The sequence below is a fragment of the Streptomyces sp. NPDC102437 genome, from assembly GCF_044765565.1.
Lineage (GTDB): Bacteria > Actinomycetota > Actinomycetes > Streptomycetales > Streptomycetaceae > Streptomyces.
The window spans coordinates 1-189,385 of record NZ_JBIWKI010000017.1; the positions used below are offsets into that span (position 1 = coordinate 1).

153 protein-coding genes and 8 pseudogenes are annotated in these 189,385 nt (G+C 70.2%); 81 read left to right on the forward strand and 80 right to left on the reverse strand.

What is annotated here, in order from left to right:
* The 3 genes and pseudogenes from ACIRJP_RS22100 to ACIRJP_RS22110 form a co-directional block, all read left to right on the forward strand.
* Positions 1–89: pseudogene (locus ACIRJP_RS22100) on the forward strand (lytic transglycosylase); the annotation flags it as partial.
* A gap of 25 nt (positions 90–114) precedes the next feature.
* On the forward strand, positions 115–258 hold the full coding sequence (locus tag ACIRJP_RS22105) for a hypothetical protein (RefSeq protein WP_404176699.1): 144 nt from the start codon (positions 115–117) through the stop codon (positions 256–258).
* A 70-nt stretch (positions 259–328) separates the two neighbouring features.
* A complete protein-coding gene (locus ACIRJP_RS22110) occupies positions 329–2,095 on the forward strand; it encodes a serine/threonine-protein kinase (RefSeq protein ID WP_404176702.1) in 1,767 nt (588 codons plus the stop codon).
* Positions 2,096–2,141: 46 nt separating this feature from the next.
* Here ACIRJP_RS22110 and ACIRJP_RS22115 read toward each other — a convergent pair whose 3' ends face one another.
* On the reverse strand, positions 2,142–3,017 hold the full coding sequence (locus ACIRJP_RS22115; protein WP_404177093.1) for a serine hydrolase: 876 nt from the start codon (positions 3,015–3,017) through the stop codon (positions 2,142–2,144).
* A gap of 23 nt (positions 3,018–3,040) precedes the next feature.
* The gene (locus tag ACIRJP_RS22120) at positions 3,041–4,030 is read right to left on the reverse strand and encodes a LysR family transcriptional regulator (protein ID WP_404177096.1); all 990 of its coding nucleotides are present in this window, start codon (positions 4,028–4,030) and stop codon (positions 3,041–3,043) included.
* Positions 4,031–4,172: 142 nt separating this feature from the next.
* On the opposite strand from ACIRJP_RS22120, the gene bla reads away from it, so the two are divergent.
* Positions 4,173–5,144, forward strand: a complete 972-nt coding sequence (gene bla / locus ACIRJP_RS22125; RefSeq protein WP_404176705.1) for a class A beta-lactamase — start codon at positions 4,173–4,175, stop codon at positions 5,142–5,144.
* Positions 5,145–5,158: 14 nt separating this feature from the next.
* On the opposite strand, the gene ACIRJP_RS22130 is transcribed toward bla, so the two are convergent.
* The 7 genes from ACIRJP_RS22130 to ACIRJP_RS22160 all read right to left on the reverse strand — a co-directional run bounded on the left by ACIRJP_RS22130 (position 5,159) and on the right by ACIRJP_RS22160 (position 12,796).
* Positions 5,159–5,926, reverse strand: coding sequence for an N-acetyltransferase (locus tag ACIRJP_RS22130; RefSeq protein ID WP_404176709.1), 768 nt, complete (start codon positions 5,924–5,926; stop codon positions 5,159–5,161).
* 168 nt (positions 5,927–6,094) lie between these two features.
* Positions 6,095–7,321, reverse strand: coding sequence for a hypothetical protein (locus ACIRJP_RS22135; protein ID WP_404176712.1), 1,227 nt, complete (start codon positions 7,319–7,321; stop codon positions 6,095–6,097).
* Between the two features lie 157 nt (positions 7,322–7,478).
* Positions 7,479–8,300, reverse strand: coding sequence for an ABC transporter ATP-binding protein (locus tag ACIRJP_RS22140; protein ID WP_404176715.1), 822 nt, complete (start codon positions 8,298–8,300; stop codon positions 7,479–7,481).
* Positions 8,297–9,289, reverse strand: a complete 993-nt coding sequence (locus ACIRJP_RS22145; RefSeq protein WP_383722926.1) for an ABC transporter ATP-binding protein — start codon at positions 9,287–9,289, stop codon at positions 8,297–8,299. Before ACIRJP_RS22145 ends, ACIRJP_RS22140 begins: the two co-directional genes overlap by 4 nt.
* A gap of 5 nt (positions 9,290–9,294) precedes the next feature.
* Positions 9,295–10,212 (reverse strand): ABC transporter permease, encoded by a 918-nt coding sequence (locus ACIRJP_RS22150; RefSeq protein WP_404176719.1) that lies wholly within the window; start codon positions 10,210–10,212, stop codon positions 9,295–9,297.
* Complete coding sequence (locus ACIRJP_RS22155; protein WP_404176722.1) at positions 10,209–11,162, reverse strand: ABC transporter permease; 954 nt, start codon at positions 11,160–11,162, stop codon at positions 10,209–10,211. The genes ACIRJP_RS22150 and ACIRJP_RS22155 overlap by 4 nt, the downstream gene beginning before the upstream one ends.
* Positions 11,159–12,796, reverse strand: a complete 1,638-nt coding sequence (locus ACIRJP_RS22160) for an ABC transporter substrate-binding protein (RefSeq protein WP_404176725.1) — start codon at positions 12,794–12,796, stop codon at positions 11,159–11,161. The genes ACIRJP_RS22155 and ACIRJP_RS22160 overlap by 4 nt, the downstream gene beginning before the upstream one ends.
* 135 nt (positions 12,797–12,931) lie before the next feature.
* Between ACIRJP_RS22160 and ACIRJP_RS22165 the strand changes: the two genes are divergently transcribed.
* Positions 12,932–14,011: a LacI family DNA-binding transcriptional regulator gene (locus ACIRJP_RS22165; protein WP_404176727.1), complete on the forward strand. Its 1,080-nt coding sequence runs from the start codon at positions 12,932–12,934 to the stop codon at positions 14,009–14,011.
* A 33-nt stretch (positions 14,012–14,044) separates the two neighbouring features.
* Here ACIRJP_RS22165 and ACIRJP_RS22170 read toward each other — a convergent pair whose 3' ends face one another.
* Positions 14,045–15,679 (reverse strand): amidohydrolase, encoded by a 1,635-nt coding sequence (locus ACIRJP_RS22170; RefSeq protein WP_404176729.1) that lies wholly within the window; start codon positions 15,677–15,679, stop codon positions 14,045–14,047.
* A gap of 100 nt (positions 15,680–15,779) precedes the next feature.
* Here ACIRJP_RS22170 and ACIRJP_RS22175 point away from each other — a divergent pair, with 100 nt between their 5' ends.
* Entirely contained in the window at positions 15,780–16,529 is a 750-nt protein-coding gene (locus tag ACIRJP_RS22175) for a TetR/AcrR family transcriptional regulator (RefSeq protein WP_404176731.1), read from the forward strand.
* A gap of 84 nt (positions 16,530–16,613) precedes the next feature.
* Here ACIRJP_RS22175 and ACIRJP_RS22180 read toward each other — a convergent pair.
* A pseudogene (locus ACIRJP_RS22180) lies at positions 16,614–16,790 on the reverse strand (IclR family transcriptional regulator C-terminal domain-containing protein); the annotation flags it as partial.
* 279 nt (positions 16,791–17,069) lie between these two features.
* Between ACIRJP_RS22180 and ACIRJP_RS22185 the strand changes: the two are divergent.
* On the forward strand, positions 17,070–17,261 hold the full coding sequence (locus ACIRJP_RS22185; protein ID WP_404176733.1) for a hypothetical protein: 192 nt from the start codon (positions 17,070–17,072) through the stop codon (positions 17,259–17,261).
* A gap of 67 nt (positions 17,262–17,328) precedes the next feature.
* Here the strand turns inward: ACIRJP_RS22185 and ACIRJP_RS22190 are convergent, their stop codons facing one another.
* From ACIRJP_RS22190 to ACIRJP_RS22205, 4 genes are read right to left on the reverse strand one after another with little or no spacing between them, the layout of a single operon-like run.
* Complete coding sequence (locus ACIRJP_RS22190) at positions 17,329–17,784, reverse strand: MaoC family dehydratase (protein ID WP_404176736.1); 456 nt, start codon at positions 17,782–17,784, stop codon at positions 17,329–17,331.
* A 55-nt stretch (positions 17,785–17,839) separates the two neighbouring features.
* Positions 17,840–19,378: a long-chain fatty acid--CoA ligase gene (locus ACIRJP_RS22195; RefSeq protein ID WP_404176740.1), complete on the reverse strand. Its 1,539-nt coding sequence runs from the start codon at positions 19,376–19,378 to the stop codon at positions 17,840–17,842.
* 9 nt (positions 19,379–19,387) lie between these two features.
* Positions 19,388–20,260 (reverse strand): amidohydrolase family protein, encoded by an 873-nt coding sequence (locus tag ACIRJP_RS22200; protein ID WP_404176743.1) that lies wholly within the window; start codon positions 20,258–20,260, stop codon positions 19,388–19,390.
* An 11-nt stretch (positions 20,261–20,271) separates the two neighbouring features.
* Entirely contained in the window at positions 20,272–21,174 is a 903-nt protein-coding gene (locus ACIRJP_RS22205) for an SDR family NAD(P)-dependent oxidoreductase (protein ID WP_404176746.1), read from the reverse strand.
* Positions 21,175–21,420: 246 nt separating this feature from the next.
* Here ACIRJP_RS22205 and ACIRJP_RS22210 point away from each other — a divergent pair, with 246 nt between their 5' ends.
* Both ACIRJP_RS22210 and ACIRJP_RS22215 read left to right on the forward strand, forming a co-directional pair.
* On the forward strand, positions 21,421–22,293 hold the full coding sequence (locus ACIRJP_RS22210) for a PaaX family transcriptional regulator C-terminal domain-containing protein (protein ID WP_404176749.1): 873 nt from the start codon (positions 21,421–21,423) through the stop codon (positions 22,291–22,293).
* 127 nt (positions 22,294–22,420) lie between these two features.
* Positions 22,421–23,815, forward strand: coding sequence for an NAD(P)/FAD-dependent oxidoreductase (locus ACIRJP_RS22215; protein WP_404176752.1), 1,395 nt, complete (start codon positions 22,421–22,423; stop codon positions 23,813–23,815).
* Positions 23,816–24,128: 313 nt separating this feature from the next.
* Here ACIRJP_RS22215 and ACIRJP_RS22220 read toward each other — a convergent pair whose 3' ends face one another.
* Together ACIRJP_RS22220 and ACIRJP_RS22225 are read right to left on the reverse strand one after the other, a co-directional pair.
* The gene (locus tag ACIRJP_RS22220) at positions 24,129–25,631 is read right to left on the reverse strand and encodes a long-chain fatty acid--CoA ligase (RefSeq protein WP_404176755.1); all 1,503 of its coding nucleotides are present in this window, start codon (positions 25,629–25,631) and stop codon (positions 24,129–24,131) included.
* On the reverse strand, positions 25,582–26,667 hold the full coding sequence (locus tag ACIRJP_RS22225) for a TauD/TfdA family dioxygenase (protein WP_404176758.1): 1,086 nt from the start codon (positions 26,665–26,667) through the stop codon (positions 25,582–25,584). The genes ACIRJP_RS22220 and ACIRJP_RS22225 overlap by 50 nt, the downstream gene beginning before the upstream one ends.
* 266 nt (positions 26,668–26,933) lie before the next feature.
* Between ACIRJP_RS22225 and ACIRJP_RS22230 the strand changes: the two genes are divergently transcribed.
* From ACIRJP_RS22230 to ACIRJP_RS22265, 8 genes are all read left to right on the forward strand, one after another.
* Positions 26,934–27,953 carry an AraC family transcriptional regulator gene (locus ACIRJP_RS22230; RefSeq protein ID WP_404176761.1) on the forward strand — a complete coding sequence of 340 codons (1,020 nt, stop codon included), beginning with the start codon at positions 26,934–26,936 and terminating at the stop codon, positions 27,951–27,953.
* A 172-nt stretch (positions 27,954–28,125) separates the two neighbouring features.
* The gene (locus tag ACIRJP_RS22235) at positions 28,126–29,184 is read left to right on the forward strand and encodes a 3-keto-5-aminohexanoate cleavage protein (RefSeq protein ID WP_404176764.1); all 1,059 of its coding nucleotides are present in this window, start codon (positions 28,126–28,128) and stop codon (positions 29,182–29,184) included.
* Between the two features lie 26 nt (positions 29,185–29,210).
* Positions 29,211–30,182, forward strand: coding sequence for a quinone oxidoreductase family protein (locus ACIRJP_RS22240; protein WP_404176767.1), 972 nt, complete (start codon positions 29,211–29,213; stop codon positions 30,180–30,182).
* Positions 30,183–30,218: 36 nt separating this feature from the next.
* On the forward strand, positions 30,219–31,094 hold the full coding sequence (locus ACIRJP_RS22245) for a TauD/TfdA dioxygenase family protein (protein WP_404176770.1): 876 nt from the start codon (positions 30,219–30,221) through the stop codon (positions 31,092–31,094).
* Positions 31,078–32,364 (forward strand): MFS transporter, encoded by a 1,287-nt coding sequence (locus ACIRJP_RS22250; RefSeq protein WP_404176773.1) that lies wholly within the window; start codon positions 31,078–31,080, stop codon positions 32,362–32,364. Before ACIRJP_RS22245 ends, ACIRJP_RS22250 begins: the two co-directional genes overlap by 17 nt.
* On the forward strand, positions 32,361–32,954 hold the full coding sequence (locus ACIRJP_RS22255; protein ID WP_404176776.1) for an RBBP9/YdeN family alpha/beta hydrolase: 594 nt from the start codon (positions 32,361–32,363) through the stop codon (positions 32,952–32,954). Before ACIRJP_RS22250 ends, ACIRJP_RS22255 begins: the two co-directional genes overlap by 4 nt.
* Positions 32,951–34,933 (forward strand): acetoacetate--CoA ligase, encoded by a 1,983-nt coding sequence (locus tag ACIRJP_RS22260; RefSeq protein WP_404176779.1) that lies wholly within the window; start codon positions 32,951–32,953, stop codon positions 34,931–34,933. Before ACIRJP_RS22255 ends, ACIRJP_RS22260 begins: the two co-directional genes overlap by 4 nt.
* 83 nt (positions 34,934–35,016) lie before the next feature.
* Positions 35,017–36,432 carry an amidase gene (locus ACIRJP_RS22265; protein WP_404176782.1) on the forward strand — a complete coding sequence of 472 codons (1,416 nt, stop codon included), beginning with the start codon at positions 35,017–35,019 and terminating at the stop codon, positions 36,430–36,432.
* A 51-nt stretch (positions 36,433–36,483) separates the two neighbouring features.
* Here the strand turns inward: ACIRJP_RS22265 and thpR are convergent, their stop codons facing one another.
* Both thpR and ACIRJP_RS22275 read right to left on the reverse strand, forming a co-directional pair.
* A complete protein-coding gene (thpR, locus tag ACIRJP_RS22270) occupies positions 36,484–37,098 on the reverse strand; it encodes an RNA 2',3'-cyclic phosphodiesterase (protein WP_404176785.1) in 615 nt (204 codons plus the stop codon).
* A gap of 118 nt (positions 37,099–37,216) precedes the next feature.
* Positions 37,217–38,002 (reverse strand): IclR family transcriptional regulator, encoded by a 786-nt coding sequence (locus ACIRJP_RS22275; RefSeq protein ID WP_404176787.1) that lies wholly within the window; start codon positions 38,000–38,002, stop codon positions 37,217–37,219.
* A 128-nt stretch (positions 38,003–38,130) separates the two neighbouring features.
* Here ACIRJP_RS22275 and hutH point away from each other — a divergent pair, with 128 nt between their 5' ends.
* The 3 genes from hutH to ACIRJP_RS22290 all read left to right on the forward strand — a co-directional run bounded on the left by hutH (position 38,131) and on the right by ACIRJP_RS22290 (position 43,240).
* Positions 38,131–39,666: a histidine ammonia-lyase gene (hutH, locus tag ACIRJP_RS22280; RefSeq protein WP_404176790.1), complete on the forward strand. Its 1,536-nt coding sequence runs from the start codon at positions 38,131–38,133 to the stop codon at positions 39,664–39,666.
* Positions 39,667–39,836: 170 nt separating this feature from the next.
* Positions 39,837–42,557, forward strand: coding sequence for an aminotransferase class I/II-fold pyridoxal phosphate-dependent enzyme (locus ACIRJP_RS22285; RefSeq protein WP_404176793.1), 2,721 nt, complete (start codon positions 39,837–39,839; stop codon positions 42,555–42,557).
* Positions 42,558–42,670: 113 nt separating this feature from the next.
* Complete coding sequence (locus ACIRJP_RS22290; protein ID WP_404176796.1) at positions 42,671–43,240, forward strand: HutD family protein; 570 nt, start codon at positions 42,671–42,673, stop codon at positions 43,238–43,240.
* 76 nt (positions 43,241–43,316) lie between these two features.
* Here ACIRJP_RS22290 and hutG read toward each other — a convergent pair whose 3' ends face one another.
* Both hutG and hutU read right to left on the reverse strand, forming a co-directional pair.
* Positions 43,317–44,297 (reverse strand): formimidoylglutamase, encoded by a 981-nt coding sequence (hutG, locus tag ACIRJP_RS22295; protein WP_404176799.1) that lies wholly within the window; start codon positions 44,295–44,297, stop codon positions 43,317–43,319.
* Positions 44,294–45,979, reverse strand: coding sequence for a urocanate hydratase (gene hutU, locus ACIRJP_RS22300; protein ID WP_388660676.1), 1,686 nt, complete (start codon positions 45,977–45,979; stop codon positions 44,294–44,296). Before hutU ends, hutG begins: the two co-directional genes overlap by 4 nt.
* A 197-nt stretch (positions 45,980–46,176) precedes the next feature.
* Here hutU and hutC point away from each other — a divergent pair, with 197 nt between their 5' ends.
* On the forward strand, positions 46,177–46,953 hold the full coding sequence (hutC, locus tag ACIRJP_RS22305) for a histidine utilization repressor (RefSeq protein WP_404176802.1): 777 nt from the start codon (positions 46,177–46,179) through the stop codon (positions 46,951–46,953).
* 26 nt (positions 46,954–46,979) lie between these two features.
* Here hutC and ACIRJP_RS22310 read toward each other — a convergent pair whose 3' ends face one another.
* Complete coding sequence (locus ACIRJP_RS22310) at positions 46,980–47,816, reverse strand: IclR family transcriptional regulator (protein ID WP_404176805.1); 837 nt, start codon at positions 47,814–47,816, stop codon at positions 46,980–46,982.
* Positions 47,817–47,973: 157 nt separating this feature from the next.
* Here ACIRJP_RS22310 and ACIRJP_RS22315 point away from each other — a divergent pair, with 157 nt between their 5' ends.
* Positions 47,974–49,416: an amino acid permease gene (locus ACIRJP_RS22315; RefSeq protein WP_404176808.1), complete on the forward strand. Its 1,443-nt coding sequence runs from the start codon at positions 47,974–47,976 to the stop codon at positions 49,414–49,416.
* A gap of 477 nt (positions 49,417–49,893) precedes the next feature.
* Here the strand turns inward: ACIRJP_RS22315 and ACIRJP_RS22320 are convergent, their stop codons facing one another.
* Together ACIRJP_RS22320 and ACIRJP_RS22325 are read right to left on the reverse strand one after the other, a co-directional pair.
* Positions 49,894–50,607: a tetratricopeptide repeat protein gene (locus ACIRJP_RS22320; RefSeq protein ID WP_404176811.1), complete on the reverse strand. Its 714-nt coding sequence runs from the start codon at positions 50,605–50,607 to the stop codon at positions 49,894–49,896.
* 67 nt (positions 50,608–50,674) lie between these two features.
* Positions 50,675–54,085: a CHAT domain-containing protein gene (locus ACIRJP_RS22325; protein ID WP_404176814.1), complete on the reverse strand. Its 3,411-nt coding sequence runs from the start codon at positions 54,083–54,085 to the stop codon at positions 50,675–50,677.
* A gap of 96 nt (positions 54,086–54,181) precedes the next feature.
* On the opposite strand from ACIRJP_RS22325, the gene ACIRJP_RS22330 reads away from it, so the two are divergent.
* The 8 genes from ACIRJP_RS22330 (at position 54,182) to ACIRJP_RS22365 (ending at position 70,937) form a co-directional block, all read left to right on the forward strand.
* On the forward strand, positions 54,182–54,565 hold the full coding sequence (locus tag ACIRJP_RS22330; RefSeq protein ID WP_404176817.1) for a hypothetical protein: 384 nt from the start codon (positions 54,182–54,184) through the stop codon (positions 54,563–54,565).
* Positions 54,562–55,368, forward strand: a complete 807-nt coding sequence (locus ACIRJP_RS22335) for a hypothetical protein (protein ID WP_404176820.1) — start codon at positions 54,562–54,564, stop codon at positions 55,366–55,368. The genes ACIRJP_RS22330 and ACIRJP_RS22335 overlap by 4 nt, the downstream gene beginning before the upstream one ends.
* Before the next feature lie 573 nt (positions 55,369–55,941).
* On the forward strand, positions 55,942–62,904 hold the full coding sequence (locus ACIRJP_RS22340) for an SDR family oxidoreductase (RefSeq protein WP_404176823.1): 6,963 nt from the start codon (positions 55,942–55,944) through the stop codon (positions 62,902–62,904).
* A 44-nt stretch (positions 62,905–62,948) separates the two neighbouring features.
* Positions 62,949–67,427, forward strand: coding sequence for a beta-ketoacyl synthase N-terminal-like domain-containing protein (locus ACIRJP_RS22345; RefSeq protein WP_404177099.1), 4,479 nt, complete (start codon positions 62,949–62,951; stop codon positions 67,425–67,427).
* Positions 67,424–67,750 carry an acyl carrier protein gene (locus ACIRJP_RS22350; RefSeq protein ID WP_266727011.1) on the forward strand — a complete coding sequence of 109 codons (327 nt, stop codon included), beginning with the start codon at positions 67,424–67,426 and terminating at the stop codon, positions 67,748–67,750. Before ACIRJP_RS22345 ends, ACIRJP_RS22350 begins: the two co-directional genes overlap by 4 nt.
* A 3-nt stretch (positions 67,751–67,753) precedes the next feature.
* Positions 67,754–68,581, forward strand: a complete 828-nt coding sequence (locus ACIRJP_RS22355; RefSeq protein ID WP_404176826.1) for an alpha/beta fold hydrolase — start codon at positions 67,754–67,756, stop codon at positions 68,579–68,581.
* Positions 68,578–69,873, forward strand: a complete 1,296-nt coding sequence (locus ACIRJP_RS22360; RefSeq protein ID WP_404176829.1) for a glycosyltransferase — start codon at positions 68,578–68,580, stop codon at positions 69,871–69,873. The genes ACIRJP_RS22355 and ACIRJP_RS22360 overlap by 4 nt, the downstream gene beginning before the upstream one ends.
* Positions 69,870–70,937: a class I SAM-dependent methyltransferase gene (locus ACIRJP_RS22365; RefSeq protein ID WP_404176832.1), complete on the forward strand. Its 1,068-nt coding sequence runs from the start codon at positions 69,870–69,872 to the stop codon at positions 70,935–70,937. Before ACIRJP_RS22360 ends, ACIRJP_RS22365 begins: the two co-directional genes overlap by 4 nt.
* 224 nt (positions 70,938–71,161) lie before the next feature.
* On the opposite strand, the gene ACIRJP_RS22370 is transcribed toward ACIRJP_RS22365, so the two are convergent.
* Both ACIRJP_RS22370 and ACIRJP_RS22375 read right to left on the reverse strand, forming a co-directional pair.
* Positions 71,162–71,563 carry a carbonic anhydrase gene (locus ACIRJP_RS22370; RefSeq protein ID WP_404176835.1) on the reverse strand — a complete coding sequence of 134 codons (402 nt, stop codon included), beginning with the start codon at positions 71,561–71,563 and terminating at the stop codon, positions 71,162–71,164.
* Positions 71,564–71,565: 2 nt separating this feature from the next.
* Complete coding sequence (locus ACIRJP_RS22375; RefSeq protein WP_404176838.1) at positions 71,566–72,651, reverse strand: PP2C family protein-serine/threonine phosphatase; 1,086 nt, start codon at positions 72,649–72,651, stop codon at positions 71,566–71,568.
* Positions 72,652–73,220: 569 nt separating this feature from the next.
* Between ACIRJP_RS22375 and ACIRJP_RS22380 the strand changes: the two are divergent.
* Positions 73,221–73,554, forward strand: a pseudogene (locus ACIRJP_RS22380) (sporulation domain-containing protein); the annotation flags it as partial.
* A 193-nt stretch (positions 73,555–73,747) separates the two neighbouring features.
* A complete protein-coding gene (locus tag ACIRJP_RS22385; protein WP_404177102.1) occupies positions 73,748–74,674 on the forward strand; it encodes an alpha/beta hydrolase in 927 nt (308 codons plus the stop codon).
* A 172-nt stretch (positions 74,675–74,846) separates the two neighbouring features.
* On the opposite strand, the gene ACIRJP_RS22390 is transcribed toward ACIRJP_RS22385, so the two are convergent.
* The 7 genes from ACIRJP_RS22390 to ACIRJP_RS22420 form a co-directional block, all read right to left on the reverse strand.
* Positions 74,847–75,305 (reverse strand): CBS domain-containing protein, encoded by a 459-nt coding sequence (locus ACIRJP_RS22390; RefSeq protein ID WP_404176841.1) that lies wholly within the window; start codon positions 75,303–75,305, stop codon positions 74,847–74,849.
* A gap of 123 nt (positions 75,306–75,428) precedes the next feature.
* Complete coding sequence (gene sbnA, locus ACIRJP_RS22395; RefSeq protein ID WP_404177105.1) at positions 75,429–76,436, reverse strand: 2,3-diaminopropionate biosynthesis protein SbnA; 1,008 nt, start codon at positions 76,434–76,436, stop codon at positions 75,429–75,431.
* Between the two features lie 209 nt (positions 76,437–76,645).
* Positions 76,646–77,716, reverse strand: a complete 1,071-nt coding sequence (gene sbnB / locus ACIRJP_RS22400; protein ID WP_404176844.1) for a 2,3-diaminopropionate biosynthesis protein SbnB — start codon at positions 77,714–77,716, stop codon at positions 76,646–76,648.
* Entirely contained in the window at positions 77,713–78,717 is a 1,005-nt protein-coding gene (locus tag ACIRJP_RS22405; protein WP_404176848.1) for a TauD/TfdA family dioxygenase, read from the reverse strand. The genes sbnB and ACIRJP_RS22405 overlap by 4 nt, the downstream gene beginning before the upstream one ends.
* Before the next feature lie 23 nt (positions 78,718–78,740).
* Positions 78,741–81,995, reverse strand: a complete 3,255-nt coding sequence (locus ACIRJP_RS22410; protein WP_404176851.1) for an amino acid adenylation domain-containing protein — start codon at positions 81,993–81,995, stop codon at positions 78,741–78,743.
* A gap of 63 nt (positions 81,996–82,058) precedes the next feature.
* On the reverse strand, positions 82,059–84,587 hold the full coding sequence (locus ACIRJP_RS22415; RefSeq protein WP_404176854.1) for a Pls/PosA family non-ribosomal peptide synthetase: 2,529 nt from the start codon (positions 84,585–84,587) through the stop codon (positions 82,059–82,061).
* Positions 84,588–85,418: 831 nt separating this feature from the next.
* Positions 85,419–86,060 (reverse strand): ScbR family autoregulator-binding transcription factor, encoded by a 642-nt coding sequence (locus ACIRJP_RS22420; RefSeq protein WP_404177108.1) that lies wholly within the window; start codon positions 86,058–86,060, stop codon positions 85,419–85,421.
* 569 nt (positions 86,061–86,629) lie between these two features.
* Between ACIRJP_RS22420 and ACIRJP_RS22425 the strand changes: the two genes are divergently transcribed.
* Both ACIRJP_RS22425 and ACIRJP_RS22430 read left to right on the forward strand, forming a co-directional pair.
* Positions 86,630–87,316, forward strand: a complete 687-nt coding sequence (locus tag ACIRJP_RS22425; protein WP_404176857.1) for an HAD family hydrolase — start codon at positions 86,630–86,632, stop codon at positions 87,314–87,316.
* A 173-nt stretch (positions 87,317–87,489) separates the two neighbouring features.
* Positions 87,490–87,624, forward strand: coding sequence for a hypothetical protein (locus tag ACIRJP_RS22430; protein WP_404176859.1), 135 nt, complete (start codon positions 87,490–87,492; stop codon positions 87,622–87,624).
* Between the two features lie 87 nt (positions 87,625–87,711).
* Here ACIRJP_RS22430 and ACIRJP_RS22435 read toward each other — a convergent pair whose 3' ends face one another.
* The 8 genes from ACIRJP_RS22435 to ACIRJP_RS22470 form a co-directional block, all read right to left on the reverse strand.
* Entirely contained in the window at positions 87,712–89,235 is a 1,524-nt protein-coding gene (locus tag ACIRJP_RS22435; RefSeq protein WP_404176862.1) for an aldehyde dehydrogenase family protein, read from the reverse strand.
* 106 nt (positions 89,236–89,341) lie between these two features.
* On the reverse strand, positions 89,342–90,592 hold the full coding sequence (locus ACIRJP_RS22440) for a GAF domain-containing protein (RefSeq protein ID WP_404176865.1): 1,251 nt from the start codon (positions 90,590–90,592) through the stop codon (positions 89,342–89,344).
* Between the two features lie 104 nt (positions 90,593–90,696).
* Positions 90,697–91,290 (reverse strand): N-acetylmuramoyl-L-alanine amidase, encoded by a 594-nt coding sequence (locus tag ACIRJP_RS22445; RefSeq protein WP_404176868.1) that lies wholly within the window; start codon positions 91,288–91,290, stop codon positions 90,697–90,699.
* A 75-nt stretch (positions 91,291–91,365) separates the two neighbouring features.
* The gene (locus tag ACIRJP_RS22450) at positions 91,366–92,382 is read right to left on the reverse strand and encodes an acetamidase/formamidase family protein (RefSeq protein WP_404176871.1); all 1,017 of its coding nucleotides are present in this window, start codon (positions 92,380–92,382) and stop codon (positions 91,366–91,368) included.
* On the reverse strand, positions 92,379–93,878 hold the full coding sequence (locus ACIRJP_RS22455) for an APC family permease (protein ID WP_404176874.1): 1,500 nt from the start codon (positions 93,876–93,878) through the stop codon (positions 92,379–92,381). The genes ACIRJP_RS22450 and ACIRJP_RS22455 overlap by 4 nt, the downstream gene beginning before the upstream one ends.
* Positions 93,879–94,193: 315 nt before the next feature.
* Positions 94,194–95,543: an esterase-like activity of phytase family protein gene (locus ACIRJP_RS22460; RefSeq protein WP_404176877.1), complete on the reverse strand. Its 1,350-nt coding sequence runs from the start codon at positions 95,541–95,543 to the stop codon at positions 94,194–94,196.
* Between the two features lie 189 nt (positions 95,544–95,732).
* Positions 95,733–97,097, reverse strand: coding sequence for an SWF or SNF family helicase (locus ACIRJP_RS22465; protein WP_404176880.1), 1,365 nt, complete (start codon positions 97,095–97,097; stop codon positions 95,733–95,735).
* A complete protein-coding gene (locus ACIRJP_RS22470) occupies positions 97,094–99,988 on the reverse strand; it encodes a DEAD/DEAH box helicase (RefSeq protein WP_404176883.1) in 2,895 nt (964 codons plus the stop codon). Before ACIRJP_RS22470 ends, ACIRJP_RS22465 begins: the two co-directional genes overlap by 4 nt.
* A gap of 302 nt (positions 99,989–100,290) precedes the next feature.
* Here ACIRJP_RS22470 and ACIRJP_RS22475 point away from each other — a divergent pair, with 302 nt between their 5' ends.
* The gene (locus ACIRJP_RS22475; protein ID WP_404176885.1) at positions 100,291–101,400 is read left to right on the forward strand and encodes a fatty acid desaturase family protein; all 1,110 of its coding nucleotides are present in this window, start codon (positions 100,291–100,293) and stop codon (positions 101,398–101,400) included.
* Between the two features lie 83 nt (positions 101,401–101,483).
* On the forward strand, positions 101,484–101,666 hold the full coding sequence (locus ACIRJP_RS22480; RefSeq protein WP_351261712.1) for a hypothetical protein: 183 nt from the start codon (positions 101,484–101,486) through the stop codon (positions 101,664–101,666).
* 60 nt (positions 101,667–101,726) lie between these two features.
* Here the strand turns inward: ACIRJP_RS22480 and ACIRJP_RS22485 are convergent, their stop codons facing one another.
* Both ACIRJP_RS22485 and ACIRJP_RS22490 read right to left on the reverse strand, forming a co-directional pair.
* The gene (locus ACIRJP_RS22485; RefSeq protein ID WP_404176888.1) at positions 101,727–102,788 is read right to left on the reverse strand and encodes a hypothetical protein; all 1,062 of its coding nucleotides are present in this window, start codon (positions 102,786–102,788) and stop codon (positions 101,727–101,729) included.
* A gap of 117 nt (positions 102,789–102,905) precedes the next feature.
* Entirely contained in the window at positions 102,906–103,214 is a 309-nt protein-coding gene (locus tag ACIRJP_RS22490) for a hypothetical protein (protein ID WP_404176891.1), read from the reverse strand.
* Positions 103,215–103,320: 106 nt separating this feature from the next.
* On the opposite strand from ACIRJP_RS22490, the gene ACIRJP_RS22495 reads away from it, so the two are divergent.
* A complete protein-coding gene (locus tag ACIRJP_RS22495; protein ID WP_404176894.1) occupies positions 103,321–104,223 on the forward strand; it encodes an oxygenase MpaB family protein in 903 nt (300 codons plus the stop codon).
* Between the two features lie 27 nt (positions 104,224–104,250).
* Here ACIRJP_RS22495 and ACIRJP_RS22500 read toward each other — a convergent pair whose 3' ends face one another.
* The gene (locus ACIRJP_RS22500; protein ID WP_404176897.1) at positions 104,251–104,850 is read right to left on the reverse strand and encodes a class I SAM-dependent methyltransferase; all 600 of its coding nucleotides are present in this window, start codon (positions 104,848–104,850) and stop codon (positions 104,251–104,253) included.
* A gap of 170 nt (positions 104,851–105,020) precedes the next feature.
* On the opposite strand from ACIRJP_RS22500, the gene ACIRJP_RS22505 reads away from it, so the two are divergent.
* The 4 genes from ACIRJP_RS22505 to ACIRJP_RS22520 all read left to right on the forward strand — a co-directional run bounded on the left by ACIRJP_RS22505 (position 105,021) and on the right by ACIRJP_RS22520 (position 109,517).
* The gene (locus ACIRJP_RS22505; RefSeq protein ID WP_404176900.1) at positions 105,021–105,911 is read left to right on the forward strand and encodes an MHYT domain-containing protein; all 891 of its coding nucleotides are present in this window, start codon (positions 105,021–105,023) and stop codon (positions 105,909–105,911) included.
* A gap of 65 nt (positions 105,912–105,976) precedes the next feature.
* Positions 105,977–108,595 carry a nitrate- and nitrite sensing domain-containing protein gene (locus tag ACIRJP_RS22510; protein ID WP_404176903.1) on the forward strand — a complete coding sequence of 873 codons (2,619 nt, stop codon included), beginning with the start codon at positions 105,977–105,979 and terminating at the stop codon, positions 108,593–108,595.
* A 24-nt stretch (positions 108,596–108,619) separates the two neighbouring features.
* A complete protein-coding gene (locus tag ACIRJP_RS22515) occupies positions 108,620–109,057 on the forward strand; it encodes a roadblock/LC7 domain-containing protein (protein WP_404176906.1) in 438 nt (145 codons plus the stop codon).
* 22 nt (positions 109,058–109,079) lie between these two features.
* Positions 109,080–109,517 (forward strand): DUF742 domain-containing protein, encoded by a 438-nt coding sequence (locus ACIRJP_RS22520; protein ID WP_404177111.1) that lies wholly within the window; start codon positions 109,080–109,082, stop codon positions 109,515–109,517.
* Between the two features lie 103 nt (positions 109,518–109,620).
* Here ACIRJP_RS22520 and ACIRJP_RS22525 read toward each other — a convergent pair whose 3' ends face one another.
* Positions 109,621–110,196 (reverse strand): TerD family protein, encoded by a 576-nt coding sequence (locus tag ACIRJP_RS22525; protein WP_351262595.1) that lies wholly within the window; start codon positions 110,194–110,196, stop codon positions 109,621–109,623.
* Between the two features lie 162 nt (positions 110,197–110,358).
* Positions 110,359–110,547, reverse strand: a complete 189-nt coding sequence (gene tatA, locus ACIRJP_RS22530; RefSeq protein WP_404176909.1) for a Sec-independent protein translocase subunit TatA — start codon at positions 110,545–110,547, stop codon at positions 110,359–110,361.
* A 255-nt stretch (positions 110,548–110,802) separates the two neighbouring features.
* On the opposite strand from tatA, the gene ACIRJP_RS22535 reads away from it, so the two are divergent.
* A complete protein-coding gene (locus ACIRJP_RS22535) occupies positions 110,803–112,242 on the forward strand; it encodes an LCP family protein (RefSeq protein ID WP_404176912.1) in 1,440 nt (479 codons plus the stop codon).
* 28 nt (positions 112,243–112,270) lie between these two features.
* On the opposite strand, the gene ACIRJP_RS22540 is transcribed toward ACIRJP_RS22535, so the two are convergent.
* From ACIRJP_RS22540 to ACIRJP_RS22550, 3 genes are read right to left on the reverse strand one after another with little or no spacing between them, the layout of a single operon-like run.
* Positions 112,271–112,852 (reverse strand): GNAT family N-acetyltransferase, encoded by a 582-nt coding sequence (locus ACIRJP_RS22540; RefSeq protein ID WP_404176915.1) that lies wholly within the window; start codon positions 112,850–112,852, stop codon positions 112,271–112,273.
* Positions 112,849–115,605 (reverse strand): magnesium-translocating P-type ATPase, encoded by a 2,757-nt coding sequence (gene mgtA / locus ACIRJP_RS22545; protein WP_404176918.1) that lies wholly within the window; start codon positions 115,603–115,605, stop codon positions 112,849–112,851. Before mgtA ends, ACIRJP_RS22540 begins: the two co-directional genes overlap by 4 nt.
* Complete coding sequence (locus tag ACIRJP_RS22550) at positions 115,598–115,963, reverse strand: metalloregulator ArsR/SmtB family transcription factor (RefSeq protein ID WP_351262606.1); 366 nt, start codon at positions 115,961–115,963, stop codon at positions 115,598–115,600. The genes mgtA and ACIRJP_RS22550 overlap by 8 nt, the downstream gene beginning before the upstream one ends.
* A 388-nt stretch (positions 115,964–116,351) precedes the next feature.
* On the opposite strand from ACIRJP_RS22550, the gene ACIRJP_RS22555 reads away from it, so the two are divergent.
* From ACIRJP_RS22555 to ACIRJP_RS22575, 5 genes are all read left to right on the forward strand, one after another.
* Complete coding sequence (locus ACIRJP_RS22555; RefSeq protein WP_404176921.1) at positions 116,352–116,978, forward strand: GTP-binding protein; 627 nt, start codon at positions 116,352–116,354, stop codon at positions 116,976–116,978.
* A gap of 140 nt (positions 116,979–117,118) precedes the next feature.
* The gene (locus ACIRJP_RS22560; RefSeq protein ID WP_404176924.1) at positions 117,119–117,532 is read left to right on the forward strand and encodes a roadblock/LC7 domain-containing protein; all 414 of its coding nucleotides are present in this window, start codon (positions 117,119–117,121) and stop codon (positions 117,530–117,532) included.
* Positions 117,533–117,704: 172 nt separating this feature from the next.
* Positions 117,705–118,838, forward strand: coding sequence for a DUF6397 family protein (locus ACIRJP_RS22565; RefSeq protein WP_404176926.1), 1,134 nt, complete (start codon positions 117,705–117,707; stop codon positions 118,836–118,838).
* Between the two features lie 120 nt (positions 118,839–118,958).
* Positions 118,959–119,447: a GNAT family N-acetyltransferase gene (locus ACIRJP_RS22570; RefSeq protein WP_383722380.1), complete on the forward strand. Its 489-nt coding sequence runs from the start codon at positions 118,959–118,961 to the stop codon at positions 119,445–119,447.
* Between the two features lie 193 nt (positions 119,448–119,640).
* Positions 119,641–120,264: an LAETG motif-containing sortase-dependent surface protein gene (locus ACIRJP_RS22575; protein ID WP_404176930.1), complete on the forward strand. Its 624-nt coding sequence runs from the start codon at positions 119,641–119,643 to the stop codon at positions 120,262–120,264.
* A gap of 111 nt (positions 120,265–120,375) precedes the next feature.
* Here ACIRJP_RS22575 and ACIRJP_RS22580 read toward each other — a convergent pair whose 3' ends face one another.
* On the reverse strand, positions 120,376–122,499 hold the full coding sequence (locus ACIRJP_RS22580; RefSeq protein WP_404176933.1) for a SpoIIE family protein phosphatase: 2,124 nt from the start codon (positions 122,497–122,499) through the stop codon (positions 120,376–120,378).
* Positions 122,500–122,823: 324 nt separating this feature from the next.
* Between ACIRJP_RS22580 and ACIRJP_RS22585 the strand changes: the two genes are divergently transcribed.
* Entirely contained in the window at positions 122,824–123,897 is a 1,074-nt protein-coding gene (locus ACIRJP_RS22585) for an enoyl-CoA hydratase/isomerase family protein (RefSeq protein ID WP_404176936.1), read from the forward strand.
* 35 nt (positions 123,898–123,932) lie between these two features.
* Here the strand turns inward: ACIRJP_RS22585 and ACIRJP_RS22590 are convergent, their stop codons facing one another.
* The 6 genes from ACIRJP_RS22590 to ACIRJP_RS22615 all read right to left on the reverse strand — a co-directional run bounded on the left by ACIRJP_RS22590 (position 123,933) and on the right by ACIRJP_RS22615 (position 131,248).
* Positions 123,933–125,396, reverse strand: coding sequence for an arabinose isomerase (locus tag ACIRJP_RS22590; RefSeq protein ID WP_404176939.1), 1,464 nt, complete (start codon positions 125,394–125,396; stop codon positions 123,933–123,935).
* Positions 125,397–125,435: 39 nt separating this feature from the next.
* Positions 125,436–126,914: a rhamnulokinase family protein gene (locus ACIRJP_RS22595; protein WP_404176942.1), complete on the reverse strand. Its 1,479-nt coding sequence runs from the start codon at positions 126,912–126,914 to the stop codon at positions 125,436–125,438.
* A 15-nt stretch (positions 126,915–126,929) separates the two neighbouring features.
* Complete coding sequence (locus tag ACIRJP_RS22600; RefSeq protein ID WP_404176945.1) at positions 126,930–128,975, reverse strand: bifunctional aldolase/short-chain dehydrogenase; 2,046 nt, start codon at positions 128,973–128,975, stop codon at positions 126,930–126,932.
* Between the two features lie 68 nt (positions 128,976–129,043).
* Entirely contained in the window at positions 129,044–130,210 is a 1,167-nt protein-coding gene (gene rhaI / locus ACIRJP_RS22605; RefSeq protein WP_404176947.1) for an L-rhamnose isomerase, read from the reverse strand.
* Positions 130,211–130,440: 230 nt separating this feature from the next.
* Positions 130,441–130,668: a hypothetical protein gene (locus ACIRJP_RS22610; RefSeq protein ID WP_404176949.1), complete on the reverse strand. Its 228-nt coding sequence runs from the start codon at positions 130,666–130,668 to the stop codon at positions 130,441–130,443.
* Between the two features lie 88 nt (positions 130,669–130,756).
* Positions 130,757–131,248, reverse strand: a complete 492-nt coding sequence (locus ACIRJP_RS22615) for a hypothetical protein (RefSeq protein ID WP_404176951.1) — start codon at positions 131,246–131,248, stop codon at positions 130,757–130,759.
* A 237-nt stretch (positions 131,249–131,485) separates the two neighbouring features.
* Between ACIRJP_RS22615 and ACIRJP_RS22620 the strand changes: the two genes are divergently transcribed.
* Entirely contained in the window at positions 131,486–132,322 is an 837-nt protein-coding gene (locus ACIRJP_RS22620; RefSeq protein WP_404176954.1) for a pentapeptide repeat-containing protein, read from the forward strand.
* A gap of 181 nt (positions 132,323–132,503) precedes the next feature.
* Positions 132,504–133,868, forward strand: a complete 1,365-nt coding sequence (locus ACIRJP_RS22625) for a radical SAM protein (RefSeq protein WP_404176957.1) — start codon at positions 132,504–132,506, stop codon at positions 133,866–133,868.
* A 170-nt stretch (positions 133,869–134,038) separates the two neighbouring features.
* Here the strand turns inward: ACIRJP_RS22625 and ACIRJP_RS22630 are convergent, their stop codons facing one another.
* Positions 134,039–134,341 carry a hypothetical protein gene (locus ACIRJP_RS22630; RefSeq protein ID WP_404176960.1) on the reverse strand — a complete coding sequence of 101 codons (303 nt, stop codon included), beginning with the start codon at positions 134,339–134,341 and terminating at the stop codon, positions 134,039–134,041.
* Positions 134,342–135,030: 689 nt separating this feature from the next.
* On the reverse strand, positions 135,031–135,744 hold the full coding sequence (locus ACIRJP_RS22635; RefSeq protein WP_404176963.1) for an NADPH-dependent F420 reductase: 714 nt from the start codon (positions 135,742–135,744) through the stop codon (positions 135,031–135,033).
* Between the two features lie 135 nt (positions 135,745–135,879).
* Between ACIRJP_RS22635 and ACIRJP_RS22640 the strand changes: the two genes are divergently transcribed.
* The 3 genes from ACIRJP_RS22640 to ACIRJP_RS22650 all read left to right on the forward strand — a co-directional run bounded on the left by ACIRJP_RS22640 (position 135,880) and on the right by ACIRJP_RS22650 (position 137,387).
* Positions 135,880–136,431 carry a glycoside hydrolase family 25 protein gene (locus ACIRJP_RS22640; RefSeq protein WP_404176966.1) on the forward strand — a complete coding sequence of 184 codons (552 nt, stop codon included), beginning with the start codon at positions 135,880–135,882 and terminating at the stop codon, positions 136,429–136,431.
* 177 nt (positions 136,432–136,608) lie between these two features.
* Positions 136,609–137,082 carry a MarR family winged helix-turn-helix transcriptional regulator gene (locus tag ACIRJP_RS22645; protein WP_404176968.1) on the forward strand — a complete coding sequence of 158 codons (474 nt, stop codon included), beginning with the start codon at positions 136,609–136,611 and terminating at the stop codon, positions 137,080–137,082.
* Between the two features lie 35 nt (positions 137,083–137,117).
* Positions 137,118–137,387, forward strand: coding sequence for a hypothetical protein (locus tag ACIRJP_RS22650; RefSeq protein ID WP_259934195.1), 270 nt, complete (start codon positions 137,118–137,120; stop codon positions 137,385–137,387).
* Positions 137,388–137,476: 89 nt separating this feature from the next.
* Here the strand turns inward: ACIRJP_RS22650 and ACIRJP_RS22655 are convergent, their stop codons facing one another.
* On the reverse strand, positions 137,477–138,790 hold the full coding sequence (locus tag ACIRJP_RS22655; protein ID WP_404176971.1) for a nucleotidyl transferase AbiEii/AbiGii toxin family protein: 1,314 nt from the start codon (positions 138,788–138,790) through the stop codon (positions 137,477–137,479).
* Positions 138,791–139,118: 328 nt separating this feature from the next.
* On the opposite strand from ACIRJP_RS22655, the gene ACIRJP_RS22660 reads away from it, so the two are divergent.
* From ACIRJP_RS22660 to ACIRJP_RS22680, 5 genes and pseudogenes are all read left to right on the forward strand, one after another.
* The gene (locus ACIRJP_RS22660) at positions 139,119–140,291 is read left to right on the forward strand and encodes a S1 family peptidase (RefSeq protein WP_404176974.1); all 1,173 of its coding nucleotides are present in this window, start codon (positions 139,119–139,121) and stop codon (positions 140,289–140,291) included.
* Positions 140,292–140,802: 511 nt separating this feature from the next.
* Positions 140,803–141,126: a hypothetical protein gene (locus ACIRJP_RS22665; protein ID WP_404176977.1), complete on the forward strand. Its 324-nt coding sequence runs from the start codon at positions 140,803–140,805 to the stop codon at positions 141,124–141,126.
* Positions 141,127–141,221: 95 nt separating this feature from the next.
* A pseudogene (locus ACIRJP_RS22670) lies at positions 141,222–141,686 on the forward strand (SMI1/KNR4 family protein); the annotation flags it as partial.
* 100 nt (positions 141,687–141,786) lie between these two features.
* Positions 141,787–142,215, forward strand: a complete 429-nt coding sequence (locus tag ACIRJP_RS22675) for a hypothetical protein (RefSeq protein ID WP_404177119.1) — start codon at positions 141,787–141,789, stop codon at positions 142,213–142,215.
* A 225-nt stretch (positions 142,216–142,440) separates the two neighbouring features.
* Positions 142,441–143,091: a formylglycine-generating enzyme family protein gene (locus tag ACIRJP_RS22680; protein ID WP_404176980.1), complete on the forward strand. Its 651-nt coding sequence runs from the start codon at positions 142,441–142,443 to the stop codon at positions 143,089–143,091.
* 204 nt (positions 143,092–143,295) lie between these two features.
* Here ACIRJP_RS22680 and ACIRJP_RS22685 read toward each other — a convergent pair.
* A pseudogene (locus ACIRJP_RS22685) lies at positions 143,296–143,601 on the reverse strand (DeoR family transcriptional regulator); the annotation flags it as partial.
* Between the two features lie 141 nt (positions 143,602–143,742).
* On the opposite strand from ACIRJP_RS22685, the gene ACIRJP_RS22690 reads away from it, so the two are divergent.
* From ACIRJP_RS22690 to ACIRJP_RS22705, 4 genes are all read left to right on the forward strand, one after another.
* Positions 143,743–144,234 (forward strand): hypothetical protein, encoded by a 492-nt coding sequence (locus ACIRJP_RS22690; protein WP_404176983.1) that lies wholly within the window; start codon positions 143,743–143,745, stop codon positions 144,232–144,234.
* Between the two features lie 43 nt (positions 144,235–144,277).
* Positions 144,278–145,015: a class I SAM-dependent methyltransferase gene (locus tag ACIRJP_RS22695; protein WP_404176986.1), complete on the forward strand. Its 738-nt coding sequence runs from the start codon at positions 144,278–144,280 to the stop codon at positions 145,013–145,015.
* A gap of 389 nt (positions 145,016–145,404) precedes the next feature.
* Entirely contained in the window at positions 145,405–146,415 is a 1,011-nt protein-coding gene (locus ACIRJP_RS22700; protein ID WP_404176989.1) for a hypothetical protein, read from the forward strand.
* 263 nt (positions 146,416–146,678) lie between these two features.
* Entirely contained in the window at positions 146,679–147,137 is a 459-nt protein-coding gene (locus ACIRJP_RS22705; RefSeq protein WP_404176992.1) for a hypothetical protein, read from the forward strand.
* Positions 147,138–147,319: 182 nt separating this feature from the next.
* Here the strand turns inward: ACIRJP_RS22705 and ACIRJP_RS22710 are convergent.
* The 4 genes and pseudogenes from ACIRJP_RS22710 to ACIRJP_RS22725 form a co-directional block, all read right to left on the reverse strand.
* Positions 147,320–148,309: pseudogene (locus ACIRJP_RS22710) on the reverse strand (XdhC family protein); the annotation flags it as partial.
* Positions 148,310–148,321: 12 nt separating this feature from the next.
* Positions 148,322–150,514: a xanthine dehydrogenase family protein molybdopterin-binding subunit gene (locus ACIRJP_RS22715; protein ID WP_404176995.1), complete on the reverse strand. Its 2,193-nt coding sequence runs from the start codon at positions 150,512–150,514 to the stop codon at positions 148,322–148,324.
* On the reverse strand, positions 150,511–151,503 hold the full coding sequence (locus ACIRJP_RS22720; RefSeq protein WP_404176998.1) for an FAD binding domain-containing protein: 993 nt from the start codon (positions 151,501–151,503) through the stop codon (positions 150,511–150,513). The genes ACIRJP_RS22715 and ACIRJP_RS22720 overlap by 4 nt, the downstream gene beginning before the upstream one ends.
* Positions 151,500–152,048 (reverse strand): (2Fe-2S)-binding protein, encoded by a 549-nt coding sequence (locus tag ACIRJP_RS22725; RefSeq protein WP_404177114.1) that lies wholly within the window; start codon positions 152,046–152,048, stop codon positions 151,500–151,502. The genes ACIRJP_RS22720 and ACIRJP_RS22725 overlap by 4 nt, the downstream gene beginning before the upstream one ends.
* A 240-nt stretch (positions 152,049–152,288) precedes the next feature.
* Here ACIRJP_RS22725 and ACIRJP_RS22730 point away from each other — a divergent pair, with 240 nt between their 5' ends.
* Both ACIRJP_RS22730 and ACIRJP_RS22735 read left to right on the forward strand, forming a co-directional pair.
* On the forward strand, positions 152,289–152,960 hold the full coding sequence (locus ACIRJP_RS22730; RefSeq protein WP_404177000.1) for a TetR/AcrR family transcriptional regulator: 672 nt from the start codon (positions 152,289–152,291) through the stop codon (positions 152,958–152,960).
* A 169-nt stretch (positions 152,961–153,129) separates the two neighbouring features.
* The gene (locus ACIRJP_RS22735) at positions 153,130–154,062 is read left to right on the forward strand and encodes an aminoglycoside phosphotransferase family protein (protein WP_404177003.1); all 933 of its coding nucleotides are present in this window, start codon (positions 153,130–153,132) and stop codon (positions 154,060–154,062) included.
* Positions 154,063–154,258: 196 nt separating this feature from the next.
* Here the strand turns inward: ACIRJP_RS22735 and ACIRJP_RS22740 are convergent.
* Positions 154,259–154,468 (reverse strand): annotated as a pseudogene (locus ACIRJP_RS22740) (MFS transporter); the annotation flags it as partial.
* Between the two features lie 135 nt (positions 154,469–154,603).
* On the opposite strand from ACIRJP_RS22740, the gene ACIRJP_RS22745 reads away from it, so the two are divergent.
* Both ACIRJP_RS22745 and ACIRJP_RS22750 read left to right on the forward strand, forming a co-directional pair.
* Positions 154,604–155,128 carry a hypothetical protein gene (locus ACIRJP_RS22745; protein ID WP_404177006.1) on the forward strand — a complete coding sequence of 175 codons (525 nt, stop codon included), beginning with the start codon at positions 154,604–154,606 and terminating at the stop codon, positions 155,126–155,128.
* 145 nt (positions 155,129–155,273) lie between these two features.
* A complete protein-coding gene (locus tag ACIRJP_RS22750) occupies positions 155,274–155,615 on the forward strand; it encodes a DUF5713 family protein (RefSeq protein ID WP_383722349.1) in 342 nt (113 codons plus the stop codon).
* A 39-nt stretch (positions 155,616–155,654) separates the two neighbouring features.
* Here ACIRJP_RS22750 and ACIRJP_RS22755 read toward each other — a convergent pair whose 3' ends face one another.
* Positions 155,655–156,098, reverse strand: a complete 444-nt coding sequence (locus tag ACIRJP_RS22755; protein ID WP_404177010.1) for an HIT family protein — start codon at positions 156,096–156,098, stop codon at positions 155,655–155,657.
* 158 nt (positions 156,099–156,256) lie between these two features.
* Between ACIRJP_RS22755 and ACIRJP_RS22760 the strand changes: the two genes are divergently transcribed.
* Positions 156,257–156,823, forward strand: coding sequence for an O-methyltransferase (locus ACIRJP_RS22760; RefSeq protein ID WP_404177013.1), 567 nt, complete (start codon positions 156,257–156,259; stop codon positions 156,821–156,823).
* 24 nt (positions 156,824–156,847) lie between these two features.
* On the opposite strand, the gene ACIRJP_RS22765 is transcribed toward ACIRJP_RS22760, so the two are convergent.
* Positions 156,848–157,444, reverse strand: a complete 597-nt coding sequence (locus tag ACIRJP_RS22765) for a CGNR zinc finger domain-containing protein (RefSeq protein WP_404177016.1) — start codon at positions 157,442–157,444, stop codon at positions 156,848–156,850.
* A gap of 38 nt (positions 157,445–157,482) precedes the next feature.
* On the opposite strand from ACIRJP_RS22765, the gene ACIRJP_RS22770 reads away from it, so the two are divergent.
* Positions 157,483–158,685, forward strand: a complete 1,203-nt coding sequence (locus ACIRJP_RS22770) for an MFS transporter (RefSeq protein WP_404177019.1) — start codon at positions 157,483–157,485, stop codon at positions 158,683–158,685.
* 580 nt (positions 158,686–159,265) lie between these two features.
* Here ACIRJP_RS22770 and ACIRJP_RS22775 read toward each other — a convergent pair.
* On the reverse strand, positions 159,266–159,430 hold the full coding sequence (locus ACIRJP_RS22775) for a hypothetical protein (RefSeq protein WP_404177022.1): 165 nt from the start codon (positions 159,428–159,430) through the stop codon (positions 159,266–159,268).
* A 331-nt stretch (positions 159,431–159,761) separates the two neighbouring features.
* On the opposite strand from ACIRJP_RS22775, the gene ACIRJP_RS22780 reads away from it, so the two are divergent.
* Complete coding sequence (locus ACIRJP_RS22780) at positions 159,762–160,361, forward strand: DinB family protein (protein ID WP_404177025.1); 600 nt, start codon at positions 159,762–159,764, stop codon at positions 160,359–160,361.
* 121 nt (positions 160,362–160,482) lie between these two features.
* Here ACIRJP_RS22780 and ACIRJP_RS22785 read toward each other — a convergent pair whose 3' ends face one another.
* The 5 genes from ACIRJP_RS22785 to ACIRJP_RS22805 all read right to left on the reverse strand — a co-directional run bounded on the left by ACIRJP_RS22785 (position 160,483) and on the right by ACIRJP_RS22805 (position 167,875).
* Entirely contained in the window at positions 160,483–160,998 is a 516-nt protein-coding gene (locus tag ACIRJP_RS22785) for a DUF402 domain-containing protein (RefSeq protein WP_404177028.1), read from the reverse strand.
* Positions 160,999–161,067: 69 nt separating this feature from the next.
* Positions 161,068–163,509, reverse strand: a complete 2,442-nt coding sequence (locus tag ACIRJP_RS22790; RefSeq protein ID WP_404177031.1) for a glycoside hydrolase family 2 protein — start codon at positions 163,507–163,509, stop codon at positions 161,068–161,070.
* 290 nt (positions 163,510–163,799) lie between these two features.
* Positions 163,800–164,834, reverse strand: a complete 1,035-nt coding sequence (locus ACIRJP_RS22795; RefSeq protein ID WP_404177034.1) for a LacI family DNA-binding transcriptional regulator — start codon at positions 164,832–164,834, stop codon at positions 163,800–163,802.
* 183 nt (positions 164,835–165,017) lie between these two features.
* Positions 165,018–166,568 (reverse strand): right-handed parallel beta-helix repeat-containing protein, encoded by a 1,551-nt coding sequence (locus tag ACIRJP_RS22800; protein ID WP_404177037.1) that lies wholly within the window; start codon positions 166,566–166,568, stop codon positions 165,018–165,020.
* A 437-nt stretch (positions 166,569–167,005) separates the two neighbouring features.
* Entirely contained in the window at positions 167,006–167,875 is an 870-nt protein-coding gene (locus tag ACIRJP_RS22805; RefSeq protein ID WP_404177040.1) for an endonuclease/exonuclease/phosphatase family protein, read from the reverse strand.
* Positions 167,876–168,095: 220 nt separating this feature from the next.
* On the opposite strand from ACIRJP_RS22805, the gene ACIRJP_RS22810 reads away from it, so the two are divergent.
* The 5 genes from ACIRJP_RS22810 (at position 168,096) to ACIRJP_RS22830 (ending at position 174,241) form a co-directional block, all read left to right on the forward strand.
* Positions 168,096–169,283 carry an ROK family protein gene (locus ACIRJP_RS22810; RefSeq protein WP_404177043.1) on the forward strand — a complete coding sequence of 396 codons (1,188 nt, stop codon included), beginning with the start codon at positions 168,096–168,098 and terminating at the stop codon, positions 169,281–169,283.
* Between the two features lie 108 nt (positions 169,284–169,391).
* Positions 169,392–170,729, forward strand: coding sequence for an extracellular solute-binding protein (locus ACIRJP_RS22815; protein ID WP_404177046.1), 1,338 nt, complete (start codon positions 169,392–169,394; stop codon positions 170,727–170,729).
* Positions 170,716–171,735 (forward strand): carbohydrate ABC transporter permease, encoded by a 1,020-nt coding sequence (locus ACIRJP_RS22820; protein ID WP_404177049.1) that lies wholly within the window; start codon positions 170,716–170,718, stop codon positions 171,733–171,735. The genes ACIRJP_RS22815 and ACIRJP_RS22820 overlap by 14 nt, the downstream gene beginning before the upstream one ends.
* Before the next feature lie 2 nt (positions 171,736–171,737).
* Positions 171,738–172,592: a carbohydrate ABC transporter permease gene (locus ACIRJP_RS22825; protein ID WP_356084876.1), complete on the forward strand. Its 855-nt coding sequence runs from the start codon at positions 171,738–171,740 to the stop codon at positions 172,590–172,592.
* Positions 172,593–172,600: 8 nt separating this feature from the next.
* On the forward strand, positions 172,601–174,241 hold the full coding sequence (locus ACIRJP_RS22830; protein WP_404177053.1) for a beta-N-acetylhexosaminidase: 1,641 nt from the start codon (positions 172,601–172,603) through the stop codon (positions 174,239–174,241).
* Between the two features lie 99 nt (positions 174,242–174,340).
* Here ACIRJP_RS22830 and ACIRJP_RS22835 read toward each other — a convergent pair whose 3' ends face one another.
* A complete protein-coding gene (locus ACIRJP_RS22835; protein WP_404177056.1) occupies positions 174,341–175,873 on the reverse strand; it encodes an MFS transporter in 1,533 nt (510 codons plus the stop codon).
* A gap of 717 nt (positions 175,874–176,590) precedes the next feature.
* Here ACIRJP_RS22835 and ACIRJP_RS22840 point away from each other — a divergent pair.
* Positions 176,591–177,154, forward strand: a complete 564-nt coding sequence (locus ACIRJP_RS22840) for an isochorismatase family protein (protein ID WP_404177060.1) — start codon at positions 176,591–176,593, stop codon at positions 177,152–177,154.
* A gap of 280 nt (positions 177,155–177,434) precedes the next feature.
* A complete protein-coding gene (locus ACIRJP_RS22845; RefSeq protein ID WP_404177063.1) occupies positions 177,435–178,202 on the forward strand; it encodes an aminoglycoside adenylyltransferase domain-containing protein in 768 nt (255 codons plus the stop codon).
* Between the two features lie 541 nt (positions 178,203–178,743).
* On the opposite strand, the gene ACIRJP_RS22850 is transcribed toward ACIRJP_RS22845, so the two are convergent.
* Together ACIRJP_RS22850 and ACIRJP_RS22855 are read right to left on the reverse strand one after the other, a co-directional pair.
* Complete coding sequence (locus ACIRJP_RS22850; protein ID WP_404177066.1) at positions 178,744–179,541, reverse strand: MBL fold metallo-hydrolase; 798 nt, start codon at positions 179,539–179,541, stop codon at positions 178,744–178,746.
* Positions 179,542–179,676: 135 nt separating this feature from the next.
* Entirely contained in the window at positions 179,677–180,033 is a 357-nt protein-coding gene (locus tag ACIRJP_RS22855) for a VOC family protein (protein WP_404177069.1), read from the reverse strand.
* Positions 180,034–180,438: 405 nt separating this feature from the next.
* Here ACIRJP_RS22855 and ACIRJP_RS22860 point away from each other — a divergent pair, with 405 nt between their 5' ends.
* Positions 180,439–180,999 (forward strand): hypothetical protein, encoded by a 561-nt coding sequence (locus ACIRJP_RS22860; RefSeq protein ID WP_404177072.1) that lies wholly within the window; start codon positions 180,439–180,441, stop codon positions 180,997–180,999.
* A 227-nt stretch (positions 181,000–181,226) separates the two neighbouring features.
* Here ACIRJP_RS22860 and ACIRJP_RS22865 read toward each other — a convergent pair.
* Together ACIRJP_RS22865 and ACIRJP_RS22870 are read right to left on the reverse strand one after the other, a co-directional pair.
* Positions 181,227–181,421 (reverse strand): annotated as a pseudogene (locus ACIRJP_RS22865) (NADH:flavin oxidoreductase); the annotation flags it as partial.
* Between the two features lie 464 nt (positions 181,422–181,885).
* Positions 181,886–182,509: an NAD(P)-dependent oxidoreductase gene (locus ACIRJP_RS22870; RefSeq protein ID WP_404177075.1), complete on the reverse strand. Its 624-nt coding sequence runs from the start codon at positions 182,507–182,509 to the stop codon at positions 181,886–181,888.
* A gap of 102 nt (positions 182,510–182,611) precedes the next feature.
* Here ACIRJP_RS22870 and ACIRJP_RS22875 point away from each other — a divergent pair, with 102 nt between their 5' ends.
* From ACIRJP_RS22875 to ACIRJP_RS22885, 3 genes are all read left to right on the forward strand, one after another.
* The gene (locus ACIRJP_RS22875; protein ID WP_404177078.1) at positions 182,612–183,001 is read left to right on the forward strand and encodes a winged helix-turn-helix transcriptional regulator; all 390 of its coding nucleotides are present in this window, start codon (positions 182,612–182,614) and stop codon (positions 182,999–183,001) included.
* A gap of 478 nt (positions 183,002–183,479) precedes the next feature.
* Positions 183,480–183,896, forward strand: coding sequence for a hypothetical protein (locus ACIRJP_RS22880; protein WP_404177117.1), 417 nt, complete (start codon positions 183,480–183,482; stop codon positions 183,894–183,896).
* A gap of 1,590 nt (positions 183,897–185,486) precedes the next feature.
* Positions 185,487–186,446, forward strand: coding sequence for a hypothetical protein (locus tag ACIRJP_RS22885; RefSeq protein WP_404177081.1), 960 nt, complete (start codon positions 185,487–185,489; stop codon positions 186,444–186,446).
* A gap of 409 nt (positions 186,447–186,855) precedes the next feature.
* Here the strand turns inward: ACIRJP_RS22885 and ACIRJP_RS22890 are convergent, their stop codons facing one another.
* Positions 186,856–187,461: a TetR/AcrR family transcriptional regulator gene (locus ACIRJP_RS22890; RefSeq protein WP_404177084.1), complete on the reverse strand. Its 606-nt coding sequence runs from the start codon at positions 187,459–187,461 to the stop codon at positions 186,856–186,858.
* Positions 187,462–187,507: 46 nt separating this feature from the next.
* Here ACIRJP_RS22890 and ACIRJP_RS22895 point away from each other — a divergent pair, with 46 nt between their 5' ends.
* Positions 187,508–187,972, forward strand: coding sequence for an SRPBCC family protein (locus ACIRJP_RS22895; RefSeq protein WP_404177087.1), 465 nt, complete (start codon positions 187,508–187,510; stop codon positions 187,970–187,972).
* Positions 187,973–188,366: 394 nt separating this feature from the next.
* Here the strand turns inward: ACIRJP_RS22895 and ACIRJP_RS22900 are convergent, their stop codons facing one another.
* On the reverse strand, positions 188,367–188,492 hold the full coding sequence (locus ACIRJP_RS22900) for a hypothetical protein (RefSeq protein WP_404177090.1): 126 nt from the start codon (positions 188,490–188,492) through the stop codon (positions 188,367–188,369).
* Between the last annotated feature and the right edge of the window lie 893 nt (positions 188,493–189,385).

Sequence of the window (189,385 nt, forward strand, 5' to 3'; positions counted from 1 at the left end):
TCACCGACCCCGTCGCCAACATCACCGCGGCCGCCAACTACGCCGCCGACCGCTACGGATCCATCGACAACGTCAACTCCGCCTACTGAGCAGCGGAGTCGGGCGTGGGGCGCGATGACGCGCTCATTGTGCAAGGCCGGAAGCAATACCGTGGGGCCCTTCGACGGGCAGGACGGGATCGCGGGAATGATCGAGCAGTTGTGGGCGGCCGAGGAGACGCCGTTCCACGTCAACCGGGCTGCCGCTCCCGCGCGTTGACGCCGATCGATCCGATCACGAGTTGTGGTCCCCCGCTCCGACAGGCGCGCGCATGTGGCACAGTCATGCCGTGGATGCACTGAGACCTCACGACCCCGTGCGCATGGGCGCCTACCACCTGCTCGCCCGTCTCGGCGCCGGCGGTATGGGGCAGGTGTATCTCGGCAGGTCGCCCGGCGGGCGGCTGGTGGCCGTGAAAGTGATCCGCGAGGAGATCAGCGACCACCCCGAATCGCTGGCCCGGTTCCGGCGGGAGAGCACGACCGTCGAGGCCGTCCGCAGCGCCTACACCGCGCAGTTGATCGAGGCCTCGCTCGACGCGCCCCCCTACTGGCTGGCCACCGAGTACGTGGCCGGACCCACGCTGCGCGGCGCCGTCGGCGAGAGCGGTCCCTTCCCTCCGGACAGCGCCCTGAGACTGCTCGCCGCGCTCGCCGAGGGCCTGGCCGCCGTCCACGCACATGGAGTCACGCACCGGGACGTGAAGCCGCACAACGTCATCCTCTCGCCGCAGGGCCCGCAACTGATCGACTTCGGCATCGCGCGAGGACTTGAGCAGACGATCCTCACCCGGGACGGGATGGTGTCGGGGACACCCGGCTACACGGCCCCGGAGGTCCTGCTGCGCAACGAGGTGGGCCCGGCGGCCGATGTCTTCGCTCTCGGCGCGACCCTCGCGTACGCGGCGACGGGCCGTCCTCCGTACGGCACTGGCGAACCGGCGGCGGTGAGCTACCGGACCGTGCACGAGGACATCGATCTGGAGGGGGTCCGGCCCGCACTGGCCGAACTCGTCCGGTGGTGCGTCGCCAAGGACCCGGCGGACCGGCCGGACCCGGCCGCCGTGATCGCCCGGTGCTCGGTGGACTCGCCGTTGGCGTCCGACACCCATTACCGGATGCTGGCGCGCACCGCCGAACCCGTCCCCGTGACCCTGCCGGGGACCGGGACGGAGACGGAGGGGGAGCCGGCGGCGGAGACGACGAAGGTGCCGGGCGCGAAGGAGCGGACCCGGCCCGTGAACCAGGAGACCGACGCCCAGGTGGCGGAGCGGGCCGGGACCACCGCACCCACCGGTCCGTCGGGCACCGCGCCGGACGACCGGCCGGGACCGGACAGGCGCACCGGCCAGGGGTCGCGGGGCAGGACCTGGCTCGCCGTCTGCGCGGTGGCGCTCGCGGTGCCGGTGACGGTCTGGCTGCTCCCGGAATCGAACGGGCAGGAGACAGGCGCTTCCCCCACGGCGGAGGCGACCAGGGCCGGTCAGCCGGCCAAGTCACCGCCGGCCACCAGGGACTCGGACGGCCGGCCGCCGGACCACATCATGAACGATCGCGTATCGCAGGACCGTTGGGCCCTGTCCGAGGACCCGGAGCAGGCGGCCCAGGGCATGGGCTCCTGCGACCTGTCCAGCATCGCCGACTCCCCACCACCGACGGGCCTGCGGTCCTCCGTCACCCACACCACCGGCTCGGACACCGCCTCGCTGCAGTTGCGCCCCAAGGACGCCGGAGTGGGGAAGCGGCCCGCGCCGTACTACATATCCGTGGGGGTGCGGCCCCCGCACGAGACGGACCCCGCCACCGGACGGCCCCTTCGAACCGTGAGCAAGGGAATCGGTTTCACCAGCAAGCCCGTCGACATCTACTCCCGCTGGTCCTCCGGCGGAACCGTCAAGTTCAAGTACCCGGACGACTTCCGCGCGCATTTCGGCAATCGAACCATCGACGCGATTCCGGTCGGGGACGACAGGGGCGACTGGACCGTGGTGCTGTACCACGTCGAGGGCGGGCCGAAGAAGTACACATCCGTCGTGTGCAACGGTTTCCACGCCTGAGACATGGACGCACAGCGCGAAGCCGCGGCGTTCGGGCGGCCGGCCCTCAGCGCTGACGGAGGTGATCACGCAGTGCACGGGCCACCTGGGCCATCAGGGCGTCGGCGCCGGGCTGCGCACTGGCCGGGACGAGTGACTCGGTCAGGGCGGCGACGGCGAAGGCCTGGCCGTCGGAGTGCTCGACGACACCGATCTCGTGCCGGAGATTGAGAAGGGTGCCCGTCTTGGAGGACCAGGTGGAGGCGTCGGAGCTGAAGTCGGGGGCGAGCCGGTGCCGGATGAGGTTGTGGGCCATCAGGGCACGTACGCGTTCGGCCACTTCGGGATGGATCGCCGACGGTGTCCACAGGGCCTGCAACAGCTCGACGTAGGCGCGTGCGCTGCCGGCGCTGGCGCGCGTGGTGTCGAGCTGGGGCACCCGATGCCCGCGACCGCTGGTGCCCGCGTCGATGGCGAGGGAGAGGGCGAGATGGGCCTGCGAGGCGTCGAAGCGTTCCAGCGGGGTGTCGGTGAGCTCGTCGAGACCGTGCCGCACGGTGATGCCACGGAGACCGAACTCGCGGAGCATGTCGGTGACCTGAGCGGGCGGGGTGAGACCGAACAGCACGTCGGCTGCCGCGCCGTCACTCACACAGGTGCTCATGTAGAGCAGGTCGTCGACGGCGATCCGGACGGGGTGGCGGAACCGGCTCAGCCCGGTGGGGCCCGGTGTGGCCGTACGTCCGGGCCGCACATCGATCATCGTCGCCCCGTCGAGCTCGCCCCGCCGGATGCGCTCCGCCGTCGCCAGCGCGAGCGGAACCTTGACCAGGGAGGCGGAGGGCAACTGGGTGTCCGGGGCGATCCCCACCTCCTCGCCCGTGTGGAGATCCCGCACCAGCAGACAGCCGTGCAGTCCGCCGTCGCGCAGTTGCCGGCGCATCTCGCTCAGCAGTGTCTCGGTGCTCACGCCGCAGCCCCTCCCGTACCGGCCGCGCCGCCGTTCGTCTCGCTGCGCGTATCTGTGTCCGCGCCATTGTCCGCACCGCTGTTCATATCGCTGTTCGCGCCCAGGCAGCGGCCGATGGCCTCGCCCAGCCGCGCTTCGATGGGTTGTGGATTGCCGCCCGCCGCGGCGACGAGGGCGAACCCCCGGCCGAGCTCGACCTCACCGATCGGCCGCCAGCTCAGGGCGAGTTCCTCGGCCTGGTCGGGGGAGCACAGCAGCAGGTCGCCGGTGCAGAGCACCTCCGCGGCGGCAGTCGCCAGGTCGGTCGCGGTAACGAGCTGGGCGGGCCGCAGACCCACCGCGTCCCGCAGCCGGGTCAGCGGGTCACGGATGTGCGGCACATCGTCCTCCGGCTGGATCCAGATACGGCGGGCCGGGCCCGGCGACGCCCGCCCCATCCGTAACGTCTCGATGTAGACGCGCCGCACGCCGGGATCCCGGGCGCCGGCGAGACCCAGCGGAACGGACCAAGCCGCCTCGTCCGCAGGTACCGCGAGCAGAGCGGCGCGCACCAGTTGCGCGTGGATGAGCTCGGTGCGCTGTGCGGGCGCGGCGATCCGGAGATCGAGCGTGATGCCGTGCTCCCTCGCCTGTGCGATCAGCCGGGCCAGACCGGCCGTCGAGCAGAGAGCGGGCACCGCGAGCCGCCAGGGCCTGGACTTGACCGCTTCGGCCTCGTGCAGCAGCACATCGGCCGCCTGGACCAGTTGTCTGGCCGCCGGAAGCATCTCCCGGCCGAAGGGTGTGAGCACGGCCCGCCGTGACATGCGCTCGAACAGTTGCTCACCGAAGTGTTCCTCCAGGGCGGCGACGCGACGGCTGGCCACCGGCTGGGACATCCGGGCCGCGGCTGCCCCCACGGTGAAACTGCCGTGCTCGCTCACACTGACGAATGCCCTACACGCTCCGACCAGATCCACAAGTCGCACCCTATGCCGGATCGGCATGAAATCGCGCCCGAGCGTATTGGACCGCATGGCCGCCTGACGGCGAAGGTGGGCCCAGCACTCAAGACCGCCCCGGGATGGGGAGTGGCCTCTCCATCCCCTATGCGCCCTGCCCTCGGGGCGCCTTGGAGGCTCGGACCCCATGAAGACGCACAGCAGCGCCCGGCGCTCCCTGCTCGGTGTGCTGGCCGCTCTCGCTCTCGTACCGCTCGCTGCGTGCAGCACAGAGGACGCCCGTCCCCGGTCCTCCGCATCCCCGGTGGCGTCCTCCCCGCACGCAGGGGCGACGGGACCGGCCGCGAACGCGAGCGCGAAGCCGTTCGACCGGCAGCACCTCGCCCGGCAGTTCAAGGAACTGGAGCGCGAGTACGATGCCCGGCTGGGCGTCTATGCCATCGACACCGGCACCGGCCGCGAAGTCGCCCACAACGACGGCGAGCGCTTCGCCCATGCCTCCACGTTCAAGGCGCTGGCCGCCGGTGCCGTGCTGCGCAAGTACTCCCTGGACGGGATGGACGAGGTGATCAAGTACTCGAAGGACGACCTGGTCAGCGACTCCCCGGTGAGCGAGAAGCACGTCGCGACCGGGATGAGTCTGAGCGCGCTGTGCGACGCGGCGGTCCGCTTCAGCGACAACACCGCCGCCAACCTGCTGCTCGGCCGACTGGGCGGGCCCAGGGGACTGGACGCCGTACTCGCGGGGCTCGGCGACGACGTCACCCGCATGGAACACAGCGAACCGGAACTCAACCGGTGGTCCCCGGGCGCCACGTCCGACACGAGTACGCCGCGGGCACTCGCCGAGGATCTGCGCGCGTTCGTCCTCGGAGACGTGCTCGGCAAGGGCGAACGCGCGCAGTTGGCGAAATGGCTGCGGACCAACACGACCGGGGCCGAGCTCATCAGGGCCGGGATGCCCAAGGGCTGGGTGGTCGGCGACAAGACCGGATCCGGCGGCACCTACGGCACGCGCAACGACATCGCCGTTGTGTGGCGCCCCGACGCCGAACCCATCGTCGTGGCGATCCTGTCGAACCGGTGGAAGGAGGACGCCGAGTACGACAACGCGCTCATCGCGGAAGCGGCCTCCGCGGTCGCCGGGGCGTTGGCGTAGCGGGCAGTGTGCCGTCAGGCGGTGTGCGACTCCATGCCGTGCCGTATCCACACGTTGGGCTCGACGTAGACGGCGCGATCGTGTGCGGTGTCGCAGTGCACGGGCGCCAGGGCGCCGGGTATCTCCACACGACCGTCCCGGTCGAAGGGCAGACCGGTCCACTGCCGCCACTGCGCAAGCGAACCACTGACCGTCATCGAGGCCGGGGCCACCTTCTCGATGGTGCCCCCGGCCTTGACGTGCACCCGCACCCAGGGGTCGGCCGGCAGCCCGTCGTCCCGGCACCGGCGGAGGTATTCGGCCATGGGGACGCGGGGATCCAGGTGCTTGGCCGTCGGGCGGACCGGCGCCAGCAGGGCCTCGTGCCCCTGCCGGCCCGCTGCCCGACGCAGCGCGGACAGCATGCGGTAGGACAGGCCACGGCCGAGATAGTCGGCGTCCACCGATATCTCCAGCGCACTGGCCGCCGTCGGAGCGTTCCCGTACTGGCGGTCACGGAAGGCCCAGGCCAGCACCCGGTCCCAGCCCTGGTCGGGCATCTCCTCACGTCCGTCGAGCACGGAGTTGAACGGCACGGCGAGCCCGCGAGCGACGACCCGGCCGCCGTCCGTCGCCGCCACGCAGTACTGCGGGAAGTCCTCGGGAACCCGGCTCAACAAGGCGCTCGCTACCATGTCATGGGGCGTGAAGACGGGCCAGGTGTCGTTGATCTCGTACACACGGGAGATCAGCGAAGGGTCTTCGGCGAGCGGGACGATCCGGATGTTGTCTTTCTCTGTCACGACGCAGCACCCTGCCACAGGGCGGTGCCGCGGCCAAAGGGAAATGACGGGCGGACGGTGCGGGGGCCGCTGGTCCGCGACAGTCCCGTCTGACGGATCCGCATCGAGGACGGCACGTCGCGGTGCCCCACCCGCGCGAGCGCCCGGGGCCTGAGTCCTGAGAGACGATCAGCGCAGTTCCACGGTGATGCCGACCTTTTCGAGCAGCCGGAGCACGTCGTCGACGTACGGTGTCTCGCCCGCCGTGTCCACACTCACCGAGGCGAGCGCGCGCCTGGCCACCTCGGCGTCGTGCCAGATCAGGGTGAACGGAGCGGGCGGCTGCTCCCCGCCGCACACGCAGCCCCGCAGCGCGCCCCAGCACTGCTGGTAGTGGCCGCCGGGCCCGGCGACCGCCTCGCCCAGCGCGCACACCAACGCCGGCACATCGGTGATGTGCCGGCCGTCGAGGTGCCGCACGGGGTCGGGCAGCGGCCCGCCGGCTCCCTGCCGTGCGGCGGCGAACGCGGCCCATTCGGCCCGGCCCTCGGGCGGAAACGCGGCCCACGCCCCGCGCTCGGCCGGTGGCCCCTCGAACCAGGCGTCCCACACCGGACTTACCGCCGGCACGGGCCGCACGTCCGGACCCTCGCCCAGCCACAGGTCCACGAGGGCTCCGCCGAGCGCGGACGGGCGGGAGGCGACGACCCCCAGGGGCATGTGTTCCTGGTGGCGCATCACCCGACCGGACCGGTCCAGGGCGAGGAGTGTGACGCGGTCGCCGTCGGCGCGCGAGCGCACCAGCCGGTTCAGCAGCCGCTCACCGGGCTCGCAGCCGATCAGCCGGAGCGGCGGTGCGCAGGGGAGCAAGCGGTGGGCGTAAAGGCCTTCGATCCGGCGGCAGTTGCCCAGGTCGGCACCCCCGGTGCCGTTGAACAGCCGCCAACGGGCGTCCGCGGGCTCGGTGCGATGCCATACCGGTCCGTCGACCTCGGCCTCGACGGTCACATCGACCAGCGACGCGTCGCGGGCCGAGGGCCGGCAGTCGAGCAGGACAGGGTCGAGCAGCTGCCAGCGGTGCGCGTCGGGGGAGCAGAAGGGGCCGTCCCCGGGATCGGTCCCGGGCTCGGGGCGGTCCACCATGAGGTCGAGCTGTCCGAGGCCGCCGGGCCCGCCGGATCCGTCCGGTGCGGGCGACCGCCGGCGGACGCGCTCGACCGCCTTGCGCAACCGTCCGGTCGGGGCGCACTCCACGAGCGTCAGCCGCTCCCGGCGCGGTGCCGGCTCGACGAACAGGTCATCCGCGTCTGCGCAGCGCGCCCACACGATCAGCTCGCCGTCCCATTCCTCGCTGACCAGCACGTACTTGAGCGGGAGCGCGCGCTCCCAGCTCCACACGGCCTCCTCGACCAGCACCGCTTCCGTCGCCCCCTCGCTCGCTTGTCGCCCCTGCTCCCAGCTGCCTCAGACTGCCACGCCCAGGTGACGGCGACGGGGCCGGGGGAGGTGCTCGCGAGGCGCTGCGCCGTGACGCGTGAGGGCGTCACGGCATACGCGTCCGGGCGGCCGCCCGTCAGCCGAGGGCGCGGCGGAGCGGGGCCGCGGCAGCGGGGTCCCAGCCGCGCCGGGGCACGGAGCCGAGCAGCAGACGTGTGTACGGGTGCTCGGGGGCGTCCAGGACCTGGCCCGCCGGGCCCGATTCCACGACCTGTCCGGCCTTGAGGACCAGCACCTCGTCAGCGATGTGGCGGACCACGGCGAGGTCGTGGGTGACGAACAGGTAGCCGATCCCCGACTCGCGCCGGATCGTGGCCAGCAGGTCGAGTATCTGCGCCTGGATCGACACGTCCAGCGCCGCGACCGCCTCGTCCAGGACGAGGACGCGGGGCTCGACCGCCAGCGCGCGGGCGATGGCCACGCGCTGGCGCTGGCCGCCCGAGAGGCGCCGTGGCAGCGCCGCCGCCTCCCGTTCGCCGAGGCCGACCTGGTCCAGGAGTTCGGCTACCCGGGCCCGGCGGTCCGCCGCGCCCAGGGAGCCGTGCAGACGCAGCACCTCCTCGACGCAGTCGGCCACGGTGACCCGTGGATCGAGCGAGAGGTACGGATCCTGGAAGACCATCTGGATCTCCCGGGCCCGCGCCAGCCGTTCGGCCCGGCCGCGGGCGCGCGCCGAGCGGTCCCGGCCGTCGAGGCGGACGGTGCCGCCGTCCGGGCGTTCCAGGCCGACGAGCATCCGGACCGTTGTCGTCTTGCCGCTCCCGGACTCGCCGACCAGGGCCAGACACGACCCGGGGGCCAGCGTGAACGACACGTCGTCGACCGCCGTGTGGTTCCCGTACCGCTTGCTCAGTCCCTCGACGACGAGGCCCTCCGTCTGTCCAGCAGTGCCGGTCACAGCGTGATCCCTTCGTCGGCGCGGTGACACGCGGCGAGGCCGTCGCCGTGTCGCGCCAGCGCGGGGGTTTCCTCGGAGCAGCGGGGCAGCGCAACGGGGCAGCGCGCGGCGAAGGCGCAGCCGGGCGGTGCCTCGGCGAGGGAGACGGGGCGGCCCGGAATCGCCCGTGGAGCCGGCGCGTCCGCCTCGATGCGGGGGGTGCAGGCGAGCAGCCCCGCCGTGTACGGATGGCGCGGCCGGTCGAACAGCTCGTCCGTGCCCCGGGTCTCGACGATGCGGCCGGCGTACATCACGTACACCCGGTCGCAGATGGCGGAGGCCAGCTCCAGGTCGTGGGTGACGAAGAGCAGTCCGGTGCCGCGCTCGGCCCGCAGACGGGTGAGGATCGCGATGATCTCGGCCTGGGTGGTGACATCGAGGGCGGTGGTGGGCTCGTCGGCGACGAGCAGCGCGGGCTCGCCCGCGAGGGCGGCGGCGATGACCACCCGCTGGAGCATGCCGCCGGAGAACTGGTGCGGGTAGCGGCGCAGCGCGCCACGCGGGTCGCGGATACCGACGGCGTCGAGGAGTTCCTCGGCCCGAGCGGTGGCGGCCCCGGCCGACGTGCCCGCCGCCCGCATCCCCTCGGTGAGGAAGTCACCCACCCGCCGCAGCGGGTTGACGGAGGCACGCGGGTCCTGGAAGACCATCGCGACCTGCCGGGCGCGCAGCGCGGCCAGTTCGGTGCGGTTCATCGTGAGGACATCGCGCCCGGCGACCCGTACCTCACCGCTGGTCCGCGCGCCCGCCGGCAGCAGCCCCAGCACGCTGCGGCAGGCCACGGACTTGCCCGAGCCGGACTCGCCGACCAGGCCGACGGTCTCCCCGGGGCGCACCCGCAGACCGACCCCGTCCAGGATCGGCCGGGCGGCCCTGTCGCCCGGCAGCCGGATGCCGAGTCCGTCGATCTCCAGGACCGGGTCGGGGCCCGGTGTGCCGTTCTCGGTCATGCTGCTCACCGTTCCTCCCGACGGGCGATGCGGTCGGCGAGCCCCTCGCCGACGATGCCGAAGGCCACCACCGCGAGGACGATGCACGCGGACGGCGCGAGCGCGGGCAGCATCGCCCCCTGCTGGATCGCCGCCTGCCCTTCGTTGATCATGGCTCCCCAGTCGGCGGTGGGCGGCTGCACACCGAAGCCGAGGAAGGACAGCGCCGCCAGGTCCATCAGCACGTACCCGAAGTTCATCGCGGACTGGGCGAAGACGGTCGGCGCGATGTTGGGCAGCAGGTGCCGCAGACAGACCGACCATCCCGACCAGCCCTGCACCCGGTACGACTCGATGTAGGGACGGGCCTTCTCCTGCCGTGCGATCCCGCGCACCAGGCGTCCCACGTACGGGGTGTAAGCCACCGCCATCGCGACGACCGGGGCGGTCATCCCGGAGCCGACGACGGACACGAGCAGGATCGCGAGCAGCAGTCCGGGGATCGCGAACACCATGTCCATTGACCGGGACAGCAGCGTGTCCGCCCAGCCGCCGCCCCAGGCCGCGACCACCCCGACGAACGTGCCGAGGAGGGTGGAGACGCCGACGACGAGCAGCGGGCCGAGCAGGCCGGTGCGGGCGCCGTGGAGCAGCCGGGACAGGATGTCCCGCCCGGACTGGTCGGTGCCGAGGAGGTGGTCGGCCGAGGTTCCCGTCAGGCTCGCCGACAGGTCGACGGCCTCGGGGTCGTAGGGGGAGAGGAGCGGTGCCAGGACGGCGACCAGGACGAGCAGTACCAGAACGGCCACGGCTGCCGTGAACATCGGTCCCTGGCCGAGGACCTTGAGACCGCGCAGGCCGGGGCGGCGGCGCAGGGCGCCGGACACGCCCGCCGGGCCGGGGACTTCGGGCGCGTCCGCCGCGGAAGGTGATGTGAGGGTCATGAGGTGCCTTCCCCGTTGAGGGACAGACGAGGGTCGATGAGCGGGACCAGGAGGTCCACGACGAGGTTGACGAGGACGAAGGCCGTCACGCTGAGCAGCGTGATCGCCTGCACGACGGCGAAGTCCTTGGCCGTCACCGACTGCACGAGCAGCGAACCGATGCCGGACACGTCGAAAGCGGTCTCGACGATGGAGGTGCTGATGAGCAGTCCGGCGAGCATGGTGCCGCCGACGGTGACGACGGGGCCGAGCGCGTTGCGCAGGACGTGCCGGCGGACCACGGCCCGCCCCGGTACTCCGCGGGCGCGCGCCACCTCGACATGGTCCCGGACCGACTCGTCCAGCATCGCCGAGCGGGTGACCCGGGCCAGCAGTCCGGCGAAGGTGAGCGCGAGTGCGAAGGAGGGCAGGGTCAGGTGGTACAGCCGTTCGCCGAGGCCCTCCGGCGTGCCGCCGGGCCCCGGGAACCAGCCCAGTTGTACGGAGAACAGCGAGATGAGCGCGATGGCGGTGACGAACGAGGGCGTCGCCGTGGCCATACCCGTGCCGAGGAGCACCGTCCGGTCCGCGATCCCGGGGCGCAGCGCGGCGAGGACACCGGCACTCACCCCGAGGACCGCGACCAGCAGGGCCGCGTAACCGACCAGCAGGGCCGTGCCCGGGAGCCGCGAGCCGATCAGGCTCGCGACGTCCTGGTGGTACTGGGCGGAGCGCCCGAAGTCTCCGTGCAGCACGCCGCCGAGCCACTTCGCGTACTGCGTCGGCAGCGGGTCGTCCAGGTGGTACTGGCTGCGCAGGGACGCCACGGTCTCCGGGGTCGCCGGGCGGCCGTGCAGGAGGAAGGACACCGGGTCGCCGGGGGCCAGGTGGACCGTGCCGAAGACCACGAGCGAGGTCACGAACAGTACGGCCACCAGGCCGGCCAGTCGACCGAGGACGTAGCGGGTCATCGCTGAGCGGCCCCGATCGTCGCGGCCCAGGGGTAGTACAGCTGGGCGATGCCGGTGGGGGCGCCGGTGATCCGCTTGCCGAGGTAGACCGTGAACGGCGCCTCGTAGAGCGGGATCACCGGCAGCTCGCGCACCGCTATCTCCTGGAGCTTCGCGGTCAGGTCGGCGCGCTTGGCGGGGTCGGGCTCGGCATTGGCCCGGTCGAAGCCGGCGTCGAACTCGGCGTCGGACCAGTTGCCGTAGTTCCCGAAGTCGCCCGTGCGCAGGTACTGGTAGAACTCCAGCGGGTCGGGCGTGTTGTCGTACCCGTTGGTGACCACCAGGTCGAGACCGGTGCGCGCGTCGGGGTCGACGAAGATCGAGCTGTACGCCTCCGGGGCGACCGTCTTCAGCTCGACGTCGAGTCCGATCTGCCGGCCGGCCGCCTGCACGGCGTTGGCGACGACGCTGATCTCGGGCGCGAGCGAGCTGGTGACCATGGTGATCTTCCGGCCCTTGGCGCCGGCCTCGGCGATGAGCTTCTTCGCGGCCTCGACGTCGTACTTCGGTTCGGGCAGGGCGTCGAAGTAGCCGGCGGTCTTCTCCGGCATGAGGGCCCAGGCGCCCTGAGCCGCAGGCGCCTTGGCGGGGACGCCGACGCCGCCGGCCGCCGCCTTGATGATGCCCTTGCGATCGAGCGCCATGGAGAGCGCCTGACGGACTCTGAGGTCGCCGAGCGGGCCGTGGAAGTCGAGGACGGCCAGGTCGGCAGCAGCGGTGTTGGGACCGAAGAGGACCTGGCCCTTGCCGCTGGAGCGCAGCTGCGCGAGCGAGGTGGAGGGCACCATGTAGCCGCCGTCGGCGGTGCCGGAGCGCATCGCGTTGGTGCGGGCCGCGGGGTCCTCGACGAAGGTGAACGTCACGGAGTCCGTCTTGGGGATCAGCGTCCGGTCCCAGTAGGCGGCGTTCTTCTTGAGCGTGATGCTGTCGCCCTGGGCCCACTTTTCGAGGGCGAAGGGACCGGTGCAGTTCACGGTGCCCTTCGGGGTGCCGTAGTCCTTGCCGTTCTCGGCCAGGGTGGCGGCGCTCTCGACGGTGCCGGGGGAAGCGGCCAGTAGCTCGTTGAACAGGACATCGGGCTTGCGCAGCCGGATCGTCACCTCCAGCGGACCGGTCTTCTTGATGGAGCCGACGTTCTTGAACGCGGAACCCCACGGGGAGCCGGTGGCCGGGTCCGTGTGGCGCTTGAGGGAGGCGACCACATCGTCCGCGGTCATGGTCGTCCCGTCGTGGAACTTCACGTCCGGGCGCAGGGTGTAGACGAGGGTGCGCGGATCGGGCTGGTCGTACCCGGTCGCGAGCCCCGGCTCGATCTTCAGGTCCGGGGTGACCCGGAAGAGCTGCTCGCAGACGTTGGCGAGCACGGTGTTCGGCGGGTAGTCGTACGCGAGGGCGTAGTCGAGCGTGTACGGCTCGGCGTAGAGGGACCAGGTGACCGACGGCAGGGAACCCTTCGCCGGCGCGGAGGTCGGAGTGACCTCGTACCCCGGACCGGTGCCGTTCTGGGCGGCACCGGGATTCGTGGCGCCGGAACAGGCGGTGGCGGTGACCGCGAGGGCGGCGGTACAGACGAGCGACGCGATGGCTCTGGGCATGCGCAAGGAGAACCAGCCCTTTACGGGTGTAGTGACGGGCGCTGGGGATGGAGCGAGTATTGGTGCGGGAACGTTCCCGCACAAGGCTTTGCGGGAACGATTTTTCCGAGCTCGTGAGGGTGGCAGCATGAGCCCATGACCAACGCCTCACGACACCGCGGGCACGCCTCGCCGCCCACCCCGCCACGCGTCCGTCTCGTCGACGTGGCCCGCGAGGCGGGCCTGTCGAAGACCACCGTCTCGGCAGCGCTCAACGGCACCGGACGGCTCTCCCCGGCTGTCCGGGAGAGGGCCAGGGAAACCGCGCGCAGGATGGGCTACCGGCCCAACGCAACCGCACGTCAACTACGCGCGGGACGGGCCAGGTTGATCGGATACGTGGTCGGAGAGTTCGCCGGCGACCCGTGGACCTTCCTGGAGTCGCCGTACTTCGCGCAGCTGACCAGTGCGACCGCACGGGCGGCGCTCAGCCACGGCTACGCCCTGGTGCTGCTTCCCTCGGGCTCCCTCCAGGACGAGTGGGCCGATCTCCCGCTCGACGCGGTGATCGTCGCCGATCCGGTTGCCGACGACCGGATCGTGGGCGACCTCCTCGCCGCCAGGATCCCGGTGTTCAGCGACCGTTCCGTGGAGGGACGGCCGGGTGCCCAATGGGTGGACGTCGACGCGGGGGAGGCCGTACGCAAGACGCTCGACCATCTGGCCGGGCAGGGGGCACGGCGGCCCGCGCTCGTCCTGCCCGAGAGCACGACCCGGTTCCACACGGGCGCGTTCGCCGCCTACCGCGACCGGTGCGCCGCGCTCGGCCAGCCGGAGCGCGTCGCACTCGCCACCGAGGCCGGCAACGGGCCGGTGGTCCGGGCCGTCGAGGAGGCCCTCGGCGGGCCCGACCGGCCCGACGCGCTGCTCGTCGTCGCCGAGGCGAGCCCGCCCCTGGTGCTGGAAGCGGCGCGCCGTCACGGCTACCGGGTGCCCGACGACCTGCTCGTGGTCTGTGTGAGCGAGGACGTCACGGCCACTCACACCGAGCCTCCCGTGACGACGCTCAGCCTGCGGCCAGGGGAGGTCGCGGAGGCAGGGATAGAGCTTCTCGTCGCCGCCCTGGAACTGGGCCGTGACGAGCCCGACGGCGTGCTGGTGCCGACGCGGCTCGACGTGCGGGAGTCCTCGCTCCGCGGGAGTGGGAGTGGGAGCGGGAGCGGGAGTGGGCGCTGAGCCGGAGCGGACCGGGCGGCGCACTCGGGTGGCTCAGATCGCGTGGACGAGCGTACCGCCCACATAGGTCCGCTCCACGCGCGCCCCGGCGATCTCCTCGGGCGGTGCGGTGAGGATGTCGCGGTCGAGGACGACGAGGTCGGCGAGGTTTCCGGCGCGCAGGCTCCCGGCGTCGTCGTGGCCGTTCACGTGCGCGGTGCCCGCGGTGTAGGCGGCCAGAGCGGTCGGCAGGTCGATCCGCTGCTCCGGGTAGAAGGCGCGGTTCCCGGGGGACTCGGGGGCGACCCGGTTGACGGCGACGTGGATGCCCTCGATCGGGTCGGGGCTGCTCACCGGCCAGTCGCTGCCCGCCGCGAGGGTCGCGCCGGCGCGGACCAGCTCGCCGAACGGGTACTGCCAGGCGGCCCGTTCGGGCCCGAGGAAGGGGATCGTCAGCTCGTCCATCTGCGGCTCGTGGGCGGCCCAGAGAGGCTGGATGTTGGCGATGGCCCCGACCCGGGCGAAGCGGGGGAGGTCGTCGGGGTGGACGACCTGGAGGTGGGCGAGGTGATGGCGGTTGCCGCGGTGGCCGTTGGCGTCGACAGCGGCCTGGAGAGCGTCGAGGGCCTCGCGGACGGCTCGGTCGCCGAGCGCGTGGAAGTGGACCTGGAAGTCGAGCGCATCGAGTCGGGTGACGTACTCGCGCAGGGCTTCCGGGTCGACGAAGCTGAGCCCGCTGTTGGCGGTGGCGCAGCCGCAGCCGTCCAGGTAGGGGGCGGTCATCGCGGCGGTGAAGTTCTCGGCGATGCCGTCCTGCATGATCTTGACGGACCCGGCGCGGAACCGGCCGTGGTTCAACTTCTCGCGCAGCGCGATCAGTTCCTCGATCTGCTCGGCCCCGCGCCCCCGGTCCCACCACAGCGCACCGGTGACCCGGGCCGTGAGCGATCCGTCCCGCGCGGCGGTCAGGTAGGCGTCAGACGGGTCGGGCTTGCCGTTGAACACCCCGAGCAGCGCGTCCTGCCATCCCGTGATGCCGAGCGAGTGCAGCAGTTCCTGGGCGCGCATCAGGCCCGCCAGGCGGTCGGCCGGGGTGCTCGCGGGTACCAGCCGGGAGACCAGGGCCGTGGCGCCCTCCTGGAGCATGCCGCTGGGGGTGCCGTCCGGCTCCCGCTCGATCCGGCCGTCGGCCGGTTCCGGGGTTCCGGCGGTCACACCGGCCATCTCCAGGGCGAGAGTGTTGGCCCAAGCACCGTGGTGGTCGCGGTTGGCGAGCAGCACCGGACGGTCCGGTACGACGGAGTCGAGCAGCTGCCGGGTGGGCTGACCGCCGTCGAAGCTCTCCATCGACCAGCCGCCGCCGGTGATCCAGGCGCGGTCGGGATGAGCGTCCGCGTACGAGCGGATCAGCTCCAGGTAGTCTCCGACGCCGACCGTGCCGCTCAGATCGCACTCGGCCAGTTCCGAACCGCCGGACACCGCGTGGATGTGGGCGTCCTGGAAGCCGGGGAGCAGCAGTTTGCCGCGCAGGTCGACCACTTCGGTGCCGGGGCCGATGAGTTCGAGCACTTCGTCGTGGCCGACGGCGGCGATCCGGTCGCCGACGACGGCGAGCGAAGTGGCCCGGGTGCGGGCCGGATCGGCCGTGAAGACGGGGCCGCGGGTGAAGACCAGATCGGCTGTGGTCATGCGCTGCTCCAGTGCGTGAGGGGGTGGTTGGCCGTGGTGGCGAGTGCCATGCAATCCGGTCGCCCTTTACACGTCAATGGTGTTGTCATAAGGTCCGGCCATGGCCGATCGCGTGGTTTCCGAAGGGCAGCGAAAGCGCCGGCGCCCCACCAAACAGGGCGCCGTCCTCTCCGACCGCCTCATCGTCGACACTGCCCTGCGCCTGGTGGTGCAGCACGGCGCCGAGGCGTTGTCCGTGCGGCGCCTGGGCGCGGCGCTCGGCGCCGACCCCAGCGCTCTCTACCGCTACTTCCGCAACACGGACGCCCTGCTGCTCGCCTTGGCCGACGAGCTGATCGGGCGCGCCCAGGAAGGCTGGCAGCCGACCGGTGAATGGCGTGCCGACCTCCGGGCGATGGGGCTCAGGATCCACGCGTCGTACAGCGCCAACCCGCAGGCCACGCTGTTGGCCGCGCACCGCACGACCGGCCGTCCGCACGAGACCCGGGCGGTCGAGACGATCCTCGGCATCCTGCGCGGGGCAGGTTTTCCGAGCCCCGTGGCGGTACGGATCTACCACGCCTTCGTCGACCAGGCGCTCGCCTTCGCGGCACAGGACGCCGCCGTCCTCGCCCGCCCCGCGAACGCTCAGGAGGCGGACGACGAGGTCTGGCACGAGGTGTACGGCAAGCTGTCGCCCGACACCCATCCGAACATCACGGCGGTGTTCCCGCTGCTCGCCGCCGACATGTGCGACAGCGGGTACCCCTTCGCGCTGGAACTGATGCTGGAGGCGGTGGCGGCCCGGCTGCCGGCGACGGGGGACGGGGGCGCCGGGCCGGCGGGCGGTTCGGATCACGTGGACGCGTGACCAGCGGCCCACTGCCGCGAGGTCGGCGCTGATCCGCGCCGCCGTCTCCATGGGGTGGGGCAGGAGTACGGCCAGGCTCTGCTCCGCCGGGCAACGTCCGGCGTGCAGGGCCACGTTCACGGCGGCGACCACCCGGCCCTGCCCGTCCGTGACCGGTGCCGCGAGCGAGCGCAGCCCCTCCTCCAGCTCCTGTTCCACCCATCCGTAACCGCGTCGGGCGGTCTCGGCGACGGTTTCGGCGAGTGCCTCGGGTGCGACCACCGTGCGGGACGTGAACGCCTCGGGGGTGACCCCTGCGAGGAGCGGAGCGCGTTACTCCTCCGTCAGGGCGGCGAGCAGCATCCGGCCCATCGACGTCGCGTACGCCGGCAGCCCGGCGCCGAACGCGCACAGCACGTCGAGACCGCGCGCCAGCGACTGCAGGAAACCCGCCCCCAGCTCCTCCTTGAGCGCCCCACGCCCGCGTCCCCCCGGATGACGCAGGGTGCAACGTCGCCCGGCGGCGGGCCCGGGGCCGACAGGGCGCGCTCCATCGCGACCATGGCGGTGCGCAGCGACGGCAGGGCCAGGGCGAGGAGGGAAGCGGTGTCGTGGCGGCTGGTGTGGCTGCCCACGCTGACCGCGCAGACCACGGCCCCCGCCGCGTCGCGCACCGGCAGGGCGACCCTGGCGGGCTCGGAGGCGGCTTCGACCTCGCCGGCGGAGAACTACATTGGATTCAGCAGGAACTGACCACTATTCAGGCAAACTCGAAGGGGCGGCTGCTCCTAGCGGCCGCCCCTTCGGGTTCCTGTTGTGATCAGGCGTAGAAGCGGTACACCGCCTGGGCGACGCAGGCCGGCTTGGCCGAGCCCTCGATCTCCACGGTCAGGTCCACGATGACCTCCACACCGTTCTTGACGTCCTCGACGGACACGACCCGGCCATGTGCCCGGATCTTCGAGCTGACCCGCACGGGGGAGGGGAAACGCACCTTGTTCAGGCCGTAGTTGACCGCCATCGACACGCCCTCGACCTGGAGCAGTTCGCTCCACAGAGGGATCAGGAGGGAGAGCGTCAGATAGCCGTGGGCGATGGTGCCGCCGAACGGGCCCTTCTCGGCGCGCTCCACGTCCACGTGGATCCACTGGTGGTCGTCGGTGGCGTCGGCGAAGGTGTCGACCCGCGGCTGGGCGATCTCCAGCCAGGAGCTGTGGCCGAGGTCGGCTCCGGCCTGCGCCTTGATCTCGTCGATGCCGTGCACGGTGAGGGGCATGGAGTGCTCCGTTTCGGAAGAGGAGTGGATGCAATGGATGGAGCGGAAGGGGAGATCAGGAGGAGGGGGCGGGTCGGTCTGCGGAGCCGTAGAGCGCCCGGATCGGTCCCTTGAGCAGTTTTCCCGCGGCGTTGCGGGGGAGTTCGGGCACGAGGACGACTTCCCGCGGGATCTTGTATCGGGCGAGCCGGCCCTCCAGATGGGCAATGAGCTCCTCCGCCGTGGCGGTGGCGCCCGCGCGCAGGACGACGACGGCGCGGCCCACCTCGCCCCACTTGGGGTCGGGCACGCCGACGACGGCCGCCTCGGCGACCGCGGGGTGCCCGAGCAGGACGTTCTCGACCTCGGCCGGGTAGATGTTCTCCCCGCCCGACACGATCATGTCCTTGAGGCGGTCGACGAGCGTGACGTAGCCCTCGGCGTCGACCGTGGCCACATCGCCGGAGCGGAAGCGGCCCCCGTCGAGGAAGGCCAGCGCCGTCGCCTCCGGCAGATTCCAGTAGCCGGGGGTGACGTTCGGGCCCGCGACGACCACCTCGCCCTTCTCGCCCGGCGCAGCCTCCTCGCCCGAGGGCAGCAGCAGGCTCACGTCGGTGAAGAAGTGCGGCACCCCCGCCGAGCCGGCGTGGGCGAGCGAGTCGGCCCGGCCGAGGACGAGTGCCCCCGGGGCGGTCTCGGTCATGCCGTAGCCCTGGACGAAGGCGAGCCCACGGTCCAGATAGGCACGAGCGGTCCGGCTCGGTACCGGGGCGCCACCGCACAGCAGTGTGCGAAGACTCGACAGGTCTGCGCTCGCCCAGCCGGACGCTGCCGCCATCGCGTCGTACATGGTCGGGACGCCGAACATGCAGGTGACGCCGTGCCGTTCGATCAGCTCCAGGGTGCGGGCCGCGTCGAAGGAGGTTTCCAGAAGAACCGTCCCGCCCTTGAGGAGGGTGGGCAGACAGCTCATGTTGAGAGCGGCGGTGTGGAACAGAGGCGCCCCGACAAGAGCCACCTCGTCGCTCGCGAGGTCGGTGTCGACAACCACGTTGAGGCTGTTCCAGATGATGTTGCCGTGAGTGAGGACGGCACCCTTGGAGCGGCCGGTGGTGCCCGAGGTGTACATGATGAGGCAGATGTCCTCGTGCCTCACCTCCTCGTCGATCGGCTCGGTACCGGCCGCGGCGAGCAGCTCCTCGTACGGGCGTCCGGGTCCCGCCCCGACGGCGAGGACGGTGCCGAGCCCGCCCCCCTCGACCAGCGCCGTCACACGGTCTTCCGGCTGCCTGGCATGCACCAGCACCCGGCTGCCCGAGTCGTCGAGCTGGTGCAGCAACTCCGGTACGGCGAGACGGGTGTTGAGCGGCACGAATACCGCCCCGAGCAGTCCGGTGGCGAAGAGCGTCTCCAGATGGGTGGGGTGATTGGGGCCGAGGTAGGCCACCCGGTCCCCGCGGCCCACGCCCGCCCCCCGCAGTACGTGCGCGAGCCGCAAGGAGCGCTCGTGGAGCTCCGCGTAGCCGATGGCGCGGCCCTCGTGGAGGAGAGCGGTGCGCCGCGGCGTCCTGCGGTTGCGGCGGACGGTCCAGGAGCCGATGCCCTGGTTTCGCATGGGAACCCCTCAGCGGTTGGTCAGACCGAGCAGGGCGGCAGCGTTCTCCTTGAGGATCTTCGGACGCACCGTGTCCTTGATCGGGAGCTCGGCGAAGTCGGCCAGCCAGCGGTCCGGGGAGAGCAGCGGATAGTCGGAGCCGAACAGGACCTTGTCCTGGAGGAGGCTGTTGGCGTACTTGACCAACTGGGGCGGGAAGTACTTGGGGGACCACCCGGACAGGTCGATGTACACCTGCGGCTTGTGCGTGGCCACCGCGAGCGCCTCGTCCTGCCAGGGGAAGGACGGGTGGGCGAGGACGATCCGCATGCCGGGGAAGTCGGCGGCGACATCGTCCACGTCCATGGGGTTGGAGTACTTCAGCCGGATACCGCCCCCGCCGGGGGCGCCCGCGCCGATGCCGGTCTGACCGGTGTGGAAGACGGCGATCGCGCCGGCCTCCTCGATGGCCTCGTACAGCGGGTACGCCAGCCTGTCGTTGGGGTGGAAGGCCTGGATGCTGGGGTGGAACTTGAAGCCCCTGATCCCGAATTCCTGCACCATGCGCCGGATCTGACGGACCGCTGCCTTGCCCTTGTGGGGGTCGACACCGGCGAACGGGATGATCACGTCCGGGTTCTGCGCGGCCGCCTCGGCGATCTCCTCGTTCGGCACCGGCGGCGTGCCGGTGGCCGACTCCGCGTCCACGGTGAAGACCACGCAGGCCATCTTCCGTTCCCGGTAGTGGGCGGCGATCTCCGGCAGGGTAGGGTGGCGGTGCTCCGCCTTGAAGTAGCTGCCGGCGGCGCTGTCCAGCTCCGCCGAGAGGGAAGTGCCGCCCTTGGCGGAGACTTCGGCGTGGGTGTGGACGTCGATCGCGACGAGTTCGTCGAGGTTCAGCATGGCGTTGCCCCTCACAGCCGCGGGGCGGGGATGCCGAAGGTCTGCGGGGTGCGGCCCACGGTCACCGGCCAGGCGTCTGCGATCGCGTCGGCGCTCCAGCCCCCGTCGGCGTACGCCACCGAGATCTCCTGCGGATGCGACCAGAGGGACAGCTTGTCGCCGCCGATGCCGATGCACTGGCCGTTGACCTCGGCCGAGGCGTCCGAGGCGAGGAAGGTCACCAGACCCGCGACGTCCTCGACGGTGCCGAACCCCTCGCCCTTGCGCAGGCTGTCGGGGAAGGCCGTGCCGTCCTGCTCCAGCGTCTCGATGTGCGGAGCGAAGGCGGGGATGGTCTTGGTCATGGCGGTCGCGGCGACCGGGATGACGGCGTTCGCGGTGATGCCCGCGCGCGCCAGTTCCATCGCCCAGGTGCGCACCATGGCGGCGATGCCGGCCTTGGCGGCGGCGTAGTTGGTCTGGCCGAAATTGCCGCGCTGCCCGGCGGGGGAGCCGGCGACGATGATCCGCCCGCCCTCGCCCTGTTCGCGCATCCGGGCCACGGCGGCCCGGACGCAGGTGAAGGTACCGCGCAGATGTACCTGGACGACGGTGTCGAAGTCCTCGTCCGTCATCTTCCACAGCACCTTGTCCCGCAGCACACCGGCGTTGGTGACCATGACGTCGAGGCGGCCGAAGCTGTCGACCGCGCGGGCGACCAGGGCCTCGGCGGCCGAGGCGGTGCCGACCGGCACCACCTCGGCGACGGCCCGGCCGCCGGCGGCGGAAATCTGCTCGACGGCCGCGTCGGCGGCTTCGGCGTCGACATCGTTGATCACCACGGCGGCACCGGCGGCGGCGAGGGACCGGGCGTAGCCGAGCCCGAGGCCACGGCCGCTGCCCGTGACGACGGCGACCTTGTCGGAGAGATCCATGAACGGGGTCCTTTCCCGTGGGGCGGGGGAGATGAGTGGCGCGGCGCGGAGGCACGGGCGCGTGGCGCCGTTCTTCTGCGGGGCTGCTCCGGTGCAGCGCGTACGGAGCCTCTGCGGTGCAGCGTGCACGGAGCAGCGACCCGGAGAACGCGCCGATGGACGCCAAAGTTAGGCATCTTTGTGTCAGCAGTCAATGAATTGCCGAATATTGATCCAATGCCCTGCCTGCGCCTCTACGCTGTCCCCGTGACCCATCCCGACCACCCCGCCCAGGGGGGCGAGCAGGAACCTGCCGCCGAACGCGGAGCCCCGCCCCGCCCCCAGTCCCTGATGCTGAGCTTCTTCGGCATCCATGTCCTCGGTACCGGCACCGCGCTCTCCTCGGCGAGCGTCATCAACGCCTTCGCGCGTGTGGCGGTGGGGGAGGAGGCCGTCCGCTCAACCCTCACGCGCATGGTCGGCCGCGGCCTGCTTGAGCGGCACCGCCGCGGCCGCAGGATGTACTTCTCGCTCACGCCCCGCGCCGCCGCCGTGCTCGCCGACGGGCAGGAGCGCATCTGGCGCACCGGTGCCGTGAACCGGGCCTGGGACGGCACCTGGACGCTGATCGGATTCTCGCTGCCGGAATCCTGGCGAAGCGAGCGCCACGACCTTCGCTCCCGGCTCCTCTGGGCCGGCTTCGGCCCGCTGCAGAACGGCCTCTGGGTCGCCCCCGGCCGGGTGGACGTCGCTCCCCTCGCGGCGGAGCTGGGGCTGGGGGACCGGATCAGGGCCTTCCGGGGCGAGGTCGCCGCGCCCACCGAGGTCGGCCCCGTGCTCCGTACCGCCTTCGACATCGACGCGATCGCCGAGGGCTACCACGGCTTCCTGACCCGTTGGGACGGCAGCTCCGGGCCGCCCGAGGCCGACGACGACCTCGGCCGCCAACTCCTGCTCCACACCGACTGGCTCGACCTGGTGCGGCGCGACCCCCACCTGCCCGCCGAGCACCTGCCCGAGGACTGGCCGGCCGCGCGCGCCGAGGAGCTCTTCCGGGAGCTGGCGCACCGCTTCGAGCCCGGGGCGAGCCGGATCGCGCGGGAGATCCTCGACCGCTGGGCCCCAGTCGGTTCCGCCTGACCCTTCTGACCTGCAGAATGGGCGCGCAAGGGACTTATGTCAACGCCATTGACCTTATCGGGTTTGGGCGGGTCTCATTACGGCATTCCGGAGGCACGTACCTCCGCGATCCTAAGGAGCCCGCCCCATGGACCATCTCACCTCGCTCCGGGACGCCGAACCGACCCCGTTCTGGCTGGACGACCCCGACCGGCCGCAGGCCGCTTCCGCCCTGACCGGGGGCACCACCTGCGACCTCCTCGTGGTCGGCGGAGGGTACACCGGCCTCTGGACCGCCCTCGTCGCCAAGGAGCGCGACCCCTCGCTCGACGTGGTGCTCATCGAGGCCGAGGAGGCCGGTGGTGCGGCCTCCGGCCGCAACGGCGGATTCTGCGAGTCCAGCCTCACCCACGGCCTGGACAACGGCCTCAGCCGCTGGCCCGACGAGATGGGCGTCCTCGAACGCCTCGGCCGGGAGAACCTCCAGGCGATCGAGGACGCCGTCGAGCGCCACGCCATCGACTGCGCCTGGGAGCGCACCGGCTCCATCGTCGTCGCCACCGAGCCCTACCAGGTCGACGGCCTCCGGCACGAGGCCGAGGCCGCCGCCCGCCACGGCGGCAAGCCCGTCCTGCTCGACACCGAAGCCGTCCGGGCCGAGATCGACTCCCCGACCTTCCTCGGTGGACTGTGGAACAAGGACGACGTCGCCATGGTCAACCCGGCCAGGCTCGCCTGGGGCCTCAAGCGCGCCTGCCTCTCCCTCGGCGTCCGCGTCTTCGAGCACACACCGGCGCTCTCGCTCGACGAGCGGGGCGCCGTGATGACCACCCGCACCCCCTACGGCAGGATCACGGCCCGACGGGTCGCCCTGGCCACGAACGCGTACCCCTCCCTGCTCCGCCGCCACCGCCCGTACACCGTTCCCGTCTACGACTACGCGCTGATGACCGAGCCGCTGAGCGAGCGGCAGCTCGCCTCCGTCGGCTGGCGGGGCCGTCAGGGCTTCGCGGACAGCGCCAACCAGTTCCACTACGTCCGGCTCTCCGCGGACAACCGCATCCTGTGGGGCGGCTACGACGCCGTCTACCGCTACCGGGGCCGCGTCCGCGCCGAGCACGACCAGCGGCACGCGACCTTCGCCACCCTGGCGCGGCACTTCTTCACGACCTTCCCGCAGCTGGCCGGGTTGCGCTTCACCCACGCCTGGGGCGGGGCCATAGACACCAGCACGCGTTTCTGTGTCTTCTTCGACACCAGTCACCACGGGAAGGTCGCGTATGCGGCCGGCTACACCGGCCTCGGCGTCGGTGCGACCCGGTTCGGCGCGGAGGTCATGCTCGACCTGCTCGCCGGTGAGCGCACCGAGCGCACGGCGCTCGACCTCGTCCGCCGCAAGCCCCTTCCGTTCCCGCCCGAGCCGGTCCGCTCGATCGGCATCGGGCTCACCAAGTGGTCCCTGGCCCGCGCCGACCTCGACGAAGGGCGCCGCAATCTCTGGCTGAGGTCTCTGGACCGCTTCGGACTCGGCTTCGACAGCTGAGTGTCCGCCGCCCGCACAACCGTCCTGCCCTCCCCCATGTTGCCGCAGGGCAGGGACCTGGCCGAGACCGTGTCCGCGCTCTTCACCTCCCGTACCGACCTGCCGGCCACCGCCACCACCCCGCGCGACCTGAGCGACGACGGACTCCTCGACATCCACGACCGCCTGCGGGAGCCGGGCCCGGACCGTGACGAGCTCCGATGCTCCCCCGGGCGGGCTCCGGAGGCCGTAGTACTCACAGAAGCGGCGCGGGCGGCCGGACCGCCCGCGCCAAACAGGTTTCGTGGTCGTCCCGGCCCACCGGCCGTGACGGTCAGGCGTCCAGGGGCTCCGGCGGAGCGACCACGATGTCCCGCTTGAGGATCTTGCCGGTCGCCCCCTTGGGCAGCGCGTCGGCGAACCGCACGATCCGCGGGTACTTGTAGGCCGCCACCCGCTGTCTGACGTAGTCGCGCAGTTCGTCCGGCCTCGTGCGGGCGCCGGGCCGAAGAACCACCACGGCGGCGATCTCCTCACCGTGCGCGGGGTCGGGAACACCGACCACCGCGGCCTCCAGGACGTCCGGATGCCCGTACAGAACCTCCTCGATCTCCCGCGGGTACACGTTGTAGCCGCCGCGGATGACCAGGTCCTTCTTGCGGTCGACGACGAAGTAGTAGCCGTCCTCGTCGACACGGGCGAGATCGCCGCTGTGGAACCACCCCTCGCGGAAGGCGCGCGCGGTGGCGTCGGGCCGGTTCCAGTACCCCTTCATTACGTTCGCGCCCCGGATCACCAGTTCGCCGACCTCGCCGGGGCCGGCCGGGGAACCGTCGTCCGCGACGAGCCGCAGCTCGACCCCGTGCACGGGAACCCCGATGGAGCCGGGCTTGCGGGGTCTGTCCGGCGGGTTGAAGCAGGCCACCGGGGACGTCTCCGAGAGGCCGTAGCCCTCCAGCACGGTGACGCCCAGCTCCCGTTCGGTGGCGTGCAACAGCTCGACGGGCAGCGAGGCGCCGCCCGAGACCGCCAGGCGCAGCCGCGGCAGGGGCTGCCCGATGCCGTTCTGGAGGAGCGCGTTGTACATCGTGGGCACCCCCAGGAAGACGGTCACCTCGTCCCGGCGCATCGTCTCCAGGGCTCCCCCCGCGTCGAAGCGCGGCAGCAGGGTCAGGCAACAGCCCGCCGCGACCGCCGTGTTGAGAGCGCAGGTCTGCCCGAACGCGTGGAACAGCGGAAGGCCTCCGAACAGGACATCGTCCGGGCCCACGCGCAGCAGTGTCCGCGCCGTCGTCAGCGCGTTGCTCACGAGGTTGCGGTGCGTCAGCTCCGCACCCTTGGGGGTCCCCGTGGTGCCGGAGGTGTACAGAATCACCGCGGTGTCGTCGTCGGCACAGCGGGCCGCCCCGGTCATCGGCGGGACCGAACGCAGCAGCGCTTCGAACACCGCTGGTTCCGCGACCAGGCACTTTGCACCGGCCTGCGCCGCCGCCGGTGCGGCCTCGTCCGCGCAGGCAGGAGCGGCCACCACCAGACGGGCACCGCAGTCACGGAGCACGAAAGCCATCTCGCCGGACTTCAGCAGCGGATTCATCGGTACCACCACGCCACCGGCGCGCAGGATGCCGTAGTACACGACGGGAAAGTGGATGACGTTGGGCAGGGCGACCGCCACGCGGTCGCCGGCCCGAAGCCCTTCGGCGTGCAGGAGCGCGGCGAACCCGGCTGTCATGTCGTCGAGCTGCGCGTACGTGAGCAGGGCCCCGCCCTGCCGCACGGCCGTCCGGTCAGCGTGGGACCGGACGGATCGGGCCAGGAGTGCGAACAGGTCGGTCATGCGACTTCCTTGTCGTCGGGGATTGCGGGGTGATCACATCGCGTGGCGCGACTCCGCCGCGGCCACCGTCGAGAAAGTGCGCGTCGCCCCAGAAATCCGGCGGCAGCTCACGGGGGCGATGCGGGGTGAGCCACAACCGCAGTGCGTGAAACCGCGGTCCGCGCCCGGTGGTGTCCGCCGGTGCCGTGAGGGAGTGCAGGACCGCGTGGTTGTTCACCAGCAGCAGGTCTCCGGGGGCGAGAGGGAGATCGAGGCGGAGCTCCGGGTCGGCCGCCGATTCGTCGATGTGGTCGAACAGTTCCAGGTCGTCGGGGGTCAGGCGCGGCACGCCGGGAAAGCGCTGTGCCGACTCCACCCGGTGACGGTCGTAGCGCAGGCTGAACCGCTCCTGGTCGCGGTGGGCGAGGGGCACCGCGTGGCAGGGGTGCTGCCCGGGGGCCTGCTCGCCGAGGCGGTCGAGGAAATGCGTGCGATAGAGACCGTCGACGAGGTCGGGCCGACGCGCCAGCACGGTGTTGTGGACCGCCGCCGAACTGGCCAGCGCCGCATGCCCCGCGCCGCTGTCGTTGCGCAGGCACAGCAGGGCGAGCGTGTCGGCCTCGTCGGTGTGGAACGGCCGTGCGGCCCGGACCTCGTGCGGGTCCGCGATGTGGCCGAGCATGTGTCCCGTCGCGTTCTGCGACACCGGGATGCCGAGGTGCCGCCCCAGGCCCCAGAGCAGGACGGCGGCCGTCGCGGGGCCGAATCGCCCGACCGGGACGCGGCGTATCAGGACGAAGCCCCGCCCGTTCTCCAACTCGTCTGCCAATCCAGCCAGTTGTGACGCCAGTGCCGGGAGTGGGAAGCGGTCTGCGGTTATCCTCAGCAGCGGGGTTCCCCGTACCCGTACCGCATGCAGCGCGGTGTCGAGCTCGTCGAGCTGAGCCGGGGCGAGATGCCACTCCCAGACATGGGAGTGTGCCAGCTCCGGACCCCGCCACACGGCGGAACCGGTGCAGGGGCTATGGGGGATCTCTGCTGTCGGTCCACCCACCACGATTCTTCTCCTCTCTTCGCCGGTGCATTAATTTGCACCAAGGGTGGAATCCTGATTTCGTTCGCGAATTCGAGCCGAGAGCCGAACCTTTTCGGCGGGCCGAGAATTTGCCAAGGTTTTTGTGCCGGAATTCTTTGAGGGTCCCGCGGTAGTGCCACGCTAGGTCAGGGCCCGACACGTCGCTTGACCTGACGGGACAGATCGCTTATCAGTTTGGGACAGAGCCCTGGAGTGCCCCGACCGGAACAGAGCCTTGGAGTGCCCTGATGAAGCCACTGGTCCGCAACGCAGCACTGAGCAACTACATAGAGCTCAGCCAGTCCCTCGGCATCGATCCGCGCACCCTGATGAAGCGCGTGGGTCTCGATCCGGTCGGGCTCGCCGTCCAGGACCGGTGGATCTCCGGCCTCGCCGTCACCGAGCTCCTCGAACTCTCCGCCGCGGCCGCCGGCCGCGACGAGTTCGGGCTGCTTCTCGCCGAGCGCCGCCGCTTCTCGAACCTCGGGCCCATCAGCCTCGTCCTGCGCGAGGAACCCGACGTCCGCAGCATCATCCGGCTCCTGGTCCGCCACGAACGCATGTACAACGAGATGCTGCGCAGCCGGCTCACCGAGGCGAACGGGCTCGCCACCGTCAAGGTGAGTCTGGAGCTCGGCGAGGCGCGCCGGGCACGGCAGGCCGTCGAACTGGCCGTGGGTGCCTTCCATGGATTCCTGCGGGTCTTCCTCGGTGCCCGCTGGCGGCCGGTGTCCGTGTGTTTCACCCATGGACCCCCTCGTGACATCGCGGCGCACCGTCGCCACTTCGGACCGGTGGTGGAATTCGACCAGGAATTCAACGGCCTCGTTCTCTACGCCTCCGATCTCGACACCCCGAATTCGATGTCGGATCCCCTCCTGCGTGGCTATGCCCGCCAGTATTTCGAGTCCATCGCGGTGGTCTCGGAAACCACGGAACTGGACCGGGTGCGCGAGCTGATCGAGGTCCTGCTGCCGACCGGACGCTGCTCGATCGAACAGGTCGCCGGCAGCCTCGGCGTCGACCGCAGGACCGTCCACCGGCATCTGGCGGCGTCCGGCGAGACGTTCTCCTCGCTCGTCAACGCCACCCGCACACAGTTGGCCGAGCAATTGGTGGCGAACCCGCGCCGCTCCCTGACGGAGATCTCCGGCCTGCTCGGTTTCTCCGCCCCCAGCGCCTTCTCCCGCTGGTTCCGCGACCAGTTCGGCACCAGCGCCCGCGAGTGGCGCACCCGCCGGGCGGACACAGGCCCTGTCCCCAAGTGACAAGTCTCCTGTCACCTCGGGTGAAGCGCGGCGCGTAACCCGCTCTTAACGTGGCCGTACCGCAAGGGACACCGCAGCTCCTTCGAGCAACTCCCTTGAGAACAGCCCAAGTTGGTGCGGATTGCGTTTGACTGCCATCCGCCCGCCGCGTCCGCGTAACAGGAGATGACCCATGCACTTCCTCGATGACTCCCTGCTGCCCGAGAACCAGGAGAAGCTGGTCATTCAGGCCGCTCCCTACGGCCCGGAGTGGCTCCCCGGCGACGCCGACGACCTCCCCCTGACCATGGACGAACACGTGCAGGCAGCCGTCGATTGCTACAACGCGGGCGCCACCGTGCTCCACATCCACGTACGCGAACTGGACGGCCACGGCTCCAAGCGCATGTCCATGTTCAACGAACTGCTCGGCCGGCTGCGCGAGGCCGTTCCGGACATGGTCCTGCAGATCGGCGGATCCATCTCGTTCGCCCCCGAGGGCGAGGGCGCCGATGCGAAGTGGCTGAGCTACGACACCCGCCACCTGCTGGCCGAGCTCACCCCGCGCCCCGACCAGGTGACGATCGCCATCAACACCAGCCAGATGAACATCGTCGAGATCATGACGGACGACGACCTGGCCGGTACGTCCATCGCCAAGCCCGACTACTACAAGGCCTACCGCGACATGGTCGTCGAGGCCGGTCCCGACTTCTACCTCGAACACCTCGAGCGCCTGCACGCCAACGAAATCCAGCCGCACTTCCAACTCGCCACCATGGCACAGCTGGAGACCGTCGAGCGCCTCATCCGCAGTGGCGTGTACACAGGCCCGCTGGTTCTCAACTACGTCGCCATCGGCGGCGGGTTCGCCGGACGCCACCCCGCCGACCTGATCGAGTTCGTCCGCCGTGTCCCCGACGGCGCCGTCCTCACCATCGAGTCCTCGATGCGCGCCGTCGCCCCCATGAACGCCATCGCCATCGCCCTCGGCGTGCACGTCCGCGTGGGCAACGAGGACAACCTGTGGGCGCGCAAGGGCGAGCGGATGAGCTCCGTCCGACAGGTCGAGCAGATGGTGCGGATCTCCGAGGCACTCGGTCGCGACATCGCGAGCGGCGCGGAGGCCAAGGAGATCTACCGCATCGGCGAGTACTACGCCGACACCGACCAGACCCTGGCACGGCTCGGCATGGTGCCCAACCGGCGCCCCGGACAGCGCGGGTTCATGCTCCGCGAGACGACCCGCTGACCACCGCCGAACGAAGAGAGCAACCCATGGCACACGCCATCCGCTTCCACGAGACCGGCGGCCCCGACGTCCTGCGGCTGGAACAGGTCACCGTCGGCGACCCGGGCCCCGGACAGGTCCGCCTCCGGCACGAGGCCATCGGCCTCAACTTCGCCGACACCTACTTCCGCACCGGTCTCTACCCGGCCCCGCTGCCCGCCGGTCTCGGTGTCGAGGGTGCCGGCATCGTCGAGGCCGTCGGCGCGGGCGTCACCCACGTCGCCGAGGGCGACCGCGTCACGTACACCGGCAGCCCGCTAGGCGCCTACAGCACCGAGCGGGTCATGCCCGCCGACCCACTGATCCGGCTGCCCGACTCCATCGGGTGCGAGAGCGCCGCCGCGATGACCATGCGCGGCCTCACCGCCGCCTACCTGCTGCGCCGGATCCATCCGCTGAAGCCCGGCGACACGATCCTGCTGCACGCCGCCGCGGGCGGGGTCGGCCTGATCATCTGCCAGTGGGCGAAGCTGCTCGGCCTCACCGTGATCGGCACGGTCTCCACGGAGGCGAAGGCCGAACTCGCCCGTGCCCATGGTTGCGACCACACCATCCTGTACCGCCGGGAGGACGTCGCCGAGCGAGTGCGGGAACTGACCGGCGGGGCAGGCGTGCCCCTCGTCCTCGACAGCATCGGCAAGGACACCGTCGCCGGGTCCATGGCCTCGCTCAGCCGCCGCGGCCTGCTGGTCTGCTTCGGTACGGCGTCCGGCGTGCCGCCGCTCGACGCGATGCAACTCGCCGTCCACGGCTCGCTGTTCGTGACCCGCCCCGCCCTGGCCGACTACATCGCCGAGCCGGCCGAACGCGACGCCCTGGCCGACGAGCTCTTCGGCCACGTCGCCGCCGGCCGGATCGCGATCCGGGTCAACCAGCGCTACGCCCTCGACGACGCGGTGGCGGCGCACCGGGCCCTGGAAGCGGGCCGCACCACGGGTTCGTCCGTCCTCGTTCCCTGAACCCCTCGTTCCTCCCGACCGCCCCAGGAGAGTGCAATGACGCAGAGCTCCACCCGCACGCGGATCCAGGTCGAACCGCTGACCTGCACCATCGGCGCCGAACTGCATGGCGTCCAGCTCAGCGAAGCCGCCCATGACGCCGGCCTCCACTCCGAGATCAAACAACTCCTGCTCCGGCACAAGGTGTTGTTCCTGCGCGACCAGGACATGACCCGCGCCGAGCACGTCGCCTTCGCCTCCCGCCTCGGCCCGCTGGAGGACCACCCGGTCCTCGGCAGCGACCCGGACCACCCGGGCCTCGTCCGCATCTACAAGGACCTGGACAGCAAGCCCGAGCACTACGAGAACGCCCTGCACTGCGACGCGACCTGGCGCGACCGGCCGCCCATGGGGGCCGTGCTGCGCTGCGTCGAGACCCCCGAGGTGGGCGGCGACACGATCTGGGTCAACATGGCCGAGGCGTACCGCAGGCTCCCCGAACACATCCGCGCACAGATCGCGGGCCTGCGCGCCCGGCACAGCATCGAAGCGAGCTTCGGCGCGGTCCTGCCGATGGAACAGCGCCACCGGCTCAAGGCCCGCTACCCGGACCCGGAGCACCCGGTGGTCCGCACCCACCCGGAGACCGGGGAGAAGATCCTCTTCGTCAACGCGTTCACCACCCATTTCGTCAACCACCACACCCCCGAGAACGTACGGTTCGGCCAGGACCACGCCCCCGGCGCCAACCTGCTGCTGAACTACCTGATCAGCCAGGCGGCGATCCCCGAGTACCAGGTCCGCTGGCGCTGGACCACGAACAGCGTGGCCATCTGGGACAACCGCTCCACCCAGCACTACGCCGTCCAGGACTACTGGCCGGCCGTCCGCAAGATGGAGCGCGCCGGGATCTCCGGTGACCGGCCCTGCTGAGCCGATGACCCGCCGCTACGCGTGGACGGTGTTCGCCCTCAGCTTCGGACTGCTGCTCTCCGACTACATGTCGCGGCAGGTCCTGAACGCGGTGTTCCCGCTGCTGAAGGCCGAATGGTTGCTCTCCGACGCCCAGTTGGGCTCCCTGAGCGGAATCGTAGCGCTGATGGTCGGACTGCTGACCTTCCCGCTGTCGCTGCTCGCCGACCGATGGGGCCGGGTCAGGAGCCTGGTCCTGGCCGCGGTGGTGTGGAGCCTGGCGACCCTGGGCTGCGCCGTCTCCGCGAGCTACGGACAGATGTTCCTGGGCCGCTTCATGGTCGGCGTGGGCGAGGCGGCGTACGGGAGCGTCGGCATCGCGGTGGTGCTGAGCGTGTTCCCGGCGGCCCTGCGGGCCACTCTCTCCGGCGCGTTCATCGCGGGCGGCGCCTTCGGATCGGTACTCGGAGTGTCGATCGGCGGAGTTGTGGCCCAATACCTGGGCTGGCGCTGGACGTTCGCCGTCATGGGCCTGTTCGGACTGGTCCTGGCGGCCGTCTACGGCGTCGTCGTGACGGAGCGCAAACTGGCGGCGGCAGCCGTCGGACCCGGCGGAGCGCCGGACACCGGGGGGCCGGTGCGGACGCTCCTGCCGAGGCTGTTCTCCTCCGTCTCCGTGCTGTGCGCCTATGTCGGCAGCGGACTGCAGATGTTCATCGCGATGGCGCTGCTGGCCTGGATGCCCAGCTTCCTCGATCGCTCCTACGGCCTGGCGCCGGGCAGGGCCGGGCTCGCCGCCGGCGTCTTCGCGCTGATCACCGGCATCGGCATGGTCGGCGGCGGAATGGTCTGCGACCGGCTCGGACGCGGGAGCCCCCGGCTCAAGTGGACCGTCGCCATCGTCTGCAGTCTCGGCTCGCTGACTCTGCTCACGGCAGGCTTCCAGCTCCCTCCCGGCGCACCGCAACTCGTTCTCGTCGGCATCGGCACACTGCTGTCCAACGCCACCGCGGGACCCGCCGCCTCCATGGTGGTGAGCCTGACCCCGACCGCCGTCGCGGCGACGGCCATGGCCACGCTCACCCTCGCCAACAGTCTGCTGGGCCTGGCACCGGGCCCCGCGGTGACCGGCATGCTCGCCGACCGCATGGGCCTGCACGCCGCACTCCAGGTGATCCCGCTCGTCTCGCTGGTGGCGGGCCTGGCCTTCGCCCTCGGCAGACGCCATTACGACAAGGGTCTCGTCTCGCTATCGGCCTGGACCCTCAGAAGATCGGAACTCCCGACATGAACCCCACTCCCGACCCCACGGTCGTGCTGGTGCCCGGACTGCGCGACCACGTCCCCGACCACTGGCAGACGCTGCTCGCCGACCGGATCCCCGGCGCCGTGACCGTCCCGCCTCCGACGGACGCCGGACTCGCTCGCGACGCCCGGGTGGCGGCCCTGAACGACACACTGTCCCGGATCGAAGGGCCGGTGGTGCTCGTCGCGCACAGCGCCGGAGTGCTCACCACGGTGCACTGGGCAGCGCGGCACCGCCACCCGGTGCGCGGCGCGCTGCTCGCGACCCCGCCGGACTTCGACACCCCGCTGCCCGACGGCCACCCCGGCCCGGGGACCCTGCGGGAGAACGGCTGGCTACCGGTCCCCCGTACGCCCCTGCCGTTCCCGGGCATCGTCGCGGCGAGCACGAACGACCCCCTGGCCCGCTTCGACCGGGTCGCCGAACTGGCCCGCGCCTGGGGCAGCCGCCTGGTGGACATCGGCCCGGTCGGACATCTCAACCCCGCATCGGGCTACGGACAATGGCCGCAGGCGCTGGAGCTGCTCCGCACCTTCGGCTTCGGCACGAGGCCGGACACCGAGGTGCCCGCATGAGCGCGCACGAATCCGACCTAGCCGGCTTCCTGCGATGGCTGGCCGAGGAGCGCGGCCTTTCGTTCATCGACTACGCCGAGCTGTGGCGGTGGAGCACCGAGGACCTGCCCTGCTTCTGGTCGGCGGTGTGGGAGTACTACGGGCTGGACGCCGTCAGCGACTACGACGAGGCGCTCGCCGACGCGACCATGCCCGGTGCGACCTGGTTCACCGGAGCACGCCTCAACTTCGCCCGGCAGTGCCTCGCCCGCGCCACCGACGAACGCCCCGCACTCATCGCCGTCTCCGAGACGGGCGACCCGGCGGAGATCTCGTGGGACCGGCTCACCGGCGAAGTGGCCGGCCTGGCCGCGACCCTCCGCGAGATGGGCGTGGGCCCCGGCGACTGCGTCGCCGGGTACCTGCCGAACATCCCGCAGGCCGTGGTGGCCCTCCTGGCCACCGCCGCCGTCGGCGCGACCTGGACGGTGTGCTCGCCGGACTTCGGAACGCCGAGCGTGCTCGCCCGGCTGCGCCAGGCGCGGCCGACGGTTCTGGTGGCCGCGGACGGCTACCGCTACGCGGGCCGGGACCACGACCGGCGCCCGCACACCGCCGAGCTCCTGGACGGCTTGCCCACGGTGCGCCACCTCGTCGCCGTCGACCGTCTCCACAGCTGCGAGGGCGGTCCGGCATGGTCCCGGCGGCCGGACGTGACACAGCACAGGTGGACCGAACTGGCCGGCCGGCGGGCCCGACCGGCCTACGCCGACGTCCCGTTCGATCACCCGCTGTGGATCCTGTGGTCCTCGGGCACCACCGGCGTACCGAAGGGCATTGTGCACGGCCACGGCGGCATCGTCGTGGAACTGCTCAAGGCCCTCGGGCTCGGTGCGGACCTGCGGGCGCGGGACCGCTATCTCTTCCACACCTCCACCAGCTGGATGGTGTGGAACTTCATGGTCGCGGGCCTGCTGCACGGGGCCACGCTCGTCCTGTACGACGGCAGCCCCACCCATCCCGACGTCAACGGGGTCTGGCGGATCGCCGAACGTACCGGCGCGACGGTCGTCGGCGTCGGCGCCGCCTACCTGATCGCAGGGGAGAAGGCGGGCGCCCACCCGGCGGCCGATACGGACCTGCGCGCGGTGCGGTCCATCCAGCAGACCGGTTCGGCGATGCCCGACAGCACCTGGCACTGGGTCCACGACCGGCTCGCCCCGCACGCCCGCCTCCAGTCGATCTGCGGCGGCACCGACATCTGCTCGGTCCTCGCCGGCGGCTCCCCACTGCTGCCGGTGCGCACGGGCCGGATCTCCGGGCCCGCCCTGGGCGTGGCCCTCGCGTCCTGGGACGCCGACGGGCAGCCGCGTACCGGGCAGGAGGGCGAACTGGTGGTGACGGCGCCGATGCCGTCGATGCCGCTGTTCTTCGTCGACGACCCCGGCGACGAGCGTTACAGGAGCAGCTACTTCGACGTCTATCCGGGCGTGTGGCGGCACGGCGACCGGGTCACCGTCGACACCGACCTCTCCGTCGTGGTGGCCGGACGCTCCGACGCCACGCTCAACCGGATGGGGGTACGGATGGGCTCGGCCGATCTCTACGCCGTCGTCGAACAGCACCCGCGGATCGCGGACAGCCTCGTCGTCGGCGCCGAACTGCCGGACGGACGCTACTGCATGCCCCTGTTCGTCGTGCCCGCGGAAGGGGAGCGATTCGACGACGGCCTGCGCGACGAGATCGTCGGCGCGATCCGGCAGAGTCTGTCGCCCCGCCATGTGCCGGACATCATCGTCCCCGTCGAGGCCGTGCCCCGCACGCTCACGGGAAAGAAGCTGGAGGTCCCGGTCAAACACATTCTCCAAGGCGCACGCGTCACAGACGTCAGCGCGGAAGGCGCCGTGACCCGGCCCGACATGCTGGCCTGGTTCGCGGAATTCGCCGCCGAACTGCGCACCGGCGGGGGAGAGGGGCCACAGCGGAACGTGCCCCGCTGACCGGCCCGTGATGCGGCCTCGCGTGTTACTCAAAGGTAAGGAATGATGGGGAAACCATCCACACGGCGGGGGCTGAGGCAGCGATGACCACTTTCGGGGAACGGACCAGGGTGCACGCCTTCCGGGACGACGCCCTGGGAGAGCACGACGCCGTCGGCCTGTCCGCGGCGATCCGGCGGGGTGAGGTCGGCGCCGCCGAGGTCGCCAGGGACGCGGTGGAACGGGTACGGGCGGTCGAAGCACGGCTCAACGCGGTCCGGACGCCCGTCGACGTCCCGGCGGCCGCCATCCGCGGGGGCGGCGCCTTCGCCGGAGTACCGACCTTCGTCAAGGACAACACCGACTATCTGGGGCTCCCCACCGGCCACGGCAGCGCGGCCTTCACCCCGAGGCCCGCGCGAAGGCACGCGCCGATCGTCCGGCAGTTCCTGAGCAGCGGCGTCACGGTGCTGGGCAAGACCCGGCTGCCCGAGTTCGGGTTCAGCCCGACCACGGAATTCGAGGACGCCGAGCCCGTTCGCAACCCGTGGAACACGGAGTACTCGACAGGTGGTTCGTCCGGCGGCAGCGCGGCGCTCGTCGCCGCCGGGGCGGTGCCGATCGCGCATGCCAACGACGGCGGCGGCTCGATCCGTATCCCCGCCGCCTGCTGCGGTCTCGTCGGCCTCAAGCCGACCCGCGGGCGGGTCGTGGCGAATGCCGAGAGCCGCCGGCTGCCGCTCGACATCGTCGCCGACGGCGTCGTGAGCCGTTCCGTCCGGGACACCGCCGCGTTCCTCGCCGCCGCCGAGAGCTACTGGCGCAACCCGAAGCTGCCGCCCCTGGGCCTGGTCGAAGGTCCTTCCGAGCGGCGGCTGCGCATCGGGTTCCTGCTGGACTCGCCGAACGGTGTCCACGCCGACGCCGCCACCCGGGCGGCCGTCACAGCGACCGTGGCCACGCTCGAACGGCTCGGCCACACCGTGGAACCGGTGGAGTTGGACCTCGACGCCCGCTTCACCGACGACTTCCTGACCTACTGGGGCCTGCTGTCGTTCCTCATCGGTTCCACGGGCCGGACCTTCGGCGCCGACTTCGACCGCCACCGCATGGACGGCCTCAGCCGGGGGCTGCGGGAGACGTACCTCGAGAACTGGCGGCGCACTCCGGGCGTGCTGCGCAGGCTCAGGCGTACGAAGGAGGCGTATGCGGCGGCGTTCCGCGGGCGCGACCTCATCCTTTCCCCCGTACTGGCCCACACCGCGCCCCCGATCGGCCACCTCAGTCCCGCCGTTCCCTACCCGGCGCTGATCGAACGGATCCTCGCGTACGTCGCGTTCACGCCCATCGACAACGTGGTCGGCACACCGTCGATCTCGGTGCCCACCCCGAGCGCGACCGAGGACGGACTGCCCGTCGGCGTCATGCTCTCCGGCCGCCCCGGCAGCGAACGGACCCTGCTGGAGGCCGCGTTCGCACTGGAGGCGGAGCAGCCCTTCCGGCGCATCCAGGGCCTGTGACATCGCAATGGCACCCCGGGCTCCCGCGGTTCACACGACCGCTCGCCGCCCTCAGGCCCCGTCGAAATTCCATGAGGTGATGTCGCGGTAGTGGATCGGTCCCGGACCGCGGCCGATGTTGCTGCCCACCAGATGCAGGCGCGCCGCCCGCCACGGACGGCCGGTGAACCCGGACAGACCGGCAGCCGCCACCGCGCACGACATGCCGTCGCGGCGGGCGCGGGCCAGGGTGAGATGGGGTCGCAGGGGCCGGCCCGCGAAGGGGACGCCGCACTCCTCGACCGCGGCGCGCACCGCGGTGGCGAGCAGGCGCAGCCCTTCCAGGTCTCCGTCGATCCCGCTCCACAGCACCCGCTCGTCGAAGTGCCCGCTGCCGCGCATTGCCAGTTCCAGCGGAGGGCGCGTCGCGGCCAGGTGCGCGAGGGGCGGCACCAGCAGGGGCACCGCCGTGACGGGCAGCTCCCCGAGGAACGCCAGCGTGATGTGCCAGTCCTCGATGCGGTTCCACCGCATGCGCGGATACGCCTCGTACGTGGGGCCAAGCGCCCGCGCCAGCTCGTCCTTCGCCTCGTCGGGCGGGGCGAGTGCGATGAACACGCGTATCGTCGCCGCCGGGAGCTGTTCGGCCGCTCCGGATTCCATCGCCTGCTCGGACGGATCGGTCATCGTCGCTTTCCTGCTCGGGGTGCGGCCGGTCCCGCGTACGCCACCCGATGACACGCCGTCCGACACCGCAAACTCATTTCCTGCCGACCCGAGGGTACGGGGCGGAGCGACCGGTCTCCTACGCGGGCGGGGTGCCCGGCGCGGGCGCCGCGCCACCCACCCGGCGGGTCAGTTCCCGCGCCGTCTGCGTCACGTGCCCCGCGATCCGCTGCCGCTCCGCCTTGTCGACGGCCTCGTCGGGGTAGGTGACCGCCACCCCGGCGATCGGACGCGCGTGATGGTCCAGGACGGGCGCGGCGACCGAGGAGAGGCCCGGTGTCACCTCGCCCTCCTCCGTGGCGTACCCGAGGTGCCGCGCCTGGGCCAGCAGGGCACGCAGTGCCGTCAGCGTCGCGGGACCGGCGCCGTGCCGCTGCACGAAAGCCGACCGGTCGGGGAAGATCGCCCGCACCTGCGCGGGCGGCAGCAGCGCGAGCACGGCCCGGCCGCTCGCCGTCAGATGGGCCGGCAGCCGGACGCCGACCTCGCTGACCAGGGGCGGGCGGCCCGGGGAGCGCTCCTCGATGACGTAGATGACCTCACGGCCGTGCAGGACGGCGAGGTTCGCGTTGTGTCCGGTGCGGTCCACCAGCGAGGCGAGCGGTGCCCGCGCGAGCCGCTGGAACGGCGCCTGGCGCTCGTACCCGGAGGCCAGCTCGAAGGCGCTGACCCCGAGCCCGTAGCGCCGCTCCTCCGGCAGATGGACCACGAAGCCGTCCGCCGCGAGGGTGTCGAGCAGGTGGTAGGTCGTCGAGCGCGCAAGCCCCACGTCACGGCTGATGGCGGCCGCGGGGACGGGCGCGGCCTGGCGGGCCAGATAGCGCAGGACGGCCAGCGCCTGCGCGGCGGCAGGGACGATGCTCATGCGGCGAGAGTAGACCAGATACGGCGCAAACTTTCTGTCTGGTATCCCAGACGCAATGTCTTGGATTCCAGACACAAGCCGTGCTGCAGGACTCGCGGGCCCCTTCCCACCTGCGGCTTCATAGGGACATGACCGTTGTTGTTGGTGTCGGTGCCCTTTCCGCCGACGAAGTTGTGTCCGTTGCCCGTCACGGTGCCCAGGTGGCCCTCGCCCCTGAGGCGCTCCAGGAGATCGCCCGCAGTCGCGAGGTCATCAAGGCCCTCGCCGACGACGTCAAGCCCCACTACGGCGTCTCCACCGGCTTCGGTGCCCTGGCCACCCGCCACATCCCCACCGAGCTGCGCGCCCAGCTCCAGCGCAGCCTCGTGCGCTCGCACGCAGCGGGCTCCGGCCCCGAGGTCGAGCGCGAGGTCGTACGGGCCCTGATGCTGCTGCGCCTGTCCACCCTCGCGACCGGGCGCACCGGCGTCCGCACCGAGACCGCCGAGGCGTACGCCGCGCTCCTGAACGCGGGCATCACCCCGGTCGTCCACGAGTACGGCTCGCTCGGCTGCTCCGGCGACCTGGCCCCCCTCGCGCACTGCGCACTCGCCGTCATGGGCGAGGGCGTAGTCCGCACCGCCGACGGCGAGCGCAAGCCCGCCGCCGAGGCCCTCGCCGATGTCGGCATCACCCCGGTCGTCCTGGAGGAGAAGGAAGGCCTCGCCCTCATCAACGGCACCGACGGCATGCTCGGCATGCTCGTCCTCGCCGCCCACGACCTGCGCCGCCTGCTGCGCACCGCCGATATCGCCGCCGCCATGAGCGTCGAGGGCCAGCTCGGCACCGACGCCGTGTTCGCCGCCGACCTGCAGGCCATGCGCCCGCACCCCGGCCAGGGCGACAGCGCGGGCAACCTGCGCTCTCTGCTCGCGGACTCGGCGATCATCGCCAGCCACGCGGGCCCGGACTGCACCTACGTCCAGGACGCCTACTCGCTGCGCTGCACCCCACAGGTCCACGGCACCGCCCGCGACACCCTCGCTCACGCCGAGCTCGTCGCCTCCCGCGAGCTCGCCAGCGCCGTCGACAACCCGGTCGTCACCCTCGACGGCCGCGTCGAGAGCAACGGCAACTTCCACGGCGCCCCCGTCGCCGCCGTGCTCGACTTCCTCGCCATCACCGTCGCCGACGTCGCCTCGATCTCGGAGCGCCGCACCGACCGGTTCCTCGACCCGGCCCGCAACCGCGGTCTGAACGCCTTCCTCGCCGACGACCCGGGCGTCGACTCCGGCCACATGATCGCCCAGTACACGCAGGCCGCGATCGTCTCCGAGCTCAAGCGGCTCGCCACCCCGGCCTCCGTCGACTCGATTCCCTCCAGCGCCATGCAGGAGGACCACGTGTCCATGGGCTGGTCGGCCGCCCGCAAGCTGCGCCGCGCCATCGACGGCCTCGGCCGCGTCCTGGCCGTCGAGCTCTACACAGCCGCCCGCGCCCTCGACCTGCGCGCCCCGCTGACGCCCGCCCCGGCCACGGCCGCGGTGCGCGACGGCCTGCGCGAGACCGTCGAGGGCCCCGGCACCGACCGCTGGCTCGCCCCCGAGATCGAGGAGGCCGTCCAGTACGTGGCCTCCGGCCGCGCTCTGGCCGCCGCCGAGTCCGTGACCGGCGCCCTGGTCTGACCGGGACGCAGCCCCTCACACCTTCCGGGTCCCGCGGGACCCGGAAGGTGCGGCAGGCCGCTGCCGCGCACGCCCAGGGGGTGTCTTGCCGATCAGGCGGACACCCACTGGCCACCCCCGCCCTCCCCGTCCGCGGCGGCCGGGCAGTCCTCAGAAGGAGCCGTTTCCCGGTGAATGACCTGCCGACCGCCACGGTGCACAACAGCGTCGGGCAACTGCGCGCCGATGCCTGGAGTTCACTGACGGACCTCACCCACCGCCTCGCCGCACAGGGCGGGGACGGCCGCCCGGACACCACCGCGCGCATCCAGGAACTCATCCGCCTCCTGACGCCCATCGAGCACTGCTGGGCCTTCCCCGGCACAGCCGCCCTGAAGGAGCTCCGCAGGCTGTACGACCAGGGGGAGTACCGGCAACTCGCCCAGCGTACCGACGAGCTGGACCGAGCCCTCGCCGGACACCGGCACCGCGGCACCGCCCCGCACACCGCCGCCACGCCGAGCGCCGCGCCCGACGAGACGACGGACACCGCGCACACCCTGCCCGCGCCCTCCACCCCCTACTTCGAGGTCCTCGTCGTCGGAGACCTGGACGCCGCCGAGGAACAGGCGCTGCGCGCCGAACTGCGCCGACTGCGCCGCCCCGACGACGAGTTCGCCTACGAGATCGTCGTCGCCCCGAGCTTCGAGGACGCGGTCATCACGTCCCTCGTCAACTCCAGCCTCCAGGCCGTCGTCATCCGCGACCGGTTCGCCGACCGCTCCCGCCACGACCTCAGCGTCGTCCGCCGGTTCTTCGACGAGGCCGCCGACGCCCACGCCGCCACGCCGGGGGACAGCGGCGAGCAGATCCGCGCCCTGGGCGACCGACTCCTCGCCCTGCGCCCCGAACTCGACCTCTACCTCGTGTCCGAACGGGCCGTCGAGTCCACCGCGGGCCGCCTCAGCCGCCGCTTCCGGCGAGTCTTCCACGCCCGCGAAGGCCTACTCGAACTGCATCTGTCGATCCTGTACGGCATCACCGAACGCCACCGCGCCCCGTTCTTCACCGCCCTGCGCGCCCACAGCCGCAAGCCCACCGGCGTCTTCCACGCCCTGCCCGTCTCCCGCGGCGCCTCGGTGCTCAACTCGCCCTGGATCCCGGAGATCGCCGACTTCTACGGCCTGAACATCTTCCTTGCCGAGACCTCCGCCACCTCCGGCGGCCTGGACTCCCTGCTCGCCCCCACCGGCCCGCTGCGCGAAGCCCAGGACCTGGCCGCCGAGGCCTTCGGCGCCCGCCAGACCTACTTCGTCACCAACGGCACCTCCACCGCCAACAAGATCGTCGTGCAGGCGCTCGTACGCCCCGGCGACATCGTGCTCGTGGACCGCAACTGCCACAAGTCCCACCACTACGGACTCGTCCTCGCCGGCGCCCACGTCGTCTACCTCGACGCCTATCCCCTCGACGAGTACGGCATGTACGGGGCCGTGCCGGTGGAGGAGATCAAGCGGAAGCTGCTGATGCTCAAGCACGAGGGCGTCCTGCACCGCGTCAAGCTCCTCATGCTCACCAACTGCACCTTCGACGGGATCGTCTACAACCCGTCGCGCGTGATGGAGGAGTGCCTGGCCCTCAAACCGGACCTGGCATTCCTGTGGGACGAGGCATGGTTCGCCTTCGCCCGCTTCCACCCCGTCTACCGCCAGCGCACCGCCATGGCCGCGGCCCGCACCCTCACCGACCGCTACCGCGACCCCGGGTACGCCGACACCTACGCGGCCCACCGCGCGAGCCTCGGCGACGACCCGGACGACGAGGCCCTCGTCACCGGCCGGCTGATGCCCGACCCGGAAAAGGTCCGTGTCCGCGTCTACGCCACGCAGTCCACGCACAAGACGCTCACCTCGATGCGCCAGGGCTCCATGGTCCACGTCTTCGACCAGGACTTCCGCCACAAGGTCGCGGAGACTTTCCACGAGGCGTACATGACGCACACCTCGACGTCGCCCAACTACCAGATCCTCGCCTCGATGGACCTCGGCCGCCGGCAGGCCGTCCTCGAAGGCTTCGCCCTCGTGCAGAAGCAGCTCGAACAGGCCGGCGTGCTCCGCGACGCGGTCGCCCAGCACCCGCTGCTCAGCCGCTACCTGCGCATCCTCACCACGCCGGAACTCATCCCGCACCGCTTCCGCTCCTCCGGCGTCGAACAGCCCTTGCGCACCGGCCTCGCCCGGATGGAACGGGCCTGGGCGGAGGAGGAGTTCGTCCTCGACCCGACCCGCGCCACCCTGCACATCGGGCTCACCGGCATCGACGGAGACACCTTCAAGCACGACCTCCTGATGGACCGGTACGGCGTCCAGGTCAACAAGACGACCCGCAACACGCTGCTGTTCATGACGAACATCGGCACCACCCGCAGCTCCGTCGCCTACCTCATCGAGGTGCTCGTCCGCATCGCCGAGGACCTGGAGGAACGCATCGGCGAGATGGGCCCGCACGACCGCGCCGCGCACCGCGGCGCCGTCACCGCACTCGACGCGGGCTCCGCGGCCCTGCCCGACTTCAGCGCGTTCCACCCGGCCTTCCGGCCGAGCCCGCGCACCCCCGAGGGCGACATGCGTGCCGCGTTCTTCCTCGCCTACGACGACACCGAGTGCGAGTACCTCTCGACGGACGCCATCACCGACGCCATGGCGCGGGGCCGCACGGTCGTCTCGGCCACGTTCGTCACCCCGTACCCGCCCGGCTTCCCTGTGCTCGTCCCCGGACAGGTCGTCAGCAAGGACGTCATGACCTACATGGCCGCTCTCGACACCCGCGAGATCCACGGATACGACCCGGCTGCCGGATACCGGGTCTTCACCGAGGACGCCCTCGAAGCACGCCACACCGCCGAGCGCTGACTACCCCCGACCCACGCACCTCCTCCCCCGCAGCCCCCGGCAACGGGGGAGGAGGTCGCGTTTTCCCGACCCACTGACCGACCGACCGGATCCCGAAGGAACAACACCCGCTCATGGCACCTCAGATCCTGCGCGCACACGACCGGACCCCCGCACCGTGGAAGAACGGCGGTGGCATCACCACCGAGGTCATGGCCCACCCCCAGGGCGCCGGCACCGACGACTTCGCGTGGCGGATCAGCGTCGCCGACGTCGCGAGCAGCGGCCCATTCTCCACGTTCGAGGGCGTCGACCGGATCATCACCGTCGTCGAGGGGCCGGGCATGGCCCTCACCGTCGACGGCACGGAGCACGTCGTGGACACCCGCTGCGCTCCCCTCGCCTTCTCCGGCGACTCCACCACCGACTGCAGGCTGCTCGACGGCCCCGTCGTCGACTTCAACGTCATGGTGCGGCGCACCGAGGCGAAGGCCGACGTGTCCGTCGAGCGCCGCTCCACGGTGCTGCGCCCCGCCCCCGGGACCCGCGTCCTGGCGCTCGTCCTCGACGGCACCGCGGTCCTGCGCCGGGAGTCCGTCCGCCTCGGCCGTCTCGACGCGGTCCTGTTCCACGACGACGAGGACCCCGCCGACATCGCTGTCGACGGGGTCCTCGCGGTCGTCTCCCTCACGGACGTCCGCTGAGCGGACCGGGGCAGGCCGCCCGGCATACATCAGCCGCGGCTGATGTATGCCGGGCGGCCTGTTCAGGGGAAGGGCGTCACGCCCAGGTGGTGGCCGTCCGGTGCACCAGACGGGCGCCGGCCCTTGCCGTGCGCTGGTCGACGTCGAACTCCGGATTGAGCTCGGCGACGTCGACGACCACGAGCTTGCCGCTGCCCGCGACCCTTGTGCAGACCCGCTCGACGACCTCCATGGGCACGCCGTACGCGGCGGGCGCGCTGACCCCGGGAGCGACGGCCGCCGGCAGCACGTCCAGGTCGATCGTCAGGTGCACGAGGTCGCAGCTCGCGAGGAACTCGTCGACGAACGACTCCACCCGCGCCATGTCGAGCAGCCCGCACTCGGTGTCCGGCAGGTACCGCACCCCGAGCGACTCGGCGGTGCGGAACAGCGTCTCGGTGTTGGCGGCCTGGCTGATGCCCAGCACCCAGTAGTTGAGGTCACGGCCGTGGAGCCGCTCGCTCTGCGCCATCTGCAGGAACGGCGTGCCCGAGCTGGGCCGCACGTCATCGCGCAGATCGAAGTGCGCGTCGAGGTTCAGCACGCCGAGCCGCCCGCCGGCCTTCAGCGCCCGCGTCTGCTCCAGACCGCTGTACGTGCCGAACGCGACCTCGTGGCCGCCGCCGAGGACCACCACCGGGTGGCCCGCGTCGACGAGGTGCGCGACCGCGCGGCCCAGCCGCTGCTGACCGGCCTCCAGAGCGTCGTCCGCGTCTCCGGTGACCGCCACGTCACCGACGTCGAGCGCCCGCAGCAGCCTCGGCAGGGCCATCGAGGCGAGGGCCCGCCGCAGGGCGTCAGGACCCTGCGCGGCACCCTGCCGCCCCTTGTTGCGGCGCACGCCCTCGTCGCTGCGGAACCCGACGAACGCGATGTCACCCGGCTCCGTCAGCTCCGGATCGAACTCGACGGCCTTGTGCCACCGCAGGTGCTCCGCGCCGGGCCCGTCGTCCCGGCCCGACCAGGGGCGGGCCGGGACGTCCGCGGCCGGGGGAGCGGCCTCCTGGAACGTGCTCACGCCGCGCCGCCCCCGGCCTCCGTCATCGGGATGCGCACGCCGCGCTCCTTGGCGACCGAAGTGGCGTACTCGTAACCGGCGTCGACGTGCCGGATGACACCCATGCCCGGGTCGTTCGTCAGAACACGCTCGAGCTTGCGGGCCGCCAGCTCGGTCCCGTCGGCGATGCAGACCTGGCCGGCGTGGATGGAGCGGCCCATGCCGACGCCGCCGCCGTGGTGGATCGACACCCAGGAGGCACCCGAGGAGGTGTTCACCAGGGCGTTGAGCAGGGGCCAGTCGGCGATGGCGTCGGAGCCGTCGAGCATCGACTCGGTCTCGCGGTACGGGGAGGCCACCGAACCGGAGTCCAGGTGGTCACGGCCGATCGCGACCGGCGCGGACAGCTCGCCGCTGGCGACCATCTCGTTGAACTTCAGGCCCGCACGGTGGCGTTCGCCGTAGCCGAGCCAGCAGATGCGGGCCGGCAGGCCCTCGAACGAGACCCGCTCGCCGGCCATGTCGAGCCAGCGGTGCAGGTGCTTGTTCTCCGGGAACAGCTCCTTGATCGCCTTGTCGGTGGCCGCGATGTCCTTCGGGTCGCCGGAGAGTGCGGCCCAGCGGAAGGGGCCGAGACCCTCCTCGAACAGCGGCCGGATGTGCGCCGGCACGAAGCCGGGGAAGTCGAAGGCCCGGTCGTAGCCGGCCTTGCGCGCCTCGTCGCGGATCGAGTTGCCGTAGTCGAAGACCTCGGCGCCCTTGTCGAGGAAGCCGACCATGGCCTCGACGTGCAGGGCCATCGACTTGCGGGCGCGCTCGGTGAAGCCGGCCGGGTCGGCCTCGCGCTCCTTGTGCCAGTCCTCGACCGAGATGCCGACGGGCAGGTAGGCCAGCGGGTCGTGGGCGGAGGTCTGGTCGGTGACGATGTCGATCGGGGCGTCCCGCTCGAGGAGCTCGGGGAAGATCTCGGCGGCGTTGCCGACGACACCGATGGACAGGCCGCGGCGCTCGTCGCGGGCCTGGACGGCCAGTTCGAGGGCATGGTCGAGGTTGTCGGCCTTGACGTCGAGGTAGCGGGTACCGATGCGGCGGTCGATGCGCGTCTCGTCGACGTCGACGCAGATCGCGACACCGTCGTTCATCGTCACGGCCAGCGGCTGGGCGCCGCCCATGCCGCCCATGCCGGCGGTCAGGGTGATCGTGCCGGCCAGGGTGCCGTCGAACTTCTTGCGGGCGACGGCACCGAAGGTCTCGTACGTGCCCTGCAGGATGCCCTGGCTGCCGATGTAGATCCACGAACCGGCCGTCATCTGGCCGTACATCGTCAGTCCCTCGGCCTCCAGCTTGCGGAACTCCTCCCAGTTGGCCCAGTCGCCCACCAGGTTGGAGTTGGCGAGGAGCACGCGCGGCGCCCACTCGTTGGTGCGCATCACACCGACCGGCTTGCCGGACTGCACGAGGAGGGTCTCGTCGTCCTTGAGGGTCTTGAGAGTGCGGACGATCGCGTCGTACGCCTCGTGGTTGCGGGCGGCCTTCCCGGTACCGCCGTAGACGACGAGGTCCTCGGGGTGCTCGGCGACCTCGGGGTCGAGGTTGTTCATGAGCATCCGCAGGGCGCCCTCCTGCTGCCATCCGAGGCAGTTCAGTTCGGTGCCGCGCGGGGCCCGGACGACGCCCGGCGCTTCGTGGGAAGGGCTGGTCATGTGTGCTCCTCTTGGGGATCGAGCCGTTGTGCACCGTCATGACACGCGACGGGCGGAGCCGGGACCAGTGGCGCCGCCGGCATTTCTCGGATCCGAGACGGCTACCCGGAAGGGGACCACCGGCCCGTTCGCCGATGGCACCGCTCCCATAGGATCGTCACAGGCAGTAGGCAGTAGGCAGTAGGCAGGGGGAGCGGATGGCGAGGACGGTGGGCGGCGTGGTCGTGGACCCGGCGGAGCTGGCCCGGTGGTACGAGCAGGGCGCGGGCGGTTCCGTCCCCGCGTACCAGCGCGTCAAGGAGCTCGTCGAGCGGCAGATCAGGAACGGCCACTGGCGGGAGGACGACGCCCTGCCCTCGGAGAGCCAGTTCGTCGACGCCCTCGGCCTGTCCCGCATGACCGTCAACCGTGCCCTGCGCGAACTCGCCACCGAGGGTGTCATCCGGCGCGTCATGGGCGTCGGCAGCTTCGTCGCCCAGCGCAAGGCCAGCTCCGCGCTCCTCGAGGTCCACAACATCGCCGACGAGGTGCAGCACCGCGGCCACCGCTACGCCGCCCGTGTGCTCTCGCTGGGCGAGGAGAAGGCCGACGACAGGACCGGCGCGCACCTCGGTCTCGGCACCGGGCAGCCGGTCTTCCGCTCGAGGGTGGTGCACTACGAGGACGGGGTGCCGCTCCAGCTGGAGGACCGCTACGTCAACCCGGCCTTCGCCCCCGGTTATCTGGACCAGGACTTCACGCTGCAGACGCCGTACACGTTCCTGTCGAAGGTCGCGCCGCTCGGCCGGGGCGAGCACATCGTGGAGGCGGTCCTGGCCTCGCCCGAGGAGTGCGCGATCCTCGACATCGGGCCGTCCGAGCCGTGCCTGCTGATCTTGCGCCGCACATGGTCGAGGGACGCGCTCGTGAGCCTCGCGCGCCTGCTCCACCCGGGTTCCCGCTACCGCCTCGAGGGCGCGTTCGCCATGCACTGAGACGGCCCGGATCCCCTGGACGGGCTTCAGACGACTGTCTGCGCCCCCGCGGCCGGAGGTGTGTGTCCCGAGACCGCCGCGGTCAGCCGCGCCGCACCCTGCGCCAGGGCCCGGCGCACCTCCTCGGTGTCATGCCGGCCGTGGTGGCGGCGCCAGGTGGTGCTGATCGCGGCGACGGGCCGCTCGTTGTGGTCGAACGCTGCCACCCCCATCGAGCAGAACCCCTGCGACACCAGCTCCACCTCCTGCGACCAGCCGCGCTCCCGTTCCCGGGCCAGCTCGCCGGCCAGTTCCGGCAGGGAGCGCGGCCCCCGGCCGGTGCGGGTGGTCAGATCGCCGGGCCGCGAGAACAGCGCCCGCAGCTGCGCCGTCGAGGTGTGGGCGAGGATGGCGCGTCCGTTGGCCGTCAGATGGGCCGGCAGGCGCACGCCGACATCCGTCACGAGTGCGATGTCGACGTCCCCGGCCCGGGCCGGGGGGCGCTCCTTGAGCAGGTAGACCGTCTCCGCGCCCTGCAGGATCCCCAGGTGCACGGTCTGGCCCAGGCGGCTCGCGACCGTGCGCAGGATCGGCCGGGCGAGGCGCTCCAGCGGCTCGTGGCGCAGATAGGCCGAGCCCACCTCGAAGGAGGAAACACCGAGCCCGTACGCCTGTTCCGACGGGACGTACGTGACGAAGCCGCGGTCGGTCAGCACGGTGAGGATGTGGTACGCGGAAGAGCGCGGAATGCCCAGGTCACGGGCGAGTGTTGCGGCCTGTACGAGGCCGGGCCGGCCGGCGAGGTACATGAGCATGTCCAGGGCTCGCGCGACCGCCGGGGACGCGCTGGACGCCGGACCGGGCGTCGGCTTGTGTTCACTCATCGGATCACCTCTTGACGCACCTGTATAGACAGGAATATACAGGCTGTCATTCATTGTCGGGAGCCCGGACGACAGGCCGGTGCCGCGACGCACATCGCTCCGCCAGGTCCTCAGGCACTTCCTGCGGTACCCGCCCCCCCAAGAGGGAGACACTCGTTTGCGCACCGAAAACGCCGGCCTGAGCCGTGGGCTCAACTCACGGCACATCCGCTTCATCGCACTCGGCTCCGCGATCGGCACCGGGCTCTTCTACGGCTCCTCCGCGTCCATCCAGGCGGGCGGCCCCGCGGTCCTGCTCGCCTACCTGATCGGCGGCGCCGCCGTCTTCCTCGTCCTGAGGTCCCTCGGCGAGATGGCCGTGGCGTCCCCCTGCGCCGGCTCCTTCGGCGAGTACGCGAACCGCCACCTCGGGCCGCTGGCCGGCTTCCTCACCGGCTGGACGTACGCCTTCGAGATGGTCATCGTGGCCGTCGCCGACGTCACGGCCATCGGCGTCTACATGGGCTTCTGGTTCCCCGAAGTCCCGCGCTGGATCTGGGTCCTGGCCGCCGTCCTCATCGTGGGCGCGCTCAACCTCGTCAGCGTCAAGGTCTTCGGTGAGCTGGAGTTCTGGCTGTCCCTCGTGAAGATCGTCGCCATCGTCGCGATGATCGTCGTCGGCATCGTGGTGATCGCCTTCGGCATCGGCAGCGGCCACGCCCACGTCGGCCTGTCCAACCTGTGGAGCAACGGCGGCTTCTTCGCGGGCGGCATCGACGGCTTCGTCATCTCCTTCGCCATCGTCATGTTCGCCTTCGGCGGCACCGAGATCATCGGTGTCACGGCCGGCGAGGCGCAGTCCCCGGAGAAGACCATTCCGGGCGCGGTGAACTCCATCCCGCTGCGCATCATCCTCTTCTACGTCCTGACCCTCGCCGTGATCATGTCGATCACCCCGTGGCAGCAGATCAGCGACTCGGGCAGCCCCTTCGTGCAGATCTTCGCCGGAGTGGGCCTCAAGTCCGCGGCCGCCGTCCTCAACGTCGTGGTCCTCACCGCCGCCCTGTCCGCCATCAACAGCGACATCTTCGCCGCGGGCCGCACGATGTACGGCCTCGCCGAGCGCGGGCACGGCCCCGCCGCCATGCGCCGCGTGACCCGCAACGGCGTGCCCTGGGTGACCACCCTCGTCATGATCGGCGCCCTGCTCGCCGCCGTCCTGATGAATGCCCTCATCCCGGGCAAGATCTTCCTGATCATCTCCTCCATCGCCACGTTCGCCACGGTCTGGGTCTGGATGATGATCCTGCTCACCCAGCTGAAGGCCCGCCGCTCGATGTCCGCCGAGGAACGCGCGTCCCTGAAGTTCCCGGCCCCGTTCTGGCCCTACGGCCAGATCATCACCCTCCTGTTCATGGCCGCGGTGATGGTCCTGCTCGGCATCCACGAGAGCACGCGGGTGGCGCTCGTCGTCGGCCTGGTCTGGCTGGCCCTCCTCACGGTGGTCTACCTCCTCGCGGTCCGCCGCGGGCGGCACGGGCTCGCGGTCCGTGCCGCCCCGGCCGACACCCCCGCGGCCATGACCGCGGAGGCAGAGAAGCCGGCCGGGATCTCCGGCTGACCTGTTGCGAACGGCACCCGCGGGCGGACTCCGGAGCGAGGACGCCCGCTCGGTGCGCATCCGGGAGGAGGCCTCGCCTCGGTGCTCGGTGCAACGTGGCGTCGAGCGCATGAGGTGGTGCCGACTCCGGCCGATTCCGCCCTCGAACCGGCACAGCGGCCGTACGGCCCGCGCCACGCGGGCAGCTCCTGGCCCGGTGTCGCCCGTGCCCCAACGGGCAGATCACCGCGACCTGCCCGGCCGCGCGCCACGCATCCCGCGAAGGCCCGCGAACCCTCAGCGCCGAGGCCATGAGCGCTCGGCTCCCGCTCGCCGCCGCGATCGACATCTCCTGGGCCGCCCCGGCGATCCGCGACCGCTTCCTGGCGGAGCTGGACGCGTACGCGAGCGAACCGCTAATTCACCTCAGGACCCCGGCAAGGGCGTTTCCCTGTCGGCGTCCTGGCGTCGTCACGGTCACCGTGATGTCGGTTCCGTTCAGATCGTCCAGCCCATCGCCGCCAGCCGCTGCCGCGTCCGCAGGGTCGTGACGTCGTCCGGACCGAGCACCCGCTCGTAGGTTCTGAGGAGGCCGACCAGCATCATCGCGGCCTCTTGCCGGCGGCCGGAGGTGTGGAGGGCGGCGACCAGGTCACTGCGGACCGACATGGTCAGATCGTCGTCGTCACCGAGGACGGCCCGACACCTGACATGGGCGCTCTCCAGGACGGTCAGTCCTTCGTCACGCCGACCGGCCGCGTACAGTATCGAACCGAGCGTGGAGGCCGTGTCGAGCGTGTCCGGGTGGTCGGGTCCGAGCAGCCGGTCGCGGCGCTCGGTGGTGTCGGTGAGCAGCTCGATGCTCTCCTCGGTGTGGCCGGCCACCCCCAACGCGGCGCCGAGGTTGTGGGCGTACGCAAGCGTGGCGGGGTGGTCGGGGCCGTGCGCGCGGCGACTGCGGGACAGTGCCTCGCGGTGCATGGCCTCGGACTCGGGGAGGCGTTCCAACTGGTAGAGCGTGTGGCCGAGGGCGTCGTAGAGGTCGATGGTCTCGTCGTGCGCCGGTCCCAGCAGACGTTCGAAGTCGGCCAGGAGCGTCCGCAGTTCGGATTCCACGAGCTCGTGCAGGCCCCGGTCGCTCAGCTCGATGGCGCGTTCCACGCGACGCATGACGTCCGGGGGCAGCTCCGGCGTCGACTCCGACACGTCCATGTGCGCGGCGCCTCCTCAATGGGTGTGTACAGCAACGTATTGCAATCCACTGCTTCGCACCGCACTCTCACGCACCGAAGTGTGTGAACGCCGCCCATCGCACCGGTTGTTGGGTGTCCTCGGCCCGCAACTCACGTACGGCGTCGTGCAGGGCGTACGCCGTCGACCCGGGGTCGAAGCTGCCTCCGCCCGTGAGATCTCCGTACAGCCGGGTGCACAGGCGGGCCGCCGTGTCTGCGCCGACCGGCCACAACGTGCCGATGACGTGCCGCCAGCCCGCGTACTGCAGGGCGCTCGCCATGGTGATCGCCTCGTCGGGAACCGTGACGCCGCCCATGGCCGTACGACAGGCCGAGAGGAACGCGAACTCGCCCTGCCCGAAACGGTCGGCGTGCAGATCGGCGATGCTCAGGAGCCCGTCGGACAGCATGATCCCGCCGCGCGAGGGGTGAGCCAGATCCTGGCCGCCGTGGCAGCTCAGGTGTGTCCAGGGGTGGCCGCGCAGCGCCTCGCGCACGGCTTGCCGGGTCGCCGCCGTGCCGCGCAGCTCCGTCACGGCGGGGAACAGCCGCCGCAGCGCCGCCAGTTCGCCGTCCACCTGGGGCAGGAGTTCCAGGCCCGCGGTGTCCGGCATGCCGACGGCGAGCAGCCGGGCCGGCAGGTCGGCGGGGGAGGGGGCGGCCCGGCTCTCGATCAGCGCGCGCAGCGTCGGGGTGTACGACGACACCACCCGGTCGATCACGGCGTCACCCGTCGTTTGCGGCTCCGGTCCGAACACGTCTGCCGCACGGGCTGCGGCGTGCAGCGGCAGCAGGGCCAGCGGCCCGGTCGGGCACCACCACAGCCGGGGCCACGCCTTGCCGGGGGCAGGCGGAGCGGTGTGGCCGAGCGCTGTCAGCACGGGCTCGGCGACGGCACGCCACAGCCAGTCGAGAGTGCTGGTCACCATGAGGTTCAGCGAGACCCGTGCGGTGGCGCTCGCCCGCTCTCTTTCGTACCGCTCCAGCGTGGTCACGTAGCGCACGACCCGCTCCACCGTGCCGACGAGGTCGAGGTCCGGCAGCCGGACGACCGTGGTGGCCGCCCCTGTAACCACCAGTGCGTCGGCACGCCAACGGCTGACGACTACCAGGACGACCGGCCCGTCGGCGGCGGCCTGCCGCAGCAGCGCCGCCGGCGCAGGCCGGCGGAAGTCCGCGAGGCCCGACAACTCCCTTGCTCGAGAGAGTAGTTCTTCCTGCTCGGCGGCCCACACCAGCCGCTCGTTGGCCGCCCGCGCCCACCAGCGCGCCTCACCGTCGGCCGCGGGTTCGTGGACGTCCTGCGGACCGCGCGAGGCGTCGAGCGAGGCCTCGACCTCGGCGAGCCGGTCCGCGATGTCCGGGACGGCGGCCCGCAACAGGTCCATGTCCCCCCGGGTGTCGAGGAGTTGGGACCACAGCACGCCCCGGCCCTGCTCCAGCAGCTCAAGGGCGCGTGTCGCATCGCCGGCGGCGATGGCGCAGCTCGCGGCCTCGGCGGCCAGACCGCTCCACCGCGCCAGCCGCTGCTCACGCACCTCGCGGTCCACCCCGGGTGAGGCGAGCGACGGCAGCAGCTCGATCGCCGCCGCGTAGCCGTCGAGCGCGGTTCGCCACTGCCCGCGCCCGGCCGCGACCCTGCCCCAGGACGCGGCCGCCTCGATCCGGGACGACTGCGGCGCGGACCGCTCACCGGCCACCTCCCGCAACAGCGCCAGCGCCTCCTTTGTGTGCTCGTCGCCGAGGTCGAGCAGGGTGGCGGCGAGGTTGTGGGTGGCGTGCGTGTGCACGGGGTCGTACGGAGCTGTGGCCTCGCGCGCTTGCCGGAACAGGGCGACAGCCTGCTCGCCGTCCGCGCGTTGCCGAGTGGCCCGGAAGCGGGCATGGGCGCTGTTGCCCCAGTTGTTGAGATGGCCGGCCCGCTGCGGCTGGTGCCGCCCGGTGCTCTCCACGGCCAGCCGGTGCGCATCCGCCGCCTCCGCCAGGTCCGCCGATTCGTCGCCACCGGACTCGCGAACCAGCGCGCTCAGCTCCTCCTGGATCTCCCGTGGCAGCCGGGGCCTGCGCTCGGAGTCCACGGGGACGGTGCCGAAGCTGACCGGAATGGGATCGGGGCCGCCTTCGTGCCGGTACAGGAGGACGTTCCCCAGGTTGGTCGCGTACGTCGCCCGCATCCGATGCTCCGGCGCCGTCAGGCGCAACGCCTCGCGGTGCGCGTCCACGGCCGCGTCGAGATGGAGACGTCGCCCGGTCGCGTCCGCGAGAGCGCGGAGCGTGATTCCGTGGAGGTTGAAGCTCTCCGGACGGGTTCGGCCCCGCTCACGCTCCACCCGCATCGCGCTCTCGATCACGGCCACCGCGTCGTCGAGGTCCTGGACGTCGCCACTGAGCCGGTAGCGGGCGTGCAGCACTCTGCTCAGTCCCGCCAGCGCCACCGGCCTGTTGACGTGTCTGGGCCCGGCCGTCTTCACGGCACCGGTCATCGATGCGACGGCCTCGCGCAGGAGCTCGGGTCGTCGCGTGGCTTCGAACTGCGCGAGCAGAGCGTTGCCGAGATTCGACCGGTACGTCGTGGTAGCCGGGTCCGTGTCGGGCGCCGCCGCCACGACAGCCCGAGCATGCGCCACCGCATCATTCACATCGCCCACGTCACCCGTGAGGGCGAAGCGCGTCATGAGCGCGGCGACCAGGCCGCACTCGCAGGCGAGCCGCAGCTCGGACGACGAGGCGCCGCGCAGCGCCTGGGTGCTCAGCTGGACCGCCTCCGTCACGTCCACCGGGTCTCCCGCCTCCTCGGCACGGACCGCCAGCGCTCCGCTCAGGTTGTTGAGCAGGTTGGCGAGTGTGTCGCCGGGCGGGGCCGCGCGCAGGGCGGCGCGGGCCGTCGTCACCGCCCGCTCCAGGTCGGCGCCGTCGCGGCGACGCTCGAACAGCATCCGCAGTGCCAGCGAGAGATTGCCCATGTCCCCGGGCCAGAAGCGGTGCTCGGGCGGGTACGCCGTGGTGGTCGCGGTGAACAGGTCCACGACCCGGTCGAGTTCGGCCGGGTCGTCGATGATCCGCAGCCGGGTGAGCAGCCTGATGGCGCGCCGGCCCCATTGCTCGGGCCCGAGGAACTGGTGGTTGACGGTCGGACCGCCGGAGAGCAGGCGCATCACCTCGTCAGGCACCACTCCATGGTCCACGTTGCCGATCCGGGAGTAGAGGAGCAGCGACGCGTACAACTCGTCAGGCCCGTCGGACGGGCTCTGAGCCAGGCACCGTGCCCAGTGCAGGCGCGCCAGTGCGTGCATTGCCTCGAAGGACGTGCCTTGCGGTGACATCGCCGCGCGCCACAGGGGCGCGGCCGCCGGCAGCACGCCGAGGCCCAGCACCGCGTCACCGTCCTGGTGCCGCTCGAATCGCTCGGCCAGCGCGGTCACGGCTCGCACGGCTGCGGCAAGTTCCTGATCCGGCACGGCATCACCCCCAACCCGCGGTTGCCGCTTACCCGTTGACCGATACGGTAATCGAGCCGAGAAGTCGCATGCCGACGAAACCGACCCAGGAGGTGCGTGTTGACGCCGACCCCGGACGACCGGGCCGCAGCCGCCTGGCTGTGCGCCGCCCTGCCGGAGCTCCAGGACGCGGCGGCCGACGACGACCACGCGCTCGACCGGCTCGACCGTGCCGTCGCCGCCGTCAGGAACGGCCGCCCGGCGGCGGAAGTGAGCCGGCTCCTGGGATACGAGCCGGCACCGGACCCCGACAAGTCGGTCGGGCGCCCGGCGGACGGCCACCCCGAAAGCCTGGACGTCTTCGGGCTCGACGCCGTCACCGTGCGCGGCACCTACCGCTGTCCGGGCGGCCGGTGCGGGCGCCGCGCCGGCGCGGGCGAGGACGGCCGCGAGCCGCGCTGCGTCATCGACGAAGCACCAATGGTCTTCAGGTCGCTGTGAACAGCCTGCTCACGGAGGTCGGCCGCAAGCTCGCCGACCGCTGGCTCAGCGCGCTGGTGCTGCCCGGCGCGTTGTTCGTGGCCGCCGCGATGTGCGGCTGGTGGCTCGGCCATCCGCACGCGCTGGACACTGGGCGCCTGGAGGACGCGGTACGCAGGCTCGGGCAGCAGCTGGCGGCTCGGCCTGCGGCTGTGCTGCTTGCGGTGGCGGGGGCGCTGCTCGGTGCGACGGGTGCCGGACTGGCCGTACAGGGGGCTGCCGCGGGGGTACGACGGGCGTGGGTCTCCCGCCGTCCCGCCCGGTGGGTGGCCCGGCGGCGGCGCAGGGCCCAGGGCGCGCAGGCCCGACGCGGGCACACCCTGCCGGCGCGATACCTGCCCGCGCGTGCCACTGCCATCGGCGACCGCTTCCGCCTCGTCGACCAGCGCGTCGACGCGCAATACGGCCTGGCCGTGGCCCTCGCCTGGCCACGGCTGTGGCTGCTGCTCCCCGACACCGCGACCGCCGCGATCCGTGACGCCACCACCCGCTACCGGGCGGCCACGGAAGTCACCGCGTGGGGGATGCTCTACCTGCTGCTGGGTGCCTTCTGGTGGCCGTCCGTGCCAGTCGGCCTGGTCGCGGTGGCCATCGGGCAGGTGCGGGGCCGCTCGTCGGGGGCCGTGCTCGCCGACCTCGTGGAGGCGGCGGTGGACATCCATCAGCGGCCACTGGCGGAGACCCTCGGCATCGAACTGCCGCACGGACGGATCACCCCCGACGAGGGGGCACGGATCAACGACATCCTCAACAAGCGCGGGTGAGGAATGGAGGCTGCCCCTGTGCCAGGTCAGGCGCCTCTTTCCGTACTCCTGGAAGAGCGCGGGCTTCCGGGCCGAGCGCGACACCAGGGGGTTCTTCGTCCCGGGCAGACGATTTCTGCAGGCATATCCGCGCGAGTCCGCCATTTTGACTGAAGACCCGTCGGTGGGGCACCCATCGCCTGTCCGAGGCGCCTCATCGGCAGCCCTCAGAACAACCTCCAGGCTCGGTCCCGATCTGTTGTGCACCCCAATCGGCCAATCCCCAACTGACCGTAGGGTAAAGGAAGTTGCAACAGTCCAGGTGAGCCATGCCTCAGCGGAAAAGAATTCAGCCGTTTCCCTCCGGCCATGCCTTCCACTCGCGACCGACGGGGTCGAAAAAGACGGTTGCCGATCACTCACTCGCACCTTGACCGGTGAGTAACCGCGCCACTACCTTTCAATCCGCTTCGAACACACGCTTCATATCGGCGTTCCGCGGTGGGCTTTTCCCCGCAGGAAGCCGGTGAGCCGCCGTGTCTGTTTCTGTACAGAACCCCCCACCGTGCAGTCTCACCCTTGATTCGGAGAACGATGAACTCCGCTGTGCGTTCCGAAGAAATGATCATCGGTATTACTCCGTACGGTGAGCCCGATGCCGGGCTCACCGTGGCGGTCGGCCGGGCCGGCGGTCTCGGTGTGCTCGACCTCGGGGCCGGTGACCGGAGATCCCGCGAGGCCCTCGCTCAACTGCGGCGCACGGCTTCGGGCAGGTTCGGCGTCCGGGTCGACGCGCACTGCCGGCTCACCCCGGCCGACCTGGCTCCGGACGGTCCGCACACCGTGGTTCTCGCGGTCGCAGCGGCGGCCGGGGAAGCGGGCGCGGCCTGGACGATCGCCGCGCTCGCGGCGCGCTTCCGCGTCCTCGTCGAGGTCACCGACCTGGAGGGCGCACGGGATGCGTTACGCGCCGGGGCGCACGGCCTGATCGCTCGCGGCACCGAGTGCGGCGGCCGGATCGGCGAGTTGAGCACCTTCGTCCTGCTCCAGCGACTGCTCGCCGCGCCCGAGGTGACCCGGCCCGTGTGGGCGAGCGGCGGCATCGGCCCTCGAACGGCCGCCGCCGCGGTGGCCGGCGGAGCGGCCGGCGTCGTCCTCGACGGCCAACTCGCGCTGCTCGCGGAGTCGGCGCTGCCCGAACCGGTCGCCGCGGCGCTGCGCACCAGCGACGGCTCGGAAACCGTCGTCCAAGCCGGTCACCGTTTCCTGCTGCGGCGAGGCCCGGACGTCCCGCGCCTCGCGGAGGGCGCCGGACCGCAGGAGGCGGCGGCGCTTCTGGGCGGGCGGGACCCGCGTACCCAACTGCTCCCGGTGGGCCAGGACTGCTTCCTCGCCACCCTGTTCGCGGAGCGGTGGGGCGATGTGCGTCGAACGGTGCGCGCGCTGCGGGAAGCGGTGCTCGGTGCCGTCCGGGACGACACGGCAGCACGGGCGCTGCGGCCCGGATCGCCGATGAGCCTGGCGCTCGGCACCCGGCTTCCCGTCGCGCAGGGGCCGATGACAAGGGTGAGCGACGGACCCGCTTTCGCTGCGGCGGTGGCAGCCGACGGGGCACTGCCCTTCCTCGCCCTGGCACTGGCGGACGGCACGCGGACGCGGACGATGCTGGCCGAGACCCGGGACGCGGTGGCCGGCCGGCCCTGGGGCGTCGGAGTCCTCGGCTTCGCGCCGGAGGACGTGCGTACGGTCCAGCTGGAGGCCGTACGGGAGATGCGGCCGACCCACGCGATCATCGCCGGTGGGCGGCCGTCCCAGGCGCAGGCCCTGGAGCAGGACGGCATCCGGACGTTCCTGCACGTGCCCTCACCGGGGTTGTTGCGGCAGTTCCTCCAGGCCGGGGCGCGCCGGTTCGTGTTCGAGGGCTCGGAGTGCGGCGGGCATGTGGGGCCGCGCGGCAGTTTCGCGCTCTGGGAGGCCCAACTGGCCGTCCTGGAGGATTTCCTGGAGACTCACGAGGCCGCGGACCTCGAGGTCTTCTTCGCGGGCGGCGTGCACGACGAGCGGTCGGCGGCGATGGTCGCCGCTCTGGCCGCGCCGCTGACCGCGCGCGGCGCGGCCGTCGGTGTGCTGATGGGTACCGCGTATCTGTTCACCGAGGAGGCTGTTTCCCGCGGGGCGGTCCGGCCGCTCTTCCAGCAGCAGGTTCTGGAGGCCGAGCGCACCACGCTGCTGGAGTCGGCGCCGGGCCACGCGACGCGGTGCGTACCGAGCCCGTTCACCGCCGGCTACCGCGACCAGGAGGCTCGGCTGCGCGCCGAGGGCGTGGCGGACCGGCGGATCTGGGAGCAGTTGGAGAGGCTGAACGTCGGCCGGCTGCGCATCGCCAGCAAGGGCGTCGACCGATCCGCCGACGGCCGCCTCTCTCCGGTCGACGAGCGGCGCCAGCTCGCCGAGGGAATGTTCATGGCCGGCGAGGTGGCCGTGTTGCGCTCGGCGACCACGACCGTCGCGGCACTGCACGAGTCGGTGACCACGGGCGCCGCCGAGCATCTCGCCCTGCGGACGGCGCAGTCGGCCCCGGCGAACGAGGTGCGGGAGCCGGTCGCGCCCGCTCCGCTCGACGTCGCCGTGGTCGGCATGGCGTGCATGTTCCCGCAGGCGCCCGACCTGCCCTCCTTCTGGGCGAATGTGGTCGCCGGAGTGGACGCGGTGAGCGAGGTCCCGGCCGAGCGATGGGACCCGGCCGTCCATCATGGCGAGTCGACCCCCTCCAAGTGGGGCGGCTTCCTGCCCCGCATCCCCTTCGACCCGCTGCGCTACGGCATACCGCCGACGTCTCTCGGCAGCACGGAACCGGTGCAGCTGCTGTCCCTGGAGGCTGCCCGGCGCGCTCTGGACGACGCCGGATACGGCGACGGGGGGCGGGAGTTCGACCGCTCACGAACTTCCGTGGTGTTCGGCGCCGAGGCGGGCAGCGACCTGTCGAACGCGGCCACGCTCCGGGCGGTGCTGCCCTCGTACTACGGCCACATCCCCGCGGGTCTGGACGACCAGCTCCCGGGACTCACCGAGGACTCCTTCCCCGGCATGCTCGCCAACGTCATCTCGGGCAGGATCGCCAACCGGCTCGATCTCGGCGGCGCCAACTACACCGTCGACGCCGCCTGCGCCTCGTCGCTGGCCGCGGTGGACGTCGCCTGCAAGGAACTGGCCGGCGGCACCTCCGACGTGGTGTTGTGCGGCGGCGCCGACCTGCACAACGGAATCAACGACTATGTCCTGTTCTCCTCCGTGCACGCCCTGTCTCCCACCGGCCGCTCACGCGCCTTCGACGGCTCGGCGGACGGCATCGCGCTCGGCGAGGGCATCGCCTGCGTCGTCCTCAAGCGGCTCGCGGACGCCGAGCGGGACGGCGACCGGATCTACGGCGTCATCAAGGGCCTGGGCTCCTCCAGCGACGGCCGCTCACTCGGTCTGACCGCGCCCAGGCCCGAGGGCCAGCGCTCGGCTCTGGAGCGTGCCTATCGCAATGCCGGCGTCTCACCGGCAAACGTCGGTCTCGTCGAGGCGCACGGCACCGGGACGGTCGTCGGCGACCGCACCGAACTGCGCATTCTCAGCGAGGTGTTCACCGAGGCCGGGGCGGAACCGGGCGGCTGCGCCCTCGGTTCGGTGAAGTCGCAGATCGGCCACACCAAGTGCGCCGCCGGTCTCGCCGGAATGATCAAAACGCTGCTGGCGCTGTACACCGGAGTCCGGCCGCCCACCTTGCACGTCGAGAATCCCAACCCGGCGTGGGAGGCGGACAACAGCCCCTTCGCCTTCCACGCAGAGGCCCGGCCATGGGCGGCGCCCGCAGAGGAACGGATCGCCGGAGTGAGCGCGTTCGGCTTCGGCGGGACCAACTTCCACGTGGTGCTGGCCGCCCACGCCGGTGGCGTACCGCCCGTGCGGGGACTGGACGCCTGGCCGGCCGAACTGTTCGTGTTCCGCGGCCGGGACGAGGCCGCGGCCCGCCGGGCGATGGAGGAACTCCTCGCAGCCGCTCAGTCCGGGGGCCGGTCATGGCGGCTGCAGGACCTCGCGCTGAGCGCGGCCCGGCGGTCGGACGCGAGCGGGGGTCCGGCCCGGGTCGCCATCGTGGCGACAGACGTGGACGACCTGGTCGAGAAGGTGCGGCGGGCCCTGGCCGACCCCGTCGACCCCACCGCGCACGCTCCGGCACGCGGCATCCACCGGACCGCCGGTGCCGGCGAATCGGACGGTGCCAAGGTGGCATTTCTCTTCCCCGGCCAGGGCAGCCAGCGCACCGGCATGCTCGCCGACCTGTTCATCGCCTTCCCGGAGCTGCGCCCCTATCTGGAACTCGCCCGCGCCCATGCCGACACCCTGTATCCGCCCACCGCCTTCGACGACACCGAACGCGAGAGGCAGCGGGCCGCGCTCACCGACACCCGGGTGGCACAGCCCGCCCTCGGCGTCACGGGACTCGCCGCGCACGCCGTGCTCACCGCGGCCGGCGTGCAGCCGGACATGGCCGCCGGGCACAGCTACGGCGAGCTGGTGGCACTGTGCGCGGCCGGCGCATTGACCCCCGAGACGCTGCTGGAACTGAGCGCGGAGCGAGCGGCGGCGATCCTCCGGGCCGCGCAGTCCGCCCAGTCCGCCCAGGGCGACGCGGCGGGCGACCCCGGGACCATGGCCGCGGTCTCGGCCGGCGCCGAGGACGTGGCGCAGGCACTCAAGGCGGCGTCCGTGCCGGACAGTGTGGTCGTCGCCAACCGCAACTCGCCCGGCCAGACGGTGATCTCGGGACCGACGGACGCCGTCGACGAGGCCGTCCGGCTGCTGCGCGAGGCCGGCCACGGCGCCAAGCGCATCCCCGTCGCCTGCGCGTTCCACAGCCCGCTGGTCGCCGCCGCCACCGACCGGTTCGCCGAGGCGCTCGCGGCCCGGCCGGTGCACCCGCCCGAATTCCCTGTGTGGTCCAATCGCACGGCCACCCCGTACGCCGCCGACGGTGACGCGGTCCGGGCCGAACTCGCCGCCCAGATCGGTGCCCCGGTCGCCTTCGTCGAGCAGATCGAGGCGATGTACGAGGCCGGAGCCCGCATCTTCGTCGAAGCCGGCCCCGGCTCGGTCCTGACCCGGCTGGTCGGGCAGATCCTCGGCGACCGCCCGCACCGCACGGTGGCCTGCGAACCCCGGCCGGGCAGCGGCCTGCGCGGCTGGCTCGACGCCCTGGCCGAGCTCGCCGTCGCGGGGCTGCCGGTGCGCGCCGGGTGGCTGCTGCGGGGCCGGAACGCGGTGGACGCGGCACGTACCCCGGCGCCGAAGCTCCCCGGATGGACGGTCGACGGACAACTGGTCCGCACCGCCGACGGAGCCCTCCTCACCGGTGCGCTCGCACCGGCCCGACGAGTCACGGAGACCCTGGAGACGACTGTGACGACGAATTCCCCGCACAGCGCACCGTCCGACCAGGACACGCTCATCTCCGAATTCCTGCGCACCAGCCGCGAGATGATCGCCGCCCAACGGGACGTTCTGCTCACCTACCTCGGATCCGCCCCGGGCGCGCGGCCCGTCCCCTCCCCGGCGGCCCCGCAGGCGATCCAGGCCGTGCCGCAGCTTCCCCCGGCGCAGCCGTCGATGAAGGACCCGGGAGCGGGCACGCCGGCCACCGCCGTGGAGCCGGCAGCCGCGCAGCCCGCCGGTCCGACCGATGTCCAGCGGGTCGTTCTGGAAATCATCAGCGAGCGCACCGGCTACCCCGTCGACATGATCGAGCCCGGCCTCGACCTGGAGGCGGACCTCAGCATCGACTCCATCAAGCGGGCGGAGATCGCGGGCGAACTGGCCCGGCGCCTTGGTGCCGGGGCCGCCACCGACCTCGCCGCGCTGGACGACGACGCGCTGGAGGAGCTGGCGAAGGCGCGGACGGCCGCCGCGGTGACCGACTGGCTGACCGCGCGGATGGGCGGACCGGCCGAGCGGCCCGCCGCTCCGGCGGAGGCGGAGCCCGCTCCGGCGGTGGTGGAGCCCGCTCCGGCGGTGGTGGAGCCCGGACCGGACGCCGTCACCGCCGAACCCCCCGGACGGCACCTCCTGCGCCCGGTCCTCCTCGACGAGCGGGCCGACGCCGGCACCGACCCGTCGTCCCTTCTCACGGGCACCCGCTGGATCCTGCTCGGCGAAGCCCCCGAGGTCGCCGCCCGCCTGGCGTCCCACGGCGCCGAGGTCTCCGCACGGGCCAGGGACCACCTCCTGTCGGAGACCGACGGACCGGTGGACGGCGTGCTGTGGTCAGGGGCCCTCGCGCGCACCGATGAAATGCCCTTGCTGCCCGCCTCGTTCCCCGTGCTGAAGGCCGCCCTGGCACGCGCCCCGCGATGGCTGCTGGCCGTCCGGCCCGCCGGCGGTGAGGTGCCCGACCCCCGGACCGCGGGGCTGCGAGGTCTGTTCCGGACCGTGGCGCGCGAGTATCCGCAGATGGCGGCAAGGATCATCGAGATTTCCGATTCCTCGCCGTCCGCGCTCGCGGACGCCGTGGTCGCCGAGGCCGTCGCGTCGGACCGGACACCGGTCGTGCTGCGGACGGCGGCAGGCCGGCACGGGTTCGAACTGGTGGCGGCGCCGCTCGGCGTGCTCGGCAGCACGGGCGCCGGACCGGCCCGGGCGGGCACCCCGGAAGCCACCGCGCTCGGCCTGGACCAGGACTCCGTGGTGCTGCTGGCAGGAGGGGCACGAGGCATCACCGCACAGTTCGCCGCCGTGCTCGCCGGCGCCGCACGCTGCCGTCTGGAACTCCTCGGCCGCACCCCCGCCCCGGACGGTCCGGAGGCCGCGGACACCGCGTCCGCGCGTACCCCGGCCGAGCTGCGCGCCGCGCTCGCGGCCCGCGGCGGACTGAAGCCGGCCGAGATCAATCGCGCCGCCGAGCTGCTGCTCGCCCAGCGGGAGATCACAGCCACGCTGACCGAGATCACCGCCTCGGGCGGCCGGGCCCGCTACCGGTCGGTCGACTTCCGTGAGCCGGACGCGGTACGGCAGGCGGTGAAGGAGATCCATGCCGAGCACGGCCGGCTCGACGGCGTGGTGCACGCGGCCGGTGTGATCGAGGACCGGCTCATCGCAGAGAAGAGCACGGAGTCCTTCCGGCGTGTCTACGCCACCAAGGCGACGGGCGCCGACGCCCTGCTCACCGCATTGGAGGAACTGCCCGCACCGCCCGCGTTCACCGTGCTGTTCGGCTCGATATCGGCTGTCCTGGGCAATCGCGGCCAGGTGGACTACGCGGCCGCCAACGACGCGCTGGAGACCCTCGGCGCGGCGTTCGCCGCCCGCACCGGCCGGCGGGCGGTGACCGTGCACTGGGGCCCCTGGGCACCCTCGGCCGGTCACAGCGGCATGATCGGGGCCGAGCTGGCCCGGGAGTACGCCCGGCGCGGCATCCGGCTGATCGACCCGGAGGAGGGGACCGCGGCACTGCTGCGGGAGCTCGCCTGGGGCGAGGAGTCCGCCACCGCCGTCGTCTACACCGCCTCGGGCTGGTGACGGTCGTGGTGGCGCCGCCCCGGCACGGTCCGGGCACGCAGGCCATGGCCGCACGACAGGTGCCGGTGGCCATCGTCGGGATGGCGGTGCTGCTGCCGGGCGCCGCGGACCTGGACGCCTACTGGCGCAACCTGCGCGACGGCGTGGACGCGATCGGCGCGGTACCGGAAGGGCGTTGGGACGCCGAGTACTACCACCCGGGCACCGCCTCCGACCCGGCCGTCGCGAACCGGGTCTACGCCCGCCGCGGCGGGTTCGTGGACGGACTCGCGCAGGTGGAGGTCACCCGGTTCGGGATCATGCCGAACTCGGTGGCCGGTACCGAGCCCGACCAGCTCATCGCCCTGCACGTGGCTTCGGCCGCCCTCGACGACGCGGGCGGCACGGACCGCCTCCCCGACCGGGCGCGGGTCGGTGTCGTCCTGGGCAGGGGCGGCTATCTCACGCCAGGTCTGGTCCGGCTCGACCAGCGGGTCCGTACGGCCGGCCAACTGGTCCGCACACTGGCGGAGCTGCTCCCGGACCTGACGGGAGACCAACTCGCGGGAGTACGCCAGGCATTCACCGAGCGTCTCGGTCCGGACAACCCCGAGTCCGCGATCGGCCTGGTGCCCAACCTCGCCGCCTCCCGGGTCGCCAACCGGCTCGATCTGCGCGGGCCCGCTTACACGGTGGACGCCGCCTGCGCCTCCTCACTGGTCGCAGTGGACCAGGCCGTGGGCGAACTCGCCTCCGGGCGGTGCGACGTGATGCTCGCCGGCGGCGTCCACCACTGCCACGACATCACGCTGTGGAGCGTCTTCTCCCAGCTGCGCGCACTCTCTCCCAGCCAGCGCATCCGACCCTTCCACCGGGACGCCGACGGCATCCTGATCGGTGAGGGGACGGGAGTTGTCGTCCTCAAGCGGCTGGCCGACGCCGAGCGCGCCGGGGACCGGATCTACGCGGTGGTCCGGGGCACCGGAGTGGCCAGCGACGGACGGGCGGCCGGACTCATGAACCCCGAGCCCGGTGGCCAGGCGCACGCGGTACGGCAGGCGTGGCGGGCGGCCGGACTCGACCCCGCCGAGCCGGGCTCGGTCGGCCTGCTGGAGGCGCACGGCACCGCGACACCGGCAGGCGACAGCGCCGAACTCGCCACGCTCGCCGAGGTGTTCGGACCTGGAGACGGTGACGCGGTGCTGGGGTCGGTCAAGTCGATGATCGGGCATGCCATGCCGGCCGCCGGGGTCGCCGGTCTGGTCAAGGCCGCACTCGCCGTCCACCACCGCACACTCCTTCCGACACTCCATTGCGACGACCCGCACCCCGCCCTGGCCCGCACCCGGTTCCGCACCCTGGAGAAGGCCGCCGACTGGGAGACCAGCGAGCGCAGCCCCGTGCGCCGGGCCGCCGTCAACGCGTTCGGCTTCGGCGGGATCAACGCGCACGTGGTGCTGGAGGAGGCCCCGGGCGATCACGGTTCCCGCGCGAGCGCACCGGCCCGGCCGGTCGTCGAGGTCGACGAGCCCGAGCATGTCCTGCTGCTCGCCGCCGAATCCCCGGCGCACCTTGCCGCCCTGCTGGACGCCGACGACGACAGCGTACGGGCGGCGGGTCTCGCCCCCGGCCACCCGCATCCCGAGGCGGGCCCCGCCCGCCTCGGCATCGTCGGACCGACCGCCAAACGGCTCGCCCTGGCACGCCGCGCGGTCGCCCGGCAGCGGGGCTGGCACGGACGCGGTGACGTCTGGTTCCGGCCGGGCCCCCTCCTGGGTGCCGGCCACGGCCGACTGGCATTCCTGTTCCCGGGCCTGGAGGGCGAGTTCACCCCGCAGGTCGACGACGTGGCCGCCCATTTCGGTCTGCGTGCCCCCGCAGTCGGCGCAGACCGGACCGACGACGTGGGCAGGCACGGGTTCGGCGTGGTCGCCGTCGGCCGCCTCCTCGACGCGGCGCTGCGCCGTAGCGGGATCGTGCCGGACGCGGTCGCCGGACACAGCGTCGGCGAGTGGACGGCCATGGCCGCGGCCGGGCTGTATTCCGGGGACGAGGTCGACGCGTTCATGGCCGCCTTCGACCCCGACTCGGTGACTGTCCCCGGTCTCGCCTTCGGCGCGATCGGTACCAGTGCCGAGCACGTCCTGGCCGCCCTGCGCGACGAGGGCGGGAGCCGGGCGGGCCTGGTCCTCTCCCACGACAACGCACCCGGTCAGTCGATGGTGTGCGGTCCGCAGGCGGCGGTGGAGGACTTCGTACGGTCGCGTCGCGCCCAGGGCGTCCTCAGCCAGGTCCTGCCGTTCCACTCGGGTTTCCACACGCCGATGCTGCGCCCCCATGTCGGACCGATGGAGGAGGCCGCCCGCCGCTTCCGGCTGCATCCGCCGCACACCCCGCTCTGGTCGGGTACGACCGCCGCACCGTTCCCCGAGGACGAGACGGCGATCCGGGCTCTCTTCGTCCGGCATCTGCTGGAACCCGTACGGTTCCGCCAGCTGACCGAGGCCCTGAACGCGGCCGGCCACCGGGTGTTCGTCCAGGTCGGCCCCGGTCAGCTCGGCTCCCTGGTGAGCGACACCCTGGGCGGTCGCGACCACCTGGTGGTCGCCGCCAACTCGCCCCACCGCACCGGCCTTGCCCAGTTACGCCGGGTGGCCACCGCGCTGTGGACGGCGGGTTCGCCGGTGGCGCCCTCCCTGCAACCCGCCGAGACGACGACCACACCTCAACGGCAGCCGGTGCGACTGGACTTGAACGGGGCTCTGGTGTCCCTCTCGCCCCAGGGGCTCCCCGGGCTGCGGGCCGGGCTGCGGGCGCCCGCGCGGGCGCCGGTCCCGGCCGGCCCGTCGTCGCTGGAATCCCTCGCCGAGAGCTTCCCGGTGGCCGCCGAACTGAGTGCCCTGCTGAGCGAGACCGCGGACACGGCCGCCGCCCTCATGTCCGCGAGGACCAGGACGCCTGCGCCGGCTCCGTCCGCCGGGCCTCGGTACAGCACCGTCCACGTCTCGCCCGACACCATGCCCTACCTTCTGGACCACTGCTTCTTCCCCCAGCGGCCCGGCTGGCCCGAAGTCGCCGACCGGTGGCCGGTCGTCCCGGCCACGACGATCGTGCAGCACATCGTGGACGCCGCGCAGGAGACGTTCCCCGGCGGGCTGCCGGTCGCCGTGCACGGCGCGCGGTTCGACGAGTGGCTCACCGCCACCCCGGCCGTCGACGTGCCCGTGACCGTGACGCCGAAGGGCCCGGGGCTTCTCGCGGTCTCCTTCGGCCCGCGGGCCCGCGCCACCGTGGAGCTCGCCACCGCGTACCCCACTGCGCCCCCCGCCCCATGGGTCACCGATCCCGGAGCCGAGCACGCCCCCGACCACACGGCTGCCCAGCTCTACGCCGAGCGCTGGATGTTCCACGGCCCGGCGTTCCAGGGCGTCAGCGAACTCACCGCGATCGGCGAGCGCCATGTGCGTGGATGTCTCACCACCCCTTCCGCGCCCGGCGCACTGCTGGACAACGTCGGTCAGCTACTCGGCTACTGGATCATGGCGACCCGTTCCGAGCGCACCGTAGTGTTCCCGGTCGGGATGCGGGAGATGCGGTTCTACGGGCCGCATCCGGCGCCGGGCGCAGAGGTGGAATGCCTGGTGCGCGTCACCTCGCTCACCGACGCCCTTCTGGAGGCCGACGTACAGCTGAGGACCGGGGGCACCGTGTGGGCGGAGCTGTACGGCTGGCAGGACCGCCGCTTCGACAACGACCCGCAGACCCGGCCCGTCGAGCGCTTCCCGGATCGCAACACCCTGTCCGAGCCGCGCCCCGGCGGCTGGCGGCTGCTGCACGAGAGGTGGCCGGACCTGGCGTCCCGGGAGCTGATCATGCGCAACTCCCTGGGCGGTGCGGAGCGCGCGGAGTACGCCCGCCACGCGCCACGCGGGCGCCGGCAGTGGCTGCTGGGGCGCATCGCGGTCAAGGACGCGGTGCGGCAGTGGTTGTGGGACCACGGCGAGGGCCCCGTCTTCCCGGCGGAACTGAGGGTGCACAACGACGAGACGGGCCGTCCGTACGTCACCGGCGTGCACGGACGGGCCCTGCCCCCGCTGGACGTCTCGCTGGCCCACTGCGCGGAGGCAGCTGTCGCGATCGTCCGACCGCACCGGACCGGCCCCGGCCCCGGCATCGACATCGAGGAGGTCACCCACCGCACCCCGCAGGCCCTCGCCGCCGCCCTCGGCAGGGACGAGCTGCGGCTGCTGCACCGCCTGTCGGCCGACACCGGCGAGAGCGAGGCCGTGTGGTTCACCCGTTTCTGGGCGGCCAAGGAGTCCGTCGCCAAGGCGGAGGGCACCGGATTCGGCGGCCGGCCGCGGGACTTCACCGTGCTCGACGCGGCCCCGGCGGGCGACCGGCTGGCCGTCTCGGGCCGCCTGCAACGCGCCTACACCGTGCACTGCGTACCGGCCACCAACCCGCCCCGACTGCCGGAGCGCGCGTACGCAGTCGCATGGACGACGGGAAACCCGACCGCTAAGGAGTACGACGCCCGATGAATGCCCCCACCCCCCACACCCCCGTCACCGCCGACGAGGAGTCGGTACTCGCCGACCTCACCGGCATGCTGGCGCGGCTCCTGGAGGACGAGTACGGCCTCGACGACGTCGAGATCGGCATGAGGACCACCTTCAACCGCGACCTGGAGCTGGAGAGCATCGACCTTGTCACCCTGGCGGGGCTGCTCCAGGAACGGTACGGAGACCGGGTCAACTTCGCGGAGTTCCTGGCCGGTATGGAGTTCGACGAGATCATCGAACTGACCGTCGGACGGCTGGTCGAGTATGTCGTGACCAGTCTCAAGGCCGGGGAGGCGAGCTGAGCCATGGCAATGGTCGACACCGGCTCCGTCCGGTTGCACGTACAGCGGATCGGTCCTCGCGAGGGCCGGCCTGCCACCGCCACCGTAGTACTGGTGCACGGTCTGCTCACGGACAGCCTGGCCAGCTACTACTTCACCGTCGCACCCGCGTTCGCGGCCGCCGGTCTCGACGTCGTCATGTACGACCTGCGCGGCCACGGGCGCAGTGAGCGCCCTGCCGAGGGCTACACGGTCGAGCACAACATCGACGACCTGGAGGCGCTGCTCGACCGGCTGGCGGTGACCGGGCCGGTGCATCTGGTCGGCAACTCCTTCGGTGGCACGATCGCGTTCGGCTTCGCGGCCCGGCGCCCCGAGCGGGCGGCGAGCGTCAGTCTCATCGAGTCCGAACCGGCCACCGCGGCCTGGGCAGAGAAGCTGGGGGGCATCCTGGACCGCGTCGTGACCCAGCTCGCCCACAACGAGCCCGACGCGATCGCCTGGATCAGCACCCACCGCGGGCACAACACCGCGCGCCTGGCCAAGGGCGCGGCCAGACTGGCCCGTGACACCACCCTCGGCCGGGACATACCGGCCAGCAGCGTCCTGACGGTCGGCCGGATCGCGGCGGTGCGCTGCCCGGTGCTCGGCCTGTACGGCGGCGACTCCGATCTCGCCGAACTCGCGCCCTGGCTGGCGTCGACGCTTCCGGACTGCCGGACCGTGGTGATTCCGGGGCACGAGCACTCGGTCCTGGTGGAGGCATCGGGGACAGTCGGCCGGCACATCCTGGCACTCGTCGAGGAGGCCGGCCGCGCCACCGGGCGGGTGGCGGCGGAGGTGGCCGGGTGAGCCGCTTCCTCTTCGTCGTCCCGCCCCTGGTCGGGCACATCAACCCGACCGTCGGTGTCGCCGCCGAACTCGTCGCGTCAGGACATGCGGTGGCATGGGTGTGCCCCGATCCGGCGATGGTCGGCCGACTCGCGGGCCCCGGGGCCGGGCCCGTCATGGCGTGCGCCGGGGCGCCCCGGGGCGAGCGGCCGACCGAGCTGCGCGGCCCGGAGGCGCTGAAGTTCCTGTGGGAGCGGTATCTGCTGCCGCTGGCCGAGTCGATGGCCCCGGGGGTCCGGGCCGCCGTCGGGGCGTTCCGGCCGGATGTCGTCGTCGCCGACCAGCAGGCCTTCGCGGGTGCGCTGATCGCGGAGCGGCTGGGCCTGCCGTGGGCGACCTCGGCGACCACCTCGGCCGAGTTCACCGACCCCCTCGCCGGGCTTCCCAAGGTCGGCCAGTGGCTGCAGCAGCGGCTGGGCGCGCTCAGGGAGGCCGTCGGGGACCCCGCGGGCACGGCCGACCCCCGCTTCTCACCGCATCTCGTACTCGCTTTCAGCACACCGGAGTTGGCGGGTTCCGCGCACGACGGAGTGCGCTGGGTCGGTCCGTCGATCACGGCGCGTCCGTCCGCCGCCGGCTTCCCGTGGGAATGGCTCGACGCCGGCCGCACCACCGTCCTGGTCACCTTGGGCACGGCGAACGCCGATGTCGGCGGCCGCTTCCTCGACGTGTGCCGGAGCGCGCTGCGGGAGCGGGCCGACCGGGTGCAGGCGGTCATCGCCGACCCTGGTGGCGTGCTCTCGGCGCGGGACGGCGAGAAGGATGTGCTGATCACGCCGTCCGTGCCGCAACTCTCCCTCCTGGAAAGGGGCGTTGGCGCAGTCGTCTGCCATGCCGGCCACAACAGCGTGTGCGAGGCCCTGTGGCACGGCGTACCACTCGTGGTCGCTCCCATCCGCGATGACCAGCCGGTGGTGGCCGGACAGGTCGTGGACGCCGGGGCGGGGGTGCGGGTGCGGTTCGGGCGGGTCACCGTCCAGAAGCTGGCCTCGGCGGTCGACTCCGTCCTGGGCGACCCCGGATACCGCGACGGGGCCCACCGGATCCGTACGGCGTTCCGTTCCGCGGGTGGGGCCCGTGCAGCCGCGCGCCACCTCGGTGATCTCGCTGTGCGTCAGGTGGGCGGTGCCGCCGCCCGGGAAAGCTCCACCATGTCCACCCGGGCGGACCCGACTTCGACAGACACACTCGCGCGCCGCGAATCAGCCGATGCGACCCCACGACGTACGGGAACAGCCAGGGAGTTCAGATGAGCGAAGACACCGAGTCCACTGACCGGATCGCCCGGCTGCGGCCCGCCTATCAGGCGGACATCGCCGCCGGCTGGGAGCGCTTCTTCGAGCCGCGCCGCACCGACTGCCCATGGTGCGGTTCGCAGGAGCTGACCACCCGGCTGCGCACCACCGACCTGCTCCAGCACAAGCCGGGCCGCTTCGTTCTCGACCGCTGCGAGGGCTGCGGGCACACCTTCCAGAACCCTCGGCTCAACGCACAGGGGCTGGATTTCTACTACCGCGACTTCTACGACGGGCTCGGCGAGAAACAACTCGGTGACACCTTCGGGGGCCGTACCAAGATGTACCGGGGACGGGCGGAGTCGATGCTGCCGTACGACTCCGCGCCGAAGAGATGGCTGGACGTCGGGACCGGGCACGGCCACTTCTGCGCGGCTGCGCGGGCGGTGCTGCCCCACACCGTGTTCGACGGACTCGATTTCACCGACGGCGTCGAACTGGCCGAGCGCGAGGGCCGGGTGGACCGTGGCCACCGAGGCAGTTTCCCCGACCTCGCACCCGAACTGGGCAGCCACTACGACGTGGTGAGCATGTTCCACTACCTGGAGCACAGCACCGAGCCCGATCGTGAACTGCGCGCCGCATGGGAGACGGTACGGCCCGGCGGGCATCTCCTCATCGAGGTGCCGGACCCCGAGAGCCGCTGTGCGAGGTTGCTGGGCCGGTGGTGGCTGCCCTGGCTCCAGCCGCAGCACCTGCACTTCGTCCCGGTGGCCAATCTGCGGGCGCGGCTCACGGAAATGGGCTTCACCGTGGTCGCCGAGCAGCACGCCGAGCCGCACGACCCGGTCGACCTGCTGGCCGCCGTATGGCTCGCGCTGAACCACGCGGCACCGCGCGACGATGCGCCGTGGCTGCCCGAGCCGCCGAGCCGACTGCGCCGCACGCTGCGCGGGGTGCTGCTGGTCGCCGGCATTCCGGCGCTGGTGGTGGGCACCCTGCTCGACCGGTTCGCGGTACGGCCGCTGTCGTACCGGCTGCGGGTGTCGAACGCGTACCGGATCGTGGCCCGGCGCGACTGACGGGCGGGGCAGGGTGTCGTCCCGACCAGGCGCCGGCGGTACGCCAGGCCGAGCGACGCCGGCGCGCTCGCCCGGACCGCGCCCACTACCGGACCTGGCGCACCCAGTACGCCACCGCCGGGTGTCCTGCACCAGCAGGCCGTTCACGGCCTCGCCCTCGCCCTGCGCCTGCTGCCCTCCTTGTCCATCAGCTCCAGCACATCGATCCGGTCCGGTCGCGGGTTCTACGACCCGGAAGGCGCACCGGCCAGGACTTCCACCTTGCCTGTGTCGAGCGAGTAGTAGGCGCCTGCCACGGCAAGGGCGCCCTTCGCCACGAGCGGGGCCAGGTCCCGGTTGGAGCGCAGGTCGGCCGCGGTCAACTCGACCTGCGCGCGGGCCATGGTCTCGACCGGATCGGAGCCGCCCTGCCGGACTGCGTGCTCATAGGCCGGCCGCAGTGCCCTGGCGATCGCCTCCAGGTTGCCGGGGAGTGGATTGCCGTCACGGATGGACTTGTAGGCTGCCTCGACGGCGCCGCAGCGCTGATGCCCGAGGACCATGACGATCGGAGTGCCGCTCGTCATGGGCCCGTATTCCACGGACCCGGTGACCACCGGACCGACCGCCTCCCCTCCCGTGCGCATCACTATTCGGGCAGGTGGTAGATGGCGAGGGCCGCGGTGTCGTCGTGGAGGTGGTCGCCGCTGTAGAGGAGGAGATCGTGGTGGAGGCGGTCGAGGAGTTCCCTGGGCTGAAGAGGGCCCCAGGAGAGGACACGCCGGCGGAGGGGGTAGAAGGCCCCGCTGCGGTCGCGTGCTTCGGTGACGCCGTCGGTGTAGAGCAGCAACTGGTCACCGGGACCGAAGGGGTACTCATCGACCCGGTAGGCCTCTGTGAGGTGCATGCCCAGGTTGAGGGGCGGTGCGGGGTCGGCCGTCTCCAGTTCGGTGACCGCGTCGGAGCGGATGAGGAGGGGTGGGGGGTGGCCGCAATTGACGATGCGGACCACGTGACGTCGGGGGATCTCCGCGAAGACAGCGGTGACGAAGCGCTCGCCCACGTCGCTTCCGGCCAGGTTGTCGGCTCTGCGATTCATGCTCGTTTCCGCGCGGCGAGCAACGGCGGCTAGGTCGGGTTCGTCATGGGCGGCCTCGCGGAAGGCGCCGAGGAGGGTGGCGGCCGTCTCGACGGCGGGGAGTCCCTTGCCGCGGACATCGCCGATGACAATGCGGACTCCGTACGTGGTGGGGACGGCCTCGTACAGGTCACCGCCGATGCGTGCTTCCGCGGCGGCGGACAGGTAGAGGGCTTCGACCAGAAGCGGGCCGATGCGGTGTGGGACCGGGCTCAGCAGGACATGCTGCGCGATCTCGGCCACGAAGCGCACGTTGGCGAGGGTGCGTTCCCGGCGCACGCGGTGGCCGGCCAGGAACGTTCCGAGTACGCCGACCACAGCGGTGCTCAGGTAGGCGGCCACGTAGTGGCGCTCCCACACGTAGCTCACCGGGCGGCCCGCGCAGCAAGGCGTGCCGGCCAGGACTGCTTCGAAGGCGATCGCGAACACGGTGACGCCGACGACGGCGGCGGGGCCGTGGGCGAAGGCTGCGATCACGGGGAGGGCGATGAGCAGGAAGCTCACCGGCCACTGCACCGGTGTGAGGGGTTCGAGCACCAGGATCCCCGCGACATAGAAGGCGGGCAGCCACCGCATCCACGCGGGCGCGGGCGGCACCTGAGGGCCCCCACCGTCAGGCGGCGCCCAGCCACTCGCCGCCCCACGGCGTCCCGGCCACCTCATTGCTCACTCCGTCGCAGAGCGAGCGGCGCAGGCACGGAGGCTGCCCGGCCGGAGGACGAGGCCGCCGTATGGGCCCGCATACGGACGGTGCTCCTGGCGGCTCCACTCACACAGCCTGTACACGCGGGACTCCTGGTACCTGATGTGGGCAAGACGTCCATCCTGCTGCCCCGCAACGCTCCAGGTCGGCCATTGCTCCAGCCAATGGCATGTCAGGAACTTCGCGCGGGGACCTCCATGCCCGACGATCAGGGCGCCTGACGGGTGAAGCCCCGGGGGCAGGCGCCTTCGTCGTGCGGCTGGAAGAAGCCCAGCCTCTTCGGCGCGTACGGGACGAGCAGGTTCTTGTCTGCTGATCTCCGGCCTGACCCGTTCGGGCCTGTCACGGCCTGCTGACATGGTTGAACTGTCCAGGGCCGACGAGGAGATGGACGTGCACAAGTCTTGACTGGTGGCCGCTGCCGCACGCACCGTTGCGGGGCAGTTCTTTCCAAGGGGGGTACGTGAACAGCAAGTGGCTCGGTGCGCGTACGGGGCTGGCCCTCTTCGCCGTGGTGGGCGCTCTGCCGGCACCCGCTTCCTCCGAGCCGCGGCCGGGGCCGGCGCATGCCCTGCCGCTGGGCGCCGCCGGCTTGAGCCCGTAGCACGCGGACGTTGCAGCCTGGTGTCACTCTCACGCGGATTGTGCGCGGTGCCGACGCCCCGGCACTCGCGTGGACGGTCGAGGTCTCGATACCCGGCGGTGTCACCTCGCCGGACTCCGACGCGCCGCCGACGGCGCTGAAGGACCGGGCGAGCGCCGACGAGCTGGCTGCCGATCTGCAGGAGGACGGTTTCGCGGACGCACTGCCCATCCTGCCGGACCGGGGCTGACCCGGCCCGATCCGAGAACCCCGGAGCCAGTTACCACCGACCGACGGGAGCCGACGTGACCACCATCCCCATCCACCGAGCCCGCCTCCTGCTCGTCCTTCTCGCGCTGGTGCCGGCCCTCGCGTCGACTCCGCCTGCGCACGCCAGCGCGTCGACGGTGTCATCTGCCTGGCAGGTGGGCGGGTCGGGTGTCCCGGCCCGGGGTGCAGAGGTCGTCGCGGTCACCCAGGTCGCCGACCGGCAGGTCGACCTGTCGGTGCGTTCACCGGCCCTCGGAGGCCGGACGGTGAACGTACGTCTGCTCACGCCCGATGGCTGGGACCCGGGCGACCGGAGCCGGCGCTGGCCGACGCTCTGGCTGCTGCACGGCTGCTGCGGGGACTACACGTCGTGGACCGCTCGGACCGACATCGCGCGGACCGACAGCCTGCGCGACGTCCTCGTGGTCATGCCGGAGGCCGGCTGGAACGGCTGGTACAGCGACTGGTGGAACTACGGCCGGGGTGGTGACCCGGCGTGGGAGACCTTCCACACCAAGGAACTTCGCCTGCTCCTCGAGCACGGCTGGGGGGCCGGCAGGAACCGCGTCGTGGCAGGACTTTCGATGGGTGGCCAGGGCGCTCTGCTGTATGCCGCCCGCCACCCCGGGATGTTCAAGGCGGTCGCGGCGTACTCCGGTTCCGTGCACCCGCTGCTCAGCGACGAGTCGACCAACCGCATCATGGGGTTCTTCGCCGGTCAGGGCAATGACCCGCTGAGGGTCTGGGGCGACCCGGTCGCGCAACGTGACGTCTGGACGGCCCACGATCCGTTCCACCTGGCCAAGCGCCTCACCCGGATCCCCGTCTACCTGTCGTGCGGTGACGGCACCACCGGCCCCCTGGACCCGCCGGGCAGCACGAGCGCGCTCGAGGCGGACTTCAACAGGCAGAATCAAGCTCTCGCCGGTGAACTCGAACGCAAGGGCGCGAAGCAGGTGACTACCGACTTCTACGGACCGGGGACCCACGGCTGGCCGTACTGGCAGCGTGAGTTGCACTCCTCGCTACCGATGCTGCTCCAGGCCATGAGGGCCGACGGCTGAACGGTCCCGCGCCGAAGTCGCCCGTCATGGCATCCCAGGTGTGCCGCGCCCGACCGGGGTTGGGACGCGCACGGGCGTGGCAACCAAGGCCGAACTCGCGGAAATCGTCATTGTCCCCGTCGGACAGCACAGATCACACCCCGGGCCGGGGCCTGTGGGGTCCGGCGAGACCTCAGGCCCCGGCTCGGCCGGATGTCCCGGCGCTCGTGTACACGCGGCTCGCGAACTCGGCGATCTGTTCGTCGCTGAGATTCTTCGCGAGATTTGCCTCCGTGATCATGCCGATCAGGCGGTGGCCGCCCTGGACGTCGATCACCGGCAACCGCTTGATCTGGTGTTCCTCCATGGTTGTCAGGACATCGCCCGCGTCCGCTTCGGCATCGATCCAGTGCACCTTGGCCATGAGTGATCCGGCCTGCACGGTCGCCGGGTCGACACCCTCGGCGCAGCACTTGACGACGATGTCACGGTCGGTGATCAAGCCTGTGAGCCTGTTGTTGTCGCCGCAGATGGGTAGGCAACCGACATTCAGATCGCGCATCATCTTCGCCGCGTCGAACAGTGACTGGTGCGCGCCGACGCACTGCACGCCGCCGGACATGATGTCTCGCGCTCGCAGTTTCGTACCCATGACTTCCTCCCGTTCCGACTGTGTTGCCTCCTCCCTCATCGATCACAACACGAATGGCCCAACACTGCTCCTCAAACGCGTCGGCGATACAGGGATCCCGAGCGTCGCGCCCGGCCGACGGCCCTACCGTGTTGTCGGTGGAGTGGCGGTTGCCCAGGAATGGGCTGCCTCCTTGTCGGAGTCGAGCACATCCTCACCGTAGAGATCCTGCAGCCAATTGGTCTGGTAGATGGTGTCGAGGTAGCGCTCGCCGAGGTCCGGGGCGACGGCCACTGCGGTGAGTTCGCTCGCGTCGTGCCGGGCCAGCCAGTCCGTTGCGCCACTGATTACCGTGCCGGTGGAGCCGCCGAACAGGAATCCGCGCCTGGCCAGACGATGGCAGGCACGTATGGTGTCCGCCTCCTCGACAAGGATCACCTCGTCGACATAGGACTCGTCGAGCAGCGGCGGGCGCATGCTCATGCCCAGGCCGGGAATCATCCGAGGGCCCGGCGAACCGCCGAAGGACACCGAGCCGACACTGTCCACCGCGATGATCCGTACCGGCCGGTGCCAACCCCGGAAGAAACGCGCACAGCCCATCAGGGTCCCGGTGGTGCCGGCTCCGACGAACAGCACGTCCAGCCGCGGGAACTGCCGGGCGACCTCCGGCGCGGTCGTACGGTAGTGCGCCTTCCAGTTGCTCGGATTGGTGTATTGGCTGAGCCACACGTATCGGTCGTCGGAGGCGCACAGCTCGCGGAGGTAGTCGAGCCGAGCGCCGAGAAAGCCGGAGTCCGCTCGCGGTTCGGCGAGCACATGAACCTTGCTGCCCAACGCCTCCATCATCATTCTGTTCGACAGATTGCCGCGGGAGTCCGTCACACACAGGAACTGGTAGCCCTTGCTCGCCGCAATCACGCTCAGAGCCACGCCGAGGTTTCCGGACGAGGACTCGACCAGGATCGATTCCGGTGTCAGGATTCCGTCCCGCTCAGCAGCTTCCACCATCGCGGTTGCGGCCTTCAGCTTGATCGAGCCGGCGAAGTTGAAGCCCTCACACTTCAGAAAGAGTGAATGCCCGAAGATCGACCGGAGGTCGACATAGAGATTCTCTTCGTTGAAGCCGTAGGGAGTGGAAATGACGGGCACCATGGTCTCCTCTGTCTGGAACAGAGCACTTTCGGAGTCATCCGGCAGGGGGCGGCCTCTTCGCCTGTGCGGGCGAGACCCTGTCTCCGACCGGCGGGACAGGGCCCCGGGTCAGCGGCCGCTGTCCCGTGCGTCAGGACCTGCAGCGACGTGACGGGTGTGCGCTTTTGGGCTCATCCTCGAAGGAGCCGCCTGCACTCTCGGCCGGCTCATCCGTACCGGCTCATTTCGTGGAAGAAGTCGTCGACGACGTGCAGCTCTCCGGAGCGGGCCACTTCGGTGTACACGTACTTGCCCACCGCGAGGTCGAGCACCCCGAGACCGAAGGGCGAGAACACCACCGGCCGGTCCGCCGGCACCTTTACCCGTCCGGCCATCACGTCGTACAACGTGCCGTGCAGGAAGTCCCGGTTGCCCGTGAGCTGCTCGGCCAGATGCGGGGACGTGTCGGCCTTGAGGCAGTGCTCGACGTCATCGACGATGTTGGTCGAGGCGAGCAGGATCTCCGGCGCGAGGTCGCGCAGCGACACGTGCAGCACCAGCGGATTGTGTGCGAACCATGACAGGTCGCTGACGTGCGGTTGACCGGCGACCGTGGCGAAGACGACCAGGTCGCTGTTCCGGATCAACTGCTCGGCACTGTCGTGCACGGTGATCCGGCCGGCGGTGTCCGACTGCTCCAGGTAGCACCGGAAGCCTGCAGCGCTCTCGGCGGACAGGTCGTGTACGCCGATCTCGTCGAACGACCAGCCGGTGCCGGCCAGGAAGGTGTGGATGTAGCGGGCGATCAAGCCCACCCCGAAGAACCCGACACGCGTCGGTCGCGGCCGGTCGCGGCTGAGCCAGTCGGCCGCCGACGCCGCCGACGCGGCCGTCCGGGTGGCGCTGATGATCGAACTCTCCAGACAGGCGAACGGGTAGCCGGTGTCAGGGTCGTTGAGGATCAGCACCGCCGATGCCCTTGGGACGCCTGCCGTCACGTTGTCCGGGAAGCTGGAGATCCACTTCAGGCCGTCCACCCGTGCCTTCCCGCCGATCGAGGCGGGCAGCGCGATGATCCGGGAGGACGGGCGGTCGGGGAAGCGCAGGAAGTACGACGGCGGGTTCACCGAATCACCGGCGCCGTGCGCCCGGTAGGTGGCCTCGACCAGTTCCGTGATCCGCTTCTCGCATCTGTGCAGCGTGCGCTGAACCTGGGCACCTGAGATCACCGCGAACGGTGGAACGGTGATCGGTGCGACCGTTGCGGGCTCTCCCGGGGTGGAATCGACGGTGGTCATCGCGTGGTCACCTTCACGGTCGGCGAGCAGTCGTCCAGACGCACCGGATCGGCCATGGCGACGAGCACCTCACGCGGTCCCTCGAAGGGCTCCCGGCTGTGCGCGGTGCGGACGTTGTCGACGACCATCAGGTCGCCGGCCTGCCATGGTTCGCGTGCGGTGTTCGCCTCGTAGACGCCGTTGAGGAGCTGTACGACCTCCTCGCCGATCGGGTCGCCGTTGCCGAAGCGGGTGTTGAACGGCAGCCCGTCGGCGCCGTAGACGTCCACCAGGTACTCGTGCACCTCGGGGGCCATCGTCCACTCGTTGAGGAACGCGATCTGGTTGAACCAGCAGCGTCGGCCGGTGACCGGGTGGCGCACCACGGCGCTGCGGTGCTGTCTGGTACGCAGTCCACCATCGGGCTGCCACTCGAACATGATCGCGTTGGCGCGGCAGTAGCGCTCGACGGCGCCCCGGTCCTCGGTGCCGAAGGCCTCGGCGACGGAAGCACCGATCTCGTCGTTGTAGTTGCGGGTGAGCAGCCAGCCCTCGCGCTCGAACCGCTCGGTCAACTCGGTGGGCAGCGCCTCGAGCACGGTCGGTGAGTCGGCCACCGCAGTCGCCCCGCCGTCGGTGGGCGCGCTGAGACAGGCGAACATCATCAGGCCGGGGAACTCGAGCGTGTAGCTCAGTTCGTGATGCATGCACATCGGCTGGTTCGGCGGCCACTTCGATGAGGAGTACACCCCGTCGGAGTAGGTCTGCCGGGGTGCGAATGCCTCCTGTTCGGACATCAGACCGGTGGCCAGGTTCGAGAAGACGGCTGCGGTCTCGGCCGCGTCACGCAGCCCGAGGCCACGGACCAGGACCGAACCGTGTTCGGCGACGACTGCGCGCAGCGTCTCCCGGTGCTCGGCCGCCCAGGCCGGCGCGTCTGAGGTGACCTCGGCGCTCAGGCGCGGGGGTTTGCCGGATTCCAGTTCCACGTCGACCAGCGACGCCGTGGATGTGGACGACATCTCGATCTCCTTTCGACTGATACTCAAAAAGAAGCGAACAACTCGGTGGCCTGCAGAACCGCCTTGGCTGTCTCGGCCGGACGGGTACGCAGGAAGTAGTGGCCGCCGTCGGCGAGCTCGTGCAGGTCGACCTGCTCGGCCAGAAGCTGCCAGTCGAGGTACCGGCGCGGGTACTCCGCCGTGCTCGGGTCGTCCGAGGCAACGACCACGGTGACCGGCACGGACAGCTTCTGCGCGGGCGGGCTCTCCAGGGCATCGGTGAAGTAGCGGTGAGCGGACACGCAGTCGTGCCGGTACGCGGCGCCGACGTGCTCGGCGTGCTGCGCACCCAGCTCACCGAGTGCGCTGCAGCCGCCGTCCGTGCTCAGGTCCGTGGCGATCTCGGCGTCGCTCCGCCCTGTCAGCTCGGCGATGGCGGCGTGCCGGTCGTCGGCGTCACCGAGCAGTTGCGCGCCGAGGAACACCCGTTGGACGTCCACCCCGCGCTCCCGCAGCCTTCTGGCAGTCTCCACGGCCCACGCGGCGCCCGAAGAGTGGCCCCACAGCAGGACCCTGGTCAGACCACGCCCGGTGATCTCGTCGACGACCTGCTCGACCACCTGCGCCATCGGCGCGAGCGGCTCGCTCTCGGCGGCCACGTCGTGACCGGGCAGCTCGACGGCGTAGACCGCCGGTCCACCGTCCGGCAGTGCCCTGGCCATCGGCTGGAAGTTCACCGCGTTACCGCCGGCGTAGGGGAAGCACACCAGGGCAGAGTTCTGCGCACCGTCCGATTCCGACAGCGGCTGAAGCAGCCCGGCACGCCGCCCGGACCTGCCGTCGACCAGCCCGGCCAGATCGGCGAGGATCGGGTGACGGGTGACATCCTTGAGGGACACCGCGCGGTCCAGGACGATGGCCAGCTTCACTGCCGACAGCGACGTACCGCCTCGGTCGAAGAAGTGGTCCCGCCGGCCGATCTGGTCCTGCGGGATGCCGAGCACCTTCGCCCATGCGGCTGCCAGCTGCTTTTCGGCCGGCGTTTGCGGCGCGCGGAAGTCGTCCCGGATGACATCGAGCTCTCCGGCGAGTGTCTGCAGAGTCCTTCTGTCGATCTTGCTGTTGGCCGTCAGCGGCAGGGTCTCCCGCCAGTGAAAGGCCGACGGGACCATGTACGCGGGCAGCGACCCACCGAGCCGGTCCAGCACCACGTCCGCCTCGAGCGGCCGCAGACCGGAGTAGAACGCCACCAGGTGCTTGCTCTGGTCGGCCCGCTCGGCGACCACGACCGCACCGTCGCGAACACCGGGAACCTGCAACAAGGCGTTCTCGATCTCGCCGATCTCGATCCGGAAGCCACGGATCTTCACCTGGGTGTCGCGGCGGCCGAGGAACTCCAGCTTTCCCCCGGGAGTCCAGCGGCCGTAGTCGCCGCCCCGGTAGAGCCGGGCGCCCTCACGGTGCGGATCGGTCAGGTAGGCCTGCCGGGTCAGCTCGGGGTCGTTGACGTATCCGCGGCCGACGCAGACGCCGGAGAAGACGATCAGTCCGGGGGCTCCGAGCGGCACCGGGCTCAGGTGCTCGTCGACGACGTAGACGTGCACGTTGTTGACTGCGGGACCCAGCAGGACCCGGTCTCCGTCGGGCGCGCGGTCCATGACCTCGTGGTTGGTGTCGTCCGAGGTCTCGGTCAGCCCGTAGGCGTTGACCAGCCTGATCCCGGGCTGGGCGGCGAACCAGCGCTGCACGAGCTCCTTCTTCAGTGCCTCGCCCGTGACCGACACGCACCGCAGCTCCGGCAGCTCGCGAGGGTGCTGATTCAGCCAGGACACCACCACGTCCAGGTAGGAGGGCACGAGCTGGAGGACTGCGACCCGGCCGTCGATGATCTTGTCGACGAACCGCTGGACGTCCAGGATCACCTCCTGCTCCACCAGCAGGGTCCGTCCCCCGACCAGGAGCGCGGACATCAGCTGCCAGAGCGAGATGTCGAAGCATTGGGGTGCGGTCTGGGCGACCACCTGTCCCTCGCCGATCTCCAGGTCGTCGATCTTGGCGTAGAGGTGGTTCAGCATGCCCGCGTGCTCGCACATCGCGCCCTTGGGCTCACCTGTGGAGCCGGAAGTGAAGTAGATGTAGGCGAGCTGGTCGGATGCGACGTGGGCGGCCAGGTCATCGTCGGCGTGGTCTTCCTCGTAGGCTGCGCCGACGAAGAGCTTCTGGACCCCGGGCAGTGGGCCGAGGGCCTGGTCGAGCGTGGCGGTGCTGCCGGGTTCGGTCAGCACGAACTCGCATGCGGCACGGGAGAGCATGGCCGCGAGCCGCTCGGCCGGGAAATGCGGCTCGATGGGCAGGTACACGCCACCGGCCTTGAAGACCGCGAGGACGGCGACCATCCAGTCCAGGTTGCGTTCGGTCACCACCGCGACGACATCTTCAGGGCGCAGCCCCCGCCCCAGCAGGGCTCGTCCCACCCGGTTGGCGCGCGCGTTGAGTTCCCGGTACGTCAGTTGCAGATCCCCGTGCACTGCGGCGACGGCGTCCGGGTGTGACGCCACCCGCTGCTCGAACAGTTCGTGGAACCGGTGGTCCGGCAGCTCCCGGTGCGGACCGGCGAGTTCTTCGAGCTGGAAGCGGAGCTCCTCGGCGGAGAGCAGGCTCTGCCGATCGTGCCCGGCGTCCGGATCGGCGGCGATCAGTGCGAGTGCGGTGAGGTGGTAACCGGCGATCCTGGCGGCGCAGTCCTCGTCGAGTGCTTCGGTCCGATACCGCAGCCGCAGCGCAAGGTGGCCGCCGCGTTGTGAGAACCCCACCCACAGCAAGGTGTCATCGGTGACTTCGCCGCCCATGCCGTGCGGATCGAACACGACCTCGATCGACGGCTCGGCCAGGCCCAGTTCGTACCTGAGCTCATCGACCGGGAAATCCTGGTGCGACAGCAGCTCCGACGCGACCCGATGCGCTTCCAGCAGCAGAGTCCGCCACGAGTCGGGCTCCGTCGACAGCCGGCAGAGCAGCGGTCGGCCGCCCTCCGCCCCGACATATCCGGTCGCGACCTCGTGCTCGCCGGAGAGCGCGGCGAGCACCTTGGCGTGCGCTGCCAGCAGCACCGAGTCGAGCGGCACCGCCAGGTCCTCGGCCAGCCGGCCCAGCGCCGCCACGACGTCGTCGCAGATCGGCGCGTCGTGTTCGCCGACGCCCTTCACCGGATCGAGCGTCCACCGCGGGATTTCGGTGAGTCCACCGGCGACGAGTACATCGCGCCAGAATTCCCGGTCGGCCTTCACTTGCGTTCCCATCTGGCCGTCTCTCTCCAATCGCCTCAGCTACCGTGCTTTGCCGCACCGACAAGGGCCGGGCTGCTACCCCTTCCGTGTCAGCGCCTCGGGCTGATGAGGGGCGTCTCGCATCTCCGCGGCGGGGTTTCCTCCCCAGCGTGCGTGCGGGGGGACCTCTTCGCCCTTCATCAGGAAGGAGTCCGGTGCGAGCACCGCGCCGGCGCCCATCGTCACGCCGTAATGAACGTGGGCTCCCACACCGACGGTGCAGCCGGCATCGAGGGTGCTGCGATCGGACTTGAAGGTGCCGTCCTCCTGCGAGTGGCACTGGATCTTGCTTCCCGCATTGAGCGTGCAGTCGTCTCCGACGGTGGTGAGCGTCCGCTCCGTCATATAGCAGCCGTCGTCGAAGACCCTGCTGCCGATCCGAACCCCCAGCATTCGCCAGATCACGTTTTTGAAAGGCGTTCCGTTGAAGATGTTGAGGTAGGTGTCGGGCACCTTCCAGAGGCGTTCGTGCCACCAGAAGTAGGGCTCGTAGATGGAGCACACCTGCGGCTGCAGCCTACGGAATGCCGCGATGCCGCGCTCCACCAGTACGAAGTAGACAGCGGTGAATCCGAGACTGAACACCAGGAACGCGGCGATCATCACATGCCCGTAGGAGTCGTACAGTTCGGCGTTCGCCAGGCCGAAGATCGTGAGCACGAAGAAGTGCAGCCACCGCACGAGGAGGAAGAAGATCATCGAGCGGATGTTGTAGCGGTTCTTCGCAGCGAGGCTGCGGCGCAACTCGTCGCCGGTGCGCAGATGGTCGAACCGGGAATCGCGCTCGACCGACCGGGGAATCTCGAAGCACGGCGAGCCGAGCAGTCCCACCCCTTCGCGCACCTCGCCTTCGAGCGGAACCATCACCTTCGTCGCGAGGAGACAGTTCTCGCCTGTTCTGGCCCCCGAGGGATAGGCGATGTTGTTCCCGAGGAAGTTGTATGACCCGATCGAGGCCCGGGACACCCGGAAGGACGTGCTCGAATAGTCGGCGTTGATGACGGAGAGCCCGTCGGCGACCATCGTCCCGCTCCCGACCGAGCACAGAAACGGGGTCTCGTGCTGCACTTCCGTGCCGAAGTTCGACCCGGTCTGCTCGACCTGGGACAAGTCGTATCCGATGCCGCGCAAGTAGTGGACGATGTAGGAGCTGTCACCGAACAGCCATGTGAAGAACTTGATGTTGGTCATGCGCCCGATCGCCCGGTGCGCCGAGTAATGAAGCCCGTACAGCGGATAGACCTTGTCCGGCTTGACGACCAGGTTCAGCAGGCGCGGAACGGTGAACATCACTGCCAGGCCCACGACGACGAAGCCGAAGAACAGCAGCAGGGAAAGGACCAGTGCGTCGACGTAGAGATCCGGCGACGTGAGCCCTTCCGTGCCCGGCCCCAGCCGGTCGTGCAGCGCCGGAACCAGGGTTGCCAGCATGTACGCGCCCCCGACGGCCAGTGGCACGTAGAGGAAGAGCAACTGAAGCACGGTGATGAGACCGAAGCCGACCCGGCGCAGCGTGCCGCATTTGGCCGGCTCGATCCTCAGATAGTCGTGCTGTGTGGGCTGTGCCGGGGACCCGTGCCAGCGCTGACCGCCCGGGACCGCCTGGCCGCTGTACAGCGTGGAGGTGTGGCCGAGTTGAGCCCCGTCGCCCATCGAAACGTCGATGTCGAGCACGGTCTTCTCACCGATGAACACGTCCCGGCCCAGGGTGACCCGGCCGGTCTGGATACGGCCTGCGTGCGCCCGGTAGCAGAGGAAGAACGAGTCCTTGCGGATCACCGTGCCGGCGCCGACGGTGAGCAGGTCGGGACAGACGGGAACGTTGCGGGAGAGGATCGTGACGCCTCTGCCGATCCGTGCGCCCAGCGCTCGCAGGTACAGCACGTACAAGGGATTGCCGACGAAGAAGATCATCGGGTTGGCGTGGATCAGCACCTTGACGGTCCAGAAGCGCAGATAGGTCAGCCCCCAGACCGGGAACTCGCTTGGTTTGCACCTGCCGATGAGGAGCCATTTGGCCGCGACCGGGAAGGTGCACAGAGCGACGAAGCCGATGCCTCCGAAGATGAACGACCGCAGATAGATATCGATGACACCCGATCCGGCGGAGACCCATGCATAGCCCCGGTCGGCGACAAGTCCGGCGAGGAAGGAGTACCCCAGGAAGAGCAGGAACTGCAGGATTCCGCAGAGGGCATATCCCGCCGTGCGGGCCGGCGCCACCATCCCGGTCGGCACCGGGACCGACGGCTCGACGGGCGCAGCATTCGCGAGCCCCGTCGCCAGGGTGCGGATCGTCGGGTACCGGTAGATGTCCTTCATCGACGCCGAGGGAAGGTCTGCATGCTTCCTGACTCGTGCACAGAAATGAGCCATCACCAATGAGTTGGCGCCGAGGTCATCGAAGAAATGGCTGTCCACCGACACCCATTCGACGCACATGACGTCAGCCAGCACTTCGGCGAGGTTCTTCTCGATGCCGGTCTCCGGGCCGGTGTACCGGCGTGTACCGATTGCGGATTCATCCGGCCCGGGAGTCAAGACGTCGAGGGGTTGATCCTCCATGCGAGCTCCTTGAGGAACTTTCGAGCGCCGTCGTCATTACGGCCGGCGCCCTGTACTCGCGGTTTCGATGGCCGGAGCGAGTGGTCCGGAAGCCACGAGATCGGGATCTGTTGTCCATATCCCAAACCGCTGCCTCAGTCTTAGCCGTCCACCGTCGGGCTGCCACTCGAACTCGGTCGCCCTGGTGCGGCAGTAGCTGTCCCGGTTCACTCCTCGTCCGTGATCCTGCCCGGCGGGACGGCGGTGATCTGCGCCTGCGATTCGACGTACTGCACGCGAGTGATGCGTAGCTGTGTGTAGCGGGACACGGTCGCGATTGCGGGCCCGAACCCCGCAGCCGGCTGGGCGCCCCTATCACGGCAGGCGGTCGCGCGTGGCGCACAGGCCGCAACCGTCTGATGTCACTCCATCAGCGAGAAACGCCCGCCCCCGCCGGAGTGATCGGGGTCATGCTCCGAGACCCTTCACCCACTGGTGTCATAGTGCGGCTGACGCATTACGAAGCGATCGTGCAGGGCGGACTCGGTACACGCCGCACACGCCGGTGACGTGCTCCGCGGCCCCGGAGCGGGCGGACCCGGCAAACACCTGGTCATCGCGGCCTGCGGACAGTGGGCGAAGGCCCCGCTGTACGGCCTGCTACCAGCCCGGACCGCAGTCGGCGGGCCACCGCTGCAGCCACACCTCCCGTGCCTGTACCAGCATTGCTCGTCAACATGCTGCGCGAGCACATCAACCGGTTCGGCATTGCCCGGATGGCCGAGTCCTCAGAGGCGCGGCCGGCGACCAGGTTCGGGGACCGGGACCGGGACCGACGGTTCGGCCGGGAGGTCATCCGGTGGGCGCCGGCCGGTGGTGCGCCAGGGCCCGCGCCACCAGGGCGTCGGGCTCGGGGCGTGCCTGCAACGCCTTCAGGACCAGCAGCCACCACCGGTGCAGGCGGTCGGAGAGGTCCTCGTGCTCCGCCATCTCCTCGGTGAGGTCGTACAGCCCGAAGAACGTGCACACCAAGGTCGTGGCGGTGCTCGACGGCTCGACGTCGTCAGCGAGTTCGCCCTCGTCGCGTGCCTCGGCCAGAAGGCGCGTGACGGCAGCCGTCCAGACGGCGAAGGGAGTGGGTATGGCGACGTCGATGGTGCGGCGCTCAGCCCACAGACGCGCGCCGGCCCGGGTCATGACGTCGTCCCGCAGTGCCTTGGCGATATCGAAGCTGAGGGCGACCAGCTTCTCCAGCGGCGGTACCCCGGGGGCGGCATAGCGGCCGGCCAGCAACGGCCAGGATGCGAACTGTTCGCGCACGACCGCCAGGGCGAGTCTCTCCTTGCTGGAGTAGTGGAAGTAGACGGCTCCGCTGGTGCGTCCCGAAAGTTCGCTGATCTCATTGATGCTTGTCCGCACGTACCCTTGTTCAACGAAAAGGTGTGCTGCGGCTTCCAGCAGAGACTTTCGGGTCGCGCGCGCCCTGTCTTGCATGCGTGTTCTGCCTTCGATCGTCTGTGCCCATTTTTTTGATCCGGGAATGTAGTGCGCCGTGGCGCACTGACGGCGCTTCATGCCATTAATGCGTGGAGATTATTATTGTCCTCGGGTCGTAAATGGGTACGGTCAATGGCGGAAATTCGCGCTTCGTCGGTGCAGCCGAGCGCGGTCGCCGGTCTGTGGGGTTCGGCAGCTTCGGTCAAATGCCCTTGATTTCAACGAAGTTGGCGGACGAGAGGCTTCGTTCGCCGTTGCCGGATGTCGCGCGCGCTTCGCGAATACTCGGTGGTGAGCGTTCCGTCAAACACTCGAAATGATGATTGCGCCCTCTCGTTCGGGAAAATAACGTAGTCATCACGATGTTTCTGGGTTCTTCCGGAGAAGATCGGACGATGTCCGCCTCCGGAGGGCCCGGAAGCGAAGCATCAGCCTTCACGCGTGGTCGAGCAGGACTCGTTCGACAGCGCACCTTCTGCGGCCGAGCGGGCCTCTCCGCAGCCCCCTGCTTGCAACTGCGAGCACCGACGCGGCGGGGCGGCGCGCTCTTCGAGAACGGCAGGCAAATGACACCTCGTCACATCTTCACTTGGTCCCCGGCCGCCATCGTCTTCGACTGTGACGGAACCCTCGTGGATACCGAACGGCACTGGCAGGACGCGCGTAGCCGGGTCTTCGGAGAGTTCGGGCTGAAGCCCCGCCCCGGCTTCGCCGAGCGGGCCAAGGGCGTGCACTACACCGAGTGCGGCAGCCTCATGGCCAGAGAGGCCGGGAAGCCGCAACTCGCCGACGACATGACGCATGCGCTTCTGAGACACTTCACGGCGCTCGTTGCCGAAGACCCCGTGACCATGCCCGGTGCGGCGGCACTGGTCCGCCTCGCCTCCCGCCACATCCCGCTCGCGGTCGCCAGCAACTGCCCTTTGGACGTGGTCGAGTCCACCCTCGCCCGAGTCGGCCTCCTCGGCCACTTCGCCCATGTCGTCGTCGCGGGTGATGGACTGCTGCCGAAACCTCATCCGGACGTCTACGCCACCGCGGTCCGCCTGTGCAGCGTGCGGCCGGAGGACGCGATGGCTGTGGAAGACTCGATCACCGGCGTCGAGTCGGCTCGGAGAGCAGGCATGCGCGTGCTCGGCGTGGGACCTCGACCGGCCGAAGAGGGGGCTGACCAGGCCGACCTGTGGCTGCGCACTCTGGCCGATCCGGAACTCCAGGCATGGGCCCATGCCTGGGCGGATGAGACCGCCTGAGGCTTGTCCCGTACTGACATCGAGGTTGACGCGCCCCTTCCCACCGGCCACCACAGCGGAGCTGTCGGTCTACCGCCGGCGTCGCGACTCAGGAGCAGGTCACCAACGTCCTGCCCTCCTGCACCTGGCACTTCAGTCGGACTTGCTCACTTGCGCTGGTCAACGACTTGGGTGTGGAGAATGCAGTGGGCTGGAGCGGGGGTGGGGCGGTCTCTGTCGGGCCGTCCCGCGAACAGGAGGCCACGCTGCTCGTACCGGACTGCGTGGCAGTCGCCGCCGGGCTCGACCAGGGCGTCGGCGGACGGTGATTCGCGGCACGCTTCCGGTGCGCAGGGCGACTCATGTGCAGGGTTGCCTGGAGGGCAACGGAGCCTCCAGGCAACCGAGTTAACCCTCTAGAAGAATCCAAGCTTCTTCGGGCTGTATGAACAAAGAATGTTCTTCGTCTGCTGATAGTGCTCCAGCATCATCTTGTGGTTCTCGCGGCCGATCCCGGACTGCTTGTAGCCACCGAAGGCCGCGTGTGCCGGGTAGGCGTGGTAGCAGTTCGTCCAGACCCGGCCGGCCTGGATGGCGCGGCCCGCCCGGTACGCGGTGTTCATGTCGCGAGTCCATACACCGGCCCCGAGGCCGTACAGCGTGTCGTTCGCGGTCCCGATCGCGTCGTCGAAGTCGGAGAAGGACGTGACCGCCACGACCGGGCCGAAGATCTCCTCCTGGAAGACCCGCATCCGGTTGTCGCCCTCGAAGATGGTGGGCTGGATGTAGAAGCCGCCCGCGAGCTCCCCGTCGTATTCGATCCGCTCACCGCCCGTGAGGACCTTCGCGCCCTCCTGCCGGCCGATGTCCAGATACGAGAGGATCTTCTTCATCTGCTCGTCGGAGGCCTGTGCGCCGATCATCGTGTCCGTGTCCAGCGGGTGCCCGGGCACGATCCGTTCGGTGCGGGCGATGCCCGCTTCCAGGAATTCGCCGTACACCCCGCGCTGGATGAGGGCTCGCGACGGACAGGTGCAGACCTCGCCCTGGTTGAGAGCGAACATGGTGAAGCCTTCGAGGGCCTTGTCGCGGAAGTCGTCGTCCGAGTTCCACACGTCGTCGAAGAAGATGTTGGGCGACTTGCCGCCGAGTTCCAGGGTCACCGGCCGGAGGTTCTCGGAGGCGTACTGCATGATCAGCCGCCCCGTCGAGGTCTCACCGGTGAAGGCGACCTTCGCGACCCGCGGGCTGGAGGCGAGCGGCTTGCCGGCCTCCGTTCCGAAGCCGTTCACGATATTGACGACGCCGGGCGGCAGCAGGTCGGCGACCAGCTTCAGCCATACGTGGATGGAGGCCGGGGTCTGTTCGGCCGGCTTCAGGACCACCGCGTTGCCGGCCGCGAGCGCCGGAGCCAGCTTCCACGTGGCCATCAGGATCGGGAAGTTCCACGGGATGATCTGCGCGACGACGCCGAGCGGCTCATGGAAGTGGTATGCGACCGTGTCGTCGTCGATCTCGCTCAGCGAGCCCTCCTGTGCGCGCAACGCACCGGCGAAGTAGCGGAAGTGGTCGATGGCGAGTGGGATGTCGGCGGCCAGGGTCTCGCGCACCGGCTTGCCGTTGTCCCAGCTCTCGGCGACCGCGAGCTCCTCCAGATGGGCCTCCATCCGGTCGGCGATCCTGTTGAGCAACCCCGCGCGGTCGCCGGCCGCCGTGGCTCCCCAGGCGGGCGCCGCGGCGTGTGCCGCGTCCAGGGCCAGTTCGACGTCCTCGGCCGTGCCGCGGGCGATCTCGGTGAATGAGCGGCCGTCGACGGGGCTGGGGTTCTCGAAGTACTGACCACGGACGGGCGGTACGTAGGCGCCGCCGATCCAGTGGTCGTAGCGGGACTCGTACGAGACGATGGCGCCCTCGGCACCCGGCGCGGCGTAACGGGTCATCTCTGTGGCCTCCCGGTCCGGTACCGCCCGCCATCGGGCGGCCCTCGGCGCGAGGGTAGGCAGCGGTACGTTGCAACCCCGTTGCACAGGGTGCGCGGGGCATCGGCTACCGCTGCTCGGCGTCCAGCGCCCGGACCCTGGCGAGGAGAGCCGGGCGCTGGACGGCCGGAACGGCCGCGGCGAGCGCTTCCCACACCGGGAGGTCGTCCTCGCCCCACGGGCTGTAGGCCCAGTCGGCCAGCAGTCCCGGGTCACCTCGTGCGATGAGCGCCGCCCTCAACTGCTCGTCGAGCCGGCGCCGCAGCCGGACGACGGAAGGCGCCCGCGAGCCCGGCAGCAGCGGGCCCGCGTACGCCGCGAGCGCCGCGGTCACCGCCCCCGACGCCAGCCGGCGCGCCACCGTGTCGAAGTCCGCGTCGACCGGGGCCGAGAGCCGGTACGGGCGGGAGAGGAGGAGCTCCGGACCGAGCAGCCCCCGCAGCCTGGAGAGTTCGGCCCGCAGCGTCACCGGGTTGACCGACTCGTCCTCGTACAGCTCGACGAGCAGTTCGTCGCCGCCGAGGCCCTCGGGGCGGCGGGCCAGCGTCGCCAGGATCTCGCTGTGCCGTCTGCCGAGCCGGATCCTGCGGCCTCCCGTCACCAGCAGCGCCTCGTCCCGGCCGAGTGCGCTGAGGCGCACGTTCCCGGCGCCCGGTGCGGGGGCGAGCAGTGCGAGGTGCGACTCGGCGGCGCGGGCCACCGCCTGTACGAACGCCAGGCTGTGCGGGTGCGCGAGCCGGTTCCCGCCGGTGATGTCCACGGCACCCAGCACCCGTCCGGTGTGTGGGTCGTGCAGCGGTGCCGCCGCGCAGGTCCACTGCTGGACCGGCCGCAGGAAGTGCTCGGCGGCGAAGACCTGCACCGGACGGTCCACGGCGATGGCGGTACCCGGCGCGTTCGTCCCGGCCGCCGACTCGGACCAGCGGGCGCCCTCCACGAAATTCATCCGGCCGGCGGCCCGCCGGGTCACCGCAGGTCCTTCGACCCACAGCAGTCTGCCGTGCTCGTCGCACACGGCCAGGAGATGCTCCCCGTCCGTCGCGTAGGCGCCCATCAGTTCACGGATCACCGGCATGGCCCGGGCCAGCGGATGACCGTCCCGATACGGTCCGAGGTCGTCCGGGCCCAGTTCGACCAGGGCCGCACCGTCCGGGCTGACCCTGGCCCGCGCCGAACGCCGCCACGACTCACCGACGACCGGACGCACCGGCCGTTCCAGCCGCCCTGCCGAGGTGAACACTTCGTGTGCGCGGCGCAGCTGACCGATCCGCGCACCCGGGTCCGTATCGGCTGCCAGCGCCACCCAGGGATCCGTCAACTCACCCTCCCGTCCAGGGGCTTCCCGTACGCCCATCGTCGTCGCAGCCGGCCGCTGCGACAACCGCGGTGAAGCGAGCGATCGGCCCGGGTGGCGAAGGCAGGTCAGCCCGCCGAGTACAGATTGACGAGCCGGATGTACCGCACCCAGTCCCAGTTCGGGCCGGGATCGGTGTGGTCGGTGCCGGGGACCTGGGCGTGGGCGAGGATGTGCGCGCGGTCCTTGGGGATGTTGTAGCGGTCGCACACCGATGCTGTCAGCAGCGCGGACTTCTCGTACATGGCGTTGGTGAAGTACGAGGGTTCGTCCACCCAGCCCTCGTGCTCGATCCCGATGCTGCGCGTGTTGTAGTCCCAGTTGCCCGCATGCCAGGCGATGTTCTTCTCCCGGACGCACTGGGCGACATAGCCGTCGACCGAGCGCACCAGATAGTGCGCGGAGACCTGCTTCGCCGGATTCTGGAAGATCCCGATCGTGTCCGGGTACGTCTCCTGTGTCACATGGATGATGACGTACTGGACCGGATAGGCCGAAGGCCGGCTCGACACCGTGTAGTTGGAGGTGGAGGCGGGCGTCCAGTGGGCGAGCGGATAGTCCGTGTCGCCCGCGGTCGTGTCGGCCATGGCGCGGGTGGAGGCCGGGATCAGGGCGGCGGCCGCCGTCGCGGCGGCGCCCTGGAGGATCCTTCTGCGGTGCATGAACACTCCTGTGTGTGGGGGGAGAGAAGGACGGGGTGTGAGGGGGTGTGAGGAAGGACGGGGACGAGTGGGTGATCAGGGGCTGGCCAGCAGGGCCGCGGTCTCCCGCAGATGGCGGTGGAGCCCGCGGTGAGGGTCGCCCGCCGGCAGCCATTCCTTGCGGATCTTCGCCACGCAGGTGTAATTGGTGTCGCACACATTGGCCAGCGGGGCCTCACCGGCCTGGCTGACCAGCTGGTAGGCGTCGAGTTCCGACAGGCCGTAGTCGCGCGCGAGCCACTGGACCAGGTCCAACTGGGAGATCCGGAAGGCGTCTTCGAGCGGGCGGGCGGAGCCGGTCGACATCAGGTTGGTGTCGGACTCGATGCGCGGCCACGGCGTCGTGACACCCTTCAGCAGCTCGACGAGCACCACCGTGTTCATCGCGCACTCCACGGCGACCCCGCAGGTCTCGCCCTCGCCCTGACGGGCATGGCCGTCGCCCAGGCTGAGCAGCGCCCCCTCGACGTTGACGCCCAGGTAGCAGGTGACGCCCGCCCGCATCTCGGGCGTGTCCATGTTCCCGCCGTGCGCGTCCGGGACCAGCGCGGACCGTACCTCCAGGTTGGCCGGGGCCACCCCGACCGTGCCGTGCATCGGGTCCATCGGCAGTTCCACCTGGATGTCGCTGTCCCGGGCGCTGAACAGACAGGTGCGGCGCGCCCGGTCCAGCTGCCACATCCACACCGCCTCGGGCAGCGGCGCCTGCAAGGACGCGGTGGTGTGGGTGGAGGTGAGCGCCCCGAAGAGCGGCACGGTCGTCGAAGCCGCCCAGTCCCGGGCCGGTTCGACGGAGACGAAGTGCACCGCGACGGTGTCGCCGGGCTCCGCGCCCACCACATGGAAGGGTCCGGTCTGCGGGTTCAGGAAGGGGAACTCGCAGACCTCGGAGACCAGGTCCTTCTCGGAGCGGACGCGCCCGGCGAAGCAGTCCTCCGTGTACACGTCGAGGAACGTCCCCGGCTCGATGCGGGCGACCGGAGCCGCTCCACCGAAGGTCCAGGCGTACCCGCCCTGCTTGGGACAGACGGTCAGGATGCGGGGGTCGTTCATGGCTGTACTGCTCCTGTCTCTGCTGCCGTCCCGGCTTCTGCGGCCGGCGCCGGGGTGTCGTCGAGATGGATCCGTCCGGTCTGGGCCACCCGCTCCGGATGTCTGCGCAGCAGCACCACGAGGACAACGATCCCGATCAGCATCCAGACACCGACGACCGGACCGGCGTACGAGACGGGCGCGCTGAGTTCGGAGACGAAGTCGAACGCCGGGATCCCGGCGGCCGTAAGCAGGGCGGGGACGAACGCCGCGATGCCCAGCACCGGGAACAGCAGGTGGAGCACGGGGTTGAAGGCGTCGCGACGTCGTCGAAGGAAGTACCCGGCGCAGGACAGATTCACGATGATGTACACACCGATGATCACCGTGACGATCACGGTGGCCAGCAGCGTGAACGCGGTCACCGGGTCAAACCCGAGACCCAGTCCGAGCGCCGCGCCGACCGCGATCACGAACTGCACGGCCACGCCGAAGACGGGGGAGCGGAACCGAGGATGGAGCCTCGCGAACGCCTGCGGGAACACGCCGATACGGCCGAGGGCGAACGCCGTCCGGGTCGACACGTTGGCACACGCGTTGGCGTTGGCCACGGTCGAGTTGACCACGGCGAGGAAGAGCAGCACCCAGAGCAGCCCGAACGAGGCGCGGGCCACCCCTTCCCAGGAGGCCGCCCCCGATCCACCGAATCCGGCGAACCTGTCGGGCCCGAAGTACACCGACATCGCATACGTGGTCAGGACGTACACCAGGCCGATGGAGAGCGCCGCACCGAGCACCGCACGCCGCATCGTGCGCCGGGGGTTGCGGGTCTCCTCGGCGAGCGGGGCCGCAGCCTCGAAGCCGGCGAAGGCGAGCACGGTGTAGACCGTCCCGGCGAAGATCCCGCTGACGCCGCCGTATCCGTCGGCGGTGTGCGAAGTGCCGAACACCGAAAGGGTGTTGTCCGCACCGGCCTGCCCGATGAGCAGCACGGCGAAGGCGACGAAGACGAGCACCTCGAAGATGCCGAGCACGGTGCCGAACCGGGCGGAGGCCCGTACACCGAAGTACCCGGCGAGCGCGATGATCACCGCGCCCAGCAGCGACCAAGGCCACCACAGGTCCGCCGGGTAGGAGGACCACTCCTGGTGCAGCGTCCCCGCGGTCGTGAAGCCGAGCTGGAGCAGCAACAGCGCGGGGACCAGCGCTTCGACGAAGACATAGCCCCAGCCGACGAGGAACCCGATGGCCGGGTGCAGCCCCTGCGCGGAGTAGGTGGCGACGGAACCGGCGGCCGGTAGCCGGCGGGCCAGTTCGGCGACGCACGAGGCGGTGAACAGGCAGGCGACCAGGGCCACCAGCACGGACAGCGGCAGACTGCCGCCCGCGAAGGCGGCCCCGGCCGGAATCGACGCGGCGATGGCCGCGGCGGGTGCCATCGCCGTGACGCTCTGGAACAGGACCTCGCGCAGCCCGATGGCGTCGCGCAGGAGTCCGCTGTCCGATTCCCCCGACATCCCGCGGCTCCCTTGGTGTCCGATGACCGGAAGGTGCTGTCCGATGTGCGGCCGAGTGTCTCGCGCGCCCTACCGTACGGGCGCCGCGCGGGTGGCGAAAGACGGCGGGACGGAAATGGTCTGTGCGGACCGGGGAGAGCGCCGGAATGTAGGTCGATGTCGGTACGGGCGCGGCCACCTGGGATCAGTGGCCGCGCCGGAGGCGGGGAGCGTGCGGAGTGAAGTCTGTTACGGAGACGAGGTATTGATGAACCCGCTCCTCGGCGGGCAGGTGTTGCGCAGGGATGGGCTGCGGCGGAAGCGCCTGTCCGCGGGTCAGTCGTGCAGCGGGCGGGCGAGCTTCAGCTCAGTCACCGACGTCTCGATGCCGCTGTCGACCAGCCGGCCGTTCGCGTCGAACGCCTCGGCACCGTCGGTCATCCCGAAGTCGTTGTCGTTGATGAGTACGAGCGTGTCCCGGCCCGTCACCGCAACGCCTTCGATCTTCCCGGGCACGCCCGCGACCTTGCCCAGGTCGACGACCAGGCTCTTGCGGAGCACCGGCACGCCCGATGCCGAGGGGTCGGTGAGTTCCTCGTACGAGGGAGACGTCGTCGGTTCGTCCCAGGCAGACCCCAGGATTCCGGAGCCGCGCGGGAGCGTCACCCGGTGCAGCCGGGCCGCCTTGTCCGTGCGCTCCTCGACCAGCAGTTCGTGCCGGCCGAGCGCGACGACCGAGGAGATCTTGAGCTCGGAGGTGTCGTCCTCGCCCGGATCCACGACATCCACCGCGTCGAACCGGTAGGCGTACTCCGCGGTGACCGCGCGCTTCTTCGTCGAGAAGCGCAGCAGCCGCACATTGCGCGAAGCCTCGCCCGCTTCCTGGTCGGGCAGCGAGAGCGGGCTCTGCACAGCGAGCACCAGATCGCCGCCCGGGAGGAGGGCCAGCCCCTCGAAACCTCGGTTGGTCTTGCGGTGAAGAAGTACGCCGGGCAGCGCCTCCACCACTGGATAGTCGGCGCCCGTCAGCCCGAGACCCTCCGGCACGTAGCGGGCGAGCACCCGGCCGCGCGCGGAGACATGCACCAGGGAGGGGCCGTACTCGTCGACGAGCCAGAAGCTGCCGTCGGCGGCACGGACGATGCCTTCGGTGTCCAGACCGTTCGGGTCGTACCCGAGCGACGTCTTCGCGTCGTAGGTGTACGGGGCCTCGTCACGGCCCGGCTGGTTCGGCAGACCTGTGACCGCGGCTCCGGACCGGGTGGTGATCGGGATGGCCTGGAGGACCTCGACGCGCTTCCCGCTGACCCGCACCTTGACGATCGCCGGGTCGAAACCGGGAACCGGGAAGGTGCGACGCTTCTTCCCGTCGACCTTGATCTGCCCGTTGGGCCCGCGGTCGGTGACGGTCCAGAACTCGCCCCGGCGGCCCGCCGGACAGATGTCGCTGCCGATGCCGCCGAGCCGAACCCCGCGGTCGTTCGTGACCGTCCCCGGCAGCAGCCCGTTGCTGAAGCCGGCGAGCGGAACGTCGCCGAGCACCGCGGTCCCGGTGACCCGCGCCGTGCGTTCCGGACGCTGGTACCGGTCCTGCGCGCCGGTTGCCGTTCCCGACGCGATCACCGTACCGAGCAGGGCGAGCGGCAGGCCGACGGCAAGGGAACTACGGACAACGCGGGCGGACATGGGGCCTCCTGATGCATGAACAGCTCTGACGGCCGTCAGGTTCCGCTCTCGCTCTCAACGCGCGGTGACGTCCAGGTGAACGCACGGGCAGAATGCGGCGACGGGCGGGGACGGGGACGGAGCCGAAACTCGGTCGCCCCCGCCCCGCCGCCCGTCGCCGACCGGCCTCGCCGGCCGTACGAGCGGGGCTCAGTCCTCCGAGGCGCCCGAGCAGGCCAGCGCGGCCGCCGGGTCGTCGTCCGCCGGACCGGCCGGGACCCAACGCCCGCCCTCCCTCCGGTACGGCCACCAGCGTCCGTCGCGTCCGTACCGGAGCTGCGTGCCACCGTCCACCGCGGTCCACCGATTCCCTGTCGACCGCAGCCGGGGCCGCTCGCCCTCCTCCCACGCCTGGGCGAGCCGGGCCCGCGCCCTGGCCAGGTGCTCCGGATCGGGCGTCCACTCCTCTTCGAGCACGGTCAGCGCCGCCACCCCGCCGTACCGCCAGGCCCGCACCGCCGCGTCGAGCTCCGCTCCTTGCCGCCCCGAACCGGCCGCCAGCCGCTTCATGATCCAGGGCTCGGGCCTCGCCTCCGCGGCCAGTCGCACGGCATCCTGATGCGCGGTCAGCCCGGTCGGCAGCGGCTGCTGCCCATGACCGGGCGAGAGCGCGTCGGCCAGCATCCGGTGGGCGCGTGCCGCACCGTCCGTCGCCAGCACCTCCAGTGCCGCCGGATCGATACCGGCCTGCGCTTCGGACTCCGTGTCCAGGGACGGCGCCGATCCTGGCTCTGCGGGCAGCGGCGGGGGATCGGGCAACGGGGGCAGGATGTCCCGGGCGGCGAACGCCTCGTCCGCCCGTACACCATGCCCGTCGGCCTGCGCCGCCGCCGCGGCCTGCGTCCCGTCGGCCGGACCGGACGCCACGTGCCCCTCGGCTCGGGCCGCTATCCGGACCTGGAGCTCGTTCAGCAGCCGCCGCTCACCGCGCCCCCGCATCAGCAGCAGAACGAACGGGTCCTGATCCAGCAGCCGCGCCACCTGGTAGCACAGCGCAGCCGTGTGCGGACAGTGGTCCCACGCGTCACAGGTGCACTCCGGGTCCAGATCGCCGATCCCGGGCAGCAGCTCCACCCCGGCCGCCGCCGCGTCCTCCACCAGGTGCGGCGGCATCTCCCGGTCCAGCAGCGCCGCGATGTGCCCGGCCCGCTCGACGGCCATCGCGAGGAACCGCTCCCAGTCCGCCTCGCTCAGCTCCTGGAGCAGCACATCGCTGCGGTACGTGGACGAGTCCCCGTCGCGAACCACCGCGGTGATCCGGCCGGGCCGCACGGAGACCGCACCGACCCGGCCCTCGCGGGCGAACCTGCGCCCCTTCTTCAGCTGCTGGCCGTCCAGCGCGGTGTCCTCCAGGGCCTTCAGCCACGCCTGGCCCCACCAGGACCGGGCGAAGCCACGGCCGTGAGCGGGCGGCAGCGCGGCGAAGGTTCGTTCCTGACCCGGAGCGGCGTCACCCCGGCCGGCGCTCCCGTACCCGCCGCCGTCGTAGCGGTCGTCGTCGTGTCCGTCGCTCATCGTGTGCCCCCTCGCAGCTCCACCAGATCGGCCAGTTCCGCATCGGTCAGTTCGGTCAGCGCCGCCTCGCCGGAGCCGAGCACCGCGTCCGCGAGCCCCTGCTTGCGGGCCAGCATGCCGGCGATCCGGTCCTCGATGGTGCCCTCGGCGATCAGTCGGTGCACCTGCACCGGCTGGGTCTGACCGATCCGGTACGCGCGGTCGGTGGCCTGAGCCTCGACCGCCGGGTTCCACCAGCGGTCGAAGTGCACGACATGACCGGCCCGGGTGAGGTTGAGACCCGTACCGGCCGCCTTCAACGACAGCAGGAAGACCGGGGCTTCGCCCGCCTGGAAGCGGTTGACCATCGCCTCGCGCTCCGCGACGGGCGTCCCGCCGTGCAGGAACTGCGTACGCACCCCGCGTGCCGCCAGGTGCTGTTCGAGCAGCCGGGCCATCTGCACGTACTGGGTGAACACCAGCACGCTCGCCTCCTCCGCCAGGATCGTGTCGAGCAGTTCGTCCAGCAGCTCGATCTTTCCCGAACGGTCCGCGATCCGGGGCTCGTTCTCCTTCAGGTACTGCGCCGGGTGGTTGCAGATCTGCTTCAGCGCCGTCAGCAGTTTGACGACGAGACCGCGTCGGGCGAAGCCGTCGGCGCCGGAGATCGCTTCCAGCGTCTCGCGCACCACCGCTTCGTACAGCCCGGTCTGTTCCGCCGTCAGAGACACCGTGCGGTCCGTCTCGGTCTTCGGCGGCAGCTCCGGTGCGATACCCGGATCGGATTTGCGCCGTCGCAGCAGGAACGGGCGCACCAGCGCCGCGAGCCGCTCGGCAGCCGCCGGATCACCGCCTTCGGCGGTCCGCGCGTAGCGGGTACGGAAGGTGCCGAGCCGTCCCAGCAGACCCGGCGTCGTCCAGTCGAGGATCGCCCACAGCTCGGAGAGGTTGTTCTCCACCGGAGTGCCGGTGAGCGCCACCCTGGCCTGTCCGCCGATCGTCCGCAGTTGCTTGGCCGTCGCCGAGTACGGGTTCTTCACGTGCTGTGCCTCGTCGGCGACCACCAGACCCCACCGGGTCCCGGCGAGCTTCGCCGCGTCGAGCCGCATGGTGCCGTACGTGGTGAGCACGAACTCGCCGTCCGCCAGTTCGGCGAGGCTGCGCGTTCCGCCGTGGAAGCGGCGTACCGGCGTGCCCGGCGCGAACTTCTCGATCTCCCGCTGCCAGTTCCCCATGAGGGAAGTCGGACAGACCACCAGCGTCGGCCCGGCGGCCGATTCGATGCTCTGGCGGTGCAGATGCAGCGCGATCAGCGTGATGGTCTTGCCGAGACCCATGTCGTCGGCGAGACAGCCGCCGAGACCGAGCGAGGTCATGGTGTGCAGCCAGTTCAGACCGCGCAGCTGATAGTCGCGCAATGTGGCGTCGAGGGCCTCGGGCGGGCCGACCGGCTGCGGCTCGCGCTGCTGCCCGGCCGCCTCCGGGTCGGCCAGCCGACGGCGCAACCGCTCGAGCCAGCCGGTGGCCCGGACCTCGATCCGCTGCCCGTCGACCTCGGTGGAACCGGTCAGGACCGCGCCCAGCGCATCGATCGGTGTGATCTTGCGGTCCCGGGTCTCACGGGCCAGCCTGGCCTCCTCGGGGTCGATCAGCACCCACTGGTCCCGCAGCCGCACCACCGGCCGATTGGCCTCGGCCAGGCGGTCCAGCTCGGCGCGGCTGAGCTTCTGGTCACCCAGCGCGAACCACCAGTCGAACGCCAGCAGAGCGTCGGCCGACAGGAGCGGGGGTGTTTCGGAGCCAGTACGCGCGACGCTCTCGCGCCCTTCGTCGTTCTCCTCGCCGTCGGGTGGTCCGATCACCGCGCGGGCGGTGAGTTTGCGGGCCAGTTCCTTGGGCCAGTGCACCTGGACCCCGGTCGCGGCCAGTGCCCGTCCGGCGGGGCCGAGGAGTTCGGCGAGTTCGTCGTCGTCCGGCTCGACGGAGTCGGGCACCGCGGCGGACAGCAGCGGAGACAACGGCGGCCAGGCAAGGGCCGCCCGGCGCAGCGCCGGCAGGACATCCATCCGGGCACGTGGTCCGAAAGCCGCCGCGGTGCCCGCGCCGCCCGCCCAGACCTCGGCCGCGTCGGCGACCAGCGTCGGATCGCTGACACTGTGGATCTGCAGGACAGTCCGGAAGGAGGGCCCGGCGGACAGCTCGCCGTCCTCCGGAGCGGTGAGCCCGGACGCCTCCACCCGGAGCGAGAGCCGGACGCCCGCGTCGTGCCCGGCCGCGACATCGGTCGCCCAGGCCCGATGGCCGGGCAGCTGCTGCGGTTCATCGACGGTGAAGGCCGGGCCGCCGCCTGCGACCGGTGCGGCGGGGGTGCGGGGCAGAACGTCCGCCACCGCGTCGAGGAACGCGCGCAGCAACCGCTCGGGCTCGGGCAGCAGTACGGGCTCCGCGGCCCCGTCGAGCGGCACCGCGTGGGCGAGGGGCGGCATCGAGGCGGCGAGGGTGCGTATCCGTGACTGGTCCTCCGCGGTCAGCGGACCGGCCCGCCAGGCATCGTGATCCGTGATGCTGAGCCCCGGCAGCAGCAGGCCCCGGGCGGCGAGTTGGAGAGCGAGGAGGGTGGCCGCACCCCAGAACGCGGCCGCGTCGCAGGCATGCGCCGAGGCCCGCGCACGAGTCAGCACGGGCAGTGCGTCACGGACCGGAAGCAACCGTGCCGGTACGGCGTACACCCGCGAGTCGGCACCGACGACGGCCATTTCCTCCACGGATCCGGGCCCGTCGGGCGGGCTGCTGCCGTCGGGGTACCAGAAGGCGACGCGGCCGGTACGGGAGGGATCTCCGGGCAGGAAGACCACGGAGCAGGCGGAGAGTGCGGAGATCTCGGGGAGCGTTGCCGCAGGGAGTCTTTGCACAGTGATGCCGAATTCCTCAAATTTGACTAGTTGGGGTCGGGTCGCCGAGGGTACCCCACCGATGTCATGGATCGTGAGCGGATTCTTCGTGATCCAGGACACACGTCGATCCGTCAGGATGCGGGGTTGCCGGGTCATGCGTCGGTCAGGGGGCGTGGTGCACCCCTGGGTGTGGTCAGCACCCCCATCGGGGGAGGGGGTATACCCCCCTCAAACCCCGGGTGGTGGCGCCATGGTTGCCGCATACTGGGCCGCCATACGTTTCTACAGTTCAGTGTAGATTTCCAGAGACCGGAGACGTCATGCCCCAGGCCACAGCCACCGCAGCGGAGGGCACCTGTGACGGTGCGAAAAGCGCGGGAGGTGCAGCCGGAGCCGCAGCCGGAGCGCGAGTCGGAACCGGAACCGGAACCGCTCCGGCTCAGGGAAGCGACTTCGCACCCCTGCTGCGGGCCGTGAAAGGGCAGGGCCTCCTGGAGCGGCGAACCGGGTGGTACGCCGCAGGCATCGTCGTCAATCTGGTCGCCCTGAGTGCCGTGATCACCGGCATGGTCCTCCTCGGCGACACCTGGTGGACCCTGCTCCTCGCGCTGCCGCTGGCGATCTTCTGGTCGCGCACCGCGTTCGTCGGGCACGATGCCGGGCACGCCCAGATAACCGGCGGCCGCGGCGCGGGCCGGGCCATCGGCCTCGTGCACGCCAACCTGCTGCTCGGCATGAACGAGGCGTGGTGGAACGACAAGCACGTACGCCACCACGCCAATCCCAACCACATCGACAAGGACCCGGACGTCGGCGTCGGCGCCCTGGTCTGGACCCAGAAGCAAGCGGCCCAGCGTGAGGGCTTCGCCCGCTGGCTCACCCGGAACCAGGCCCGGCTCTTCTTCCCGATGCTGCTTCTGGAAGGCATCGCGCTGAAGATCTCCGGATTCCAGTTCCTGCGACAGCAGCCCGCCCGGGAACGGGCCCTCTCGGCACTGCTCCTGGTCGCCCACCTGGGCCTCTACGCAACGCTGCTGCTCACCGTGTTGTCCCCGGGCAAGGCCATCGTCTTCGCTCTCGCCCACCACGCGCTGTTCGGGCTCCACCTGGGCATGGCCTTCGCGCCGAACCACAAGGGAATGGAGATGCCGGACCCCGACGGCGAACGCTGGGGGCACCTCCAGCGCCAGGTCCTCACCTCGCGCAACGTACGCGGCGGCATCCTCACCGACTGGTTCCTCGGCGGGCTCAACTACCAGATCGAGCACCACCTGTTCCCGAGCATGCCCCGGCCGCACCTGCGCCTGGCGCAGCCCATGGTGCGCGCCCACTGCGAATCACTGGGCATGCCGTACGCGGAGACCGGACTGATCGAGTCCTATCGGCAGGCCCTGCACCACATGCACGAGGTCGGCGAGCCCCTGAGGTGAGTTCTTGAGCTGCTGGAACCGATGGGCTCGGACATGCGTTCTCACAGCAGGAGCGGCTCCGGGCCGCGAAGGAGGCATGGACAATGTCGAACAGCGCGAAGATCGCCATCGGGGGAGTGGTCGTAGCGGTCATCCTGATGCCGTTCATCGGTTTCTGGCTGTCGTTGCTTGTCCTGGTCGGAGTTCCGGCCGTTGCGTATCTGCTGCTGGACCCCGGTCAGCGACGCAGGCTCCGCAGGATCACCCGCAAGGAAATAGGCCGCTGACGCGACAGGGCACCGAGGGGTCCGACTTTCGGTGCCCCTGCCGACTCCGCAGGGCGGATCTCAGGCCGGCCGGGCCGCGAGCGTGTCCAGAGCGTTCAGGAGCTTCGGCAGTTCGGTACCGCGCCCGACCGGCAGCACCTCGCCCGGCTCCTCGTCCAGCAGGATGAACGCGATGTCGTCGGTCCGGGCGACCAGGGACCAGCCGGGGCCGTCGGCGCGCAGCATCCGTGCGTCGCCCGTCGCGAAAGAGGAGCGGACGCGGCCAGGTGGCGGCGGGGTGCCGATGTAGTCGTGTGCCTGGGCGAGTGCCCGCCGCACACCGGGGTGCACTCCCAAGGGCGCTTCAGCGGCGGGGCTCGCGGCAGCGTCGTCGGGCCCGCCACTCCCGGATTCGGTCTCAGCGTCCACCTCACCCTGAACCTCTACTTCAGGGTGAGGGTCAGGTTCGGATCCGGGCGCGGGTTCGTCGACGGCCTCGGCTCCGGATTCGGTTATGCGTTCGGCGACGGCCTCGGCTCCGGATTCGGCGGTCTCGGCGCCAGGAGTGGATCCCGTCTTGTCCCCCGCCCCGGTCTCGGCCCCCGGGCTCTCCGGGCCCGGCGGGGTGGTGAAGGCCGTCTCGTCATCGATCCGCTCGCGCCACGCGCTCCACTGGTGCGCTATCTCGTCCGCGCCCATGCGCCGCTGGGCCGGTCCCCACGACTCGGTGTCGGGCGGGGTCAGCGGGCCCGGGTCGGTGCCCTCGGCCTCCGGATCCGGCAGCGGATCGTGCGGCGCGGCCACGCCCGGAGCGGCGACCGCCACCGGGAGGGGCCAGCCCGGCAGCGCGCAGACCACCGAACGGTCGTCGGGAGAGAGGTCGTACTCCATGCCGCAGTCCCAGGCCGCGATCGCGACGGCCACCAGCGATACGTCATCGACGACCACGGTCCACCGCGCGCCACTGCCGTCCTGGCCGAGGACCAGCCCGTATCCCTCGGCGTACGGTTCGAGGGCGAGCGTCGCGCAGGCGGCCGGGTAGTCGTCGGCGAGGACGCTCGGGAACTGCGCCGGTGTCAGCAGCACGGCGGTCAGCACATACAGCGCGTCGTCATCGGCGACCGTGTCGTTCGGCGCAGTCACGGCGCTCTCCTCGTCCGTCGTCGTTGTCCGTCGGCGCACCTTAACGAGTGAGTAATCCACTCGTCGAGGCCCTGACAAGGCAGGATGTCGGTTCAGTGTGCGGCCCGAGGACGCCCGTCATCGGACGGGCAGCCCCAACAGGGTTCGGGCCATGGTCTGGGGCGATTCGCCGTGCTCGTGAGCCAGCGCGATCACGGCTCGGCAGGCCAGCTCACTGACGCCGAAGGAGAGCGCCTCGGGCGACACCCAGCCGCTCGCCTCGTCCATCCGGGCCTGATCCTCCTCCACGGATGCCGAAACGAAGGTGGCGGCCGCCTCGAAGAGGTTGGGCTGCTTGCGCCGGTCCTCCTTGGAGGGCGCTGCGGGCCGGTCCTCCTTCCGGTCGGAGGTGACGACCTTCCGCAGGCTGCCGATTATGTCGATCATGAGGACCGCCTTCCCGAGAAACTCCGCGTGAGTGACATGCCGTACCTGCGGTGTTCCCCGTCGACGTAGGGTTGGACCTTCGGCGCCGATACAAGGGGGCAGTGCGGTGAAGCGGTACGACCGGCTGAAGGAGATCCAGCGTCTCGATCCGGAGCGGGACTTCCTTCAAATCTACCGGATCATGGCAACCTACGAGTTTCCCTGGGACATCACCAGAGCGCTCGAACTGGCCCTCTACCGCACCTACGCAGTACCCAGCATCGGCCGACTCCTGGCTCGGACCGCAGAGCTGACGGACCGCTCGCAGAAGCGGTACGACGACACTGCGCTGCTCCTCGACACCGTCCTGGAGCACGGCTTCGACAGTGATCCGGGGCGTACGGCACTCCGCCGGATCAACCAGATGCACCGCAGCTACGACATCAGCAACGACGACATGCGTTATGTGTTGTGCACCTTCGTCGTCACCCCGAAGCGCTGGCTCGACTCCTACGGCTGGCGCCGGCTCTCCGAACACGAACTGCGGGCGTGCGCCGCTTACTACCGGGTCCTGGGTACACACATGGGCATCAAGGAACTGCCGCAGACGTACGAGGAGTTCGAGCGCACCCTCGACACCTATGAGGCCGAACACTTCGGCTGGGACGAAGGGGGACGCCGGGTCTCCGACGCCACCCTGGACCTGATGAGCTCCTGGTATCCGCGCCCGCTGGCCCCCGCCGCGCGGAAGTTCGCCCTCGCGCTGCTCGACGAGTCCCTGCTGCGCGCCTTCCGCTACGAACGTCCCGGCGCTGCTGCTCGTAGTCTTACGCACGGCGCCCTGCGGCTGAGGGCGCGCGCGGTGCGTCTCCTGCCGCCGCGTTCCACCCCGCACTACGCCCGGCAGAATCCGGAGATCAAGGGATATCCGGACGGCTACGAGGTCTCCGGGCTGGGGACGTTCCTGGTCCCGGGCGTCGGAGGCTGCCCTGTCCCGCACAACCGGCGCTCCGACACGCCGGTGGAGTGAACACGACGACAGGGAACGAGCGGGCGGTCAGGCCGTCCGGACGGCCAGCGCGAGGAAGCGGTCGTCCCCATCGGTGTACTGATCGAGCCGCCAGCCCGAACGCGCCAGCAACGGGCGGAGGTTGGGCTCGGCCCGCACATCGTCGTCCGTGATCCGGCGGCCGTGGCGTGCCGCGAGGGCCGCCCGCCCGATGGGGTGGAAGAGAGCCAGCCTCCCGCCCGGCCGCACCACCCGTGCCAGCTCTGCCAGGTCCGGACCGGGGCGCGACAGGTGGGAGATCAGCCCGGCCGCGAACACCGCGTCCAGTGCCCCCGACCTCAGCGGCAGACGGGCCACATCGGCGAGCAGCAGCATTCCCTCGCGGTGCCGCCCCGCCCGTACGGCCGCCTCCAGCATCGCCCCAGTCAGGTCCACGCCCACGACCGTGCCCTGCGGCCCGACCGCCGCGCGCAGGGCGGAAAGCGCCCGTCCCGTACCGCAGCCGGCGTCTAGCACCGCGTCGCCAGGGTGCAGCGCGAGGGCGTCGGCGGCCGCGTCGTAGGCGGGTCCGTCGTCCGGGAAACGGGCGTCCCAGTTCGCCGCGCGTGCTGTGAAGAACTCCTGGACGTGTGTGTGGTCCTCGGTCATACAGACATGATCGCGTAGTTGCCGATCGAGCGAAACGGAGCGAAACGTTGGGAAATGAGGTGGGCGTTCGAGCCCTGGTCGATCGTTCGGCAACCTCTCTCTGTCATATTCCGGCAGTTTCGAAATGCGCCCCTTGCGCGCGCGCCCATCGCGGCTAGCGTCCCCGATCCATGGGACACCTGGACCACGCCTCCTTCGGCTGGCTGACACCCGCGCTGTCGTACGTCATGGCATGCATCGGCGCGGCTCTCGGCCTGAGCTGCACCGTGCGCGCTCTCGACTCGACCGGCCGCTCGCGCCGCAACTGGCTGATCACGGCGGCATCCGCCATCGGCTCGGGCATCTGGACCATGCACTTCATCGCGATGCTCGGATTCGGGGTGAGCGGCACGGACATCCGCTACGAAGTACCGCTGACCCTCCTCAGCCTGCTCGGCGCCATGGTGGTGGTCAGCGGCGGTGTCTTCGCCGTCGGCTACGGCCGCGACCGGACCAGGGCGCTGCTGCTCGGCGGGCTCGCGACCGGACTCGGCGTCGCCAGCATGCACTACCTCGGCATGGCGGCACTCCGTCTGCACGGCACGATCCACTACGACCCGCTGCGGGTCGCGCTCTCCGTCGCCATCGCGGTCGCCGCGGCGACCGCGGCGCTGTGGGCCGCACTCAACATCAAGTCGTCCCGGGCCGTCGCGCCGGCCTCCCTCGTCATGGGCGCCGCGGTCAGCAGCATGCACTACACCGGAATGTTCGCGGTCTCCGTACGGGTCGCCCCCTCCGGAGAGGGGCTGCCCGGCGCCACCACCATGCAGTTCATCTTTCCCCTGGCCGTGGGACTCGGCTCGTATCTCTTCCTGACCTCGGCATTCGTCGCACTCTCCCCGACGGCCGGGGAGCGTGCCGCCTACGCCTTCGCCGAATGCACCGAACCACCCGCTGACACGGACCCCGCCGCTGCCCCGCAGGGCTTCACCGGGCGGGGCGCCGCCTTCCGGTCACGGCGCGGCGGCGGCCTCGCGGCCCCTGAAACATCGTCCGCCGCCGCGCCCGTCGCCCGCCCGTGAAACAGGCGTGACCCGTCGCCCGGACCCCGCGGCACACCCAGCACCACACTCGGAACGAGGAGGCCATGCGCCCACCCCGCACGACCCCGGAACCCGGTGATCCGGCCACCGCCCAGCCGGCGCGAGGCCGCCGCGCACACGCGGGGCCACCGGCCGACGAGAGCGCCGAGCACGACCTGCGGCTGCTGCGGACACCGGCCCTGCCCGCGCCACGAGGCCGGTGGACGCTGCGCCCCAGGACCGTACGCGCGAAGATCATCTCGCTGCTGATGGTGCCTGTTGTCTCGCTGCTCGCCCTGTGGGGATTCGCCACCGTCACCACCGCCCAGGACGTGGCACGCCTCCGCCGGCTGGAGCGGGTCGAAGGTGAGGTCCGGGCCCCCATGTCCACCGCTGTCGCGGCGCTCCAGAGCGAGCGCCGGGAAGCCATGCTCCAGAGCGCCGCGCCCAGCAGCACCCAGGCCGCCCTGCTGGAACGCCGGGCCGGACGCACCGACAAGGCGCTCGCAGCCCTGAGGCTCGACAGCGGCCACACCATCGCCGACACCGGCAACGTTCCGTCCGAGGTCGCCGCCCGGCTCGACGGCTTCCTCGGCCTCACCCGGAACCTGCGCGCCGATGAACGAGCGGAGGGACAGGCCGAGGACGACGCGAGCGCCGTGTACGCCCGGTACACCGAGGCCATTTCTGCCGCTCTGGGAGTCTCCGGCGCACTCACCACGGTCCAGGGCGCCGCCGGAGGCTCCGACGCCCGCGTGCGGCTCGAACTGGCCGGCGCGGACGAGATGCTGGCCCGTGAGGATGCCCTGCTGACCACCGCCGACCGCATCGGAACGCTCAAGGACGGCCAACTGCGCCAGTTCACCGGCGCGGTGGAGACCCGCAGGAATCTCACCGAGACCGCGGGCGCGGACCTCGCCGCCCCCGAGCGTGCCGCCTGGCAGCGGCTCACCGCCGGCCCCGTCCTCCGGCAGATCCAGGTAGCCGAGGACAAGGTGCTCGCCGCACCCGCCGGACGGGGGGCCGCCCGGGCCGCACCGGCCGACGACTGGGAACGAGCGGTCGAACGAGTCCGGACCGAGGCCCGCACCATCCAAGCCGCCGCCGGTCAGCACACCGCCGGTCGCTCCTCCCCGCTCGCCCGAGGACTGTTCACCCCGTCCGGAGCCGCCGTCCTGTTCGGCTGCGTCGCCGTCACGGCCTCCCTGGTGATCTCCGTACGCATCGGCCGGGCGCTCGTCGTCGAACTCGTCAGCCTCCGCAACAGCGCCCTGGAGATCGCCCGCCGCAAACTGCCCCGGGCCATGCAACGGCTGCGGTCCGGTCAGGAGCTCGACATCGGCGCCGAGGCTCCGCAGGGCCCGGCCGCCCACGACGAGATCGCCCAGGTCGCCGAGGCACTCGGCACGGTGCACCGGGCAGCCCTCGGCGCAGCCGTCGAACGGGCCGAACTCGCCGACGGCATCTCCGGAGTCTTCGTCAACCTGGCCCGGCGCAGCCAGGTGCTGGTCCACCGCCAGCTCAACCTGCTCGACAGCATGGAACGTCGCGCCGACGACCCCGACGAGCTGAGCGATCTCTTCCGGCTGGACCACCTCACCACCAGGATGAGGCGGCACGCCGAGAGCCTGATCATCCTGTCCGGCGCGGCACCGGGACGCGCCTGGCGGATGCCCGTGCCGCTGACCGACGTCGTACGGGCCGCAGTGTCCGAGATCGAGGACTACGCCCGGACCGAGGTACGGCAGCTTCCCGACGCCGCCGTGCAGGGCACAGCCGTGGCCGACCTCACCCATCTGCTTGCCGAACTCATCGAGAACGCCGCACAGTTCTCACCGCCCCACACCAAGGTTCGTATCAGCGGCGAACCCGTGGGCAACGGCTACGCTCTGGAGATCGAGGACCGAGGCCTCGGTATGGGCGACGAACTCCTCGGCGAGGCGAACCGGCGGATCGAGCAGGCCGAGGCGCTCGATCTCTTCGACAGCGACCGGCTGGGACTCTTCGTCGTCAGCAGGCTCGCTGTTCGGCACCACATCAAGGTCCAGTTGCGCACGTCCGCGTACGGAGGGACGACCGCGGTGGTGCTGCTGCCCACCGCGCTCCTGCAGAGCGCGCTGCCATCTGCCGGAAGCCCGCCCGCCGATGACCCGGTTGCCGAGCGGAACACCACTGGCCGACGCGGAGGCGCCCACGGCCGCCCGCCCTTCGGCCCGGGCGCAGGCGGCCGCACGGGCCACCGCGCCCGTGCGGCCCGGCCCACGGCAACCGCCTTCCCACCACCGGCGCCCGCAGCCGCGCTGGATGCCGGTCGCGATCCGGGGCACCTTCCCGGCCCCGCCACCGTCACCGCGTTGCGCGGGCGTCCGGGCCGAGCGGACCAGCCCTCCGGTGCCCTGCCCCGCACGGAACCGCCGCCCGGCGAGGAAACGCTGCCGCGCCGGGTACGTCAGGCCAGTCTCGTTCCGCAGCTCCGCGGGGAGCCCCGTCCCGGCGAACCACCGCCCGGCGACGGCCCGAACGGCACCGTCCGGCCTTCGCGACTCACCCCCGAGCAGGCCAGTGACCGGATGACCGCCTACCGCAACGGCTGGCTGCGTGGCGGCGGTACGGCTCCCGGCGCGTCCGCGCTCCGGCCCGATGCCACGGACCCGCGTCCACGCAGCGAAGAAGACCCTGAATGATCGCGAACGAAATGGAGACCCTGAATGATCGCGAACGAGAGGACCGCCGGGCGCCATACCTCGGGCGAACTCGACTGGCTGCTGGAGGACCTGGTGACGAGGGTCGGCGAGGTCCGGCACGCTGTCGTGCTCTCCAACGACGGCCTTGCTGTGGGCGCCTCCAGCGCGCTCAGCCGTGAGGACGCCGATCATCTCGCCGCGGTGGCCTCCGGATTCCACAGTCTCGCCAAGGGCGCGGGCCGCCACTTCGAGGCCGGGGACGTAAGGCAGACGATGGTCGAGATGGACGAGGGCTTCCTGTTCGTGGCGGCGGCCGGCGACGGATCGTGCCTCGCCGTGCTCAGCACGGCCTTCGCCGATATCGGCCTGGTCGCCTACGAGATGGCCCGGCTCGTCAAACGCGTCGGCGAGCATCTCCGTACCCCGGCACGGTTCGCCGCACCCCCGCCGACGGCCGGCTGAGCGGGCGGAGGCGGCCGTGCCCATCAACGATGACGGCCCGGAAGACATCCCGCTGCTTACGGGATCGCGCCTGCTTCCGGGCAGCCAGTGGTACGACGCCGAGGCCGGCCCACTGGTGCGTCCGTACGCGGTGACGGGCGGCCGGACCGGACCGGGCTCCAGCGGGGCGCAGTTCGACCTGATCGCACTCGTCACCCTCGACGACAACGCACCGGACCGGTCGGAGGAGCAGCACCTCCTGGGCCCCGAGCACCGGGCCCTGCTCACGCTCTGCCGGTCGCGGACCCAGTCCGTCGCGGAACTCTCGGCCGACGCGGACCTTCCCGTGGGCGTCGTCCGCGTACTCCTCGGCGACCTGCTCGAAGCGGGCCGCGTACGCGTCAGCCGTCCCGTTCCGCCCGCGCAGTTGCCCGACGAGCACATCCTGCGCGAGGTGATCAACGGCTTGCGGGCCCTCTAGAAGCACACCGAGCCGCCGAGCGGACGAGCGGCACGGGCCCTGCTTCCCGCTCCGGTGGAGGGGTAGGAGGGCCCGTGCCCGTTGTACGTGGGGTTCGTCCGGGTCAGACGTTGACGCCGTAGTCGGACGCGATGCCCGCCAGGCCCGAGGCGTAACCCTGGCCGACCGCGCGGAACTTCCACTCCGCGCCGTGCCGGTACAGCTCGCCGAAGACCATGGCGGTCTCCGTGGACGCGTCCTCACTGAGGTCGTAGCGGGCCAGTTCGACGCCGTTCGCCCGGTTCACCACGCGGATGAACGCGTTGCGGACCTGGCCGAAGCTCTGCCCACGGCTCTGCGCGTCATGGATGGAGACCGGAAAGACGATCTTGGCCACGTCCGACGGGACGGCCGACAGGTCCACATTGATCGACTCGTCGTCGCCCTCGCCCTCACCGGTCAGGTTGTCGCCGGTGTGCTGGACCGAACCGTCCGGGCTGGTGAGGTTGTTGTAGAAGACGAAGTGCAGATCGGAGAGGACCTTGCCCGCGTCCGAGCACAGCAGCGCGCTCGCGTCCAGGTCGTGGTCCGCGCCCGTAGTCGTCCGTACGTCCCAGCCCAGGCCGACCGTCACTGCGGTCAGGCCGGGTGCCTCCTTCGACAAGGAGACGTTGCCGCCCTTGGCCAGGGTCACACCCATGAACATCCTCCATTGATCCAGTGGTCCAGCGGTTCGGTGAACGACGCTGCTTCGGCCGTCCCCCTGGTCAACGACGGCGTCGCGACCGTGGTGGTTCCCTTGCTTGCGCAAGCCCTGAAGTGAACGTCCGTGAGAGGTACCGTACGTTGGTGGCTCGGTGCCCTAGGCAGGTGGGTCGGCTCGGGGCGCCTGTACCTCGGTCTCCTTCATGGCCTTCGCCTCACTCTTCAGGATCCGCATGGATTTGCCCAGAGCTCGGGCCGTGTCCGGCAGCTTCTTCGAACCGAACAGGACGATCACCACGATCGCCAGGATCAACAGGTGCCAGGGTCCGAGGCCGTTGCGCAACATGTACGTCCCGCCCTTCCATTCGGTGCTTCGGCCGGAGTTTTCGCTCGGCGTTCGCAGACAGTGCTTCAAGCTGGCTGTAGGCAGGTCCGATGATCCGCTCGGACATCAATACTTGCTACATTGCGCAACTGTACAACCATGGGGTGGTGGAGCACGTCTTCCCTCCTGGGAACCGGACGGACGGGGTGGCCGATGACGGGAAGTCGTAACGCGGCAGCGGGCAGGGGGAGGGCCGGCCGCCTGCGCCGGAGGGCCATGTTCGGGCTGTCGTTCCTCGTACTGCTGGTCGCGGGCGTCGGGTGGGGCTACCTCAAACTCGGAGGCAGCATCGACACCTTCAGCGCGGACGGCATCTCCGACGACCGGCCGCCGGGTTCCTCGCAGGGGCAGAACGTCCTGGTCGTCGGATCGGACTCGCGCTCGGGCGACAACAGCCGGCTCGGCGGCGGCACCGGCGCCGTGGGGCGTTCCGACACCGCGTTCCTCCTCCATGTGTACGGCGACCACAAGCACGCGGTCGCCGTGTCCATTCCGCGTGACGCTCTGGTCGACATCCCGGCCTGCAAAGGGCCCGACGGCCGGTGGACCACCCCGCAGCACGGAGTGATGTTCAATGGGGCGTTCTCGGTGGGGGAGACGGCCGAAGGAAACCCGGCCTGCACGCAGAACACTGTCGAACACCTCACCGGTCTGCGCGTCGACCACACCGTCGTCATCGACTTCGCCGGGTTCTCCGCGCTGACCTCGGCCGTCGGCGGGGTACCCGTCTGTCTGCCCCAGGACATCTACCAGCGCGACCTCAGCCCGAAGCGCACCACCCGAGGGGAAAGGATCTTCACGAAGGGTCCGCAGACCGTCTCCGGTCAGCAGGCACTCGACTACGTCCGGCTGCGGCACGGCATCGGCGACGGCTCGGACATAGGGCGTATCAAACGACAGCAGGCCTTCGTCGCCTCCCTCATCAAAAAGGTGAAGTCGCAGGGACTGAACCCCACCACGCTCCTGCCTCTGGCCAACGCGGCCACCGACGCGATGACCGTCGACCCCGGACTCGGATCGGCCGACCGGCTGCTGTCGTTCGCCCTGTCGATGAAGAAGATCGACCTGCACAACACCAAGTTCGTGACCGTCCCCTGGCGCTACGAGGGGGCCCGCGTCGCGATCGTCGAGCCGGACGCCGACGCGCTCTGGGCAGCGCTCAAGGCCGACCGTACGGTCGACGGCAAGGACGCCAGCGGCAAGGGACCGGGGAAGTCCTCGGACAAGGGCGACGGGAAGGACAGCCGCCCGGCGTCGCCCGCTGCGGACGCTCCGGTCTCCGGCAAGGGAATCAGCGTCGCCGTCTACAACGGAACCACGGTCAGGGGACTCGCCGCCCGGGCGGCCGAATTCCTGCGCTCCCGGGACTTCACCGTCACCACCACGGCCACCGCGAGCAACCAGAACCACACCTCGACCGTGATCGAGTACGGACCCGGACTGCGGGACGAGGCGGAAACCACCGCGCGGCTCTTTGCGGGAGCACGGACGACGGCGTCCGGCACCGCCGGAATCCAGGTGATCCTGGGCAGTTCCTACGCGCAGAACCCCTCGGCCCCACCCGACGCGCCGATCCCGTCCACCGTTCCGTCCGACGTCGCCGACGAGGCCCGGTCGGCCGACGACGACCCGTGCGCGGACCTCTCGTACGGCTGACCGGCCATCAGGGGCGGTACGGCGTGGCTCAGCGCGACGCCCCGGCCGTCCGGAGCTGCAACGCCGGGTGACGGGGGGCAGCGAAGCCGTACGACTCGTACAGCGAGGCGCCGTCCTCGGTGGCGTTCAGATTGATCACCGTGACCCCGGCCTCCTCGCGGAACCAGGTCAGCAGGGCGTCGAGGCAGACCCGGGCATGACCCAGACGGCGCCGGCGGGGGTCGGTGCTGACATTGGAGACATGCCCCTGCAGACCGCTCGGGTTCGCGGGGCCGGGGGCATGCGCGTCGCACGTCCCGACCGCACTGGCGACGACACCGAGCACGGGATCGTCGACCAGGAACGCGGCGAACAGGCCTGGGCGGCGCAGCTGCTCGTTGAACCACTGCGCGGAGGCCGCCCGCCACGGTGCTTCCGGGCCGCCCGTCTCCACCCCCATGCCGTCCAGCATCAGCCCGCGCAGCCGGACCAACGCGGGCACGTCGTCGAGCGTGGCGCGACGGGCACGCACCACCACCGGTACATCATCGCGGCCGGTACGAGTGCAGGTGCCAGTACCGGTGCCGGCCTCGATGCCGGACTCATCACGGTCGATGTACGACGGGGTCACGAAGGGCTCCACTTCTGCTCGTAGCGGGTCCGGGCCGCCCGCAAGGCGTATGCGTACAGGGTCAGCACTGTTGCCAGCAACAGGTAGTAGAGCGGCGGCAGCGCGCTCATGCCCAGCAGCCCGCCGAGCGGGGTGAGCGGCAGCAGCAGGCCCACCACGGCGAGACCGCACGCGGCCACCCGCAGTGGACCGCCGCCGTGACCGCCGACGATCCGTCCGTCGGCATTCCGTGCGCCGACCACCCGTCCGCCCGTCCGGAGCAGCAGCATCACCAGGGCCTGGGTCAGCAGGTTCTCGGTGAACCATCCCGAGTGGAAGGCCTCCTGCCCGCCCGACGTCGCGGAACCGTGCAGGGCGAAGGCAAGCACGGTGAACGTCGCCAGGTCGGCGGTGGCGTTCAGCAGACCGAACCCGGTGATGAAGTGGAGGAAGTCGCGAGGACGCAGCACCGTGGGCCATCGCAGCACCTCGGACGCGGGCCGGTCGAAGGCGAAGGCGAGCTGCGCCACGTCGAAGCACAGGTTCTGCACCAGGACCTGCGCCGGAAGCATCGGCAGGAACGGCAGCATCAGCCCCGCGGCGAGCATCGCGATGACGTTGCCGAGGTTCGACGAGAGCGTGATGCGCAGATACGTGGCGATGTTCCCGCTGGAGTGGCGGCCCGCGGTGATCGCGTGATCGATGGCCGCGAGGTCCTTTTCGGCGAGGACCACGTCCGCGGTCTCCCGCGCCACGTCGACCGCGTTGCGCGGGCAGATACCGACGTCCGCCGCGTGCATCGCGGGCAGATCGTTGACCCCGTCACCGAGGAACCCCGTGGTCCGCCCGGCGGTGCGCAACGCCGACACGATCCGTGCTTTGTGTTCCGGCGTGCAGCGCGCGAAGACCGTTACCCGGTCGGCGGCCTCCGCGAGCTTCCCGTCCGACAACGCGTCGATCCGCTCCGCGGACATGACCTCGCCCGGATCGAGTCCGAGATCCCGGCAGGCGCGGGCGACGGTGCCGGGATCGTCACCGGTGAGGACCTTGACGGCGATGCCCCGGTTGTCGAGCGCGGCCAGGGCGTCCGACGCGCTCGGTGTGAGTGCGTCCCGCAGGGTGACAAAGCCGAGGAACGTCAGATCCCTCTCGTCGGATGTGGAGTACGCACGGGGCCGGGCCGGGCGCTCGGCGCGGGCCACGGCGATCAGCCGCAGACCGCCGGCGGTCTCACGGGCGGCGAGTTCGCCCAGCCGGATCCGTTCGGCCTCGTCCAGCGCGCACCGTTCGAGCACCGACTCGACCGCCCCCTTGGTCACGAGAGTGTGGAAGCCGAGCCTGCCGGGGCGGCGGACGACCGCGGTGGCGAGGCGGCGCACCGGATCGAACGGGAGAGCGGCGATGCCTTCGTACGCCGACAGCGGCTCGTCCCGCTCCTCCCACTCCTCGGCCGCGTCGAGCACCGCCTCGTCGAGCGCGTCGGGGGCGGGCAGATCGGCCAGCTGGAGCGTCCACAGCGCGTTGACCGCGGCCCAGTGAAGTGCCTCGGCGTCGGAGCGGCCCGACACGCCCAGCGAACTCTCCACGACCGGCCGGTCCTGGGTGAGGGTTCCGGTCTTGTCCACGCACAGCACGTCGATCGCGCCGAGGTCGTGCAGCGCGGGCAGCCGTTTGACGATCACCCCATGGTTCCTGGCGAGCAGCGAAGCACCCCTGGCCAGTGCCGTCGTGACGATCACCGGCAGCATCTCCGGAGTCAGCCCGACGGCCACCGCGACGGCGAACGGCAGCGTCTCCAGGCCCCGGCCGCGCAGCGCCGCGTTGGCCATGAGCACCAGGGGCGGGGTGAGCAGCATGAAGCGGATCAGCGTCCAGGAGATCCCGTGCACCGAACGGTCGAAGGCACTGGTCTCGCGGCGGCGCGCCGAACCGTCGTACGCGGCGGCGAATCCGGTCTCCGCACCCGTCGCCGTCACCACCGCCGTACCGCTGCCGGAGGCCACGCTGCTGCCCTGGAAACACAGCTCCGGCCGGGCGAAAGGCCCTTCCCCGGCGCTGGACCCGGGACCGGTCGTGGCGCGGAGCCATGACGGCGTGTCCACGGGGTGCTTCGCGACCGGTACCGACTCGCCGGTGAGCGCCGACTGATGAACGGTCAGGCCGCTCGCACGCAACAACCGCACATCGGCGGGTACGAGATCACCCGGACCGAGCCGGATCACATCACCCGGCACCAGCTCCCCGACCGGGAGCTCACGGGCGCGCGGCGCGGCATCCGGCCCCGCGCGGCGCAGCACGGTCGCGGTGGTCGCCACCAGCTCCCGCAGCGCGGCCGTGGACCGGTCCGCCCGGTGCTCCTCCCCGGAGCGCAGCAGACAGCTGACCACCACGAGCACCAGCGTCACGCACGCCGTGCCCCATGAGGCCACCGCTGCCGAGACCAGGCCCAGACACAGGAGGACCGAGGTGAACGGGTCGCGCAGACTGCGCAGGAAACGGCGGGGCCAGGAGACCGGGCGCCAGGCCGGCAGCGTGTTCTCGCCGAACCGCGCAAGCCGTTCCCCGGCCTGCTCCTCAAGCAGTCCCCTCGGTCCGCTGTCCAGCGAGCGCAGCACCTGCAAGGAGGTCGGTGCGGCAGTCGCGGAAGCGTCGGCGAGGACGTCGGGGGCGGCGCTCCGCCCGGCCTTCGCACCGGCTATCGGTACGACGACGGCGGAAGGTGCATCGGGGTCGTCGGTGCTGCCGGGGCCTGCGGCGGCACTGCTCTCAGGCACCGAGCCCACGGAGGCGTGAGGGCTTTGCGGGCGCGTGACCGGCACGCTCCGCGAGCTGGCCGACCATCAGCCGGACGACGGTCACCACATCGGGATCGTCGACCAGGTACACCTGCCGGCGGCCTTCGCGCCGGGACCGTACGAGACCCGCCAATTTGAGCTTTGTCAGGTGCTGGCTCACCGAAGGAAGGGTGCCGCCCACCCGGTCCGCGAGCCCGGTCACATCGCTCTCGCCCTGGGACAGGGCCCATACGATGTGCAGTCGCGCAGGCGTCGCCAGGAGGCCGAAGGCAGCCGCGGCCTCCACCAGCACCTCCGCGGGCGGATCCTCGAAACCGCCGTCGGCAGCTCTCGACACTCTTGCTCTCCCTGTCCGCGTGGCCCGATTCCTCGCACCCGAAGCCTCAAGTGTAGGCGCCGGACGTCCGCCGCCTGCGGGCCCCTGCGCGGACGGGCCGGGAGCGGCGGACATAGCCCCGGTGACCGGCGGACAAGGCCGGGGGAGAGATGCCGGATCGCGGACCGATCCGATTGTGGGCCGATCCGGGCAGCGAAATGATCCGGACTTGTCACATCACCAAGAAATCGAACTCACCCCATGGCGAGGGTTCTTCTTTGCCATGCTGTCGGCCTGCGCAGGCGGGACTGGGCGGGCGATTGCCGACGCACACGGCATCCGAGCACCCTGAGACGGCTCCGACCCGCGCATTCGACGTCCAGCGACGCACTGGTGAGAGAAGTGATCAATGCCTTCCGAGCACGCTGACAACACATACGGGGAGACCGCCGGGGAGTCCGCGGAGACCGATGCTCTCGCGCTGAAGATATTGGTCGCCGGAGGCTTCGGCGTCGGAAAGACAACACTGGTCGGCGCCGTCAGTGAGATCAGGCCACTGCGGACGGAGGAATTTCTCAGCGAGGCGGGACAGTCGGTCGACGACACGGACGGGGTCGACCAGAAGACCACCACAACCGTCGCCATGGACTTCGGACGGATCACCATCCGGTCCGGCCTGTCGCTCTATCTGTTCGGCACGCCGGGACAGGACCGCTTCTGGTTTCTGTGGGACGAACTCTCCCAGGGCGCGCTCGGTGCCGTCGTTCTCGCAGATACCCGTCGGCTGGAGGACTGCTTCCCGGCCGTCGACTACTTCGAGCACCGTCGCATTCCCTTCGTCGTCGCGGTCAACTGCTTCGCCGGTGCCCGCACATACGGCGAGCGCGACGTGTCCCGCGCTCTGGACCTCGACCGCGGCACACCCGTCGTCCTGTGCGATGCGCGCGACCGGGAGTCCGGCAAGGAGGTGCTGATCCGCATGGTCGAGTACGCCGGAAGGATGCACACTGCCCGGCTCCTCGACTCGGTGAGCTGACCCTCCCGGGCGCTCGTCCGCCGCGTGATCCGGGGCCGGGACCAAGCCACATGGCGAAGGAGTGCTTGCCCCTGCGTGACCGGTGCGCAAGGCTTACGGCAACGGGGCACGGGGAACGCATGAGCGGGGAGGAGCGGGGAATGGCGCTGGACAGGGGACTCGACTGGCTCCTTGACGACCTGACGAACAGGGTCGAGTACATACGGCACGCACTGGTGCTGTCGAACGACGGACTGGTCACGGGGGCGAGCACGGGCCTGGCCCGCGAGGACGCCGAGCATCTCGCAGCGGTCTCGTCGGGGCTGCACAGCCTGGCCCGAGGGTCGGGGCGCCACTTCCGGGCAGGGAAGGCGCGGCAGACCATGGTGGAGTTCGACGAGGCACTGCTCTTTGTGACGGCGGCAGGGGACGGCAGCTGCCTGTGCGTGCTGAGCGAGGCCGAGGCCGATGTCGGCCAGGTCGCCTACGAGATGACGTTGCTGGTCAACAGGGTCGGTGAGCATCTTGGTGTCGCCGCGCGGCAGTCGGCGGGCGAAGAGGCCGACCGCCTCTGACCGGGGCGAGGAGGCGCTGATTCGGCGGCAACTCTGATCGGGGCGACAGAATCTGATCGGGCGAAGACAGTTCTGATCAGGGCGCCGGAGTTGTCCACAGGCCGGGCGGGCGGGACCTCCTCCAGGTTACGGTGCTCACAGAGAGTGACCGAGCCTCGTGGGGGAGAGCGTCATGACTGTTGCCGAAGACGTGTGCACGGAGACCACCGGTGTGCCTGCGGAGAGCATGCCTGCCGCAGGCGCAGTGGCGGTGGGCACGGCCGCCCAGGAACTCCGCTTCAAGCGCGGCGAGTTCGCGATCGCCGTGCATCTGGGGCTGATCCGCCTCACAGTGCCGCGCCACGGCGGGCGGCCGAGGGTCGGGTGCGACGAGATCGAGCGGCTCCGGTCGCAGGCCGGGTTCCCGGACGAGCTCCGGGAAAGGGTGCGCACGGTCGGGACGGCGAAGGGGGCTCAGCAGCTCGGGATCAGCCCGGACCGCTTCACCAGACTCGCCCGTGCGGGATGCCTCACGCCGATCACCTTCTACCTCAACCGGTACCGGGCAGTCGTCTGGCTCTATCTCGCCGATGAACTCACGGGGTTCGCCGCGCGGGAACCGCGGCTCCTGACCGGCAGGAGTCCGGCCTGGCTGCGTGACCGCCTGGAGGGAGGCGCCGACTGCCGTGCGGTCAACTGGCGCTCGCGCCGGGTCGAACGTCTGCTGAGCCTCATGGAGGATCCATGGGCCCGAGTGGCCGTGCTCGCAGACACACTGGACCCGGTGCAGTTGGCGGAGGTGGTCGACGATCCTTACGAACGCGCGTACCTCGCCAGAATCCGACCCGGACCGGTCTTCGGGCCGGCCGGGCCGGCCTGGGCGCGCGAGAGCACGGCGCATCTGATGCAGGCCGACGAACCTGACGAGATGCTGTGGCGGCGGGTGAGCCTGATCACGGAGCTGGACAATGCCCGGGAGGTTCGGCAGGCGCCCCGTCCGGGCGGTAACCGGCGCGCCTTCCCCTATTCGGGAACCGAGCGTGAGCCCGCGCCGGATTCCCGAGCCGATGCGGAACCCGGTCCGCCGTCCGCTGCGGTACCCACGGCCCCTCCCGCCGCCTCACCGATCCCGATCCCGAGCCCGGGCTTGAACCCAGGTCCGAGCCCGATCCCAGGGCCAGTTCCGGCGCCCGGTCCTGTCAAGGCGTCGACAGACGCAGCGGAGCCCACGGTCGGTCTGCTCGCCCGGATCGGTCTGCGCAGGCGAACGGTCAAAGCTGCGAACCGTCGGCCATCCCCACCGGGGCGTGCGCCGTTCGGCGGGTGACGAGGAGGAATCGCGCCCACCGCGACCCACGGGGAACCAACCGACCGCGACCGATGGAGAACCAGCGGAGGGAGGAAAAGCGCTCGCGGAGAATGCGCGGCACCAGGCATTCTGTCCTCCATGCTGATCAAGGAAGCCACCACCGAGGACTGGCCAGCCATCTGGCCGTTCTTCCACGAAATCGTTGCCGCGGGGGAGACCTTCACCTACCCGCTCGATCTCGGCGAAGCGGACGCCCGCTCCTGGTGGCTCCTGGAGTCTCCCAACCGTACCGTCGTCGCGGTCGACGACGACGGGACGGTCCTCGGCACGGCCAAGATGAACAACAACCACATGGGCAACGGCTCGCACATCGCCAGTGCCAGTTACATGGTCGATCCCAAGCACTCGGGGCAGGGCGTCGGCCGGGCCCTGTGCGAGTACACCCTGGACTGGGCCCGCACGTCGGGGTTCAGGGCGATGCAGTTCAACGCGGTGGTGGAGACGAACGTCCACGCCGTCGGGCTCTACCGGTCGCTCGGATTCGAGATTCTCGGGACGCTCCCGGAAGGGTTCAACCACCCGGAACAGGGCTTTGTCGGGCTGCACATCATGCACTGCCGCCTCTGACAACGGCATCGCCGCCCAGGCCGCACTCCTCGCTTCTCCGTCCGCGGTGTGTCCGTCATGTCCGAACCCGTGGTGGCCTGTGAACAGTTGGTGTCACAGGTGTTTCGTGGGGCGGGTGCGTGGGTGTTGGCGGGGGCAGTACTCTGCGCCCCACCGCCATTCGGGCGATGACGCTCATGCGGAGGAAGAATCCATGACCATACCCAGGAGATCGTTGCGCGCCGCGGGAACGCTCGCGGCCGCCGCGGTCGCCGGCCTGACCGGCGCGGTGCTCTCCGCCGGTCCGGCCGCAGCTCACACCCCCACCTGGGCCGTGACCTGTTCCGAGGTGAGCCTCGACCTGACCGCCTACAACAGCAACGTCACCAACCAGGTGACCGTCACTGTCGACGGCAAGGATCTCCTGCCCACCGAGACCTTCGGCAAGGAGTTCCACAAGAAGCTGGAGCTGCCAGAGCACGACAAGGAACTCGCGGTTCACCTCGTCGTCAAGGCCGGCGACGGCGACAACTTCTCGCGCGACGAGACCAGGACGGCGCCCGTGTGCGAGGACGCCGGCACCCCGACGCCCGCACCGTCCGAGGGCACGCCGTCCCCGACTCCGTCCACCGAGGCACCGGCCGCGAGCGCCACGCCCAGTGAGGCGCCTTCGACGTCCGCGCCCCCCGCGGCCTCGCCGAGCCCCAGCTCGCCGGACCTGGCCGAGACGGGTTCCTCGTCCGCCACCCCGGTCATCGCCGGAGCGGCCGTGGCCGTTCTGCTGGCGGGCAGCGGCATCATGTGGTCCCTGCGCAAGCGTCGTACGCCACAGCACTGACGAATGAGCCGGTGGTCCTGACGCAGGCTGTGCCGGGACCACCGGTCGAGGCGGCGCCGCCGCACGCCCGGCGCGTGGGGCGGCACGTCCTCCGAAACGCCGTCACATCTGCTACGTGGTCGGCGGAGGAGCGGCGACGGGCGGCACCGGGGGCCCGATCTCGCACCAGACTGCCTTGCCCTCGCCGCGGGGCTCGATGCCCCACCGAATGGCTACGGCGTCCAGGAGCAGCAGACCCCGCCCCGAAGTCGCGGTTTCGCCCGGACTGCGCCGCCTCGGCCAGGCGCTGGAGCGGTCCTGCACGGAGAGGCGGACCCGCCGTACGGGCTCCGGCAGCACCTCCAGGGTGAGGACCGCGCCGCCTTCCGTGTGCAGCAGGACGTTCACCAGGAGCTCGCCCGTCACCAGCTCGGCGTCGTCGGCGAGTTCGGCCATGTCCCAGTCGGTCAGAGCCTGACGCACGATGTTACGGGCGTCGGACAGCCCCTCCGGGTCCGCCTGGTGGATGTACTGGTGCAGCCGCGGAGCCCGCGGCGACCCGGGGTCCGGGCTGCGCCGCAGCACCAGCAGCGCGACATCGTCCCCGGAACCCCACCGTTCCCAGAGCCGGTCCGACAGATGGTCGGCCAGTGCCTGGGCACTCGCCGGCCCCGCGCTCACCTCATTGATCAGCGCCTGGACACCCGCGTCGATGTCGGCGCCGGGCTCTTCCACCAGCCCATCGGTGTACAGGACCAGTGTTTCGCCCGGCACCAGGTCGAGGCGGGTCTCAGGGAACTCCTCGTCCGCGAAATCGGTCGAGATGCCCAGCGGCAGACCGCCGCGCACCTGGGGGCTGCCGACGCGGCCGTCCATATGCCGGATCAGCGGGCCGAAATGCCCGGCCCGAACCACGCGCACGGTCCCCGACGTGAGATCGACCTGGGCGTACGTACAGGTCGCGAAGCGGTCAGTGTCCAGCTCGGCGAGGAAGCGCGACGCCCGCGCCAGCACCGTCGACGGAGGGTGCCCCTCGGCGGCGTACGCGCGCAGGGCGATGCGCAACTGGCCCATGATGGCGGCGGCGTGCGTGTCATGACCCTGTACGTCACCGACCACGAGCCCGAACCGGTTCTTGGGCAACGCGATCACGTCGTACCAGTCACCGCCGACCTGACGTCCGCTCCAGGCGGAGTGGTAGCGCACGGCGATCTCTCCACCCTCGATCTCCTGGATCCGCCGAGGCAGCATCGCGGCCTGGAGACCGGTGGCGAATTCGCGCTCCTCGTCGAAGAGCTTGGCGCGTTGGAGGGACTGCGCCACGATCGCTGCCAGCCCCAGGCACAGATTCCGCTCGTCCGCGTTGAAGGACGTGTGCTCGCGGTAGAACAGCGCCAGTGTGCCGAGGGAACGTGCCTGGGCGACGAGGGGCAGATAGGCGGCGGCCCGGAATTTCAGCCGATCGGCACAGGGCGCCAGCACGGGGTAGCGATGGGTGAGAGCCGAGACCGAGGTCAGGAACCGGGGCCGGCCGCTGAGCACGGTGTCCGCCAGGGGGAACCGCCGGTCCAGGCCGGCGTCCCCGAATCCGTCGATCGCCTCCACCGAGTCGCCGCTCAGAGCGATGACGCTGAGGGTGGTGTTCTCGACCAGGCCGAGCGAGAGACCGTCCGCCCCGAGCCGGGCGAGCCCGCCGGGTCCGGTGAGCGCCGCGGTCACATCATCGACGGTCACCGCACGTGACAGCGCGCTCGTTGTTCGTTCAACGATGCTGGTCTGGCGTTGACGCCGCTTTTCCAGATCGAGCACGAAGGCCGAATGGGTGACTTCCGCCGTGGCGTCCTGCACCACCCCGACGATCCGGTGCGCCAGTCCGTCGTCGCTGCGCAGTATGCGTGCCTGGATGTGGGTCCACTGGTCCCTGCCGTCGTCCATCGGCACCCGGAAATGAACGCTGTACGAACTTCGACCGCTCTTGACCGCCTCGTCGATCGCCACATCGAGACGGGTCCGTTCCGATTGTTCGAGTCGTTCCAGCACCGTCTCGGGCCGTGAGTCGAAGGTGCGTGGATCCAGGCCGAACACCAGCAGCCCGGCATCGTCCATGTCGAGCGTGCCGGCCACCACGTTCCACTCGAAACTGCCCGTCCGGTTCATGGCAAGCCGCTGAGCCGTCGCGATCTCGCCGTTGTGCGTCTTCTCGATCAGCGGGCGAGGCGGGACGGAAGTACTCGGTTGCTGGTCGTGATCGGTCATTCCTGCTCCGGAGGTCGCCGGGCGGGGCTGACGGGCGGCGCGGCCCGAACTGGGTCACCTAATTGTCGAACCGCTTCCGGCAGGTTGCCACAGCGGAAACCCGGCAAAATCCGGCCAGAGGAGCCGGAGGAGCCGGAGGAGCCGGGCGAGCCGGGCGAGCCGGATGAACCGGGCGAGTAGGTCGAGGCGGACGAGCGGGACCGGGCGGGCCGGGCGGGCCAGGCCCCCTGTTGTCCCGGCACCGGCCCCGCCGCGCAGAATGGCAGCGGAAGATCGTCCGCGATCGGCGGTCGACACGGCACGAGGGCTGACCGGAGCGCATTCATGAACCACGAAGATCCAGTTCTGCTGCACACCGAGGGATGCGTCCGGCACATCACGCTCAACCGCCCACGTGCCCTCAACGCGCTGAACCACGCCATGGTCGCGCGCGTCGCCGAAGCACTCGCCGACGCCGAGCACGACGAGTCCGTCACCGCGGTCCTGATCACCGGTGCGGGCGAGCGAGGCCTCTGCGCGGGCGGCGACATCCGGTCCATCTACGAGGACGCCCGGGCCGGCGGCAGCGCATCGCTGGACTTCTGGCGGGACGAGTACCGGCTCAACGCCCGTATCGCCCGATTCCCCAAGCCCTATGTCGCGATCATGGACGGCATCGTGATGGGCGGAGGCGTCGGCGTCTCCGCCCACGGCGACATCCGTGTCGTCACCGAACGCTCGCGCGTCGCCATGCCCGAGACCGGCATCGGATTCGTCCCCGACGTCGGCGGCACGCATCTGCTCGGTGCGGCGCCCGGTGAGCTCGGCACCCACCTGGCACTCACCGCGGACGCGGTAGGCGCGGGTGACGCGCTGCTGTGCGGTCTCGCCGACCACTTCGTACCGTCGCAGCGCCTCGCCGGACTCACCGCGGACCTCGCCGAGTGCGGCACGGCCGCCGAGATCGAGGGGACGGTGCGGCAGTACGCCGCACCCGCGCCGGAGGGCGAACTGGCCGCGCACCGCGAGTGGATCGACTCCTGCTACCGGGCGGCTTCGGTGGAGGAGATCATCGACAGGCTCGACAACAGTGGCATCCCCGCCGCCAAGCAGGCCGCCGAAACCATACTGACCAAATCTCCCACCTCGCTCAAGGTGACTCTCTCCGCGCTGGGCAGGGCACGCCGGCTCGGCAGCCTGGAGGCGGTGCTCGACCAGGAATACCGGACTTCGTGCACCGCCTTCACCAGGCCGGACTTCGTGGAGGGCGTGCGGGCCCAGATCGTCGACAAGGACCGCGATCCGCACTGGAGCCCGGCTGACCTCGCCGAGGTGACCGACGCGGACGTCGCACTCTTCTTCGCCCCGCTCGGCGACCGCGAACTCGGCCTGGCCGCCGTTTCCGGGACGGCGCACTGATATGCGGCCGGCGGGGCGGGAGACACCTACGGGAATCAGAGGTCGTTCGGCCCGTCGACCGTACGGAACGGGACGCGGAGCAGATCGGCCGCGGCCTTGAGGTCCTTGGCGCGATGGCCGGTGCACAGCGTCCAGTGATGACCGATGCCGGTCGCCGACCAGGCGTCGGTCCACTCGCCGGGGTCGAAGCCGAAGTCGACCCGTGAGGTGGTGTTGCCGATCTCCAGCAGCGGCCCGGGTACGACCCGGCCCTCGGAGGCGACGAAGACGAAGGTCCCGTCGGCTTCCTGCCCGATACCGAACGTGGTGACCGGACCATGCCGGACGTCGAATTCCACGCTCACGCCCCAGCCGCGCTTGCCGTGGTAGACACCCAGCCCGCGCAGCAGCGGATCCTTGGCACTGATGGCGAGGTGGGCGGGGCCGTCGTGACCCATCTCCACGACCTGGTCCCGGAAATTGAGGGCCTGGAGTTCGGTGAAGGAGCCACCGGCGCCGATGGTGTCGGCGATCAGCATGGCGAGGCTGGTGCGCAGTTCGTACTCACCGGCCATCGGGATGCCACGTGCGGTCAACAGCGACGCGCCGAGGATCATGCCGGCGCCGAGCCGTTCGTGCATCTCGCCCTCCAGACCGCGGTGGTAGTAGGCGAGACTGTCGAGTGCGAAGTCGTCGACGAGCCGGTCCAGCCCGACCGAAACCCGGGCGGCCCACGCGAGATCGTCCTCGTCGACCGAGTCGTCGAGTGTGAAGACCGTACGGGCGAGCGCAATGCGTTCGGCGGCCGCCTCGTCCGTCACGGCGGCGACCCGGACCCGAAGGTCGTCGAACTCGAGAACTTCGACATGCCCGCCGAACTGGGTGGAGACCAACGTCAGGTCGGTGGAGACGTCGAGCATGCCGGGGTAGAGGTGACCCATCAGACCGTGTCGGCCGTGCCGGAGCGTGCCGCGGACCTGTGCGGCACGGATCCAGCGGCGGATCCGGTTCCACGCGTTCTCGTCGCGCAGATGGCCCGAGACGGAGCGGAAGGGGATGCCGCCGCGCCGGAACACATTGGCGACCTCCGGCAGCGGGCACTGCCCGCAGTACGCCAGCCACTTGCCCGTATCGGTGTCCGGGTGGTCCATCGCTTCGGTCGGCTGGAGGTCGATGACCAGTACCGGAGCGTGTGCGCGCTGGGCGATCGGCAGGACCATCGAGGCGGTCAGATACGTCGTCAGAAACGTCACGACGATGTCGCAGTCGGCCGAACGCAGCCGTTCCGCGGCCTTCGCGGCCTCCTGCGGATCGGAGATGAAGCCGGCGTCGACCACCTCGCAGCCCATCTCTTCGAACCGCCCGGTCACGAAGCGGGCCGACTGACGCAGCCGGTCGAGCAGACCGGGGAACTGCGGCCAGTACGCGCCGAGTCCGCCGGACACCAGACCGATCCTGGTACGGCGACGCGTGGTGCGGGTGAGCACACTGTCGAGCGCGGCGGGCGAGACATCAGTCATGAGCTTCCTTCCTTCGGTTCTGTCGAGGGCCGAACGGACTCAGGGCTGTTCCAGCCGCGCGGCGGCCCGGTCCCAGGCCCGCCGGTCCCCCTGCGGGGCGTAGTGGCGCAATTCCTGCGTCCGTGCCACCAGTTGTCGCATGTCCGTGAGGCCCCCCACCAGACCCCGGGCACGCGCCTGCACCAGGATGTTGCCGAGCGCGGTCGCCTCGGCCGGGCCGGCCGTGACGGGAAGCCCCGTGGCATCCGCGGTCCACTGGCACAGGAGCTCATTGCGCGAACCCCCGCCGACCACATGGACCCGGCTCGGCTCCCGCCCCGCGAGACCGGCTGCCTCTCGCAGCGTCCTGCGATGGGCCAGCGCAAGGCTCTCCAGCACACACCGGACATAGCCACCGGGGCTGCCGGGCGGCACCTGCCCGGTCCGTACGAGCTGGGCGTCGATCCGCGACGGCATGTCACCCGGTGCGAGGAACGCCTCGTCGTCGGGATCGATCACCGCGGCGAACGGCCGGGCACGGGCCGCCGCCGCGAGCAGTGCGGGCAGACCCGGATCCTCGCCCCGCCGGTCCCAGGTCCGTCGGCACTCCTCCAGCAGCCACATCCCCATGATGTTGCGGAGATAGCGGACGGTGCCGTCCACCCCGCGCTCGTTGGTGAAGTTCGCCGCACGGGACTCCTCCGTCAGTACCGGAGCCGGCAGTTCGAGCCCGGCAAGCGACCATGTCCCGCAGGACACATAGGCGAACCCGGGCTCGGTCGCGGGCACCGCCGCGACCGCCGACGCCGTGTCGTGCGAGGCGACGGCGGTCACCGGCGTACCGGCCGGCAGACCCGTGTACTCGGCGACGTGCGACAGGATCGTCCCCGCCGGATCACCCGGCTCACGCAGCGGTGGGAACATGGAACGCTCCAGACCCAGCCTGCCGATCAGCGCATCGGACCATCCGCCGGCCGAAGCGTCGAACAGACCCGTCGTCGACGCATTGGTGATCTCCGCTCCCACCGAGCCCGTCAGCCAGTGGGTCAGCAGATCGGGCATCAGCAGTATCGTCCGCGCCGCACCCCACTGGGCACTCGCACGGTGCGCGGCCAGCTGGAACACGGTGTTGAACGGCAGATGCTGCAACCCGCCGACGGCATACAGCTCCTGCGGCCCGCACACCGCCAGCACCTGCTCGGACGCCCTTCCGTTCCGGGTGTCGCGGTAGTGGAAGGGCAGCCCGAGCAGGGCCCCGTCGGCATCGAGAAGGCCGTAGTCGACCGCCCACGTATCGATCCCGATCGACGCGACCGGACCGCTGCGCGCCGCGGTCCGCAGACCGTCCAGCATTCCCTGGTACAGCGCGAGCACGTCCCACCGCAGCCCGTCCGGCAACCGGATGGGCTCATTGGAGAACCGGTGCACCTCGGTCAGCCGGAGCTTCTCGGGCCCGGCCAGGCCGGTGATCACCCGGCCGCTGGTGGCACCGAGATCCACGGCGGCGAAGGCCGCTTCGCTGCGTGACATCACAGACATCGACCCCTCGTCCGGTCATCGGAGGAAGGCCGCGGCCACGCCGGCATCGACGGGAACATGCAGCCCGGTCGTGTGCGTGAGGTCGCCGCCGGTCAGCGCGAAGACGGCGTTGGCCACATGCTCCGGGAGCACCTCGCGCTTGAGGAGCGTCCGCTGGGCGTAGAACTCGCCGAGCTCCTCCTCCTCGATGCCGTACGTCGCCGCGCGCTGAGCTCCCCAGCCGCCGGCGAAGATCCCCGAACCCCGCACCACGCCGTCGGGGTTGATGCCGTTGACGCGGATGCCGTGCTCACCCAGCTCGGCCGCCAGCAGCCGCACCTGGTGCGCCTGATCGGCCTTGGTGGCCGAGTAGGCGATGTTGTCCGGACCCGCGAACACCGCGTTCTTCGACGCGATGTAGACGATGTCGCCTCCGAGGTTCTGCGTCCGCATCATCCGGGCGGCCTCGCGCGAGACCAGGAACGAACCGCGCGCCATGATGTCGTGCTGAAGATCCCAGTCCGCGGCCGTCGTCTCCAGCAGTGGCTTGGAGATGGAGATCCCGGCGTTGTTCACCACGAGATCCACACCGCCGAACGCCAGCGCGGCGGCCCGGAAGGCGTCGGTGATCTGCTCCTCACTGGTGACATCGGCCGTCACGGCGACGGCCCTGTCCGGCCCGCCGAGTTCCTGCGCCACCGAGGCGGCGTTCGCCGTGTCGATGTCCGCGACGACGACACAGGCCCCCTCCGCGACCAGCCGGTGCGCGATGGCCCTGCCGATGCCGGACCCCGCGCCCGTGACCAGCGCCACCCGGGTGGCCAGCGGCTTGGCCTTCGGCATCCGGCGCAGCTTGGCCTCCTCCAGATCCCAGTACTCGATCCGGAACTTCTCGGACTCCTCGATCGGCGCGTAGGAGGAGACGGCCTCGGCACCGCGCATCACATTGATGGCGTTGAGGTAGAACTCCCCGGCGACCCTGGCCGTCTGCTTGTCCTTGCCGAAGGAGAACATGCCGACCCCGGGCACCAGCACGATCGCCGGGTCCGCACCGCGCATCGCGGGGGAGTCGGGCGAGGCATGACGTTCGTAGTACGCGCGATACGCCTCCCGGTACTCCCGGTGCAGCTCCTTCAGCCGCGCCGCCGCCACGTCCAGCGGGGCGTCCGAGGGCAGGTCGAGGACCAGCGGCCTGACCTTCGTACGGAGGAAGTGGTCCGGGCAGGAGGTGCCCAGAGCGGCGAGCCGTGGGTGTCCGGTGCGGGCGAGGAAGTCCAGCACCGGCTCGGTGTCGGTGAAGTGGCCCACCTGCGGACGGTCGGTTGAGGCCAGTCCGCGGATCAGCGGGGCGAGGGCGGCAGCCCGCTCGCGGCGCCGCTCCTCGGGAAGCGGTGCCCGGCCCGCCCATTCGGGACCGAAGGGTTCGGCCCCGCCGCGTTCCTTGAGGAAGGTCTCGGCGGTGCGGATCATCCAGAGGGCATTGCGCTCGCACTCCTCGGACGTCTCGCCCCAGGCTGTGATGCCATGCCCGCCGAGGATCACCCCGACGGCCTGCGGGCTGGCCTCCTTGACCGCCGCGATGTCCAGACCGAGCTGGAACCCCGGCCTGCGCCAGCCCACCCAGGCCACCTTGTCGCCGAAACACTCCGCGGTCAGCTTCTCGCCGTCGGCGGCGCACGCCAGCGCGATCCCCGAGTCCGGATGGAGATGGTCGACGTGAGCGGCCCCGACCAGGGCGTGCATCGCCGTGTCGATGGACGGCGCCGCACCGCCCTTGCCGTGCAGACAGTAGTCGAAGGCCGACACCATCTCGTCCTCGCGCTCCACTCCCGGGTACACGTCCTTGAGAGCGCGCACCCGGTCCAGGCGCAGCACGGCGAGCCCGGCCTCGGTGAGCGTGCCGAGATCACCACCGGAACCCTTGACCCACAGCAGTTCGGTGCCGCCACCGGTGACCGGGTCGGTGCCGGTGGCCTTGACCGATGCGTTGCCACCGGCGTAGTTGGTGTTCCGGGCGTCGGAACCGATCCGGTGGGCGCGTCCCAGGAGCGCGGCGACTTCGGAATGCGTCGCGGAGGCCATGAGTTTCCTTCGTGGTCGGGGGTCGGTCTGAACCGGTCGATGGTCGTACGGGGGAGTGGCGGACAGGCTCAGGCGCCCCAGCCGGCCTGCTCGCCGCCGACCCGGGCGGTGGCGATCCGCTCCTGGTTGCCCGAGGCCAGATAGGCGGCGAACGGATCCCTCGCCAGCCCGAGTTCCTCCCGCACCTCGGCCAGCAGCGGACGTACATCGGTGTTGTACGCGTCCATCAGCGCGCCGTTGGCGGCCAGTACGTCGCCGGACCGCTGCGCCGCGCTCAGCGCCTCCACGTCGACCAGCAGGGCCTTCGCGGTCGCTTCCTGCACATTGGCGACCGACCGGATCACGGCCGGGATCTTCGCCTCGATGTTGTGGCACTGGTCGAGCATGAAGTTGACGTTCGTCTCGGGCTTCAGGCCGCCGTTCCTGACCACTTCGTGCATGATCCGGAACAACTGGAACGGGTCGGCGGCCCCGGCCATCAGATCGTCGTCCGCGTAGAACCGGGAGTTGAAGTCGAACGCGCCGAGCTTTCCCCCGCGCAGCAGACTGGCCACGATGAACTCGATGTTGGTGCCGGGCGCGTGGTGCCCGGTGTCCACGACCACCTGGGCCTTCGGGCCGAGCCTCAGGCAGTGCGCGTACGCCGTACCCCAGTCGGGAACGTCGGTCGCGTAGAACGCGGGCTCGAAGAGCTTGTACTCCAGCAGCATCCGCTGGTCGTCGCCCAGCCGCTCGTACACCTCGGCCAGCGCCTCGGCGAGCCGGTCCTGACGGGCCGTGATGTCGTCCTGCCCGGGGTAGTTCGTGCCGTCGGAGAACCAGAGCTTCAGATCGGGAGACCTGGTCTCGTCCATGATGCCGACGCACTCCAGCAGATGGTCGATGGCCTTTCGGCGCACCTTCGGGTCGGGATGGGTGACCGAACCGAGCTTGTAGTCGTCGTCCTGGAAGACGTTGGAGTTGATCGCCCCGATCCGCAGCCCGAGGCCCTCGGCGTGCCGCGTGAGCGCGGAGTAGTCCTCGACCCTGTCCCACGGAATGTGCAGGGACACCTTCGGCGCCACACCCGTGAACGCGTGCACCTGGGCCGCGTCCTCCATCTTCTCGAACGGGTCGCGCGGCACACCCGGTTGCGCGAACACCTTGAAACGCGTCCCGGAGTTCCCGTACCCCCATGAGGGCGTCTCGATGACCTGGGACTTCAGAGCTGCCTTGACGGCCGACACATCAGACATGAACACCTCGTAGCAGGGCCATCCAGCGACCGGAGACCGCCCCCGGGCCTGTGAATCGTTTCATATCTACGTACGCTAGGTTTGTCACGAGCTCCCAGTCAAGGAGCCGGTCGGGTCCTCCTGGAGTTTTGAATCAATTCATCGCGCCGCGCTCCGGTCCGCCCCGAGGTGCCCCACCTCCCCGGCCTGACCGGCCCGTTCGGCGCATGGTGGCGCCCGGAAGGCGAGGCTCAGCGGCCGCCGCCGGACATGCTCGGCCGCAGCGAGCTCACGAGGTCGAAGAACCGGGCCTCGTTGCCGCAGAGGCCGGCTCGCTGAAGCGCGCTGTCGGCCTCGGCGATCGGCGAGGCGAGCAACGGCACGTACAACGGGCCGTCTTCGGGATCCCCGAGCGCGGCGCGAGTGGCCTCCAGCAGTCGGACATACGCCTGGGCCGCGGCGAGTTCGGCATTGCGCATCTCAGCATCTCCCGGTCAGAGGTGTCGGACCCACCAGCATCCACCATGGGTCTGACAACGCCCGCCGACGGAGGCGCGGGAGCGCCCCTCATCCGCCGTCCGGTCTCCGTGCGCCGGTCGGTGGTTCGACCTCCAGGAATCTTCGGCGCCGCGCTCCTCGGTACAGCAGAACCGTCCAGCCCAACTCCCGCAGCACCGCCGCGCACCGGGCCAGCTCCTCTTCCTCCGAGCGGGCCGCCCCGCTGCCGGGCGGACCGAGCCACTCGACGCGCACACCGCCCGGTACCTCGCCCTGCTGCAAGCGGTAACCGGTCGCCGTTCGCAGGCCCGATCCGTCAACGGCCGAGGGGGCAAGCCCCGACGCTTCAAGGGCGATGGCGACCGCTCGCACCGGCCGGAGCGTCTCCCACCGCGCGGGTACACCCTGCGGGTCGGCGTGTCCGGTGTTCGTCAGCCGACGGATCTGCAGCATTCCCGCGAACGCCGTCCGCACGGAAGCGGTGCGTCCCGCGTCCGGCACCGCAGCCGTCGGGCCGTCCCCGGTGGCCGGTTCGAACCCGGCCCCGTCCTCGGTTTCCATCGTCCGTGGCCACCTCCCACTACAAAGATGTACTGACCGTCATCATTGCGCGCGGAGGCCGGGAGCGGGTCGGATCCCCCTGTTGCAGCGCGTGGGGGAACTGACCGAGCGTTGTCCCGCGGCCATCGGCCCGCGATCGATCCATCCGGATGATGATCATGAAATTGACGCGAACTGGTGAGGGATTTAGATAGGGTCGACCGTCCGACAGTCCCATACCCAGAGGATCCACGCACCGTGCCCGACAACGTCGTAGGCCCCGGCCCCGATCGTGCCGCGCTGCGCGCCGACTGCGCGAACTGCTTCGGGCTGTGCTGCGTGGCACTGACCCTGACGCGGTCCGCGGACTTCGCGATGGACAAGGACGCCGGGAAGCCCTGCCGGAACCTCCAGGAGGACTTCCGCTGCGGCATACACACCGAGCTGCGTACCCGGGGCTTTCCCGGCTGCACCGTGTACGACTGCTTCGGGGCGGGCCAGAAGGTTTCCGGCGAGACCTTCGACGGGCAGGACTGGCGCGGTGCCCCGCGGACCGCCCAGCAGATGTTCCAGGTGTTCCCGGTCATGCGGCAGCTCCATGAACTGCTCTGGTACCTCACGGAAGCGCTGTCCCTGGAACCGGCGCGGTCCCTCCACGACGAGATCCGACGCACCCTCGACGAGACCGAACGCCTCACGCACCTCCCGGCGGACGCGTTCCGCGAACTGGACGTGGCCGGGCACCGCGATGTCGTGGCCGAGCTGCTGCTCCGCGCCGGCGCGCTGGTACGGGCGACGGCACCGCGGAAGAAGAAGCGCGACCACCGGGGCGCCGACCTCATAGGAGCCAGGCTCAGGGGCGCCGATCTGAGGGGCGCCGACATGCGCGGCGCGTATCTGATAGCAGCGGACCTCACCGGTGCCGATCTGCGCCTGGCCGACCTGATCGGCGCTGACTTCCGGGACGCGGACCTGTCCGGAGCCGACCTCACATCGAGCCTCTTCCTCACCCAGGCACAGCTCAACGCCGCCAGGGGCGACGCGGCGACGAAGCTCCCTCCGTCCCTCGGCCGCCCCGCGCACTGGGACGGGTGAACCCGGCCCCGGAGGCGGCCGCCGACGGACGAACCGGTCCGTGCCACTGACGGCCGTGGACCGCCGATGCCGCACCGTGCCGAATCGGCCGGTGCGTCGGGGCACTGTGGACGTGTCCGGTTCGTTGCACAGTGTGGCGTACCCGGAACGCCGCAGACGACCGGACCGAGGAGTCCCGCACATGCCCAGCAGTACCGACCGCAGCCGCACCGAACCGAATCGCACGGACGGGAACCGCACCCGTCTGGTCGAGCGCCTGATGGAGCAGTTCCCGCACGTGCCCCGGGAAGCCGTCATCAAGGAGGACCTGCTGCGCGGCGGCCTGGCGTTCGACGAGTCCGCGCTCAGCGACAACGAGGGCGGTGACGTCAAGCCGAAGTCCTACTTCATCTTCTCCTTCGACCACGGCACCCTCCCAGAGCTGGGCGCGGCCGCCTTGCGCCGCCCGCCGGAGGAGATCGTCCTCACCGGCGGTCCGTACGACCTGCGCAGGACCGTCGTGTCCGTCCGCGTCAACCCGGCGTCCCCGTACCGTGTCGCGGCCGACGGGGACGGTGTGCTCGGGCTGTATCTCGACGGCCGTCGGATCTCCGACGTGGGCCTCCCGCCCATGCCGGACTACTACCGGCACACCCTGGAGAACGGCAAGTCCGTGATGGAGGTGGCACCCACCATCCAGTGGGGATACCTCATCTATCTGACGGTCTTCCGGGTCTGCCAGTACTTCGGGGCGAAGGAGGAGTGCCAGTACTGCGACATCAACCACAACTGGCGCCAGCACAAGGCGGCGGGACGCCCGTACACCGGGGTGAAGCCGGTCGAGGAGGTCCTGGAGGCGCTCGCCATCATCGACAAGTACGACACGGCGAAGACCTCCACCGCCTACACCCTCACCGGCGGGGCCATCACCTCCCACATCGGCGGCCGCGACGAGGCCGATTTCTACGGCCAGTACGCCAAGGCCATCGAGGAGCGCTTCCCCGGCCGCTGGATCGGCAAGGTCGTAGCCCAGGCCCTGCCCAAGGCCGACGTGCAGCGTTTCCACGACTACGGCGTGCAGATCTACCACCCCAACTACGAGGTGTGGGACCGCCGGCTGTTCGAGCTCTACTGCCCGGGCAAGGAACGCTACGTCGGCCGTGACGAGTGGCACCGCCGCATCCTGGACTCCGCCGAGGTCTTCGGCCCCCGCAATGTCATCCCCAACTTCGTGGCAGGCGTGGAGATGGCCGAGCCCTTCGGCTTCACCACGGTGGACGAAGCCATCGCGTCCACCACCGAGGGGCTGCGGTTCTTCATGTCGCACGGCATCACGCCGCGGTTCACCACCTGGTGCCCGGAGCCCACCACCCCGCTCGGGAAGACCAACCCGGACGGGGCGCCGCTCGAATACCACATCCGCCTGCTGGATGCCTATCGCGCGACCATGGAGGAGTACGGTCTCAGCTCGCCCCCCGGCTACGGTCCGCCCGGACCCGGACGCGCGGTCTTCTCCGTCAGCTCGTTCATGGACAGTCTTCCGGCCCGTCCGGACGACGCCCCCTAGTTCAGGTCCGGCCGCTGGACCCGGCGGCCGCCGGTTCACGCACGACGCGCGCGAACCCCCGCACCAGGCGCTGTCCGTGCCGTCGACCCAGGCGAGCACGGTCCGCGGGGGCTCGGCATCGGTCAGCGGCACCCAGGTGAGATCGGGCCGGTCGTAGTACCTGGCCATGCTCATCGGCGCGAAACAGACGGCGGAACCCTCCGCCACCTGCTCCAGCATCTCCTCGACGTTGTCGTTGGTCGGCCCCCCCTGGGACTCGATCCGCCCGGGCGGGGGTTGACCGCCCACCAGTCCACCCACTCGCGCGGCGCGCGCTCGGTCCACATCAACGGCTCGTCGGCGACGTCGAGCACGGAGGTCCCGTCGCGTCCCGCGAGCGCATGCCCCAACGGCATTCCCACGACGCGCGGCTCCGTATGCACGAGCTCCGAGCGGAGGCCGGTCAGGTCATTGGGCAACCAGACGCAAGCCACGTCGACCAGCCCTTCGCGCAGAGCCGCGGCCTACCACCCCCAGTCGTATCGCCTGGGCACCACTCGCACCCCGGGATGGCGCCGTGCGAACTCGGCCCGTGACCGGGTGGTGAGTTCACCCGCACCGCTTGCCCCGAAGCCCACTCGCGGTACACCCGTCTCACCGCGGCGGTGCCGCTCGCCGCGGTCGTCGCCGATACGGTGCTCTGGCACGGGCGTATCGATGTCTTCGTCGACAACGCGGGCCGCGGCCTGGCCGGGGCGGTCGAGGAGACCACCGACCAGCAACTGCGGGACCTGATGAACCGGATTCGCCGGGGGAGGGGCGCTCCGGCAGACCGCCGCGATGCCGGCGTACGAGGCGATCGTCGGCCCCGTACGGACGGGCCTGCCCGACTCGGACGGAAAAGCAGGAGGGCGACCCCGGCAAGGCCGCGGCGGCCATCCTCACCGCCCTCGCCACCGAGGACCCGCCCCTGCGACTGCCGCTCGGCAACGACGCGACCGACGCGATCCAGGCCCACCTCGAAGCGGCCCGTGCCGAGACACTCGCATGGGGGAAGGTAAGCCGGAGCACCGTCTTCGACGGCTGAGGAGCACGGCCGGCCGCAACGTCCCGGGCCGGCCAGACGGTGACCGAGCGCCGGGGGCGGCGAGAGCGGCCGGCCGTTCCCCGGCGCCGGCGAACCTCAGGCGCGCCACTCGGCGGTGCGCTCGGGGGATGCCTCGGCGAGTGCCTTGCGAATGGCCTCCACGTCGCCCTGATGCCCGTAAACAGGCGTACCGGGCTGCTGACGCCAGGACTCGTCGAGTCCCCCCGCGTCCACGGTGTCAAAGCCCAGCTCGTCGATGAGATCGCGCACGACCTGCTTGGCCGCCGCATCGTCACCGGCGACCGGAAGCGCCTGACGGCCGTGACTTCCCGCGGGGAGCCCGTTGGAGAGGATGTCCTGGGCGTACGTCCCGTTGAACGCCTTGATCACCGGGTGGCCGATCTGCTCCTCGGTCCACCGGCTCTCGGGCTTGCCGTCCTCGATCGCGGCGATGCGGCCGTCGCGCTGCTGCGGGTAGTAGTTGCCCGTGTCGATGACCGCGACCCCGTCCGCGGCACCGTCGATCAACCCGGCGGGCAGGTCGGGGACGGCCTTGAGGGGGACGGTGACGACGACGACCTGGGCTCCTCGAGCCGCCTGAGAGGCGTTGACCGCCGTGGCTCCGGTCTCGTCGGCGAGCGCGGCGAGCGTCTGCGGGCCACGCGAATTGGCGATGGACACCTCGTGGCCCAGCGCGGTGAGGCGCCGGGCGAGGTTTCCGCCGATGTTGCCCGCTCCGATGATGCCGATCTTCATGGATCCGACCTTCCGACGGCGACTGCGGTACGTGATGTGGTCTCGCGGGTTCATCAACTAGCCGTTTCCGGGCTGTATTCCTGGCAATGGCAAAACGGTTCGCCTGTTCATCCGAAGGATGGGAACGACCGGCTGCGGGCACCTACAGGAAGACGACCGAAGCACTCATCCCACGTGAAGGCGGTGCCCATGCTCCATGGCGTCGATGTCAGTTCCCATCAGTCGTCCTTCGACACGGACGGACTGGACTTCGTCCTCATCAAGGCCACCGAGGGCCGTTCGTACATCAATCCGCATCTCTCGGCGCAAGTGAAACGCGCGAGGGACGCGGAGTGCGTGGTCGGCTTCTACCACTTCCTCTGGCCGGGGAACATCACGGCTCAGGCCGAGTATTTCGTGAGCAAGGCCCCGGAGAAGGCGGGCGATCTGCTCGCCGTGGACTGGGAGGAGAACGGCGAAGGCACCCGGGCCGGCAACGCGGAGAAGGACCAGTTCATCCGTGAGGTCAAGCGTCTGCGGCCGCACCACAAGGTTCTGCTGTACTGCAACCGCTACTTCTGGCTGAACCACGACACCACGTCGTACGCGGGTGACGGTCTCTGGATCGCCGACTACGTGACCGCCGGAAAGCCCAGGATCGAAGCCTCCTGGCGTATCCATCAGTACACCGACCACCCGCTCGACAAGGACGTCGCCGACTTCTCCTCACGGGCCGCCATGCGCAACTGGGCCGGGGGGTAGCCGTCGCGGGACCGTACGCGGCGGCGGGGCGGCCCCGCTCGGGAGAGGCGTGACCGGGCCGTAGCGGCGGGCAGAGCATCCGACGTCCCCGCTCATCAGCAGGTGCCGGTGCCGGTGCCCGTGGCCGAGGTGTGCGCCGATCAATAGGTGAAAACGGATGATGGGTGCGCGCCTAAGATGGTCGACGATGTGCGCGACCCCGCCCAGCCTCCTGGGACTCACTACATACTTGCTGTCCAAGACCGGCAAAGCGGCGCGGAGCCGGCTGGCGGCGCGACTTGCCGAGCGCGACATGCGGATCTGGCACCTGGCCGTGCTGTCGGCGCTCATCGACTTCGGCCCCATGCGCAACGGGAACTGGCATCCCGGCTCGGGATCGACCGGAGCGACATCGTCAAGATCGTGGACGACCTCGCGCTGGCCGGTCTCGTCGACCGGGCCCGGGACACCGGAGACCGCCGCCGGGTGACCGTCACGCCCACCTCGGCCGGCCGCGCGGTGTTCGCAGAGCTCCAGGACGAGGCGCTGAGCGTGCAGAAGACACTGCTCGCCCCACTGACCGCGCGCGAACGAGTCCAGCTGGCAGCGCTGTTGAGCCGCGTCCACGCCCACGTCCACGGCGGCCCCGAAGAGTCGAAGCCAGGTCACTGACCGATTCCCTGGGCTCGGTGCGGCACACTTCTCGGGTGACCACAGCCGCGGCTCAGCCGCCTCGCGACCGCGCACTCGGGCGCGGAATCACCACCCTCATTCCGCAGGCCGCCACGGCCACCCCGGCCGAACAGGCAGCGGCCGTGCTGACAGCGATGCAGAGCGTTCCGGTGCGTGTGGGTGTCCTCCAGGCGGCCGTGGTGCTCCTGGAGGAGCGAGTGCGCGCGACGCAGGACGACGCGGAACGCGCGGCCGCCGCCACGACGGTCGCCATGCTGCGCAGCGCGATCGGCCGGGCCGGCTGACGGGGTCGGAGCCGGTCGGAGTCGATCGGTACAGGCCGGGTCGGGTCCGGGAGCTGATAGGTGTGGACGGAGCCGAGCCCGGGAGTTGATCAGTTCAGCTCGTCGAGGGCTTGATCGCAGGCCTCGGGATGGTTCCGCCAGTACCGCCAACCACGCTCGTGGGACAGGACACTGGCGAGTGCCTCCGCCGGGCCGAGACGCCGAGGTCCGGCGATCTCGCGTACGACCACGACGGCCGCCTTCAGCCCGTCCCACCCGCCCTCGGCCAGAAACCCGAGTACGGCGGCAGGATCCTCTGAGGCTGCGGCGCGCGTGGACTCCACCAGCGGTTGCAGCCACCGGGCCCACCGCCGGTACTGGTCCGATACATCCGAGTCCGCCACGTCCGGTCGCTCCGCCGTCTCCAGCAGCGGCGCCAGCGCCCGCGTGAGACGTTCGCAGTAGCTCGTCGCGCTCTCCGTGACCCACGGGTGTTCAGTGGTGAAGTGCTCCCAATCGCTCACCCCCAATTCGTGGAGCCACCAGGCGCCGGCGGGCCGCAGTCCCTCGGTCCCGCCGAGAACGAAGGCTTCCCGCACCAGCTCGTAACTCGGCAGGGTACGTTCTGCGAGCAGCACGGCGTCGTACAGATCCTTGCCCTGCGGATACGCGTCGGTGATCAGCCACAGCAACTTCCAGGCGAGCGACAGCTCCGGCGACACCGCCTGCACCCGGCAGCCCGGTCCGTCTCCCAGTGGCTGAAGCTCGGTGAGCACGGCGGCAGAGGGCAGGGCATCGTTGAACACCACGTCGAGCTGTACGGTCCCGCCGGGCACTCCGTCCGCCGTCCACGGCAGCAGCATGCGCCGGCCCGGAACCCGGTCGTACGTCCAGATGTCCTCGGTCACCAGGCCCGCCGCATCGATCCGTACCGAGCCATGGGCGGCGGCCGCAGCTGCCGCGTCCCGGGCGATCGCGTCGAAGAGACCCGTGGCACGGGGGTCGTCCATGCCCCAGTCCCGGGGCACGAAGAGGAAGTCCAGATCCCCCGGATCACGGGCGGCTTCTCCGAACCACGTGGCCATCAACACGCTGCCACGCAGCACCAGATGGTCACCCCACGGGCCGTCCGCGACGGACGCTAGCACCGTGTCCAGTACGGTGCGCCGCGCCCGATGCCAGGCCCGCCCCACCTCTTCCCGGGCATCGCCGAAGAGCGGTTCTCCGGACCGGTAGGCATTGGCGAACTGCTTCAGAGCGGGCTCGAAGATCAGTGGATGATTCATGCCGTCAGGTGCGGGCAGCAACGTGTCCGGAACGTCTGACCTGCGCCGCGTCTCCTCGTCGAGGGGCGCATGCGGGACCTGCGAGGTCTCCGTCCACAACCTGCTCCAGGCAGTGGATCCGTCGGCGGAAGATGTCATGGTGAGGCTCCTGCGGGAGGGCGCGCTGCATTTCGCGGTGGTGGACGCTGAGGCATCGGGCACGCACGGTCATCCGACGCGAGCATAGGTCTCCGCACCGGGTTCGAGAGCGGCGGGTCCGGGCCTGATGGGCAGGAGCGTCCGCAACGGCAAGCGCCTGCCGTCCATCGATCCATGGGCGTGCGTTCATTGGCATGGACCTGATAACGCTGCTGCGTTAAAGTCCGTTGCGGCACACTCTGAGAGCGCTCTCAGATCTGAGCTCTCGGACGCCTGCTGTTCCTCCCCACGATTCCGGAACAACAGAAGGGCCACTGCCTTGAGATATATGAACGCGCTGCGAACTAGCCTGGCTGCCACACTGGTCGTCGGAGCCTGGGCGACTGTGGGACTTGCCTCCGGCCAGGCATCCGCCGTCACCGTGGACTCGTCTTCCGCAGCACCACCTCGCTCCACGGCCGGGCAAGAGCCGGCGTCCGCAGGACTGCTCGCCGCCATGCGGCGAGACCTCGGCCTGACAGAAAGCCAGGCCAGGACGCGACTGGCCGCGGAGAAGACGGCAACCGCCTTACAGGACAAGGCGCGACGGGCCGCCGGTTCCTCCTACGCCGGTTCCTGGTTCGATCCGGCCACGGGCAGGCTCGCCGTGGCGGTGACCGACGGCCGGAAGTCGGCAGCCGTACGCGTCTTGGGAGCATCTTCCCGGCTGGTGCGCCACAGCGCACCGCAGCTCGACGCGACCAAGGCCCGGATCGACGGACTGGCGGCACCGGCAGGTGTCAGCAGCTGGCACGTGGACCCGAAGGCCAACCGCGTCGTGATCGACGTTGTCGCTTCGGCAGCGCATGACAACGATGTCCGCACCTTCGTCGAGCGGGCCCGCAGGGCCGGGCCCGTACTGGTGAAGCAGACTCCGGAAGGGCCCAGAACCTTCGCTGCCGGAACCGTGGGCGGCGATCCCTACTACACGGGCAACGTCCGGTGTTCCATCGGTTTCTCCGTCCACGGTGGCTTCGTCACGGCAGGCCATTGCGGACAGACGGGCGCCGCGGTCAGCGGATGGGACCGTTCGGCCATCGGCAACTTCCAGGGGTCGTCCTTCCCCGGCGACGACTATGCCTGGGTCAGCGTCGGCAACGGCTGGTGGACCGTCCCCGTCGTACTCGGCTGGGGCACCGTCTCGGACCAGTTGGTGCGGGGCTCCGCAGAGGCACCCATCGGCGCCTCGATATGCCGCTCCGGCTCCACGAGCCACTGGCACTGCGGCAACGTGCTGGCCACGAACGAGACGGTGAACTACAGCCAGGGCGCGGTTCACCAGATGACCAAGACGAGCGTCTGCGCCGAGCGGGGAGATTCGGGTGGCTCGTTCATCAGTGGGGACCAGGCCCAGGGAGTCACGTCCGGCGGCTGGGGCAACTGCACCAGCGGCGGGGAGACCTGGCACCAGCCGATCAACGAGATCCTGAACCGGTACGGGCTGACACTGCACACAGCCTGACGTCACGCAGGGCGGGCTCGACCCGAGCCGCCCGGTCCCACCGTGAGGGCCTGCCGCGCGGCACGACCGTATTCGCTCGGATGCGGCAGGCCCTTCACGCGGGGCAACCCGGCAGACCGGAACCCTCATGGTCGTCGGGTTCCGCAGTGGGACGGGCCGGCCTGAGGTCCGCGGCCCGGCCGCCAGCGGTGGCTGCCGGATCGGTCCACGGACCGGCTTCGACAACTGGGTAGCCGAGCGGCCGACGGCGGAGCTGATCGAGCCGTTCACCTTTCTGGTCGGCGCGGACGGCGTGCTTCGGCCGGCGCCGCGACCTGAGCGCTGTCCCGGGGCAGCGCCCTTCTCCGCGGTCAAGAAACCGCTTCGCCGGACGGAAAATCCGGCGAACCGAGAGGACTGCTCGACTACGGTCGCTGGGGGAGGTAGACGCGTGTCCTGGCCATCTGTGATCATTCTCGTCCCTGCGAAGCGACGCCCGTCGTTCGAAGGGCGCCTCCGTACTCTTGAGCTCGTGCCGGACCCCGTGACGGGTGACGAAAGGTTGCACCGGCACGGGCACTCGTACTGCATCGACCTCTCGGGTGGGATCCTGGCGGACTATGAGCCGGACGAGATCGAGCAGGTGACGACCCGGATCGGGGAACCGTACGCGGTCTGCGTGTCGTGCCGGTCCATGGACGCGGCCCGCGCTTTCCTCCGCGACGTCCTGCCCGGTGTCGACGGCCTTGTCGACACCGATCACTTCGAGATCCTGCGGGCGAGCGAGTTCCTCACGCTGGTGGACAGTCACCCCGGATGGGACTGGCGTCGCCAAGCAAGTACGGACCTCCAGTAGATCGGCTCGAATCCATGTCACGGCAGAGTCCTGAAGAAGCGTTTGCGACTGCCCTCACACCCACGACGACCGATTGGATGGCGGAGGACCAACGCATGGCCCGTGGGCGGCGCTCCTACGAGTGCGACTCCCTGCCCGCGAGGCAGGTCGCTTCCCGGCCGCAACTGTCCGAGGCGGAGATCCGCGAAGCGGAGGCGGAGTTGGGCATCGTGTTCCCGGACCAGTACCGGGAGTACTTGCTCCGGCAGAGCGCCGGTGGTGCGGTGAACCCGCTGTGCCGATCCGCGGTGGTCTGGGGCTGGCATGGGGACTCAAGCACCAACTACCACTTGCTCACCACTGACTTCCCGCATCCCGACTCCTACCGCGCTTACGAGGATGAGCTGGACGCACGTGAGCCGCAGGTGCCGGACTTTCCGGATCACGACGCCTACCAGGCGGCGTGGGAGCAGTGGGACGCCGAGTACGGGGTGTTCCAGGAGCGCAGGACCGCCGGCGCTGTATTCATCCAGGAGAACGGCTGTGGCTTCTCGACCCTGCTCGTTGTCACCGGTCCGCACCGGGGCTCACTGTGGTTCGACGGCCGGGCCACCTGCGACCGGATCCTTCCTCTGAACCTGGACGGTCACCCCGTGTCGTTCACGGACTGGTTCGCCCCACGTGCACGGCTACCTGACGATGGCCGACGACCTCCTGCGGGACATCACGACGTACGACCAGTCGTCCGACCGGGGCGAAGGCGACATGATCTCCACCACGGGCGACATCGACCGCCTGCTCGTCGCGCTGTTTTTCGGCGAACTGCTTCCTCCGGATCTGCTCCGGCTGATGTTCACCCGGCCGTCGGCCGATGTGCGGATGCTCGATGGGTCTCCCGCCCATTACAGCCCGGGATTGCAACAGGCCACCGTCAACGGCACCACGCTCTGGGGCAAGACCAGGGAGACGTACGGGTACAAGAACGCCGCCTTCTCCACTCGTGACCAGCGGCGTCGCTTCGTACTCGCTCACCAGCCGACGACCCCACGCAACGGCGAGGAGACCCAGATGGTCGTCAGGGTCGCCGACCTGCTCACCCGTAATTCCTGACTCGTGACTCATGGCCTGTGACCCGTGAGCCCGGCACCGGCGCTCGGGACGTGGCCCAGCACCCGCCGCTTCCTCCCCGTCTGTATGGTCAGTTGATCAAGGGACGTCAGCACGCGGCAACGGTCCGCGAGGCTGCCGGTCCGGCGCACGGGTTTGATGCGCCGGAGCAGATGGGGAGTTGTGATGAGCGTGGGATCCGTACTTCGCCAGTCGAATGCCGAGGGCATGAGAGCCATTCCCGCCGGGGAGATCATTCTGCGTGACGAAGGCACTCGGACGGACTGGAAGGTGGAGGTCGGTGCGTTCCGCCTGGCGCCGTATCCCGTCACCCGCGAGCTGTACCACGCGGTTCGGGGCGAGGCGCCCGTGAGTTCGGCCGGTCCGCGTACACCGGTGGCCGAGATCTCGTGGAACGACGCTGTCCGGTTCTGCAACCTGCTCTCGCAGGAGGAGGGGCTCCGTCCCTGCTACTCGACGGGCGACGACCCCGACGGGCTGGACGTGGTCTGCGACTGGCGGGCCGACGGCTATCGCCTTCCGTCGGAGGCGGAATGGGAGTACGCGTGCCGAGCCGGAACCTCCGGCGTTCGCTACGGGGACCTGGACGAGATCGCCTGGTACTACGGGAACTCCGGCGGCGAGGTGCACGACGTCGCGAACAGGGCGCCGAACGCCTGGGGCCTCCATGACATGATCGGCAACGTGTGGGAGTGGTGCTGGGACCTCTACGACCCCGAGGTCTACGGCCCGTACCGCGTATTCCGTGGCGGGGGCGGATTCGACCGGCCCCGAAGCTGCCGGGCGTCGTGCCGCCGCAAGAGCCATCCGACCTTCCGCATCGACGACCTGGGGTTCCGGCTCGCGCGAACGGTGTGAGCCGGTGGGGAGAAGGCCGCCTCCGGAAGCGTTGCGGCCCCCCGGCACATCACCGCGGCCGAAGAACAGCCGAGCCTACGGGGCCGGCGTCGGTGTCGCATCGAGGCCGCGGGCGAGGAGCGTGACCGGCTCCTCGCCCGCGGCCGGCACGACGGAGGTGAGCGCGATGGCGCCGCCCACGAAGCCGGGGACGAGCGCCAGCAGAATGGCAGCCGCCGGCCGGGCGGCCGTACTGCCCGCGTCGGTGACCACGTTGCCATCGGTTGGGGGGCCACCGATCATGGCTGTTGCGATGCGCTCCTTCTCGTCGATGGCCATTGCATCGCGCTCGGCGAGATCGGGCTCGAAGTCGAGCCTCCCGGCCGGGATCGCACCGCCAGTGACGCGCCGCAGCAGCCCGGTCCGGTCGAGACTCTTCAGGTCACGCCGCACGGTCTCGGCGGTGAACCTGGACTCTCTCAGCCGGCGACAGTACGTCGACCGGCCGCTCTCGTGGGCCTGAACGGACATCTGGCCCCGCGGCCGGCCAGGTCGACGAACGACGCGCAGCGCGTGCACCCCTTGCCTCTTGCCCCGGCCCCCTGCTCCCCACTCCTTGATCCTGCCCCGGCACCGTTCGCCATGTCAGTGAGTCTCTGTAGGGTGCGTCGCGTGAGTGACACGTATGAGCTGGCGGTATCGGTCGATCTGCGGGACGAGCTCTCCGAGCCGGAGCTGGCCGAACTGCGCTGGCACCTGGGAATCGGGCCGCAGCCGACGAGCCTGTCGATCGTGACCGAGTTCCCGCTCGTGGTGGAGGACGAGGCGGGCGAACCGGTGGTCGAGGACGAACCTCGTCCACTGCTTGCCGGCAGTGGTGCCGCCTGGCGGGTCGGTGGTGTGCTCGGGTCGGCGCTGGTGGGCCGCGTGGACCTGCCGCGGAAGGGCTGGTCGCTGACCTCCCGGCAGGAAATCCACCCCGACGAGTTCGAAAAGGTCGGCGAGCTGCTCCGCTGGCTTGCTGCGCGCGTGCAAGACACCCACCGGCAGGTGGACGATGTCGTTTCGATCGGCCACTTGAGGTTCAACGAATCCTTGATACCGGAAGTGATCGGGGTCGCGAACGGGCAGATCGTGTGGCCGGACCAGCAGTCCGCTCCGTAAATCGCGTAGCCGCCGGCCACCGGTCCGGCATAGCTTCTGCCTCATGGCTGACGAGTGCTTCGCCCATCCCCGGCTCGCCGCGATCTACGACGCGCTCGAACCTGATCGGGGCGATCTGGACGCCTACGTCCGTCTCGCCGAGCAGATCGGGGCGCGCCAGGTCCTGGACATCGGCTGCGGTACAGGAGTGTTCGCCCTTCTGCTGGCCGACCGCGGCATCGAGGTCGTGGGTGTCGATCCGGCCACCGCGGCCATCGATGTGGCCCGGGGCAATCCGGGCAGTGAAAGGGTGCGCTGGATCTCCGGTGATGCGACAGCACTTCCGCCACTGCAGGTCGACCTCGCGACCATGACGGCGAACGTCGCCCAGGCCATCGTCGACCCACGGGAGTGGCGGACGACCCTGCAAAGGGCGTACGAAGCGCTGCGTCCCGGCGGAACCCTTGTGTTCGAGACCCGGGATCCGGCCAGGCGTGCCTGGGAGGAGTGGAATCGCGAAGCCTCGTACGTCGTGACCGAGATACCGGGAGTCGGTGGGGTCGAGAGCTGGGTCCAACTGCTCGAAGTGTGCGGGCCGCTGGTGACCTTCCGCTGGACCTATGTGTTTGCCGCGGACGGGCAGGTACTGACATCGGATTCGACGTTGCGATTCCGCGAGCGGTGGGAGGTCGAGACGGAGCTGGCCGCACAGGGCTTCGTGGTCCAGGACGTCCGCGACGCCCCTGACCGCCCGGGACGCGAGTTCGTCTTCGTCGCCCGGCGCCCCGGGGACGATGGCTGACCACCTGCATACTGCGCGGGAGATCGCGGCGCTCGAAACACAATTCGGATTCCCGCACCATCTGCAGCTGAGGGCACTTCTTAAGCGGCACAACGGCGTCGTCGAACATCAGGCGATGGTGCGTTCTGCGCGAGCGGCGTCACCATGAACGACTCTGAGGATCCCGAGAACACCGGCGGTTTCGCATGGATCTCCGGGCGGACAGGACTGCGGGCGGACCGGAGACGGATGCCCGCGATGCGCAGTGGGACAGTGTGATCTGCGCTGCTCAAACCCCGCAGCGGTGCTCAATTCGGCTACGGCCGGTGTCGGGCCCGGGGCTACGGATGATAGGCAGGGCGCGTGATCGACATGGGGGAGGTCCACGCCCGATGAGGATGATGCGCCGGATGGCGTTGTACGCCGCGCTGCCGCTGGTTGTGCTGCTCGCGGCCGGATACGGCTGGTACCGGGTGAGCGAAACCGGCAAACGGTGGCGGTACGAGGACCGGCTCGCCACGTACTGCGAGGGTCTGCTTCCGGTCGCCGAATCGGCGGCCCTGACCTCGTACTCCATCGATCCCGGGCTGCCGGGGGACCGCACGGGCGGTGCCGGTGACAACCGCTGGAGCGAGTGCGCAGTGGCGGACACCCGGCTGCTGGTCGCTCTGATTCCGTACGACGCCGTCCGTAACCGCAACCTCTCCGGTGAGCCGCTCTCGATGTTGCGCGACGGGAGTTCAGACCATCTGCCCGTAGCCATCGGTGGTGGATGGCAGGGCTACACCGATTTCCGCGACACCGGCGTCGTGCTCAACTGCACCGACCGGCCTGCCTCCCTCGTAGTGACCGTGAGTGCCGACGAGTCGCACGAGAACGCCCGGGAGACCCGGCAGATCGCCCGGCTGGCCACGGTCACCGCGGAGCGGGCCGCCAAGCGGTGGTTCTGCAACGCCCCGCACGGTGCCGGCGTGCCGCCCATCCTTCTGCAACCAGATCGCCGGGAGCCCGGCAACGCCACCGGCACCTGCGCAGGGGTCCCCGGTCCGGGCGACGGCTCCGTCCACTGGCACCGTGAGACCACCGCCGCCGGCGATGCTCTCCTGGAGACCTGCGCGTTCGGCGAGACGAAGGCGCGGGACGAGGAGCTCTACTGGTTCAATGCCGCGTTCGGTCCGTACGCGCAGCGCCTTCGGACCTCCGACGACGACGAGTCCGGTGGCTATCACGGCGACGCGGGCGCCGATCGCCACAGCGCCTGGGCGAGCGCCGAATGCGGCACGGGTCCGCGTGCTCTTTTCACCGTCAACGACACCGAGTACGCAGCCCCGTCGCACGGCTACCTCCGCACGGCCCTCCGTGCCTTTGCCGAACATGCGGCGAAGCGCCATGGATGCACCGACCTGAAACTGCCCTCCTGACGGCGCGGAACCGTGCTCAGGGATTGACGGCCCGATGAGTCCGCCGAACCCCGGGCGCTCTCCCAGGGGTGACCAGATTCGGCCGTAGCATGTCAAGAATCATGGTGATGTGCCTTGTTGCTTCAAGGTCGTCGTGTCTCAATGGGGAAGGCGATCCCCCCTGACGGACCGTCAGGAGAGTTCTGCATTCCGGCGTGGCACGTCGATCCACGCGTCGGCAGTCCCCCACATTCGGTAGTCCCCCCACATGAAGGGCAACCACCATGAGGCATGGCATACGGCGACTCGGCTTCTGTTCCGCCCTGGCCGCCGGCACGCTCGCGCTGGCACCCACTGCTGAAGCGGTCACCCCCACAACCGCGACCATCAACTTCGACTGTGGCGTCTACGGCTCGGGCAGCGCGACCCTCACCGCCACCCAGAGCGGCACGGCCGCGACCATCAACCTCTCGACGTCCGCCATCAAGGCACCGATCAGCGTCGGGGCGAACTCGGTCACGTCAACGCTCACACTCACCAACAAGGGCTCGGGAGCGGTGACGTTCACCGGCAACTCCAACCCCGCCATCCCCGCCGGAAGCCCCGTGTCGACGGGGCCGCTCAAGGGAACCGTGGCAGCGGGCGACAGCCTGGCGGCCAAGTCTCTCAAGGTCGTGGTCTTCGGTATCACCGCGACCTGCAACGCGACGTCCGCTCAGGCTCCCGGACCGTTCGTGTTCTGAGCCGGCCCCCTCGCGCTGAGTGAAGTACCTGGCTGAAACGGCTACGGTGCGGTCGGCCCGTGTCCCCGCCTGCGGGCGGGTGGCGCGGGCCGACCGTGCGATCGCGAGCGGGCACTCGACCAGATGCCTCACCCGGGCCACTTGCCGTGTGTGTGCAGGGCCCCCTCCAGCCGGGCGATGTCCGCGGCGGCCTTGGGCCGCCGAGGTCGTGAGGGATCCCAGATCGGGCACAGGCGGGCCAACTCCTGGTTGGTTAAGCCCACTTCGCGCAGGCGGCGGTCGCGGTCCTCGTGGGTGCGACGCGAGCCCATCGCGCCGACGAACGCGACCGGCAGCCGCAAAGCCGTCTCCAGAAGAGAAACATCGAATTTGGCGCCATGGGTGAGACGCACAGGACAGTTCGTGCGTCGGTCGTGGTCTGGCGGAGGCAGCGGTGCGGCCAGTCGACCACCAGTTCGGCGGCCTCGGGGAAGCGGGCCCGAGTGGCGAAGACCGGCCGGGCGTCGCACACGGTCACGTGGTAGCCGAGGAACTTGTCGGCCCGGACCAACGCCGCCGCGAAGTCCACGGCGCCGAACACGATCACCGGGGCGGCGGCACCCTCGACTCCACGAACAGCGTCACGCCGCCCGGACAGCGCGACCCGTCATCCGCGACGTCGACAGTGCCGGTGCGGCCGGTGACCAGCATCGCGCGAGCCTCCTCCGCCGCTGTCCGGTCCAGTTCCGGTTCTCCGCCGCGAGGCCGCCCTCGTACGATCCGTCCGGTCGGACGAGCAGCGCCCGCCCGAGCAGTTCCGCCGGGCCCCGGGCCACCCGGGCGAGTGCCGCAGCCTCTCCTCGGTCCGCGGCCGACACCCCCGCCCGGAACACCGATGCGTCGGCGCGCACCGGTGTGACCAGGATGTCGATGACGCCGCCGCAGGTGAGCCCTACCGCGAAGGTGTCCTCGTCGTCGTACCCGAACCGTTCACGTACCGCGCGCCCGTCCAGGAGCACCCGGATGCACAGGTCGTACACCGCGCCTTCCACGCAACCGCCGGACACGGAACCGATGACGGTGCCCTCACCGTCGACGGTCAGGGCGGCGCCGGGACCACGCGGCGCACTGCCGCTGACGGCCACGACAGTGGCGACGGCGCAGTCCCGGCCCTCCTCGAACCACCGGTTCAGCCCCTCGCGATGTCAAGCACCCCGGGCTCCTCCCTCCGCCCGGCCACCCCGGGCCTCGTCCGCCGCCCCGCCGCCCCGGGCCTCGCCCGCCGCACGAAGGACGCGGTCCGGACGGATCGGAAGCTCCCGGTGGCGTACGCCGGTCGCGTGCCACACCGCGTTGGCGATCGCGGCGGCGACTCCCACGATGCCGATCTCGCCGATGCCCTTGATGCCGACCGGATCGCCCGGAACGGGATCGTCCACCCAGGCGGCCTCGATGAGCGGCACGTCGGCGTGCGCGGCGAAGTGGTAGCCGGCGAGGTCGGCGCCGACATGGCCGCCCGAGGCCCGGTCCCTGATCGCCTCCTCGTGGAGCGCCATCGAAAGCCCCCAGGTCATTCCGCCGATGAACTGGCTGCGGGCGGTGAGCGGATTGACGATGGTGCCTGCGGCGAAGATGCCGAGCAGCCGTCGTACGCGCACCTCACCGGTGTCCACATCCACCGCGACCTCTGCGAACTGCGCACCGAAGGAGTGGCGCTCTTTCTTGCTGAGCGCGCCGATGGCCTCGGCGGTGTTCGACCGGGCGGTGATCCCCTCCGGCGGAATGCCGCCGCCCGGCGCCAGCCGCTCCCGCAGTTCGTCCGCGGCGATCGTCACCGCCCACGCCCAGGAGCGCGTTCCCATCGAGCCGCCGGCGATCATCGCCGGGCCGTGGTCGCTGTCCGCGATGCGAACCCGGACGGATTGCGGATCCACTCCCAACGCGTCCGCGGCGACCAGAGCCATCGCGGTCCGCGCCCCGGTCCCGACATCCGCCGCGTCGATCCGTACGGTGAAGTTGCCGTCCGGTTCGGCCGTCACGGCCGCGGTGGACGGCCCCACCCCTGAGGGGTAGGTCGCCGCCGCCGTTCCCGTCCCCAGCAGCCAGCGCCCCTCACGGCGCAGCCCGGGACGAGGATCCCGGTTCGCCCAGTCGAACCTGCGGGCGCCCTCCTCGAAACAGGCGAGCACATTGCGGCTGCTGAACGGCAGCCCGGACACGGGACCCGTCTCGGGTTCGTTGCGCGCGCGGAGAGCGATCGGGTCCACGCCGCACTTCTCGGCCAGCTCGTCGAGGGCCGATTCGAGGGCGAAGGACCCGGGCGCCTCGCCCGGTGCGCGCATCCACGTAGGGGTCGGCACATCGAGCCGTACGAGCCGGTGGAGGGTGTGATGCGCATCGGCGTCGTACAGCACACGCCCCAGGACGGCGCTCGACTCGACGAACTCGTGCACGGTCGACGTGAGGCTCTGCGCCTGGTGGTCGAACGCAAGCAGCCGGCCGTCGGCGTCGGCGCCGAGCCGGATCCGCTGCGCCGTGGGGCTGCGGTAGCCGATCAGGGAGAACATCTGGCGGCGAGTCAGCACGACACGGACCGGGCGGTGGAGGACGGTCGTGGCCATCACGGCCGCCACTTGATGCGGGCTCAGCCCCTTCGATCCGAAGGCGCCCCCGACGTGCTCCGACCGGACCCGTACGGCCGCCGGATCGAGGGAGAAGAGCTGCGCCAGCTCACTCGCCACCCAGCTGCTGCCCTGGTTGGAGTCGACGACATCCAGCCGGCCGCCGTCCCAGCGGGCCGTGGCGGCATGCGGCTCCATCGGATTGTGGTGTTCCTCCGGAGTGGTGTACTCCGCGTCCACGACGGCGGCGGAGGCGGCGAGTCGGGCCTCGACATCCCCCTTCTCCGTCTCGGCCTGCACCATCGGGGTGCTCTCGGGTGTGTAGGCATCCGGACGGCCGGCATGGAACGAGACATCGTGCGTCTCCACGTCGTACTCGACCACCAGAGCCTCGGCGGCTTCCCTGGCCTGCTCGGACGTCTCGGCCACCACCAACGCCACCGGCCAGCCCGCGAAGGGCACGCGGTCGTGCTGGAAGATCCCGACGACCGGGTTCGGCCGCCCCAGCATGCCCATGTAATCGATGTCGACGCGCGGAGCGTTTCCGTGGTGCAGCACGGTCAGAACGCCGGGCATGGCCAGGACGGGGCCGTCCTCCACCGAGCGGATCCGGCCGCGGGCCGCGGTCGACAGCACCAGCCAGCCGTGGGCGAGTTCGGTGAAGGGAACCTCCCCGGCGTAGCGGGCCGCCCCGGTCACCTTGTCGCGGCCCTCCACCCGGGTACGGGCGGAGCCGACAGCACCGGTCAGGGCGGCGACCCCGGTCGTCGTGGTCATCGGGAGGCCTCCTCGGCGAGCTCGGTCAGCACGGCCACGATGAGGTTGCGCATCAGGGTCACCTTGTATCCGTTCTCGGGAAGGGCCTCGGCGGCCGCCAGCTCGGCATCCGCCGCAGCGGCGAACTCCTCCGCGCCCGCCGGTCCGCCGATGAGGAGTTGCTCGGCGGCACGGGCCCGCCATGGCCTCGATGCGACGGCCCCGAGCGCGAGACGCACTTCGCGTACGACACCGTCCCGGACATCGAGCGCACCGGCGACCGAGCCGATCGCGAAGGCGAACGAGGCGCGCTCGCGCACCTTCCGGTACCGCGAGCGGGCGGCGACCGGCGCGGGCGGCAGAGTGACGCCGGTGATCAGGGCGCCGGGCGGGAGGGCGGTCTCGACGTGCGGCGTTTCACCCACCGGCGGATAGAACCCGTCGATCGGCAACTCGCCCGGTCCGTCCGCCGTTTCGTACGAGATGACGGCGTCGAAGGCGGCGAGGGCAACTGCCATGTCCGAGGGATGGGTGGCGATGCAGTGCTCGGACGCGCCGAGGATCGCGTGGTTGTGGTGCTCACCGTCGATGGCGGGACAACCGCTTCCGGGGGAACGCTTGTTGCACGGCCTGCTGATGTCGGTGAAGTAGCCGCAACGGGTCCGCTGGAGCAGATTCCCGCCGACCGTGGCCATGTTGCGCAGTTGCCCCGAGGCGCCTGCCAGCACGGCCTGCACCAATGCCGGGTAGTGACGCCGTACGTCGGGGTGGGCCGCGAGATCGCTGTTGGTGACGGTCGCCCCGATCCGCAGCTCTCCGTCGAGGCCTAACTCAATTGTTTCGAGGGGGAGTTCTCGTACGTCGACGAGGAGCGCGGGGCGTTCCACGCCGGTCTTCATCAGATCCACAAGGTTGGTGCCGCCGCCGAGGAACCGGGCGTCGGGAGCGGATCCGATCAGAGCGACCGCTCCGGAAACGTCAAAGGCTCGTTCGTAACCGAATTCCCTCATGCCACTGCCTCCTTGCCCTGGATCTCGGCCGCCTGCGCCACTGCCTGCACGATCGACACATAGGCGCCGCAGCGGCACAGGTTGCCGCTCATACGCTCGCGGATCTCCTCGGCGCTGAGCACGGGCGTCCCCGCTTCCGGCCGGACATCGTCGGTCGCTGCGCTCGGCCAGCCCGCCGCGTGTTCCTCGATCACCGCGATGGCCGAACAGATCTGACCGGGTGTGCAGTAACCGCACTGATAGCCGTCGAGGTCGAGGAAGGCCTGCTGCACCGGATGGAGCCGCTCGCCATCGGCCACGCCCTCGATGGTGGTGATCGCCCGCCCCTCCGCCGCGACCGCGAGCTGAAGGCAGGAAACCGCCCGGCGCCCATCGAGCAGCACCGTGCAGGCACCGCATTGGCCCTGGTCACAGCCCTTCTTGGAACCGGTCAGGTCGAGATGCTCACGCAGGGCGTCGAGCAGGGTGGTGCGATGGTCGACGGGCAGTGTGTATTTCTCACCATTGATGTTCAGGGTGATGGCACTGGACATCGATTGATTCATGATCGGCCTTCTTTCGCGTTGCTGATGCGCGTCGAACAAGACGATCCCGGTGGACATTGCGGGAGGGAGCGGGCGATGAGGACGTATGAACCGTTGACGGTGGGCACAGGTCAGCCGCACCGGCCGGATCTGCCGCTAAGGTAAGTCCAAGCGGACAGTTGTCCACTTGTCGTCGAACCTAGCGGACAGCTGTCCGCTCAGCAAGGCCGGACTCGGCTGCCCCTTCCGGGAGGAGGAAAAATGCGGGACGAGGCACGGGACGGGACGTGCGATTCGGTGCGGGACGGGAAGGGCGCGACTCTGCGCCCGGACGCGCAACGCAACCGTGAGCGCATCCTGGAAGTCGCATTGGCAGAGCTGACGCGGGCGGCGGACGCCCCGCTGAGCGCAATCGCGAAGAAGGCGTGCGTCGGGCAGGGGACCTTCTACCGCAACTTCCCCAACCGCGAGGCCCTCGTCCTGGAGGTCTACCGCTTCGAGATGCAGCAGGTCGCGGACACCGCGGCCCAGCTGCTCAGTACTCGCGCACCTGACCGGGCCCTGAGGGAGTGGATGGACCGTCTCGCACAGTACGCCATGGCCAAGGCAGGCCTGGCCGATGCGTTGCGCAAGTCCACCAGCAACTGTGGCAGCAGCCTGGCCCAACTGGGACACGGGCCGGTGACCAGGGCGGTCACACTGCTGCTGACCGCGAACGAGGAGGCCGGCACCATCCGGCCGGGCGTGACACCCGACGACTTCGTACTCGCCATTGCCGGGCTCTGGCAGATCGACCCGCACAGCGAGTGGCAGCCGCGCGCCACGCGCCTCCTGGACCTTGTGATGGACGGCCTGCGGGCGGGGGCACCCGGAGCGGGAGGCCGCGCGGCGGACGAAACGGAAGCGGGCGTTCGCGCGGCGGGTGGGACGTGATCGCGGCCGAACGCTGGGCAGTGGCAACGGGCTGTCAGCCACCGCCGGGGCGCGTCCGGAATCGCGCACGTCTCCCGTGAGATGACCGGATTTCGACGGCGTCCGTGCCGGGACGGGGAAGGCGTCCGCCGATCCGGTTCCGTAATCGGCCGGTGCGTAGGGTGCGGGGATGATCGAGGTACCGGAAACGTTCGCGAGGAGCACCATCGAGCGGGAGGGCGAGCCCGGAGCGGTTTGGCTCGCTGGACTGCCCGGGATCGTGGAGGAGCTGTTGGGGCGCTGGGAATGTGTGCCGGACGGCGAGGTCATGCATGGGAGCGTCGGGATCATCGTGCCGGTGCAACGGCCGGCAGAGGGGACGGCTGTGGTGAAGGTGTCCTTCCCTCACCCCGGCAACGTCCACGAACCGGACGCGTTTGCGGCCTGGGACGGACGCGGCGCCGTGCTGCTGCGTGATCGCGACGACGAGCACTTCGCGATGCTGCTGGAGCGAGCCCGGCCGTCGACCCTGGCGGAGTTCGAGGACGAGGACGAGGTGGCGAGAGTCGCAGGCCGGATCAGCCATGCGCTGGCCGTTCCCGCGCCCCGTGGACTTCCGAGGCTGCGGGAACAGGCCGATGCCTGGGAGGCACAACTCCGCCAGGACGCCAGGGAGCTGACGCACGCACTGCCCCGGTACGCGGTGGACGCGGCCGTGGCGACCGTCCAGGAGCTGGGCCACGATCAGCCGGACACCCTCGTCCACGGCGACCTGCACGCTCGCAACATCCTGCGCGCCGACCGAGAGCCGTGGCTGGCGGTCGACCCCAAGGGGTACGCAGGAGACCCGGCGTACGACAGCGGGACCTTGCTCAAATCGCGGGCGCTGACACTCGTCGAGGCGAGCGACCTACGGAAGGCACTGTTCCGCACCCTGCACGTCTTCGCCGAGGCGGCCGAGGTCGATCGCGAACGCGCGCGGTGCTGGGCCCAGTTCCACGCCGTCCAGGCTTCGTTCTGGGGCCGCCGCCACGGATTTCGTAGGGCGCGGAAAGGGGCAGGACTGGACTGGCTCACGCAATTCGTCGATTCCCTGTCGGAGTTGCTCGTCGACCGTGCGTAGCCCGGGAGCTCGTGGGGGAGCGGGAAGGACATGAATCGCCGGCCACGCGCGGGACAGCCGTCGGAGGGGCGGCGGGTCACTGACGGCGGCACCTCGATGCCCGGCATCGCGGGGCGGCGGCACCACCGGACGCGCACTGCGGCCCGCGATCTCGGCAGTGGAGCGGCGGCTCGGACCGCGCTGTTGCGCAGCCCGCCAGAGCATCCGTGGTCAGGGGCCGGGGTGTGCTGTCCGGTTCGACGAGAATGACGGTGCAGGTGGCGGCATGCGTGAGCGTGGTCGTGAAACTGCCGTCGGCGAACTGCATGACGGGCCCACGCGGCGAGCGCCCGATGGCAACGGTGCGGGCGTTCACGTCCACGGCATGCCGGGCGAGGGCGCGGCCTGCGGCGGCGTGGTCGCCGACGGAGTCGTGGCCGCGATGACGGCGCGTTGCCCAGGCCCCATCCGGCGCGGAAACCGACGGTGCGGCCCCACTGACCGGCCACCGACTCGTTAACTTTAGTTGCGCACTCTATCTCTGGAAACTATGGTTGTCGATATGACGCCGCCTGAGATCACTACCGCGGAAGAGGCAGCCCTCGACAAGGCTCTTCTGGACGCCCTCAACCCACTCGCCTCGGCGATGCGTGCGCGGGCGACCGGACTTCCTGAAGAGCGCATGTGGGACGCCGCCCCCATCGACGTCACGCTCTCGATCCTCACCGCCTGGAAGGTGGTGGACGCGGAGGTCAAGCGATTGACGGCAATTGCGGCAAGAACCGCGGGCTCCTACGGTGCGAGCTACGAGCAGTTGGGTGCTGCTTGGGGTATCACCCGGCAGGGTGCCCGCAAGAAATGGCCCAAAGCGATCGAAAGGCCGACCTCCGCGGCAGCGGGGACGAGCTTCATCGAACTGTGCGGTGGCAGCGCCGAAGTCTCCCGGGATCCGTCATCGGGTGGCTGGAAGTGGGCCGGACGGGGAGCCGATGGAACTTGCGGCGAGGACGGCACCGCGCACTACGCGACGAAGGAGGAGGCTGCCGCCCACGCAGGCGCCTTCCTGAAGGAGCATGCCACCGACTGACCGGATGAGCGGCGGCTGACCGACCGGCCTCCCACGCCGGAACTGCCGAGGCGCGTTGGGAACGTGCTGGTCCCGCGCTGGCGCCGAGCTTGTCAGTGGTGTGGTGCATGATCGGCATGTTGGCTCTTCGAGGAGATGGGGCACTATGCCGATCACGAACCAGCAGGTGACTGAACGCGCCTTTCTGCGGCCGCTGTACGCGGACGACTACTTTCCGGATCACGTCCTCGACAAGGGCACGGCGATTCTGCTGAACCTGTGCGAGCGGATCGAGGCAGAGCGGCCGGTGGATCTCCAGGCCCTGTATGTGCTCACGGAAGCGGCGACGGAGCAGTTCAATCTACTGGAGGCCGAGTTCGAGGCGGCAGGCAGTGAGATCGAGACCGTCGCGCGTGAGGAGATAGCCGAGGACTTCTGGTTCGTGGCGTCGGCCTACGGCTTCCCGGACGCGGACGTGGAGGAGCTGATCGCCGCCAGGGATTGGTGAGCGGTGGGCGATGAACGGGTGGCTGGGGCGGTGGGGACTTCAACGCGGCGAGGTGTCAAGTGCGGCAAGACCGTTGCGGACAGCAGCGGATGTCTTGTCGAGCTGCTCACGCTGATGAACACGCCAGTCGGAGTCGACGCGAAACGGATCGCCGGTGAAGCGGGGGATGACGTGAAGGTGTACATGGAAAACCTCCTGGAACGCGGCTTCGCCGTCCGCGAGAAGCAGGTTGACGCCCTCACACCGCAGACCTGACCGATGCAACGCCCGCCCGAGCCGGTGGGCCACCTTCCAGACCCGGACGCCGACGTCCTCCTGAAGATCCTCCAGCCCCGCCGCGTGCGTCTTGGGAACGACCAACAAGTGACCAGGGTTGACGGGCCGGAGATCCATGAAGGCGACCACCGACTCGTCTTCGTGAACGATGCTGGCATCCGCCTGGCCGTGCACTATCGCGCAGAAGACACATTCGTCGCCTGCCACAAGCCGCTCCTCACGCTCCAAGTACCGAGTGCCGATCACCACATCAGAGAACTCACCCGAGCGCGAGCGAATTCCATCCCGCCCGATGCGAGAAACACTGTATGGACGTCTTCGTCGGCGAATATTGTCATGTTTCACTCTGAGCAAGGGACGTGACCATGGCAGAACGTGTCGTTCCGCCTCGTGTGGTGGCTGCAGAACGTGCCGCCGCCGAGGCAGGATTCAAGAAGAGTTGCATCCCTGAAGTGGGCAGGCTCCTCAGCCTGGCCGCTGCTGCGAAACCTGACGGAGTCATCGCGGAAAGCGGCACCGGATCGGGGGTGGGTACTGCTTGGCTGCACAGTGGACTTGGCGCCGGTGCGCGCCTGGTCACCGTGGAGCGTGACGAGGACCTGGCCCGCCGTGCGGCCGCCGTCTTCGCGGGCGACCCGCGCGTCAGCGTCCTCATGGGGGATTGGCGGCTGCTTGAGCAGCACGCCCCCTTTGACGTCTTCTTCTGCGACGGCGGGGGCAAGCGTGATGATCCGCAGCGGGTCGTCGAGCAGCTCGCTCCTGGTGGCCTTCTCATCCTGGACGACTTCACCCCCTCGTCCCGCTGGCCACCTCGTTTCGAGGGTGAAGTGGATGAACTTCGCCTGTTCTACCTCACTCATCCAGACCTGGAAGCTACCGAGGTGCTCACAACACCGGGTAGTTCAGTGGTCATTGGGACGCGCCGCGCTTAGCCATGAAGGGAAGCGATGTCCTGCCTACTCGGTCTCGCCCGACTGCTCGCCGGAGCGGGAGCGTCGGTGGGCTGAGACCCGTTCGCGGGTTGCACACCGGCGGGAGCAGTAGCGGCGTTCCGGGCCGCTGCCTTGCGTGACGAAAACGTTCCGGCAGCTGGACGACGTGCAGATCCTGCCGGGCGGGCGTTGGCGGTCCCAGACGAGAACAGCCAGGGCCATGCAGGACGAGGCGAGGAGCCATTCGTCCCAGGTGGCATCGTCGTCGCTGTCGAGATGGGGGTGCCAGGGGGAGCTGCCGCCGTGCGAAGTGAGGCGGAGAGGTCCCGTGTGCTCCCCCAGAAGCCGATTGAGGTGGGCGGCCGCTCCGTCGGCGGTATCGACGCTGAAGACTCCCCGCAATAAGGCGGCAGCCGCACGCATCGCGGCGACATCGTGAGTGGTGAGCGCGATGACGCCTGTCTCGCCGTACGAGCGAAGCACATCGGCTACTTCGCTCGGGTCGGGGAGCTCGGCATCGAGAACGTTGATCAGGGCGGCGGTCCGCCGAGCCACGGCCAGTACGGAGTGCCGGGTGGACCAGTCGTCGATGTGGGAAGACACCTGGGCAATGTAACGCATCTTGCTAGGTTTTGAGTTACCTCCGTAACGTGTTGCTCATGAAATCGCGTTACTCGCTCCGCCTCTACCTCGTCGGAGCAGCGGCGGCTCGTGCCGGGGACGAGATGTCAGGACCGGCGCTGATGCTGGCCGGGTTCGCGTCGGCCGGATCTACCACCGACGCGTCGTCGCTGCTCGCGGGCATCACGATCTCCGCCGTTGTAGGAGGGCCGCTGCTCGGGGCGCTCCTCGACAGAGCGGAACGACCGGGCCGCCTGCTGGCCGGAGCCCTAGGCCTGTACGCGGCCGGCCTGGGAGCGATCCTCGTGGGGCTCGGCCGTTTCCCGTTCACTGTCCCCTTCCTGATCGCGGTTCTGACGGGGCTGCTGGGGCCGGCCCTCTCGGGCGGATGGACGGCCCAGCTCCCTCGGGTGGTACCGGGTGACGGGCTGCCCCGTGCGAACGTGCTCGATGCCATGACGTTCAGTGCGGCGAGTCTGGCCGGTCCGGCTCTCGCGGGCGGCCTGGCGGAGGTGCTGGGAGCGCCGACGGCCGTCGTGGTCTCCTCAGGGCTCATCGGTTTGGCGCTGCCCGGCGCCTGGATGCTTCCGGCCCGTCATGGTCGGGGGCGAGGCAGCCGGACGAGTTCGGTGTTCAGCGAACTCGCTGCCGGAATCCGGGTTGTCATGAGGGAACCTCCGCTGGCTCGGGCGACCCTGACCTCGGTCGTCTCCTGCATTGCGCAAGGCATGCTGACGGCCTGCATGGTGCTCCTCGGCGAGCGTGTCCTGGGCGGAGCCGGTCGCGGCGCGATGCTGCTCTCCTGCGCGGCGGTCTCCGCTCTCGTCGCCAACGCCGTACTCGCGAGGTTTCCGCGCTCACTCGCCCCCGATACGGTCATCTGGGCCAGTGCCTTGGTCCAGGCTGCCGGGTTGGCCCTGGCCACGGTGGGGCAACCAGCGCCGGTGATCATGGCCGTACTGGTGATCGGGATCGGTGAAGGTCCCCGACTTGCCGCCTTGTTCGCGATCCGCCACCGGGAAGCCCCGGACCACCTGCGTGGCCAGATCTTCACCACCGGAGCCAGCTTGAAGATCACCGGATTCGCCCTGGGGGCTTCGGTGGCCGGGCCGGTCGCGACCTGGTCCCTTCAAGGTGCTTTGGCCCTCGCAGCGTGTGTGGCGGCCCTTGCGGCACTGGCCTTTTTTGTAATCCCGTCGACGAAAGTCGGCTCGTCCGGGCACCGTGCGACATCGCGTTGACGAGCGAACAGGCGGGTCGCCTTGCCTGTCCCGGCGCCAATCTCGAGGGCAGTCCGAACCGGATGACGCGCGTACGCCATCACCATGTCGAAAAGCTCCAGGGCGTAGCCCGGACGGAACTGCTCGTAGGCTTCAGCCATTGCTCCGAAGCTCTGTGCACGACCGGACATGCCGAGCATCCTGACACGGGCTGTGCCTTCAGTGACCCGGCCAGGGACCTTCCGACGGACACGGCGCTCACCCATCAGGGCCCTTGGATCAGTTTGTCGCCCTCCGGGCCCGCGCCCGCTCCCATGACCACGAACCCGCACCCACCAGCAGAGCCGTTCCCAACGCGTACACCGGCACCCAACGTGTCGTCGTCGCAGCGAGACAGTCGGCGACGGCCTGGCGGCTCTGTATCTGCTGCGTATGGGCCAGCGCGTCGGCATCACGACCGGCCAGGTTCCCCAGAGCGGCCTGCGTCCGCAGGCTCTCGTACCGGCCGGACTCCACGCACCCGTGCCGGGCGCCCGGCATCGGGAACAGCCAGTCCCAGCGCCCAGTGCCGGCGCCAGCGTCAGTGCCACGCACAGACCCACTACCAGCGCCCGAAATCTGCCAGGCTCCATCCGTAGGTCGCCCGTCGATCCGGCGTCCACACCGGCACATGGCCGAACGACAGGACCACCGCGAGCAGCGTCACCCCGAGATAGGTGAAGAACCACTCCCACGAGCCCTGCGCAAGCGAGAACGCCGGCACCACGGCCAGGGCGGTCCCAGAACACCAGCATCGCCGGCCGTCCGCTCCCCGATGCCGACCACGGGGCCCCGGGCACCTCGACGGTTGCGCACATTCACACGCCCTCTCCTGCCTGCCTCCGGAGCGCCAGCCTCCCGCAGCGGCCCGTTGCCACCCTTCGAGACCACAGTGGTACGTCTGCGACCACACGCGAACGGCACAGCCACCAGCCGTCCGGCCAACCCACCCAGCCGCTCGGGCGACCATGAGGCTGCTCCGGCCGCGCGGCCGGTCCGCGGCACGCTGATGATGCTGGGGAGCCCGGCTGTCAGTGCTGGATGCAAGACTGCTCGGCATGATCGAACCGAATCCGAAAGCGGACCTGCTCCGTTACCTGCAAGACGGGCGTGACGCCCTGTTGTGGAAGCTCGATGGGCTCTCGGAATACGACATCCGTCGCCCGCTGACCCCCACGGGAACGAACCTGTTGGGGCTGGTCAAGCATCTCGCCGGCGTGGAACTGGGTTACTTCGGCGACACGTTCGGGCGGCCGTTCTTCAACGAGGAGCCTCCGTCTTGGTGGTACACGGAGGATGCAGAACCCAACTCGGACATGTGGGCCACGGCAGACGAGTCGCGCGATGACATAGTTGGGCTCTATCAGCAGGCGTGGGAGCACTCCAACAGCACGATCGAGACGCTGACACTTGACGCGATCGGTCACGTCCCGTGGTGGCCGAGCGAACGAAGCGAGGTGACACTGCACCACATCCTGGTGCGCGTGATCTCCGATACCCAGCGGCACGCAGGCCATGCCGACATCGTGCGCGAGCTCATCGATGGAAGTGTCGGGTACACGCAGGGCCAGGACAGTCTCCCGCCAGGCGATCAGGCATGGTGGGAGGAGCACCGGCGGCGACTGGAGGGCGTGGCGCGAGAAGTCGGCGACAACTGACCCGACACTGCCCTGCCTTGCCCTGCCCTGCGCTGCCCTGTTCTGCCCTGTTCTGTTCCCGACCCGGCGGCACTGGGTCGCATCACAGGGCAAGGGCGGTGCCCCGAGCCGCCGGAGGAGGTCAGAGGAGTCCGAGCCAGTAGCGGTACGCCGAGGCGAAGGGTTCGACGTCGTTCCCCCCACGACGACAGGATTTCATCAACCACTCGCACGTCTGCCGGGCCTTGCTGATGAGGCCTGCGGGATAGCCGTAGCTAATTCGATGTGCGGCGAACTCGTCCTCGTCCTCGACATGGGCTTCGCCGCCACGGAGCCGCACGACATCGAGATCGAGGTCCACCATGCGCAGCACGGCCCCGCTCGGGCTCCACTCGGGTGCCGTGCACACGTCGCAGTAGATCTCGGGGCCCGGGTCCACGCAGAACGTGGCTGTCCACCACTCAGCGCGAGGCACCAACATCACGTAGGCGAACCGGCTCGTCCGGCCGCCCGTGGCCGAACGGACGGGGACACCCCGCGCCGTGCCCAACCACACCCCGTGCTCGTCTTCACCCAGCCGGACAGCAGTCCACCGCGCGCTCAGGCTGCCGTCGTATTTCCGGATGTCGACCAGCACGGAGGTGCACTTTGTGATCACACCAAGAGGCTTACCCGACAGCCCTGTCGAAATACCAGCGGCTGCCTCCCGGCCCGGCGGACGGAGCGCTCATTCCCCTCCCACGCTGAACAGGGCATCACGCGCGGTGGCCACGTCGAGGTCGGTCCAGCCCCTGACCGAGATCCGTGCCTCCTCGCCGGGGAGCAACGTGATCAGGCCGCGGTCCGCCACGGCGTCGGGCCCCAGCCGGTCGGGCTGCAGCAGGAGATCGCGCACCAGCGTCCGGGCCGTGACGACGATGTCGACTGCGCCAAGTGCGCTCCCGGCTCCAGCTCCGGCTCCGGTTCCGGTTCCGATGCCGGTTTCAGGATCGAGACGGACGTCGTACTGCGGCACCGGGTAGGCGAACTCCTTGTCGAGTACGGGGAAATACACTGCTCGGAGTCCGTCGGCATCAGCCACCAGGAATTCTCTGGAGGAGCCCTCCTCCGGCAGCAGTGGGCTCGTCACCGTAAGTCTGGTGACCGTCCGCGGGCCCGCTTCCAGCTGCACTGACGCCTCGTGCAGCACGGTTCCCTCCGCGTCGAGCCGGCGCAGGTGGACCGCCGTGCGCCAGTCGGAGCCGGACTGATTGTCGAGAGCGAGTACGGGACCGTCATCCGTGGGGACGAGGGAGAGCAACCGGTCGGCGTAGAGCCGCCGCAGCTCGTGGTAAAGCGGCTTGAGCCGGCCGTCGCCGTCGATGGCCGCCCACGAGCTGACCGGCCAGCAGTCGTTGAGCTGCCAGAGAACGGTGCCTGCACACACCGGCCAACTCGCCCGCCAATGCTCGATACCCGCGGCGACGGCGCGTGCCTGGACGACCTGTGCCAGGAAGTGCCACCGGTCGAAGTTCCCCTCAGGCAGGCCGAAATGACGCTCGATGCCCCGGTTCAGTTTGCCGTTGCCGTCCTCTGCCTTCTGGTGGTGCAGCATGCCGGGGGAGCCGGGGGCGAGCCGCTCGCCGGGCAGAGCACGGTGGAGCGTCGCGAGGGCGGGAGGAGCCTGCCAGCCGAACTCGGCGCAGAATCGGGGCACGTCTGCCCGGTACTCGGCGTAGTCCCGACGGTTCCACACCTCCCACGAGTGGTGGGTGCCGTGCCTGGGATCGTTGGGATGGTGGTCCCATGACCCGGACCAGGGGCTGCCCGCCGTGTACGGGCGGGTCGGGTCCAGCTCGGCGACGATCCTGGGCAGCATGCCGAGGTAGTAGCCCTCGCCCCAGGAATTGCCGGCCAGCGGCGGCTCCCAGTCCCAGTCCCGGAACCCCCAGAGGTTCTCGTTGTTGCCGTTCCACAACACCAGACTCACGTGTGGCATCAGCCGGATAACGTTGTCACGCGCCTCTGCTTCGACCTCTCCGCGTAGTGGCTGCTCCTCCGGGTAAGCGGCGCACGCGAACGGGAAGTCCTGCCAGACCATGAGACCCAGCTCGTCGCACACGTCGTAGAACGCGTGGTCCTCGTAGATGCCTCCGCCCCAGATGCGGACCAGGTCGACGTTGGCCTCGGCGGCCTGGGCCAGTCGCTTCCGGTAGCGCGCGGGCGTGACCCGGGAGGGCAGGACGTCGTCGGGGATCCAGTTGACCCCGCGCGCGAAGATCCGTACGCCGTTGACGACGAAGGTGAAGCCGGTGCCGTGGGAATCTGCCGAGCGGTCGACCTCGACCGTGCGGAAGCCGACGCGGCGCGTCCAGGCGTCGAGCCGCTCACCCCGCTCGTCGAGCAGCGTCACGACGAGGTCGTACAACGGCTGGTCGCCGTATCCCCGCGGCCACCACAGTGCGGGGTTCTCCACGCTCAGGCGCAGCACCGCGCTGTCCTCTTCGAACGGGATCTCCGCCTCCGTGCCGGCGACGGTGGCGCGGAGGGTCAGCCGACGGCCGTCGCCGTTCGCGGTGCGCTCCGTGCGTACCCGCAGTTCGACGTGGCCTGTTGAACCGTCGACCGAGACGAGGGGGCGGACCTCGGCGAGGCGGGCGGTCGACCAGTGTTCGAGGCGCACCGGTCGCCACATCCCGGCGGTCACGACGGTCGGGCCCCAGTCCCAGCCGAAGCTGCACGCCATCTTGCGGATGTACTGGAAGGGCTCCGGATAGGCGTTCGGACGCTCCGCGGTCACGGCGCGGACGCGGTCCGCCTCGTCGTAGGCCGATGCGAATCGCACTTCGAGCCGTCCGGCCCGCCCTGTGACGTCGAAGCGGTGGACGCGGTGCATGTTGCGCGTGGTGCCGAGGCTTTCGCCGGCGAGGACGACCTCGGCGGCGGTGTCGAGTCCCTCGAAGACCAGCTCGGCCCGCTCGTGCTCGCTGCTGTTGTGCAGCTCGCTCACATAGGACCACGCTCGTCGTCCCACCCAGGCGATCTCGGTCTCGTTGCGACCGATGAAGGGATCGGGTATGACCCGGGCGGCGAGCAGATCGGTGTGGACACAGCCGGGGACACGGGCAGGCAACAGCGCGTCCTCGTGGCGCAGGCTCCAGCCCTCGTTCAGCTGGGTGACGTCCTTCATGGTGTGCGGCTCCAATCGCCTGGCAGCTGATGGATGCGTTACGGGGCGACGCGGTTGACCCGGTGATCAGCACACTGTCCGTCCATGAACCGGTGAAGGTTTGAATGGTTCACTTGCGGCCATCGACAGGGGGCCCAGGGGCAGCTGACTTGTGTGGATCCTGACGGGTAGTGGTTGCGGATGGACGTCGCCCGACGAACATCAACTTTACCGGTTCAGGTGCGGCTGGCATAGTGCCGCCACTCGGTGGGATCGCCGTTGTCTCGTGCCGAATCCGGCTGGATCTCCGCTCAACGAGAGTGCGACACGCCGCTCGGCGGCGGGCCGGTACTGCCCCGGGGGACGAAGCCGGCGCATCCCACGCGGACGTTCCCCACGTCGTCACCGGCGACGAGGGACAGGAGTGCGCTCGCCGCGCGTGCGCCGTGGCCCGGAATGTCACGGGTGACCACCGAGAGCACGGGGCGGACCACCTGCGTGAGCGGGGACTCGTCCCACGCCACGACCGAGAGGTCGGCGGGGACGGAGAGGTTCAGTTCCTGGGCCACCGAGAGAGCCGCGACGGCCATGATGTCGTTGTCGAAGACGATCGCCGTGGGGCGCACGGGTGAGATCATCAGGCTCCGTGCCGCGCGGGCACCCTCGTCGCCCGTGTAGTCGGTGTGGATCACGGCCGCCTCGGGGATCCCGGCATCCCGGCAGGCCGCGCTCAGGGCCGCGTCCCGCACCGCCGTGTGCGCCAGTGCGGCGGGCCCGGCCACGCGTGCGATCCGGCGATGGCCGAGTGCCGCCAGGTAGCGGACGATCTCGTGGACGCTCTCACCGTCGTCGGACCAGATCGCGGGGAGTGTGCCCGTCACGTGCGGCGGCCCGATGGCGACCGCGGGCAGGCCGAGCGCCTCGATGGCGGGAGGGCGGGCGTCGTCGGTCTGCAGGTCCATCAGGAGGACGCCGTCGACCCGACGTTCGCCCCACCAGCGCCGGCACAGTTCGATCTCGCTCTCCTGCGAGGCGACGATCTGCAGCATCAGTGCGTACGCGCGCTCGACGAGGACGCTCTCCACCCCACTGATGAACTCCATGAAGAACGGCTCGACTCCCAACGTCCGGGCGGGGCGCCGCACGGCGAGACCCACTGCCTGCGCCCGACCGCCGGTGAGTGCGCGGGCCGCGCTGTTGGGACGCCAGCCCAATTCCTCGGCGATGCTTTTGATCGACGCACGGGTGGTCGCGGAAACGCCCGGCAGGTCGTTGAGCGCATACGAGACCGCCACCTTGGAGACACCGGCGCGGCGTGCGATGTCCGCCATGGTCGGCCGCTTCACACGCCGCTCCTGTTCTGCGCCGAGCTGTTCATCGTGGGGAGAGTCTGGAGAGACCTTATCGCCCGGCCGGGCCGCTTCGGGCGCCGGTGCCGCGCCCGGTGGGTGGATCGAGATCGGTTGCCGCCCGGCCGGAAGCCGATACGCGGCGCTGCCGGTGCCGCCGGTGGCCCTCGGCTGGGGCGGCTACACGGTTCCGGGGCCCTGGTAGGCGCCCATGTTCGGCGGGTTGCCGACCGGGTTTCCGTACAGGTCCCGGTCCGGAGAGCCCGGGACGGGGGTGCCCGAGCGCAGGGCGGGGGAGCCGGAGCGCAGGCGCAGCCCCAGGGGCACGGCGCCGGTGGGGTCGGAGAGCAGCGGGTCGGCGGTGGTGCCGCCAGGGTTCGCGGGCGTGCCGACCGTGTTCACCAGGTTGTTGTGGGAGAGGGTGACGCCGCCGCTCTTGAGGTTGAAGGAGGCGGTGCCGGAGCCTTCCTTGACCACGATGTTGTTGTCGAACGCGATCTCGTGCTTCTCGGTCGTGTTCTCGTTGACGACGGTCTGGCTGACGCCCTCGCCGGCGTAGATCGTGTTGTTGTGGAAGCGGACGTCGTCGAAGGAGCCGCGGCAGGTCTCGATGCCTCGGAAGTGGTCGTTGCGGCTGATGTTGTAGCGGATGACCGCGTTGCCGAGCTTGCCGGTGGCGGTGCAGACGAGGAAGAATCCGCCCGCGTTGTCGTGGCTGACGTTGTACTGGAAGACGGTGCCGAAGGTGCCCTCGTCGACGTCGTACGCCATGCCGTCGCGGGTGGTCTCGCCGCCGGACACCTCGTTGTACTGGAAGACGGTGTTGTCGGCGTTCCAGGGCCACATGCCCGCGTTGTAGCCGGCGGAGCGGCGCTGAAAGCCGTCGAGGCGGTTGTGCTCGACCAGGGTCCCGTCGGTCGCGGTGATGACGATGCCGTCGCCGCCGAGGTCCGCAAGAGTGTTCCCGCGCACCACGATGCGGGTGGAGGGCACGTAGGCGGGCCCGTTCGGGTCGAAATCGCCGTGCACCGGACGGTTGTTCCAGGTGGAGGCGAAGTAGATGCCCTCACGGTCGACGGTGCGGACGGTGTTGCCGGAGACGACCACGTCGTCGAACCTGGTCGGCACGGTGGAGCCGGTCACCGAGAAAAGGATGCCGGCGGAACCCTCGGTGCCTTTGGTGTCGTCGCCGAGGATGTCGTGAACGTCGAGGCCGGTGAGCCGGTAGTGGGTGCCGGTGCCGAAGTCCTGGAGCTGGACCCGCACCCCTCGCTTGTTGCGCCCGGGATTGCCGGAGTTGGTGATCTCCAGGTTGCTCGCCTCGACCCACTGGGTGTTCTTCAGCAGCAGGGTCTCGGCGTTGCCGGCGCCGTCGATGACCGGCTTCGCGCCTTGTCCGTACGCCCCGATCACCATGGGCTTGCCCTCCCGGCCCGATCCGTCCGGGGCGAGGGTGCCCGTGCAGCGGCTGCCTCGCTTGAGCAGGATCGAGCTGCCGGTCTTCAGCTCCAGGCGGTTGACCTGGTCCAGAGTCCTCCAGGGCCGGCTGCGGGAGCCGTTCTCCTTACCGGACGCAGTCCCGCAGTCGACGTACTGGACCTGCCGGGAAGTGTCGCGAGGCGTGTTCGCCGCTGAGGCGGCGGGTGCGGTGGATGCTGCCAGTGCGACGGCGACGAGTGCCGCGCCTGCCGTGCGTACGGCCTCGGAGCGGCGTGGCAAGGGTATGTTCATCTGTCTCCGCTTTCATTGAGTTGCTTCCCCTGCCGCGCTCGGAAGCGGGCGGCCGGGCATGGGTTTCGGTTCGCGTGGAGAGGCGTCGCACAGCGAGGCGGCCGCTCGGAAGATGTCGTCACCTGAACCGGCGGCCGGTCCCGCCACTGTGGTCACGAGTCGGCCGCCACTGCATTCGCCGCGTCCGCTTCGTCGGCGGATCGCTCCAGAAGTCCGGTGACGCAGGTGAGAGTCCGGAGTTCAGACCGGGAAATGGGACCGGGAGGTGGGGCGGGGCCGACTCCGGCCCCCGGAGTCAGCCCGTAAATGAATCTGCGGTTGAGGCCGGCCCTCGAAGTCGGTCCTCAAGGGGCAGCCCTCGAAGCCGATCCCTGAACAGGGACTTCAGGCGGCCTCTCGACAGCTGTGGATTTGCTGCGGTGAAAAGTAGGCCCGCGCTACTGGATGCTGAGTTCGACCCGCAGCGGCCGGTGGTCGGAGATCGCCACGTCCAGGACCTGGGCCCGCCGGGCCTCGACCCCCTGCGAGGCGAACACGTAGTCGATGCGCTCCCGCGGATTCACCGAGTCGTACGTGAAACCGTCCCCCTTCCCGGCCACCGGCCAGGTGTCGGTGAGCCGCTTCGTCACCGAGGCGATCTCCCCGCTGCCCGGCGTCGCGTTGAGGTCGCCCACCAGCACCGTGGGAAGACGGGAGCCGTTCACGATCGTGTTGATCGCCGCCACCTGCGTGTGTCGCTCAGCCTGCGAAGTGTGCTCCAGATGCGTGTTCAGGAAGCGGAACTTCTTGCCTCGCACCATGAGGTCGGCCTCCAGCAGACCCCGTTGCTCGCCCGTCTCCGAACGGGGCAGGAGCGTGTTGTGGGAGTTCGTGATCGGGAAGCGGGACAGGATCGCTGTCCCGTACTGGCGTCGCGGATCGCCCGGCTTCTCCGGGTCCAGGTCAAGGTTCGTTCCGTAGGCCAGGTGAAGGCCCAGTCGCTCCGCGAGCCACTCCGCCTGATCGACGAATTCACTGCGCGAGGCGAAGTGCCGATCCACCTCCTGCAGGCCGATCACATCGGCCCCCGACTGCTCTACTGTCTGGGCGACATGATCGAGATTCAGAACATCGTCGGGATCCGTGCCGTGGTGAATATTGAATGTCATCACCGTCACGTCACGTCCGGGCACCGACGCCGAGGCCGACGCCGGCCCGGCGGCGGCCAGAGCCGTAGCCGCGGTCAACGCCGTCACTGTGATCAACGCGCATCTGTCCCACACACGAGACACACCACACCTCCGAATGGCGTAGAAAACGAACGCCAACTCACGACGTCCCGAGGGTGGTTGAACATAACCGCACTCAGTCAAACACTCAACTGGTGAATCATAATGGTATGTCTGATTTCAAGTTCAGTGACGCGATAATCCGATATAGGTGGTGCGGATTTTGGTCGTGCGGACCCCTTGACGTCGCGGCCCCTCGCCCCCAACATATCCAAAGTCCTTTAATTAAAGGGTCTTTACTTACCCGGAGGGGAACTCTGTGGCCGATCCGTTCCTGCCGCCGACCGACCCCCGTCGCCGTGCCGAACGCGGTCTGGCGCGGGTGTCCGCCCGTCGGCGGCCGCCCGAGCGGACCAAGGCGAGCACGCTGGACAGCAGGATCCACAATCGCGCGCTGGTTCTGGCGACGCTGTACCACCAGGGCGCGATGAGCAGATCGGAGATCGCGCGGACCCTGGGGCTCACCGCCCCCACGGTGTCCGCGCTCATCGCCGAACTGGAGGGAGACGGGCTCGTCGTCGACATCGGTCCCCGCAAGGGCAGCCGGCTGGGCAAGCCGGCAAGTGTGATGCGGATCGACGACGACGCCGCCCACATTCTCACCGTGGACCTGTCGGGCAGCGAGTACTTCAGTGGCGCGGTCCTCAACCTGCGCGGTGATGTGGTCCAGCGTGCCCGCGTGCGGTACGGAGACACCCTCGGCGAACCTGCCATCGAACTGGTATTTCAGCTTGTCGGCGAACTGATGGATCTCGCACCGCGGCGCATACTCGGCATCGGGGTCGGCTCGCCCGGCATCGTCGGCGACGCCGGAGTCATTCATCACGCAGCCCACCTGGGCTGGAGCGAACTGCCGCTCGCCGCACAGCTCACCGAACGGTCCGGTGTGCCGGCCTATGTCGGCAACGACGTGAACATCGCCGCCCTGGCCGTGCTGCACTTCCGGAACGCCAAGACGCAGAACCTCATGGTCATCACGATCGAGCACGGTGTGGGCGCGGGCCTGATCGTGGGCGGTGAACTTGTCGAGGGCGAGCAGTTCGCCGCCGGTGAGATCGGGCACGTAACGGTCGACGAGGACGGCGATCCGTGTATCTGCGGACATCGCGGATGCCTGGAGCCACTGATCGACGCGGCCGAACTGCGCATGCGCCTGGCCGGCCGTGACCCGTCCGAACGCGACGCCGTACTCGCCGACGCGGGCCGGGCACTGGGCTCCGTCCTCGCCCCGATCAGCAGTGTGCTCAACCTCAACGAGATCGCCCTGCTGGGCCCGCCCGACCTTGTCGAGGGCTCCTTCCTCGACGCCGCGGCCGCGGTGATCCGAGCGCGTACATACACGCCCATCAGTGCGTCACTGACCATGCGGTCGTTCGCCGGTGACTCGGACCTGATCCTGCTCGGCGGGGCCAGCATCGTCCTCTCCGGCGAGCTGGGCGTGTGGTGAGACACGAGCCCGTGCCCGATTGCTGCCGGCCCGCTCCTCTTCCTCTTCTCTGAACCCGCTCTTCCCGGAGCCACTTCCTCCAAGCCCCCCTTTTCTCCAGGAGTTTCCATGACACGTAAAGGCATGCGGTGCAGCGCACTCGTGGCCGTCACGCTCACCGCGGCCCTCGGCGCGAGTGCCTGTTCGGGGTCGGCGGGCAGGGACTCGGGCGGCGACTCGAAGCCCCGGTCGGTCCCCGCCGTCAGGAGTGAGGGGAAGACCCTGACCGTGTGGGTGATGGATGGTGACTACTCCGAAGCCACGCTCAAGGCGATGAACGACCGGTTCACCGAGCAGACCGGCGCCAAGGCGAAGGTGGAGGTCCAGAACTGGGACGGCATCACCACCAAGATCACCACCGCGCTCGCGACGTCGACCCCGCCGGACGTCATCGACATAGGCAACACGCAGGTGGCGAGCTTCGCCGCCAGCGGAGGGCTGATGGACCTCACCCCGTACACCAAGGACCTCAGGCAGGGCCAGTCCTGGCTGGCCGGCCTCGAAGAGCCCGCGACGGTGGACGGACGGCTGTACGCCGTGCCCTCGTTCGCCGGAGCCCGCGCGGTGATCTACAACAAGAAGATCTGGGCCGAGGCCGGTGTGAAGACCGTCCCCACCACCTTCGGTGAACTGACCAGTACCTTGCGCAAGATCCGCGCCGACAACCCCGCCCCCGACTTCTCACCCTTCTACCTGCCGGGCCGGTACTGGCACACCGGTGTGCAGTTCGTGTGGGACGCGGGCGGCGACATCGCGGCGAAGCAGGGCTCCGCCTGGAAGGGGACGCTCGGCACCGAAGCGGCGCAGCGCGGGCTGAACGAGTACAAGCAGTTCCAGAACGAGTTCTCCGCGCCGTCCACCCGCACCATCGACACGCTCAACCCCGACCAGACCCGGGTCTTCGCGGACGGCAAGGCATCGGCGATGAGCGCGACCAACGCCACGATCGCCCTCATCAAGAAGGCCAACCCCGCCTTCAAGGAATCCGACCTCGGGACCTTCCCGTTCCCGGGCAGGTCCGGCAAGTCCCAGCCGGTGATGCTCGGCGGCTCCGACTGGGGCATCGCCGCCAAGAGCGCCAACTCGGACCTCGCGCTGCAGTGGGTGAAGATCGCGACCGCGCCGGACGTGCAGAAGCAGTGGATCGCCGGCAACGACGGTTGGATCCCCAACAGCGCGGGGGCGGTCAAGGCCGCCCGCAACGAGGCCGAACCCCTGTTCCGGGGGTTCTTCGACGCGGCCCTGCGGTCCAAGGCCACCCCGGCCGCCGCCGACTGGGCGGCAGTGGAGGGAAACAAGGACATCGACAAGGTGTTCTCCTCCATCGCCTCCGGGACCAGGAACCCGAAGCAGGCGGCCGACACCTTCGAAGAGACAGCGGGCAAGGTTCTCAATGCCCAGCACTGAGCAGACCGTGCGCGGCAACCCGAAGGCGGCGTTCCCGCCGTCCAGGCCAGGGCGCGAGGTCGATGCCCGGCCGCGGCGCCCCGGCGGTGCGGGAACATGTACCGCCTCCGCTCGGCACCGCGGCCCGTGGGTGGCATGGTGGCTGCTGACCCCCGCCGGGCTGGTGATGCTGGCCGTCACCGTCGCGCCGATCGCCTTCCTCGTCTACGCGTCGTTCACCGACTACGATCAACGCTCCCTGTTCACCGGCGCGTTCGACGTCGTCGGCACCCGGCAGTACACCGACCTCCTGTCGCAGTCGGAGTTCTGGGACGCCCTGACCCGGACCGTCGTGTTCACCGCCGCGATGGTGACGGGAAGCATGGCCGTGGGAGCCGGCGTCGCCCAGCTCCTCACCCGGCTGGGGACGGCCATGCGTATGACCGTCACCATCGTCCTCATCCTCGCCTGGGCGATGCCGACGGTCGCCTCCTCCCTCGTGTGGAAGTGGCTCTTCCAGCCCGGATACGGCGTGGTCAACTGGCTGCTCACCCAGACCGGCCTGTTCGGCGACATGACCAACACCGACTGGTCCAACAGTGCGCCCCTGGCCTATCTGTCCATCTGGCTGCTCATCGTCTGGCAGGCCGTACCGTTCATCGCGCTCACCCTTTACGCCGCGCTGAGCCAGATGCCGTCCGAGCTGCAGGAGGCAGCCCGGCTCGACGGGGCCGGCGAGTGGCGCCTGTGGTGGTCGGTCACCCTCCCGTTCCTCCGGCCGACACTGACACTGGTGACCCTGATGTCGGTGATCTGGGACTTCAACGTCTTCAACCAGATCTGGCTCGTCTCGGCCGGAGGGCCCGACTCGGCGACAACCACGCTGGGGGTCTTCGCCTACCGGACCGCCTTCGTGGCCTTCCGCGTCGGCCAGGGCGCGGCACTGTCCGTCGTCACGACCGTCATGCTGCTCGCCGTCACCGCTCTGTACATCCGACGCCTGCTGCGCTCCGGGGAGGACCTGTGACCATGCTCCGAACACGCGGCGCCCGCTCAACCGCGGCCCGGGGCCGGCTGCTCAGCAACAGCCTGGCCATCGTGTTCTGTCTCGTATGGCTGTTCCCGGTCTACTGGATGGTCAACACCGCGCTCAAGCCCCGCTCCGAGGCGATGACGGCGACTCCGCAGTTCTGGCCGAGCTCGCCCACCCTGCACAACTTCGACGTCGCGCTCAACCGGACAGGGTTCTGGACGAACCTGTGGAACAGCCTGCTCGTGGTCGGCGGAACAGTGCTCGTCGCCGTTGTGCTGGGCATGTTCGCGGCAGCCGCAGTCTCGCGGTTCCGGTTCCGCGGCCGGCGCACCGTCATGGTCGCGATCCTCGTGGCGCAGATGCTGCCGGGGACAGCCCTGCTCATCCCCACCTTCCTGGTCTTCAACGAGGCCGGGCTGCTGGGTACCTACACGGGTCTGATACTCGCCTACCTCGCTCTGGCACTGCCGTTCTCGATCTGGGTGATGCGGGGATTCTTCGCGGCCATTCCCGTCGAGGTGGAGGAAGCCGCCCGTCTGGACGGAGCCTCGACCTGGCAAGTGCTCTGGAAGATCCTCTTCCCGCTGGTGCTGCCGGGCGTGATCGCGTCGAGCATCTTCGCGTTCATCGCCGCCTGGAACGACTACCTGATCGCCTACACGTTCATGAAGGACCGGAGCCAGTACACCCTGCCGGTGTGGCTGGCATCCTTCACCAACCCCGCCAGCGGTACGGACTACAGCGCGCAGATGGCCGGTTCGGTCATCTTCTCCCTCCCGGTGGTCGTGTTCTTCCTCCTCATTCAGCGCAAGTTGGTCTCCGGCATGTCGGCCGGAGCAGTGAAAGGATGACTCGCTCGATGCTCCTCCCTCGCCCCGCATCAGTGCACATCGACAACGGCGAGTTCGTCCTCGACGCTTCGACCGCGATCACCGCCGCGCCGGAGCTGCGCTCCACGGCACGCTGGCTGCAGTCGGTCCTGCGACCCTCCACCGGCCTGGACCTGCCGCTCCTGCCGCTCTCGTCCCCTCCGCCTCTCCGGTCCGAGACGCGACACGTGATCGACCTGAGGCTCGGCGAGAACCTGGGCCCGGAGGCGTACCGGCTCCGGGCGACCTCCGACGGCGTCGTCATCGAAGGCGGCGACAGGGCTGGCGCCTTCTACGGATGTCAGAGCCTGCTCCAGTCGCTGCCCGCCGAGGTCCACCGCCGCTCCGGGGTGACCGGGGTGCGGTGGTCGATGCCCGCCGTGCGCATCGACGACGCGCCGCGGTTCGCCTGGCGCGGCACGATGCTGGACGTGGCACGGCACTTCATGCCCAAGCACGACGTGCTGCGCTTCCTCGACCTGATGGCCATGCACCGTCTCAACACACTGCATCTGCACCTCACCGACGACCAGGGCTGGCGGGTGGAGATTCTGCGCCACCCGAAACTCACGGAGGTCGGCGCATGGCGGCGCGAGTCCCCGCTCGGCGCGTCCCCGGACGCCCCCGGGGACGGGCGGCCGCACGGCGGCTTCTACACCCAGGACGACATCCGCGAGATCGTCGGCTATGCGGCACAGCGGCACATCACCGTCGTGCCCGAGGTCGACGTGCCCGGGCACTCCCAGGCCGCGATCGCGGCCTATCCCGAACTCGGAGTCGGCGGTGGGCAGTCGGAGGTATGGACGCGGTGGGGCGTCAACCCCCGCGTTCTCAACACCGAGGAGTCGACCGTCGACTTCTTCCGCGACGTCCTCGACGAGATCATGGATCTCTTCCCCGGCCCGGTCATCGGAGTGGGCGGCGACGAGTGCCCCACGACCGAGTGGCGCGAGGACGCGCGCAGCCAGGAACTGATGCGCGAACGCGGGCTGAGCCACGAGAGCGAGTTGCGGTCCTGGTTCGTGCGGCAACTCGGCTCGCACGTCACCTCGCGCGGGCGACGGCTCCTCGGCTGGGACGACCTGCTGGAGGACGAGGTCCCAGCTGGAACCGTCGTCGCCTCGTGGCGCGGCATGAGCGGTGCCGTCACCGCGGCGCGCAGGGGCCTGCAGGTGATCGCCTGCCCGGACGACCAGGTGTATCTCGACTACCGGCAGTCCGACAGGTCCGACGAGCCGATCCCCGTTGCCGTGCCCGTAACGGTTGAAACGGCGTACGGGTTCGACCCGGTGCCGCCCGAGCTGACGGACACGGAGCGCGCGCATGTCCTGGGCGGCCAGGCCAACATCTGGACCGAGCACATGGACTCACCACGGACCGTCGACTACTTCGCGTTCCCCCGCCTGTGCGCCGTCGCCGAGGCGCTGTGGACCGCGGGTGAGCGCTCGTACGAGGAGTTCCGCGGCCGTCTGGACCGTCATCTGGCCCGTCTGGACGCCGTCGGTGTCGAGTACCGCCGCGAGACCGGTCCCCTGCCGTGGCAGACCCGTCCGGGCATCGAGGGACGACCGTCGACGCCCGCCGAGCGGGAGGCTTTCATCGACGAGCTCGTGGCCGACATCAAGTCATAGCCCAGTGAGGACGCATGTGTCGGGTCCTGCCCGACGGCCGCCGTCAGGTGCGGCAATGCCTGCACCTGACGGCGGCCGGTGCAGGCGGTCACGGACCGGTCAGTGGGCGTTCTCGGTGGGCCGGATGCCTCGTGGGACCCAGGCCCAGACCGCAGCGGCGGCGACCAGTGCCAGGGCGGCCCCGACGGCGAAGGCCGGGGTCATGCCGTGGGTGAAGGCGCGGGCGACCTGGTCCAGGAGCGAGGCGCCGTGGGCGCCGCCGAGCTCCTGGGCGGCGTGGGCTCCCTCACCGACCGAGTTGTGTGCCGCGGCCGGCGCGGAGGCGGGCAGGCCGCTTCGGTACAGGGCCCCGGCCAGGGAGCCGAGGGATGCCACGCCGAGGGCGGCGCCGAGTTCGTAGCAGGTCTCCTCGATCGCGGCCGCACCGCTGACGTGCTCGTTGGGAGTGGCGGCCATCAGGGTGACCGAAGCCACCGTCGTGGCGAGCCCGGCGCCGAAACCGATCAGTGTGAGGGCAGCCGCCATGACGGGGTAGCCGACGTGGTCGTCAGCGTCCTGCGCCAGCCAGGGCAGGACCAGCCCCGCGGCCATCAGGACCAGGCCGGCCGTTATGACATGGCGGATGGGAAAGGCACGCATGAGAACCGGGGCGAGCAGGGAGGTGACCACCAGGGCCAGCGGCGCGGGCAGTACCCGCAGCCCCGCCTGGAGGGGCGAGTAGCCCTGCGCGTACTGGAACCACTGGGTGAGCAGGAACAACACCGCACCGAGCGCGACCATGCCCAGGAAGAGGACCGTGGCCGAGACGCTGAAGGCGCGGCTGGCGAACAGGCGCACATGCAGCAGAGGGTGGGCCAGTCGCAACTGACGGCGCACGAACAGCGCCAGGACGAAGGCGGCGATCGCCAGCATCAGCCAGGGCAGGGGCGTGGTGAGCCCGCTCTTGCCGAGCTGCTTGATACCGGAGGCAAGGGCGAGCATGCCGACGATGGACTGGGCGACGCCGGTCCAGTCCCAGCGTCCGGCGCGCGGCGCGAACGATTCGGGCAGCAGCCAGGCGCCGAGGGCGATGACGGTGATCGCGATGGGGATGTTGAGCAGGAAGGCCGACTGCCACCCGTGGTCCTCGACCAGGAGACCTCCCACGACCGGGCCCAGCGCCATGCCGCCTCCCATGACTGCCGCCCACACCGCGTACGCGAGTGCCCGCTCGCGGGCGTCGGTGAAGACGTGCCGCAGGATCGACAGCGTGGTCGGCATGATCGCGGCACCCCCGACACCGAGCAGTGCGCGGGCGACGATCACGTGCCATGCCTCAGTGGCGGCCACCGCGCCCAGCGAGGCCGCGGCGAACAGCGCGAAGCCGACCAGCAGGAGCCGCTTGTGGCCCCACCGGTCGCCCAGCGCGCCGGCGGTCACCAGTAGTCCGGACAGGGCGAGGGCGTACACATCGATGATCCACAACTGCTCCACGGCGCCGGGCTGAAGATCGGCGACCAGTGAGGGAAAGGCGACGTTGAGGATCGTGGTGTCCATGGCGATCAGCAGCAGGCTGCCGGAGAGGATCGCCAGGACGACCCAGCGGCGCGCGTGCACACGGTCTGCGACCGGGGCCACGGCGGGGCGGGACATTGAGACTCCAGAAGGTTGAGTAAGACGTTCAAGTCTTAAATGAGACATTAATGTATCACTGTCTTTTCTGTTCGGGCAATCAGGACGATGCTCGACGTCCGCATGCGAGCAAGAGGTCACGGCTGCGGCTGCGAGTGCGGTCACGGGTGTGGCCACGTCGAAAGCGCGGCCTGCGCTGCTCGTCGGCGTGGATCACGGAGTGCCCGTACCGCCTCCTCAGGTTTCGGGAGAGGGCGATGCCCCCGGGCAAGATCCGCAGGGCGTCAGGACCGAACCGCCCAGTGCGTCGTCACCACCCCACCGCGCGCGTACCTCCGCGACCGCCACCCGCCCAGGCGGCTGCCCGTGCTTCCGGGACTTGAGCCACGGACCGGGCGCGGAACCGGCCCGGTGGACTGTGGCGGGCCATCCCGGCAGGGCCGTCCTGGTGCGCGAGGGCGGCCGTACCGTAGCGGTCAAGGTTGTACACGACGGTTTGGTGCACAACCCCGAGTTCCGATGGCGATTCGCTCAGGAAGTCGAGTCCGCGCGCAAGGTCGCCGCAGGCTTCCGCCTTCTCCGGGAGCGAGTCAGTCCTGCTCACGTGAGCGAGTTGCTGGAGATCCAGTGCGTCCTGTCCTCCCCTTTCCTGTCCGGCCCGTGCTCCTGTCAGTGGCCCGGCCTACTGTAGGGACGGCAGTGGATCCATGATGATGAAGACCATGAACAGGAGTTCCCTTGACGACTCTGCCCGATCGGCCGAATACCGCGCTGCTCGTCATCGACGTCCAGAACGGGGTGGTGGCAGGCGCCCATGAGCGCGAGGGTGTGATCGCGAACATCAACACCCTGGTGCGCAAGGCACGTGTCGAGGGCGTGCCCGTCATCTGGGTGCAGCATTCCGACGACGATCTCGAGCGAGACAGCGAGCCCTGGCAGTACGTGCCGGAACTGGTGCGCCGGGATGCGGAGCCTCTCATACACAAGCTCTACGGCGACTCGTTCGAGGAAACCGCCTTGGAGGCGCTGCTCGCCGAGCGCGGGGTGGGCCGACTGATCGTGACGGGCGCCCAGAGCGACGCGTGCATCCGCTCGACGCTTCACGGGGCCTTCGTCCGCGGTTACGACGTGACACTGGTCGGCGACGCACATACGACGCAGGACCTCACGGCGTACGGCGCTCCGGCCCCGGCCCAGGTGATTGCGCACACCAATCTGTACTGGCAGTGGCAGAGCGCACCCGGACGCCACGCGGGGACTGTCGATACAGCGAAGGTGACGTTCACCGCGGACGCAGGCTGAGCCGTCACGGATCAGAGGGCCCCTGTTCTCGCCCGGGGCAACGTGGTGTTGCGTACGGGCGCGATGGGTAGCCGGTCAGCCGGGGTAGGCGGCAGTGTGGGGGTGTCGGTCGCTTGGGCGGTGGCCCAGGGGGCGCGAAGACGCAGGCCTCCTCGGGTCTCCGGAGCGCGCAGCGGCCAGGTGCGGGCCGTCTCCCGCGAGGGGGTGGGTGGCGAGCCGGCGGGCGAGAGCCCCTGGCGATGCCGACGGAGTTCGGGGAGTCGCCTATAGGCTCTACTTCGTGGCTACCGATGCGTTTGTGCCCTGCGATGTCGTCCGTTACGTTACTGAGATCTCGGCCGCCCTCGCCGGAGTCCGCCCCGACCTGGTCGGCGTCTACTTGCACGGCTCGGCTGTGCTCGGGGGGTTCCACGCCGCCCGCAGCGATGTGGACGTGGTGGCCGTCATCGCAGAGCCGGGCACCAAGGCCGACCAGCAGGCCATGGGCGAGGCGGTGGTGGAAGTCGCGGCGCGGTGTCCCGGTACGGGGCTGGAGATGAGCGTCATCACCGAGGCGACCGCGGCCAGCCTCGACTCCTGTCCGTTCGAGGTTCACATCCGCACCAACGCGACCGAGACGGTCGTGATCCCCGGGGCAGGCCATGCCGGTGACACAGACCTGGTCCTGCACAGCGTTGTGTGCCGTGAGCACGCGCTCGCCGTCTGCGGTCCACCGGCCTCCGCGGTCTTCGGCCCGGTTCCCGCCGACAGAGTGGGCGCCGCGATGGTCAGTGAGCTGCGATGGGCGCTGGACCATGCGACCGCAACGTATGCGGTGCTCAATGCCTGCCGCGCGCTGCGCTTCGCCGATGACGGGCAGCTGTGTTCCAAGCTCGATGGCGGCCGTTGGTATTTGTCCCGCCATGGTGACAACGCGGTCGTCACGGCCGCCCTCGCTCACCAACGAGACGGACATACGGGACCGGCGACACCCGCCGCCACCGCATTTGTGGCAGCAGCATGTGATCGCCTGGGCCTCCCTGGCCCGGTCCCGGGCCCTTCACGGTAGCTGCTGGCGGCCACCACGTGGTGGCGAACGGACCTGAGAGCTGTCCAGAACATGCAGGGCATCGGGGCATCACCCGAACAGGAACAGCTCCTCCGCACCTACGCGGAACAGGGCGTCGCGTTGGTGCCGTTCTGCTCGATCGCGGGCACCGGTCGTACCAGCGGTGCGACCGAAGACGACCACAGCACGCTGCACGCCATCGCCGGCGCCCGCGGAGTGAGCGCGGCGCAGATCCGACTCGCATGGACCCTGTACCAAGCCCCCACGTCCTGGCCATCCCCAGTACCGGGAACCCCGACCGCCTCACCCAGAACGTAGCCTTCGGAGCCTGTGCCTGTCGGAGACCGAACTCACTGCCCTGAATGCCGTTCCAGTACGCCAAGGATTCGGACACCGGCCACCCGAGCCCAGAAGCCCGGCGTTCTGACAAGCACCCAGCTCGATGCGGTGGAGGGCATGGAAACGGGCCAGGTTCCCTTGCGAGTGTGCACCTTCGTCCGGACTCCTGGCCGATGGGGGTGGACAGTCCTGCCGGATTCCCTCAATTTCCGGGACCGGCAGCACCTGCCGGACCGATGGAGAAACTTGCGCCGGGCGCTGCGTAGTCGACGGGACCGGCGAAGCGGTCCGAGGCGCGGGCGACCGCCTGCTGCGGGGTAAGGAAACGACCGACGTGGGTGACGATCAACCGACCGGCTCCGGCGCCGCTCGCCGTGTTTCCGGTGTCCTCGGGCGTGTGGTGCACCTGGTCACCATCGGCCGGCACCTGGGCGCTTTCAGCCTCGCACAGCAACACATCACACCCTTGGGCCAGTTGTGTGAGGTTCGCACACGGTGCGGTGTCGCCGGAATAGACCAGTGAGCGGTCCTCGGCGTCGATGCGTACGGCGAAGGCAGGGATGCCGTGCTCCACTGCCCGGCTGGTCAGCTTGAGTGCGCCGATCTGCGCCTGGTGGCCGTCATACAGCTCATGGACGCCGAAGGCGGATTCGACGGGGCTGCGCGTCGCGGTGTTGGTGAGGAAGCCGGCCAGTCGGTCAGCGATGCCCGGCGGCCCGTACAGGGGAATCGGCGCGGCGAGTTGAATGTCCGCGAAGAGTGCCGCGTAGTAGGCGGTCAACAGGTCCGCGCTGTGATCGGCATGAAGGTGCGAGATCCAGATCGCGTCCAGCTCGTCGAGACGGGCATGGCGCTGAAGCTGTGCCAGTGTTCCGCTGCCCGCATCCACCCAGACCCGGGTGCTGCCGCTGGAAGCCAGGTAGCCGGAACACGGGTTGTCCACGCTCGCATACGGCGTCGCGGACCCCAGGACGGTGAGATGGAGAAGATCGCTGGCCACCCGCGGAGTCTATAGACCTTGATCCGTAGCAACCGGCAGGCCCTTCACGCCGCGGCCTGCGTTCACCGTCTCATCGTCAGCGCACACAACTCACGATGATGCTCACCGATGGCCGCACCGCGTAGACGTCCGCTGTCAGTCCCGGACGAGACAGAACGGGTGTCCTGCCGGATCCGCGAAGATGCGCCAACTCCGCTTTCCGTCACCCTCGTCGAGCAGCGTCCCGCCGCGATTGAGGACGTCCTCCTGGGCTCGGTCCAGGTCCTCGACCGCCAGGTCAAGATGGAACTGCTGGGGATGATCGGAGTCGGGCCACCGAGGCGGCCGATAGTCTTCCGCGCGCTGGAAGGCCAGGACGAACACACCGTCGGTGTGGAGCGTTGCCCAGCCCTCGCCGAGCGACCACCGTGGATCAGGCTGGTGCAACACGCCGTCGAGAAGCGACTGGTAGAACCGGGACAGCTCACCGACATCAGTACAGTCCAGCACCACTCACTGCAGCTTGGCAATCACGAACGGCAGCCTCTCACGATGGCTGATCAAGATCCACAGCTTGAGTGCGGGCAGGTGTTCAGCGGCGCGAGAACAAGCATCGGCCGACGCCTCGCCAGTCCGGCTCGGACGCGGCGAAGGGCTTCATGGGGGAAGCACGACGACATCGAAGCCGCGGAACGCCGGACGTGCGGGGTGCCCCCCGTCTTTGTGCCTGAGTCGTCCGCCGAGTCTCGCCGACGATTCGGAGCCGAGGGAGGGCGTGCACGGGTCCTCGCGCAGTGGCGAACGCGGGCTCGGCGTTCTTCGTGAGCCAGTCGGCGTCCCGTCCGGGTCGGCTCGGGAACCGTTCTCCCGCATCCTGCGTGACCAGTTGACGTGTGGTCGGCTGATTGAGGGGATCGAATGCGAGTACGGACGATGGCGAGCGTCGCGGTATCGGCCTGTGTGGCGCTGGTGGCCTGCGCGTGCGGTCCTGAGAAGACGAAGGCGGGCACGGAAGGGAAGCCCTCGCAGTCGTCCCCGTCCACGCGGGCGGACGAGACATCGGCCACGCCGTCGGCGCCCGCTCGGACAAAGAAGCCGTCGGTCGGGCCGACGGGCGACCGGCCCGCGCCCAGGACGCAGGCCGGCGCGATCCAGCGGTACGAGCAGTACCTCCACGCCCTGGGCCGTGAGGACATCGACACGGTATGTGAAGTGGCCGGGCCCGGCGCGAAGAAGGCACAGGACGAGGGGCTCGGCCCGTGCACATCGACATACGCCGTCGTGTTCCAGATGATCTCTCCCGTGCAGAAGAAGGCCCTGCAGACCGCCACGGTCGACCCACAGCGCATCATTGTGCGCACACCCGACAAGATCGACATGCCGGCCGAGGCAGTCAGGGCCTCCGTCACCTTTTCCGAGAGTGAACTCGGCAACTCCACCCTGGAGTATCTGAAGAACGACTGGTATATCACCGACTGAATCGCGCCGTCGGCCTTCTCTGCCCCCGTGTCCGGCCGCGCCCGACGCATCCCGGGGCGGCCGCGGCCGCCGACGACCGGGAGACTGATGGCCGCTGATCACCGTTCTCCAGACAGCCGCCTGCGGAGTGCCCACCTCGGTAGCGGCGGTGGCGGCGAGGGTGATTGGGGCCGCGGTCTCTCCTGATGCACCGAGGCTGTCATCGCCGCCCGGTTCGGGCTTACCGGATAGACGACGGTGGTCATACCCACCCCGCCAGCTGCGGGTCTGCGGTGATACTCGATCAGCCGGTCGGTGACCAGCGCTTTCGGAGTGGCACCCTCGAATGTTGCTGCTTTGACAATGCGGTTGCGCAAAGTCAGGGGGCCGAGCTTCGCCGGGGCGAGGACATCGGGGACATCACGGGGCGCCGATGTGACCATCAGTCAGACATCCTCGCGCAGTACGACGGGACGGATCCCACATCAGCTGCGCAGCGACGGCATATCAGTTCGAGTCGTTCGGGGCTCGGGCTGTCGAAGTGTGGGGCTGGTCCGTGCCGCTCCGGGCAGTCGCGTCCTGCAGAACAGCACAGTCTCCCTGCACCTCCAATCGCGTGTGGAAAATGCACACCCACCCTTCGGCGGATGGCTGTGTTCTGCCTTGGGGCATCACCAGCTCGGCTCCCGCCAGGTCAGGCCGAGAGTGCTTGGTCTGCCCCCGTTCATCGGAATCGGAATGCGCCGACGCCGACGCCGACGCGACGCCGACGCCGGCGCCGGAGCAAGGGCCTCACCGATCTCACCGATCTCGCCGTGAGAGCCGGTGGTCGCCGATCACCTGCAGGCATGGCCCCACTGAAACTGAAGCGGCATCCCACGCTCCGAGCTGTCGTGACGCTTTGGCGTCACACCTCCCTCACGCTGACGGCAGTCCGGTGATGACGGGGCGCCTCGATCTCGTCGATCAGCGCGATCGCCAGGTCCGCGTACGCAATCCGACTGGCCGGGTCACCATGCTGAGCGATCTGGTACCGGCCGGTGCGCGTGCCCGCATGGTCGAAGTCACCCGCCGGGGCCAGATACAGCCAGTCCAGATCGCACCCCCGTAGTTCGTCGAGGCCTGCCGCGTGGCCGAGGGAGAAGGAGCGGTACTCGTTCGGGTAGCCGGGCTCGTCCATCAATGGGGAACCGGATGCACCGGGCATGACCGATGCGAGCCCGACCACCACGAGGCGGTGCACACCCACGTTGGCCAGGCCGGTGGTCAGGGCTCGGGACGACGAGGTGAAGAACTCGTGTGGCGGCACGGACAGGTCCGCGGCGGCACTGACGGCGGCGTCATGGCCGGCGGCCACATGCTCGATGCTCGCCGTGTCCGTGACATCCCCCGCCACGACCCGCACATCTGTCAGGTCGTTGTGGCCCGCAGGTTCGCGTACCACCGCGGTGACTTGATGTCCGCGTCGGCGCGCCTCTGCCACAACCTGCCGCCCGGCCCGCCCTCCTGCCCCGAAAACCACGATGTTCACGACGAGCCGCCTCTCACCAGGGCCGGAGCTCGTGCGCCCGGCCAGTCCCCGGACGCTACCGAAGCCCTCGGTTACCACGGGGATACTGGCTAGGGTGAGGCCATGAGGGAACCGTTGCCCGCCGACATGTTCGACGAACTGTGCCCGTCCTCACTCAATCCGATCCGATTCGGCGACAAATGGGCGGCGCTCATCATCCGCTGTCTAGAGCACGGGCCGCGCCGGTTCTCCGAGCTGCGCGTGCCACTGAGCCGCGTCACCCCCAAGGTCCTGACCCAGTCGTTGCGGTCGCTGGAACGAGATGGTCTGGTCAAGCGCACCGTCTACGCCGAGGCCACCCCGCATGTCGAGTACGAACTGACGCCGCTGGGCCGCAGCATGCTCCAACCGATAGCGGTAGCTTGCGCCTGGATGGAGAAGCATTGGGACGAGCTGCTCGACGCCCGGGAGTCGTACGAAGCCACCACTCGCCTGACCGCACCGGATAGTTAGGGCCTTGTCAGGTGGTGACGCATCACCTGCAGCAAGGGGAGCCGACTCGCCGTGGCAGAAATCGAGGTCACCTACGACAAGACCGCTTACGCAGCGTACGTGTACTTCACCGATCCGCAGGACGCGTGAACTCCGCACAGATGCCGCGGCCGCCGTTCCTACCCGCCCGGCGAAGGACCCGGACCTGGCGAGACCATAGAGCAGGCCCTACTCTGCGGGGTCCGCGAGGTACTGGGCATCAGAAGAACGCACCCCGACCGGTAGTCCAGGAGCCCCTCCTCATGTGGCCGCGCTGATGCCTTCCCGTAGTGCTGGATGCGTGCCCGGGGGTGGGCAGGCGTGGCGGCTGGGGGCTGTTGGATCCCTCACCGCGCCTACCGCTAGAGTGCGATGCTTGTTCGATTCGCCGCGAGGCGGACGGGGAGGGGGAGAGGTTTTGAGCGCACAACTGAGAGAAACCGCCAGTGAGTTGGCGGATATCTTGTGGCGGGAACACACTGTCTACCGGGAGCGGTCCGGCGGCGTGGTCATCCGGGGTGAGCATGTACGGCGGTGGATCAGCCTCGCTCCGGCCGGCGGCCGGGACGAGATCCTCGTACGCGCGGGGCGCATTCTGGACGGCGGCACTACCGCTCCGGCGCGTTCGGAGGCCGTGGTGCCCCTCTCCGCCGGTACAGGCGTGCTCGCCGCGACCTGCCGTCGCCTGCTCGCCGAGGCGGCGGCCGATGCGGCGCCGGTCCCGCCGGGACGAGAGCCTGGGCGCTCCAAACGCTCCGGGAAGGCCGCGCGGCCCAAAGGCAGCGGGAAGCACACCAGTTTCGGTTCATGGGTGGTCCTCGCCTGTGTCGCCGGTGTTGTTGCCCTGTACGTCTACGTCACCGCGCTGCACGGATAGCAACTGCTTCTCGGCTCCATCCAGGACTCGGCTCATGACGCCCTCCCGTACGAGTCCCTGCAGTCGTGAGCGCCGCACTCGCGGAGGCGGCCCGGGGCCGGCCCGGAGAACCACGGTGATCGTCGACCTGCACCAGCTGATCGTGATGTCCCGATGGCAGGTTGCCGTCGAGGATGACGAACGCCGTATTTCGGGTAGGTGTGCCACGCGCGGTCGTGCACTCACCCGGCACCGGCTGACGTCCGCAAGGGGCGTGGTTCGCTCGCACGTTCTGTACGACGTCACCGCCATGCCGGGAGACGGCCAGGAGCACTGGTTCTGCCACGCCGGCATCGCGTCCTGCGGCGGCGGTGACCTCGGCAACCCAGATGGCAGTGCCGAGCGACCAGGTCGGCAAGGAGCAATGAATCGAGGCCGCGTTCTGCCTGCGACATCGATGACTCTGCGCCACTGGGGCTTGTTCCGGTTCTCTCCTGTCTTGCGGACGTCGGTGCGGCGGTAGCCGGCGCCCTTGCTGCGCGGCATCTCGGAGGCCACGCGGGCCGATGGCGCGGCAACGCTGAGAACATTGCCACAGCGAAGGCCACAGGTAGAAGTGGTGTGCGCCAGGGGCACGCCGGAGATGGAGAGGCAGTTGACCGTTGATGTCCCGCTGATCATTCACGGTGTTCAGGGGAGTAACTCTTCTCACTTGGTCAGATCACCCGATCGGTGGGAATTCGTGGTCCGCCGACTTCATGCCGGATTGGTCGCTCAGCCTGTGATTTGGCCCCGTGGCGGCCGGTATTCGGGGGCCGCCGAACAGCAGCACCAATGTCGGCTCAGTCCTGATTTCCTGCTGGGCATGGTGCTTCGCGCTGGTCTCAAGGCGAGTTTCCCGGTCAGCGAGGCCGCGTGACGCGTACGGTGGGCTCGACGAACACGCCCCGCCCGTAATGACGGGAAAGCGCAGGCGGCAGGGACATGCACAGGAGGAAGAGCGGGATGACGCAGGCCGCGGCGAGCGAGTTGGACGATCGGGTCCTGGGACGCAGGTGGATCGTGCGCCTGGACCCCGCCGGGCGAGGCAGTACGGGAGTGCGCATCTCGTGCAGCCGCCCAGCCTGCCCTGAGCAACGCCTGCCGACCGCGGCCGCCGGTCGTGCGGCCGCGGTCGCCCACCTCAAGGCCCACCTGAAGGCCGCTGCGCCGCCTCGGGCCCAGGCGTACTGCGCGTGCAGGGCGGAGAGTTGCCACGCCCATATTCGCCCCGCCGACCGGCAGACGCGTTCCCAGCCCTGGCGGTGCGGCGGGGCGGCGGTCCTCGCCGTTGTCACCGACCGGGAGGGCCGTTGGTGGCAGGCCATGGAGTGCTGTTCACGCTGCGCGGCCGCCACCCCTGGCGCGACGGTCGTCTCCACCGCCCCCGCCGTATCCGGCCCGGCGGCCGGCCCCCCGGCTACTGCCGGACCTCCCTCAGCCGTTCCTGCCGGCGTTCCGCAGTTCTCAGACCATTGCTCACCTACGGGCGGCATGCCCCCGGTTCCTGCCGCCCGCCCCGCTGCTGCCGCCCGCCCCGTCCCTGCGGGGCGAAACCGCGTAAACAGGCAGATGATCGCGCAGCGCCTCATCCCGCACGGTCTGCGGCCCGTTGTCCTGCGCGACGAGCTTGTCGAACTCGGGGACATGTTCCGTGCCTACCAGCAGCGCACCGAACCCGACCTGGGGCTCCTCGCCGACCTCCATGAACGCAAGGCACGCGCCTTCATGGCCTGGGCCGATGTCACCGACGACATCAATTTGCGGCTTGAGGCACGGCGCGCCGAACAGGCCGCTGTCGCCGCTCGCTTCCAGCAGTTGCAGCGCACCGGACACAGCGCGGACGGTGACGGGCCGACGGTGGCCCGCCTGCTGGCCGTGCCGACGCAGTGGGAACACGCACGTTCTGTCCTCGCGCACGTGGCCGACCACAGCCCGCTTCCCGGCCCGGAGGCACGGCTGCTGGCGGTGATGCTGACCCTGCGCACCGCGCACGCCGGTACCGGCAATCTCGTCGGGCAGGATCTCACGACGCTGGGGCTGACCGATCCGGAGGGCCTGGTCGGGGAGCTGACCTGCTGCGGCTGGCTGGGCATCCCCGGTACCACCAGTGACCTGCTCGCCTCCCGGCCGGAGAACCCCACTACCGTCACTGTGCCCTCCTTGGTGCCCCATGCGGACGGTTCCGGACCGTTCACGTTCGGCAAGAAGATGAGGCCCAAGCTCAGCGGTTGGGCCCAGAGAGTCGTCGCGGACAAGAAACTCCGCAAGGCCAAGGCCCCTGCGGCCGTCCGCCTGCTGGCGATGACGTTGGCAACCCGGACCAGCATCGATGGGCGACTCGGTCCCGGCGGTCGGGGCATCGCTCTGGAGTCTCTCGCAGCCTGGGTCCCGGTGGATCCCGAAGAGCTGCAACGCCTGGTCGACCAGTTGACCGCAGCGGACTGGCTCACTGAAGCCAACCTCACCGACAGCCTGTTCACCGGTCAGTTGAGCGAACGCGTCCTCCCGCTCACCTGCCCTCTTCTCTAGCCGCACTGCCCCGGACCGGACCGGACCGGCTGGCACCGAACCCGTTCGAGCGAAGCGGCGATGCCCCCCGGACTGGGCAACGGCTGCCCAGATTGTTCTGTCGGGTCACCACCAGGGCGACCGGGATGCCCAGGTCCAGTGCGGTGATGCCTGGCCGGCGTGGCAAGGCACTCGGCCTTGTCGACCGTCCGGCAGAGGCGGGCCGTCGTCGTACTGCAACACACTCCGCTGATCGATGTAGGGCACCCGCGGCGATCCCACGCCCAGCGCCCTCCGCTCATGAGGCGGCTGCGGATACTCCCCCCGCGGGATCTGGCCCGTCATGCGCCACATTGAGGACGAGCGGCGGTCTCCGGCAGTGAGTCACACCGGGTCCGTGGGGCCGGCTTCGTAATCGTCGGCCTTGTCACTACGAGTTGTAGTACAGCCGGAGGAACTCCTCCATCGCCGCGTCGACGCCGACGCGGTCACCGGTGGCGAGCAGGTCGAGCAGCAGACCGCGGACGGTGGCGAGCCCCAGCCTGGCGCGACTCCGGGCCATGGCAGGGTCCGCACCTGCGGCAACCTCCGCGGCCATGAGTGGCTCGAGCCAGTTGTTCACGAGCCCTTCGAGGACCGGGGCGGCTTCGGGGCGGCCCCGCAGCGCGTGCCCGTAGATCTCGAAGAAGAGCCGCTCCTGACCGGCCAGTCGGGGGTCCGTCAGCTGCTTCCAGAGGAGCCTCGCAGCATCGGAGGGCGAGAGACCGGGTTCCAGGCGAAACCGGCACAGCAGGTCAAGCTGGCGCTGCTCCGACGTCCGGACGATTTCGACGAGCAGCTGTTCCTTGGAGCCGAAATAGTGGATCAGCATGCGGTGGCTGACGCCGATCGCGGCACCCAGACCGCGCAGGCTCAGATCCGCGAAGCCGTGTGCTGCGACGTAGTCGACGGCCGCGTTCATCAGTTGAGAGCGCCGGTCCCCGTCCTTGTCGGGCGCTGCCTTGTCCTCAGGATGCGAACCGTCCGTATTCACCACGTTGCGAGTGTACCAATTGGTACATGGCCTATGTACCGTGTGGTACATGAAGCCTGTCACCGTGTCGATCGACGTACCGCAGACGCCCGAGCAGGTCTACGGCTTCCTCGATGTCATGGCTCACCACGAGCGATTCACTGACCATTACCTGGCCGATTGGCGCTACAGCGGCCCCGGTCGCGGCATCGGATCGTGCGCCACGGTCACAGCCGCGCTGGGCGGCACGAAGACCCACGTCACCATCGAGGTCGTCGAGGCCGACCCGCCTCGGCGCGTCGTCGAACGGAACGTCAGTGCGGCTGGCCGGCGCCTGGCGCGTGGCACCTACACCATCGAATCGCTGCGAACAGGCGGAAGCCATGTGTCGTTCACGTACGCCTGGGCACGCGCCCCGCTCGCCGACTGCCTGCTGGCGCCCGTCGTCCGGGCCACCATGCGGCGCGCCAACCGTACGGTCATGCGACGCCTGGCCATTGAGTTGGATCGCCACGTGTCCACTGCCGGATCCTGAGCCGGTGCTTTTCGGCTTGTCTGCCCGGTGCAGGACCCGAGGGCCAGGTCCCTGCCCGAATCCGGGGCCGGACTACCAAGCCGGTGCCTGTTCGTAGGCGGATCCACATCCTTGGTTCTTGGCGCAGCAAGCCGCGTGGCATATGGGTCGTTCCCGCCCAGGCGATACCGGCCCGTGGCCCGCCTTCCAAGAAGTTGACTGTCTGCTACGTCTCGGGGTGCCGGTTGTGTATCGCCTGGAAAGAGGCGTCCTTATTACGGCGTGAGAAGTGTGGGGGCGTGGTCGCGGGCGGCTGGACAGCCGAGTCGGGTGAGGTTCGGCCCGGCTCGGCGGGGCGCAGGCACTGCGGGCACTGGAGACACCACGCTGAACCCGGGCCTGCCTGCCCTGCCCCTCAGGCCGTCGGGCGGGAGAGTTGCAGCGCCGCGGCGTTCCGTTCCCAGCCGGACCACAACGTGGCATCCGTGCAGTAGCCGCAGTCCGGGCCGAAGAACATCCGGCCGGCTGCTTCATCGCCCATCAGCCAATAGCGGAACCAGGCGGTGGCGGGGGCACGGAAGTTCCCGCCGTCGCCGATCGAGTCGAGATGGCCGGCGCCGCACCGCGCCCGTGCCGTTGCCCCAGATGATCACCGGATGGGATTCGCCGGACTGCCCCAGATTCTGCGGCCGGTAGAAGGCGTGCACGATCCCGATCTCCACACTCACGGCGTACGGACCCGGTGCACCCCAGTCAGTTCCGACGGACGGGACACTCGCCGCGGCTGCTGAAACCACCGACGGCGACCGAGCCGCGTCACTCGCCCCGACGGCGCCTGCGGACACCCCGGGTGCCGCACCTACCATCAACACGGCGGCGGCCAGAAGCCCGCCAATCGTAAGCCGTCTTCTCTTGCCGGACATGGCAACTCCTTCACGCATACGGCATGTTGCGCGTCCTCGCATCGTGACCAGAGCCATGATGGGATCTCGTCTTCCTCCTGTCTGTCCGCAGACGCCCAGTTGTCGCGCCGGATTCCTGGGCGTCTGCACAACGCCGCCGCACGTGATTCAGGGGCGGGGGTTGCTCCGACCGGCCGGCACCAGTGGCCGTGGCCGCAGCGCCCGCGGCACTCGTGCTTGTGCTCGGGGCTACTCAGAAGTTGTCCCATCCGGTGGGTCGGCTGCAGCGGATGACGGTGCAGGCGATGGTGGTGAGGAAGTGTTCGGCAGCTTGCGCGTGATCGGATACGGTGCGCAGCCATGGGCGAACTGATATTGATCAGGCATGGCCGGACCGCATGGAGCCTGTCGGGCCAACACGTCGGCCGCACCGAATCGGGCCTTGACCCCTGATCCTGAACACGGGTTATGCGGCTTCGGCCAGCGTAGTTGATGTTGTTCGGAGTGCTTGTTCGTAGGCGATGGGGCTGCG

Bases quoted from the DNA above. Each gene is read 5' to 3' on its own strand.
- ACIRJP_RS22105 (WP_404176699.1), top strand. From the start codon at position 115: ATGACGCGCTCATTGTGCAAGGCCGGAAGCAATACCGTGGGGCCCTTC.
- ACIRJP_RS22115 (WP_404177093.1), bottom strand. From the start codon at position 3,017: ATGCGCCGGCAACTGCGCGACGGCGGACTGCACGGCTGTCTGCTGGTG.
- ACIRJP_RS22120 (WP_404177096.1), bottom strand. From the start codon at position 4,030: ATGCCGATCCGGCATAGGGTGCGACTTGTGGATCTGGTCGGAGCGTGT.
- bla (WP_404176705.1), top strand. From the start codon at position 4,173: ATGAAGACGCACAGCAGCGCCCGGCGCTCCCTGCTCGGTGTGCTGGCC.
- ACIRJP_RS22145 (WP_383722926.1), bottom strand. From the start codon at position 9,289: ATGACCGAGAACGGCACACCGGGCCCCGACCCGGTCCTGGAGATCGAC.
- ACIRJP_RS22150 (WP_404176719.1), bottom strand. From the start codon at position 10,212: ATGACCCTCACATCACCTTCCGCGGCGGACGCGCCCGAAGTCCCCGGC.
- ACIRJP_RS22155 (WP_404176722.1), bottom strand. From the start codon at position 11,162: ATGACCCGCTACGTCCTCGGTCGACTGGCCGGCCTGGTGGCCGTACTG.
- ACIRJP_RS22160 (WP_404176725.1), bottom strand. From the start codon at position 12,796: ATGCCCAGAGCCATCGCGTCGCTCGTCTGTACCGCCGCCCTCGCGGTC.
- ACIRJP_RS22165 (WP_404176727.1), top strand. From the start codon at position 12,932: ATGACCAACGCCTCACGACACCGCGGGCACGCCTCGCCGCCCACCCCG.
- ACIRJP_RS22170 (WP_404176729.1), bottom strand. From the start codon at position 15,679: ATGACCACAGCCGATCTGGTCTTCACCCGCGGCCCCGTCTTCACGGCC.
- ACIRJP_RS22175 (WP_404176731.1), top strand. From the start codon at position 15,780: ATGGCCGATCGCGTGGTTTCCGAAGGGCAGCGAAAGCGCCGGCGCCCC.
- ACIRJP_RS22185 (WP_404176733.1), top strand. From the start codon at position 17,070: ATGGCGGTGCGCAGCGACGGCAGGGCCAGGGCGAGGAGGGAAGCGGTG.
- ACIRJP_RS22190 (WP_404176736.1), bottom strand. From the start codon at position 17,784: ATGCCCCTCACCGTGCACGGCATCGACGAGATCAAGGCGCAGGCCGGA.
- ACIRJP_RS22195 (WP_404176740.1), bottom strand. From the start codon at position 19,378: ATGCGAAACCAGGGCATCGGCTCCTGGACCGTCCGCCGCAACCGCAGG.
- ACIRJP_RS22200 (WP_404176743.1), bottom strand. From the start codon at position 20,260: ATGCTGAACCTCGACGAACTCGTCGCGATCGACGTCCACACCCACGCC.
- ACIRJP_RS22205 (WP_404176746.1), bottom strand. From the start codon at position 21,174: ATGGATCTCTCCGACAAGGTCGCCGTCGTCACGGGCAGCGGCCGTGGC.
- ACIRJP_RS22215 (WP_404176752.1), top strand. From the start codon at position 22,421: ATGGACCATCTCACCTCGCTCCGGGACGCCGAACCGACCCCGTTCTGG.
- ACIRJP_RS22220 (WP_404176755.1), bottom strand. From the start codon at position 25,631: ATGACCGACCTGTTCGCACTCCTGGCCCGATCCGTCCGGTCCCACGCT.
- ACIRJP_RS22230 (WP_404176761.1), top strand. From the start codon at position 26,934: ATGAAGCCACTGGTCCGCAACGCAGCACTGAGCAACTACATAGAGCTC.
- ACIRJP_RS22235 (WP_404176764.1), top strand. From the start codon at position 28,126: ATGCACTTCCTCGATGACTCCCTGCTGCCCGAGAACCAGGAGAAGCTG.
- ACIRJP_RS22240 (WP_404176767.1), top strand. From the start codon at position 29,211: ATGGCACACGCCATCCGCTTCCACGAGACCGGCGGCCCCGACGTCCTG.
- ACIRJP_RS22245 (WP_404176770.1), top strand. From the start codon at position 30,219: ATGACGCAGAGCTCCACCCGCACGCGGATCCAGGTCGAACCGCTGACC.
- ACIRJP_RS22255 (WP_404176776.1), top strand. From the start codon at position 32,361: ATGAACCCCACTCCCGACCCCACGGTCGTGCTGGTGCCCGGACTGCGC.
- ACIRJP_RS22260 (WP_404176779.1), top strand. From the start codon at position 32,951: ATGAGCGCGCACGAATCCGACCTAGCCGGCTTCCTGCGATGGCTGGCC.
- ACIRJP_RS22265 (WP_404176782.1), top strand. From the start codon at position 35,017: ATGACCACTTTCGGGGAACGGACCAGGGTGCACGCCTTCCGGGACGAC.
- thpR (WP_404176785.1), bottom strand. From the start codon at position 37,098: ATGACCGATCCGTCCGAGCAGGCGATGGAATCCGGAGCGGCCGAACAG.
- ACIRJP_RS22275 (WP_404176787.1), bottom strand. From the start codon at position 38,002: ATGAGCATCGTCCCTGCCGCCGCGCAGGCGCTGGCCGTCCTGCGCTAT.
- hutH (WP_404176790.1), top strand. From the start codon at position 38,131: ATGACCGTTGTTGTTGGTGTCGGTGCCCTTTCCGCCGACGAAGTTGTG.
- ACIRJP_RS22290 (WP_404176796.1), top strand. From the start codon at position 42,671: ATGGCACCTCAGATCCTGCGCGCACACGACCGGACCCCCGCACCGTGG.
- hutU (WP_388660676.1), bottom strand. From the start codon at position 45,979: ATGACCAGCCCTTCCCACGAAGCGCCGGGCGTCGTCCGGGCCCCGCGC.
- hutC (WP_404176802.1), top strand. From the start codon at position 46,177: ATGGCGAGGACGGTGGGCGGCGTGGTCGTGGACCCGGCGGAGCTGGCC.
- ACIRJP_RS22310 (WP_404176805.1), bottom strand. From the start codon at position 47,816: ATGAGTGAACACAAGCCGACGCCCGGTCCGGCGTCCAGCGCGTCCCCG.
- ACIRJP_RS22320 (WP_404176811.1), bottom strand. From the start codon at position 50,607: ATGGACGTGTCGGAGTCGACGCCGGAGCTGCCCCCGGACGTCATGCGT.
- ACIRJP_RS22340 (WP_404176823.1), top strand. From the start codon at position 55,942: ATGAACTCCGCTGTGCGTTCCGAAGAAATGATCATCGGTATTACTCCG.
- ACIRJP_RS22345 (WP_404177099.1), top strand. From the start codon at position 62,949: ATGGCCGCACGACAGGTGCCGGTGGCCATCGTCGGGATGGCGGTGCTG.
- ACIRJP_RS22350 (WP_266727011.1), top strand. From the start codon at position 67,424: ATGAATGCCCCCACCCCCCACACCCCCGTCACCGCCGACGAGGAGTCG.
- ACIRJP_RS22355 (WP_404176826.1), top strand. From the start codon at position 67,754: ATGGCAATGGTCGACACCGGCTCCGTCCGGTTGCACGTACAGCGGATC.
- ACIRJP_RS22365 (WP_404176832.1), top strand. From the start codon at position 69,870: ATGAGCGAAGACACCGAGTCCACTGACCGGATCGCCCGGCTGCGGCCC.
- ACIRJP_RS22370 (WP_404176835.1), bottom strand. From the start codon at position 71,563: ATGCGCACGGGAGGGGAGGCGGTCGGTCCGGTGGTCACCGGGTCCGTG.
- ACIRJP_RS22390 (WP_404176841.1), bottom strand. From the start codon at position 75,305: ATGGGTACGAAACTGCGAGCGCGAGACATCATGTCCGGCGGCGTGCAG.
- sbnB (WP_404176844.1), bottom strand. From the start codon at position 77,716: ATGACCACCGTCGATTCCACCCCGGGAGAGCCCGCAACGGTCGCACCG.
- ACIRJP_RS22405 (WP_404176848.1), bottom strand. From the start codon at position 78,717: ATGTCGTCCACATCCACGGCGTCGCTGGTCGACGTGGAACTGGAATCC.
- ACIRJP_RS22410 (WP_404176851.1), bottom strand. From the start codon at position 81,995: ATGGGAACGCAAGTGAAGGCCGACCGGGAATTCTGGCGCGATGTACTC.
- ACIRJP_RS22415 (WP_404176854.1), bottom strand. From the start codon at position 84,587: ATGGAGGATCAACCCCTCGACGTCTTGACTCCCGGGCCGGATGAATCC.
- ACIRJP_RS22420 (WP_404177108.1), bottom strand. From the start codon at position 86,060: ATGCAAGACAGGGCGCGCGCGACCCGAAAGTCTCTGCTGGAAGCCGCA.
- ACIRJP_RS22425 (WP_404176857.1), top strand. From the start codon at position 86,630: ATGACACCTCGTCACATCTTCACTTGGTCCCCGGCCGCCATCGTCTTC.
- ACIRJP_RS22435 (WP_404176862.1), bottom strand. From the start codon at position 89,235: ATGACCCGTTACGCCGCGCCGGGTGCCGAGGGCGCCATCGTCTCGTAC.
- ACIRJP_RS22445 (WP_404176868.1), bottom strand. From the start codon at position 91,290: ATGCACCGCAGAAGGATCCTCCAGGGCGCCGCCGCGACGGCGGCCGCC.
- ACIRJP_RS22450 (WP_404176871.1), bottom strand. From the start codon at position 92,382: ATGAACGACCCCCGCATCCTGACCGTCTGTCCCAAGCAGGGCGGGTAC.
- ACIRJP_RS22455 (WP_404176874.1), bottom strand. From the start codon at position 93,878: ATGTCGGGGGAATCGGACAGCGGACTCCTGCGCGACGCCATCGGGCTG.
- ACIRJP_RS22460 (WP_404176877.1), bottom strand. From the start codon at position 95,543: ATGTCCGCCCGCGTTGTCCGTAGTTCCCTTGCCGTCGGCCTGCCGCTC.
- ACIRJP_RS22465 (WP_404176880.1), bottom strand. From the start codon at position 97,097: ATGAGCGACGGACACGACGACGACCGCTACGACGGCGGCGGGTACGGG.
- ACIRJP_RS22475 (WP_404176885.1), top strand. From the start codon at position 100,291: ATGCCCCAGGCCACAGCCACCGCAGCGGAGGGCACCTGTGACGGTGCG.
- ACIRJP_RS22480 (WP_351261712.1), top strand. From the start codon at position 101,484: ATGTCGAACAGCGCGAAGATCGCCATCGGGGGAGTGGTCGTAGCGGTC.
- ACIRJP_RS22490 (WP_404176891.1), bottom strand. From the start codon at position 103,214: ATGATCGACATAATCGGCAGCCTGCGGAAGGTCGTCACCTCCGACCGG.
- ACIRJP_RS22500 (WP_404176897.1), bottom strand. From the start codon at position 104,850: ATGACCGAGGACCACACACACGTCCAGGAGTTCTTCACAGCACGCGCG.
- ACIRJP_RS22505 (WP_404176900.1), top strand. From the start codon at position 105,021: ATGGGACACCTGGACCACGCCTCCTTCGGCTGGCTGACACCCGCGCTG.
- ACIRJP_RS22510 (WP_404176903.1), top strand. From the start codon at position 105,977: ATGCGCCCACCCCGCACGACCCCGGAACCCGGTGATCCGGCCACCGCC.
- ACIRJP_RS22515 (WP_404176906.1), top strand. From the start codon at position 108,620: ATGATCGCGAACGAGAGGACCGCCGGGCGCCATACCTCGGGCGAACTC.
- ACIRJP_RS22525 (WP_351262595.1), bottom strand. From the start codon at position 110,196: ATGGGTGTGACCCTGGCCAAGGGCGGCAACGTCTCCTTGTCGAAGGAG.
- tatA (WP_404176909.1), bottom strand. From the start codon at position 110,547: ATGTTGCGCAACGGCCTCGGACCCTGGCACCTGTTGATCCTGGCGATC.
- ACIRJP_RS22535 (WP_404176912.1), top strand. From the start codon at position 110,803: ATGTTCGGGCTGTCGTTCCTCGTACTGCTGGTCGCGGGCGTCGGGTGG.
- ACIRJP_RS22555 (WP_404176921.1), top strand. From the start codon at position 116,352: ATGCCTTCCGAGCACGCTGACAACACATACGGGGAGACCGCCGGGGAG.
- ACIRJP_RS22560 (WP_404176924.1), top strand. From the start codon at position 117,119: ATGGCGCTGGACAGGGGACTCGACTGGCTCCTTGACGACCTGACGAAC.
- ACIRJP_RS22565 (WP_404176926.1), top strand. From the start codon at position 117,705: ATGACTGTTGCCGAAGACGTGTGCACGGAGACCACCGGTGTGCCTGCG.
- ACIRJP_RS22570 (WP_383722380.1), top strand. From the start codon at position 118,959: ATGCTGATCAAGGAAGCCACCACCGAGGACTGGCCAGCCATCTGGCCG.
- ACIRJP_RS22575 (WP_404176930.1), top strand. From the start codon at position 119,641: ATGACCATACCCAGGAGATCGTTGCGCGCCGCGGGAACGCTCGCGGCC.
- ACIRJP_RS22580 (WP_404176933.1), bottom strand. From the start codon at position 122,499: ATGACCGATCACGACCAGCAACCGAGTACTTCCGTCCCGCCTCGCCCG.
- ACIRJP_RS22585 (WP_404176936.1), top strand. From the start codon at position 122,824: ATGAACCACGAAGATCCAGTTCTGCTGCACACCGAGGGATGCGTCCGG.
- ACIRJP_RS22590 (WP_404176939.1), bottom strand. From the start codon at position 125,396: ATGACTGATGTCTCGCCCGCCGCGCTCGACAGTGTGCTCACCCGCACC.
- ACIRJP_RS22595 (WP_404176942.1), bottom strand. From the start codon at position 126,914: ATGTCTGTGATGTCACGCAGCGAAGCGGCCTTCGCCGCCGTGGATCTC.
- ACIRJP_RS22600 (WP_404176945.1), bottom strand. From the start codon at position 128,975: ATGGCCTCCGCGACGCATTCCGAAGTCGCCGCGCTCCTGGGACGCGCC.
- rhaI (WP_404176947.1), bottom strand. From the start codon at position 130,210: ATGTCTGATGTGTCGGCCGTCAAGGCAGCTCTGAAGTCCCAGGTCATC.
- ACIRJP_RS22610 (WP_404176949.1), bottom strand. From the start codon at position 130,668: ATGCGCAATGCCGAACTCGCCGCGGCCCAGGCGTATGTCCGACTGCTG.
- ACIRJP_RS22615 (WP_404176951.1), bottom strand. From the start codon at position 131,248: ATGGAAACCGAGGACGGGGCCGGGTTCGAACCGGCCACCGGGGACGGC.
- ACIRJP_RS22625 (WP_404176957.1), top strand. From the start codon at position 132,504: ATGCCCAGCAGTACCGACCGCAGCCGCACCGAACCGAATCGCACGGAC.
- ACIRJP_RS22635 (WP_404176963.1), bottom strand. From the start codon at position 135,744: ATGAACCCGCGAGACCACATCACGTACCGCAGTCGCCGTCGGAAGGTC.
- ACIRJP_RS22640 (WP_404176966.1), top strand. From the start codon at position 135,880: ATGCTCCATGGCGTCGATGTCAGTTCCCATCAGTCGTCCTTCGACACG.
- ACIRJP_RS22645 (WP_404176968.1), top strand. From the start codon at position 136,609: ATGGTCGACGATGTGCGCGACCCCGCCCAGCCTCCTGGGACTCACTAC.
- ACIRJP_RS22655 (WP_404176971.1), bottom strand. From the start codon at position 138,790: ATGACATCTTCCGCCGACGGATCCACTGCCTGGAGCAGGTTGTGGACG.
- ACIRJP_RS22660 (WP_404176974.1), top strand. From the start codon at position 139,119: ATGAACGCGCTGCGAACTAGCCTGGCTGCCACACTGGTCGTCGGAGCC.
- ACIRJP_RS22680 (WP_404176980.1), top strand. From the start codon at position 142,441: ATGAGAGCCATTCCCGCCGGGGAGATCATTCTGCGTGACGAAGGCACT.
- ACIRJP_RS22695 (WP_404176986.1), top strand. From the start codon at position 144,278: ATGGCTGACGAGTGCTTCGCCCATCCCCGGCTCGCCGCGATCTACGAC.
- ACIRJP_RS22700 (WP_404176989.1), top strand. From the start codon at position 145,405: ATGGCGTTGTACGCCGCGCTGCCGCTGGTTGTGCTGCTCGCGGCCGGA.
- ACIRJP_RS22705 (WP_404176992.1), top strand. From the start codon at position 146,679: ATGAGGCATGGCATACGGCGACTCGGCTTCTGTTCCGCCCTGGCCGCC.
- ACIRJP_RS22715 (WP_404176995.1), bottom strand. From the start codon at position 150,514: ATGACCACGACGACCGGGGTCGCCGCCCTGACCGGTGCTGTCGGCTCC.
- ACIRJP_RS22720 (WP_404176998.1), bottom strand. From the start codon at position 151,503: ATGAGGGAATTCGGTTACGAACGAGCCTTTGACGTTTCCGGAGCGGTC.
- ACIRJP_RS22725 (WP_404177114.1), bottom strand. From the start codon at position 152,048: ATGAATCAATCGATGTCCAGTGCCATCACCCTGAACATCAATGGTGAG.
- ACIRJP_RS22730 (WP_404177000.1), top strand. From the start codon at position 152,289: ATGCGGGACGAGGCACGGGACGGGACGTGCGATTCGGTGCGGGACGGG.
- ACIRJP_RS22735 (WP_404177003.1), top strand. From the start codon at position 153,130: ATGATCGAGGTACCGGAAACGTTCGCGAGGAGCACCATCGAGCGGGAG.
- ACIRJP_RS22745 (WP_404177006.1), top strand. From the start codon at position 154,604: ATGACGCCGCCTGAGATCACTACCGCGGAAGAGGCAGCCCTCGACAAG.
- ACIRJP_RS22750 (WP_383722349.1), top strand. From the start codon at position 155,274: ATGCCGATCACGAACCAGCAGGTGACTGAACGCGCCTTTCTGCGGCCG.
- ACIRJP_RS22760 (WP_404177013.1), top strand. From the start codon at position 156,257: ATGGCAGAACGTGTCGTTCCGCCTCGTGTGGTGGCTGCAGAACGTGCC.
- ACIRJP_RS22765 (WP_404177016.1), bottom strand. From the start codon at position 157,444: ATGCGTTACATTGCCCAGGTGTCTTCCCACATCGACGACTGGTCCACC.
- ACIRJP_RS22770 (WP_404177019.1), top strand. From the start codon at position 157,483: ATGAAATCGCGTTACTCGCTCCGCCTCTACCTCGTCGGAGCAGCGGCG.
- ACIRJP_RS22780 (WP_404177025.1), top strand. From the start codon at position 159,762: ATGATCGAACCGAATCCGAAAGCGGACCTGCTCCGTTACCTGCAAGAC.
- ACIRJP_RS22790 (WP_404177031.1), bottom strand. From the start codon at position 163,509: ATGAAGGACGTCACCCAGCTGAACGAGGGCTGGAGCCTGCGCCACGAG.
- ACIRJP_RS22800 (WP_404177037.1), bottom strand. From the start codon at position 166,568: ATGAACATACCCTTGCCACGCCGCTCCGAGGCCGTACGCACGGCAGGC.
- ACIRJP_RS22815 (WP_404177046.1), top strand. From the start codon at position 169,392: ATGACACGTAAAGGCATGCGGTGCAGCGCACTCGTGGCCGTCACGCTC.
- ACIRJP_RS22820 (WP_404177049.1), top strand. From the start codon at position 170,716: ATGCCCAGCACTGAGCAGACCGTGCGCGGCAACCCGAAGGCGGCGTTC.
- ACIRJP_RS22825 (WP_356084876.1), top strand. From the start codon at position 171,738: ATGCTCCGAACACGCGGCGCCCGCTCAACCGCGGCCCGGGGCCGGCTG.
- ACIRJP_RS22830 (WP_404177053.1), top strand. From the start codon at position 172,601: ATGCTCCTCCCTCGCCCCGCATCAGTGCACATCGACAACGGCGAGTTC.
- ACIRJP_RS22835 (WP_404177056.1), bottom strand. From the start codon at position 175,873: ATGTCCCGCCCCGCCGTGGCCCCGGTCGCAGACCGTGTGCACGCGCGC.
- ACIRJP_RS22860 (WP_404177072.1), top strand. From the start codon at position 180,439: ATGCGAGTACGGACGATGGCGAGCGTCGCGGTATCGGCCTGTGTGGCG.
- ACIRJP_RS22875 (WP_404177078.1), top strand. From the start codon at position 182,612: ATGAGGGAACCGTTGCCCGCCGACATGTTCGACGAACTGTGCCCGTCC.
- ACIRJP_RS22885 (WP_404177081.1), top strand. From the start codon at position 185,487: ATGATCGCGCAGCGCCTCATCCCGCACGGTCTGCGGCCCGTTGTCCTG.
- ACIRJP_RS22895 (WP_404177087.1), top strand. From the start codon at position 187,508: ATGAAGCCTGTCACCGTGTCGATCGACGTACCGCAGACGCCCGAGCAG.
- ACIRJP_RS22900 (WP_404177090.1), bottom strand. From the start codon at position 188,492: ATGGGCGATGAAGCAGCCGGCCGGATGTTCTTCGGCCCGGACTGCGGC.